Source organism: Psychrosphaera algicola, from assembly GCF_028401425.1.
GTDB lineage: Bacteria > Pseudomonadota > Gammaproteobacteria > Enterobacterales > Alteromonadaceae > Psychrosphaera > Psychrosphaera algicola.
On sequence record NZ_JAQOMS010000002.1, the window covers coordinates 865,072 to 1,095,757 of the forward strand.

General features: G+C 39.9%; 175 protein-coding genes, 4 tRNA genes and 75 pseudogenes (2 of these 254 running past the window's edge). 95 read left to right on the forward strand and 159 right to left on the reverse strand.

Features of this window, described 5'->3' with window-relative positions; translation table 11 throughout:
• From PN838_RS04665 to hisA, 9 genes and pseudogenes are all read left to right on the forward strand, one after another.
• A protein-coding gene (locus PN838_RS04665) for an acyl-CoA dehydrogenase family protein (RefSeq protein WP_272179890.1) crosses the window boundary here: on the forward strand, positions 1-409 show its final stretch. It extends 749 nt beyond the left edge of the window; the window shows 409 of its 1,158 coding nt (coding positions 750-1,158); the start codon falls outside the window, past its left edge; the stop codon is at positions 407-409.
• Positions 410-418: 9 nt separating this feature from the next.
• The gene (locus PN838_RS04670; protein WP_441295797.1) at positions 419-1,030 is read left to right on the forward strand and encodes an SDR family NAD(P)-dependent oxidoreductase; all 612 of its coding nucleotides are present in this window, start codon (positions 419-421) and stop codon (positions 1,028-1,030) included.
• The gene (locus tag PN838_RS27820; RefSeq protein WP_441295798.1) at positions 1,021-1,197 is read left to right on the forward strand and encodes a Rossmann-fold NAD(P)-binding domain-containing protein; all 177 of its coding nucleotides are present in this window, start codon (positions 1,021-1,023) and stop codon (positions 1,195-1,197) included. Before PN838_RS04670 ends, PN838_RS27820 begins: the two co-directional genes overlap by 10 nt.
• A gap of 721 nt (positions 1,198-1,918) precedes the next feature.
• A pseudogene (gene hisG / locus PN838_RS04675) lies at positions 1,919-2,818 on the forward strand (ATP phosphoribosyltransferase).
• Between the two features lie 3 nt (positions 2,819-2,821).
• Positions 2,822-4,148 (forward strand): annotated as a pseudogene (gene hisD / locus PN838_RS04680) (histidinol dehydrogenase).
• An 82-nt stretch (positions 4,149-4,230) separates the two neighbouring features.
• A pseudogene (gene hisC, locus PN838_RS04685) lies at positions 4,231-5,252 on the forward strand (histidinol-phosphate transaminase).
• Entirely contained in the window at positions 5,249-6,322 is a 1,074-nt protein-coding gene (gene hisB, locus PN838_RS04690; protein WP_272179891.1) for a bifunctional histidinol-phosphatase/imidazoleglycerol-phosphate dehydratase HisB, read from the forward strand. The pseudogene hisC and the gene hisB overlap by 4 nt, the downstream one beginning before the upstream one ends.
• Positions 6,291-6,949: pseudogene (gene hisH / locus PN838_RS04695) on the forward strand (imidazole glycerol phosphate synthase subunit HisH). Before hisB ends, hisH begins: the two are co-directional and overlap by 32 nt.
• 2 nt (positions 6,950-6,951) lie before the next feature.
• The gene (gene hisA, locus PN838_RS04700) at positions 6,952-7,713 is read left to right on the forward strand and encodes a 1-(5-phosphoribosyl)-5-[(5-phosphoribosylamino)methylideneamino]imidazole-4-carboxamide isomerase (protein WP_215962071.1); all 762 of its coding nucleotides are present in this window, start codon (positions 6,952-6,954) and stop codon (positions 7,711-7,713) included.
• A 398-nt stretch (positions 7,714-8,111) separates the two neighbouring features.
• Here hisA and PN838_RS04705 read toward each other — a convergent pair whose 3' ends face one another.
• The 12 genes and pseudogenes from PN838_RS04705 to dnaQ all read right to left on the reverse strand — a co-directional run bounded on the left by PN838_RS04705 (position 8,112) and on the right by dnaQ (position 16,406).
• Positions 8,112-8,324, reverse strand: a complete 213-nt coding sequence (locus PN838_RS04705; protein WP_272179892.1) for a YgaP family membrane protein — start codon at positions 8,322-8,324, stop codon at positions 8,112-8,114.
• A 138-nt stretch (positions 8,325-8,462) separates the two neighbouring features.
• Positions 8,463-8,789 (reverse strand): annotated as a pseudogene (locus PN838_RS04710) (amidohydrolase family protein); the annotation flags it as partial.
• Between the two features lie 129 nt (positions 8,790-8,918).
• Entirely contained in the window at positions 8,919-9,698 is a 780-nt protein-coding gene (locus PN838_RS04715; protein WP_272179893.1) for an amidohydrolase family protein, read from the reverse strand.
• 10 nt (positions 9,699-9,708) lie between these two features.
• Positions 9,709-11,088 (reverse strand): annotated as a pseudogene (locus tag PN838_RS04720) (amidohydrolase).
• An 85-nt stretch (positions 11,089-11,173) separates the two neighbouring features.
• Positions 11,174-11,689 carry a hypothetical protein gene (locus PN838_RS04725; protein ID WP_272179894.1) on the reverse strand — a complete coding sequence of 172 codons (516 nt, stop codon included), beginning with the start codon at positions 11,687-11,689 and terminating at the stop codon, positions 11,174-11,176.
• Positions 11,690-11,731: 42 nt separating this feature from the next.
• On the reverse strand, positions 11,732-12,217 hold the full coding sequence (locus PN838_RS04730) for a hypothetical protein (RefSeq protein WP_272179895.1): 486 nt from the start codon (positions 12,215-12,217) through the stop codon (positions 11,732-11,734).
• A 1,086-nt stretch (positions 12,218-13,303) separates the two neighbouring features.
• A tRNA-Asp gene (locus PN838_RS04735) sits at positions 13,304-13,380 on the reverse strand.
• Between the two features lie 444 nt (positions 13,381-13,824).
• Positions 13,825-13,901, reverse strand: a tRNA-Asp gene (locus PN838_RS04740).
• 116 nt (positions 13,902-14,017) lie between these two features.
• Positions 14,018-14,094: transfer RNA gene (locus PN838_RS04745), tRNA-Asp, on the reverse strand.
• A gap of 30 nt (positions 14,095-14,124) precedes the next feature.
• Positions 14,125-14,201 (reverse strand) — tRNA-Asp (locus PN838_RS04750).
• A 150-nt stretch (positions 14,202-14,351) separates the two neighbouring features.
• The gene (locus PN838_RS04755; RefSeq protein WP_272179896.1) at positions 14,352-15,722 is read right to left on the reverse strand and encodes a TIGR03503 family protein; all 1,371 of its coding nucleotides are present in this window, start codon (positions 15,720-15,722) and stop codon (positions 14,352-14,354) included.
• Positions 15,698-16,406: pseudogene (gene dnaQ / locus PN838_RS04760) on the reverse strand (DNA polymerase III subunit epsilon). The gene PN838_RS04755 and the pseudogene dnaQ overlap by 25 nt, the downstream one beginning before the upstream one ends.
• A gap of 83 nt (positions 16,407-16,489) precedes the next feature.
• Between dnaQ and rnhA the strand changes: the two are divergent.
• Positions 16,490-16,950, forward strand: a pseudogene (rnhA, locus tag PN838_RS04765) (ribonuclease HI).
• A gap of 73 nt (positions 16,951-17,023) precedes the next feature.
• Here the strand turns inward: rnhA and PN838_RS04770 are convergent.
• Positions 17,024-18,546, reverse strand: a pseudogene (locus PN838_RS04770) (fumarate hydratase).
• Positions 18,547-18,829: 283 nt separating this feature from the next.
• Here PN838_RS04770 and pabB point away from each other — a divergent pair.
• The 3 genes and pseudogenes from pabB to PN838_RS04785 all read left to right on the forward strand — a co-directional run bounded on the left by pabB (position 18,830) and on the right by PN838_RS04785 (position 22,272).
• Positions 18,830-20,184 (forward strand): annotated as a pseudogene (gene pabB, locus PN838_RS04775) (aminodeoxychorismate synthase component I).
• Between the two features lie 46 nt (positions 20,185-20,230).
• Positions 20,231-20,812 carry a CoA pyrophosphatase gene (locus PN838_RS04780; RefSeq protein ID WP_272179897.1) on the forward strand — a complete coding sequence of 194 codons (582 nt, stop codon included), beginning with the start codon at positions 20,231-20,233 and terminating at the stop codon, positions 20,810-20,812.
• Between the two features lie 82 nt (positions 20,813-20,894).
• Positions 20,895-22,272: pseudogene (locus PN838_RS04785) on the forward strand (L-serine ammonia-lyase).
• Between the two features lie 194 nt (positions 22,273-22,466).
• On the opposite strand, the gene PN838_RS04790 reads toward PN838_RS04785, so the two are convergent.
• Both PN838_RS04790 and PN838_RS04795 read right to left on the reverse strand, forming a co-directional pair.
• Positions 22,467-22,625 (reverse strand): hypothetical protein, encoded by a 159-nt coding sequence (locus PN838_RS04790; protein WP_272179898.1) that lies wholly within the window; start codon positions 22,623-22,625, stop codon positions 22,467-22,469.
• On the reverse strand, positions 22,622-23,239 hold the full coding sequence (locus PN838_RS04795) for a polysaccharide deacetylase family protein (RefSeq protein WP_272179899.1): 618 nt from the start codon (positions 23,237-23,239) through the stop codon (positions 22,622-22,624). Before PN838_RS04795 ends, PN838_RS04790 begins: the two co-directional genes overlap by 4 nt.
• A 130-nt stretch (positions 23,240-23,369) precedes the next feature.
• Here PN838_RS04795 and PN838_RS04800 point away from each other — a divergent pair, with 130 nt between their 5' ends.
• Positions 23,370-24,566 (forward strand): cysteine desulfurase, encoded by a 1,197-nt coding sequence (locus PN838_RS04800; RefSeq protein ID WP_272179900.1) that lies wholly within the window; start codon positions 23,370-23,372, stop codon positions 24,564-24,566.
• Between the two features lie 11 nt (positions 24,567-24,577).
• A complete protein-coding gene (locus PN838_RS04805) occupies positions 24,578-25,006 on the forward strand; it encodes a SufE family protein (protein WP_215962084.1) in 429 nt (142 codons plus the stop codon).
• Positions 25,007-25,091: 85 nt separating this feature from the next.
• Here PN838_RS04805 and PN838_RS04810 read toward each other — a convergent pair whose 3' ends face one another.
• The 3 genes from PN838_RS04810 to PN838_RS04820 all read right to left on the reverse strand — a co-directional run bounded on the left by PN838_RS04810 (position 25,092) and on the right by PN838_RS04820 (position 27,102).
• A complete protein-coding gene (locus PN838_RS04810; RefSeq protein ID WP_272179901.1) occupies positions 25,092-25,385 on the reverse strand; it encodes a PEP-CTERM sorting domain-containing protein in 294 nt (97 codons plus the stop codon).
• Between the two features lie 102 nt (positions 25,386-25,487).
• A complete protein-coding gene (locus PN838_RS04815) occupies positions 25,488-25,913 on the reverse strand; it encodes an L-type lectin family protein (RefSeq protein ID WP_272179902.1) in 426 nt (141 codons plus the stop codon).
• A 124-nt stretch (positions 25,914-26,037) separates the two neighbouring features.
• Entirely contained in the window at positions 26,038-27,102 is a 1,065-nt protein-coding gene (locus tag PN838_RS04820) for a DUF3549 family protein (RefSeq protein WP_215962086.1), read from the reverse strand.
• A 99-nt stretch (positions 27,103-27,201) separates the two neighbouring features.
• On the opposite strand from PN838_RS04820, the gene PN838_RS04825 reads away from it, so the two are divergent.
• From PN838_RS04825 to PN838_RS04840, 4 genes are all read left to right on the forward strand, one after another.
• Complete coding sequence (locus PN838_RS04825; RefSeq protein WP_272179903.1) at positions 27,202-27,531, forward strand: YqcC family protein; 330 nt, start codon at positions 27,202-27,204, stop codon at positions 27,529-27,531.
• Positions 27,524-28,279: a tRNA pseudouridine(65) synthase TruC gene (gene truC / locus PN838_RS04830; protein ID WP_215962088.1), complete on the forward strand. Its 756-nt coding sequence runs from the start codon at positions 27,524-27,526 to the stop codon at positions 28,277-28,279. Before PN838_RS04825 ends, truC begins: the two co-directional genes overlap by 8 nt.
• A 66-nt stretch (positions 28,280-28,345) precedes the next feature.
• Positions 28,346-28,498 carry an NADPH-dependent FMN reductase family protein gene (locus tag PN838_RS04835; RefSeq protein WP_272179904.1) on the forward strand — a complete coding sequence of 51 codons (153 nt, stop codon included), beginning with the start codon at positions 28,346-28,348 and terminating at the stop codon, positions 28,496-28,498.
• Positions 28,495-28,785, forward strand: coding sequence for a flavodoxin domain-containing protein (locus PN838_RS04840; RefSeq protein ID WP_272179905.1), 291 nt, complete (start codon positions 28,495-28,497; stop codon positions 28,783-28,785). Before PN838_RS04835 ends, PN838_RS04840 begins: the two co-directional genes overlap by 4 nt.
• Before the next feature lie 135 nt (positions 28,786-28,920).
• Here PN838_RS04840 and topA read toward each other — a convergent pair.
• Positions 28,921-31,554, reverse strand: a pseudogene (topA, locus tag PN838_RS04845) (type I DNA topoisomerase).
• Positions 31,555-31,907: 353 nt separating this feature from the next.
• Between topA and astB the strand changes: the two are divergent.
• Positions 31,908-33,257 carry an N-succinylarginine dihydrolase gene (gene astB, locus PN838_RS04850; protein ID WP_215962091.1) on the forward strand — a complete coding sequence of 450 codons (1,350 nt, stop codon included), beginning with the start codon at positions 31,908-31,910 and terminating at the stop codon, positions 33,255-33,257.
• Positions 33,258-33,617: 360 nt separating this feature from the next.
• Here the strand turns inward: astB and PN838_RS04855 are convergent, their stop codons facing one another.
• Positions 33,618-35,867, reverse strand: a complete 2,250-nt coding sequence (locus tag PN838_RS04855; protein ID WP_272179906.1) for a hypothetical protein — start codon at positions 35,865-35,867, stop codon at positions 33,618-33,620.
• Positions 35,868-35,883: 16 nt separating this feature from the next.
• The gene (locus tag PN838_RS04860; RefSeq protein WP_272179907.1) at positions 35,884-37,590 is read right to left on the reverse strand and encodes an Ig-like domain-containing protein; all 1,707 of its coding nucleotides are present in this window, start codon (positions 37,588-37,590) and stop codon (positions 35,884-35,886) included.
• A gap of 206 nt (positions 37,591-37,796) precedes the next feature.
• Between PN838_RS04860 and PN838_RS04865 the strand changes: the two genes are divergently transcribed.
• Both PN838_RS04865 and PN838_RS04870 read left to right on the forward strand, forming a co-directional pair.
• The gene (locus tag PN838_RS04865; RefSeq protein WP_272179908.1) at positions 37,797-38,204 is read left to right on the forward strand and encodes a cation:dicarboxylate symporter family transporter; all 408 of its coding nucleotides are present in this window, start codon (positions 37,797-37,799) and stop codon (positions 38,202-38,204) included.
• A 52-nt stretch (positions 38,205-38,256) separates the two neighbouring features.
• Positions 38,257-39,143: pseudogene (locus PN838_RS04870) on the forward strand (dicarboxylate/amino acid:cation symporter).
• A gap of 129 nt (positions 39,144-39,272) precedes the next feature.
• Here PN838_RS04870 and PN838_RS04875 read toward each other — a convergent pair.
• On the reverse strand, positions 39,273-39,533 hold the full coding sequence (locus PN838_RS04875) for a DUF3192 domain-containing protein (RefSeq protein WP_272179909.1): 261 nt from the start codon (positions 39,531-39,533) through the stop codon (positions 39,273-39,275).
• 301 nt (positions 39,534-39,834) lie between these two features.
• Here PN838_RS04875 and PN838_RS04880 point away from each other — a divergent pair, with 301 nt between their 5' ends.
• Complete coding sequence (locus PN838_RS04880) at positions 39,835-40,116, forward strand: hypothetical protein (protein ID WP_272179910.1); 282 nt, start codon at positions 39,835-39,837, stop codon at positions 40,114-40,116.
• Here the strand turns inward: PN838_RS04880 and PN838_RS04885 are convergent.
• On the reverse strand, positions 40,091-40,675 hold the full coding sequence (locus tag PN838_RS04885; RefSeq protein ID WP_272179911.1) for a DUF4124 domain-containing protein: 585 nt from the start codon (positions 40,673-40,675) through the stop codon (positions 40,091-40,093). The two genes, PN838_RS04880 and PN838_RS04885, sit on opposite strands and share 26 nt — an antisense overlap.
• Positions 40,676-40,757: 82 nt before the next feature.
• Here PN838_RS04885 and pssA point away from each other — a divergent pair.
• Positions 40,758-41,535 (forward strand): annotated as a pseudogene (pssA, locus tag PN838_RS04890) (CDP-diacylglycerol--serine O-phosphatidyltransferase).
• A 137-nt stretch (positions 41,536-41,672) separates the two neighbouring features.
• Positions 41,673-42,462 (forward strand): annotated as a pseudogene (locus PN838_RS04895) (TIGR00266 family protein).
• 87 nt (positions 42,463-42,549) lie between these two features.
• On the opposite strand, the gene PN838_RS04900 reads toward PN838_RS04895, so the two are convergent.
• The 9 genes and pseudogenes from PN838_RS04900 to glyA all read right to left on the reverse strand — a co-directional run bounded on the left by PN838_RS04900 (position 42,550) and on the right by glyA (position 49,822).
• The gene (locus tag PN838_RS04900) at positions 42,550-43,038 is read right to left on the reverse strand and encodes a phosphatidylglycerophosphatase A family protein (RefSeq protein ID WP_215962099.1); all 489 of its coding nucleotides are present in this window, start codon (positions 43,036-43,038) and stop codon (positions 42,550-42,552) included.
• A 6-nt stretch (positions 43,039-43,044) separates the two neighbouring features.
• Positions 43,045-44,015, reverse strand: a pseudogene (gene thiL, locus PN838_RS04905) (thiamine-phosphate kinase).
• Positions 44,016-44,041: 26 nt separating this feature from the next.
• Positions 44,042-44,461, reverse strand: a pseudogene (gene nusB, locus PN838_RS04910) (transcription antitermination factor NusB).
• 9 nt (positions 44,462-44,470) lie between these two features.
• Complete coding sequence (gene ribH / locus PN838_RS04915) at positions 44,471-44,935, reverse strand: 6,7-dimethyl-8-ribityllumazine synthase (RefSeq protein ID WP_215962102.1); 465 nt, start codon at positions 44,933-44,935, stop codon at positions 44,471-44,473.
• A gap of 96 nt (positions 44,936-45,031) precedes the next feature.
• Positions 45,032-46,140, reverse strand: a pseudogene (gene ribBA, locus PN838_RS04920) (bifunctional 3,4-dihydroxy-2-butanone-4-phosphate synthase/GTP cyclohydrolase II).
• 19 nt (positions 46,141-46,159) lie between these two features.
• On the reverse strand, positions 46,160-46,804 hold the full coding sequence (locus tag PN838_RS04925) for a riboflavin synthase (protein WP_272179912.1): 645 nt from the start codon (positions 46,802-46,804) through the stop codon (positions 46,160-46,162).
• Positions 46,805-46,814: 10 nt separating this feature from the next.
• A pseudogene (ribD, locus tag PN838_RS04930) lies at positions 46,815-47,953 on the reverse strand (bifunctional diaminohydroxyphosphoribosylaminopyrimidine deaminase/5-amino-6-(5-phosphoribosylamino)uracil reductase RibD).
• An 11-nt stretch (positions 47,954-47,964) separates the two neighbouring features.
• Positions 47,965-48,464: pseudogene (gene nrdR, locus PN838_RS04940) on the reverse strand (transcriptional regulator NrdR).
• Between the two features lie 101 nt (positions 48,465-48,565).
• Entirely contained in the window at positions 48,566-49,822 is a 1,257-nt protein-coding gene (gene glyA / locus PN838_RS04945; RefSeq protein WP_215962107.1) for a serine hydroxymethyltransferase, read from the reverse strand.
• A 567-nt stretch (positions 49,823-50,389) separates the two neighbouring features.
• Between glyA and ettA the strand changes: the two genes are divergently transcribed.
• Entirely contained in the window at positions 50,390-52,063 is a 1,674-nt protein-coding gene (gene ettA / locus PN838_RS04950; RefSeq protein WP_272179914.1) for an energy-dependent translational throttle protein EttA, read from the forward strand.
• Between the two features lie 119 nt (positions 52,064-52,182).
• Positions 52,183-52,551: a PilZ domain-containing protein gene (locus PN838_RS04955; RefSeq protein ID WP_215962109.1), complete on the forward strand. Its 369-nt coding sequence runs from the start codon at positions 52,183-52,185 to the stop codon at positions 52,549-52,551.
• A gap of 76 nt (positions 52,552-52,627) precedes the next feature.
• Here PN838_RS04955 and radA read toward each other — a convergent pair.
• Positions 52,628-53,994: pseudogene (gene radA, locus PN838_RS04960) on the reverse strand (DNA repair protein RadA).
• Positions 53,995-54,268: 274 nt separating this feature from the next.
• On the opposite strand from radA, the gene PN838_RS04965 reads away from it, so the two are divergent.
• From PN838_RS04965 to PN838_RS04980, 4 genes are all read left to right on the forward strand, one after another.
• Entirely contained in the window at positions 54,269-54,643 is a 375-nt protein-coding gene (locus PN838_RS04965) for a hypothetical protein (protein ID WP_272179915.1), read from the forward strand.
• Between the two features lie 106 nt (positions 54,644-54,749).
• A complete protein-coding gene (locus PN838_RS04970; protein WP_272179916.1) occupies positions 54,750-55,526 on the forward strand; it encodes a PilZ domain-containing protein in 777 nt (258 codons plus the stop codon).
• 32 nt (positions 55,527-55,558) lie between these two features.
• Positions 55,559-55,993: a hypothetical protein gene (locus PN838_RS04975; protein WP_272179917.1), complete on the forward strand. Its 435-nt coding sequence runs from the start codon at positions 55,559-55,561 to the stop codon at positions 55,991-55,993.
• Complete coding sequence (locus PN838_RS04980) at positions 55,981-56,808, forward strand: hypothetical protein (protein WP_272179918.1); 828 nt, start codon at positions 55,981-55,983, stop codon at positions 56,806-56,808. Before PN838_RS04975 ends, PN838_RS04980 begins: the two co-directional genes overlap by 13 nt.
• A 204-nt stretch (positions 56,809-57,012) precedes the next feature.
• Here PN838_RS04980 and PN838_RS04985 read toward each other — a convergent pair whose 3' ends face one another.
• The 5 genes and pseudogenes from PN838_RS04985 to rluD all read right to left on the reverse strand — a co-directional run bounded on the left by PN838_RS04985 (position 57,013) and on the right by rluD (position 61,804).
• Positions 57,013-57,153 carry a hypothetical protein gene (locus tag PN838_RS04985; protein WP_272179919.1) on the reverse strand — a complete coding sequence of 47 codons (141 nt, stop codon included), beginning with the start codon at positions 57,151-57,153 and terminating at the stop codon, positions 57,013-57,015.
• Between the two features lie 229 nt (positions 57,154-57,382).
• Positions 57,383-59,979 (reverse strand): annotated as a pseudogene (gene clpB / locus PN838_RS04990) (ATP-dependent chaperone ClpB).
• 113 nt (positions 59,980-60,092) lie between these two features.
• Positions 60,093-60,149: pseudogene (locus PN838_RS04995) on the reverse strand (hypothetical protein); the annotation flags it as partial.
• A 67-nt stretch (positions 60,150-60,216) separates the two neighbouring features.
• On the reverse strand, positions 60,217-60,840 hold the full coding sequence (pgeF, locus tag PN838_RS05000; RefSeq protein WP_272179920.1) for a peptidoglycan editing factor PgeF: 624 nt from the start codon (positions 60,838-60,840) through the stop codon (positions 60,217-60,219).
• The gene (rluD, locus tag PN838_RS05005; protein WP_215962115.1) at positions 60,821-61,804 is read right to left on the reverse strand and encodes a 23S rRNA pseudouridine(1911/1915/1917) synthase RluD; all 984 of its coding nucleotides are present in this window, start codon (positions 61,802-61,804) and stop codon (positions 60,821-60,823) included. Before rluD ends, pgeF begins: the two co-directional genes overlap by 20 nt.
• A gap of 121 nt (positions 61,805-61,925) precedes the next feature.
• Between rluD and PN838_RS05010 the strand changes: the two genes are divergently transcribed.
• Positions 61,926-62,681 (forward strand): outer membrane protein assembly factor BamD, encoded by a 756-nt coding sequence (locus tag PN838_RS05010; protein WP_272179921.1) that lies wholly within the window; start codon positions 61,926-61,928, stop codon positions 62,679-62,681.
• Between the two features lie 83 nt (positions 62,682-62,764).
• Here PN838_RS05010 and PN838_RS05015 read toward each other — a convergent pair whose 3' ends face one another.
• From PN838_RS05015 to PN838_RS05030, 4 genes are all read right to left on the reverse strand, one after another.
• Complete coding sequence (locus PN838_RS05015; protein WP_215962117.1) at positions 62,765-63,067, reverse strand: ArsR/SmtB family transcription factor; 303 nt, start codon at positions 63,065-63,067, stop codon at positions 62,765-62,767.
• On the reverse strand, positions 63,064-63,315 hold the full coding sequence (locus PN838_RS05020; protein WP_272179922.1) for a response regulator: 252 nt from the start codon (positions 63,313-63,315) through the stop codon (positions 63,064-63,066). Before PN838_RS05020 ends, PN838_RS05015 begins: the two co-directional genes overlap by 4 nt.
• A gap of 932 nt (positions 63,316-64,247) precedes the next feature.
• Complete coding sequence (locus tag PN838_RS05025) at positions 64,248-64,988, reverse strand: enoyl-CoA hydratase-related protein (protein WP_272179923.1); 741 nt, start codon at positions 64,986-64,988, stop codon at positions 64,248-64,250.
• A 270-nt stretch (positions 64,989-65,258) separates the two neighbouring features.
• Positions 65,259-66,038 (reverse strand): HupE/UreJ family protein, encoded by a 780-nt coding sequence (locus PN838_RS05030; protein ID WP_272179924.1) that lies wholly within the window; start codon positions 66,036-66,038, stop codon positions 65,259-65,261.
• Between the two features lie 163 nt (positions 66,039-66,201).
• On the opposite strand from PN838_RS05030, the gene PN838_RS27825 reads away from it, so the two are divergent.
• The 4 genes from PN838_RS27825 (at position 66,202) to PN838_RS27840 (ending at position 69,518) form a co-directional block, all read left to right on the forward strand.
• On the forward strand, positions 66,202-66,534 hold the full coding sequence (locus tag PN838_RS27825; protein WP_272179925.1) for a hypothetical protein: 333 nt from the start codon (positions 66,202-66,204) through the stop codon (positions 66,532-66,534).
• 14 nt (positions 66,535-66,548) lie between these two features.
• Positions 66,549-66,884: a TolB family protein gene (locus PN838_RS27830; protein ID WP_272179926.1), complete on the forward strand. Its 336-nt coding sequence runs from the start codon at positions 66,549-66,551 to the stop codon at positions 66,882-66,884.
• A 107-nt stretch (positions 66,885-66,991) separates the two neighbouring features.
• On the forward strand, positions 66,992-68,626 hold the full coding sequence (locus PN838_RS27835) for a hypothetical protein (protein WP_272179927.1): 1,635 nt from the start codon (positions 66,992-66,994) through the stop codon (positions 68,624-68,626).
• Entirely contained in the window at positions 68,586-69,518 is a 933-nt protein-coding gene (locus tag PN838_RS27840; RefSeq protein WP_272179928.1) for an amidohydrolase family protein, read from the forward strand. Before PN838_RS27835 ends, PN838_RS27840 begins: the two co-directional genes overlap by 41 nt.
• A 124-nt stretch (positions 69,519-69,642) precedes the next feature.
• Here the strand turns inward: PN838_RS27840 and PN838_RS05055 are convergent, their stop codons facing one another.
• The 6 genes and pseudogenes from PN838_RS05055 to PN838_RS05080 form a co-directional block, all read right to left on the reverse strand.
• Positions 69,643-70,332, reverse strand: a complete 690-nt coding sequence (locus PN838_RS05055) for an outer membrane beta-barrel protein (RefSeq protein ID WP_272179929.1) — start codon at positions 70,330-70,332, stop codon at positions 69,643-69,645.
• Positions 70,333-70,522: 190 nt separating this feature from the next.
• Positions 70,523-71,556: pseudogene (fba, locus tag PN838_RS05060) on the reverse strand (class II fructose-bisphosphate aldolase).
• Between the two features lie 429 nt (positions 71,557-71,985).
• The gene (locus PN838_RS05065; protein ID WP_272179930.1) at positions 71,986-73,149 is read right to left on the reverse strand and encodes a phosphoglycerate kinase; all 1,164 of its coding nucleotides are present in this window, start codon (positions 73,147-73,149) and stop codon (positions 71,986-71,988) included.
• A gap of 48 nt (positions 73,150-73,197) precedes the next feature.
• Positions 73,198-74,204, reverse strand: a pseudogene (gene epd, locus PN838_RS05070) (erythrose-4-phosphate dehydrogenase).
• A 208-nt stretch (positions 74,205-74,412) separates the two neighbouring features.
• Positions 74,413-76,406: pseudogene (tkt, locus tag PN838_RS05075) on the reverse strand (transketolase).
• Between the two features lie 191 nt (positions 76,407-76,597).
• Positions 76,598-76,947, reverse strand: a pseudogene (locus PN838_RS05080) (VOC family protein).
• Between the two features lie 67 nt (positions 76,948-77,014).
• On the opposite strand from PN838_RS05080, the pseudogene add reads away from it, so the two are divergent.
• Positions 77,015-78,018 (forward strand): annotated as a pseudogene (add, locus tag PN838_RS05085) (adenosine deaminase).
• A 21-nt stretch (positions 78,019-78,039) separates the two neighbouring features.
• On the opposite strand, the gene PN838_RS05090 reads toward add, so the two are convergent.
• Genes PN838_RS05090 through PN838_RS05100 form a run of 3 tightly spaced genes read right to left on the reverse strand, consistent with a single transcriptional unit; the run spans position 78,040 to position 79,807 of the window.
• A complete protein-coding gene (locus tag PN838_RS05090; protein WP_272179931.1) occupies positions 78,040-78,987 on the reverse strand; it encodes an MFS transporter in 948 nt (315 codons plus the stop codon).
• Positions 78,987-79,289 (reverse strand): MFS transporter, encoded by a 303-nt coding sequence (locus PN838_RS05095; protein WP_272179932.1) that lies wholly within the window; start codon positions 79,287-79,289, stop codon positions 78,987-78,989. Before PN838_RS05095 ends, PN838_RS05090 begins: the two co-directional genes overlap by 1 nt.
• Entirely contained in the window at positions 79,286-79,807 is a 522-nt protein-coding gene (locus PN838_RS05100; RefSeq protein WP_215962130.1) for a GNAT family N-acetyltransferase, read from the reverse strand. The genes PN838_RS05095 and PN838_RS05100 overlap by 4 nt, the downstream gene beginning before the upstream one ends.
• 121 nt (positions 79,808-79,928) lie before the next feature.
• Here PN838_RS05100 and PN838_RS05105 point away from each other — a divergent pair, with 121 nt between their 5' ends.
• Positions 79,929-80,456, forward strand: a complete 528-nt coding sequence (locus tag PN838_RS05105) for a response regulator (protein WP_272179933.1) — start codon at positions 79,929-79,931, stop codon at positions 80,454-80,456.
• 66 nt (positions 80,457-80,522) lie between these two features.
• The gene (locus PN838_RS05110) at positions 80,523-81,551 is read left to right on the forward strand and encodes a hypothetical protein (protein ID WP_272179934.1); all 1,029 of its coding nucleotides are present in this window, start codon (positions 80,523-80,525) and stop codon (positions 81,549-81,551) included.
• Positions 81,552-81,588: 37 nt separating this feature from the next.
• Here the strand turns inward: PN838_RS05110 and PN838_RS05115 are convergent, their stop codons facing one another.
• The 3 genes from PN838_RS05115 to PN838_RS05125 are packed head-to-tail and all read right to left on the reverse strand — an operon-like array spanning position 81,589 to position 82,883.
• Positions 81,589-81,822, reverse strand: coding sequence for a DUF2919 family protein (locus PN838_RS05115; RefSeq protein ID WP_272179935.1), 234 nt, complete (start codon positions 81,820-81,822; stop codon positions 81,589-81,591).
• Positions 81,819-82,043 (reverse strand): DUF2919 family protein, encoded by a 225-nt coding sequence (locus PN838_RS05120; protein ID WP_272179936.1) that lies wholly within the window; start codon positions 82,041-82,043, stop codon positions 81,819-81,821. Before PN838_RS05120 ends, PN838_RS05115 begins: the two co-directional genes overlap by 4 nt.
• Positions 82,044-82,097: 54 nt before the next feature.
• Positions 82,098-82,883 (reverse strand): flagellin N-terminal helical domain-containing protein, encoded by a 786-nt coding sequence (locus PN838_RS05125; protein ID WP_215962133.1) that lies wholly within the window; start codon positions 82,881-82,883, stop codon positions 82,098-82,100.
• A 287-nt stretch (positions 82,884-83,170) separates the two neighbouring features.
• Between PN838_RS05125 and fliS the strand changes: the two genes are divergently transcribed.
• From fliS to PN838_RS05185, 12 genes and pseudogenes are all read left to right on the forward strand, one after another.
• Entirely contained in the window at positions 83,171-83,587 is a 417-nt protein-coding gene (gene fliS / locus PN838_RS05130; protein ID WP_215962134.1) for a flagellar export chaperone FliS, read from the forward strand.
• Between the two features lie 165 nt (positions 83,588-83,752).
• The gene (locus tag PN838_RS05135; RefSeq protein ID WP_272179937.1) at positions 83,753-84,088 is read left to right on the forward strand and encodes a hypothetical protein; all 336 of its coding nucleotides are present in this window, start codon (positions 83,753-83,755) and stop codon (positions 84,086-84,088) included.
• Between the two features lie 63 nt (positions 84,089-84,151).
• Positions 84,152-85,152 (forward strand): annotated as a pseudogene (pseB, locus tag PN838_RS05140) (UDP-N-acetylglucosamine 4,6-dehydratase (inverting)).
• Positions 85,149-86,300: pseudogene (pseC, locus tag PN838_RS05145) on the forward strand (UDP-4-amino-4,6-dideoxy-N-acetyl-beta-L-altrosamine transaminase). Before pseB ends, pseC begins: the two co-directional pseudogenes overlap by 4 nt.
• 70 nt (positions 86,301-86,370) lie before the next feature.
• The gene (gene pseF, locus PN838_RS05150) at positions 86,371-86,997 is read left to right on the forward strand and encodes a pseudaminic acid cytidylyltransferase (RefSeq protein WP_334313282.1); all 627 of its coding nucleotides are present in this window, start codon (positions 86,371-86,373) and stop codon (positions 86,995-86,997) included.
• 1 nt (position 86,998) lies between these two features.
• Complete coding sequence (locus PN838_RS05155) at positions 86,999-87,640, forward strand: hypothetical protein (protein ID WP_272179938.1); 642 nt, start codon at positions 86,999-87,001, stop codon at positions 87,638-87,640.
• Between the two features lie 4 nt (positions 87,641-87,644).
• Positions 87,645-87,944, forward strand: coding sequence for a hypothetical protein (locus tag PN838_RS05160; protein ID WP_272179939.1), 300 nt, complete (start codon positions 87,645-87,647; stop codon positions 87,942-87,944).
• A 167-nt stretch (positions 87,945-88,111) separates the two neighbouring features.
• Entirely contained in the window at positions 88,112-88,549 is a 438-nt protein-coding gene (locus tag PN838_RS05165; protein ID WP_272179940.1) for a DapH/DapD/GlmU-related protein, read from the forward strand.
• Positions 88,550-88,611: 62 nt separating this feature from the next.
• Complete coding sequence (locus tag PN838_RS05170; RefSeq protein WP_272179941.1) at positions 88,612-88,920, forward strand: LbetaH domain-containing protein; 309 nt, start codon at positions 88,612-88,614, stop codon at positions 88,918-88,920.
• On the forward strand, positions 88,910-89,947 hold the full coding sequence (gene pseI / locus PN838_RS05175) for a pseudaminic acid synthase (RefSeq protein ID WP_215962141.1): 1,038 nt from the start codon (positions 88,910-88,912) through the stop codon (positions 89,945-89,947). The genes PN838_RS05170 and pseI overlap by 11 nt, the downstream gene beginning before the upstream one ends.
• Positions 89,948-90,151: 204 nt before the next feature.
• Positions 90,152-90,808, forward strand: coding sequence for a sulfotransferase family 2 domain-containing protein (locus PN838_RS05180; protein WP_272179942.1), 657 nt, complete (start codon positions 90,152-90,154; stop codon positions 90,806-90,808).
• A 62-nt stretch (positions 90,809-90,870) separates the two neighbouring features.
• Positions 90,871-91,131, forward strand: coding sequence for a hypothetical protein (locus PN838_RS05185; RefSeq protein WP_272179943.1), 261 nt, complete (start codon positions 90,871-90,873; stop codon positions 91,129-91,131).
• A gap of 55 nt (positions 91,132-91,186) precedes the next feature.
• Here the strand turns inward: PN838_RS05185 and PN838_RS05190 are convergent, their stop codons facing one another.
• A complete protein-coding gene (locus PN838_RS05190) occupies positions 91,187-92,485 on the reverse strand; it encodes a DUF4910 domain-containing protein (protein ID WP_272179944.1) in 1,299 nt (432 codons plus the stop codon).
• 2 nt (positions 92,486-92,487) lie between these two features.
• Positions 92,488-93,243 (reverse strand): phosphosulfolactate synthase, encoded by a 756-nt coding sequence (locus PN838_RS05195; protein WP_272179945.1) that lies wholly within the window; start codon positions 93,241-93,243, stop codon positions 92,488-92,490.
• Positions 93,244-93,848: 605 nt separating this feature from the next.
• Here PN838_RS05195 and PN838_RS05200 point away from each other — a divergent pair.
• Genes PN838_RS05200 through PN838_RS05240 form a run of 9 tightly spaced genes read left to right on the forward strand, consistent with a single transcriptional unit; the run spans position 93,849 to position 99,036 of the window.
• On the forward strand, positions 93,849-94,343 hold the full coding sequence (locus PN838_RS05200) for an FAD-dependent oxidoreductase (protein ID WP_272179946.1): 495 nt from the start codon (positions 93,849-93,851) through the stop codon (positions 94,341-94,343).
• Positions 94,268-95,107, forward strand: coding sequence for an FAD-binding protein (locus tag PN838_RS05205; protein ID WP_272179947.1), 840 nt, complete (start codon positions 94,268-94,270; stop codon positions 95,105-95,107). The genes PN838_RS05200 and PN838_RS05205 overlap by 76 nt, the downstream gene beginning before the upstream one ends.
• Before the next feature lie 14 nt (positions 95,108-95,121).
• Complete coding sequence (locus PN838_RS05210; protein WP_272179948.1) at positions 95,122-95,538, forward strand: hypothetical protein; 417 nt, start codon at positions 95,122-95,124, stop codon at positions 95,536-95,538.
• The gene (locus tag PN838_RS05215; protein ID WP_215962146.1) at positions 95,531-95,890 is read left to right on the forward strand and encodes a 2Fe-2S iron-sulfur cluster-binding protein; all 360 of its coding nucleotides are present in this window, start codon (positions 95,531-95,533) and stop codon (positions 95,888-95,890) included. Before PN838_RS05210 ends, PN838_RS05215 begins: the two co-directional genes overlap by 8 nt.
• Before the next feature lies 1 nt (position 95,891).
• A complete protein-coding gene (locus PN838_RS05220; RefSeq protein ID WP_272179949.1) occupies positions 95,892-96,056 on the forward strand; it encodes a hypothetical protein in 165 nt (54 codons plus the stop codon).
• A 23-nt stretch (positions 96,057-96,079) separates the two neighbouring features.
• Positions 96,080-97,366, forward strand: coding sequence for an argininosuccinate lyase (locus PN838_RS05225; protein ID WP_272179950.1), 1,287 nt, complete (start codon positions 96,080-96,082; stop codon positions 97,364-97,366).
• 4 nt (positions 97,367-97,370) lie between these two features.
• The gene (locus PN838_RS05230) at positions 97,371-97,544 is read left to right on the forward strand and encodes a hypothetical protein (RefSeq protein WP_272179951.1); all 174 of its coding nucleotides are present in this window, start codon (positions 97,371-97,373) and stop codon (positions 97,542-97,544) included.
• 31 nt (positions 97,545-97,575) lie between these two features.
• Positions 97,576-98,772, forward strand: coding sequence for a class I adenylate-forming enzyme family protein (locus PN838_RS05235; RefSeq protein ID WP_272179952.1), 1,197 nt, complete (start codon positions 97,576-97,578; stop codon positions 98,770-98,772).
• Positions 98,773-98,796: 24 nt separating this feature from the next.
• Complete coding sequence (locus PN838_RS05240; protein ID WP_215962149.1) at positions 98,797-99,036, forward strand: acyl carrier protein; 240 nt, start codon at positions 98,797-98,799, stop codon at positions 99,034-99,036.
• 326 nt (positions 99,037-99,362) lie between these two features.
• Here the strand turns inward: PN838_RS05240 and PN838_RS05245 are convergent, their stop codons facing one another.
• From PN838_RS05245 to fliE, 53 genes and pseudogenes are all read right to left on the reverse strand, one after another.
• The gene (locus PN838_RS05245) at positions 99,363-99,914 is read right to left on the reverse strand and encodes an AAC(3) family N-acetyltransferase (RefSeq protein ID WP_272179953.1); all 552 of its coding nucleotides are present in this window, start codon (positions 99,912-99,914) and stop codon (positions 99,363-99,365) included.
• 1 nt (position 99,915) lies between these two features.
• Positions 99,916-100,152: a hypothetical protein gene (locus PN838_RS05250; RefSeq protein ID WP_272179954.1), complete on the reverse strand. Its 237-nt coding sequence runs from the start codon at positions 100,150-100,152 to the stop codon at positions 99,916-99,918.
• Positions 100,153-100,187: 35 nt separating this feature from the next.
• Positions 100,188-101,138 (reverse strand): motility associated factor glycosyltransferase family protein, encoded by a 951-nt coding sequence (locus tag PN838_RS05255; protein ID WP_272179955.1) that lies wholly within the window; start codon positions 101,136-101,138, stop codon positions 100,188-100,190.
• Positions 101,117-101,848 (reverse strand): annotated as a pseudogene (locus PN838_RS05260) (hypothetical protein); the annotation flags it as partial. The gene PN838_RS05255 and the pseudogene PN838_RS05260, both read right to left, overlap by 22 nt.
• A gap of 316 nt (positions 101,849-102,164) precedes the next feature.
• A complete protein-coding gene (locus PN838_RS05265) occupies positions 102,165-102,668 on the reverse strand; it encodes a phosphoadenylyl-sulfate reductase (RefSeq protein WP_272179956.1) in 504 nt (167 codons plus the stop codon).
• A 216-nt stretch (positions 102,669-102,884) separates the two neighbouring features.
• Positions 102,885-104,318 carry a flagellar filament capping protein FliD gene (gene fliD, locus PN838_RS05270; RefSeq protein WP_272179957.1) on the reverse strand — a complete coding sequence of 478 codons (1,434 nt, stop codon included), beginning with the start codon at positions 104,316-104,318 and terminating at the stop codon, positions 102,885-102,887.
• A gap of 7 nt (positions 104,319-104,325) precedes the next feature.
• Complete coding sequence (locus tag PN838_RS05275) at positions 104,326-104,616, reverse strand: flagellar cap protein FliD N-terminal domain-containing protein (protein WP_272179958.1); 291 nt, start codon at positions 104,614-104,616, stop codon at positions 104,326-104,328.
• 102 nt (positions 104,617-104,718) lie between these two features.
• A complete protein-coding gene (locus PN838_RS05280) occupies positions 104,719-105,168 on the reverse strand; it encodes a flagellar protein FlaG (protein ID WP_272179959.1) in 450 nt (149 codons plus the stop codon).
• Between the two features lie 82 nt (positions 105,169-105,250).
• A complete protein-coding gene (locus PN838_RS05285; protein WP_215962155.1) occupies positions 105,251-106,996 on the reverse strand; it encodes a flagellin in 1,746 nt (581 codons plus the stop codon).
• A gap of 236 nt (positions 106,997-107,232) precedes the next feature.
• The gene (locus PN838_RS05290; protein WP_370661002.1) at positions 107,233-108,486 is read right to left on the reverse strand and encodes a flagellin; all 1,254 of its coding nucleotides are present in this window, start codon (positions 108,484-108,486) and stop codon (positions 107,233-107,235) included.
• A gap of 23 nt (positions 108,487-108,509) precedes the next feature.
• Positions 108,510-108,989: pseudogene (locus tag PN838_RS27005) on the reverse strand (flagellin N-terminal helical domain-containing protein); the annotation flags it as partial.
• 323 nt (positions 108,990-109,312) lie between these two features.
• Positions 109,313-109,612 (reverse strand): 3'-5' exonuclease family protein, encoded by a 300-nt coding sequence (locus PN838_RS05295; RefSeq protein WP_272179960.1) that lies wholly within the window; start codon positions 109,610-109,612, stop codon positions 109,313-109,315.
• The gene (locus tag PN838_RS05300; RefSeq protein ID WP_272179961.1) at positions 109,590-109,892 is read right to left on the reverse strand and encodes an exonuclease domain-containing protein; all 303 of its coding nucleotides are present in this window, start codon (positions 109,890-109,892) and stop codon (positions 109,590-109,592) included. The genes PN838_RS05295 and PN838_RS05300 overlap by 23 nt, the downstream gene beginning before the upstream one ends.
• 336 nt (positions 109,893-110,228) lie before the next feature.
• Positions 110,229-111,800 carry a flagellar hook-associated protein FlgL gene (locus PN838_RS26055; RefSeq protein WP_502592180.1) on the reverse strand — a complete coding sequence of 524 codons (1,572 nt, stop codon included), beginning with the start codon at positions 111,798-111,800 and terminating at the stop codon, positions 110,229-110,231.
• Between the two features lie 56 nt (positions 111,801-111,856).
• A complete protein-coding gene (locus PN838_RS05315; RefSeq protein ID WP_272179962.1) occupies positions 111,857-112,054 on the reverse strand; it encodes a hypothetical protein in 198 nt (65 codons plus the stop codon).
• A gap of 10 nt (positions 112,055-112,064) precedes the next feature.
• Complete coding sequence (locus tag PN838_RS27845) at positions 112,065-112,892, reverse strand: flagellar basal body rod C-terminal domain-containing protein (protein WP_441295810.1); 828 nt, start codon at positions 112,890-112,892, stop codon at positions 112,065-112,067.
• Between the two features lie 219 nt (positions 112,893-113,111).
• A pseudogene (flgK, locus tag PN838_RS05325) lies at positions 113,112-114,095 on the reverse strand (flagellar hook-associated protein FlgK); the annotation flags it as partial.
• An 11-nt stretch (positions 114,096-114,106) separates the two neighbouring features.
• Entirely contained in the window at positions 114,107-115,204 is a 1,098-nt protein-coding gene (flgJ, locus tag PN838_RS05330; RefSeq protein ID WP_272179965.1) for a flagellar assembly peptidoglycan hydrolase FlgJ, read from the reverse strand.
• Positions 115,205-115,418: 214 nt separating this feature from the next.
• Positions 115,419-115,829 (reverse strand): hypothetical protein, encoded by a 411-nt coding sequence (locus PN838_RS05335; RefSeq protein ID WP_215962161.1) that lies wholly within the window; start codon positions 115,827-115,829, stop codon positions 115,419-115,421.
• Between the two features lie 33 nt (positions 115,830-115,862).
• Positions 115,863-116,961: pseudogene (locus PN838_RS05340) on the reverse strand (flagellar basal body P-ring protein FlgI).
• Positions 116,962-116,969: 8 nt separating this feature from the next.
• Entirely contained in the window at positions 116,970-117,647 is a 678-nt protein-coding gene (gene flgH, locus PN838_RS05345; RefSeq protein ID WP_215962291.1) for a flagellar basal body L-ring protein FlgH, read from the reverse strand.
• A 65-nt stretch (positions 117,648-117,712) separates the two neighbouring features.
• Positions 117,713-118,500, reverse strand: a pseudogene (gene flgG, locus PN838_RS05350) (flagellar basal-body rod protein FlgG).
• Between the two features lie 13 nt (positions 118,501-118,513).
• Positions 118,514-119,281: a flagellar basal-body rod protein FlgF gene (gene flgF, locus PN838_RS05355; protein WP_215962164.1), complete on the reverse strand. Its 768-nt coding sequence runs from the start codon at positions 119,279-119,281 to the stop codon at positions 118,514-118,516.
• 199 nt (positions 119,282-119,480) lie between these two features.
• A complete protein-coding gene (locus PN838_RS05360) occupies positions 119,481-119,930 on the reverse strand; it encodes a DUF2802 domain-containing protein (RefSeq protein ID WP_215962165.1) in 450 nt (149 codons plus the stop codon).
• A gap of 99 nt (positions 119,931-120,029) precedes the next feature.
• Positions 120,030-120,526: pseudogene (locus PN838_RS05365) on the reverse strand (chemotaxis protein CheW).
• Between the two features lie 118 nt (positions 120,527-120,644).
• Positions 120,645-121,442 (reverse strand): chemotaxis protein CheW, encoded by a 798-nt coding sequence (locus tag PN838_RS05370; protein ID WP_334313283.1) that lies wholly within the window; start codon positions 121,440-121,442, stop codon positions 120,645-120,647.
• A gap of 4 nt (positions 121,443-121,446) precedes the next feature.
• Positions 121,447-122,212, reverse strand: a pseudogene (locus tag PN838_RS05375) (ParA family protein).
• A 209-nt stretch (positions 122,213-122,421) separates the two neighbouring features.
• Positions 122,422-123,597 (reverse strand): annotated as a pseudogene (locus PN838_RS05380) (protein-glutamate methylesterase/protein-glutamine glutaminase).
• Positions 123,598-123,606: 9 nt separating this feature from the next.
• Positions 123,607-125,742, reverse strand: coding sequence for a chemotaxis protein CheA (locus tag PN838_RS05385; RefSeq protein ID WP_272179966.1), 2,136 nt, complete (start codon positions 125,740-125,742; stop codon positions 123,607-123,609).
• 16 nt (positions 125,743-125,758) lie between these two features.
• Positions 125,759-126,502 carry a protein phosphatase CheZ gene (locus PN838_RS05390; RefSeq protein WP_215962170.1) on the reverse strand — a complete coding sequence of 248 codons (744 nt, stop codon included), beginning with the start codon at positions 126,500-126,502 and terminating at the stop codon, positions 125,759-125,761.
• 18 nt (positions 126,503-126,520) lie between these two features.
• Positions 126,521-126,828 (reverse strand): annotated as a pseudogene (locus tag PN838_RS05395) (response regulator).
• A gap of 205 nt (positions 126,829-127,033) precedes the next feature.
• Entirely contained in the window at positions 127,034-127,756 is a 723-nt protein-coding gene (locus PN838_RS05400; RefSeq protein ID WP_272179967.1) for an RNA polymerase sigma factor FliA, read from the reverse strand.
• Between the two features lie 11 nt (positions 127,757-127,767).
• A pseudogene (locus tag PN838_RS05405) lies at positions 127,768-128,576 on the reverse strand (MinD/ParA family protein).
• Between the two features lie 38 nt (positions 128,577-128,614).
• Positions 128,615-130,205: pseudogene (gene flhF / locus PN838_RS27010) on the reverse strand (flagellar biosynthesis GTPase FlhF).
• Positions 130,206-130,232: 27 nt separating this feature from the next.
• A pseudogene (gene flhA / locus PN838_RS05420) lies at positions 130,233-132,279 on the reverse strand (flagellar biosynthesis protein FlhA).
• Positions 132,280-132,459: 180 nt separating this feature from the next.
• On the reverse strand, positions 132,460-133,314 hold the full coding sequence (gene flhB, locus PN838_RS05425; protein ID WP_370661090.1) for a flagellar type III secretion system protein FlhB: 855 nt from the start codon (positions 133,312-133,314) through the stop codon (positions 132,460-132,462).
• A complete protein-coding gene (locus PN838_RS27015) occupies positions 133,310-133,510 on the reverse strand; it encodes a hypothetical protein (protein WP_370661091.1) in 201 nt (66 codons plus the stop codon). The genes flhB and PN838_RS27015 overlap by 5 nt, the downstream gene beginning before the upstream one ends.
• 91 nt (positions 133,511-133,601) lie before the next feature.
• Positions 133,602-134,374, reverse strand: a pseudogene (gene fliR, locus PN838_RS05430) (flagellar biosynthetic protein FliR).
• A gap of 6 nt (positions 134,375-134,380) precedes the next feature.
• Positions 134,381-134,650, reverse strand: a complete 270-nt coding sequence (fliQ, locus tag PN838_RS05435) for a flagellar biosynthesis protein FliQ (RefSeq protein ID WP_215962178.1) — start codon at positions 134,648-134,650, stop codon at positions 134,381-134,383.
• Positions 134,651-134,658: 8 nt separating this feature from the next.
• The gene (gene fliP / locus PN838_RS05440; RefSeq protein WP_215962179.1) at positions 134,659-135,411 is read right to left on the reverse strand and encodes a flagellar type III secretion system pore protein FliP; all 753 of its coding nucleotides are present in this window, start codon (positions 135,409-135,411) and stop codon (positions 134,659-134,661) included.
• Between the two features lie 4 nt (positions 135,412-135,415).
• Positions 135,416-135,901: a flagellar biosynthetic protein FliO gene (gene fliO, locus PN838_RS05445; RefSeq protein ID WP_272179969.1), complete on the reverse strand. Its 486-nt coding sequence runs from the start codon at positions 135,899-135,901 to the stop codon at positions 135,416-135,418.
• Positions 135,876-136,274: a flagellar motor switch protein FliN gene (gene fliN, locus PN838_RS05450; protein WP_215962181.1), complete on the reverse strand. Its 399-nt coding sequence runs from the start codon at positions 136,272-136,274 to the stop codon at positions 135,876-135,878. The genes fliO and fliN overlap by 26 nt, the downstream gene beginning before the upstream one ends.
• Positions 136,275-136,304: 30 nt before the next feature.
• Complete coding sequence (gene fliM, locus PN838_RS05455) at positions 136,305-137,375, reverse strand: flagellar motor switch protein FliM (RefSeq protein WP_215962182.1); 1,071 nt, start codon at positions 137,373-137,375, stop codon at positions 136,305-136,307.
• Positions 137,376-137,402: 27 nt separating this feature from the next.
• A pseudogene (fliL, locus tag PN838_RS05460) lies at positions 137,403-137,940 on the reverse strand (flagellar basal body-associated protein FliL).
• A 191-nt stretch (positions 137,941-138,131) separates the two neighbouring features.
• Positions 138,132-139,697, reverse strand: a complete 1,566-nt coding sequence (locus PN838_RS05465) for a flagellar hook-length control protein FliK (RefSeq protein WP_272179970.1) — start codon at positions 139,695-139,697, stop codon at positions 138,132-138,134.
• Positions 139,698-139,816: 119 nt separating this feature from the next.
• Positions 139,817-140,224: a hypothetical protein gene (locus tag PN838_RS05470; protein WP_272179971.1), complete on the reverse strand. Its 408-nt coding sequence runs from the start codon at positions 140,222-140,224 to the stop codon at positions 139,817-139,819.
• 362 nt (positions 140,225-140,586) lie between these two features.
• Positions 140,587-140,916, reverse strand: coding sequence for a flagellar export protein FliJ (fliJ, locus tag PN838_RS05475; protein ID WP_272179972.1), 330 nt, complete (start codon positions 140,914-140,916; stop codon positions 140,587-140,589).
• A 14-nt stretch (positions 140,917-140,930) separates the two neighbouring features.
• A pseudogene (gene fliI / locus PN838_RS05480) lies at positions 140,931-142,258 on the reverse strand (flagellar protein export ATPase FliI).
• A 40-nt stretch (positions 142,259-142,298) separates the two neighbouring features.
• Complete coding sequence (locus PN838_RS05485; protein WP_272179973.1) at positions 142,299-143,060, reverse strand: FliH/SctL family protein; 762 nt, start codon at positions 143,058-143,060, stop codon at positions 142,299-142,301.
• Positions 143,021-143,383, reverse strand: coding sequence for a FliH/SctL family protein (locus tag PN838_RS05490; RefSeq protein WP_272179974.1), 363 nt, complete (start codon positions 143,381-143,383; stop codon positions 143,021-143,023). The genes PN838_RS05485 and PN838_RS05490 overlap by 40 nt, the downstream gene beginning before the upstream one ends.
• Before the next feature lie 41 nt (positions 143,384-143,424).
• Positions 143,425-144,466 (reverse strand): annotated as a pseudogene (gene fliG / locus PN838_RS05495) (flagellar motor switch protein FliG).
• On the reverse strand, positions 144,459-146,156 hold the full coding sequence (gene fliF / locus PN838_RS05500; protein ID WP_272182521.1) for a flagellar basal-body MS-ring/collar protein FliF: 1,698 nt from the start codon (positions 146,154-146,156) through the stop codon (positions 144,459-144,461). Before fliF ends, fliG begins: the two are co-directional and overlap by 8 nt.
• A 62-nt stretch (positions 146,157-146,218) precedes the next feature.
• Positions 146,219-146,572: a flagellar hook-basal body complex protein FliE gene (gene fliE, locus PN838_RS05505; protein ID WP_272182522.1), complete on the reverse strand. Its 354-nt coding sequence runs from the start codon at positions 146,570-146,572 to the stop codon at positions 146,219-146,221.
• A 244-nt stretch (positions 146,573-146,816) separates the two neighbouring features.
• On the opposite strand from fliE, the pseudogene PN838_RS05510 reads away from it, so the two are divergent.
• The 4 genes and pseudogenes from PN838_RS05510 (at position 146,817) to PN838_RS05520 (ending at position 149,804) form a co-directional block, all read left to right on the forward strand.
• Positions 146,817-147,312, forward strand: a pseudogene (locus PN838_RS05510) (peptidylprolyl isomerase).
• 44 nt (positions 147,313-147,356) lie between these two features.
• Positions 147,357-147,683, forward strand: coding sequence for a metallophosphoesterase family protein (locus PN838_RS26060; protein ID WP_334313285.1), 327 nt, complete (start codon positions 147,357-147,359; stop codon positions 147,681-147,683).
• Positions 147,637-148,089: a UDP-2,3-diacylglucosamine diphosphatase gene (locus PN838_RS26065; RefSeq protein ID WP_334313286.1), complete on the forward strand. Its 453-nt coding sequence runs from the start codon at positions 147,637-147,639 to the stop codon at positions 148,087-148,089. Before PN838_RS26060 ends, PN838_RS26065 begins: the two co-directional genes overlap by 47 nt.
• 37 nt (positions 148,090-148,126) lie before the next feature.
• Positions 148,127-149,804 (forward strand): annotated as a pseudogene (locus tag PN838_RS05520) (dipeptidyl-peptidase 3 family protein).
• Between the two features lie 802 nt (positions 149,805-150,606).
• Here PN838_RS05520 and PN838_RS05525 read toward each other — a convergent pair.
• Positions 150,607-150,783: a hypothetical protein gene (locus tag PN838_RS05525; protein ID WP_272179975.1), complete on the reverse strand. Its 177-nt coding sequence runs from the start codon at positions 150,781-150,783 to the stop codon at positions 150,607-150,609.
• 670 nt (positions 150,784-151,453) lie between these two features.
• Here PN838_RS05525 and PN838_RS05530 point away from each other — a divergent pair.
• Positions 151,454-151,627: a hypothetical protein gene (locus PN838_RS05530; protein WP_272179976.1), complete on the forward strand. Its 174-nt coding sequence runs from the start codon at positions 151,454-151,456 to the stop codon at positions 151,625-151,627.
• 280 nt (positions 151,628-151,907) lie between these two features.
• Here PN838_RS05530 and PN838_RS05535 read toward each other — a convergent pair whose 3' ends face one another.
• The 8 genes and pseudogenes from PN838_RS05535 to PN838_RS27025 all read right to left on the reverse strand — a co-directional run bounded on the left by PN838_RS05535 (position 151,908) and on the right by PN838_RS27025 (position 160,090).
• Complete coding sequence (locus tag PN838_RS05535; RefSeq protein WP_256448276.1) at positions 151,908-152,033, reverse strand: hypothetical protein; 126 nt, start codon at positions 152,031-152,033, stop codon at positions 151,908-151,910.
• A gap of 465 nt (positions 152,034-152,498) precedes the next feature.
• Positions 152,499-155,104, reverse strand: a pseudogene (locus tag PN838_RS05540) (TonB-dependent receptor plug domain-containing protein).
• 286 nt (positions 155,105-155,390) lie between these two features.
• Positions 155,391-156,098 carry a DUF4340 domain-containing protein gene (locus PN838_RS05545; RefSeq protein WP_272179977.1) on the reverse strand — a complete coding sequence of 236 codons (708 nt, stop codon included), beginning with the start codon at positions 156,096-156,098 and terminating at the stop codon, positions 155,391-155,393.
• Positions 156,089-156,382 (reverse strand): hypothetical protein, encoded by a 294-nt coding sequence (locus PN838_RS05550; RefSeq protein WP_272179978.1) that lies wholly within the window; start codon positions 156,380-156,382, stop codon positions 156,089-156,091. The genes PN838_RS05545 and PN838_RS05550 overlap by 10 nt, the downstream gene beginning before the upstream one ends.
• Positions 156,383-156,505: 123 nt before the next feature.
• A pseudogene (locus PN838_RS27850) lies at positions 156,506-158,326 on the reverse strand (GldG family protein).
• Between the two features lie 83 nt (positions 158,327-158,409).
• On the reverse strand, positions 158,410-159,144 hold the full coding sequence (locus PN838_RS05565) for an ABC transporter permease subunit (protein WP_215962294.1): 735 nt from the start codon (positions 159,142-159,144) through the stop codon (positions 158,410-158,412).
• 18 nt (positions 159,145-159,162) lie between these two features.
• Positions 159,163-159,558, reverse strand: coding sequence for a hypothetical protein (locus PN838_RS27020; protein WP_370661004.1), 396 nt, complete (start codon positions 159,556-159,558; stop codon positions 159,163-159,165).
• Positions 159,545-160,090 (reverse strand): ABC transporter ATP-binding protein, encoded by a 546-nt coding sequence (locus tag PN838_RS27025; protein ID WP_370661005.1) that lies wholly within the window; start codon positions 160,088-160,090, stop codon positions 159,545-159,547. The genes PN838_RS27020 and PN838_RS27025 overlap by 14 nt, the downstream gene beginning before the upstream one ends.
• 248 nt (positions 160,091-160,338) lie before the next feature.
• On the opposite strand from PN838_RS27025, the gene tsaA reads away from it, so the two are divergent.
• Together tsaA and PN838_RS05580 are read left to right on the forward strand one after the other, a co-directional pair.
• Positions 160,339-161,055, forward strand: coding sequence for a tRNA (N6-threonylcarbamoyladenosine(37)-N6)-methyltransferase TrmO (gene tsaA, locus PN838_RS05575; RefSeq protein WP_272179981.1), 717 nt, complete (start codon positions 160,339-160,341; stop codon positions 161,053-161,055).
• The gene (locus PN838_RS05580) at positions 161,052-162,119 is read left to right on the forward strand and encodes a Kelch repeat-containing protein (RefSeq protein ID WP_272179982.1); all 1,068 of its coding nucleotides are present in this window, start codon (positions 161,052-161,054) and stop codon (positions 162,117-162,119) included. Before tsaA ends, PN838_RS05580 begins: the two co-directional genes overlap by 4 nt.
• A gap of 45 nt (positions 162,120-162,164) precedes the next feature.
• Here PN838_RS05580 and PN838_RS27920 read toward each other — a convergent pair.
• The 3 genes and pseudogenes from PN838_RS27920 to PN838_RS27930 form a co-directional block, all read right to left on the reverse strand.
• Positions 162,165-162,239, reverse strand: a pseudogene (locus PN838_RS27920) (DUF8594 domain-containing protein); the annotation flags it as partial.
• A gap of 12 nt (positions 162,240-162,251) precedes the next feature.
• Positions 162,252-162,575 carry a DUF2310 family Zn-ribbon-containing protein gene (locus tag PN838_RS27925; protein WP_502592181.1) on the reverse strand — a complete coding sequence of 108 codons (324 nt, stop codon included), beginning with the start codon at positions 162,573-162,575 and terminating at the stop codon, positions 162,252-162,254.
• Positions 162,497-162,928 carry a DUF8589 domain-containing protein gene (locus PN838_RS27930; protein ID WP_272179983.1) on the reverse strand — a complete coding sequence of 144 codons (432 nt, stop codon included), beginning with the start codon at positions 162,926-162,928 and terminating at the stop codon, positions 162,497-162,499. The genes PN838_RS27925 and PN838_RS27930 overlap by 79 nt, the downstream gene beginning before the upstream one ends.
• 155 nt (positions 162,929-163,083) lie before the next feature.
• On the opposite strand from PN838_RS27930, the gene PN838_RS05595 reads away from it, so the two are divergent.
• From PN838_RS05595 to PN838_RS05605, 3 genes are all read left to right on the forward strand, one after another.
• On the forward strand, positions 163,084-164,805 hold the full coding sequence (locus tag PN838_RS05595; protein ID WP_272179984.1) for a proline--tRNA ligase: 1,722 nt from the start codon (positions 163,084-163,086) through the stop codon (positions 164,803-164,805).
• A complete protein-coding gene (gene hisIE, locus PN838_RS05600) occupies positions 164,805-165,428 on the forward strand; it encodes a bifunctional phosphoribosyl-AMP cyclohydrolase/phosphoribosyl-ATP diphosphatase HisIE (protein WP_215962204.1) in 624 nt (207 codons plus the stop codon). Before PN838_RS05595 ends, hisIE begins: the two co-directional genes overlap by 1 nt.
• Before the next feature lie 149 nt (positions 165,429-165,577).
• Entirely contained in the window at positions 165,578-166,546 is a 969-nt protein-coding gene (locus PN838_RS05605; RefSeq protein WP_272179985.1) for a WD40 repeat domain-containing protein, read from the forward strand.
• A gap of 21 nt (positions 166,547-166,567) precedes the next feature.
• On the opposite strand, the pseudogene PN838_RS05615 reads toward PN838_RS05605, so the two are convergent.
• From PN838_RS05615 to PN838_RS05670, 11 genes and pseudogenes are all read right to left on the reverse strand, one after another.
• Positions 166,568-169,092: pseudogene (locus tag PN838_RS05615) on the reverse strand (beta-glucosidase).
• A gap of 110 nt (positions 169,093-169,202) precedes the next feature.
• Positions 169,203-169,772, reverse strand: coding sequence for a hypothetical protein (locus tag PN838_RS05620; protein WP_272179987.1), 570 nt, complete (start codon positions 169,770-169,772; stop codon positions 169,203-169,205).
• Between the two features lie 17 nt (positions 169,773-169,789).
• Positions 169,790-170,113, reverse strand: coding sequence for a hypothetical protein (locus tag PN838_RS05625; RefSeq protein ID WP_272179988.1), 324 nt, complete (start codon positions 170,111-170,113; stop codon positions 169,790-169,792).
• Between the two features lie 11 nt (positions 170,114-170,124).
• Positions 170,125-170,268 carry a hypothetical protein gene (locus PN838_RS26075; protein ID WP_334313287.1) on the reverse strand — a complete coding sequence of 48 codons (144 nt, stop codon included), beginning with the start codon at positions 170,266-170,268 and terminating at the stop codon, positions 170,125-170,127.
• An 18-nt stretch (positions 170,269-170,286) separates the two neighbouring features.
• On the reverse strand, positions 170,287-170,907 hold the full coding sequence (locus PN838_RS05630; protein ID WP_334313288.1) for a sugar-binding protein: 621 nt from the start codon (positions 170,905-170,907) through the stop codon (positions 170,287-170,289).
• A gap of 1 nt (position 170,908) precedes the next feature.
• Positions 170,909-172,426 carry a GH36-type glycosyl hydrolase domain-containing protein gene (locus PN838_RS05635; protein WP_272179989.1) on the reverse strand — a complete coding sequence of 506 codons (1,518 nt, stop codon included), beginning with the start codon at positions 172,424-172,426 and terminating at the stop codon, positions 170,909-170,911.
• Positions 172,414-172,806, reverse strand: a complete 393-nt coding sequence (locus PN838_RS05640; protein ID WP_272179990.1) for a GH36-type glycosyl hydrolase domain-containing protein — start codon at positions 172,804-172,806, stop codon at positions 172,414-172,416. The genes PN838_RS05635 and PN838_RS05640 overlap by 13 nt, the downstream gene beginning before the upstream one ends.
• Entirely contained in the window at positions 172,754-173,680 is a 927-nt protein-coding gene (locus PN838_RS05645) for a hypothetical protein (protein WP_272179991.1), read from the reverse strand. The genes PN838_RS05640 and PN838_RS05645 overlap by 53 nt, the downstream gene beginning before the upstream one ends.
• Positions 173,681-173,792: 112 nt before the next feature.
• Positions 173,793-174,154, reverse strand: a pseudogene (locus tag PN838_RS27035) (MFS transporter).
• Positions 174,155-174,177: 23 nt separating this feature from the next.
• Positions 174,178-174,779: pseudogene (locus PN838_RS27040) on the reverse strand (MFS transporter).
• A gap of 92 nt (positions 174,780-174,871) precedes the next feature.
• Positions 174,872-175,159: an MFS transporter gene (locus tag PN838_RS05670; RefSeq protein WP_272179995.1), complete on the reverse strand. Its 288-nt coding sequence runs from the start codon at positions 175,157-175,159 to the stop codon at positions 174,872-174,874.
• 251 nt (positions 175,160-175,410) lie between these two features.
• Between PN838_RS05670 and PN838_RS05675 the strand changes: the two are divergent.
• The 9 genes and pseudogenes from PN838_RS05675 (at position 175,411) to PN838_RS05700 (ending at position 184,153) form a co-directional block, all read left to right on the forward strand.
• A pseudogene (locus tag PN838_RS05675) lies at positions 175,411-178,394 on the forward strand (TonB-dependent receptor).
• 184 nt (positions 178,395-178,578) lie between these two features.
• Positions 178,579-179,036, forward strand: a pseudogene (locus tag PN838_RS27045) (tryptophan 7-halogenase).
• A 23-nt stretch (positions 179,037-179,059) separates the two neighbouring features.
• Complete coding sequence (locus tag PN838_RS27050) at positions 179,060-179,605, forward strand: tryptophan 7-halogenase (RefSeq protein WP_370661092.1); 546 nt, start codon at positions 179,060-179,062, stop codon at positions 179,603-179,605.
• A 19-nt stretch (positions 179,606-179,624) separates the two neighbouring features.
• The gene (locus PN838_RS27055; protein ID WP_370661006.1) at positions 179,625-180,155 is read left to right on the forward strand and encodes a tryptophan 7-halogenase; all 531 of its coding nucleotides are present in this window, start codon (positions 179,625-179,627) and stop codon (positions 180,153-180,155) included.
• Between the two features lie 21 nt (positions 180,156-180,176).
• Positions 180,177-180,905: a SapC family protein gene (locus PN838_RS05685; protein WP_215962212.1), complete on the forward strand. Its 729-nt coding sequence runs from the start codon at positions 180,177-180,179 to the stop codon at positions 180,903-180,905.
• A gap of 47 nt (positions 180,906-180,952) precedes the next feature.
• Positions 180,953-181,537: a cupin-like domain-containing protein gene (locus tag PN838_RS26080; protein ID WP_334313290.1), complete on the forward strand. Its 585-nt coding sequence runs from the start codon at positions 180,953-180,955 to the stop codon at positions 181,535-181,537.
• 10 nt (positions 181,538-181,547) lie between these two features.
• Complete coding sequence (locus tag PN838_RS26085) at positions 181,548-181,970, forward strand: cupin-like domain-containing protein (RefSeq protein WP_334313481.1); 423 nt, start codon at positions 181,548-181,550, stop codon at positions 181,968-181,970.
• A 33-nt stretch (positions 181,971-182,003) separates the two neighbouring features.
• A pseudogene (locus PN838_RS05695) lies at positions 182,004-183,483 on the forward strand (tryptophan halogenase family protein).
• Positions 183,484-183,493: 10 nt separating this feature from the next.
• Positions 183,494-184,153: a DUF6445 family protein gene (locus tag PN838_RS05700; protein WP_272179996.1), complete on the forward strand. Its 660-nt coding sequence runs from the start codon at positions 183,494-183,496 to the stop codon at positions 184,151-184,153.
• A gap of 559 nt (positions 184,154-184,712) precedes the next feature.
• Here PN838_RS05700 and PN838_RS05705 read toward each other — a convergent pair.
• Positions 184,713-187,275, reverse strand: a pseudogene (locus PN838_RS05705) (glycoside hydrolase family 3 protein).
• A gap of 17 nt (positions 187,276-187,292) precedes the next feature.
• Entirely contained in the window at positions 187,293-188,576 is a 1,284-nt protein-coding gene (locus PN838_RS05710) for a sugar MFS transporter (RefSeq protein WP_215962216.1), read from the reverse strand.
• A 236-nt stretch (positions 188,577-188,812) separates the two neighbouring features.
• Here PN838_RS05710 and PN838_RS05715 point away from each other — a divergent pair.
• From PN838_RS05715 to PN838_RS05725, 3 pseudogenes are all read left to right on the forward strand, one after another.
• Positions 188,813-190,155 (forward strand): annotated as a pseudogene (locus PN838_RS05715) (GH1 family beta-glucosidase).
• Positions 190,156-190,211: 56 nt separating this feature from the next.
• Positions 190,212-191,745, forward strand: a pseudogene (locus PN838_RS05720) (MFS transporter).
• Between the two features lie 54 nt (positions 191,746-191,799).
• Positions 191,800-192,803 (forward strand): annotated as a pseudogene (locus tag PN838_RS05725) (LacI family DNA-binding transcriptional regulator).
• 92 nt (positions 192,804-192,895) lie between these two features.
• Here PN838_RS05725 and PN838_RS05730 read toward each other — a convergent pair.
• On the reverse strand, positions 192,896-193,774 hold the full coding sequence (locus tag PN838_RS05730; RefSeq protein ID WP_272179997.1) for a sugar phosphate isomerase/epimerase family protein: 879 nt from the start codon (positions 193,772-193,774) through the stop codon (positions 192,896-192,898).
• A 913-nt stretch (positions 193,775-194,687) separates the two neighbouring features.
• Here PN838_RS05730 and PN838_RS27060 point away from each other — a divergent pair.
• Both PN838_RS27060 and PN838_RS05735 read left to right on the forward strand, forming a co-directional pair.
• On the forward strand, positions 194,688-194,870 hold the full coding sequence (locus PN838_RS27060; protein ID WP_370661007.1) for an endo-1,4-beta-xylanase: 183 nt from the start codon (positions 194,688-194,690) through the stop codon (positions 194,868-194,870).
• A complete protein-coding gene (locus PN838_RS05735; protein ID WP_272179998.1) occupies positions 194,822-195,535 on the forward strand; it encodes an endo-1,4-beta-xylanase in 714 nt (237 codons plus the stop codon). The genes PN838_RS27060 and PN838_RS05735 overlap by 49 nt, the downstream gene beginning before the upstream one ends.
• Before the next feature lie 168 nt (positions 195,536-195,703).
• On the opposite strand, the gene PN838_RS05740 is transcribed toward PN838_RS05735, so the two are convergent.
• On the reverse strand, positions 195,704-196,450 hold the full coding sequence (locus PN838_RS05740) for an NUDIX hydrolase (RefSeq protein ID WP_272179999.1): 747 nt from the start codon (positions 196,448-196,450) through the stop codon (positions 195,704-195,706).
• Between the two features lie 382 nt (positions 196,451-196,832).
• Between PN838_RS05740 and PN838_RS05745 the strand changes: the two are divergent.
• The 3 pseudogenes from PN838_RS05745 (at position 196,833) to PN838_RS05755 (ending at position 201,583) form a co-directional block, all read left to right on the forward strand.
• A pseudogene (locus tag PN838_RS05745) lies at positions 196,833-198,754 on the forward strand (PrkA family serine protein kinase).
• Positions 198,755-198,773: 19 nt separating this feature from the next.
• A pseudogene (locus PN838_RS05750) lies at positions 198,774-200,039 on the forward strand (YeaH/YhbH family protein).
• A gap of 100 nt (positions 200,040-200,139) precedes the next feature.
• Positions 200,140-201,583, forward strand: a pseudogene (locus PN838_RS05755) (SpoVR family protein).
• 105 nt (positions 201,584-201,688) lie between these two features.
• Here PN838_RS05755 and PN838_RS05760 read toward each other — a convergent pair.
• Positions 201,689-202,672 carry a sensor domain-containing diguanylate cyclase gene (locus PN838_RS05760; protein WP_215962225.1) on the reverse strand — a complete coding sequence of 328 codons (984 nt, stop codon included), beginning with the start codon at positions 202,670-202,672 and terminating at the stop codon, positions 201,689-201,691.
• 2 nt (positions 202,673-202,674) lie between these two features.
• A pseudogene (locus tag PN838_RS05765) lies at positions 202,675-203,678 on the reverse strand (response regulator).
• Between the two features lie 143 nt (positions 203,679-203,821).
• Here PN838_RS05765 and tpx point away from each other — a divergent pair.
• The gene (gene tpx / locus PN838_RS05770) at positions 203,822-204,400 is read left to right on the forward strand and encodes a thiol peroxidase (RefSeq protein WP_272180000.1); all 579 of its coding nucleotides are present in this window, start codon (positions 203,822-203,824) and stop codon (positions 204,398-204,400) included.
• Between the two features lie 227 nt (positions 204,401-204,627).
• Positions 204,628-205,065: an Hsp20 family protein gene (locus PN838_RS05775; protein WP_215962228.1), complete on the forward strand. Its 438-nt coding sequence runs from the start codon at positions 204,628-204,630 to the stop codon at positions 205,063-205,065.
• Between the two features lie 119 nt (positions 205,066-205,184).
• On the opposite strand, the gene PN838_RS05780 is transcribed toward PN838_RS05775, so the two are convergent.
• Positions 205,185-205,523, reverse strand: a complete 339-nt coding sequence (locus PN838_RS05780; protein WP_215962229.1) for a P-II family nitrogen regulator — start codon at positions 205,521-205,523, stop codon at positions 205,185-205,187.
• Between the two features lie 92 nt (positions 205,524-205,615).
• Here PN838_RS05780 and nadE point away from each other — a divergent pair.
• Positions 205,616-206,447 (forward strand): annotated as a pseudogene (gene nadE / locus PN838_RS05785) (NAD(+) synthase).
• A gap of 3 nt (positions 206,448-206,450) precedes the next feature.
• On the opposite strand, the gene PN838_RS05790 reads toward nadE, so the two are convergent.
• From PN838_RS05790 to murJ, 14 genes and pseudogenes are all read right to left on the reverse strand, one after another.
• A complete protein-coding gene (locus PN838_RS05790; protein WP_215962231.1) occupies positions 206,451-206,975 on the reverse strand; it encodes a GspH/FimT family pseudopilin in 525 nt (174 codons plus the stop codon).
• A gap of 1 nt (position 206,976) precedes the next feature.
• The gene (locus tag PN838_RS05795) at positions 206,977-207,468 is read right to left on the reverse strand and encodes a type IV pilin protein (RefSeq protein ID WP_215962232.1); all 492 of its coding nucleotides are present in this window, start codon (positions 207,466-207,468) and stop codon (positions 206,977-206,979) included.
• Positions 207,465-209,324 carry a pilus assembly protein gene (locus tag PN838_RS05800; RefSeq protein WP_272180001.1) on the reverse strand — a complete coding sequence of 620 codons (1,860 nt, stop codon included), beginning with the start codon at positions 209,322-209,324 and terminating at the stop codon, positions 207,465-207,467. Before PN838_RS05800 ends, PN838_RS05795 begins: the two co-directional genes overlap by 4 nt.
• Before the next feature lie 90 nt (positions 209,325-209,414).
• Positions 209,415-211,013 carry a vWA domain-containing protein gene (locus tag PN838_RS05805; RefSeq protein WP_272180002.1) on the reverse strand — a complete coding sequence of 533 codons (1,599 nt, stop codon included), beginning with the start codon at positions 211,011-211,013 and terminating at the stop codon, positions 209,415-209,417.
• Between the two features lie 2 nt (positions 211,014-211,015).
• Positions 211,016-211,660 carry a pilus assembly PilX family protein gene (locus tag PN838_RS05810; protein WP_215962234.1) on the reverse strand — a complete coding sequence of 215 codons (645 nt, stop codon included), beginning with the start codon at positions 211,658-211,660 and terminating at the stop codon, positions 211,016-211,018.
• Positions 211,661-211,662: 2 nt separating this feature from the next.
• A complete protein-coding gene (locus tag PN838_RS05815; protein ID WP_272180003.1) occupies positions 211,663-212,166 on the reverse strand; it encodes a PilW family protein in 504 nt (167 codons plus the stop codon).
• Positions 212,157-212,528: a PilW family protein gene (locus tag PN838_RS05820; protein WP_272180004.1), complete on the reverse strand. Its 372-nt coding sequence runs from the start codon at positions 212,526-212,528 to the stop codon at positions 212,157-212,159. The genes PN838_RS05815 and PN838_RS05820 overlap by 10 nt, the downstream gene beginning before the upstream one ends.
• Complete coding sequence (pilV, locus tag PN838_RS05825) at positions 212,525-213,220, reverse strand: type IV pilus modification protein PilV (RefSeq protein WP_215962235.1); 696 nt, start codon at positions 213,218-213,220, stop codon at positions 212,525-212,527. The genes PN838_RS05820 and pilV overlap by 4 nt, the downstream gene beginning before the upstream one ends.
• A 90-nt stretch (positions 213,221-213,310) precedes the next feature.
• Positions 213,311-214,239 (reverse strand): annotated as a pseudogene (gene ispH / locus PN838_RS05830) (4-hydroxy-3-methylbut-2-enyl diphosphate reductase).
• A 9-nt stretch (positions 214,240-214,248) separates the two neighbouring features.
• Positions 214,249-214,693, reverse strand: a pseudogene (gene fkpB / locus PN838_RS05835) (FKBP-type peptidyl-prolyl cis-trans isomerase).
• A gap of 51 nt (positions 214,694-214,744) precedes the next feature.
• A pseudogene (gene lspA, locus PN838_RS05840) lies at positions 214,745-215,224 on the reverse strand (signal peptidase II); the annotation flags it as partial.
• Positions 215,224-218,055: pseudogene (gene ileS, locus PN838_RS05845) on the reverse strand (isoleucine--tRNA ligase). The pseudogenes lspA and ileS, both read right to left, overlap by 1 nt.
• A gap of 43 nt (positions 218,056-218,098) precedes the next feature.
• Positions 218,099-219,024 (reverse strand): annotated as a pseudogene (gene ribF / locus PN838_RS05850) (bifunctional riboflavin kinase/FAD synthetase).
• 141 nt (positions 219,025-219,165) lie between these two features.
• Positions 219,166-220,683: pseudogene (gene murJ / locus PN838_RS05855) on the reverse strand (murein biosynthesis integral membrane protein MurJ).
• A 223-nt stretch (positions 220,684-220,906) separates the two neighbouring features.
• Between murJ and rpsT the strand changes: the two are divergent.
• Entirely contained in the window at positions 220,907-221,167 is a 261-nt protein-coding gene (gene rpsT / locus PN838_RS05860) for a 30S ribosomal protein S20 (RefSeq protein WP_215962241.1), read from the forward strand.
• Between the two features lie 203 nt (positions 221,168-221,370).
• Here the strand turns inward: rpsT and PN838_RS05865 are convergent, their stop codons facing one another.
• From PN838_RS05865 to recR, 5 genes and pseudogenes are all read right to left on the reverse strand, one after another.
• A complete protein-coding gene (locus PN838_RS05865) occupies positions 221,371-221,766 on the reverse strand; it encodes an MAPEG family protein (RefSeq protein ID WP_215962242.1) in 396 nt (131 codons plus the stop codon).
• A 192-nt stretch (positions 221,767-221,958) separates the two neighbouring features.
• Positions 221,959-222,369 (reverse strand): DUF1993 family protein, encoded by a 411-nt coding sequence (locus tag PN838_RS05870; RefSeq protein WP_272180005.1) that lies wholly within the window; start codon positions 222,367-222,369, stop codon positions 221,959-221,961.
• Positions 222,370-222,529: 160 nt separating this feature from the next.
• Positions 222,530-223,174: an adenylate kinase gene (gene adk, locus PN838_RS05875; protein ID WP_272180006.1), complete on the reverse strand. Its 645-nt coding sequence runs from the start codon at positions 223,172-223,174 to the stop codon at positions 222,530-222,532.
• Between the two features lie 531 nt (positions 223,175-223,705).
• Positions 223,706-225,633, reverse strand: a pseudogene (gene htpG / locus PN838_RS05880) (molecular chaperone HtpG).
• Positions 225,634-225,777: 144 nt separating this feature from the next.
• Positions 225,778-226,296, reverse strand: coding sequence for a recombination mediator RecR (recR, locus tag PN838_RS05885; protein ID WP_334313291.1), 519 nt, complete (start codon positions 226,294-226,296; stop codon positions 225,778-225,780).
• Between the two features lie 363 nt (positions 226,297-226,659).
• On the opposite strand from recR, the gene PN838_RS05890 reads away from it, so the two are divergent.
• The gene (locus PN838_RS05890) at positions 226,660-227,052 is read left to right on the forward strand and encodes a hypothetical protein (protein WP_272180007.1); all 393 of its coding nucleotides are present in this window, start codon (positions 226,660-226,662) and stop codon (positions 227,050-227,052) included.
• A 67-nt stretch (positions 227,053-227,119) separates the two neighbouring features.
• Complete coding sequence (locus PN838_RS05895; RefSeq protein WP_272180008.1) at positions 227,120-227,482, forward strand: transporter substrate-binding domain-containing protein; 363 nt, start codon at positions 227,120-227,122, stop codon at positions 227,480-227,482.
• A 108-nt stretch (positions 227,483-227,590) separates the two neighbouring features.
• Here the strand turns inward: PN838_RS05895 and PN838_RS05900 are convergent.
• A pseudogene (locus PN838_RS05900) lies at positions 227,591-229,636 on the reverse strand (RecQ family ATP-dependent DNA helicase).
• Positions 229,637-229,904: 268 nt separating this feature from the next.
• Between PN838_RS05900 and purE the strand changes: the two are divergent.
• Positions 229,905-230,391: pseudogene (purE, locus tag PN838_RS05905) on the forward strand (5-(carboxyamino)imidazole ribonucleotide mutase).
• Between the two features lie 75 nt (positions 230,392-230,466).
• Positions 230,467-230,686, forward strand: partial view of an ATP-grasp domain-containing protein gene (locus PN838_RS05910; protein WP_272180009.1) — the beginning only. The gene runs 656 nt beyond the window's last position; the window shows 220 of its 876 coding nt (coding positions 1-220); the start codon lies at positions 230,467-230,469; the stop codon falls past the right edge of the window.

A 230,686-nucleotide genomic window follows, 5' to 3' on the forward strand; every position in this document is an offset into this window, starting at 1 on the left:
TTCGTTAGCGCTTGGTATTGGTTTGGCGGCGATGGATGTAGCGCGAAGTTACATAGCAGAACGCAAACAATTCGGTCAAACCTTAGATAAATTTCAAGGATTGCAATGGATGTTAGCTGACCGTTATACCGACTTGGAAGCCGCCCGTATGTTGTTAATGAACGCAGCAAGTTTAAAAGAACGTGGTAAACCATTTGCAAAAGAGGCTTCTATGGCAAAACTATTTGCCTCTGAAAAAGCAAATTCAGCCTGTTATGACGCTCTGCAAATGTTAGGTGGTTACGGCTACATTAAAGAGTATCCATTAGAACGATTTGCCCGAGATGTTCGAATTACCTCAATATATGAAGGTACGTCAGAAATACAACGTATTGTCATTGCCCGCGAACTATTAAAAGAACTAAATTAGAGGCCTGTTATGGATCATAAAAATAAAGTAGCCGTTATTACTGGCGGCGCATCAGGGTTAGGAAAAGCAACATGTGAGCAACTTGTTAAATTGGGTTTAAAAGTTGCTATTTTTGATTTAAATGAAGAACAAGCAAAACTGACCGTAGAATCTTTAGGTGAAGAGAACGCGATTTATTGCCTTGTTGATGTAACTGATGAATTATCAACCCAAAGTGCGTTCAAAAAAGTCCTAAATCATTATGGCGCTATCCATGTTTGTGTTAACTGCGCCGGTATTGCTCCAGCTGCAAAAGTACTTGACCGAGATGGTACTGCTATGGCCTTGAGTAAATTTACGACGGCCATAAATATTAATTTAATTGGCACATTTAACGTTGCTAAGTTAGCGGCAGAATACATGGCTAAAAATGAGCCACTGAATGACTCTCTCGAACGCGGTGTAATAATTAATACGGCGTCAGTGGCCGGCTATGAAGGGCAAATGGGACAAAGTGCTTATGCTGCAAGTAAAGGCGCAATCATCGCGCTTAGTTTACCGATGGCGCGTGATTTAGCTCGTTCAGGTATTAGAGTGAATGCAATCGCCCTACAGGTATCATGGGAACACCGATGTTGTTAGGTATGCCAGACAATGTGCAGGAAAGTTTAGTCAATAATATCCAATTTCCGAAACGCATGGGTTACCCAGCAGAATTTGGTGACTTAGTAGGACATATTATTGCGAATGCTTATATTAACGGTGAAACCATTAGACTAGATGGCGCGATAAGAATGCAACCTCGCTAAAGAGGTTGCACTTTTACCAAATCAGAGTCGTTTAATAAAGCTTAACAGGGGCTTTTTAGCTGTTAGGCATAAAAATCTAAGTGGCGACGACCTTCGTTGTCACGATAGACGCCCTTGCCCTTGGAATTTGTCTCAGTTTCATCTTTTTCTTCCGGCTCGACTTCTAACGTATCATCATCTTTAGACGCCGCATGTTGATGTTGATTTTGATTTTTAGGATCGTCTTCACTAATTTCACGTGACTTACTATCTTTATATGTTGGGTTTATTGCATAATGATTTTTTTATCCGGCTCATTTGGAATAGGACGCGTCAACACGCTATATAAAAAATCTACCATATCTCAGCTCCTTTAATTTTATATTGTCACAATTTTGACATTTAAATCGGAATATAGTTCACTTATTAACCATTTATCGACAGTTATTCAATTTAGTTGAGTTTTTGATATTTTTTTATAAAAAGTCGGTTGCATTTTCCTCAAAATGAGCATAATTTGAATAATAACTCTAAATCAGAGCAAAAAATTAAAAGAAGCGAACCTGAAAATGACTACAACAATTTGGCATCATCATCATTTACCAACGAAATAGTTTTCAGCTGATTTCGCTGGAGATTATTGTAATAGTCTCCTAAGCACAGCATTGCAAACCCCGGAGGCTACACCTTCGGGGTTTTTTACATTTTAACGATTTAAATAAAAATATTTTGGGACACCAACATGACTGACAAATCTAGACTCCGTATAGCAGTACAAAAAAAGGCCGATTGAGTGACGAATCACTGAAATTACTTAAAGCAATTGGCGTAAAATTGTCGATCCGAGATAGATTGCTCATCGCTCATTCAACCAACCTACCTATCGACTTATTACTTGTCCGTGATGATGATATTCCAGGTTTGGTGATGGATGGTATTGCTGACCTCGGATTCATTGGTGAAAACGAGCTTGAAGAAAAAATGTTAGAACGTGAAGCTGCAAATGAACCGGCTGATTACAAACTACTTAAACGTCTCGAATACGGCGGATGTCGTTTATCAATTGCTGTTCCAAACGAATTTGAATACGAAGGCCTTTCATCATTTGAAGGAACAAGTATCGCAACAACTTACCCACAGCTTCTAAAACGATTTTTACAAAAAAATAACATCGCAGCACAGCCAGTAATGTTAACGGGTTCAGTAGAAGTAGCCCCTCGTGCTGGTATCGCCGACGCAATATGTGACCTCGTTTCTACCGGTGCAACTCTAGATGCTAATGGATTATACGAAGCGATTGAAATATTTAAATCAAAAGCAGTTTTGATCCAAAAACAAGAAACCTTGTCTGCTGATAAACAACAATTGATCGATACTTTACTGCCGCGCATCAACGGCGTTATGCAAGCGAAAGAATCAAAATACATCATGTTACACGCGCCAAAAAACAAGTTAGAGCAAGTTAAGGCTTTATTACTAAGGTGTTGAAAACCCAACTGTTTTACCTTTATCTGGGAATGACGACCAAGTGGCTATTCACGTTGTTAGTAAAGAAAATCTATTCTGGGAAACGATGGAAAACCTAAAAGATTTAGGCTGTACGTCGATTTTAGTTATGCCAATTGAAAAAATGATGGGCTAATTTATGATTACATGGCAGTCACTGTCGTCGTCGCAGCAATTACAGGTGTTAGAACGCCCTGTAATTGCAGGTCGCCAAGGGTTAACTTCGACAGTACAGGACATTATAAAACAAGTACGAACTCAAGGCGACGCAGCGTTATTGGCGTTGGCAGAAAAGTTTGATGGCATTACCTTGCCACAGCTTAAATTGACTGACCAACAAAAACAAAAAACGCTGACCTTATTATCACCAGAAGCAAAAGCAGCAATTGATTTAGCTTACAACAACATTAAGCAATTTCACCAAGCACAAGTGGCACAAGATATTAGTATCACGACTAGTGAAGGTGTGAATTGTCAGCTAATCAATCGCCCTATTGCTGCGGTCGGACTATATGTTCCAGGTGGCAGCGCGCCACTTCCATCAACGGTTTTAATGTTAGGTGTCCCGTCGCAAATATCAGGTTGTAAACGGGTGGTTTTGTTTACTCCAGCGGACACAAGACCAGAAAATTACGGCAGTATTACACCAGAAATATTGTACGCGGCGGAAATTTGTGGTGTCGATGAAATCTATTTATCAGGCGGCGCACAGGCGATTGCTGCAATGGCTTATGGAACGGAGTCAGTCAAAAAAGTAGATAAGATTTTTGGTCCAGGTAATAGTTTTGTTACAGAAGCAAAACAGCAAGTGAGTTTAGACCCTGCTGGTGCGGCAATCGATATGCCAGCTGGCCCGTCAGAGGTCCTTGTGATTGCCGATAAAAATGCTAACCCAGAATTTATCGCAGCAGACTTGTTGTCTCAGGCTGAACACGGTCCTGACTCGCAAGTTATTTTAGTCGCAGATGACGTGAACGTAATTAACGAAACTGCAGCGGCAATCGAACGACAACTTGCCGTTTTGACAAGAGCCGACATTGCCCGAAAAGCACTAGCTAATAGTCAGCTTATTTTAACTGAATCACTTGATCAAAGCATTGAGATCAGCAATAGATATGCACCTGAACACTTAATAGTTCAAACAGATAATGCGACGGAATTATTACCACTGCTCGACAATGCCGCTTCTATCTTTTTAGGGGCCTACACACCTGAAAGTGCTGGTGATTATGCGAGTGGCACTAATCATGTATTGCCAACATATGGCTATTCTAAAGTACTTAGCTCGTTAAACCTTAGCAGATTTTAATCGTAAATTCACCGTGCAAACAGTCACTGAGACAGGTATTAAAAATATCGGTCCAGCTATTATGACATTAGCGAATGCTGAAGGTCTTGATGCCCATAGAAATGCCGTAAAAGTGCGACTAGATGCATTAACTGCAGGAGCGGACAATGACAACTAATATTGATAACTTAGTTAGTGAACTGATTCGCCCAGAGTTGAAGACTCTAAAACCTTATGAGTCAGCTAGACGTTTGTTCTCAATGGCAAATGCCGGTGAAGTCGATACCGTTTGGCTAAATGCTAACGAAAATCCTTCAGTCCCAGAGATCTCAATAAACCCAGCCCTCTATAACCGTTATCCAGATTTTCAGCCTGAGCCGCTAATTGCCGCTTATGCTGAATACGCTGGGGTTGAAACCAATCAGGTATTATCAACACGTGGCGCGGACGAAAGCATCGAATTATTGATACGTACATTTTGTCGTGCCGATGGCACTGATTCGATTGTCATTTGCCCACCGACGTACGGTATGTATGCCATAAGTGCCGAAACGCACGGAGCATTAATCAAAAAAGTACCGCTAACTCCTGAGATGCAATTGGATTTACCGGCGGTTTATCAGAACTTAGAAAATACCAATATTGTTTTTGTTTGTAGTCCAAACAATCCGACCGGCAATATTATCAATCGTAATGACTTTATTGCGTTGCTTGATGAGTGCAAAAATAAATGCCTTGTAGTAGCAGATGAAGCCTACATTGAGTTTTGTCCTGAAGCGACGATGGTCGATTTACTGGTGACTTATCCAAATCTTGTTATCACACGTACGTTATCAAAAGCCTTTGGCCTTGCAGGATTACGTTGTGGTTTCACTTTGGCGGATCCAAGCGTAATTGATGCATTAAAAAAGTTATTGCACCATATCCAGTCCCTGCTCCGGTTGCCCAAATCGCAACAGATGCTTTGTCAACAAAAGGGTTAAGCTGGATGACTGAGCAAGTCACACACTTAAATAAATTACGTGACGGTTTTATTGCCCACGCCCAGCAATGGCAACTGGTCAGTCACGTGTACCCCTCTCAAACTAATTTTGTGCTATTAAAACTCAATGCCAAACTCGATGCTGCTGAGGTTTTAAATACCTTCGTAGAAAAAGGCATATTGCTGCGTAATCAATCGAAGCAATTGATGTTAGAGAACACATTACGCGTCACAATCGGCAACGAAAGCCAAATGACCGCCGTATTAAACCAATTTTTACAGGTAGAAAAAACACTATGAGCAATCAACAACGCATTTTATTTATCGACCGTGACGGTACATTAGTTGAAGAACCTTTAGTTGATAAACAACTCGATACGTTAGAAAAACTTGTTTTTGAGCCTATGGTGTTGCCTGTTTTAACGCGCTTACAAAATAAAGGTTACAAGCTTGTAATGGTTTCAAACCAAGACGGTTTGGGCACAGATGCCTTTCCACAAGAAGACTTTGACTTACCGCACGATAAAATGATGCACATTTTTGAGTCTCAAGGTGTGGTATTTCAAGATGTCTTGATCTGTCCTCATTTTGACCACCAAGATTGCAGCTGTCGTAAGCCCAAACTGGGTTTAGTAAAAGATTATTTGCAGCAAGGCAAAGTCGATTTTACTGACAGCTTTGTCATTGGAGATCGTGAAACTGATATCCAACTTGCAGAAAACATGGGTATCAAAGGCATTAAATACGACCGTGAAACTAACAACTGGTTAGCTATAGAAGCGGCGTTAACAACCCAACAACGTATCGCTGAAGTCGTAAGAACAACCTCTGAAACTGACATTCGTGTTGCGGTTAACTTAGATTCGACAGCCAAGTCTGTGATCGAAACTGGCATGGGATTTTTTGACCATATGCTAGATCAAATCGCGACTCACGGTGGTTTCCACTTAAATCTGACTACAGATGGCGATCTTCATATCGATGACCACCACAGCGTTGAGGATACGGCGCTAGCCCTTGGTCAAGCGCTGAAAGAAGCCTTAGGTGATAAACGTGGAATCGGTCGTTTTGGATTTGCATTGCCAATGGATGAATGTAAAGCAGAAGCAATTTTAGATATTTCAGGTCGTCCGCATCTAGTGTTTAAAGCTGAGTTTACCCAAGAGCGAGTTGGTGAAATGTCGACCCAAATGGTTGAACACTTCTTTTATTCTTTAGCGCAATCTATGGGGTTAACATTACACCTGTCGACAACAAAAGGAAATGCCCATCATCAAGTAGAAAGCCTATTTAAAGTATTTGGGCGTGCGCTAAGAGCAGCCCTTAAAGTAGAAGGTGATGTACTGCCCAGCTCAAAAGGAGCACTTTAATGGCCGAGCAAAAATTGTCATTATTGACACTGGCTGTGCCAATATTTCATCGGTGAAATTTGCTTTAGGGCGACTTTCAAACAATGTAGTTGTGAGTGATGATAAAGCCGTTATCAAACAAGCTGACAAGGTATTATTACCGGGTGTCGGTTCGGCATCTGCGGCGATGGCTTCAATTGCACAAAAGGAACTTATTGAATTTATTCAAGAGTTACAACAGCCTGTCTTAGGTATTTGTTTAGGTATGCAATTGATGACGACGCAATCGGAAGAAATTCCTGAAGCCATATTGTTGAAAATAAAATCGACAATATCGCCTGTTTAGATTTAATTCCAACCACTGTTTCTCGAATGAAAACGGGAAATCTGGTCCTGCCTCACATGGGCTGGAACCAAATTAATGTGGAAGGTGATAACCCTCTTTTCGCTAATATTGCCGATGGCAGCTATTTCTATTTTGTGCATAGTTTTTGTGCGCCTATTAGCGACTATACATTAGCAAGTTGTAATTACGGACAAGCGTTTTCCGCCGCGATTGGCAAAGATAATTTTTATGGTGTGCAATTCCACCCTGAACGAAGCGGCACTGCAGGTGCACAACTACTTAAAAACTTTATTGAGATGTAAACATGATCATTCCAGCAATTGACTTAATTGAAGGTTCCGTTGTCCGCCTATATCAAGGTGACTACGACCAGAAAACCGAATACAAAATTGACCCAATCGAACTTGTTGAAGATTATGCCCGTCAAGGCTCAACTTGGTTACACATCGTCGACCTTACTGGCGCAAAAGACACAGCTAAACGTCAATTGTCACTCATCAAAAAAATGGTCGACACTGGTAAAATGAAGTTTCAGACCGGCGGTGGTATTCGTACCGAAGACGACGTAAAACATTTGTTAGACGTAGGTATTAGTCGAGTTGTTATTGGTTCTTTGGCTGCAAAAGAGCCTGAGTTAGTTAAATCATGGATGCAAAAGTACGGTCCAGAACAAATCGTATTGGCGCTTGATATTAATATCAATGCAAAAGGCGAAAAAATGATAGCCACGCACGGCTGGCAAGAAGACTCAGGTGTTGAGCTAGAAGCTCTTGTGGACGATTTTTTGACTGTCGGCCTAAAGCATGTGCTTTGTACTGACATAAGCAAAGACGGGACGTTACAAGGCCCAAATCAGGCACTTTATACAGAATTAGCAGCTCAATATCCGCAAATTAGTTGGCAAGCTTCGGGTGGCATCAGCTGTATCGGTGACATTACCGCTTTAAAACCGGTACTGCGAGACTCTGGAATATCGAATGCAACGCCTTCAGGGGTTATTTTAGGACGTTCTTTATTGGAAGGTAAATTTACTGTTGAAGAAGCTATTTCAGCTTGGCAACAGTAACCCCATAACAACATGGTTTCTCTCTTATCATATTAAGTACAGTTAGTTGATTCGAGCTAAGTGTGCGCTAAGGGAGTGACCATGTTATTAAAAACAACATTTTTTCCCCTGTTTTTATTCCCCTATTAACGTCACTTTAGGTCGTCGCCGATTAATTGCTATATTTTCACATGTTGTGTTTATGCTAACGGTTTCGAACAAAAAACATTAAGATTAGTTTTAGCTATTTTGGACGTTAAAGTCCGGGCACACTAACAGGGCGTAGTCGATATTTAGCTGTAAGGAAAAAGCACAAATTGAGAAAAGATAAATTTGCGGCATTAGATGTTTGGTAAGGCGACTAAGTTTATTGTTGCCGCCCTATTTCCAAACATCACGATAAATTGGTATTCCTCTTGTTAAAGACTCACCGACTCGCGTTCTGTTTTTAATCCAAATAATTTCTTCAAAACAATTGCTGCGGGGCAAATTCCAGTAAAACTAGATTGAATTAAATTGACGCCAACAAAAACCGTAAGCCAAACAAATAAAGGCGAAACCAAATTTGTTAGAACTACGGATAATAGGATCATAAAACCTGCAAATATGTTAATTGCCTTTTCAACAGTCATTTTCAAAACCTTATATTAGTAAAATCTAATAAACAACTTTACATTAGTATTTGCTAATATACAAGAAACACTGGGCATAAAAAAACCAGCCCTCGGCTGGTTTTCATAATAAAATTTAGTTAAACGCTTAATAATGAGCTATTTGATATAAGCTTCACGTTTACCTGAAGTAGAAATATAACGCTCTCTAAGTTTGTCCTGTCTTGAATCAGTGGATGTTTCGTTACCTTCAATCCATAACATTTCGACTTTAGATGAAATTTCAAATGGGTCGCCGCTCCATAAAACCAAATTTGCAGGTTGCCCTACTTCTACAGTGCCTCCTTTAAAACCAAATATTGACGCTGGATTTTTGGTTAAGGCCGCAAGTGCGCCTTGAACCGACATACCGTATGATATTGCATTACCGGCTTCAAAACGTAGATTTTTTAGCAAGTGTGAATCGCTATTTGCAAATATAACCTTAACACCCGCTAAGTCTAATTCCCCGGCATTCTTTAGGGAACTATCTAATGAATCAAAATCACCTTAGCAGATTATCAACGCCGCCAATAATTACGGTTACATTTGCTTTTGCGAGTTGTTGTTTAACTTTTACAGCCCGCTCGCGCCAGCAATAGCGAGTTTAATACCATACTTTTCTTTCAATTTAATCAACTGCAAAATATCGCTAGGTCGTGACGCATAAGCAATCAATGGTATTTCTTTCGCTAATACCCGGTTAATGGCCGTTTCATCAACTGTCGGCTCTTTACCGTCATCCTTGCTATCATCCTTAGCCATTTTTTTAACTTGAGCGTCAAACGTGGCCGCTAATTCATTAAAATTAGACGCTCGTGAATCACTAGATGAACCGCCAAAATAAGCTACTACAGACGAGCCAACAGTTTCAACCGAATCGAACTTCGATGATAATTCAACGTTAAAGGTTAGTCCTGAAAACAGCTCACTGTTATAACCAAGGTGTAACAACGGAATGAGTAATCCCCCTTTACGTGCAAATGGAATTAGCGACGTTTCAGGGTTAAATGCAGTTGACGCATCAAATCCAGCGCCGCCCTTCTTAGGCTTCTCATCTCGTGATGTTTTCACTGCACCCACTTCAATTAGTCCCAATTGATTGAGCGACGCGATAAAGCCTAGTGTTAATATACGACCTTGGCCATCAACTGTGCGGTCGACCTCCAAACTTGGTGGATTAAAAGCGACAATTTTGCCATCTTCTAAAACGACATTAACTCCAACTAAGATACCTTTATCTGTACCGGTATAAACAGTTGTATTGGTGATTGCGACCATTTCGCTGAAAGCAGAAAAGCTCATCAACATTGCCGTGATCACTGAAATTTTGTTCATTAATTTACGTTTGTTCATGACGCTTCTCCTATTGTTGACCTAACATGAAATCGCTAACTGCTTGATATTTTTCATCATGGAGATCAAACACTTTGTCACCATCAACAAATACTTTTTCTGCTTTCGCGTAGACGCTAAATGGGTTTTTATTCCAAATAACAACATCGGCCTGTTTACCACTTTCCAATGTTCCTGTTTGGTCATCAATTCCTAACGACTTAGCTGCATTCGCTGTTATCCAAGTAATCGCTTTAGCTTCGTCAATGTCAAAACCTTGCTCTTTTGCACGGTACATAACTTTTGCAGCTTCTTGGTTCAGACGTTGAATCGTCGTATCAGAATCTGAATGAATAATCGCACAAGAGTTTTTAAATGAATCTACTACCGCTGCATTTTCTGGGATCATGTCGTAGGCTTCCATTTTGAATCCCCACCAGTCTGGCCACATCGCCGCACAAAGGTTGTTTTCTGCAAGCAAGCCTCCTATTTTGTAGGCTTCAATTGCGTGGTGGAATGTACCCGCGCTATAACCAAACTCTTTTGACATATCGACCATCATAGCCATTTCTTCTGCTTTATAGCAGTGGTTATGGATCTTAATGTCGCCTTCGAGTACCCCTTGAAGTGTGTCCATTTGAATGTTGCGAGCTGGCGCTTCAGGATTTAGTCCCGCTTCATAATCGCGTTCATATTTATCCCACGAACGTTTATATTCAACTGCCTCTGCAAATGCCATTCGATAACCCGCCATGTTCCCCATACGAGTCATAGGAGCGTCTTTGCGGCTACCATAGACACGTTTAGGGTTTTCACCACAAGCCATTTTAAGGCCATAAGGTGCATCAGGGAATTTCATCTCTTGCATCGTTGGTGCTGGCACATTTTTTAATGTAACGCCTCGACCACCAATTAAGTTTCCTGAACCTAGTAAGATTTGAAGGGATGTAATGCCACCAGCACGCGCTGCGTTAAAGCTAGGTCCTGAGGCCAAATTGAATGTTCAACCCAAACTTCGGCGGTAACAGGGTTAGTCATTTCATTGCCATCTTGATGAGACTCGACGCTAGGGCTCGGATAGGCCCCTAAATGTGAATGTACATCAATAATGCCTTGGGGTTACCCATTTGCCACGACCATTAACAATTGTTGCACTTCCGTGCTCAATATTTTCACCAACTGCTGAGATTTTACCATCTTCGATTAAAACGTCTGCGTTATCAAATCGTTCGCCAGTGCCCGTTAAAACAGTTGCACCTTTGATCAGAATCGTTAATTTGGATTTAACTTGATAAGTACTTGGATATGGATTTGGATTTATTTCAACTTTTGGGTCCTGTGGTGCATTACCGGTACACCCTGCAACAACCGCAAGTGCGGCGGCAGTAAAGCCAAATGCGATTCTACGCATAACTTCATTCCTCTAAATGGTTGTCTCACTGACATGTGTATTAACAATAATCAAAAATTTTGACATAAGCTACAAGCGCTTTACGTTAATTTGCAGGTTTTAAAGGAAATGTTGTTAAATTCACGGCGTAATTTGGGATTGACAGGTATTTTTTAGAGCCTTTGGCAATAAAAGTCGTTTTAATTGCGTAAAAGCACCATTTAGGATTGTCATCGTTCACAAGATAAACATAACCATTGTCCATTACTATCCCTTCTGCATTAAATAATGCTGGGTAACTATTTTTGGAAATATTGGTCTGCAGATGTTGTTCAGATATATTAACCGTTTTATTAAATACGATTTGCTCAGAGTCCAATTGAATCGACGCCAATACTAATTTAGACCTCTTATTTTGTTTCTCACAAATCGGATCGTTTTTATAACAAAATGACGTAATAATCGCACATTGATCATAAATATGTGTCGCATCACTTATCCTAAACCCATGCTGACTCATTTCGATATCTTGTTGTTCCCCAAATTTATTTAAAGAAATCGCAGGGCGACTCGAAAGTTCAGGTAACAATAGCAATTTTTGGCCGTCCCCTTGCCATAACATAGCTTCATATCCAAAATTGGTAGACTCTTTAATGGTTTTTCCCTAGGGTTGAAGAAACGGTAATGGTTTACTAAATGGTTTAACAACGCCTAGTTGTAACGTTTGCTTTGCCTCATCAAAATCGAGAACCGCACGATATATTTGATGAAATTGAGCATCACCGTCGTTGCCATTGTGTTCATGACTTAAAAATAGGTAGTTTTTATTGTCGCTAAATCCGATAACAATACCTTCCCAGCTAGGCTTTTTAGGAAGATCACCTGTCAACATGATTGACTTCAGCTGTAAAATCTCCGCATTTTCCTCAAATACTGAATCGACATGCTTTTTGGAAACATAAAACAACTTGTGATTTTCCTGTGACACAAATAAAAACATTGAACTCAATTTTGTCATCCCAGATATTTGATGAATTGCGGCACCTGACTCATCGCGTATTAATACACTTTTGTCTGCAGCATTTACCGATGTGATTGACAAAATCGTAACCAAAACTACAAATACTCGTCTATTTATAAGTTTTGACAAATTGTTAAACCTGTTAAAAAACATACTTTTCACATTTAGTCTTTATTCTATGGATAAGTTATATCGCATTTTAGTTAAACTTCAATGACATAAATAAAAAGCTCACCTTAAATTCTAAAATAATGGATTATTTTTGAGACAAGTTTGTATCTAATCGAAAGGATATATAGTGCAATTTCACTGACCTTTTAAAGAGTTAACTGAGGCGTGACAGGCCGATGCTTTTATTAAGAGTCTAACCAACTGAACTACCGCTCCGCAGCACATCGATTTTCATTATCAAACTGGGTAGTTATCAAATGGCGCAAAAGTTACTTAACATAAATTTAGAAATAATGGGTGAGACAGGTCGTGAGTTCCAACTGGTTAACTCGGGAGAGACAGGTAAATTATGGAATTGAATATACATCTGCTCTGATAAAACCTAGGGTGGAACGGACGAGACTCATGCTTTATAAACAAAGAGTGCGACCCCCGGCGTGACAGGCCGATGCTTTTATTAAGAGTCTAACCAACTGAACTACCGCTCCGCAGCACATCGATTTTCATTATCAAACTGGGTAGTTATCAAATGGCGCAAAAGTTACTTAAAATAAATTTAGAAATAATGGGGGAGACAGGTCGTGAGTTCCAAATGGTTAACTCGGGAGAGACAGGTAAATTATGGAATTGAATATACGTCTGCTCTGATAAAATCTGGGGCGGAACGGACGAGACTCATGCTTTATAAACAAAGAGTGCGACTATGTCGCGAGTTCCAACTGGTTAACTCGGGAGAGACAGGTAAATTATAGAATTGAATATACGTCTGCTCTTATAAAACCTGGGGCGGAACGGACGAGACTCATGCTTTATAAACAAAGAGTGCGACCCCCGGCGTGACAGGCCGATGCTTTTATTAAGAGTCTAACCAACTGAACTACCGCTCCGCAGCACATCGATTTTCATTATCAAACTGGGTAGTTATCAAATGGCGCAAAAGTTACTTAACATAAATTTAGAAATATTGGGTGAGACATGTCGTGAGTTCAATATGGTTAACTCGGGAGATACAGGTAAATTATGGAATTGAATATACATCTTGAATGGCGGAACGGACGAGACTCGAACTCGCGACCCCCGGCGTGACAGGCCGGTATTCTAACCAACTGAACTACCGCTCCGCAGCAAGTAGATTTTCATTATCAAACTGAGTAGTTATCAAATGGCGGAAAGGACAACACTCAAACTCGTTGACCCCAGTCGTGACTGGCCGTGCTTTTCACAAGAGCCGAACCAACTGAACTACCGCTCCGCAGCAAGTAGATTTTCATTATCAAACTGGGTAGTTATCAAATGGCGGAAAGGACAACACTCAAACTCGTTGACCCCAGTCGTGACTGGCCGTGCTTTTCACAAGAGCCGAACCAACTGAACTACCGCTCCGCAGCAAGTAGATTTTCATTATCAAACTGGGTAGTTATCAAATGGCGGAAAGGACAACACTCAAACTCGTTGACCCCAGTCGTGACTGGCCGTGCTTTTCACAAGAGCCGAACCAACTGAACTACCACTCCGCAGCAAGTAGATTTAAGTTTCTAAGCAAAATATAATCCCACAAAGTGAGATGGCGGAACGGACGAGACTCGAACTCGCGACCCCCGGCGTGACAGGCCGGTATTCTAACCAACTGAACTACCGCTCCGCAGCTGTAGATTTAACTCACAAACAAGAAATAATTGCAGTTGAAATCAACTATCTCCTTTATTCATCAAAGGACAAATGCCCTCATTTGAATAGTTATATAGCTATAATGTTAAGTGGCGGAACGGACGAGACTCGAACTCGCGACCCCCGGCGTGACAGGCCGGTATTCTAACCAACTGAACTACCGCTCCAGTCTTAACACTAAATCATATCAAAGTAATTGGCGGAACGGACGAGACTCGAACTCGCGACCCCCGGCGTGACAGGCCGGTATTCTAACCAACTGAACTACCGCTCCAGTTACTTCGATACATGTTGCTAAACAACGGCGCGAATATTAAAGTTTGAATCAGACCCCGTCAACAACTTTTTTCATAAATACGTTTTTTGGTCACTTTCTAGTCTTCTGGCAAGCTAAGGTCTAAAATATCATCAGAACTGTCCAAGTCTAGGCTGTTTTTATCGACCTTTTCTTTATTTTCTTTTTCCCTGCAGACTTATCACCGCCGGATTTTTTAAGTTTTATTAATTTAATTAAGTTCATAGGGTTTGGAAATGCCTTATTTAAGACAACAACCCAAATAATTATGAATCCAATAACCAATATAATCAGATTAATCAATATCACAAGGCCGATTGAAAGTTCTGGTTCTACTTCAACGGGAACAACCTCAACCGCTTTTTCAGACAACAGTTGTTCTTGCGACATCTCAGGTAAAATTTCAGCCTCGATTTCGGGGCCAGTTGTGACTATCTCATAAACAGGTAACTTAAGTTTAAAGTCGCGCCCAGACAAATCATTTCCAAAAACCTCAGTCGTTATTTTAAACGTACCAAATTCACTTTGAAAAATTTCTAACTCTCTTATGTGTTGCTCTGACAAACTAAAAGTTTGAGTTTCACCATTTGGAAATTCGATCAGGCCTTGAAACATCAATTTATCAGCTTCAATATACATAGGGTCAGCTTCAATCGTTACATAGTGGTATCGTTCGTTAGGGCCGGCTAATTTAACTTTATAGGATATTGGACTAGGTAGGACCGTAATAGGCTCATGTTCAATTTCACGTCCAAATAGTTCGGCTTCTAGTGTGTATTTAGGCATCCAAGTGCCAGTGACAACATCTATATAGTATGAAAGCGTAAAGACGCCGTCATTTGGCTTTTCGTCTAGCCCTTTGCCATCATCAAAAAATTCACCTAATCGATATAAATCGGCACCAAAGTTTTCTTGGTCTAAGTCATTAGTCGAATAAAGCGCAGAACGCACACGGACGACACTTCGAAATCCACTTTCGCTTATTATTTCTTGCGCATTAACTATCTTTGCTTCCGCTTTTAACACTTCATATTGGAAAATAAGGTCTGGTAATTTATCAACAATTAATTCAACTTCAGATAAGACTAAAACTTTACTGTCTTTTTCGATCATTCCAAGCGCTTGCCAAGGCCCAGCAATTGGATTTTTAATTCTTATTAAGTCAAAGTTAACGTCGGCATGCCACTCAAGGTTAATGCCATCGGCATCGCGAGTATAAAGTTTTGAACCATCAGGGCGGACAAGAACAATTGGTTTTGAACCGTGTTTTCGGAAAAACAACATTAGCAATTCATCAACTTCATAATCAACGCGAAATCGATTATTGAGTAATTTTACTTGGTTGCTGCCTTCAAAATTCTTAAGAAAAGCCAATTTTGGTACTGGATTGACTTGTTTTCCGTCAACTGGAATAGAAACCGGATTAACATTTACCGCATTGGCAAATGAGGATACAAATAAAAAAAGTGAAAAAATTATTGTTGTTGTGAATTTCGCCACAAACATGCTCCGTTTTTCTCTACAAGGTCGAGGCGGCTTTCATGTGCCTCTATTTCATTTTGTTCGGCAAATACAACTTTTAAATTACGTTGTTTGACCGTCGAATTTTCGATATTACTTAATCCCGCTGATTTTAGCTGTTGCGCCAAATCTAAATCGCCCTGCCCACCCGTCATTCTAAGGAAAACATCTGCTAAGATCTCAGAATCCAGCAAGGCGCCGTGCATCGTACGGTGTGTATTATCTATTTCATAACGACGACACAAGGCATCAAGATTATTCTTTTGGCTAGGTGCTTATCGCGGGCCATAACTAGTGTATCGACAATTCCACAGAAATCTGCAGTTTGAGTCCAATCTTGCCACAACTTACCAAATTCGTTATCCATATGACCTATGTCAAATGGCGCATTATGGATGACTAACTCGCCACCGCGAATATAATCAAAAACTCATCTGCGATATCTTTAAATAGTGGCTTGCCTTGAAGGAATTCATTTGTAATACCATGTACACCAATGGCTTCGTCTTCAATTGCACGACATGGGTCAATATAAACATGGAAGTTATTCCCTGTTAATCGTCTATTGATCATTTCCACACAACCAATTTCAATGATCCTATGACCCGCTTTCGGGTCGATACCTGTGGTTTCTGTATCGAGAATTATTTGTCGTTTTGCCATGAATCGTTTTTATTATTAATGTGATGTGGGTAGAGTATACTCCCTCTTCAGATTGAAAATCATCTTATTGGAGCTTTCATTTAATGAAATCTGTGAAAATTTATACCGACGGTTCTTGTTTAGGTAACCCCGGACCGGGTGGGTATGGGGCGTTAATGCTTTATAACGACCACAAAAAAGAATTAAGCCAAGGATACAAACTGACCACAAACAACCGCATGGAGTTGTTAGCTGTCATTAAAGCATTAGAAGCGTTAACGCAAAAATGCCAAGTATCTATTACCACCGACAGTAACTATGTTAAAGACGGTATTACTAAGTGGATAATTAATTGGAAAAAAACGGTTGGAAAACCGCGGCGAAACAACCTGTCAAAAATGTCGACCTTTGGAAGTTGCTTGACGAGCAAGTCGCACGTCATGACATAAAGTGGTTTTGGGTAAAAGGCCATTCAGGTCACCCAGAAAACGAACGTGTTGATGACTTAGCAAGAGACGCAGCAGAGTCTGGTGACTTTTTAGTTGATGCTGGTTTTAAAAAGTAACATCGTAGTATTAAACGAAAAAGAGGAACCTAGGTTCCTCTTTTTAATTCTAAAGTAAATGTTTTACTAAAATCTATTTCGCTTTTTTAGCGTCTGCAATCTTGCCACGCCAAATCGCTGGGCCAGTTTCATGTACGTTGTTGCCGGTAGAATCTACTGCAACAGATACTGGCATATCTTCTACTTCAAACTCATAAATAGCTTCCATACCTAAATCTTCAAATGCCACAACGCGTGATTTTTTGATTGCTTTAGATACTAAATAAGCCGCGCCGCCGACAGCCATTAAGTAAACCGCTTTTTGTTTAGCGATAGAGTCAACTGTTGCTGGACCTCGTTCCGATTTACCAATCATGCCAATAAGGCCAGTTTGCTCTAACATCATGTCAGTAAACTTGTCCATGCGTGTTGCTGTCGTTGGGCCAGCTGGGCCAACGACTTCGTCGCCAACCGCATCAACAGGACCTACGTAATAAATAAAACGATTGGTGAAATCAACACCTTCCGGCAAACCTTCACCTCGGTCTAACATGTCTTTAATGCGCTTATGAGCAGCATCACGACCCGTTAGTATTTTACCGCTTAATAGTACTGTTTCACCTGCTTTCCAGTCAGCGATATCAGCTTTTGTGCAATTATCGATGTTAACTCGACGCACATTTTCACCAAGCTCCCATGTAACTTTTGGCCAATCTTCTAATTTTGGTGGCTGTAAATTTGCAGGACCAGAACCATCTAAGAAAAAGTGAGCATGACGAGTCGCAGCGCAGTTTGGAATAAGCACTACTGGTTTAGATGCCGCATGAGTCGGGCAAGACTTAATTTTAATATCAACAACGGTAGTTAAACCACCAAGCCCCTGAGCGCCTATACCTAAATCATTAACAGCATTGTAGATGTCGATGCGAAGTTGTTCGTCCGTTGTTTCAGCGCCTTTTTCCATAAGTGCAGGCATATCAACAGGGTCCATTAAAGACTCTTTCGCCATTACGGCCGCTTTCTCTGCCGTACCGCCAATACCTATCCCTAACATCCCTGGAGGACACCAACCTGCCCCCATAGTTGGTACAGTTTTTTGATCCATTCAACAATATCGTCTGACGGATTTAACATCGCCATTTTAGATTTGTTTTCACTACCGCCGCCCTTCGCTGCAATCATCACTTCAATCTTATCGCCCGCAACTAAATCGATATGGACAACAGAAGGGGTATTGTCTTTGGTATTTTTACGTGCCCCAGCTGGGTCGGCAACAATTGACGCTCTTAGTGGATTATCTGAATTTAAATATGCCTGACGTGTACCTTCATCAACCATTTCTTGAACGGTTAACGCCGTATTATCCCACTTAACGTCCATACCCACTTTAACAAAACAAGTTACGATACCCGTATCTTGGCATATCGGACGACGTCCCTCTGCAGACATTCTTGAGTTTATTAAAATTTGTGCCATAGCGTCTTTAGCGGCCGGGTTTTGTTCCCGGTTATAGGCGTCTTCAACTGCTTTAACGTAGTCAAGTGGATGATAGTAGGAAATGTATTGCAGAGCATCGGCGATACTTTCAATAAAATCGGCTTGGCGGATTACCGTCATAATGACCTCTATTTTGTTTTGTATATTGGAAACAACTTATAAATTATAGTTGTTAATTTATGCTGTGTGTCATTTGTTTGTTCATCTTCGTTGACAAAAATCTCAAATGAGGAGATTAAAACCTAATTTACTTCCTAGTGTCGATGTAAATTAACTGAAATTTAGACACGAGGATGATACTCTTCCGAAAAACGTAAGCCAACAATTTAACAACGCAAATTTGTTGAAATTAGTAACTTTTTCGCTTAGTTAATAACCAGATAGTTTAATTGGACGTAAAAATATGTTTGTCAAACAGCTCCCAGTTTCCCCTTCGGAGTTAACCAATTTGCTGCAATCTCTACAACATAATAGTGGAACTGCATTTTTAGACTCGGCCTCGAGTGACCACAACAATAGCAACTTTTCTGTTTTTGCATGGGCGCCTCGATTTACACTTTTGGCCGACTTAAAAACAACGAGTATCTTTGAAAACAACCAGTTAATCGGGACAAGTTCTGCTGACCCACTAAGTTTAGTTAACCAATATTTGCAAACTATTCCACATGTAGACTCTAAATTGCCCTTCACAGGCGGCGCGATTGGTTATTGGGATTACGAACTTGGCGGTCGATATGAATCCTTACCTGCACCTAAAAACATGGATATATCGATGCCAAACATGCACGTTGGCATTTACGATCAAATCTTATTGTTTAAACCTAATTACACTGAAGTCTATTTTATTAGTCATCGCGAAAACGCTTCTGAAACATTCACTCAGCTTAATGACGTAAGCAAACAACCTAATTTGTTTGATAAGCCATTTAAATTGACCAGTCAGTGGCGGTCAAACATGACAAGAGCTGAATACGAAACCAAATTTGATAAGGTACAAGAATATTTATTATCGGGTGATTGTTACCAAATTAACTTGGCACAACGTTTTAAAGCTTCCTATCTTGGTGACGAATGGAACGCCTATTTAAGTTTACGAGAGAAAAACGCTGCGCCATTTTCGAGTTTTATTCGAATCGACCAAGGCGCAATTTTAAGCGTTTCACCAGAGCGTTTTTACAGGTTTGTAACAATAAAATTGAAACGAAACCCATTAAAGGCACTCGCCCTCGTTCTAAGGACAAACAACGAGACATTGCAAATGCAAACGAACTCGCAGTCGCCGAAAAAGACCGAGCAGAAAATTTAATGATTGTTGATTTATTGCGAAATGACTTGAGTAAAGTCGCGGTTCCCGGCAGTGTTTTAGTACCGCAATTATTTGCGATAGAAAGTTTTCCTGCGGTTCATCACTTAGTCAGCACAGTAACTGCGTCGATCCGCCCACCGTTCACTGCAATTGATTTATTGCGCGGTGCGTTTCCCGGAGGTTCCATTACAGGTGCACCTAAAATAAGAGCGATGGAGATCATTCATGAATTGGAACCTGATCCTCGAAGTGTGTATTGTGGCGCAATTGGGTATATCAAACCAAACGGCGACATGGACACAAATATCACCATCCGAACTTTAGTATGTAATCAACAACATATTTACTGTTGGGCCGGAGGTGGCCTTGTTGCTGACTCCATTTGTGACTCCGAATATCAAGAAACACTTGATAAGGTAAATCGCATTTTGCCAATTTTGGCCGCTATGTAACGGTTAATGAACAAGGTTATCAATCGAGGAAATTAGTAGGATAATTATGTCACCAGAGCATTTTTCAAGCCGATTTAGTTTGTTTCAAATAGATAGTCGTGACGCCCGTTACGAGGGGTTTTATACACCCAACCAAAGTTCAAAAGAGGCCGCTGTGTTAGTCCCTGTTGTAATAAGACCAACTGGGTTACACCTGTTGTTTACGCAACGTGCAGAACATATGAGACAACACCCTAGCCAAATTAGTTTCCATGGAGGTCGTATAGAGCATGACGACCCTAGCTTTTTGGCGGCTGCACTACGAGAAACAGAAGAAGAAATTGGGATCCCAGCGGCTCAAGTAAAACCGATTGGCTGGTTACCAAGTTTGCATTCCATCTCTAACTACACAATCCATCCATTAGTTGGATTTATCGATACTTCGACAAATTTAAATCTAAACCCCGACGAAGTCGCCCATAGCTTTGAAGTTCCATTAGAGCATTTTAGAAGTCGCAAAAACCATTCAACCATAAGCCCTACAAGAAAAAATAAAACTCAGGTTGTGCATTTCATGCCGTACAAGAACAAATTAATTTGGGGCGTTACTGCGACCATTATAGATAAACTGGTCCTACATCTCGGATAAATTAATCTCATGTGTATCATGATGTGAAAGCTTACAATCTAGGATACAATTACAACGTCTTTTTTAACGAGTTGTTAATTTTATGCTTAGTGTTTTTGATATGTTTAGTATTGGTATCGGTCCGTCAAGTTCACATACTGTAGGCCCAATGCGCGCAGCAAGAGAATTTGTGCTTTCGTTATCAATTAATAACCAAATGGCAAACGTCACCCATATTAAAACAGAATTATTTGGTTCTTTAGGCCAAACAGGTATTGGTCACGGTTCGGGTAAAGCGGTTATTTTGGGGTTGTTAGGTGAAGAGCCTGAATCAATTGACCCAAATACGGTTGCAGAAAAACTATCGGAAATTGAAACAACGCAAACAATTAATTTAAATGGTCAACACTTAGCGAACTTCCCACGCAAAGACGCAATTGTATTTCATCGCAGAAAAACCCTGCCTTTACATTCTAATGGCATGACCTTAAAAGCATTTAACAAAAATGAGTTGGTCGCAGAGCAAACCTTCTATTCTATTGGCGGTGGCTTCATCGTAAAACATGAAGATTTTGCCCAACAAAAAGCGGCGGCCACAACCCAATTAGATACACTTGTCGTGCCTTATGAGTTTTCGACAGGTAAGCAATTATTAGAATTGTGTTTAGAACACGGCCTTTCAATTCCTGCGCTAATGATGGCTAACGAGGTTGTGAGTCAGCCAAAATCCGACGTTAAAGCTAAATTAGTTGAGCTTTGGAATGTGATGTCCGCGTGTATCGACAGAGGCATTGAAACTGAAGGTATTTTACCTTAGCGGCCTAAAAGTAAAACGCCGTGCCCCTTCCCTTTACCGAAAGTTAAGCTCAGAGCAAAGTAATGATCCTCTTACCGTTATGGACTGGGTTAACCTGTTTGCTATGGCGGTTAATGAAGAAAACGCCGACGGTGGCCGAGTTGTAACAGCCCCAACTAACGGTGCAGCAGGTATAATTCCTGCTGTTGCTATGTATTATCACAAATTTGTAAAACCACTAAATGAAGAACTAATCGTCCGATATTTATTAACCGCCGGTGCCATTGGGATCTTATATAAAAAGAACGCGTCAATATCGGGTGCAGAAGTTGGATGCCAAGGGGAAGTTGGTGTTGCTTGTTCAATGGCAGCTGGCGCACTGGCTGAAATTCAAGGTGCGAGTGTTGAACAAGTTGAAAACGCGGCAGAGATTGGTATGGAGCATAACCTAGGTTTAACCTGCGACCCCGTTGGCGGCTTAGTTCAGGTTCCATGTATCGAACGTAATGCGATGGGAGCAATTAAAGCAATTAATGCTGCTCGCTTGGCACTGCGCGGAACTGGCGGTCAAAAAGTTTCTTTAGATAAAGTGATAAAAACCATGTGGGATACGGGCAACGACATGAAATCTAAATACAAAGAAACCGCTCGCGGTGGTTTGGCTGTAAACATAACAGAATGTTAATTAGCAGTTCATTTCAGTTAACGCATTTAATTAACTAAAATTTATGCTGATAATTATCGAGCTGTTCGATCAGTCTCCACCGTATATGTTGTTCGCTATAAACTCTCCATCAGAGCTATAGCGAACATTAAAAACCAACCGCGTAGAATTAGCGGAATAACTCAGCGTCGACAACGTTATTAAATTCTAATCGTCTACTTCTTATTAAATTCCGCTACATAACTCATGATATTAATATAACTGTCAGTCCAATATTGTTCTTTGTGGCTTGCTAAATAAGCTACTAACTGACGGTGTGCTTCAGTCGATACGGATAAATGATCGCCGCCAATTCCGTGAAAAATAAAGGTCACCGCTCCCCTTTGGCCTGCTGGCCTTTAACGTATTCAATTAGCTGCTGACCGCTAACCCCGTGAGGCATATAAACTTTATCGTATATTTTTCCATACTTGTTCTGCCACTTTATTGCGACAAAGTCGTCTTGAAGTGCTTCAACATAATTGCCATTGTCTGTCACAATGTCGCCACAGGGTGGCGTGTAAGTTCGTTTGGTTTTACCATCAATGCTAAAAAGTATTGCATTGGCCATTCTTACTTCTTCCCAAATTGCTTGGTTAGATGTGGTATCCAAATTTCTATGTTCTGGCACCCACGATCGACCTTCTTCATTCTTTCGACATGGATGAAATATAGTATGGTTACCGAGTTCATGGCCGTCCTTAGCAATTTGTCGCCACTCTTCTAAACGTGTTTGAACTGTAGAGTTCGATAACGTCAGAAAAAAGGAACCGTGAATATTGTATTTATTTAATACCGGAATGGCGTTATCTAATTGTGAATTGAGCGCGTCATCGTAAGACAGGTTCACCGCAAGCTTTGCGTTATTTGGCCAAATGATTTCTGAAGCATTTGTCGTTAAGGAGATAGAAAACAGGCTAAACAATACAAAGGCCAATTTAGATTTCAAAATTAATGTCATAAGCGTCAAATAGTTAAAAGTTGAAGAGCCTATACTAGGCGGCTCATTTTAAATTTCCAATTTTTTCTCGTTATGTTAACTGGTATAATCTTTCTTTTTCATAGTTTGTAATTTCATCATGTCGCTTCGAAGTCAGTTTCCATTTTTCCAACAGGGCCCCATTGTTTATTTAGACAGTGCAGCCACGACTCAGAAACCACAAAGCGTTATAGACTCAATAACCCGTTATTACCAACATGAAAACACCACAGTACATCGCAGTGCCTTTTCTCAAGCAAGTGCTTTAACCGACAAATACGAATCAATCCGAGCCAATGTCGCCAGTTTTATAGGCTCCACACACGCCCAAAATATAATTTGGACTAAAGGGACAACGGACAGTATTAATTTAGCCGCCATGGCTTGGGGCAATCAGAATATATCATCAGACGACCTAATCGTTGTTTTAGGCAGTGAACATCACGCTAATTTCGTTCCATGGCAACAACTCGCTAAACTCAAAAATGCCCATTTTAAAGTGGTTAATGTATTACCAAACGGCGATATTGACCTTTCCCATTTTGAGTCTCTCATGCTGCTACAGCCTAAACTGGTTGCGATTCAACATTGTTCAAATGCGCTAGGGAATATTTACCCGGTTAAGCAACTTGTAAAGCGGGCTAAAAAGTCAGGGGCAACAACACTGGTCGACGGAGCTCAAGCTATAGCCCATGTGCCGGTCAATGTCGAAGATATTGGTTGTGACTTTTATGCATTTTCTGGTCACAAAATGTATGGGCCAACGGGCATCGGTGTTTTATATGTCAACAACAGGATAAAACACCAATTAACGCCTGTTCAATTTGGTGGTGAAATGATCAGCCATGTATCAATTGAAAAAACAGAGTTTCGGCCATTCCCCCATTTCCTAGAAACAGGAACGCCAAATATAGCGGGCATAATCGGTTTAGGTGCAGCCCTTGAATTTATCCAGTCAAAGATGTTTTTTGAAGCATCAAAATCGTCTGCGTCGCTATACCAATACTTAATAAATCAACTACATGATATTGGAACAGTTCGAGTCTTGGGCAATACCAACAAAAACATCGGTGTTGTTTCTTTTGTTGTAGAAGACGAATCGGCTAGTGATATAGGCGCTCTGCTTAATGAACAACATATCGCGGTGCGCTGCGGGCATCATTGTGCTATGCCATTAATGACAGCATTAGGCATATCAGGTACTGTCCGTGTATCGCTTGGTTGTTACAATAATAAAGGTGACATTGATTTATTTATAACCGCCTTAAATAAATCACTTTCCCTACTTACACTTTAAAGCTGGAACAAATGACTTTTCTGCACCTCGCCAAACAATTTTCTATTTCACCTCAAAAAATAGAACAAACACTTAATTCCACCACAAGCTGGGAAACTCGCTATCGGGCGCTCATGTTATTGGGAAAAGCACTACCCGCTTTTCCTGAACACGCCAAACGGGATGAAAATAGAGTATTAGGATGCGAAAGCAATGTTTGGTTATATGCATACTTAGAAGACGACAAGTACTATTTTGCGATTGGCTCCGATGCCAAAATAGTTAAAGGCCTTATAGCTATTTTATTAAGTAAGATTAACGGGCAAAGCCAAAAAGACATTATTGAATTTGACTTACAACAGTATTTGACTGATTTAAAAATATTTGGCCAACTAAGCAGTTCTAGAACAAATGGGCTTAATGCGATCCGCAATAGAGTTGTAGACTACTTGTCTAACTAAATAAAGACCGATTTAGTAAATTCTTATCACTAAAAAGCCGCGTTAATAAGCGGCTTTTTAGTGACATAGTTTTAACGTTATTGGGTTATTTCTTCTTAGATAACCGAACTAAACCTAACAAAGCGGCTGAGAGTATAAATAACGAACTAGGTTCAGGTACTTCTTCAAATGCAGATGTGCCATTTTTTTCATTTGAAAACTCCCAACTTAACAATTTGTGATTTGTATAAGCGCCGCCAGTAGCCGAGGTGAAACCAGCATAAACATGATCAGTACCTAAAATAGCAGCTAAGTCAGCGGTATGTGTTAAAGCGGCAGTACTAAGGTAAGATATCTTGATCGTTAAAAAAGACATCAATAACTTTACTGGTATTGTCATAATTCAACCACGCATACCAAGTAATATTAGGGCTATCTAAGTTACTCAAACCAAGTGCATCTGTTGTTACTAATGCAGCCGAGTTAATATTGCCATTAAAGTTTATGCCAATATGGGAATCACTGCTTCCGTCACCAGCGCCATTGTTATAATTATCAAATTCAGACCAAAGCTATTGCTAATACCTTGATACCCTATCCCTCCGCCACTTGTGCCAGCTTGATTACTTGAACTTTGCAAAGTGAAGACCATGCCGTCTGCACCGCCGTTAATTTGGCCATCAAAATTGAACGAAAACTGCGTTGAAAATGAACCTTCGGTTAAATCAATTAAGTCAGTTGAAAAGACACTGCCATTTTTAGTTCCTTGAGCAGGTGTTAACTGTAATATATTACCCGCGACAACCTGCGCATCACCGTTTAAAGTTAACCCTACTGTCGAACTAAAGTCATTATATGTAATGACTGTCGCATTGGCTGTACCGACGACGCAGAAAAGTCCGATTTTGAATAATTTAGTTAAGTTCATAAAGTCCCAGTAATTTTATTTTATAATTAAATAAGTATTATTCAAAATCCATACCAAAAATTAATTTAATAATATTCAAATAGTTAACTTAACAAATTCTATTTATGTAAAAAATACTGACACTTTATGCCCGACCAAATACTCGTCCAATAGCCACAGAAATTGCATCTGGACGATTTGGATTACGCACTAAAGAAAGCAATGCCTGTCGCACTTCAGGGACGGCCACTAAATCGGAAAATAGACCGGCAAACAGGTTTTTATTGCCATGGGTGGCAACCTTTTCAAAGTAGGCCATCAAAACTTTTTCATCGTTAAGTAAATGCCACAAACGCCCTGCGATGACAATATATAGGGCTTCTTCCTCAGCTTCTTCGCTACTTAACAATTTAATCACTTGTTCTGTCAGTAAGGTTTTACTTTGGCTCCCTGCCATGCACCTTAAAGAATTGATCACTTGTTCGCGATCCCCTTGTTGTAAAAACTGGTTTTGCATTTCAATTAACTTTTCAGTCAAAGAAACGCCAATTTCAACATGCTCTAATGACGCTGCTAATGACCCCATAATTTGCACAGGGAGTTCATTTAAACAGTCACCTAATTTCTGGCCATTTTGCTCATCATTTATTCTAGCGCAATAATCGGCAATACCTTGAACCGTTAAGTCCTGCCATTTGTCACTATCTAACGCCCCGTAAAAGTAAGATTGTACGTGCTCATAATACATTGACGCAGGTTGCTTTAACTCAACTTTAACTTTGGCATTAAACATGGCCAATCGGTGTTGATCTGGCGTAAAAGAATAAGGGTGGTTGTCTAATTTGTCTGAATTATGGGTCCCTTGTGCAATAAGTTTATTACCAAGCTCTTTGATCACTAATGAAATGTAATGATCTCTTTGTTGTTGTTTTAGCAACCCCATTTCGTCGAGTTCAAACTGGAGAAACCAAATAAACGGGTTTTTGCGGTGTGTTGGTGAGTCTGACTTATCCCAAAATACAAAGGCAAAACGGGCTTTTTGCTGAATCGGGTATGGATAAGGTTTTTGATTGAGTTCAATTTTGTCAAATTCAGATTTAGAAATCGTTTGGATCCGACGCCCTAAATCAAAAATTCTATACTGGGCGTTTGCCTGCTCCATTAACACACCTAACGTAGGTACCGGATTATTCTCAGAGGACTGACTCATAAAACTCATTATTTTTTATAATTACAGATGGTGCGAATTATAGGGACATTTGATGCTTAGTGGTATCATAGTCGCACTTTTTTACAAATTTATTTGCCAATGACAGCTAAAATCTCGACGTATTTAATCGAACTTCAAAACGCCTTAATTGAAGAACAACTATGGTCTTGTGAAACACCAACTGTAACAGCACTATCAAGTTTGGAACCCTTTGCAATCGACACATTGGAAATAGAACAATGGTTACAATTTATATTTATTCCTAAGATGAATGCACTGATCCAAGCAGGCAAGCCATTACCCACACAACTCCATTTGTCCCCTATTGTACAAATGAGCTTTGCTAACCGAAACCTTGTCGCACCAAATACACTGGCCGCAGTAGCAGTTATTGATCGTAAATTTGTTGAGAAACCTTTTAATGCGTAAAATCGTTTTCACAGAAGCACCTGTAATTAGTGTCTTATATAAAGATGAATATATTGTCGTTATTGACAAGCCATCGGGTCTATTGGTCCACAGAAGTGAGATTGATAGGCATGAAACCTTGTTCGCTATCCAATTAACACGAGACACAATTGGGCAACATGTGTACCCAATACATCGACTTGATAGGCCCACCTCTGGGGTTTTGGTTTTTGCGTTAAGTTCTGATATTGCAAGGTTATTGTCAGAACAAATGCAAAACCATGTTATATCTAAAAAGTATCAGGCAATTGTCCGGGGACATTGTCCCGAACACGCCACGATAGACTATCCCTTGAAAGAAATTTTAGACAAAAAGTCTGACAAGTTAAAAGATAAATTAGCCGAGCCACAGTCAGCCATCACCACATTAACTAGGCTCGACATAGCGGAAATGCCTTTTGCTTCTGGGCGCTATGACACTTCGCGTTACTCACTTGTTGAACTAAGCCCTATCACTGGCAGAAAACATCAGTTAAGACGTCACATGGCCCACCTGAGACACCCGATGATAGGTGATACAACTCACGGTGATGGTAAACAAAACAAATCTGCTAGTATCAATTTAAACCTTCACAGATTGGCGCTGGTTGCTAAATCTATTAGTTTTGACCATCCAGTAAGTCATCAGCCACTAACCATAACCGCAAATCTTGATACATCATTAAAAAATGTATACCAAAAACTAGGCTGGCAAAAATGGTATTTTTGAGTTGCAGGTGATTACATCTTGCATGTTAGAATCGTTTATAATCAACTGAATACAAGGTCATTTTCCATGGCAAATATTGCAATCATAATGGGGTCGGTATACGGCGCTGCTGAATACTTAGCGGATACCATCGACAAAGAACTTAAAAAAGCAGGCCATACAACGACCTATAACGCCTCCCCCTTGTTACGGACATCCATGATGTTGACGCATCGTTGATCATTACATCAACCACAGGGCAAGGCGATTTACCGTCCAACATAGAAGATTTTTATTTTGCTGCGCAGGATAAAAGGCCGTCACATGCAGGAAAGCCCTTTGGTGTTATTTGTTTAGGTGATTCTAGTTATGAGTCGTTTTGTGGTGCCGGTGAAAAGCTAGAAGAGTTATTTTATGAGTTACAAGGTCGAGCACCCATTCCGATGTTGAAAATTGACGCCTGTGAAACGTTAGACCCAGATAGTATTGCACTCCCGTGGTTACAAAATTGGCTTACCCAAATTTAAACGCCACTTCAACATAAACGACAAGAAGTCGTTGGATTCAAAAAATAACCTTAAGCGCCTTATTTTCTATTTCCCAAAAACAAAAAGGCTTTCATCTGAAAGCCTTTTGCAGTTGTATCATCGTGTTCTAAACGTTTATTTTTTCTTACGTTTGTCTTCGACTTGCCACTTATCATCGGTGTACCAAGCACTCCACCCTGTCGCTTTACCTTCAGCATTTTCCGTCATGACATATTGCTGTTTGGTTTTTCGGCTAAAACGTACAACGGTTTTATTACCATCAGGGTCTTTAACCGGCGCGTCTGCTAAATAGTAAAACTTAGGACTGATCCTATCACGATACTTTTTCAATTCCGCCACAAGTGGTGCTCGAGTTTCACGTGATTTAGGGAAAGTCGATGCCGCCATAAATATACCTGAAGCGCCATCACGTAATACAAAATAACCATCTGACTTCGTGCATGGTAATTCTTTTAAGTGAACTGGATCTTCTTTTGGCGGCGCAGCTTCACCACTTTTAAGCAACTTGCGGGTGTTTTTACATTCTTCACCGGTACAACCAAAATATTTACCAAAGCGACCAGATTTAAGCTGCATATCACTGCCACACTTATCACACTCAATAAGTGGACCGTCATAGCCCTTAATTTTAAACTCGCCTTGTTCAACTACATGACCATCACAAATTGGGTTATTGCCGCAGATATGAATTTTACGTTTTTCGTCGATTAAATAACTGTCCATCGCAGTCGAACATTTAGGGCAACGCTTCATCTGACGAAGAACTTCAGTTTCAAGTTCTTCTTCATCTGACACATTTACGGCTTCTGCCTCATCACCATGAGTTAAATTCATGGTGTTGGTGCAACGCTCTTTAGGTGGCAAGGCATAACCTGAACACCCTAAAAACACCCCCGTTGAGGCCGTTCGAATATTCATGTCACGGCCACATTTGCTGCATTCAATATCGGTAGGGACTGGCGTATTTTCTCGCATCCCGCCGTCATCACTTTCACCAGCAGCTGTTGCTAGCTTTTTGGTAAAGTCTTCATAAAATATATCTAACAAACGTTTCCATTCTAAATCACCTTCTGCCACTTCATCTAAACGACCTTCCATTTTGGCAGTAAAGTCATAGTTGAGTAATTCAGTGAAATTTTCTACCAATCTATCGGTGACAATTTCACCCATTTTTTCAGCATAAAATCGTTTGTTTTCAAGACGAACATAACCACGGTCTTGAATTGTTGAAATAATCGAAGCATATGTCGACGGACGACCAATTCCACGTTTTTCCAATTCTTTAACTAAGCTCGCTTCTGAGAAACGCGCTATTGGTTTAGTAAAGTGTTGTTTTGGTAGCAATTCATTTAATGTAAGTGTTTCACCTACGGCAACATTTGGTAATTCAATATTGTCGTCATTGGCTTTTTTCATTGCACTTTGAACACGTGTCCAACCATCAAATTTTAATACGCGACCTTTAGCGCGCAATTCAAATTCACCAGCATTTACTGTTAAGTTTGTTACGTCATATTCAGCCGCTGTCATTTGACAGGCCAAAAATTGATTTCTAATTAAATCATACAAGCGAACCGCATCACGTTCCATACTCGCCAATTGCTCAGCATCTACGCCAACACTTGACGGACGAATTGCTTCATGCGCCTCTTGAGCCCCTTCTTTACTTCCGTAAAGATTAGGCTTTTCAGGCAAATACTTGTCGCCAAATTCACTTTGAATATACATACGACATGCGCCAACCGCTTCCGAACTCAAATTCGTCGAATCGGTACGCATATACGTAATATGACCGGCTTCATATAAACGTTGAGCCATCATCATGGTTTTCTTAACACCAAAACCAAGTCGTGTACTCGCCGCTTGTTGAAGTGTTGAGGTAATAAACGGCGCAGAAGGACGACTTTTTGAAGGCTTATCTTCTCGATTTACAACGGTATATGTTTGCGCTTTAATGGCCGCAAGTATCGTGTCCATCTGTGCTTTGTTCGTTGGCTTAAACGCCTTTCCAGACTGTTTAGCCACCTCAAGCATAATTGGTTGTTTTTCAGCCGTTGCGGTATCTGCATGTAAACGCCAAAACTCTTCAGGCACAAACGCCTTAATTTCACGTTCGCGGTCAACAACTAAGCGCACAGCTACAGACTGAACTCTACCTGCTGATAACCCACGAGCGATCTTTTTCCACAATAATGGTGAAACCATAAAGCCAACAACGCGGTCAAGAAAACGCCTAGCTTGTTGTGCGTTAACACAATCAATATTTAACTCGCCGGGTTTAGAGAACGCTTGTTGAATTGCACTTTTGGTTATTTCGTTAAAAACAACTCGTTTAAATTTACTGTCGTCGCCGCCAATGATTTCACGAAGGTGCCAAGCGATAGCTTCCCTTCTCTATCCAAATCCGTCGCGAGATAGATTTGGTCAGCGTTTGCTGCTAGTTTTTTAATTCAGCGACAACTTTTTCTTTGCTAAGGCAAGACTTGATAATTGGCCGCCCAGCCTTTTTCCGGATTGATCCCCATCCGGCCTACTAATGCTTCTTTGTCTTTTTTGCTTTTAGTTTCGCTTTTTCTTCTACGGACAACCCTTTAGTGGATGCTCGCTCTGCCGGTTTTTTGCACCACCAGACGTAGGAAGATCACGAATATGACCAACACTGGATTTCACGACAAAATCTTTGCCTAAGTACTTATTTATCGTCTTCGCTTTAGCCGGTGACTCAACGATGACCAGAGATTTTCCCATAATTCCTCAATCACTTAACAGGACGTTGCGCATTCTTTGCGTAGTTATACTAACTTATAAGATATATATGCGATTCTATTCGAACTCAAGGCAAATTCACCAACAATTTCTATGCAACATTTAGATTTTGTTGGTTAACTGCGTATAATATAACCTGTTTCATTACCTCGAAACGCACTAAATTCAATCCTTTCGGCGGAGAGGGTAAAATAAACAACATACAAATTACAAATAAAAATTAGAATAAAATCTGATTAGTTGATTGTTTTACAGAGGAAATGGAAAAAAGTCGAAAATTTTTTTCTGAATAATTATGTTATTCAGTCCGATAGCAGCTAGGAGTTATCTAAATAATGAAGTTTTTTGAAACAAATTTTGACGGTCTAGTCGGCCCTACACATAACTATGCGGGACTTTCAGTCGGAAATGTAGCATCACTAAATAACGCAAATGACATTTCTAATCCAAAAGCAGCTGCCAAACAAGGTTTGGCAAAAATGAAAGCGCTTCATGATATGGGCCTAAAACAAGGTGTTCTAGCTCCACAGGAACGTCCTGATTTAAATGCTCTGCGTCGTCTCGGATTCAGTGGGTCGGATGCAAGTGTGTTAGAACAGGCCGCTAAACAGAGCCCAGCGGTACTACGAGCAGTTTATTCTGCATCTAGCATGTGGACTGCCAATGCAGCGACGGTTTCGCCTAGTGGCGATACAGCGGACAATAAGGTTCATTTTACTCCAGCCAATTTAACCAACAAATTTCATCGTTCGTTAGAGCCGGAAACCAGTGGCCGAATTTTGAAAGCAATGTTTAATAACGAGCAACATTTTGCGCATCATACTCATCTTCCTGACAACGATCATTTTGGTGATGAAGGTGCAGCAAACCACACTCGCTTTTGTAGCGATTATGGCAGTAACGGTGTTGAAATGTTTGTATATGGTCGACATGCTTTCGATTCTTCAAAACCTGCACCGGTCAAATTCCCAGCGCGTCATACCTATGAAGCCTGCGAAGCTGTAGCACGATTACACAAATTGAATGACAGCAATACGGTTTATGTTCAACAAAACCCAGATGTTATTGATCAAGGTGTGTTTCATAATGACGTTATTTCTGTAGGTAATCAAAACGTGCTGTTTTATCACGAACAAGCATTTTTAAATACCGAACAAAAACTAGCGGAACTTGGCAATAAATACGAAGCCGCAACGGGCAAGTCTATGCACTTTGTTAAAGTCCCAACGGCTCAAGTGTCGGTTGACGACGCAATTCGTACGTACTTATTTAATACACAGTTAGTGGATATCGGCAATGGGCAAATGGCTATCATTGCGCCAATGGAATGCAGTGAAAACCCGAATGTTTCCGCCTATCTTGATAAGCTAGTGACCTTAGGAACACCAATTCAAAAAGTGCATTACTTTGACGTAAAACAGAGTATGCGAAACGGCGGTGGTCCTGCATGTTTGCGCCTACGAGTGGCATTAAGTGAGCAAGAGCTTGCCGCAACCAATCAAAACGTATTAATGTCTGATAAGTTGTTTGGGGAGTTAAATCACTGGGTTGACCGCAATTACCGTGACGAAATAAATGAAAGCGATTTACGTGATCCACAATTGGTCATCGAATCAAGACAAGCATTAGATGAGTTAACGCAAATATTACAACTTGGATCAGTTTACCCATTCCAAATTTGTTAATTTGTTAATTTGTTAATTTGTTAATTTGTTAATTTGTTAATTTGTTAATTTGTTAAAACAATAAAGTCACAAACAAAAAAATCCCTGCAACTGCAGGGATTTTTATTTGTAAAAACGTTGTCCAACTTTTAATTGACCGTGGAGCAAACTCCATCACTACCAAACAAATTAGGTGTCGGAGGTGAATCCTCGTTTGTCACATCGCCAGATGAATAAGGTAATACAAGCGGAACGGCTTGCATATATTCGGTCCCACCCACTTTCGCTTTGACGACCAAATTAATCTTAACCCAAGCACCATAGCTTTCTGCGTAGCGGATGTTGACGGTCGTTGCACCGTTTTCATCAGTAATTAGATCCCTAAAACGGTAACAACATTACTATAGGCTCAAGAGTACCATTTTGATTTCTATCTTCTGTAATACCATTGGTGTCAGAAATACCGTCGTGATTAAAATCATGTTCAACAACATCTAAATTTCCATCGCCGTCGATATCTTCAAAAAGTCCAACTTCAATTCCTTCAATTTTTTCATTTCCATCGAGATCTCGTCCAGCAATACCATCATAATAGTCTGGGTAGGTGTCTAGATAACCATCGCCATCTTTGTCTTCCGCTCCATCCGGCACACCATCGCCATCTAAATCAAGAATACCGTCCAATTTGCCATCACCATCGACATCTTCATTAACTCGATCAAAACGACCATCACCGTGATTACCGCCATTATTTACGTGAGCAATAGCATCTGCCAATGTTGCAGTAGTCGCTTCGTTAATATCGATATCATAATCCTGATGGCCTGCATCGCCTGTCACTCGTTTAGTATCTAGATCTTCAGTTAAATCCAACAATCCGTCGTTGTCTCGATCTTCACCGTCATCAAGTTTACCGTTACAGTTTACATCTTCGCCTGTATCTAAATTACCATCGTTGTTCAAATCGATATTACGGGCATCATCTAATGAACATACCCCTGCAACATATTCGTAAAATAAATCATGGTTATTATCGCCATCAATATCTTCATCGACGTCAATGTTAAGGTCTCCATCAAGATCTTCGGCAATATCCAACACTCGGTCACCATCAACATCTTCGTTAAATGTATCTAAACGACCATCACCGTCTATATCTTCTTTATACAGATCAAATTTGCCATCACCATCAATGTCTTCAATCTGATCTAAATAGCCATCTCGGTCAATATCTTCATTTGGACACTCTCCAGCAGCAAACGGAACGTACTTATCAAACTCCCCTTCATCATTATATGCAATTGCCCAAAAACCTTCGATATATGACTCCGGTACAGCCGATACCGATAGTTCGACCCCTTCTACAGGATTAGACTCAACATCAGTTACAATAACCGAGAATGACTTTTGATATTCTATATCACTAGCTGAATCCAAAGTATTGCCAGCACCGACCGCAATAAACAACTCTCTATCAGCGACAGTGAGTTTAACCTCATCGTGAACACAACTATCACTTTCTTCGCAGTGAAAAATATCATTTCTACGATTTTGGTCAGTAATATCATTCGGCTCAGTTAATACATTTAAGCAATCCCCAGAATCTTTGGCAACATCCGTACATGCCGCGACCACCACGCCGTCCAGCGCAGAGATACCATTTGAGGTATATACCGTTGTTGCAAGTCCATTGCTGTCTGTAATATCAGACTGTCTTGATATCGAACCATTACTCACATCATAAAGCGTGAAGTTAACGATTTTATTTTTAACAAAGTTACCTAAGTCATCTACAACAACAGCACTAACCGTCGATTTTTGACCATTTGGACCTAATGAGAATGGCGAAGCCTGAACTTGCAATAAGTGCGCGATTTCAGCCACAAACTCCACATTAAAACTCGCTGATAATCCGTCAGCTTTTGCCGTTATAATAGCAGGGCCGGCGTCAGTAGAAGTCATATTAACGCAAATTTGACCAGACGCATTTGTCGTATTAGATGCAGTTGTATCGTCTGCACAATCAACTGCGACTATATTACCGCGTGTTGAAGAAAACAAAACGTTGCCTACATTTGGCACATCATCTTTCTGCCAAGTTAGGGTTAATTGCCCACCACTAAGAGGAACTTCATTCGTACTGTTATTTGCAACATACGCGGCGCCATCAAATACTTTCAAATCTGAAATGACAAAACTATCTGGCGATACCGACAATGCAAGCTGTCCTGACTCGCCAAGTGCCTCTGCCGTTAACGTATCCAAACCACTATTATCTGCCGTCAATCTAAATGTCGCACTACCTGTAGAGTCAGTCGTGACATATTGGCTAACGGTTCCGTCCGCATTGTCTATTTGATTTAAAACGTTGCCGTCACTTTTAGTAAACGTATTACCAGCTTGTGAACTAATTATAATGTTTCGTTGTGCTATGCCATTTCCGTCTGAGTCAAGCATAACTACCGTCATATCTACTGTGTCACCCGTAACGATAGAGTTATTGCCAACAATTTTAATTGTCGTGCCTGATACTTCAATTGTGACGGAGGCACTTTTATCGCCAACAAAAGCTGAAGCACTGATGGTTCGAGATTCTGGGTTATTTAATGTTTTTAATAATGCGGTTGCCACACCGTTCGCTGCCGTACTAGGCTCGGTTACCTTGGATAACCCCAGTATCCGAACTAAAGGAAACTTGAATATCTTCCATCAAGTTGTTTTGACGATCTTTAACTAACGCTAATAATTCAATTACATCTGAACCAGAAGAAGCTAATTGCACACTACTAGCCAACAACTCAATACTACCAATTTCTTTTACCGGCTCTTGATTACCGTCACCTAATGACTCAAAAGCAATAAGTGATGTCTTACCGTCATCAAAAGTCACTTGAATATAACCGGCTCCACTTACGTCTGTGGCGATTAAGTTGATAGACGCAAAACCATTGCTGTCTGTTAAATCTGAACCTAAATCATTACTTAACGTTGCCAATCGATTTGCATCACCAACAAGGCTAATTGTTACTAAGCTACGTGAAATAGGAGTGCCATCCGCTTGCGCCAGCTTTATTAAAATAGTCCCCGGCTGAGCAGATGAAATCGTTGTTATACTCGACACAGATACACCCGCATATAACTCATACGTTGTACTAGAAGGAATTAAAAAGACACCATAACTGATTTCATCACTACCTGAATTAATTACACCTAGTGACGTAAAACCTAAATTAACTTTATTTACGGAGATATTGGATGCCGGTACATCTACGGTTATTGTTCCCGTCCCTGCTACATTGGCACCAGTGAGTGTAATAGAGGCGACACCTTGATCGTTCGTCGTAATACTCGTACCTGACAATGAGGCAAAGTTATTATTAGTCGAAGTAAATGTGACGACCTCACCCGCAAGAGCAACACCATTATTAGTTAACGTTGCATTTACGATCAGGTTTTCGCCAGAGGACAAAGTGGAATCAACTTCGTTATTAGTATTGACCATAGATACGATTAGACTGTAATTTGCCGCTTCACCTGAGTTACCTTGACCAATTGATTTAAAAGTAATTAGGGTTTCGACGCCATCATCGAAGACAACTTTTAGATAACCAGCCCCGCTTAATTCTGTTGCATTAATTTTAAAGAATGCAAAACCGTTATCATCTGTTAAATCTTTTCCAAGATCGTTACTTAAAGTCGCAATTTTTTCTGCATCGTCCACTAATTGCAATTCAACTAAACTATTTGAAATTGCATTCCCATCTGCATCTGAGTATTTAATTAGTAACGTTGCAGCTTGAGTCGTAGATATTGTGTTTAAAGAAGAGCTTGTGATATTTGCATAATCGGCATAAACCGTCGTGGCAGGAACCAAATAAACGTCGTGGTTAAACTCACCATTACGAACCGTTTCACGTCCTTCACTAGAAAAGTTAAGCGCAACATCTGCAACGTTTAGGGTTGAGTCATTTGCTGATACGGTAAGAACCCCTTCACCGGCTGTTACTAAACCAACAATTTCAATTTCGGCAATACCGTCACCGTCAGTAACTGCAGAGCTGCTCGACAAAGAAGCTAATAAACTGTTAGAGCTGCTGAAGTTAATTGTTTTTCCAGAAACAACTTCACCACTATTCGTTAGTGTCGCTCGAACAATGAGTGTCGAACCTTCAGTCAAATTTGAATTTGCAGTTTCAGATGAAGTGATTAATGTCGCCACTAACGTATAATCATCAGTCGTTGTTTCATCAGTGTCGTCTATAACATCGCCACCGCCTGAACAAGCAGCCCCAACCAACGAAAATAATCCAATCAAAAATAATTTTGAAAGGCGCTTGAATAAGGTGGGTACCATGCAACTTCTCCCTAAAGTCAAAAACTATACAGTTATGTGGTTTTCACACACGTTAGGTGTACGTTAATAAATATCAAATTATTTAACAAACCTTTTCTTCAAAAATTAGGTGTTATTTCCAGTAATGACAAGGTTTTATGATGAATTCAACAGAAAAATAGGTATATACTTATGTTTATATAAAATAACGATAAGAACTAATAGTAATGTCAACGAACTCTTCAAATCGAAAACTCGGGCTCACAGCTCGCATATTAATAGGTTTATTTGCCGGTATCGGTACTGGTCTTTTGTTAAAACTCATTTTTGGTGAACAGGGTGATTTAATTATCCCATTGGGCTTTACCTCTCTATCGATCAAATCGTTTTTTGTCGATGGATTATTCCATGTCGGTGGAAGTGTTTTTGTCTCAAGTTTAAAAATGATTGTCGTGCCTTTGGTTTTTGTTTCCTTGGTAGTGGGCACCTGTTCATTAAATGACGCCAGCAAATTGGCTAGATTAGGCGGCAAGTCTATTTCTATGTATCTACTAACAACGGCAATTGCCATTACGCTAGCAATATTGTTTGCGTTATTTGTCGGGCTAAAGCACTGGCGTAGATATTCCAACTAACCAAGTATTTGAAGCCAAACAAGCCCTAGGGTTTGCTCAAGTCCTGATCGACATGTTCCCAACCAACCCATTTAAATCAATGGCCGAAGGCAAGATGTTGCAGGTTATTGTTTTTGCGCTTTTATTTGGTGTCGCTATGGCACTATCTGGAAAACCGGGTGAGCGACTCGCAAGTGTTTTTTCAGACTTAAACACCGTAATTATGCGACTCGTTGTTATCTTAATGAACTTAGCACCGTACGGAGTGTTCTGTCTTTTAGCTAAGCTATTCACAACACTTGATGGTGGCACCATATTTAGCCTTATTAAATATTTTGCACTCGTTATATTTGTTTTATTACTGCACGGGTTTGTGGTTTACGGTTCACTATTAAAACTGTTCACAGGCTTGAGCCCGGTTATCTTTTTCAAAAAATGCGCGATGCGGCGTTATTTGCATTTAGTACATCGAGTTCAGGTGCAACGTTGCCGGTAACAATGGAAACAGCCACCAAAAAGTTGGGTGTTAAAAATTCAATCGCTTCTTTCACCTTGCCAATGGGCGCCACATTAAACATGGATGGCACAGCAATTATGCAAGGTGTAGCAACCGTCTTTATTGCTCAAGTATTTGGAGTCGACTTGTCTATCTCTGATTACCTAATGGTCATTCTCACCGCAACACTAGCTTCAATCGGTACAGCTGCAGTGCCAGGTGTTGGCCTCATTATGCTAGCTATGGTTCTGCAACAAGTTAACTTGCCAGTTGAAGGCATAGCATTGATTATCGGTGTTGACCGTTTATTGGATATGACACGCACCGCTGTTAACGTTACGGGCGACTGTATGGTGAGTTGTGTTGTCGCAAAATCAGAGAAAGAACTTGATGTTGATATGTTTAATGACGTTAACGCAGGCATTGATATGGAAAATGTCGACATCCATAATTTGAAAAGTTAATAATTGAGATAAGTTTTACTTTATCTGTTCCTCCTGAAATTTGTTTACACTTTTGGATTGGGAAAATTTAACATTAAAAAAGGGCCATTTGAATTGGCCCTTTTTATATTTTAGATCGTAACTTTACTACTACAGCTTGTGGTAGGCTTTTTGACCCCAAGAAGTCAACAATCCATCGACAAAAATAAGTGGTGTGCATTCATCCTTTGTTGTCTCACCATCAGAGTGTTGGTGATTTGTCCGGTAGAATATAACCTGTACTTCTTTGCCTTCACTTTTAAACGCTTCGTTAAACTCAGGTGTTCCCATCAACTCACGTACATTGGAATAAGTCGCACCAACTTTTAGATCAGCAATTTTTTGTTTATTAATACGTTGCTCTTTTTCCAAGAGCTTGTTCGGTCTGAACTTCCTATCCAATCAGCTTCACGACCTTCATCGGTAGAAACGATAATGCAGCCAGTAAGAGAAAATGTTAGGGAATTGCGATAAGAGCCATTTTAAAAGTACGGTTCATGATAACCTCGTCGTTGTTGTAAATTATGTTATATAATATTTTGCAAAGAATAAGGCAAGTTGAGTTCCAATGTTACTAACTTATTGTTTTAATTAGCAATAAATAACAAAGGCTTGATTTTCGCCCATTTTAAAGTCGTCAAATAAAACAAATTATAGTGAGAATAACTAAATAATGAGTAGCTCCGAGATCGCCCGTATTTGTGCCAAGCTTGTAGCCGATGGTAAAGAGCCAACGGTCGCTTTAATAAAAGGGAAGCTGTCGACCAAAACAGCATTACCACTAATTATTGATGGCCTAAAGCGTTGGAAAAATAATCCAAACGCCTCACTAGAGCCAGAAACAACTGAACAGACACAGCAACAACCAGTAAGTTTGGACCAAAGAGTTAGCGACTTAGAAACATTGGTTGGGCAATTAACAAATGAAATTAGTGAACTGAAGAAACGGCTTTAATTGTAGAAGAAGTTTTAAATTTAAGCTTATAAAGTTTTGTGCGATTGTCTAGATCGAGGATACTGGGAAGGTCTATACTGCCAAGTGTATTTCGAATAACACTTGGCATTAAATGAGGTTTGACTTTAACGCTATTCGTTACAAAAAGTTCGACTTGGCGCATTGCCAATCGTCTTTGTTCCATTACATCTTTTTTGTCTAAAACTGTAGGTTGGCCTGCTTCATTAAGTACCCGAACATTTTTAAATGTTTCTAACACATTGAGGTTATGTTTGGCCTTTTGACAATATTCATTTGCTTTTTCATTTAATTCTTGCACAACATTGTCGTCAACTTGTTTTCGACCTAAAGTCGATAAGTTGTAATCGACTTTGCCACTTTTACCACCAACGACTCTATCGCCTTCAATTTCTAGCTCGACATAGTCATCTTGAGACGGGCGATATTCACTAAATGTAACGACACCATTCTTATCAACCCACTTGTAAACCTTTATTTTACTGGCGTTGGCTTGATTAGCAACGACCATCAAAATGGCGATTGCAATTAAATTCTTCATCAAGTCTCCCTTTTTTGTTTCTTTGCTCTATGGTATTTAACTGTTATATCCTGATTTTAATAGAAAATAAAAAGAAAACTACATGAGCCTTCAAAAAAATCAAAATCAAAACACGAATCGTGGCATTTATTTACTGCCAAACTTATTAACAACCGCCGGACTTTTTCTGGTTTTTACGCCATTATTGCGTCGATAAACGGCGCATTTGAACCGGCAACCATCGCAATTTTTGTCGCCATGATATTCGATGGGCTTGACGGCCGAGTCGCTCGAATTACCAATACACAAAGTGCTTTTGGTGCTGAATATGATTCTATGGCCGACATTGTATCATTTGGTGTGGCACCTGCACTACTTGCTTTTAGTTGGGCATTGTCTAGCTTAGGTAAATTGGGTTGGTTAGCAGCCTTTATCTATGTTGCCTGCGCAGCTCTTCGACTAGCACGTTTTAATGTACAAACTTCCACCGCAGATAAGCGCTATTTCAGGGACTTGCATCTCCGGCCGCCGCCGCTCTAGTTGCTGCAACCGTTTGGGCCGGGGTTGATTTTAATATTGATGGGCATGATTACAATATTGTAATGGCTATACTAATGGCGTTATCCGGTTTATTAATGGTAAGTAATTTTAGATACAGTTCGTTTAAAAGTATCGAATGGAAAGGTAAAGTTTCTTTTATCATGATCCTCGCTGTCGTTTTAATATTTGTTTTTGTTGCGGCTCAACCAGCTCAAGTATTACTCGCTGTATTTTTGGGATATGCATTGTCGGGGCCAATAACGACGTTTAAAGTCGAAAAAGAAATTAAATTGGAACACGTCATTGGTGACGATTCAGATGCAGATTTTGATGATAAATGAACGGTATAAATACTTTGGTTCAAAAGTTTAAACACGAAAGTTTATTTTACTAATAATCAAAGAACGATTTTTAGAGCAACTCAAATAAGAGCGACTCGTTTGTGGCAAAGCAAATAAAATAGATAAGGACTAAATAAATGAAATGCGACGAAATTGATTACGAAATCATTGGTGAAAGCATGCAGATGGTTGAAGTAGAACTTGACCCGTCAGAGGCTGTTATCGCCGAAGCTGGCGCAATGAACTACATGGAAGATGACATTGAATTTGAAGCCCGTATGGGGGATGGTTCAAACGTTGATCAGGGCTTTATGGGGAAATTATTTAGCGCCGGCAAACGAATGATCACTGGTGAGTCCCTCTTTATGACTCATTTCACTAACCGAGGAAATAGTAAACGTCGATTAACCTTTGCAGCACCTTACCCGGGGTCAATTATCGCTTTAGATTTAGCAACGCTCGGAAATGAAGTCATTTGTCAGAAGGATTCATTTTTGTGCGCCGCAATGGGAACAAAAGTTGATATTGCATTTAATAAAAAGCTTGGCAGTGGATTTTTGGTGGTGAAGGATTTATTCTTGAGAGGCTCGTAGGCGACGGAATGGCATTTGTTCATGCTGGCGGAACAGTTGTAGAGAAAAATTGAATGGCGAGACGTTAAGGCTCGATACGGGCTGTTTAGTGGCAATGGCTGGAGATATAGATTACGACATTCAAATGGTTAAAGGTTTTAGAAGTATGTTTTTTGGTGGCGAAGGATTATTTCTTACAACGATAAGCGGCCACGGTAGCGTATGGATCCAAAGCTTACCATTCTCGAGATTGGCTGACCGCATAATCCAACATGCGCCATCGGTAGGTGGCAAACGTCAAGGTGAAGGTTCTGTTTTAGGTTCGATTGGTGGGTTAATAGACGGCGACAGATAAAACGTTTTATTGAATCTTTGTCGCGTCTTAATATATGTTGACGGTTTTAATGAAAGGCTAGGAGCTTCTGCTTCTGGCCTTTTTAATTTACAAAGGTAATGTCGCCAGAGTTGGCAACAATAAATATAAACATAATCCAGCAAATAGACCTGCAACAACATCATCAATCATGATCCCTAGTCCACCATGCACGTATTTGTCTAAATAAGATATTGGCCAAGGTTTAACAATATCAAAAAACCGAAACAAGACAAAACCCGCAAGCACATTTACGAAACTAAATGGCACAAAACACATCGTGATGAAGAAACCAGCAAACTCGTCCCAAACAATCGCTTTATGATCGTGGACACCAATATCTTCAGCGGCCTGTCCACATATTTTTGGACCAACCAAACAAACGAGTGCGGTAAAAATAAAAAACCAAATAGACGGGCTATAAACAAACATCAAATAAAACGGGATCGCTGCAATTGTGCCAAATGTTCCCGGCGCAAATGGCGCTAGACCACTACCAAAACCGGTAGCCAGTAAGTGCCATTTATTACATAGATTAAATTGCGCAGGTTTTGTCATTGTGTGTTACTCATTGCCAAAATGTTGATAACCCGATGTTATAACGTCAGTATAACACTCGCCATTTTTCAGCATTTTTATGCCTTGCCCTGACTTTCTAATTTGACCAACTTTAGTAAATTTAATTCCCATTGCCGTCGCATTTTGTTCGATATAACCTTTCTTTTCTTCAGGCACGGTGAATATCAACTCGTAATCTTCTCCACCCGTCAACGCTAATCTTTCAGCTTCTAAACGGTCAACTGACGCTAAAACGTTTTCATCAATCGGCAATTTATCGATATACAATTCAGCACTCATATTCGACGCCGTTAAAATATGTTGAAGGTCCTGTAAAAAACCATCCGATACATCAATTGCTGAAGTTGCTGCGTGTCGTAAAACTTGACCTGCCGCTAAACGAGCAGATGGAAAATTAAATCGCTGTTCAATGTTTCTTAAATAAGGGTTATCGAGTTTAAAACCGTCAATTTTTGATTTAACAGCAAGTGCCGAAGCTCCCAATTGCCCAGTAACACAAATCCAATCACCTGCTTTCGCGCCACTGCGCTTCAACGCTTTTTCTTCCGTCACGAATCCTTTCAAACTAATGGTAACAGAGAGTGGTCCGCGGGTCGTATCGCCGCCAATGATCTGCACATTATAGTAATCCGCAATTTCAAATAGGCCGTCGGAAAAACCTTGCAGCCATTCTTCATTAATTTCAGGGATTGTTAAAGCAACTGATGCCCAAGCGGGTTCTGCGCCCATAGCAGCAAAATCGCTTAGATTTACTGCTAATGCGCGATGGCCAATTGAACGAGGAGATGAGTCTGGAAAAAATGTACATTTTCAACCATAGTATCTGTCGCCACAACCAATAATTGGTCCTGTGGTACTTTTGTCAAAGCCGCGTCGTCGCCAACACCTAAAATCACGTCCTTGCGCTTAGGCCCACGCCCAGCGAAATAGGTTTGAATTAATTCAAACTCTTTCATATTTTGCCTATAGAGGTAAAGTATTTTTACTGCAGTGGGATCCGCAAGTCTTTAACAGCTTTGTCTAACACACCATTCACAAATTTATGACTGTCATCTGCGCCGAACTTTTTCGCCAGCTCAATGCCTTCATTAATTGCAACTTTATACGGTACGTCGATGCGAAATTTTAATTCAAATGCAGTTAAACGCAAAATTGCACGTTCAATATGATCTACATCGTCATAAGGTCGTTCAGTATACGGCGTTAACGCTGTATCGAGTTCTTTATAATGTCCTGCAACACCGCGTAGTAATTCTCTAAAAAATTCCACGTCAATTTTACTTACATCATTATCTAACAACATTTGTTGTTCAATGTCGCTGATATGATTTTGGCTCATCTGCTAGGAATAAATTGCCTGTACTGCCAATGCTCTTGCTTTTCTACGCGCTGCTGGTTTCATCGTCAATACCTAAAGCTGTGCCATTACATTAACCATTTCCAATGCACCTAAAGCCGCTTCAGCGCCTTTATTTCCTGCTTTGGTTCCTGAACGCTCAATTGCTTGCTCTATTGTATCCGTTGTAATAACACCAAATGCAACTGGGATATCAAACTCTAATGATACATTAGCTAATCCTTTGTTACATTCGCCTGCAACAAAATCAAAATGAGGTGTGCCGCCACGAATTACCGCGCCAATTGCGATTATCGCTTCATACTGACCTGATTTTGCAATCTTTTTAGCAGCCAAAGGCAACTCATATGCACCTGGTACATAGACAATGGTGATATCGTCTTGATTGACTTCACCATGACGCTCTAATGCGTCAACCGCGCCTTCCAATAAGCTGTCTACAACAAAATGGTTGAAACGAGAAACAACAATTGCGAATTTTTTGCCAGTGGCTCGGAAGTTACCTTCAACGACGTTCATTCAAAAACCTTTCTTTAAATAAAATGGATGATAAAAATTTTGCGCGATAATACCACAAGATTTTAATAGTTGTTAGGCCAAGTTGTTTGCTCAGCCCTACTCACTTACATATTCTGTTACTTCTAAACCGAAGCCAGACAGTGCATGATAATTTTTAGGTGAGCTTAATAAACGCATTTTAGTTACACCTAATTGAGCCAATATTTGACTACCAATACCGACATTACGAGACGTACCCTGCCATTTTGCCGGCGCTTGATGTTGACCCGAGTCTTCAGCTTCAAATCGTTTCACTAAATTAATCAGATCTGACGTTTGTTCCTGTTTCCCTAAAAGCACAAAAACGCCACCGACTTCAGCAATTCGGCTTAACCCGTCATCGATAGAAAAGCTGCGGTTCACAGAGCGGTCAGAACCAAGTAAATCAGAAAAGGTGTTCTGTAAATGCACGCGAACAAGTGGTTGTTCAAGTTTAGCTAAATCACCTTTTACTAACGCAAAATGAACTTGTCCATCTATCGTATCTTTAAATGTATGTAAATCAAAATCACCATGTTGAGTTGGTAACTTACATTGTGCAACAAGCTCGACCGTTGTTTCGTTATGATTTCTGTATTCTATTAAATCGGCGATAGTGCCAATTTTTAAATCGTGCTTCTTAGCAAAGATTTCTAAATCTGGGCGACGCGCCATTGAGCCATCATCATTAAGTATTTCAACAATAACACCGGCGTCAGTTCTACCTGCTAAACGGGCTAAATCGACTGCTGCTTCAGTATGACCTGCACGTGTTAAAACACCGCCTTTTTTGCCACTAACGGAAAAATATGCCCCGGTTGAACGATATCGGCCGCGACCGCATCTTTTGCAACGGCAGCTTGAATGGTTCTGGCTCGGTCTGCCGCACTTATCCCTGTTGTCACTCCCTCAGCCGCTTCAATAGAAACCGTAAAGTTAGTGGCAAATTGGGCATTATTATTATCGACCATTAACGTAAGATTTAGTGCTTCTGCACGTTCAATTGTCATCGGTAAGCAAACTAATCCACGAGCATGCGTTACCATGAAATTAATATGCTCAGGTGTTAGCATATCCGCGGCCATAATAAGGTCACCTTCATTTTCGCGGTCTTCATCGTCCATCAAAATCACCATTTTCCCATGGCGGATGTCTTCGATTATCTCTTCTGGCGTATTCAATTTCATTTTACAGACCCACTAATTCTTATTTCAAAAAGCCACTGCGCGCGAGCAGTGACATAGATACGCCTTCATTAGAAGACGGATTTGCCAATTTTTCTAGATATCTGGCTATGATATCAATTTCAATGTTAACAGACGAGCCTGTAACCGCATTTGAAAGTGTCGTTTGTGACGCAGTATGTGGCACAACTGTCAATTTAAATTGACCCGCTTCTACGTTGTTTATGGTCAAGCTGATGCCATCGACTGTAATCGAACCTTTTGTAATGACATATTTTAATAAAGCTGCTGGGGCATTTATCCAAATGTCTTTGGCTCGTCCATTGTCAATTATCGCAGCGATCGTAGCAATACCATCGACATGCCCACTAACTATATGACCGCCAAAACGAGATGTTGCCAGCATGGCTTTTTCTAAATTAACTGCTTGCCCTATTTGGTAATGTCTAAAACCGCTGTTGGTGATCGTTTCATTTGAAACGTCGGCAACAAAACCATTTGATAATTTCTCAACAACCGTTAAACAAACGCCATTGGTAGCAATACTGTCACCTAATTTTACGTCAGACATATCCAAATCAGAACTTTCGATGGTGACTTTTAGATCTCCTCCCAGTTTAGACAAAGACTTTATTTTTCCTGTAGCTTCAATAATTCCGGTAAACACGTGCCCTACCTTAAATTGTATTAGACAATATGACTTTTAGATCCGAGCCAACGGTCATTGTTGACTGCACCTGTAGTTCTTTAACATCCACCATCGACTCAAATGGACCAATGGGTAATAATTCTTGTGCGCCCGCGCCCATTATTTTTGGGGCAATATAAACAACTAATTGATCAAATAAATCTTGTTCGATGAAACTTGCTGACAATCTGCCGCCTGCTTCTATCCACAAATTATTTATTTCGTTCGCGCCACACCAAGAGACAAGCTCAGATAAATGAAACCCGTCAACATCGTCGTAACTTATGACTAACTCAGTAACATAATCGACGTTGGCAAAGTCATTGGATTTCGATGGTCTAACAATAATCACGTCTGTTTTTCCGTCAAATAACGCTAATTGAGCAATTGATTTTGCAGTAATGCGATTTTTGCCATCTAATATGATCTTAATCGGCTGTCTAATTTCACCGTCGTATTGATCTAGTGGGTAATCAAAGTTCAATTGTTCACTACGTACGTTCAACTTGGCGTTATCACGGATAACGGAAACGGCAGAACTGAGTATGGCGCAACTCTGCGCTCGAAACGTTTGAACGTCACTGCGGGCTTTAGGCCCCGTAATCCACTTACTTTCGCCATTTTTCAATGCCGTTTTACCGTCTAATGACGAGGCTAATTTAACGCTGATAAACGGCCTGTTTTTTTCCATTCGGGATAAAAAACCTAAATTAAGCAGACGAGCTTGAGACTCTAATAAGCCGCTTTTGACTTTAATCCCTGCTTGTTCAAGCAGTGCAACCCCTTTTCCTGCCACTAATGGGTTGGGATCTAACATAGCTATTACTACGGTTTTAATACCAGCTTCGATTAATTTTCTGGCACATGGTGGTGTTCGCCCAAAATGACTACAAGGCTCCAATGTTACATAGGCCGTTGCGCCTGAACTTTGTTCAATATCAAGATCAACTAAAGCATTTACTTCTGCATGGCCGGTGCCGGCTTTTTATGCCACCCCTAGCCTAAAATTGTGTTGTTTTTGACAATAACACAACCAACATTAGGATTAGGTGTCGTTGTAAATCGACCTCTAGCCGCTAATTCAATGGCGAGTGTCATATATTGATGATCAGATTCTGTAAACAACATAGATAAAATTCTTATTCAAACAACTTGGATTGTCTGGTGGTGATTTCTTTTTTCTTATCAGCTTGTTGACCAATTTTGGCAATTTCTTCACCAAATTCTTTAATGTCTTCAAACGAGCGATATACAGAGGCAAAACGAACATAGGCCACTTTATCGTATTGTACTAGTCCATCCATTATAAGATTACCAATAAACTCTGAACTAACTTCACGTTCACCCGTCATTCTAATTTCTTTTTGATTGCCAATATAAGTTGGTCAATTTGTTCAGTACTCACAGGTCGCTTTTCTAGCGCCCGCAAAATACCGGCAGACATTTTGTCTTCATTAAATGGTTCACGTTTACCGTCTCGTTTTACCACTTTTGGCATAACAAGTTCGGCACCTTCAAAGGATGTAAAACGTTCGTTACATTGATTACACTCACGCCGACGCCTAACTTGAGAGCCGCCACCGACAAGTCGTGAATCTATTACCTTCGTTTCAGTTGCTGAGCAGAATGGGCAGTGCATAAAAAATGTCCGTAAACTAGTTAACTAAAAAAGCCGCGATAAACGCGGCTTTCGATCTTATCATAATTCTGCTAATGCTAGCGAGAACAAGATTTTACAGTTTAAGCATAAACAGGGAAACGTGCACAAAGTGCTTTGATTTGTTGCTTAACGTTTTCAATATTAGCATCATCTTCAATGTTGTCTAATACGTCACAAATTAAGTTAGTTAATTCAACCATTTCAGCTTCTTGCATACCACGACGTGTTACCGCAGGTGTACCTAAACGCAAACCAGAAGTCACAAACGGTGAACGTGGGTCATTTGGCACAGAGTTTTTGTTTACTGTGATAAATGCTTTTCCTAACGCAGCGTCTGCATCTTTACCAGTAATGTCTTTGTCGATTAGATCAACTAAGAATAAGTGATTTTGAGTGCCATTTGATACAATTTTGTATCCGCGCTCTTGCATGACTTCACACATTTTCTGAGCGTTTTTAACAACTTGTTGTTGGTAAACTTTAAACTCAGGTTGTAATGCTTCTTTAAATGCGACCGCTTTAGCAGCGATTACGTGACATAAAGGACCACCTTGACCACCTGGGAATACCGCACTGTTTAGTTTTTTATAAACGTCTGCGTCACCGCAGCCAGAAATAATTAAACCGCCACGAGGACCCGCTAGTGTTTTGTGTGTCGTAGTAGTAACAACATGAGCATGTGGAACAGGGTTTGGATATACGCCAGCTGCTATTAGACCAGCAACGTGTGCCATGTCAACAAACAAGTAAGCACCAATTTCATCCGCAATTTTGCGGAAACGAGCCCAATCAACAATACCTGAGTATGCAGAGAAGCCAGCAATGATCATCGCAGGTTTATGTTCACGTGCCAAAGATTCCATTTGCTCATAATCAAGCAAACCAGTTTCTTCATTTAGTCCGTACTGGATAGCATTGTAGATTTTACCAGAAAAACTAACGCTAGAACCGTGAGTTAAGTGACCGCCGTGCGCTAAGCTCATACCAAGTACAGTATCACCTGGTTTAACTAAAGCTTGGAATACCGCAGAGTTTGCTTGTGATCCAGAGTGTGGCTGAACGTTTGCATAATCTGAACCGAATAGTTCGTTTGCACGGTCAATTGCTAATTGCTCAGAGATATCAACATACTCACAACCACCGTAGTAGCGTTTTTGCGGATAACCTTCAGCATATTTATTGGTTAACTGAGTGCCTTGAGCTTCCATAACTCGTGGACTTGCGTAGTTTTCAGACGCAATTAACTCAATGTGTTCTTCTTGACGAATTGTTTCTTGTTGAATTGACGCCCATAGTTCTGGATCGAAATCAGCGATGTTCATATCACGCGTTAACATATTTGCACCTCGGCACTCTGACTAAATTATTAAAAAAGAAGGCCGTATAATACGCGTTTATTACGTAAAATCCTATATCAAATCTGCGTTAGTTAGTGAAATTTAGCATTAGAAATATTTATAAGTTAGTTAATTAAATCAACCCAATGTCGACTTAGTTATATTCACACCAAATTGGTTTTTGGCGTTTCGTTAAGTGTAGTCAATGTTTAGTAGCATTTGTAATTCGTACCTATGGTGCCATTGTCACAACATTAACAGTTTCAACACCTGTTACTGAGGGCGTTAACTAATAGGTAAAAAACGACTTTGGTATTTCACTTAAATCTAATTAATGGAAAATCAAAGCGATTTGTAGCACAGTCTATTTGCTACTTTTCCTAAAAGTATTTTTAATCAAATTGTTAGAGCAACAAAAATTCAATTGAACATTTGTATGAGCAAGCGAGAATATTGCGATTAAAACAATAAAACAGAAGTTAGATATAAATTGAATTGCTGTTTGCCTATCGTGGTGTATGTCACTTAAAATAGCGGCATCAGTTCTAAACATTAAAAAGGTTTCCTATGGCATTGCCAGATAAATTTATTTTTTCAATGAATCGTGTGAGTAAAGTTGTTCCACCAAAACGCACGATCCTCAAGGATATATCACTTAGCTTTTTTCATAGTGCAAAAATTGGCGTGCTTGGACTAAATGGTTCAGGTAAGTCTACGTTACTTCGAATTATGGCTGGTTTAGACACCGAGATCGAAGGTGAAGCAAGACCAATGGCCGGGATTAAAATTGGCTATTTACCGCAAGAACCACAAATGGATTTGTCTAAAACAGTTCGAGAAATTGTTGAGGAAGCCGTTAGTGATGTTAAAAATGCACTTTCAAGACTTGATGAAGTCTACGCTGAATATGCTCTAGAAGACGCCGACTTTGACGCTTTAGCTAAAGAGCAAGGCGAGCTAGAAAGTATTATCCAAGCAAAAGATGGCCACAATTTAGATAACCAACTAGAAGTCGCCGCTGACGCGCTTCGTTTACCAGAATGGGATGCAAAAATAGAACACCTATCTGGTGGCGAGCGTCGCCGGGTGGCAATTTGTCGATTGCTATTAGACAAACCTGACATGTTATTACTCGACGAACCGACCAACCATTTAGATGCAGAGTCGGTTGCTTGGTTAGAACGATTTTTACATGAATACGAAGGAACTGTCGTTGCTATAACCCACGATAGGTATTTCTTAGACAACGTCGCAGGTTGGATCTTAGAGCTAGACCGTGGCGCGGGTATTCCATGGGAAGGCAATTACTCTAGCTGGTTGGAACAAAAAGAAGTACGTTTAGCACAAGAAGAACGTAGTGAAAACTCACGTCAGAAGTCGATTCAATCTGAATTAGAATGGGTACGAACCAATCCAAAAGGTCGTCATGCAAAATCTAAAGCCCGTATGGCTCGATTTGAAGAGCTTCAAAGTAACGATTACCAAAAACGAAATGAAACCAATGAGTTATATATTCCACTAGGGCCAAGACTCGGTGATAAAGTAATTGAAGTCAGCAACGTCAACAAAGGTTTTGGCGACAGAGTCTTAATTGACAACCTGTCGTTTTCTGTTCCTAAAGGCGGCATAGTGGGAATTATAGGCCCAAATGGCGCAGGTAAATCAACACTATTTAAATTAATTAGTGGCGCAGATACGCCGGATTCTGGCGAAATAGTTGTCGGTGACTCAGTATCACTTTCATCCGTTGATCAGTTTAGAGATTCAATGAACGACGGCAATTCTGTTTATGAAGAAATATCTGAAGGCAGTGATATTATTCAGGTTGGCAACTTTGAAGTGCCATCGCGCGCTTATGTGAGTCGATTTAATTTCAAAGGCTCAGATCAACAAAAGCGCATTGGTGATTTATCAGGTGGTGAACGAAATCGAGTGCATTTGGCTAAGCTGTTAAAAGCAGGCGGCAACGTTTTACTGCTCGACGAACCAACCAATGACCTAGACGTTGAAACGTTACGTGCACTTGAGAATGCCCTACTGGAGTTCCCTAGTAGCGCAATGGTCATCTCGCATGACCGCTGGTTCCTAGACCGGATTGCGACTCATATTTTGGATTACCGTGATGAAGGTAAGATTGAATTTTTCGAAGGTAACTATTCAGATTATGAAGTTTGGTTGAAAAAAACCTACGGTGCTGCGGCCGCAGAACCACATCGTATCAAATACAAACGTTTGAAATAATAAGCCTATATGGTGTGACTTTAATTAGCGGTGAAAACACTCACCGCTAATTAAGCTTGATTTTTCTTCAATAAGTTCCATGATAAGTAAATAATCTTTCTATATGAGTGGTAAGTAAAATGGAAGACAAACGGCGATTTACTCGTATTGTATTTTCGGCCCCAGCAACCCTGACAGTTAATAATATCGATTACCCAACGACACTCGTTGATATATCATTAAAAGGTGCATTAATTGCACAAATAAAAGGGATTGAAAATCTTGTTAAAGAAACGTGTCTATTAAAGTTTTGCCTTAACGAATCCGATGTTGAAGTCGAATTGACGGGTCATATTACCCATGTTGAAAAAGAACATTTAGGCATTCACTGCGAAAAAATCGATTTACAGAGCGTGAGCCACTTGCGTCGATTAGTAGAATTAAACGTCGGCAGTTCAGAACTGCTTGATAGAAATTTGAATTCGTTAACATTTCCAAACCCAGAATAATCCTTGCCAGTGGATAAAGTCATGGTTGTCACCAAATTTTAAACTGGCGACAAACCCGTGACTTAGTATAGTCACTTTAAAGGTGTTCTAACGCCTCAACTAAGCGCGATATACCAATCACCTTCATATTGGCAATTGTATCTTTAGGCATATTGTTTTTGGGTACGATTGCACGTTTAAAGCCATGTTTCGCGGCCTCCCGCAAACGTTCTTGGCCATTTGCAACCGGCCTTATTTCACCGGCGAGACCAACCTCTCCAAAAACAACAAGCTCACGATCCAACGGGGAATCTCGAAAACTTGATACCATGGCCAACAACAGCGCTAAATCTGCACTCGTTTCACTAACTTTTACGCCCCCAACAACATTAACAAAAACATCCTGATCGCCAAGCATCAAGCCGCCATGTCTGTGTAGTACAGCAAGTAACATTGCTAGCCGGTTTGAGTCTAAACCGACAGCAACGCGCCTATAGGTGCCCCATTTGCGAGTGATCAACCAAGGCTTGAATTTCGACCAACAACGGGCGAGTTCCTTCCCATAAAACCATAACAGAGCTGCCAGACGAGTCCCCTTCTGCACGATTTAAAAATATTGCGCTTGGATTACTGACTTCTTTTAACCCCTTGTCCGTCATTGCAAACACACCAAGTTCATTAACCGCGCCAAATCTGTTTTTAGTGCCTCTTAACGTTCGATATCGTCCATCTGTGTCTCCATCTAACATGATGCTAGCATCGATACAGTGTTCCAATACTTTAGGTCCTGCCAAATTACCGTCTTTGGTGACATGGCCAACCATAATCACCGCAACATTATTTTGTTTCGCAAAACGTGTTAAATACGCTGCGCCTTCACGTACCTGAGATACACTCCCCGGCGCAGATGCAATTTCAGCCATATGCATCACTTGAATTGAATCAACAACCATAATCGAAGGTTTGATATTTTGAGCATGAATACAAATCGCTTCTACACTTGTTTCTGCCAATGCGTTTAATTTATTGGTTGCTAAACCTAGTCGATTAGCTCGCATCGCAACTTGTTGCAAACTCTCTTCCCCGTCACATATAGGGTAGACATATGCTCGGCCAAAAAGCACATTGTTTGCAGCAATAAGGTGCTTTTCCCTGCACCTTGGACTTCCGCCAATTAGTATTGCTGAACTAAGGCACTACGCCGCCGCCTAATACTCGGTCAAATTCTCCATAACCAGTCGTAAACCTAGGCAGTGCTTCAAGGTTAACCTTATCCAAAGTTTGAACCTTGTTCTCAGCTGCTCCCGCATAACCTTCATAACGGCTAACAGATGCCTTAGTCTTAGCTGCAACACGGAATTCAGAAATCGTATTCCAAGCATGGCAATCTGTACATTGTCCCTGCCACCGCGGATACTCTGAACCACAATCGCTACATACATACGCTATTTTTGATTTCGCCATAATTTCTCTGCTTGTTATACTAATGTCACAAGTCCGTGGCATAATTATTGCTTCATCTAAAGTAATAAAATATACACTTGTTTAAATTTGTATTTGACCCGAACTATTGATGTTAGAGCTAAATGCTCTATATTTATGAATAAATAACAAAAAATTAAATAAACTAAATTGTTACTCAATTGAAAATTATAAATGATTTATAAATAATTGTATTCATTTGTGAGGTGGGTTTTAATTGTTTTGTATTAAAAATTGCAGGTAATCAAATCTTTATATGGCAACCGAATTACACGATTACAACAACATAATTGAAGATTTAAAATCTGCGGTCAATCACGCGGACTTTGATAAGCAATTTAAATCTAAAGTATCGAGTGTACCTAAGGCCAAACAGTTTCTTATAAAAATGGAGTTGAAGAGACTTGGGCAACCTTGTAACCGACTCTTAGATTTACGTGGCCATGTTGCTGGCGAACCTACTGCATTTGAATATAAGGGACAGATCCATTTTCTAGATGAAGTCGCTAAACAAATTTTTAAAGATCAAATAGAAAAATTTGGTCAATACACCATTGGTTGTTACGAAGCCGTGCTTAATGCGGAAAACAACCATAGGGTAATGCATAAAAAGAGCAAGAAGCGCGTCTAGTTGAAAAAGCTCGACAGGAAAAAACCCACGAGCCTCTACTAGTGCAGATGCTGAACAAGTAAATAAAGCCCCAGAAAAACCCAAAATCATTTACGGTGCAAATCTTGTGCACTTTACCCAATACGGAATTCGAGCAGAAGAGCGAATGAATTTCAGTATCGCTATTGAAATGCAATTTGCAATTGGTGATACATTAAAAGCGGTCAGTAGTGACCTCTCGGTTAGTGGGATAAAAGTAAAAGTGCCTTCTGCGAGAAAGTTTGTTAAAGGTCAAAAAATTGCAATTTACCTAACAGGATTAGAGCAAGAGTTTGAATTAGGTCTCAAAGACGGTATTCAATATGAAGTCGTTGGCATCGATAAAATCAATATCGCCAATAATTACATTAGAATGAAAAGAACATTCACTGAGGACATTGCAGCCTTTGATGATTTCCTTGGCAATTTTATAAACGGCAATAAACGTCGCTATAAAGTGAATTTGGACAATACGCTTGAAGCTGTAGCGGTTAAGGGGTATGAGCAGTATTACCTACCACGGGTTACCACCTTACCCGTTTATATCCGTCAAATTAATGACCGTTTGTTGCCTACATTGGCGCTCGCGACCGAAAACAATCGTTCCACACTTGGCTATTTTAGTGACGAAAGTAAAAATTTGGTATTTCAACAAATATTGGATATGCCAAGACTTGAAAATATGCTGCTCAGTGATCGCGGCATTAAGGAGTCTTTACTTTATTGCTTTACCCATGCTCGTAAAGGAAAAGTATATTTTTACTCTGCAACCACTGAAGAACTCGATGCATCGCCAGAATTGCGGTCAACGTTTTTGCATTTTGCGAGTAAAAAGACAGTTGGAAAGTTTTCAAATTACAGTTAGTACCGGTATCAGAACATGATGCCCATATTCCTTTGTCTGTTCCAGATTCCGCAGGTAAAGAGATTCAACGCTACAATCAAATACCGTCACCAAAAGTCCAAGGGTTATTGCAGAATTTAAAATTCATTGTTTATATGACTCCGATTTCAAATCCAGATCAAAAAGAAGCCTATCAAAAATATCATGAGATGACTGCGCCGGCCGCACAATTGAACAAGTTTGGCCACCCTAAATTAAAACGTTACATAAATATGGAAGTCGAAACCATTGAATACGTTAATTTAAGGTCAGAGGAGCGCTATTTATATAAGACAGAGGTCTCTGTTGCCCTCCCAGGCCAAGAAGAACGAGCAAAGGTACGACACGTGACTTTTCAAGTCACGGCTTACAGCTTGTCATTGAACAAGGTTGCCCGTTTACAAAAGGCGATATTATTGTCATTGGTCTGCCTGAAATGCAGCGTGTAACTAACAAGTTTAATTTAACTAAATTAGCATACGAAATCGTGGCTATTTCGCGCGACAAAACAGTTATGAATTTACGAACCTTTGAACCTAAAGGCGTGCATCATGGTCGACAATTTTTCAAAAAACTAATTGTGCAGAACAAAGCCAAACTTACCCCTGCAAAAATGGAAAGTCGCTATCCGGGTTTATCTAAAGCGCTAAGGAACTTGTGCGCTAAACACGTTTGTAACACGCCTATTTATATCGACAAAGAAGGAACAAAAGTTGACATAAATTTGGTGGGGAAGAGCTGCGAAGCTAACTTGATTTTGCACTTATTGAGTAAACATAAACCTGAACAACATGATATTAGTCTATACCCTTTGCTAAAAGACAACGCGGCAAACAATGTGTTTGCTCCTCTCGTTGCCGATATGGAACGGGCAGATACACCTAAAACAGTGGAACTGTTTATTCGTTATCGTACCGATCAAAATACAGAAGCTCGCTCGTTTATATGCCATTACGCAGATCAGTTTTTATCAACCGAAATGTTAACGAGCTTTATCAAAGCCAGTACCAAAGCCGATGTATTTTTTGCTTTTAGAATTTATATTTCGAAAACTGGGCGTCCTGACATGGATTATATTTCCAGAGAGTTAAGTTACATTGGAAATTATTCCCAACATAGAGCAAAAGAACTTGAAGGCCGGTTGTGGAATGTTACTGGTGTTGGCGATATGGTTGATATATCTGAAGAAGTATTAACCAGATTTGGTTACTCTGTTGAAGAAATCCAAAAGCAATTGGAACGCCGTTACAAATTATTAAACTAGTTATCAAGTTGCGGCCTGCTGAAGTGCTTCCACTGGAAATTCTCTAGTCCAAAGTCCCCCAGAATCAAAACAAGAAACAAGAAACGAGAAACGGATTACATTATATATGTGTAACCCTCCCATATATTTAAATGTCGACTCGCGATAGTTGCTATTACACAAGTCGAACAATAATGCACTGATAAAACCAATAGATATAACGAGTTATTTATCGTCTGGAAGCTGTTCAAACTCACTGCGTTTTTGATCAAAAAATTCTTGCAATTTTTCTGGTTGTTGCATTAACGCCATCACTTTTTGCATCGCTTCTAAATGTTCAGGATCTTGTTTTTGAAACATTTCCATGCCGTGCATCTTACTTTTTCAGCCATTTCCTCGAATGTTTCAGCTTGAAATTTAAGGTCGCACGCACCGCCTAATTGCTTACATGTCATCGTTTTCATTTATCATTCCTTTCTAAATTATCAATTTTTGGTAAAACGTCGGCAATGATTAACTAGCTACAAACGAACCCAATAACATTGCCGAACTTTATTACTGTCAAAATACAACAGATGGACACTGAACTCTATTTTTAAACATCAACGGACTGAATATTTAACGTAAATTCACCATCAATCACATCTAATTCAATCTTGTCTTTCGGTTTAATTTCGCCTGACAACAAAGCTTGTGCAAGTTTGTTTTCAACATACAATTGAATTGCACGTTTTAATGGCCTTGCACCAAACACTGGATCAAAACCCGCTTCCGCTATTTGATCTAATGCCGCTTCCGTTAAGGTCATTTCTACTTCTTGTTCAGCTAATCGTTTTTTCAGCCCCGTTAATTGAATTCCGGCAATCTGTTTAATTTCAGCAGAATTCAACGGATGAAATACCACAGTGTCGTCAATTCGATTAATGAACTCTGGACGGAAATGTTTACCGACAACTTCCATGACCATAGCCTTCATCGATTCATAATCGGCAGGTTCTTTACCTACATATCCTGATTGAATTAAATCAGAGCCTAGATTTGAGGTCATAATAATAACGGTATTTCTAAAGTCGACGGTTCGACCTTGTCCATCTGTTAACCGACCTTCATCTAACACTTGTAACAATATATTAAACACATCAGGGTGGGCTTTTTCAACCTCATCTAGCAAAACAACAGAGTAAGGTTTTCGGCGAACAAGTTCAGTTAAGTACCCACCTTCTTCATAACCCACATAACCAGGAGGCGCACCAATTAGCCGAGCGACCGAGTGCTTCTCCATAAACTCAGACATATCTATACGAACCATAGCGTCGGTTGAATCGAATAGAAAGTGAGCTAAAGATTTAGTAAGCTCGGTTTTCCCTACTCCCGTTGGGCCAAGGAACAAAAACGAGCCATTTGGTCGGTTTGGGTCTGACAGCCCAGCTCGCGAACGACGAATTGCATTTGCTACAGATCTGACCGCCTCTTCTTGTCCTATGACTTTAGCGTGCAGCTGTTCTTCCATTTTCAACAATTTATCACGTTCACTTTCAAGCATCTTAGTGACCGGGATCCCCGTCCAACGTGATAAAACCTCAGCAATTTCTTTTTCTGTCACTTTATTACGAAGCAATGTCATGCCTTGCATTTCTGCCTGCGACGCTAAATCCAACTGTTTTTCAAGCTCTGGTATTCGACCATATTGCAGTTCAGACATACGTTGCAAATCGCTTGCTCGTCGCGCTGTATCAAGGTCCATTCGGGACTGTTCAAGTTGCTCTTTAATATTTTGAGTGCCTGACAATGCAGCTTTTTCAGCTTTCCATACTTCTTCGAGCTCTTGGTATTTTTTATCTAATATATTGATCTGATCTCTGATCAACATTAATCGATTTTTACTGGCTTCATCTGTTTCTTTTAACAGCGCATTATCTTCAAGTTTTAATTGAATGATTTTCCGTTCCAATTTTTCCAATTCTTCTGGCTTGGAATCGATTTGCATTCGAATACTGGAACCCGCTTCATCAATAAGATCAATCGCTTTGTCAGGTAATTGTCTGTCACTGATGTAACGATGAGATAAGCTGGCCGCTGCTACGATTGCAGGGTCGGTAATATCAACAGAATGATGCAATTCGTAACGCTCTTTTAATCCACGTAAAATTGCCACTGTATCTTCAACGTTTGGCTCATCAACCTGAACCTTCTGGAAACGACGTTCCAATGCAGCATCTTTTTCAATGTATTTACGATATTCGTCTAACGTTGTGGCACCAACACAATGTAATTCGCCTCGGGCTAATGCCGGTTTAAGCATGTTACCGGCATCCATTGCGCCATCAGATTTACCGGCACCAACCATAGTATGAATTTCATCGATAAATAGGATGACCTGCCCTTCTTCTTTCGCAAGTTCATTTAATACCGATTTAAGTCGTTCTTCAAATTCACCACGAAATTTCGCGCCCGCAACTAAGGCACCCAGATCGAGCGACAACACACGTTTGCTTTTAAGTCCCTCAGGCACTTCACCATTGATGATCCGTTGCGCTAAACCTTCTACAATGGCTGTTTTACCAACACCAGGTTCACCAATTAACACAGGGTTGTTTTTGTACGGCGTTGCAATACCTGCACAGTGCGGCGGATCTCTTCGTCTCGCCCAATAACAGGGTCTAGCTTACCTTGTTCAGCGCGTTGAGTTAAATCAACTGTATATTTTTCAAGAGCTTGACGTACATCTTCCGCGTTGGCATCTTCAACTTTCTGCCCACCACGCATCGTATTTATCGCTTCTTCAACTTTTTGCTTTGTCAAACCGAGTAATTTTAGTATTTTACCGGCAGTACCATTATCGTCGACCAAAGCGAGTAGGAATACTTCACTGGTTATAAATTTGTCTTTCCGCTGTTGCGCCAGTTTGTCACACATATTTAAAATTTGAGCCGTGCTTCGAGACAATTGAATGTCGCCACCAATTCCGGTCACGGTAGGGATAGCTTCCAACTCTCTTGATATTTTTGAGCGTAACTCTGCGGCGTTCACTCGACAATGATGAAGCAAGGTAATAACCGAGCTATTTTCTTGATTAATAAGAGAGTTGAGAATGTGAACAGGTTCTATATATTGATGATCACGACCAACAGCTAATGACTGTGCATCGGCAATTGCCTGTTGAAATTTATTTGTTAATCGATCTAATCGCATTACATACCTCGAAAATAGAAACGGACTTAGTTACTTATAAAAGTTTGGTCTATTTCGAATTTTTCAATGACAAACAGTAAAATTAATTGTTCATACCGATTTAAAAAGTCAACCTAGTCAATCCAAATAATGGAAACCATGCGTCCGGTTTGGCCATCTCGACGGTAAGAGTAAAATTGGTCATTCTGTTCAAAAGTGCAATGTTCGCCCCCGAAATAAACTTAACGCCCAATAACTCTAGTTGAATTTTTGCAATTTCGTATATATTTGCAGAATATTTGTTTGGGATTTTTTTGACTCAAAACACCTGCTAAAAATAGGATTAAGTTGTTGGAAATAATCAAAAACGTCTTGGCCAACTTCAAATGCGCTTTGGCCTATTGCTGGCCCCATATAAACGTGTAAATCCTGTGCCTGAGCGGTAAATTTTGCAAGAGTTTTAGCGATAATACCATTGGCTAATCCACGCCACCCAGCATGAATTGCGGCTACTTGAGTGCCGGTATTGTCAACTAACAATAATGGTAAACAATCTGCGGTCATTACCGCGCACAGTGTTTTCGTCAAGAAAGTGTAACTTGCATCTGCCTCTAAATAAGGCCGGTACTCATAAGGTAATTCCACAACAGTATTTGTGTGGGTTTGATTTAGCCAATATGGCTCAGAGGGAAAATTAAGCTCTTCGCGTAACAAAGCGCGATTGGCCATCACAGAAGATAAATCGTCGCCGACATGGGTGGCGACGTTAAGTCCATTAAACGGAGCTTTTGACACTCCGTCCAATCGCGTACTCGTGCCAGCACAAATACGTTTTTTAATTTTACTGCTTAAATTTGGAAAATCAGCAGAAATCCATTTCATCTTGATGTTCCGTTGCGTCGTTGTTTAATTCACTTAATAACTGAATAAAATCGTCTGGCAGTGGTGCTTCAAATGTCATTTCTTCGCCACTTATTGGGTGGTGAAAACTCAACATTGCCGCATGTAATGCTTGGCGTTTAAAACTTCTTAAGTATTGAATAAACTGCTCGGACGCACCTTTTGGCGTATGCACTCTGCCGCCATATTGAATGTCACCCACTAATGGATGTCTAATATGAGACATATGCACACGAATTTGGTGTGTCCGTCCGGTTTCGAGCCTTAAACGAATATGCGTGTGAACTCGAAACTTTTTGATCAAACGATAATGAGTCACTGATTCACGACCCATATTGGTTACCGCCATACTCGTGCGTTTGGTTGAATGACGACCAATTGGTTTATCTACCGTTCCGCCGGCAGTTAAACGCCCTAAACAGACAGCTTCATATTCTCTGGTCACTTCTCTGTTTTGCATATCTGATACTAACTGAGTTTGGGCGGGTACCGTTTTAGCAACAACCATTAACCCTGTCGTATCTTTATCTAGACGATGTACGATACCAGCTCGCGGAACTAGATCAATTTCTGGAAAATGATGCAGTAAGGCATTCAAAATGGTTCCAGACTGATTACCAGCCCCTGGATGTACCACCAAATTCGCCGGTTTGTTGATAACTAAAATGTCATCATCTTCATAAACGATATCTAATTTGATATCTTCTGGTTGGTGATGGACCTCTACCTCAAGCTCAGCTGAGATATGAATTTCTTCATCGCCCATCATCTTTTCTCGAGCTTTTGAAATTATTTCGCCATTAACTTGAACTTTTTCATCTAAAATCCACTCTTTAAGACGACTTCTTGAATATTCAGGAAACAAATCAGCAATTACTTGGTCTAAGCGTTTGCCAAAATGTTCTTCTTTAACGTGTGCATGTAGTTCTATTGTTTCTTTGTTCATGATAAATAGTTTGAATTTGCCAGTGCATGTCACTAAGGACTGAGTTAGAATGCGGTCGATATTGCCTATTCTACTCGAAAAATGGTTTAACGAGAAAAGAAAACTCTTCAGGTTGTAATTAATGTTTAATTTTAAGTCTAGATTTCGATTTACCTTACTGATTGCTATCAGTATTTTTGTTTCTGCTTGTACTTCAGCACCGGACCAAGATGTAGAGCGTTTACCCGATCGTTCACCTCAGGCTCGCTACCAAGAAGCCAAACAGCACCTTAACAACAATATGTATACCCGTGCGATTGGTATATTAACAGATTTAGAAAGCCGTTACCCATTTGGGCCGCTTTCTCGTCAAGTACAGCTTGATTTAATGTTTGCCTATTATAAATCAGGCAAATATGAAGAAGCGTTACCAGCTATAGACCGCTTTATTCGACTAAACCCAGATCATAGTAATCTTGATTACGTGATTTATATGCGTGGGTTGGTAAATATGGATACCGGCGAAAACGCATTCCAAAACTTCTTTGGTATTGAAAATGCGGATAAAGATATGGAAGGTTCTCGTGAAGCCTTTAAAGACTTCAAGAAACTAGTAATCAAGTACCCAAATAGTAAATACAGTGAAGAAGCTAAATCACGAATGAAGGTTTTACTTGATAAACTGGCCAGTCATGAAATCGTTATTGCCGAATATTATATGAGACGTTCATCTTATGTGGCGGCCGTTAATCGTTGTAAATATGTCTTAGAATATTATGGTCAGAGCGGCAGTGTGAAACGTGCACTAGAAATTATGATTGAAGCATATGACAAACTTGAATTACTAGAGATGAAAGCGGATACGGAAAAAGTATTAGCTGAAAACTTTTCAGATTAGCCCCCGCTAATCAAAAAGCGCTTAATGAAATGATCCCAATAATTGGCATGTCCAACTATTGGGTTATTTCATTAAGCGCTTTTTTATGGCGTTTTAGTTGAATACAGTTGATGGAGCAAACTCATTATTTGTTTAACTTCATCACCACTTAACGAATAATAAACGGTCTGTGAGGCTTTACGAGTCGCAACGTACTCTTCATTCCGCAGAATTGCTAAGTGTTGTGACAATGCTGACTGGCTAAGTCCAACACGTTCAGCTAACTCATTTACTGATAATTCTCCATCAAGCAAATTACACAGAATAAAAAGGCGTTTTTCGTTTGCCATTGTTTTAAGTAAAGCCAAAGCTTGTGGCGCGCACACACGCATTTCTTCTAAATTCATTTGTTCTGCATATACCTTTTTAAAACCGAGCGGATTTTTTGGGATGTAAACGGTTTAACAACAAAACCTGAAGCGCCTAATTCTATTGATGTTTTTACATTATCTGCACTCGAATGCGCAGAGACCATTACAACAAATGCATTTGGCTTAATTAATCTCATTTCTTTCAATATTTGTTGGCCGTTTGATTTAGGTAATTCTATATCTAAAAAAATAATATCTGGTAAGTTTTTGTTAAAGGACTGCATCCCCCCTCACCTGTCGAAGCTTCAAAAATATTGTTGGCCCCCATGTTAACCAATGTTTGACGTAAAAAATCACGAACCATTGCCACATCGTCAACAATCAAAAAAGACAAATTGGTTATTGCAACCATCTAAATTTTTACTCCGATTAAGCTTTATTAGCTAGTTTATATTACCTTATAATTTATATACTTATAACCCAAACTAGTTTAGTAGTTAACGACGATTATTGATTAAATTGTTAAATTTTGTGTATTTCAAACTCAGCTCTAGTGTGGCACCTATCCAAATTTTAACTGTCGGCTTCTTTTTATCGCTCTCAAAAAAACAATATATATACCAACCAAAACAGCTAACGTTGCAAAAGAACTCGTCAAATTTGAACCAAACTAAGGTATAAAACATTACCCCGAGTAAAATAAGCAAAAATGGCTTCAACTCATATAAACCAAGCTTTGACTTTGAATCAAATAAACGAAAGTCATCAAATCGGCGATAGTTCGATCGTAAAATCCAAATCAACGCCCCTGCAAAAAGAACAACAGACCTGAACTTGTAGTTAAATATGATTTGAAGTAACCAATTTCAGCTACCCCAATAGACATGTAAGTATATGGCAATATTTCATATAGCGTTTTAGGTAAGATCATACTTCCCCTAACCAATGAAAAACAGAACCAGATTTGAGTATAGTAATTGCTGGCGTTTCTACCAACTATTTAACATTTGGTGATCAACAACACATTTGAGTGGAAGAAACAAAACCGATGTTTATCAATCTAGAACAAGGTTAAAAAATAGAACATGAGTTATGACGTGGGGGTTAAATTTAGGGAAACTAAGGCGACTTGTTTAACTGACAAAAATCATGACATCCATGGTTGTAAGTGCAGTTAATGCCAATTCACAAACATGATGAATTGGCAAAAGGTGTTTTATTTATTAAAAAATGACGACACTCGCTTTTGACACTCATCCGACTTAAGTAAACTTGAGAAAGCCCCCAATTCTTGGGCTATAGACGCATTTTGCACTTGTCGTAAAGGTAACTTCATTAACCTTTTACTTTCAATCACGGCTTCAACTGGCAACAGACTTAACGTTTCAGCGATTTGACTTGCGACATTTATCACATCACCGGGTTCAACCACTTGATTAATCATTGCCATATCTAACGCCGTATCCGCGTTAAAAGGTTTACCTAAAACTAAATACTCAAAAGCTTTTGGATGACCGGCCATATATGGCAACAACAAGCTTGAGCCAGCTTCTGGGCACAAACCAAGTTGCACAAATGGCAGTTGAAATTTACTATTATTTGCCGCAATAACCATATCACAATGTAATAACATCGTCGTACCAATACCAACTGCAGGCCCAGCAACTGCTGCGACAATTGGTTTTGAAAAGTTGGCCAGTAACTTAATAAACTTTACGGTTGGATGACTATCATCTAAAACACTTGAATTCATAAAGTCTTTTAAATCGTTGCCAGCACTAAAACAACTCGTAGAACCGTATATTAAACCAACATGTAAATTGTCAGACGAATCCAAATACTCAAATGCCTCAACTAACTCTCGATACATTTCAATAGACAGCGCATTTTTAGCTTGTGGCCGATTTAATTCTATATGAAGAACATGACCAATGTCGCGGGTAACAATTTCATTCATCTTATCTCAACCTTTTTAAACGTCAGATACAAAAACGCCCAGCAATGCTGGGCGAAAATTTAAAACGGTAAACGTATTATAACTGAGTTGCTAGTGTTACGACGGCTAGTAAAACAACCAAAACACAGACATGGCCAAGGCCAATACCTTTACTATAAGAATTAGAATACATGCGTATTTCCTTTATTATTGTTTTTATTGAAATAATCAATCGCACAAACAGTGGATTTACTCAGTCTATTTAAAGCGGAAAAGGAATTCAACTAATATTTAGATTATTCGCTCTAATAACCAAAATAGACCTAAAAATCCAACAATAACTGACAATGGGAGCTGAACAAATGCCCTATAACTCGGCGCACGACTCCATTTATAAAATAAGGTCATTAAAATAGCGATTACAAATAACTGTCCAAGCTCGACGCCAACATTAAACGACACTAATGAAACGGCTAAATTATTATTGCTAAGTCCAAATTCGGATAATACAAAAGCAAAACCAAAACCGTGTAATAGGCCAAAAATAAAGGTCACTAGATATCGACGTTTTAAGGTTTGTTCAGTCCGTATATTTTCTATGGCTACATAGATAATACTAAGCGCAATAAGCGGCTCCACTATACTCGCCACTAATGATATCCCCCAGATAGTAGCCAATGCTAACGTAATGGTATGTGCAAGCGTAAAAACCGTGACTTGCCAAAATAGAGTAGAAAACACTGTGGTTGATAAAAATAAGGCAATAATGAATACAATGTGATCTAAGCCCATTGGGACAATATGTAAAAAACCAGAAACGAGATATTTCTCTACTCTTTGTTTTGTTGTCAGGTTGGTAACTTGGCTTTGCTCTACATTTTTAAAGGCGTCGAGCATTTCTTTAGACGGGTTCCGTTGCGCCATGCCCGGAGATTTCTCCGCATCCAAACTTGCATTAACACTTGAAATGTTATCCGTTATGGCGTTTCCAATTTGACTATCATCACCAGCATAAACTGTACTTAACGGACTCATTAATAAAACAAAATATAAAGTTAAAGTTTTAAACATTATTTACCCCAGTTCTAAATTATTTACATTATATCCTTAATTAAACGTAACTTTGTTGCGAATTAACTGGGCTTTTTGCGCTTTCATCGCAATAGTGTTTATCCTGAACTAAAGGTAAGTACACTAGACTGAAAATCGTCAACCCTACGCGCTGGAGAAAATAATGATATTAATAAGTAAGCGCTCAGTTAACCGTGCAGTTTTAGCACTCTCGTTGATTGGCTCAACACACGCTTTTGCCAACGACACAACTGAGCAAGAAAAATGGGATGTCAGTCAACCGACTGGTGAAGTCCATACGGTAAAAATTGATACAACAGAATCAACATGGTCTAACCTAGACGTCCACCCAAATGGTGACACCATTATTTTTGATATGTTAGGTGATCTTTATACGATGCCAATTTCGGGCGGCGAAGCAACCCCATTATTGGTTGGTTATGATTGGAATATGCAGGCCACTTACAGCCCAGACGGTAAAAAATTGCATTTTTAAGTGACCGTGATGGCATGATGAACATATGGGTCATGAATGCAGATGGCACAGAGCCGATGCAGATATCTAAAGAAACTGCCAATACCATTCATACCCCTACATGGAGTCATGATGGGCAATATATCGCAGCAACTCGTGGGGTAATGAGTTCTCGTTCTATAGCAGCGGGTGAAATTTGGATCTACCATCATACTGGCGGCAGTGGCAGTAAAATAAAAGCAGGGAGTCACGGTGCATTTAATCAAAAAATATTACCGACCCCAAATTTTCTCCAGATGGTAAATATCTTTATTATACGCAAGATGTTACTGGCGGCCGAGTTTGGCAGTACAACAAAAATTCGACATTAGAACTCTTCAATATTATTCGCCATGATCTAGTTACGGGCGAAGAAGAACGTTATATCGGCGGTGCCGGCGGTGCGGTAATTCCAACCCCATCTCCAGATGGCAACGCGATGGCCTATTTAAAACGTGAAGACAATAAAACGGTTTTATATGTCAAAGATCTCAAATCAGGAATTGATACACGCTTATATACTGAAATGGAAAGGGATAACCAAGAAACGTTTGGAACCGAAGGTAACTACGCCTACTTTGATTGGACACCGGACGGTAAACAAATTGTATTTTGGACCAACGGCCATTTTCAAAAAATTTCAGTCAAAGACAAGTCTGTTAAACAAATTCCATTCCACGTAAGTGTTGAAAAGAAAGTACAACAAGCAGTTCGTGTTGCTGTTGATGTCGCACCAGATGAATTTAAAGTCCAACAAATACGCTGGGCAACTATGTCACCAAAAGGTGATAAAATTGTTTATCAAGCACTCGGAAAATTGTACATCCGCGATGTAAAATCGGGTAAAACTAAACGCTTAACGAAACAAAATAAACACGACGAATACTACCCAAGCTTTTCTCGCAACGGAAAATATATAGCTTATACGACTTGGGATGACAAAAAGCTCGGCACCGTAAGCATTGTTAGAAGTTCAGGTGGTAGAGGTAAAGTCATTACGACCGAACCTTACCATTATATCGAACCTCGATTTTCTCCCGATGGCGACCATGTTATTTTTGATCGTTTTACTGGCGGTTATTTATTATCTCCTGAATGGTCAATGGAACCTGGTTTATATATTGCCGATGTTAAAGGCAAATCAATGAAACGGATTTTAAAATCTGGTCACAATGCCCATTTTGGTGCTGACAACAACCAAATTTTCTATGCTGATTACCAAGATAAAAGCTTTGGTACGAAGAAAAAATTGATGACCGCCAATATTGATGGATTAGAGCAACGTGAAGTCTTATTGGGTGATGACATTACTGAATTCCGAGTTTCGCCAGACGGTAAATGGCTTGGGTTTGTTTATCAATACAATGCCTATATCGCGCCATTCGCCAAACTAGGTAAAGTGATGAGTATTGGCCCTAAGTCCACTTGGGTGCCGGTTAAGCAAGCTTCTAAGGCCTCAGCATCAGAACTCCATTGGTCTGCTAAATCAGACACTTTACATTGGTCAAATGCGTTCACCTTATATTCACGAAAACTGACGGATACGTTTGACTTTATCAAAGGTGCGGCAACTGAATTACCTGAGCCAACGGATAACGGTATTGATTTAAGCTTCACAAAAAAGGCCGATATTCCTGAATCAACCATTGCGCTTATTGGTGCTGACGTCGTCACAATGAAAGATGCCGATAATCAACAAGAAGTCATCAAAAACGGTGTGGTAATCGTATCTGGTAATCGAATTGTTGCCGTTGGCAAACAAGGTGACATTGAAATTCCTAGAGGGGCTAAAACCAAAGACCTCACTGGTTATACTATTGTCCCTAGTTTAATTGATGCCCACGCGCATGGTTCTCAAGGCAGTAATCAAATCATTCCACAACAAAATTGGAAGAACTTCTCGTCAATTGCATTTGGCGTAACAACAATCCACGACCCGTCTAATGATAGCCGAGAAATATTTTCAGCCGCAGAACTGCAAAAGTCAGGAAAAATACTAGCGCCTCGAATTTTTTCTACAGGTAAAATTCTATATGCCGCTTATGCACCAAGTGTATACAGCAAAAATAGATAGTCTAGATGATGCTCGTTTCCATATTAAACGAACAAAAGAAAATGGTGCAGTCTCGATAAAAAGTTACAACCATCCAAGACGTGATACACGCCAACAAGTTTTAGCAGCGGCAAAAGAGCTTGGCGTAAATGTCGTACCAGAGGGTGGCGGTAAGCTATACCAAAATATAACAATGGTTATTGACGGTCATACCACACTTGAGCATTCGTTAAATGTGCCAAAAGGTTATAGTGATTTGACACAACTGTGGAGCCAAACCGAAACCGCCTACAACCCTACATTAGTAGTTGCTTATGGTGGTTTAACAGGTGAATACTTTTGGTACGATCGAACAAACGTTTGGGAAAACGAGCGACTAATGCGTTACGCACCTCGCTATATTATCGAGCCGACTTCAATTCGTCGTTATAAAGCGCCCGATGATCATTACAATCACTTTGCCGTAGCAAGCTACGCTAAAACTTTACGTGATAATGGTGTTCGGGTATTAATCGGTGCCCATGGACAACGTGAAGGTTTAGCTGCACATTGGGAAATGTGGATGTTGCAACAAGGTGGATTTACGCCGTGGGAAGCGTTACGAGGCGCAACGTTTGATGGCGCTAAAGCATTAGGAATGGACAAGGATTTAGGGTCTATCGAAAACGGTAAATTAGCTGACTTTGCCATCATAAAAGGTGATGTCTTAAACGATATCCGTCAATCGGAAATGGTCGACTATACAATGATCAATGGTCGACTATTTGACACTAAGACAATGAAAGAAGTCTTAACTGGTGACTTTGAACCAGAACAGCTATTTTTCGACAGATTAGAAATTAATGCTATGCCAGCAGCGACTGCACAAGAGCAAGAACAAAAATCTGAGAAATACCATTGGAGTCATCATTAAAAATAGCAGTAATTAACTCGCTTTAATGATCTATAAAAAACCATCACTTATCGTGATGGTTTTTTTACGTTGCCAATCAGACTCTAATAGTCTTGCTGTAAATAATCTTTTGATAACGTCTGCATTAAAAATTGTATAGAAGCCCTAGATTAAATGAAGTCGCCGTTTCTTCATCAATCTGATATTTTTGAAGTTCAGCAAATACATCAATTCCAGATAAATGATAACTTAAGCCGAGGGTGTAAGTAGAATCGCTACCATCTAAATTTTCTGAACTCGACTCGCTGCTGCTTTCACTAATATCCATCGCTTTAATCTCAGCCACAACAACTGACTTGCTTATAACTTCACCAGACCAATTGAATAACCCGGCTTTACCATAAATATCGAGTGCGGCAGAAAGCGGAAATTGAGCTTTTAAAGCAATATCAAATGCCGTTATTTCAGCTAGCGATGTGAGTTCACCACTTACATCGAGTATCTCACTAGAAATGGGTTCCTGATAACCAAATTGGCCTTCTAGTCCAAATTTGCCAAGTTGGTAATAACCCACTTCCACCGAAACATTCTCAGTAATTGAATAACCCGCAAACAATTTAAAACCAGTATCACTGTCTTTAACATTAAAATTACCAAATCCACCTTCATTAAAAGAGTCATTGATATCATCTAAATCATCGTCTATTGCGTATGAGACTGAATTGATGGCCGCGCCTAAATAAACATCTTGAAATAGATCTGAGGCCAATGCTGTGCATGGAGTGATAAGGGAAATTGTCGTAATAAGTAATGTTTTATTGATAGTGTTTTTCACTATTGAGCCTTGAATTTTAACGTTTTAATTTACGTTAGCTATCTTAATTGCTTAAACAAACAAAGTCTTATATTTATTAACCTAGCATTATACTTATACATATTTTTGTAGATATTTAACTACAAAAAAAGCGTACAAATTGCTCTGTACGCTTTTAGTCACATTGGTTTATAACGTTAAAAAACTGTATTTAGTAACGTGCAACCATATTTTCTAATGAAATTACTTTAATCTTATCCGCCTGCCCTGCTGTGCCAAAAGCATTGTATCTATCAACACAAATGGCCGACATTGCATCAATGGTTTTAGCCAAATATTTACGTGGATCAAACTCAGCAGGATTTTCTGCCATAAACTGCCTAATGGCCCCTGTTGAAGCTAATCTAAGATCGGTATCGATATTCACTTTACGAACACCGTTTTTGATACCTTCAACAATTTGTTCAACCGGAACACCATAAGTTTCGCCAATCTCACCGCCAAATTTGTTAATCGTCGCAAGCCACTCCTGAGGGACGGAACTTGACCCATGCATAACTAAATGGGTGTTAGGAATACGTTGATGTATTGCCTTAATTTGGTCAATTGCCAAAATATCACCAGTAGGTGGACGGGTAAACTTGTATGCTCCGTGAGATGTACCACAAGCAATGGCTAGTGCATCTACCCCTGTTTTTTCAACAAAATCAGCGGCTTCATCTGGATTAGTTAACATTTGTTCTTTGGATAAAACACCCTCTGCGCCTACCCCATCTTCTTCACCAGCCATACCAGTCTCTAACGAACCTAACACGCCTAATTCCCCTTCTACAGATACACCACACGCATGAGCTAACTCAACTGTTCTGCGAGTCACGTCAACATTGTATTCATAAGTAGAAGGCGTTTTGCCATCTTCTAATAGCGAGCCATCCATCATCACTGACGAAAACCCTAATTGGATTGAGCGTTGGCAAATTGCCGGTGACGTTCCGTGATCTTGGTGCATACAAACAGGGATATGAGGAAATTCTTCAATCGCTGCTAATATCATGTGACGTAAAAAGGCGCGCCGGCATATTTTCTGGCACCCGCTGAGGCTTGCACAATAACTGGACTATTAGTCTTATCTGCAGCCGCCATAATTGCTCGCATCTGCTCGAGATTATTTACGTTAAACGCAGGAACACCATAATTATGTTCTGCTGCATGATCTAATAATTGACGCATCGAAATTAAAGCCACAAGTCACTCCAAAGGAAAAGTTAACAAAATTAATTGATTATGTAACACAGATTGTAATGTTACATAACAACAAACAAAAAGTCTTGTAAGTATTTCTATTAAGTTTTAACAATAAAAATAATCCGACTGTAAAACCCTTAATTAATGCCTTTGAAACCACTGGATAAAAACAAACTCATCTAAACTTTGAAAAACTTACAGTTTAAGAAAGAACTATTACAATACAACTTTAACAATTGGAGTGGTTTACTGTAGTCATGTTCAGTATTATCAAATACAAAACATTGGCTTTAGCAGTGTTTTGGGAACAAGGTTTCTAAAGGTTTGGCCATCGTTTTTCGATCTAGAGCAGAGGCTTGAGTAGAATAATTTGGTACAAAAAAACCACGCAAAGCGTGGTTTTTTTGACGTTTTAAAACGGTTTTAATATTACTTGCTAGCGCGCTCTTCTAAAATTGCCACGGCAGGTAAAACTTTACCTTCAACAAATTCTAAAAATGCACCGCCACCGGTTGAGATATAAGAGATCTTATCGGCAAGTCCATATTTATCAATCGCAGCCAAGGTATCACCGCCGCCAGCGACCGAAAATGCATCGCTTTGCGCGATAGCTTGAGCTACGACTTCTGTACCTTTAGAGAAGTTGTCAAATTCAAATACGCCACAAGGACCATTCCATAAAATGGTTTTAGCGTTTTTCAAAATATCTGCCATTGCCTGCGCAGAATCAGGACCCAAATCCATAATCTCTTCGTTGTCTAAAACCGCATCAACAGGTTTTATTGTTGCTAGAGCCGTTTCTGAGAACTCGGTACCAATACGCACGTCTGTAACCGCAGGAATATCAAGATCATTCATTAGTTTCTGTGCTTGAGGAATTAGATCGGGTTCGTACAGAGACTTACCAACATTATAGCCACGAGCAGCAACAAATGTATTTGAAATACCGCCACCAACAATTAACTGGTCGCAAATTTTAGATAATGACTCTAATACCGTTAGTTTAGTTGATACTTTAGAACCGCCAACAACCGCAACAAGAGGTCTAGCTGGGTTATCAAGCGCTTTACCTAATGCTTCTAACTCACCTGCTAAAAGTGGGCCTGCACAAGCTGTAGGAGCAAATTTTGCTACACCATGGGTTGAACCTTGGGCACGGTGAGCCGTACCAAATGCATCCATAACAAAGACGTCACATAAAGCGGCATACTGCTGAGCAAGTTCATCTGAATTTTTCTTTTCGCCGACATTAAAACGAACGTTTTCAAGGACGACAACTTCGCCTTCATTAACAGTAACACCACTTAAATATTCTTTTTCCAAACGAACTGGCACTGATAAGTTTTGGTTTAAATACGTTACAACCGGTGCCATTGAATATTCATCTGCATATTCGCCCTCTGTTGGACGACCTAAATGAGACATTACAAGCACTTTTGCGCCCTTTTCCAATGCCAATTTAATCGTTGGGATAGAGGCGTCAATACGAACGGCTGAAGTCACTACGCCATCTTTAACAGGTACGTTTAGGTCTTGTCTGATAAGAACGGTTTTACCTTGCAGATCTAACTCTGCCATTTTCAAAACTGTCATGTTCGTTTCCTTAATAATGTAAAAACTAATAATTTAATAACTAATGATTTATATATTTTTTAATTCTGCAGTGGTGTCCAACATACGGTTAGCAAAGCCCCATTCGTTGTCACACCACACTAATAATTTAACCAATCGTTTGTGGCTTACCCGTGTTTGATTGCCATCAACAATGGCTGAATGCGGATCATGGTTAAAATCAATTGAAACAAGTGGTTCTTCGGTATAACCCAAAATACCAGAAAGACCATTTTGTTGTGCTGCCTGAATCGCTCCGTTTACCTGCATAATGTTAACGTCCGAATTTAACGTTAAACTAACATCCATTGCGGTCACATTAATCGTTGGAACGCGCACGGCAATTGCCTCAAAACGACCTGCAAATTTGGGCATTATGCGTTCAATACCCACTGCAAGCTTTGTATCAACTGGAATTATGCTTTGACTCGCAGCTCGTGTGCGGCGTAAGTCATCGTGATAGGCGTCGATAACTTGCTGGTCATGCATTGACGAATGTATGGTCGTAATCGTGCCACTGTCGACACCAAATGCGTCGTCTATCGCTTGAATAACGGGGACAACGCAGTTTGTTGTACATGAACCATTGGAGATCACATTGTGTTCCGCCGTTAACGTATGATGGTTAACACCATAAATTATTGTGTTGTCTACATCTGGATCCGCAGGGTGCGAATAGATGACTTTTTAGCACCAGCTTTAATGTGGGCTTGACCATGTGCTTGGCTGTGATAAACGCCAGTGCAGTCGAGAACCACGTCAACTTGTAATTCACGCCACGGTAAGTCGGCAAGTTCTTCTTCATGCAATAGTTTTATATTATTGCCAGCCACCGCCATCGTTGAATTTTCGGTTAACGCTACGTCAAAACCAAAACGACCATGGGAGGTATCGTATTTTAATAAATGGGCAATACCTTCTGGTTTTGCCAATTCGTTAATCGCAACAATTTCAATTTCATCGTCGCGTCCGGTTTCAAACAATGCTCGCAATACGTTACGACCAATCCGACCAAAACCATTTAATGCCACCCTTATTTTATTAGGTTGCCCATCGATAGGATCGGTATTCAAAGTCCTAGCGTTTGTTGGGCTAGTCTTTAATGGTTGGTTAGACATAATACTCAGGTTTGTTCGATACCACTTGCATGACACAAATATTATTTACTAACTTTAAAAGTAAATAATAAAAATAAAAAAGCGGGCATATCATACCCGCTTTATTTTATTTGTTAAGTGTTCTGTATTAGAGCGCTTTAACCTTACTAACAACATTTTCGACTGTAAAACCGAAGTGTTTAAGTAATGCGCCACCATGAGCAGATTCACCAAATGTGCTCATGCCAACAACATCACCGCCAAAACCAACATATTTAGTCCAGAAGTCAACGTGAGCCGCTTCAATCGCAACACGTTTAGTCACGGCTGCAGGTAATACTGACTCTTTATATTCAGCATCTTGGGCGTCATATAAATTAGTACAAGGCATAGAAACAACGCGTGCTGCGATGCCATCGGATTTTAATGCCGCCGCCGATTGCACAGCCAAATCAACTTCAGAGCCTGTCGCAATTAAAATAACATCTGGCGTACCATCTGTATCAACTAGGATGTAACCACCTTTAGCAATATCAGCAACTTGCTGTTCAGTTCGCGATTGTGCCGCTAAACCTTGACGTGAGAAAACTAATGCAGAAGGACCTTCTTGGTATTCTACAGCTTCTTTCCAAGCTATTACTGACTCAGTACCATCTGCTGGTCTCCAAGTACGTAAATTTGGCGTTAGACGTAAATTTGCAACCTGTTCAATTGGCTGATGCGTAGGTCCATCTTCGCCTTGACCGATTGAGTCGTGGGTATATACAAAAATGTTTTGAATGCCCATAAGTGCTGACATGCGAACCGCATTTCGGGCGTATTCCATGAACATTAAGAATGTCGCGCCGTAATTAATGAAACCGCCATGCAATGAAATACCATTCATGATCCCGCTCATTCCAAATTCACGCACACCGTAATAAATGTAGTTACCAGCGGCATCATCTTGGATCCCTTTCGAACCAGACCATAACGTTAAGTTTGAACCCGCTAAGTCGGCGGAGCCGCCTAACATTTCAGGTAAAAGCGGACCAAATGTTTCAATTGTGTTTTGCGATGCTTTACGTGAAGCGACATTTTCAGATTTGTTCTGAGTCTCCAGCGCATAGGCATATGCTTTTTCAGAAAAATCTTCTGGCAGTTCACCAAGAATGACACGACGCTCAAATTCAGCGGCTAATTCTGGATGAGCGTTTTTATACGCAACAAATTTTTCATTCCATTCGTTTTCAGATTGTGTTCCAGCTTCTTTTGCATCCCAAGCAGCATAAACATCAGCAGGCACTTCAAATGGTGCATGTGGCCAGTTCAACATTTCACGAGTAGCAGCAATTTCTTCGGCACCTAGAGGCGCACCGTGACAGTTATGTGTACCTTGTTTATTTGGAGAACCAAAACCAATCGTTGTTTTACAGCAGATCATAGACGGCTTGTCAGTAACCGATTTTGCTTCTGCAATTGCATTTGCGATAGCAACAGGGTCGTGTCCATCGACATCGGCAATTACATGCCAGCCGTACGCTTTAAAACGTGCTGGTGTATCATCACTAAACCAACCTTCAACGTGTCCGTCAATTGAAATACCATTGTCATCCCAAAATGCAACAAGTTTTCCTAGACCTAAAGTACCAGCAAGAGAACACGCTTCATGAGAAATGCCTTCCATTAAACAGCCGTCGCCTAAGAAACAGTAAGTAAAGTGATCTACGATGTCATGACCTTCACGGTTAAACTGCGCCGCTAGCGTTTTTTCAGCAATTGCCATTCCGACAGCATTTGATACGCCAGCGCCTAGCGGGCCAGTCGTCGTTTCAACACCTTGGTGTATAACCATATTCAGGGTGGCCCGGAGTTTTAGAATGTAACTGACGGAAGTTTTTCAACTCACCAATTGGCAAGTCATAACCAGAAAGATGTAATAAAGAATAAATCAACATCGAACCGTGGCCATTAGACAACACAAAGCGATCTCGGTCAGCCCAATTTGGATTGGTCGGATTGTGTTTTAAAAAGTCACGCCATAATACTTCAGCGATGTCGGCCATCCCCATAGGTGCGCTCTGGGTGTCCAGAGTTGGCCTGTTGAACCGCGTCCATACTTAATGCTCGAATAGCATTCGCTAAATTTCTTTTCGACGTCATGTTATTACCTGTTATTTTATAATTTTTGATAAAAGTGGTGAAGTTGCCCTATTTGACCTAAAAATGAAAAGTAAAGCAATCACTCTACGGGATTAATTTAAAATCATAAAACGACAATTAATAACGATAATTTCTAACGAAACTGAAAAAACAGTACTAATTACTATTTTAGTCCCATTTTGTTCGTTTTATTATTCGGACCAAACCGCAAATTCGTTGCCATTTGGGTCTAGGAAATGAAACCGTTTACCGCCTGAGAATTCAAAAACGTCTTTGCAAATAGTGCCACCAGCGGCTACAACCTTTTGTTCAGTCTTTGGTAGTGACTCGCTGTAAAAAACGATAAGTGCCGCGCCATTCTGTGTTTTTGAATTAAGATCTGACTGATAAAAGCCGCCATCAAGTCCTGCTTCAGGACCAAACGCTATGTACTCTTGACCATAGTCAGTAAACGTCCAATTAAACACTTGGGTAAAAATTGTTTGGTTGCGGACAGATCTGTTGCCGGAAATTCCACATAATTTATTGTCTCTTGTTTCATCTATCTGCCCTTTTTGATTTATACTAGCGCCATTATTTACAGTAACTAAAAGCACCATAGAATATTTATGATCAATCCTACATTACCGCTTGTTGATTTGCATCGCCACCTCGATGGCAATATTGCGCCAAAAACAGTTTGGGAACTTGCCCAACTTCATAACATTACTTTACCAGCTGAGTCTTTAGAGCAATTTGCACCTATGGCTCAAATTCAAGGGCAAACCTCAGATTTAATGGCGTTTTTGACAAAATTGGATTATGGCGTGTCCGTATTGGCCGATTACGACAGTGTATATCGAGTTGCTCGCGAAAATGTATTTGATGCATTAGATCAGGGATTAGATTACGTAGAGTTGCGTTTTTCACCTTATTATATGGCAAAAACTCACAACCTAGACCCGCAAAAAGTCGTTGAAGTAGTAATAGATGCAACACAAACGGCGAGTCAAGAAACCGGTGTGGAAACGAACCTCATTGGCATATTAAGTCGCACATTTGGAGTTGAGGCATGTACGATTGAGCTCAATGCATTATTAGCACATAAAGAACATATTGTTGCGTTGGATTTAGCCGGAGATGAAATTTCTTTTCCAGCGCAATTGTTTGTAAACCACTTTAAACAAGCCCGCGATGCTGGATTACAAATAACGGTACACGCTGGTGAAGCTGACGGTCCAATAAGTATTTGGAATGCAATTAACTTATTAGGCGCAACGAGAATTGGGCACGGCGTCGCAGCAACTCAAGATCCTAAGTTAATGGCTTATCTTGCGACCAACAATATTGCGATTGAGTCATGCCCAACGTCTAATTATCAAACGGCAACAATTAACGATATTCGTAAGCACCCTTTAAAACAATTTTTAGATGCTGGCATTACCGTGTGTTTGAACACTGACGATCCAGCTATTTCTAATATCACGTTAGCCCACGAATACGATTTGGTTAAAAACATACTTGGCTTGACCAATCAAGAAATCGAACAGGTTCAAAAAATGGAGTTGAAGCGGCGTTTATGGATGCCCAACAACGCCAACGATTGTATGCCAAAGTAGCAGCACGAGATTAGGCCAGCTCGGTCAAGTACAAGCTACTCTTTTATTTTGACACTAAATTGGCTGTTTTGAATTTTAAACAGCCAATATTGAAACAAACCAAGCGCCAATAAAAAGAAGCCAGCCGACATATAAATCGGTAACGTAGAATCAAACATCAATAAAATACCACCAACGATTGAAGCAAAAACATTTGCCAAACAAAATGTCATCGTTAACAACCCCATCGTTGCACCATGCCCTGAACTAGGTTCATTTTCACTGACATAAACGGGCAACATACCATTAAATATGGCGATTAATATGCCGCACATTGCAAATAACAAATGGGTTTGGAGCCCTTCTGAACTTGGCACTATTAATAAGGCACAAGCCAATAACGCCATGGCAAAACGCATTGGAGCGGTTAAGCCGAACTGTTTTTGAAAATACGTTACTAACAACACAGATGATAACGTCATAAATAGTGTCATATTGGTGGTGGCTAAGCCGATATCGAGAGACCCATAATCTTGCTTATCGACGAGCCAAATTGGGTAAAATTCATAAAAAAGATTAATCGCTAAGGTATAGATAAAATAAGCGTAAAATAACTTTCTTATCCATTGGCTTCTTAACAAATAAAACGAATTTTCTTGTCGTACCGCCTGCCAAACAGATAATTTACTGGCATAACTCACAATTCGGGTTTCTTGTAAAAAGGCGGTGACTAAGACATAACAAACAAACGCACCAAAAGCCGCGGCCAGCATCGCATAATACGATTCAACCTCGGCTAAAAGTCCACCAATCAGCGGGCCAAGCAACCATCCGAGAAAAACGGCACTATTGATTAATGATATTGCAGCCGTTTTTGATTGCGCAGACTTTTCGTCTCCTGTCTCACCAATGTCCAACGCAATAGCACGTGCAATTGCGACATTGCCTTCCGTGATCCCTGTTAAAAATCGACTGACCAGCAATAATAGATAATTTTGTTCCATCAGTGCATAAGCAGATACCCAATAGCCGATAAAACATATAATGAGTGTTTGGCCCAGAACTTTTTACGCCCAAATCGATCAGATAAGGCTCCAATAAAACTGCTTCCGATAAAAATACCGAGTGGATAAACCGCGATAATGATGGTCAACAAGATATTACCAGAAAGCCCGGCATATTGGTTTAACGCCGTAGGCTCAGCCCCAATAAATAAAGGCGTTAAAACAGGGTACGGTAGCGATATCCCCATGCTAGCAAGTAAAGTAACGCAAAGTGCAACTAGCAACTTCTTATTTAGGATCATGCTGAATGTAACCGCTTAGTAATTTCAAAATTAACAACCTGGTGCCCTTGGTACAAATCAGTTCCAAGGTTGGTAAACCCTAGATTAGCCAAAATACTGAGCGAACCAGAATTGTCGGGCATTGCCATTGCAATAACTTTGGGTAACTTTAATGTTTCAAAACCATATTCTAAACATGCCTTGGCCGCTTCCATGCCCAAACCTTGCCCCCAATATTGAGGCAACAACCGATAGCCAAGGTCGGGTAGTTGCTTCTCCTCCAAAAACTTAAGGCCACAGAAACCAATTACTTTATTATCTTTCTTATGAACAATGGCATATCGACCATAACCGTATTTTTCATAATCTGAGAACCAAACTTGAGTGATAACATTTTTAGCGTCGTCTAACGTTTGCACATTACCCGCATCGCCAGTGTATTTAGTGACTAACGGATCAGAACTAAATTCCAATACCGCGGGTGCGTCAGATAAGGTAAAATGGCGGAAACCTAGCCTAGGTGTTTCAATCAATAACATTAAATATTGCCTTGCATATTTTTGATTTTATTCTAATAATCATAATACCAAGCATCTAAACTCAATCCATTTATTTCTTTAAATTGGTGGTGATTTCTATTTCGACTGGGTCAAAATAAAAATGGATTTAACACATTCTTTGCAAGCTGCATTAGTGATAGAACACCAAGCATTAGCGCAAAGTCACATCAAATACTCTTTATTAAATCTTGGATTTAAATCCATCGAGTTTGCAGATCGCGCCACCATGGCGATAAAAGCATTGCATAAGTCACATTTTGATCTAATCCTCTGTGCCTACGATTTAAATCGAGGCGCCGATGGATATCAGTTATTTGAGCGAATAATAGAAGAAGGCCTGTTAAAATCCACTACTGCATTTGTTTTTATGAGTTCAGAAAATGATCTTCCTTTAAGCCAAAGTATTATTGAATTAAAACCTGACGATTTCATACTGAAGCCTTTCACTGCCAAAGAACTTGAATTGCGTTTAAAACGTATCTTAAGCAAAAAACTGACATTACGACCTGTATTTGAAGCTATCGATGACGATGAGTTTGACGGTGCCCTGAATTTACTTAACGAACAACTAGCCAAAAATGCAAAACCCAAATGGGTCCCTTATTTGTTGAAACTAAAAGGGAATTGATCACTGCCAAACAAGACTGGCATGACGCAGAAGTGTTCTACCAAAAAGTGCTATCAATCAAAGAATATGCTCTGGGCCAATATTGGATTAGTGAATAGTTTACTCAATCAAAACAAAGTTAAGCTCGCCGAAGACAAGCTAAAGTATCTTGTCACCAATCCAGCGACGCGTCTTGCGGCTCTGGATATTCTAACTAAGATCTGCAAAAACAAATTCGATTTTGAAGAAGCCATTAACCATTTGAAAAACGCTGCGACAATCGCTCCGCGCAATGTTAATAGGCAACAAGATGTAATTTCTCTGGCCCGCATAACTCATGACTTTGAAACCCAATTTAATGCCTCAAATAAAATAGTCGAGTACATTAAAAACTCAGTCCATGACACCCCAGATGCCTATTTAGGCGCAGTGCGTTCAACTATTGACTACGGTTTGACGTCACTTAATGATGATGAAATTAAGAGCTTGGCTCAGACCGGCGAATCTATTCTTCGTCAATTGAAAAAACAATTTCCCGACACGCCTTTAAACGACCAGATCCGAGTCGCAAAAGCACGAATTTATAATATGAGTAATGACAAAGAGAATGCCAAAAAGCTCATACAAGAAAATATGGAGGACGAAAATTACTTAGTTGATGATTTAGAAGATGCTCTAGATAAAGCTAAAGCATTCCATGAACTTGGTTTTCATGCAAATTCTGAAAAGCTATTTGAATTGATCGCCACCGAATGTAAAACCCAAAGTAAAGATGAAGTATTTAATCAATATATTGATAAAGAAAAACAGTTAAGAATTGAAATAAAAGAGTCGCCAAAAGTACTTAATAACAAAGCGGTTCAGCTATATACCCGCGGGAATTATCAAGCCGCATTAAACGCGTTTTTGTCGGCTTTTAAGGTGATGCCCAAAAACCCTTCTATTTCGTTAAATTTATTACAAACCGTTGTAGATTGTAATTATCAAGAATCACATCCTGAAGAAGCTGATGAGATTGTTACTAAGTGTTTAAAAAACTTGAATGCAACTGACCTAAACAAAGAGCAAATTTCTCGACTAGAGGTTTATTTAGAAAAACTCAAAAAACCTGACTAGCAAATAGAGCTTAGTTTCATAAATTTTTGAAATCGGTCTATTGCTCAAGCCAATGGGTGAAAAAACGTTTTATCCGTTTTGATTTCCACCAATACCAACATAAATAAACACCACTAATAAATTGTACGACCTGCATTGGATGAATATAAATCGCACGATTGATGATACTCATTAACTGTAATAACAAGTCGAGTAAAAATGCAATGAGCAGAAACACTCTCAGTTGTTTCCAAACAGCTTGATACCAACCTTTAGAGACTTGCTTTTTCATACTAAAAAGAAAAAGGTCACCATAGCCGGTAATCCAATTAACAAAGTAATAACAAATAAAGAATGATCTGGATAAAACAGAGAGAGAATAAAGCTTCGGTCTTCGCTGTAAGTCAGGCTTATCGCCCAGAATACATACGCTCTGAGCAAATACAAAATTGTTAAATTAAAACCGAGGGGGACTTGGATTTTTCCATCTAAGTCAAAATCTTGCGACAACATTTCTGGATGTCCTAGGGCAAATTACCCGAAATTGATATACCCCATTAATGGGTATTATTTCAAAAGGTTCAATGCCTGAAAGTCAGAAAAGTTAGCTTGAGCTTGTAACGCAATGGCAACTTGGCTTTGAATACCATTAGCGGTTTGGTCACTAACAGCCTTTGCATAGTCGGTGTCAACAATTTGACTACGGCTCGATTGGCTGTTGATATTTTGGTTTGTTAGATTACTAATACTGGATTCAACACGATTTTGAAAAGCCCCAATGGAACCACGGCTTGAATCTACTTGTTCACGAAACGATTGTGCGGCACCTATTGCCGCCTGCGCGCCAGCTTGTGTTGTGACATCGATATCACCAAGAGATTGATTGCTAACACCAAGTTCTATTGTTTGGTTAGAATTTGCCCCAACTTGAAATTCAACTGAGGAGCCAAATACCTGCTTGTCACCAAACCGAGTGTTTGAATAAACATCTTCTACGTGGCCCTGTAATTGGGTAATTTCCTGTTGAATTGCTTTTCTATCACTCGGCGACAGCGTGCCATTTGCAGCTTGGATTGAAAGTTCTTCAATACGAAATGCAGCGTCAGAAACACTGCTTAAAGCGCCCTCAGCTACCTGTGCATAAGAAACACTATCGTTCGCATTCCTAATCGCTTGGTTTTGACCATTAATTTGAGATGTTAATCGGTTAGCTAACTGTAATCCAGCCGCATCGTCCTGAGCTTTTTGGACTTTCAGTCCAGAGGACAGTTGCTCGAAGATCTTCTTTTGCTGCTGCTCAATAACAGACAACGAATTTGAGTTGTTAAAACTACTACCAGCCCCAATTCTCATAATCACTTCCCACCAAGCTAACAAACTTAACAGTCAGTATACGACAACAATTTTAATTTGCCATTAATCTGTACACAATTAAGGAATTTCCCTACCTTTAATAAAGATGTCTGCTATATAAAATTAAAAATTTAAGAAAATAGGTTAGTAACCGATATAAATATCACTAAGCTTTAACTAATACCGCTAAAATTAAACCTTCTTAACGATTTAATTTGAAGTTGGTATCCTAATTGCTAGAACTATTTGCTTAGATTAAGCTGTATCAAGATTATTTGGAGTTTCTAATGGCAAGACTATCAATAAAAAAATATCAAGACATGAAGATAAACAGCGCTAAAAACGCTGACCCATATGAACTTGTTCAAATGGTGTTCAAGGCAATTCTTGGTAAACTTACGGCAGCGACAGTTTGCATTGAGCAAAACAAAATAGCCGACAAAGGGCAATTAATTTCCGAAAGCATAACACTAATCACCTCACTCGCTGAAAGTCTGGATATGGAAAAAGGCGGTGATATTTCGCAAAACTTAAGCGCACTATATGAATTCTGCACATCTTACTTAGTGCAGGCGAATAGTGAAAACGATATTGCCAAAGTCAACGAAGTGCATACCATCATCACAAATATAAAAGAAGCTTGGGACAGTATCCCTAAGCAAGCTCGCGACGAGCATTTAGAGCAACGCGCCGCAGTAGGCTAACAATCCTCTCCTAATATCTTGTTTTATAACTATGTTTGGTTGAAGTTTAGACATTTGAGCTAGATCCAACCAAGCATATTTGCAACCAAGTCACATTTACGTTACAACAAACATAACCATGTTGACGCTTAGTCAATTACGGGTTTGTCTATTCTGGAGAGACCAATGACAAATCATGAAGTTGAAGCACAATGCAATCAATTAATTCTGCAAATCGAACAGATTAATATAAAACTGAACGAGGCTAAATTTAGCCTTGAAACCGATGATGAAATTGACAATACAGAATTGATCAAACAGCGTCAGCACCTTCTTGAAAACCTGTTTTCAACAGACCACTCTTCGTGGTTACAAAACAATGAGTCGAAGCTGTTAGCAATTAAAAAAGAAGTTGATCAGACAACGGCTAAATACCAAGATTGGCTTGAGACAGTAAAAAGCCAATTGTTAAAAAACCAAAAATCAAAAAAAGGCCTTAAAGTTTATAAGAATATTCTTTAGTGGCCTAAAAATTGGATAACAATTTGTATCCTGAGTTCGACTCTTAAATAGAAGATGAATGTTATGTTTGATAATAAAACCATTTTAATTACCGGTGGCACAGGCTCTTTTGGTAAAAAGTATACTGAAACGCTATTAAGACTTTACCGTCCAAAAAAATAATCATCTTCTCTAGGGACGAGTTAAAGCAATTTGAAATGCAGCAAACCTACAATGACTCCTGCATGCGTTATTTTATTGGCGACGTACGAGATAAAGAAAGATTAAATATGGCTATGCGTGGGGTCGATTATGTCATTCATGCAGCGGCTTTGAAGCAAGTTCCAGCGGCCGAATATAACCCGATGGAATGCATTAAAACCAATATCAACGGCGCTGAAAACGTCATTCATGCGGCCTTACATAATCAGGTTAAAAAGTCATTGCGTTGTCAACCGACAAAGCCGCAAGTCCGATAAATCTATATGGCGCCACAAAGCTCGCTTCAGATAAATTATTTGTCGCGGCAAACAACATTTCGGGTTCTCAAGACACTCAATTTTCAGTCGTCCGTTACGGCAACGTGGTGGGTTCTCGCGGTTCTGTTGTGCCATTTTTCAAAAAGTTAATCGCCGAACAAACCGACCATTTACCTATTACCCATTTAGAAATGACTCGTTTTTGGATAACTCTCCAACAAGGTGTTGATTTTGTATTAAAAAACTTTGCAAGAATGTCAGGTGGAGAAATTTTTATTCCTAAAATTCCGTCAATTAAGTTGACCGAATTGGCAAAGGCCATTGCTCCTGATATCCCGATCAAAGAGATAGGTATTCGACTAAGGTGAAAAATTACACGAAGTTATGTGTCCACAAGACGACAGTTACCATACCTTTGAATTTGAAGACCACTTTGTCATAGGGCCAACAATTCGTTTTTACAGTCGTTCAAATGACTTCTCCACCAATCAATTAGGTGAGACAGGCAAACCTGTTGAACATGGATTTGAGTACAACTCATTAACCAATGAAGACTTTTTGAATGTAGAACAGATTGCACAATTAAATGAAAGTTTAGGTATATGATCTCCTACGGTAAACAACACATTGAACAGGCTGATATAGATGCCGTTATCGACGTACTAAAGTCAGATTTTTTAACGCAAGGACCTGCGGTAGCTGCTTTTGAAAGTGCATTTGCAAGCTATACAGGTAGCACGTATTGCGTAGCTGTTAATAGCGGCACATCGGCACTTCATATGGCATGTAACGCACTTGGTGTTGAACAAGGTAGCCTTGTTTGGACTACACCAATTTCTTTTGCCGCGTCTGCCAATTGCGCCTTATATTGCGGTGCTACCGTAGACTTTGTGGACATTGAGCTTAATACCGGTCTTATGTGTTTAGACACACTCGAACGTAAATTGTTAAAGGCAAAGCAAAATTGTGATTTGCCGAATGTGGTCATTCCGGTCCACTACGCAGGCCAAAGCGTTGATATGGCAAAACTTAGAGCACTGGCTGACGAGTTTGGATTTAGCATTATTGAAGATGCTTGTCATGCTACTGGGGCTAAGTATAACAATGAACCCGTAGGCAACTGCCAATATTCAGACATAAGCGTATTTAGTTTTCACCCCGTTAAAAATATGACGACTGCAGAAGGTGGCGCCGCAACGACAAACAACGCCACAATAGCGCAAAGTATGCAGCAGTTTCGTACGCACGGTATCACCAAGTCACCGGATGTAATGTTAGATAAAGATCCTGCGCCTTGGTATTACGAACAACATGATTTAGGTTTTAACTACCGTCTTTCAGATATCCATGCCGCCCTTGGAATTAGTCAATTGGCGCACTTAGATGACTTTATAGAAAAACGTAATCAAATAGCGGCTCATTACGACTCCCTTTTGAATCATCAACAAACGTTACGACGATTAAAACACATTCGTTTAATCGTTCAGGTTTTCACTTGTATCCTATTTTATTGAAAGACGAAGCAACCCGCAGAGAGGTTTACGATTCACTGCGTGCCAATGACGTAATTTGCTAAGGTTCATTATTTGCCCATTTACCAACTGCCCTATTACCAAAATCTAGGTTTTAAATCTGGTTACTGCCCAAATGCAGAATCATTTTACAAACGAGAGCTATCCATTCCAATTTTTGTCGATTTAACCTATGAACAACAAGAACTTGTTGTGTCTCTAATAAAGCAGGCGATATCGTGAAAATTGCAGTGATCCCAGCCCGCGGAGGCAGTAAACGGATTCCGAAAAAAACATCAAGTTATTTGACGGATTGCCTATTATTGCATATTCGATAAAAGCGGCGATAGAATCCAAACTCTTCGACCGTGTTGTCGTTTCGACAGACAATCAAGAAATAGCGGATGTTGCTTTGAAGTACGGCGCTTCTGTTCCATTTCTGCGCCCTGATGATTTATCTGACGACTTTACGGGTACTAGACAAATTGCGAATCATTGTCGCCTTTGGTATGAAAAACAAGGTATTGACGTAACTTACACCTGTTGCCTTTACGCCACAGCCCCTTTTGTTACATCAGCTGATCTCACTTCATCGTTTCATCAATTATCGACAACTGCAGATAAACATTATTGTGTTGCCGTCACTGAATTTGAATACCCGCCACAGCGAGGATTTACCATTGATTCAGGCGCTCCAGAAATGATAATGCCACAGCACCTTGACACTCGTTCGCAAGACTTGCCCTCTGTTTTCCACGACGCTGGGCAGTTTTATTGGACCAAAGTCACACCTGAATGGAAAGACGAATCGATGCTGGCCTCTGCACTTACACTGCCATTTTGTTTACCTCGGTATCAAGTTCAAGACATTGATACTCAAGATGATTGGGTAAGAGCTGAAGCAATGTTCCAAGCTCTGAAAACCATTAAACGAGTTTAAATTGGCTAACAAACATGTCTTATTTAGGTTTGACGTTGGCGGTAACGTTGGTGCCGGTCACTTTGTCCGTTGTCAACTTATCGCTAGGCAACTAGTCAACTCAGGTATTACTTGCTTAGCGGTGATCAGTGCTGATTCAGAAATTCCAAACATTAATGAAAACTCAGCATTTACTAAAACGTTAACATTAACAAACCCTGACGATGGCAAAGAGCTAACTGAGATTTGTCATGCATTACAGATTACGACTCTCTTTATTGATCACTATCATTGTGACTATGATTACCAAAAGAAGTTATTAGAAGCCGACGTAAAATGGGGCCAATTTGACTATTTTTGCTCCGGCCATTATCTAGGACAGTTTGTCGTAAATATTAATCCTAGCCGCACTGCTGAAGATTATAGGCATTGTATTTTAGGGCAAAAGACCGAGATTTTATGCGGACTTTATTATGTGGTTATCCGCGAACAGTTTTGTCAGTTACCCCTCAGCGACTTACCTTCTCGAGACAACTCTCACGGCGCGACGGTTTTTGTTAGCTTTGGTGCCGGCACAACGGCCCCATTTGTCCTAGATTTATTGCAAACGATGCAAAAATCAAAAGCGGTAAAAAATTCATTTTTTGACGACCTCACTCAATAGCCAGTTGCCAAAATTAAAACAGATCATTGACGATAAAAAGTGTCAAATTTGGGTTGACCATAGTGATGTCGCAACACTTTTAGGTGAGTGTCATTATGGCGTCATCAGTTGCGGAACAATGAGTTACGAATTGGCAAAATTAGGTGTGCCTTTTACCGCTGGCTATTTAGCCGATAATCAAAAAGTTTTACTTGCTGGATGGCAACAAAGCGGATTAATTGATAGCGTAGGATTTTGGCCAGATGTTGATTTAAAACAACTGCTTTTTGATTTACAAAAAATCTGGCGAATATCGAATTATTAACAAAACGAAGTCAAAAGCTACGTTTGGCTGTTGACGGCTTAGGTGCTCAACGAATTGCGGAAAAACTAATTTCAATATGACTTTTAATATTGCAGCTGTCTTGCCTGAGTTTGAAACTCAATTAATTGGCGACATCGGCCAACTCAAAAATGTAAAACAAACGGCATTTGCTCTGGAGCAATACCCCGTTTTCTATCGCTTTGGCAACCGGTCCAAAATACTTTAAACAAGCTCTAGCAAACCCAAATATAATTGCCATCATAACAACCCAGATATTTTCTGAAGAAACGCATAATAAAACGGTGATTAAAACGGCCAATGCCGATGAGTTATTCCATGTGATCCATAATCGTTTTCCACCTGTGATAAACAATACAAAAGCTTATATCGGCGAAAACTGCAAGATATCACCCCAAGCGACCATTGAAGACAATGTCCGGATTGGTAACAATTGCCATATCGAAGCCGGCGCCTATATTGGCAGTAATACAGTGATAGAAGATGATTGTTACATCGGGCCAAATGCCACGATTGGCACGCAAGCACTGTTAAGTAAAAAATTAATGGACAGAACCGCCATATTGAACATTTTGGTGGTGTACTGATAAAAACAGGCTGTGCCGTTCATGCCAGTAGTAACATATCAAAAGCGGTTTACAGCAATCATATGACACATATCGGCGCTCACTGCCAATTGGGTATCCAAGTGAATGTATCCCATGACGCCTATCTTGCAGATAACTGTATATTAAGTGGCAACGTTTCAATTACTGGCCGCGCAAAACTAGCGGAAAATGTGTGGGTTGGGACGGGGTCAACAATATCAAACTGGGTCGTGGTAGGCGCAAATGCACTTATTCGCGCTGGCAGTGTCGTGATACAGGATGTTGGTGAAAACCAAGATGTTTCCGGTAACTTTGCAAGTCCACATGTTAAACGACTAAAACAACACATCGAGCAAACTCATGCTAAATAAATCGATTAATGTCAACGGTAGGGAAATTAATGAGCAGGCTTCGCCGTATATCATTGCGGAAATATCCGGCAATCATAAAGGCGATAAAGAGCGAATGTTCCACTTGATGCGCGAAGCTGCTAAAGCCGGTTTTGACGCAGTCAAAATCCAAGTATTTAACGCCGATGATATGACGTTAGATAAACACGACGATGAATTTGTTATCTCATCTGGCCTTTGGCAAGGACGTTCTCTATATGATGTCTATCAAGAAGCAGCGACTCCAGAAAGCTGGTTTGACGAATTATTTGCCGTTGCCCGTGAAGAAAACATAACCCTCTTCCCATCTATTTTTTCAGAACGTGGCCTTGCCTTGATGGAGCAGTATCATTGCCCGATCTACAAAATTGCGTCATTTGAAGCAATGGATATCCCGCTGATTGAAAAAGTTGTTGCCACTGGAAAACCCGTCATTATTTCAACCGGGATCATTGACGACAATCAAATAGACGATCTTTTTACACACATTCCTAATGCCAAAGAACTTATTTTATTGCATTGCATTAGTAACTACCCAGCTCCGGTAGAGAGCTTTAATTTGTCTACAATGACCGACATTAAACATCGATTTAACTGCTTAACGGGATTGTCTGACCACAGTGTCGGCAATACGGCGGCTGTTGTCGCGACTGCTCTCGGTGCAGTCGCTATCGAAAAACACATCACGGTTGATCAAAATGATGGGGCCATCGATTCTGAATTCTCGCTACCGATTGCCGAATTTAAACGCTTTATACAAGATATTCGAAATAGTCATGACAGTTTAGGACAAGTTGATTATTCTAGTACTTCACCTAGGAAGAACTATCGTTCCCTTTATGTAGTAACTAATATGAAAAAGGGCGATACGATTACCTACGACAATGTAAAAAGCATTCGCCCCGGTCATGGTCTAGCGCCCAAACATTTAGATGAAGTTATAGGCCAACCTGTTAATCAAGCGATTCAGCGCGGTACACCTTTAGATTGGTCGCATATCAAAAGCTAACATAAAGCCCGGTATGATTTGTGCTTAACTTAATCTACTGCAAATGCTTTATTTGCATGATGAATCAGAGCGACTCTAATAACAATTACGTTCCCGCTATCAAATAAGCTCTAGCGGCGTTTATCAATAATTGCAAACGATAATCAAATAAATAAAACCGAGTTTAAGTCCAAACTTGGTTCGACAGAAAATTAAGGATGTTCCATGCCATTTCAAACCGAATTGCAGGATTTAGTAAAACAAGTCAACCCAGAGCTCAATTTCTATAGCAGTTTGATGAACGTCAATCGTGATTCAATCAAACCGATATTTCTTTATCATGTACCTAAAACTGGTGGCTTAAGTTTTCAAACGGCAATTGAGTGGGCGCGCTTAAACCTTATAACCGCACTTAAACTTAAAGGCATAGACAACCCATTACCTCTTGTTGCTCGTACTGCAAATCCAAATGAACTTAAAAATTTAAATCATAATTTTTTCTATTTACTCAGTACCCATTTACCTTATGGCTCACATTTTTTGCCCAAAACGAGCGACTTTGAATTAATGTGCATTTTCAGAGATCCAATAGATAGAATCAGCTCGGCATTCAGCTACCAATGTATGCGCCAAAATATTATTCCTACGCAGGAAAATTTCATCAAGTTTTTCCGTAATCCAGAAAACATAAACCGGTTCTGCAAACAATTACACCCGAATGCGATTAACGAAGAAGTTGAAGATAGTAAGGCGGTGATAAAAAATCTAGATGAAAACTTCTCTACGGTAGTGACCTTAGATACATTACATGATGCCATAGAATACTATTTATCTTTGTTTAACTTACCGAATGTTTTGCAAAAAGAACGAACCGAACATTAAAGCAATTCAAAATCGATACGACGCAATTTACAGACGAAATTAATGAACTGAACGAAGAAGATTTGCTCCTTTATCAAGATGTTAAAAGTAATAGCAAAATTCCGGAATTAAAAGACCAAGAAAGCAACGCCATCAACAATATAACTTCAATTATATTTGAGCAACAATCTACAAAAAAGGTGGCAACTCGAGGCATACCGATTGAAACAAAAGGATTTCAAAAGAAGATGCAAAAGATAGTTAATAATTCATTAACGCCATTCGATTTGATGTTAATGAATTTTCCACAAATTATTGGTGAACAGGAAGGCATTAATAAATAGAAAATACATAACTTGATATGTAGCGTGACAGCAGGTTGAATCCTGCTGCTGCGCTTTATTCATACGAAAGTAAATCTACGGCTTTTAGTTTTTCAACATAACCATATAATTCTGCAAATGGTACATTTATGATTTCTGCTATGTCCAACAAGCTGAGTTTGCCGTCACAATAAGAGATCATGTTCATCATATTTCGAACCGTCGCAGCTGAGCCTTTAACACTCATGTTTGGATAAAGCCCGCGTTTTCCTAATTGCGGCTCGCCTAACACTAACATTTTTGGCGTACCGTTTAGCTCTAGTATTTGCAACGACTTGATAACTGCATCAGCGCCACCCGCTAACCCTTGCGGAGAAATAAAATCTAAGTTATCCAAAGACGTATGATATTGAGGATAAGCGCCATATTTACTGCGCATTATTGTTGCTATCGGTAAATCGACACCAGGCGCACAATATTGTCGTTCGTCACTGCCCCGTTGAAGCCATGTATATTGTTTGTAGTCCGGTGCAATGTGATGCATGACATGTTTCACGATACGGTCAGACAAGGTGTCTCCGGCGCGGGATGGCAAATAGGAATAAGCATTGTCATCACCAATGCAAGTTAGATTGAACCCAGCAAAAACGTGTTGCTGCAAATGTGCAAGGTGTTGACTTAAATACGTAATCGAGCCGATTGTTTCTGGTATAAAAACAATTCGATAGGTGTATTTTAAGCTTTTTTGTTGCATTAGCCATTGGCACACTGCGGCTGTAACTGTCGGCCCTGATAGCTCATTATTTCCCATCGAAGGATGGCAAACATAGGTAGATATAAAAACCTCTTGTTCCGATTTACCTGGTAAAATAAGCTCTGCGTAATTAAGAACACCTGGTTTTATTTCAGAGTCAATTACCACCTGATATTCACTAGGGGTTAAAGCATCCCGTTGCTCTTGAGCTAAACAAAATCCCCAACGTTTAGAATAATAACTGGTCACATATGGAATCGCATCGGGTTGCTCCGGTAGAGAATACAAATGTGGTTGTAATTGTTCTAACGTTAACGTTTCGTTTGTCGGAATTGAATAACCAACGATATGAAGGTTGTTATCTTTAAAATCAACAACCTTTTGGCCATCAGGACCCAAAATATAGGCATCTTTAATTTGCCACTCATCTGGTACCGTCCAGTCAAATACCTGCGTGCCAGATGGCACAGCATGTATTGTCAAACCTAGCAGCAAATCTTGCAAATAAGTTAGTGTTTGTCGGGTACCCGGGCCGGTAATACTTCGACAAATCGGAAATAAGTCTTGGCACCATTTATAAATTTTTTGCCCTAGCGCATCAATGTCGGCACCTGACAACATAATTACTTCCCGCCGTGAAAGACTTCTAACGTGTCGGCTCTGAGACCTAATCGCAATGTTTCCAGCGAAATAACGTCTTCAAGCGCAATATTTCCCATATTCACATTTGCGCCATATTGCTTTAATAACCAGACTTGTTGTGATTTTTGCGGTGCTTCAAAAATAAGATCGGCAAGCGTAAGCCCAGACTCAAAAATATCATCAACCAAGCCCATTCTAATTTCGCCATCACCTCGGTAAAGTCCGCTAGTGCCACTTTCTCGGCCTTCCAAAATAACTAAGGATGCGCCGGCTGCACGTTCACTTTTAATCTGCCTTACCCATTTACTTGGTGACATTATGACGGTTTCGTCTTTACTTCCCACTTCAGAATAAACGGTAAAGTCTTTAGCTAACTTTTCGATTATTGCGCCCTTTTCCTTTTCAGGAATTTCAATTGCACCGTCTGAAATTTCAATAATTTTCAAGCCTTGGTCTTTAACGTAGGCAATAAATTCGTCTATCTTATTTGTCATATAAGCATATTCAAATAAAGTTCCACCTAAGCAAATTTCAACGTCGTAGCTTCGATATAACGCCAACTTTTCAGCTAAATTTTGAGTCACTAGGCTAGTTCCCCAGCCGAGCTTAACGACATCAACAAACTGACTTCCTGTATCTAAAATACCTTTGATATGTTCTAAACCATATCCTTTATCGAGTAAATTGGTACGGCCAATCGGTCTTGGTTTTGCTTGTCTAAATTCTATAAGACTCATAATGCCTCTCTCATTCGTTTGCCCTAACTAGGGTGTTTCCTTGAAACAATGGTTTAAACTATCTTATTTGCCAAAATAACAAGATTTATTCATTTTTAACTTGTTACGCTACAGGACAACTTAGTTATCAGTGAAGAAAGCAATTATCGCACCTACTTTTCTTAATCTTCTCTAAATGTAATTTTTGGTACGGTAAGTGCTACACCTATTTCAATTAATATACTAAATCGATATGTGGTCTTCGTTATAAATCAACGAGTATGCCATTAGGTTTCTACACCAGTTGTTTATAACAATGAACCATATTTAGTTTACCGAGTTCACCTTGGTATTATAAACTTAGTTTTACGCCAATTATGAAGTTTAATCATTTAGTATCAGATAGTTAAATTAAAAAATAGTACTATACGTTAGATTAAAACATTCAACTGCGTAATTTGACTATAAAATGTGTCAACTAAAACTCAGTAATTTAATTAATTAGTAAAGCCCCAGTAAACATATAAACTATTGTATAAAAAGATGATAAACCAACTAATGGCAATTAACTCGTTAAATCTTTAGCTTTATCGATAAGTTAATAAAGATAAGTCAACAGGCGTTAAATGGATAAGAAACAGCAAGTCATGCAGCAACGAGCTAAAGCATACGATGTTATAATCGTTGGGGCTGGATTGTCTGGACTCGCAGCCGCTGTGACCTCTAGCGAACAGGGGCTTAGTACGTTAGTTATTTCTAAAATCCCCTCTCTACATAGTCACTCGGTCAGTGCGCGTGGCGGTATGAATGCCGCTATTGAAGAACCTAATTCTGAGCAACATAAGTTAGATACAATAAAAAGTGGTAAACACTTAAGCAGCCCAAAACAAGTGGACTTTTTATGCACCGAAGCCCCCAAAGTAATTAAATGGATGGAGCAGCTTGGGGTTAAGTTTGACCAGCAGGACAACCATTACCGTTTAAAAACATTTTCCGGCAATAGCTTGCCTAGGGCTTGTTATTCAAAAGGCCGCACCGGTTTAAATTGTGTCAAGGCATTGCTTGCCCAGGCGAAAAAAATGGTGTCGAATTTAACGAACACTTTTATGTTGCTGATTTAGTTGTTGATAATAATAAAATCATTGGTGTGGAAGGTATAGATAGGCGAACAACTGAAAGCCAAATTGTAGTTTCGCCGCAAGTTGTTTTAGCTACCGGTGGTGGTTTAAATTTTTACCAGTTATCGAGTAACGCGACATCAAGCACTGCCGACGGTCTTGCCATGGCTTTAAGAGTTGGTGCGCAATTGCATAATATGGAGTTTGTACAATACCACCCACTCGGCCTAGCCCACAATGGTATTCAATTCCCGGAACCCGTAATCAACGCGGGTGCTCAACTTTTTAATTCAAACAACGAGCGGTTTATGCTCACTATTGATAAACAAAACGCTGAGCAAGTTAGTCGAGATGTACTTTCAATTGAAATTGAGAAGCAACGACAAAACGGACAGAAAGTTTATATCGACTTCAGTCATGTGCCAGAGGAACAAAAGTCAACTTGTGCAGAAGCTGAACTCATAGCTAAAACCTATACGAGTCTTGCATTATATAAAGATAGATTTGAAATCGCGCCATCTGCGCATTATCTCATTGGTGGTATTTTGGTTAATGAAAACTGCCAAGTAATGACGTCAAACGCTGTAATTGAGGGGCTCTATGCGGTAGGTGAATGTGCTTCAGCTGGTGTTCATGGCGCAAATAGGTTAGGTGGAAACTCATTAGTTGAAACTCTTGTTTTTGGTCGTCATGCGGCAACGCAACTGAAAAAATTGATTTGGAAAACAATGTCACTGCGCCTAATAACAGCTCAATTTCAGAAGTAATTAGTCAGTTATTAATGAACAATTATCAGACCGCTTGTTCAGTTTCTAGTATGTCACTTAAGCTTAAAGTGGGTATGTCCAATAATGTGGGCGTCATTCGGGATCAGACCTCATTGCGAACGCAACTGGCTCAACTTAACGAATGGTTTGAACAACTTAGTTTAATTGGCGTAAAATCACAGTCAAAACTTTACAATGACGAAGTTGTTGAATATTTTGAATTGAAAAACATGCTACTTGTCGCTAAATCAATATGTATCAGTGCGCTACATAGAGAAGAGTCACGTGGTGCGCATTATCGTCTAGACTTCCCGACAACCTTAGCTGAAAACAAGGCAGTTCATAGTTTACTGCGCTTAAAACACAACCAGCTTTATTTAACACATAAATCAGTCGCGACAGAGAAAAATATTGAGGTTGTTAATGGCTAAAGTGAAGCTAAATTTATTTAGGCTTGATCTATTTAAAGCGGCTGATGGATATTTTGAGACAGTCACGGTCTCCTATTCTCCAAATGAAACCTTGTTAGAAGTTTTACAGCGATTTAGAGATCAACAGGATCCGAGTTTTGGTTACGACAAAAATTGTCGCTTAGGCCTGTGTTTAAGTTGCCGTATGAAAATAAATGGCCGCCCCGGTTTGGCTTGCCAAACTAATGTCCATGCACTTGTAGAAAAGTCAGGTCAATTGATCCAACTTGAGCCCATAAAATTAGAACATGCGGTTAAAGATTTGATAGTAGACGCCGATTTAGCCAGCTCGTTAAAAGAGAATAAACGTTAATATGAAAAAAGAATTTTTAGGTGCGAACTCACGCTTTAAAACACCGCCTAGTGAAAGTTTAATAAATGGTGCATTTGCATACGAATTAGAAGCAAGTAAGTATCTATATCAAGGCTTAAGTTTTGCTGACCTAGCCCACGTCGCCGCCCTAAAAAAGGAGGCATAATCACAGATGCAGTATATTCAGAATTGGTCACGAAACTCGTCGAATTTCACCATGTAAAATTAGAGCAATTAGATTTTGACCCCTACATAGGGGATGTTTATAACAATCGAGACGAAATTTTAAAACAACACATTGGCGATTTAGCAGGTTATATACACATTGGTCGAGCTCGTAGAGAAGCAAGCACCATAAGCTGGCAGTTGTGTTGTCGTGAAAAAATAACCGGCCTGATTAAGCAAGTTGTAAACCTAATTTCGAGTTTCGAAACTGTTTGCAAGTCCCATAAATCCACCTATATGTCAGACTTCACTTATTTGCAACATGCACAACCAACGACACTAGAGCATTACTTATTAACCTTTGTCATGCCGTTAACCCGTGACCTAGAACGTTTAAAAACGGCACTTCAATTTGTCAATAAAAGTCCAGCCGGTTCAGGCAGTGTTAATGGTTCCCAACTTAATATTGACCGTGAGTATTTAGCAGATCTACTCGGCTTCGATGGGTTAGTTGAACACACTCGTGACGCGATGTGGGCACCGGATATGGTGCTTGATATTATGACCCCTGTCATCAGTATCATGACCACGCTCGATAGGCTTTCAGAAGAGTTTATTATTTGGGGAAGTAAGGAATTTGATTACATTGATTTTTCAGATCAAACGTCCCGCACTAGTGTGATCATGCCACAAAAGAAAAATCCATACGGCCTAGCCTACATAAGAGGGCAAGCTCGATCATTAACTGGCGTATTTATGTCATTGATCAGCACTAATCAAACAATAAGTGGCCAACCAGACAACCGTATTTTTGCCTATTACGAAGTGCCACGAGCGCTTGATTATGTGATTACTTGTGTTGACCTGTTTAACGACGTATTAACACAATCGACGTTTAATAAAAAACAGCTTAACGCGGCTGCTGGCGAAGGTTTTACCTACAGCACAGATATTTGTGACATGTTGATCATGGAAACCAACCTAGACAATAGAAGTGTACACAAAATTGTTGGATTGGCAGTTAGGCAATGTATTGATAACCACACTTCTGAGTTAACTTTAGATGATATATATCAAGCGGCACAAAAATTAGATATTAGTTTGCCCAAAATTAATCCTGACAAATTTGCCCAAAATATAGACCCGAAAAGTATTGTAAATAATCGCCAAGGAATAGGCAGTGCAAACCCAGAGGCGATACAAACAATGTATATCAACATTAACTCTGCGATACAAAATACGGTAGGTTATGTCGATTCGTTACAATTGGAATCATTCGAGCAATCATTTTTTACTAAGTTGGCTAAATAATAGAATGTTAAATCTGTACTCTGAAATCAGTAACTCTTCCCCGGAACATTTAGCAATCATCGGGGAAGATAAGCAACTCACTTACGAACAGTTGCATAATCAAATTGCTTCGTTAGCATGTAAACTGGTATCCGATGGCGTTACTGGGGAACCGAGTTGGCATCCATTCCGTTTCTAATGTCAATTTATTGATATCCTATTATGCTTGCATGGCGGTAGGTGCGGTACCCGTCCCTATTCCATTTAAAGATGAAGAACGTATCGCTGGGGCGCTGGAAACGGCAAACATTCAATATCAAATTGATCCAACAATAGATATCGAAACACTGCCAAAACAAGAAAACTTAGATCTAGCCTATTACTCCGAAGCCATCGTCATCTTCACTTCGGGAACCACGTCATCAAAACTCAAAGGTGTGCGCTTAAGTCATGAAGGCATTTCTTCGATTTGCCAATTTATGAATGATGAAATGGAAGTTGATGCCAATATTGTTGAGTGTGTCTATGCTGCAATTGATCATGCCTATGGCTTTGGCCGATGTCATAGTGTGTTTAAAGTAGGCGGCACCGTTGTTTTACCCAAAGCAATTAAAGGGTTTGTGAACTTATTTAGTTTATTACACAAACATCAATGTAATGCGTTAGCAATCGCCCCTTCTATGCTGTCGTCAATACTGCAAGTGGCCCACGAGCACTTGAATGAACTGAGTCATCAGATTAAATGGATCCAAACCGGTGCGATGAAATTTGATCCTTTCTTTCGGGAAAATTTAATTAAAAGCCTGCCAACAACAAGAATATTTTTACACTATGGGCTATCTGAAGCGATGCGAGTAACATTTTTTGAACTCAATCGTCACTTAGATAAATCCCATACAGAGGGCAAGCCATCTAGGGGTTGTGAATTACAAATATTAGATGAGAACAATCAACCATTAGGCAATAATTGCCAAGGAACGATTGCTATCAGGGGAACAAATTTGTGTTTAGGCTATTTAGATGACGCGTTATGGCAAAGTAATTTGGTAGGTGGTTGGTATAAAACGTCCGATCAGGGCTTCATAGATGACGCGGGTTATCTCGTATTTGGTGGCCGCGCTGACGATGTCATTAACTGCAACGGTGCCTTAGTACACCCTGATGAAATTGAGTCAAAGCTGGTTAATTTAATCAAAACCAATGCGTTCTCTGTAGTCGGGATACCAGACCCTAAAAAGCTAAAAGACTCAATAGCGGTAGTTTGTATAGAAGGAAAATCCACCTTGTCCATGAGGGATATTGTTGATCATCTGAAATCGACAGATGCGGCTTTGATACCCAACCAATTGGTTCATATTGAGTCGTTACCTAGGACTAGGTCTGGTAAAATAAATCGGAATGAACTGACAAAAATTATAAGTCTATAAATCGAAAGCCCTTCGGAATAAAATATGAATATAAAACAAAAAGTTACAGATATAATTTTACAACAAAATAGCGACGCCCATATCGAGTCGGAAGCAGATTATCAGTTAACCTTTGCGCAAATAGGACTAGATTCGTTAGATTCTATGACCGTTATTTTAAAGGTAAATAAAGAATTTAAAATCGAAATTTCTGACGATAAAATGGAAGAGTTAAATACGATTAATTCACTAATTGTAGAAATAGAAAAACAAACCGCAGTCTAAAACTTATCAGAATATTGAGTGAACTAGGACTAAACACTCTGGTTCACTGAATTCTATACTGGATGCAATTTAGCCCATAAAAATCAGTTTTGATATGGTCGCTTTGTCGGTGGGGTTTGTAGCCAACTGTATATATCCTGTGACATCAGTTCCGTAGTCGATTGATAAAAAGACTTCATGTTAAACGCCCAACACGTACCCTTACCCATCGAGACTTGATGCAATTTGTGCTGCTGCTTAAAATGTTCAAATATCTTAATATTTTTATCACGAACAATGTCGCAATCTAAATAAGTGACTAAATGATAAAAGGGTTCAACACTTACTTAGCCATCTCGAATAACCTGATGCATAAACTCTTTGTTATATCGGTAAGGCACCCCCATCTCCAACTCGCACTGATGCACTAAACTGACGATTTGTCGCGGTTCGATTCCAACACTTATAAATAAGGCATCAAGCTCAAGCATTCTCGAAAATGGTGTATGCCCGCCATAGCTGTGTCGTGAATTATGTCCACAAATATATTCGGCCTTGGCACCTATTGCCGTGCGAGAAAAAAACGGATGAAAAGAACGCACGGAACCCTCTAATAAACGAACGTATTCACTAAAAGGCCCCATTTCACTTTTGGTTAACGCTAAGTCAAAAATTTGATCAGTATTACAAATAGAAGCGCTGTGGGTAGGCACAACAATAGTTCCCTGTTCGCCTAATATTTGCCAAAGCGCCTGTAAGTGACGCTCAAACAATTCCACCTTAGACACATCAAGCGACACACCTAAGCGACCAAAGTTGCCAGTTAAATAAACAACTTGACCAGCCTTTACGCCACAAGCTTGATAACTCGTAACCAAATCATTAACACTGTATGGCAAACTATTTTCTCTCTTCCATAAATTCACTTTCAAAAATGTATTTCATTTCTTGCAGATATTCATGAAGTAAAGCAAGTCCTTCTTTACCAAATTCTGTTCTCAGTTCAGGGCTTTTAAGCGTAAATAAAAATCCTAATATGGCAATTTGTATATAGGTCAATGACCCTGTCGCCATGCGCATACCAAAGATCTCTTCACTGCCATCGTGCGACATCAAATGCATGTAATTTCGATTCATTATTTCAATAATGTTTTTAGGCGTTAGCTCCATTTCTAAAAACCGTTCATCGGTAAAAAGTCTATCATGTCACATAAAACTGTACCGCGCTTTTGTAATGACCGACTAAGCGTGTCGTACTTTACGGTACTTTTAAATTTCATGTTTTTAACCAAGGAAACAAACTTATTTTTATCAAATTCATAACCAAAATTAATGTCGTCAATTTGTAACGGCTCAGCACCAATGATCTTCGCCCCGTCTGAACAGTTAAAACAATCGCCGCGACTTGTTTTACGCCGTAAAGCGTATTCCATACTGGTTCTGGCCCAATCAAATACGTGATTTACAAACACCGTACCGCCAAAATTAGCCTCTGCAGTTTTTTTCGAATTAAAACGCTTGTGGTTTACTTTATCTTTTAGCTCATTGTAATACGCACTGTCTTTTGAGTGATGCTGATTCGGATCTTTGTATCCCAAATCAACCCCAAACAAATAAACTTCTTTTGCGTCTAAATAGTTACAAACCGCTACCGCACTATTGGTAACTGTTGGGTTAGAGCCAAATAGATGGGCAATATTATTTTTGGGATGTGTTACTCGAATAAGGTCAGTGCCGCCATCGTTTGGTTTCAAATACAATAAAGTTTGACCAAATTTTTCAACCACTGTCGACATTACATTTTGCATTGCAATCAGTGTAATTTTAGAAAAATATTCAGGATCATCGATCGTGTCTAAAAATTCTTTAACACCTTTTGTTCGCTCTACTTCAATATGAAAATCTGGCACGATGCCAGCTTTATGAAATACTTTTAATGCTGTACCACAGGAAACAACTACTGCTTTTTCTTGGCTGTTTTTAATAAAATCAATTGCATCATCAATGGATGGCCCTGAACCACAAACAAATACTCTAGGTCTTAGCTCTTCATTAACTTTAAGGTTTTCTGGTAAAAAATCAGGCTTTAATTTAACGTTTGCTAATGTATTGCGAACTGACAATATTTCATCTTCAAAAAGCCAAAACCACCATAAATAGCGACAACATTTTTAAAGAAGTTTTTCATCACTTCATCAGACTCTTCACTTGCGTAATGCTGATAAACCGGAAGGCAGCCTGCTTTAAACAAACCGAACTTGTGGAAAAGCTTCTGAAATCCTTCAAGATATTTTTCGAAAGGAACCCCAACTAAAATAGTAATACTTTTGTTTGCCTCAGTGAACTTACCTACAAGCCACTCCCAATCTGTCGTAAACATAGAGGCATAAAACATATCTTCATTAGGCTCATAAATGTATAAATGACCAATATCTTGTTCAGCCAAATATTCCAAGTGATACCCTAGCCCAACGCCAACTACAGAGAAAAATGGATAATAGTTTAATGGGTCGTAACGAAGTTTATATTCGTTTCCCATTTTAACGTACTTCTGGGCAATTTCCGCGAGTTTATTCAAATACAAAGGGTGTAAAAACCCCATCGGATGGCGTCGCATTCTGTCATTTGCATCTAACGGTGAAATTCGATAAACACTGCGAGTCGGTTTAGACAAAAACAATTTCGCCTGATCTATACTGGTCTTTTTAGGATCATCTTGATAAATAAAATTACCGTTACCAGCTATATTTAAATTGCCTTTAGGATCTAATTCCAATCCATAATTTTGCGCTTGATAGTCTTTGAAACGCTTAAACAAGTGGGGAACTGTGTACGAAAAAACGCTAAATTTTTATTGAATGTGAGTTGTAATACACTTCTTAGCATTTCTACATTTTGATTGTCTGACATTGTAAACTCGATAATGTTGTTCTAAACATATGCATTGACCAAACTCCGCAGAATAAGATTCAATAAACATATTCGCTAAATATGGACTTGCCCTACATAAACATATTTTTGTAACACATTCAAAGTATTGACGGCAAAAATCCTAATACATTGAATGTAGCAAGGAATATTCCATAGGCAACGGAAAAATTAAATAAAATGAAAAATAAGAAAAGTAGGACGCTTAAATGGGACAAAAACTAAGCGTGTAGGCCGCATTCACGTTTAAAACCCATAAAGCGAGTATCACTTGGATCATCAACCTCATGCAACGATTGAGTCGTAACAGTATCACCAACCGAAAGATAGCCTTCAGCTTCTAGCGGATGTCGGGGCAAATGATTTTTAACCATATACTCATGCACCATTTTGTCAGTCCAATCGAGCATTGGATGGATTTTTGCTGTATTGAAACGCTCTACAGCAAATAACATGTTTTGCCTTTCTTGCGATTGCTGTCGTCTTACACCACTTAACCAAATAGTGGGCTTAGTTTTCGCTAATGCTTGCTGCAACGGTTGCAGTTTCGTTAACGAGTTAAATTGTTCAATACCTGCAGCGCCATTTAACCAAAGCTGGCCGTATTTATTTTCTATGGTTTTAGGACTGAGTTTGGGTTTGATTTCAACGACATTTAAATCTAATTCAGATTTGAGGTATTTGGCGTAGGCGAGTGTTTCTTTAAAAAGGTAACCTGTATTCACAAAAAAACAGGGGTTGATGGCCTGACGACTGACATCAGATGAAGTAAAACGGCTGATTGTAACCCAAAACTGGAAGACTGGATAATAGTATCAGCTGGCCCAAGAGCATCTAAACAAAACTCAATCCGTTGGTGAATATCAAGCTTAGGGAAATGTTCGTTGACTGTTTTAAGCAATATCGACATAGGGCCTCCAACTTATGGCAATCGCTAAATGTTAGTTATTGGACTTATTTAACGAGGACAATTGCTCAGTTAAATAATCACCTGTAGATTGCAGTTGCGCAACTTGTAAGTCCATTGCTAAAAATTGCGAATACAATCTGGCTTCATAAGCCGTCATTTTAATTTCGTGTTTTTCTTTGTCTTCATCCAGTCGCGTTATATTGTCATTAAACGTATCGATTTTCTGATCAACTACTCCGCCGGTATTCTCATATTCACCAACTCGGTTGTAAAGGGTCGTCGCGACCCCATCATCTCCAGTAAACAAGGCGCTAAAATAGTCAAAGTTTGTCTCAATTTGATTATCCAACTCTTCCGCGTCTATTTCTAAAGTGCCATCTTTGGTCGTTGTAATCCCAAGAACAGACAAACTTAATGAAACTCCAGGCGCTACTTCGACCGCATCACCGATAGAACGTCTAAATTGACTTAACATAGTTCTAAGCGAAGACTCCGACACTAAGATACCAACTTGTAAGGCGTCTTCTTCATCGGATTCTTCATCCTGTTCAATACTAGTTAAAGCATTTACTGTTTGAATCATCACATTATAATCAGCAACAAACTTCTCAACTTTCTCTTTTGTGCCGTCAGTATCAAGGGTTACAACAACAGTGTCTGACTCATCAGGTTCGTGAACTTCGGTTGCAACAATACTTGTTCCTAATACGGCATTTTCAATGGTATTAGACGAACTTGTTACCGTAATACTGCCATCAATAGTAATCTTTGCATCTACTGCTTCATTCACGACAGAATAATTTCCTGTGAAATAATCATGAGCTAACTTACTTAGTCCAAGTGCGTCAGTATCGTCACCATCATCGTCGCTTACTATCGCTATACTCGCCTTATTGTCCGGGTAATCATTTTGCGACTCTAAAACAAGCTTAAATCCACCACTTCCGTTATCCTCAAGGGTCGCCGATAAATTTAAGCCAGCAGAGTTGATATTCGCGACAATGGTTTCTATCGTGTCGGTATCGGTAATGGCGATATCTAAATCGGTTAAACCGTCAGAAACCGTAATAGATCCATTAGAACCAAGTACTTCTGCTGCGCTAAAATCTTCCGCCAAAACGGTTTTTGAAGTATCAAATGCTAACCTTGATAGACCGGAATCATCATGTAAATTACCATCGTCATCAGTGACTTCTATCTTTAATACTTGATCTTCACCTGTTTCAGACGCCGCTAATACAAGATATTGACCATCATCACCATTAACAATGTTTGCCACAACGTGGCCATCGTTAACCGTATTTTCGTTAATTGCGTTTTTGATGTCATCTAAGGTATCTTCAGCGCCGACGGTTAGGCTAAATGAACCGCTTCCTACTGAAATATTAAGATTACCAGCACCGATAAATTGACCGTCAGTAAATGCTTGAGTGGCGACTTTATGTGCTTCGGCCAACTGATCCACGGATACATCAAACGAACCTTGATGAGGCAGCACTACCTGCTGAAACTGAAAATACAGTAGCTTCACTGGTCGCATTTCTTTGGGAAAAGGTAGTTGGCAGTTTAAGATCGAATAACGAATCTTCAAGTGTCGCTAACGCACTTTTAAGCTGCCCCATTGCAGTAATTTTATTTGAATTAGTTTGTAACGTGTAATCATAGTTTTCGTCAAAAGGTGTTCTTTCGGCGGCAACAAGCTCTGTCACGATACTGTTTACATCTAGACCTGAGCCTATACCTGTAGATGTGATTGTTGCCATGATTTACCTCAATACTTGACTGTTATAAAAACTAAGTACGCTACTCTATACAAGTGTAGTGCAAAAAACTAACGACCTAAACATCGTTATCAATCGTTCTGCCTAAACATCTTCGTTAAACAAAATGCCAGTGGTTTTGCCTAAACTTTTAATTAGGTCTAACACTTCTTGGGATGGAATTTGTCTAATGACATCACCTGATAGTGAATCTTTGACCGTAATCACATTCCTATTGGCTTCATCGTCTACAGAAAATTCGATTGAACGATTTAGTGACTCAACAAAACTTTGCAAAGACTGAGCCATATTGGTCATTTGTTCCTTTGACAAATCTGATTCAACCGTTTCGGCTGTTTCCTGTTGAGTATTTTGATCATTTTGATCATGTCCAATTTGCTGCTTAGTATAGACGTCAGTTTGAGGAGCCGCACCTGAATTCTTATCAACAGCCACAATGAGTTCATTCTCATCCGTGTTATTCAATACATCTGGCACATTACTTTTTGTAACTGCCGATGTCTCAGTGTGGCCGATAGGATTTAGAGTATTCATGTCAAATCTCCGATTTTAAAAACGAAAAAAGCAAAAGGGTTTTGACACGCCTTTTGCTTTCCATTGTGTCTAGCTTGAAATATTACCCAAGTAAACTTAGCGCCGACTGCGGCAGCTGGTTTGCCTGTGCAAGTATTGAAGTACTTGCCTGTTGCAATATTTGGTTCTTCGTCAACTGCGCTGTCTCAGTAGCAAAGTCCGTATCACGAATTCGTGAACGTGCTGCCGATGAGTTTTCTACAACGTTAGTTAAGTTACTAATTGTTGATGTTAGACGATTTTGAATCGCACCTAAACCTGCACGTTGACTGTCGATGTAGCTTAATGCACCGTCAATGATATCAACCGCTTTTTGAGCACCAATCGCTGTACCGATATTAATATCGTCAACAGTATTTTTCTCAGACAAAGTTGCTGTATTCGCAGTACCTTGCAAGATATGCGCATTCTCATTCATTGCAGTTGTAGTATCAACAAATTTCATTTTGAAATCGTCATTTGATTTCATATTTACCACACCAACAAACTCTGCATATACAGCGTTTGTCTGAGTGAAACCAGTTTCAGTTGTACCACGTGATATCAACCAACCCTGTGCGATAACGTCTTTATCGTTTTCAACATCACCTTCATATGTGTAGGTATTTGCACGGATAGCCGCCAAACTTGCTAGGTCGCCAGAAACTTGCATGTTCTCAATACGGATATTGTCGCCACGTTCACTCGTTAGAACAACACGTCCATCACCAGTAAGTGAGGCTGAAATACCAGTCTCAGAAGCTGCTTCGTTAATTGCGTTAACAACTGAACTAAGTTCTTCTGTTTTTTCCAAAGTGAATTTAACACCTACGCCTTCGTCTTGATTTTGCCCTTTAAGGTCAAATGTGAAGGTTACGCCGTCTAACTCATTTGTACTTGTATTTAAGAAGATACCTGTATCTGTAGAACCGTGCCAGAAGTCTAACGTAACTGTGTTACGTGCGTCGGCATCAACACCAGTTTTAGTTGCAACTGATTGGATTGCACGCTGAGTTTCATATGCGCTACCAAACTCGTCTAAAAGTACAGCGTTTGCACTTCCTAAGTACCCTTTGATACCTAGCTCAACAGTTTCACCTGAGTTAGCTAAAGATTTGTACGGGTCGGTAACAGCTTGAGAAGTAGTGCCATAAAAACCAACTGAGAAATTACCTAAACCAGCACCTGCACTTAATGTTGTAGCTGTATTAGCAAAGGCCGATAAACTACCAGAACTCACTGCTGATTTTGTTGCAATAGTATGATTCGAGTTGTACGCACCTAATTCATAAGATTCATTACCCATGTCTTCTGAGTAAAATGAACCTACGCTAACCGCAATGGTTTCAAATGAACGAGCGCCAACTTGGAATTGCTCTGTACCGAATGTACCGTCAAGTAATTTACGGTCACCGAATGTAGTTGAACTAGCGATACGGTCTAATTCTCGTTGTAACTGAACCACTTCTTCTTGAAGAGCAGAACGGTCACCGTCAGAATATGTACCATTGGCTGCCTGAACGGACAGGTCACGCATACGATGTAAGATGTTTGTGCTTTCTTGTAACGCACCTTCAGCGGTTTGCGCCATTGAAATACCATCGTTTGCATTACGAGTTGCCACATTCAAACCATTTATTTGCGATGTTAAACGGTTTGAAATCTGCATGCCCGCAGCATCATCTTTCGCGCTATTAATACGCAAACCTGATGACAAACGTTGCATAGATGTTTGTAAACTTTCACCTGATTTACTCAAGTTTCTTTGAGCATTCAACGAAGTTGGGTTTGTTTGAACGGTTAAAGCCATGATAATTCCCCTTCCGGTTTATCTTTTTTAAGCTAATTTTTAAGCCTGTTACCTTCTATTTCGGAAGGTTCTACGAATTCTTTAGTAAAAATTTAAAGTTTTTTTATTTCTTTAAATTTCTCTATCAAGGTATTTATCGACGGCTAATTGGAAAACTTAATAAAAAACTCAAAAAAAACTCTCCAAGGGCCTTGGAGAGTTTAAAATGAGGGATAAACAAGGGGTTAGGGCAAAAATTAACCACCCAGTAGTGATAGAGCAGACTGCGGTAACTGGTTAGCCTGGGCTAAAATAGACGTACCGGCTTGTTGCAATATCTGATTTTTTGTCAGTTGCGCAGTTTCTATAGCGAAGTCCGCATCTCGAATTCGACTTCTAGAGCCACTGGCATTTTCAATAACATTTGTTAAATTCGAAATAGTACTGGTTAATCGGTTTTGTACCGCACCTAAACCTGCACGCTGACTATCTATGTGTGACAAAGCACCGTCAATTATATCGATTGCTAATTGCGCACCGATGGCAGTACTGATATTAATGTCGTCAACCGTTTCTTTATTAGAAATTGACGTCGTACCTGCAGTACCTTGCAATATCATTGCATTGTCATTCATGACAGTTGTTGTATCGACAAGACTCATTTTGAAATCATCATTGGAGCTCATTCGAACGACACCAACAAATTCCGCATAAACCGAGTTTGTATCAGTAAATACAGACTGTCCATTACCAGCACTGACTAACCAACCCTGAGAAATTGCGTCTTTATCATCCGAAACTTCACCTTCGTATGTATAGGTCGTCGCTCTGATAGCAGCTTGACTTGCCAAGTTACCTGAAACTTGTAGGTTTTCCATGCGAATATTGTCGCCACGCTCACTCGTTAGAACAAGTCGCCCGTCACCTGTTAATGAAGCGGAAATACCCGTTTCACCAGCGGCTTCATTTATAGCGTTAACTGCTGTAGATAAATCTTCAGTATTTTCAATCGAAAATTTAATACGTGCCGGATCATCATCCATCCCAGAGTTTAAACCTTTTAGGTCAAACTGGAAGGTGACAGCGTCTAGCTCATTAGTATTGGTATTCATAAAAATACCAGTGTCTGACGAGCCTTGCCAGAAATCCAACGCTACAGTGGTTCTTGCATCTGCATCAACCCCTGTCTCAGTTGTAATCGCCTGAACAGAACGTTGTACATTGTAGGCACTACCAAACTCATCTAGTAATACCGCGGTCGCGCTACCTAATGAACCTTTAACACCTAGTTCAACTGTAAGACCAGAATTTGCTAGTGCATTAAACGGATTAGAAACAGCACCCGATGTATTCGAATAAAAACCTACCGAGAAGTTACCTAAACCGGCACCTAAACTCAACGCAGACGCCGAATTGGTAAAGTTTGATAAGTTGCCAGAACTAGTCGCCGCTTTACTGCCTACCGAATGATTTGAATTATATGCACCGAGTTCATAAGACTCACTACCCAAATCTTCCGCATAGAACGAACCAACGCTTACCGCGATGGTTTGGAAAGCTTTGCGCCTACCTGGAACTGTTCTGTACCAAATGTACCGTCAAGCAACTTACGATCACCAAACGTTGTGGTTTCCGCAATTCGGTCTAGTTCTCGTTGCAACTGTGTCACTTCTTCTTGAAGTGCCGCCCGGTCGCCGTCAGAATAGGTACCATTGGCTGCCTGTATCGACAGATCTCGCATACGATGCAAGATGTTTGTACTTTCTTGTAATGCACCTTCCGCTGTTTGCGCCATAGAAATACCATCATTAGCATTTCGTGTCGCAACGTTAAGGCCATTAATTTGCGAAGTTAATCGGTTTGATATTTGCATACCAGCCGCATCGTCCTTCGCACTATTGATTCGTAATCCCGACGAGAGTCGTTGCATAGATGTTTGCAACATTTCTGTCGAGTTATTTAAATTCCGTTGCCCATTAATCGAGGCAACGTTTGTGTTAATAAACATACCCATTATGTTATCTCCTCAATGACAAAATTTTGCCGTTACACATAGTGAGCAACATGCGTGCCAAAGTTAAAAAACAAAAATGAAGTCGATTTATTTATACTCAAGTCTAATATATTTCGATTTGAATAATGATTTTTATTCTTTATATAACAACAACTTAATTTTAATTTAAGAAAATAAATAACAGAGAACTTTATAGGTTTAGTGTGAGCTGGCTTTAACAAGCAGATTATTGACGTCTGAGAAAGTAATGGCAATCAGTTGCCGTTTAAATTGTGTTAGAGGAAAACTATTAACAATTTTCGACGGGATCTAACAAGTTGATGCTAATCAGATTTTCTTTGACTAAGGCGATCTACAGTGGCCACAATACTATTTACGTCGTGTAATGCGTCATGAACATGACCTTTGAGTTGTATGCCTATTTGTTTATGTAACAAACCACTGCATACTTGAAAGTTATATTTCTCTATTTTACGCAGCGGCACACTTAAATCGATGTGTTCAAGTAACTTCGGCGCTAATCGAATTCCATTTAGCTCAGCATTTTCTGCTAGGACCTTTTGATCATTACCCCAACTTGCCAGTTTAACGTCATCGCCCTTAGCAAAATTTGTTAAAATCATAAATCGCCGCCGGAAAACTGACGCCTTTTTGATCGATCAATGTTTGAGTTATTCCAGTTAGGTCAATCACGTATTGACTTAAGGTTGGATTTATAATTGGCTTTATATGTCTAGAAAAGGACTCTAAAATTTGACATCCCGTGTCGCAAACTTCAATTTTGAGTGCCGCCAGCTGGATAAGTTCTCTATGCTCCCAAGGTTCTGACCAACGTCTTGCCATTGAGCCTTCCCATGCGGTGAACTCAGTGTCGTAGATTACAAATAACAAATGAATATCCATTACCAATTCTGATGAAATTACAGATTAATAATGCCAATAATTTATAATTTGGCAAGGATTGAATTGGGACTAAAACGATTAGGTAATGAAAGTAGTCGATACTAAAAAATATTAGTAAAACTATGAGAGATATAAATGATTAAAAGGACAGAAACAAACAAACTGAGACTTGATGGCTTTGCCGACATGATTCTAATTCGTTTAGCGTTTCGTAGCGCATTCGTTAAGCTTATTAGAAGTAGATTTAGATTTAGATTTAGATTTGAAGGTAACGTAATGAGGGATGAAACGTCATGTTAACGAGAATTATATGATTCGTTAACATGACATTATACGTTAAAGGTAATTAAATAAACTTAGGTTTTGAATTTTAACAAAGGACTGTTGAGCTGCTTGTAGTGCAACTTTCGACGTTTCTAAATTGTTTACCGCTTCGTAAATATCCACTTCTTCTAGCGTCGCCAACGTTGAAATCGTAATCGATTGGAAATTTAATTGGGCTTGTTCCATATTATCGACAATATTCAGACGAGAACCAATTTCAGAACGAGTATTACCGGTAGTTACAAGTCCTTGATCCAACTCATGTAATAACATACCTAACACCTCTACTCGGCGCGAGTTTTCTGGCCGAGCGACTTCAAACGTATCTCCTACTGCTGGAGTACCTGTGACTTCATATTCGATACCCGCAACAACAATTGCTTCACCTATGGGTGAATTCCGTATCAAAACTTTGACCTTCAGGTTGCGGTTTAATTCGTTTTGTGACTGGATCAATTTCATCCATTCTAACACTATCTGCAACCCCATCGCCGATAGTATCGATAAAAGATATCCTAAAATCACCAATGACATTATCTTCAGGATACAAAACAATGCCCCCGACAGTATTCCGGTACCAGTGTTTGCCGGTATTACCATCGAACCTGAAGTTCCCGGAGTGTATAAAGGATGATCCGGTGGTAACAGATCACCAGGAGGGGTGTTTAAATCTACAGAATTGAGAGCTTCATCATTAGCTGTTGCTACAAATCGCGAGCCATTAATTGTCATGCTATTGGATGCTTGAGACATAACCCACTGCGTGTTTTTTGTTGGTTCACCAAAAGTAAAACTTGTGCCAACAGCTGGTAATGCGGCGGCTGGATCAGATGGGAACTTACGCCCTCCCCACTCGATGGTATCTCCCATTACAAATGGTACTGGACCAGCCACAACCTTGTTTCTATCTAAGTCAACAATTTCATACTCGCCTGCCGCAGTAAAATTAACTTCAAAGTTTGATAACTCAGAATCTCGCTGTGGTGACAGGTCTATAGTTTCGCCCGCGACTGGAGGGTTTGAGCCATTAGTTTGAAACGTGATCCCTTGAACGGTTATTTCGTCTCCAGGCAAATAACCCGTCACCGAATCTAAGACTTGATTCGCAGGGTCTAGGCCTAGGTCTATTATATCGTAGCCATCGCCCGTTGCATTAAATTGAATTTGATAGGTTGTTTCTGGAAATGCTGGCGACCTAAAAGCCGAAGGGTTGGTAACTGTCCCCGTGGATAATTTGTCTGAACTTGGCGTAAAATAACCATAATCTGACGTTAAATTATCCACAAATGCGTTGCCTGTTGCATTTGCATCTACGTAAGTATTCGGTGCGATAAGCAAATCTCTTATCCCTTCATCCCCTTGGTATTGAGCAAAACCAAATTGATCGATTTCATAGGCAGGTGAAGTTGTCTGGTACCCAGAAAATATGTAATCCCCTGCTGAATTTGTTGCATTTACTTGCCCCATAAATTCACTAACCCTAGCGCCAATTTCATTGCCTAAAGCCTGCAAGGCAGCAGAATCATAAGCTCCGTTTATGGCTTGGGTTAACAATTCTTGAGAACGGTACAAAGTATTAGTCATGGAATCTAACTGAGTCTCAGAAACACTATTGTAGCGACGAGCACTATCTTGCGATGCTAAATATCTATCGCTGACCTATGGATCTCTTTTTTCAGTCTTATTACCGTATTTGCCCCTGTGGGATCATCCGACGGATTAATGATCTTCTTACCCGTGGATAATTCTAACTGAGCTCTATCAAGGTTTGCTTGACGCGTTTGCAACTGAGCAACGTTTCGTTGGAAATAATTTGCTGTTGCTATTCTAGTGGCCATAAATTACCTCCTAACCTGCCGCTGATAAGAGCGTTTGGAACGTCTCACGAGCAACGGTAATGATCCGCGCTGATGCTGAATATGCTTGTTGGTACTGAATTAAATTTGCCGCTTCTTCATCTAAATTAACCCCTTGAACTGCGGCTAATCTTGCGGATGAACCACTTAATAAGGTTTGATAGGAATCCCGGGCTATTTCTGTACTTTTAGTGTCTACACCTACCGCTGTTACTAGATCTGCATAACCCTCAGAGAAACTATTTAGTCCATTATCCATGGTCTTTTTACTCTGAAAGTTCAACATGCTTAACATATTAGTGTTATCACCCGGCCCAAACTTTTTGTTGTCATTTGGTATCAGATCATTATCTGCATGGGTTAAATTAAACACTTCATTGCCTGCCAACTCACCTTCAAATTGCATGGTAAATCCAGGGCCGTTTATAATTTTATCTGCGGCAATATCTTGAAACCCACCATTAACGGAGTTGCCCGCACTATCTTGAATATCGTACTGCGTGCCGGTTGCGTCTACTACTATTTGCAGCATAGGATCCGGTAAAGGAGGAACATTGTTCGGTGAAGGATAACTGGCATTACTCACATTATTAATTTCATAAAGTGACAAGCTCACGTTATTTGTATTGGTTACAGAATCGATTTCAAAATAATTATCTGCCGCAGCAATGAGCTTTGGATCTTCAATCACAATATCAATTTTACTTGCGCCATTCTTCAAAGCATTGATTTGCCACCTATCGCCCGCTGTCATATTGTCTGTATCAATGGCCATAGACAAACCGGTATTGCCGATTGTTAACTCAGTGCCTGCATTCATTTGTGCGATCTGGGCAGGATCAAAACTCTCGATAACATTGCCTTTTGCATCAGACACGATAAGATCTGTACCGTCATAGTCTAGATCATAAATATCGGTTGTAAGTTGGCTGGAATTTCGAATATTGATTTCAAATTTAGATTCAACTGGGTTAGTGACCGCACCAAAAGTTCGACTTAGGACTAACTGTGGATCATTAATATCGCTAAATAAATTAGACCCCACTTCGCCATTTAAATCACGCCCTAGTGACTGTTGCCTGTTGAACGAATCTGCAATAACGATAGCAAGTTTCCCTAACTCCCTTATCGCTGGCATTATCATTTCATCGCGGACATCGAGTAAACTAGACACAGAACCGCCGCTTAATTGGTCGGTAACAATTGATTTTGATTCGGAATCTTCTTTGGTCGAAACGCCAATCTCTAAAATACCAGAATCAAATTCATTGCGAATAACAGACATTGGCAATGCAAAGGCACCAGTAACCAAAGTTACGCCCTAGCCAACGGTGACATTCACAGTGCCATCATCTAGCTGTATTGTGTCGACCTGCGTCATCTGACTTAGTCTTTTTATTAGTTGCTCGCGGCTATCTAGCAGATCATTCGGGGCAAAGCCCTCAGATCCAACAGCATTCTCAACCTGAATTTTACTGTTTAATAGTGCAATTTCAGAAGTAATAGAATTGATTTCTGAAACGGATGTATAAATCTCTTCATTAATTGACCCCATATGCTGAACAGCTACTTCTTCATAAAGAGTATTAAAACGTTTTACTGTATTTTCAGCCGTCGACAAAACGACATTTCTAGCTGAGATTAACGTTGGCTCTTCAACAACACCGTTAATGCCATTAAACATTTCTTCAAATGTGGCGGTTATGCCAGTGTCAGGATCGGCCAGTAGGTTATCTAATCGACTGGCGTTTGTTAGTCTTGTTTCATTATAATTGTATTGGCTTTCGTTAAAGATAACTTCATTGTAATTAAATTCATTAAACGTTCGGGTAATGGCAGCTAATTGAGTACCGTTGCCAAGAAAAGTAGAACGAAAGGCGTTACCTACCGTAGACTCAGTTTCAACACGTTGTCGGCTGTAACCTTCGGTATTAACGTTAGCAATGTTATGACCTGTTGTGTCTAACCCAAATTGAGCTGCTGCTAACCCCGATACACCAGTACCTAAAATGCCACTAGCCATTTTCTAACCCCTTATTCGACTTGCGGTTTAACGTCTAAATCGCCAATCATTGTTTTAAAACTGTTGCTTTGCAAAATGCCAAGGATCTTGTCTGCATAATTCGGATCCGTTGCATAGCCTGCTTTCTGTAAACTATGCAAAAAGTGTTCCGCATTGTCAGTACGTTCTAATGCCTCATCGTATCGGCCGTTGCTTTTTAGAAAATTGACAAAGTCGTCAAACGACTCTGAAAAATTGTCATAGACACGAAACGGTTCAATTTTTCTTACCGGTAAGCCATTTTCAAACTCCAAAGTAGATTGTGCAGCTTTAGCGCCTTCCCAATCTCGATGCGCTTTAACGTTAAATAAGTTAAAACTCGACTCACCATTTTTATCTTCGATAATATGTTTACCCCAACCTGTCTCAAGCGCCGTTTGAGCAACCATAACTGCGGGGTTAAGACCAATTTCAGATGCCGCTTTTTTGGCATAACTCCAAATTTGACTAACAAAATCTTTCGGTGTATCAAATTCCACCGGCTCTTTTTTCTGCTGTTGGGCAATATCTGTTGCCACTGGGTTGACCGTAAGACCGACATGTTTAAACGCATCATCGACCATTTGGTTGAAGTGATTTTTAACGCCGTTCGGAGATAGCAACGCAGGGTCTAACAATGATGCGCTTAGAGGCAACTTATCCGTAGGATATTGATTTAATGGATCTGTAGTTTGAGCGTTTGTAGAGGTATTCCCAAATTCATGGCGCTCGAATGTTGCGTCGTTTCTCAGTGTCGTGCCATTACGATATCGTTCGGGATCATTGGACAGCTGTTGCACGATAAGTTCTGAAAGGCCTAAACTGCCTTTACTGGCCATGTCAGTAGCGAGTTGTTGGTCATACATATCACGGAAAAACTTAGTCGTGTTTGAATGCATGGGGTTACCCTCTTCAAACGCGGCGTTCGCTTTTCGCATCGACTGCAACATCATATTGATGAAAATAGACTCGAAGTGTTCAGCAGCTTGCTTCAACGCTTCTTTGTCATCAGGGTTCGCTCCCGCATGCGCTTTGAGCTGCTGGATCCCCGCTATGTCTAGATAATTACCTGCATCGCCTAACTGATTCATATGACGTTATTTTGACATTAGTTAATAATAACGTGATTACTTCAAGAAACGCGCCAACTCGTTAGAAGCCTTATTTAAGTCGCTTTTGTTAAGCTTTGGATAATCTAATTTGTCATAACTAAAATTTTCTAGTTACTAATGCTGGGATTGAGATTGGAACTCAAACGTCAAAAGCCGCTTTTGCGGCTTTATAACAGGATATATAACGAGGTGATTAGTGAGCTAAAGTAAAATATTTACCTAATTCATTTTGCATTTCATCATTCAAATTACCAATGAAACATACACGAGATTTATCTGGTACACGCGAAAAAACCTCTTCGATTTGCGCTGCAATGCCACCTTCGGCTAGCTCGATTTGCTCAGCAAAATACTCAGAATCTTCTTCATCTTCAATATTGGTAAGTGCTTCAAATGCGCCAAGCCCAACCGGTGTAAATTGAATTTCATTATCTTCAATTACGCCACCTGAGAGACAGCAAAATATCTGTTTTTCAAAGTAAGCAACTTCATAAACATGGTATTGAACCTGTTGGTCTTTGTCCAATTCTAACATCTCTAGAATTGCATGATTTGTATCTTGATTCGCAGTTACATTTGTTAATAATACTTGGGCGAAACTCATATCGATCCCCTTCCTGTTTTTTATTTAGTTAAATTAAATTACAACCAATTGCCCGTCAATTGCGCCAGCTTGCTTTAATGCCTCTAATATTGCCATTAAGTCACTATGGAGCAGCTCCCACTTGGTTTATCGCTCGAACTAGGTCGTCAAGGTTAACGCCTGGGTCAAATACAAACGCGCGGGTATCATCACGAGCTACATCTATAATGGTTTGGTTTGTTACCTGAGTTTCACCATTTGAAAGCGGCTCAGGTTGATTTACGTCTTGATTCTCTGCAATAGTCACCGTCAAGCTACCATGCGTAATAGCAGCAGGCTTAAGCTTAACGTCTTTACCTATAACGATAGTGCCTGTTCTTGAATTTACAATAATTTTGGCGGACGTATCGGCTGGCGTAAATTCTAAGTTTTCTAACGTTGATAGATACGCAACACGCTGTCCAATATCTCTTGGCGCTATGACTCTGACAGAAACTGAGTCCAATGGTTTTGCCGTATTAGGACCGACTAGGTTGTTAATTGTATCAGCTAACCTTTTAGCTGAAGTAAAATCAGCTTCGTTTAAATTGAAAGTGATATAATCCCCGTTTCCAAATGGCGTTGGAACGGTTCTCTCAACGGTAGCGCCATTAGGAATACGCCCCACTGTCGGAATATTGACTGTGACCGAAGAACCATCTTGGCCTTGAATGCCTAGACCGCCAACAACCAATGACCCCTGCGCAACGGCGTAAATATTGCCGTCAGCACCTTTTAACATTGTCTGTATTAATGTGCCGCCTCGCAAACTTCCGGCACTGCCAATTGACGATACGGTAATATCTATACTTTGTCCATAGTTTCGCAAATGCTGGTAGATCAGCGTGGACGGCAACCGCAGCAACATTTTTAATTTTAGGTTTTAAATTTGGATCCAATTGAATACCAAAGTTACCTAACATCGCTTTAAAGCTTTGTTCCGTAAATCGTGTTTGTTCACCGGTGCTTATGGTAAACCAATGACTAACCCGTAACCTACGAGTTGATTAGACCGAATACCTTCGACCATCGATACGTCTTTAATTCGTGTTGCTTCTGCTTGCATCGAAACGACACCAATTAAGCAGCTAAATAGCAGTATTAAACCTTTCATATTTGCTCCTAAAATGGCCACATCGAGCTCATAAAAAATTGTGATATCCAGCCAGCTTCATTGCTTTCTGCCAAGCTGCCTTTACCACTGTACGAAATTCTTGCATTCGCAACGCGGGTTGAATCAACAGTATTCTCAGAACTGATGTCTTCTGACCGTACAATGCCTGTCAATCGAATAAATTCTTGTCCGGTATTTAACGTAAGCCATTTTTCGCCACGTATTATTAAATTTCCGTTTGGTAATACTCTTAAAACATGGACAGTAATTTGGCCACTTAAGCTATTACTTTGATCTGATTTGGCATCACCTTTAAAAGTGCCATCGGAGCCTATCCCCATCTGCAGCGTATTACCGCCAATGGTTGGTGCAAGACCGTTTAATCCAACTAACGGTGATAAACTCGCGTCTGTTTCTTTTTTAGTTTCTGTTTTAGCTGACTTAGATGCCTGAGTATTTTCCATTAATAAAACTGTGATGATGTCACCAACACGGCGTGCCTTAGTATCTGAATATAGGCCATTTGACCAACCACTCTGATACAAACTCCCCGTTGCAACAACTTCATCTGATTTGATTTCAGGCATTATAGGTGCGAAAAACGTATCTTCTTCTTCAATATCATGATTCACCGCACAGGCTGATAAATAAACAACACATAATGACGCGGCTAATGCTTTTGACATGCGTTTGGTAAACTGAACCTTGGGTTGTTTTGCCGTGAATAACATCATAATAAATCTCCAGAACTCTATAGCTGCTGAGTAATAAAGCTAAGCATTTGGTCAACTGTCGAAATTACTTTTGAGTTCATTTCATACACACGTTGACTCTCAATCATGCTAACTAGCTCTTCAGTTACGTTTACATTTGACGTTTCTAGAGCCCCCTGTACGATGATACCCAAACCGTTAACCCCTAGGTTACCTTGAACCGGGGCACCACTTACTCCAGTTTCAATATATAAATTTTGACCCGTTGGCTCTAAGCCGGCAGGGTTAATAAACTCTGAAATGGTCAACTGTCCAATAACAACACCAGCACCTTGACCCGGTACTTGAACTGAAATTTCACCTTGCTGGGAAATTGTTATCGACTGCGCTTCAGCCGGAATTGTTACTTCAGGCTGCAATGGGAAACCAGCCCCAGAGGTTACCAATCGTCCATTTTCATCAATTGAAAACTGGCCATTTCGAGAATAAGCTAACGTTCCATCTGGGCGTTGGATTTCAAAAAACCTTTACCTTGGATCATAAAATCCAGGCTGTTTTCAGTCGTTGTCATATTCCCTTGCGAGAAGTTCTTTTGAGTCGCGACAACTTTAGTACCAGCACCGAGCATCAAACCATTTGGCATTTCAGTGTCCTGGGACGACCGACCATCAGGTTGGTTAATGTTTTGATAAAGTAAGTCTTCAAATACGGCTCGACTCTTTTTAAATCCGATAGTACTGGCGTTGGCCAAGTTATTGGATATTACCGCAATTTCAGTTTGTTGAGCGTCAAGCCCAGTTTTACTAATCCACAATGCCGGATGCATACGCGCCTCCTAATTAAAATATTCTGAGAAGTTGATCTTGTGCACGGTCTATTTCTTCCGCTTTTTTCATCAACTTAATTTGTAATTCATATTGTCTTTGATGTGCGATCATCGCTGTCATTTCGCTTACTGGACTCACATTACTAAGTTCTAATGCGCCACTTTCGATACCGATATTAGGCGAAGCGTCACAAAATCCACATAAGTCATTGGTAAGTACCGATTCTTTTGAACGAAATAAGCCATCATTACCTTTAGTCATCGAATTAAGACTTGGCGGTTCGATCAACTTAATTCGATCGACCGTTTCAAGAAAATTTGCCGGAGCGCCGGAAGGCCGTATCGTGACAGAGCCATCTGGGCCTATTTCTATTTTTTCTATTGGCAAAGGGATAACAATTGGGCCACCCTCTCCCATCACAGGAGCGCCACGTGCTGTCGTTAACAACCCTTCTTTGGTAATTTGTAAATTACCTTCCCGGGTATAAGCCTCAGAGCCTGTTCTGTCCTGTACCGCCAACATACCATCGCCTTTGATAGCGATGTCCAAATCACGACCCGTTGTCGCTATTGAACCATGGTTCATTTTAGAACCTGGACGTTCGGTTACCGCAAATACTCGCGTTGGATGCCCTTCACCAAATGCTTGCATGGAGCGCTGCTGTTCAAAGTCAGCACGAAACCCTGCGGTCTTCGCATTTGCCAAGTTATTGGCATTCATCGATACACCGATCAAATTTTGTTTCGCGCCAGACATGGCGACATATAACATCTTATCCATCTATAGCCTCTGTCAATAATTCGACGATGGTTATTTTGGTTTTAATACTGCATGAATTGTGCCAGAGAATATTGGCGCTTGTTAAAGGGAGGTATTTATTAGGACAGTAATGACTAAAACAGTAGCTTTGGTAACGATTTTATCGATTACATTTATTAAGGGGCTTAGTTTTGAATAGATTAGAAAAACGTTATTATATTTACTGCTTCGCAGATAGTGAAATAAGTAATTCAGCCTCGGTTCGGCTAATACCACATTCATTAATGATTTCTTCAATGTCAGCGCCTAATTGAATTAACTTTTTAGCTCTAACGTAGAGTTTATCTTCTTGCCCTTCACTTTGAAGTAATTGAATATCATTTCGCAACTTTTCAGTGGTCTCCTGCAATTCGAGCAATCCTTGTTTATTCGACTGCATTTCGTTATTTTGCTGAGATTGTATTTCAATTATTTTTGGAATTTGCTGTATCGACGTTTGAATGTCGTCAATGAGGTGGTTAACATGAGATTTATCATTAAGAGCTTGCGACTCCATCAACTCTATTTTTGCAGTCTGATTTACAATCTTTTTAGATAGTATTAGCAAGGCTACAATCAGCGATGCTACAGCAACAAACAAGATGATTATTGCAATAATAGGTAATGACATGTGACCTTTCTTAAAAAATAGAACAATTAAGCAGACTGAACTTCAACTAATTTAGTCTCCATTCAGCCAGCTAAGATGATTGACGCTATGCAGATTGACTTAGATGTCTGCAATATCATCCCACTCTTCATCTGTCATCAGTTTATTTAAGTCTACTAATATTAATAATTCGCCATCACGGTTACTAACACCTTGAATAAATTTAGCGCTTTCATCAGTACCTACATTAGGTGCACTGTCGATTTCAGACGTTTTTAAATAAACAACTTGGGTTGCACTATCTACCATAATACCAATAACCTGTTTTTCAGATTCGATTATGATTATTCGCGAATTATCACTTACATCGCTAAGGCATTAACCCAAAGCGGGCTCTTGTATCAATAACGGTTACGACGTTACCACGCAAGTTAATGATTCCTAGCACATAGTCAGGGGCACCAAGGTACGGGAGCAATTTCAGTATGACGTAGTACTTCTTGAACCTGCATAACGTTTATACCGTAGGTTTCTTCCTCTAGTTTAAACGTGACCCATTGCAATACTTCGTCATTGCCATCCGTAACGTGATTGACTGGGGTTCTTTCTTCACTCATATGAGCAACTCCTAAATTGAATACTGACTAAACTTGTCTTGCGTCTATACCTTGTTCAAGCATGGCAATTAAATCACTTACATGCAACAAAGCACACATTTTTCTTTAATCGTGCCCATCAATCAGGGACGTTTATGTGCATTTTTCGCCACTTAACTGCATCTGGTGTAATTGACTCTGTTTCAACCAAACTTTCGGCTGCTAATCCCCAATTACTCTCACCTAACATGATGAGATAGCGATAGTTAAGCGACTCTTCCATGGCTTGGTTATACTTTTCAGGCATAACCCAACGCGCAGAATCGACAACATTTAACTTCTTATCTCGATTTAGCATCACACCTTTAAACCATGCAGGCTTGCCAAACAAAGTACTTAATTCTGTTAAATTATGGATCCCACCAAGTTCCTTCAACGGCACGGCTAGTGATAAACCCGCTACGCTAAAAAATAACGCTTGAAATGGTTCATCTGGGAAACTTTCAATAACCTCTTTTTCAACCTTAATTGGCGGTTGTAGAGCTATTTCTTGTTTTGTTTCAACAGAAGGTGGCGCGATGTCTTGAGATACACTTCTTACTAGATCGACAGTTTTCTGACGTTCTTTAGCTATTTTTGCATCTTGTTTTAAATTTACTTGTTCCAGTAATTTAGCGACCGTACTTGTTTGCGGTGCGGGTAACTCAACTTCTGGTTCTTTAAATGGTTTTGCTGCTGGAGTTTTATGGGAAACTTGAGGTTTTTCACGCGCAAGTGGGGTCGCCATAATATCGTCAGATAGTATCGCAGGGCGTGATTGTTTTTCTGCCGTCAAAGATCCTCGATGCGTATTTGCAACCGTGTTAATGTCATTTTCTTCTTCGTCACTTAGTAGCTGGTCGAAATACTCCAGCATGACTTTTTCACTTGCAAACATCGACTTAATTATTCTCTAATGATTTTAATAATTCGTTATAGGCGTATACGCCTCTTGCACCTTTAGCATAAATAGGCAATGGCAGTTTTTCCATCGACGCATTTCTAAATTTTGTATCAATTGGGATAACCCCTTCCCAAACCTGATCACCATAAGTACTTTGCAACTCTCGATACGCTACGATCGACGCTCTTGTCCGTTTATCGTACATAGTCGGAATGATGCAAACATCGTATTTTTTCGCCTGAGAGGTCTTTATCAATTGCATTGTACGATGCATGCGTTCCAAGCCCTTTAAAGCCATACATTCGGTCTGTACTGGGATCAATACTTTGTCACTTGCGGCAAGCGCATTGACCATCAAAACACCTAATACCGGCGGACAATCTATTAAAACGTAATCGTAATCAGATGCAAATTTGTTTAAGGTTTTTTAATAATTAAGCCCATACCAGACTTTTTACTCAAAATACCATCTAATGTGGCCATTGCCATCGTGGCGGGAAGAATACTTAAATTTGGTACTGGAGATTGCCAAACACACTTTTGCCAATGTTCCTGATCCATAGAGTCTGAGTGCAAAAATACATCATAAACGCTATGCGTTAATTCTTCTGAATCAATGCCAAAATAATAAGAAAGTGACGCATGGGGATCGGTGTCTAACATGAGGACTTTTTACCTTTCAGCGCCAATATTGCGCCTAAGGTTATAACAGAAGTCGTTTTACCTACTCCACCTTTCTGATTTGCAACAGTCCAAACCTTCACATATTCACCTAGTTATTATTATTTAGTGGTTACTGTTTAGTTTATCTAAAACGTTTAACACGCCATCAAATTCGATTAAAAATCGTTCGCGCAATTAGAAGTTATTAATAGTATCAGCTATCTAATGAGATTAGTGCTTTTATTTTAACGAGCTGCGGTTTAAGTGCTTTACCTCTGGATCTAAGTTCAGGGAACACATAAACTGCAATTTAACGTAAATTAAATTCTTTAAGAATGGAAGGGCCAATTTGCTCTAGTGAAATCGACTGTTCTGAAACACCAGCACTTGTTACCGCTTGTGGCATACCATAAACCACACAAGATAATTCGTCCTGCGCCCAAATCTTAGCGCCACGTTGTTTCAACATTCGACTGCCTTCGCGGCCATCCGCTCCCATGCCAGTCAATATAATTGCCAATACATCACCACCATAAACTTTCGCAGCACTGCCAAATGACAAATCAACACTTGGTTTATAAGTTACACGAGCTGCCTCATCATCCATAATTTTAATCGTCCCGTAATCAGGTCGACCTTCAATCAACATTTGCTTACCGCCTGATGCTAAATATGCCACACCTTGGTCTTAATGGCTCGCCATTAACTGCTTCTTTTACCGAAATATTGCATAACGTATTTAAACGAGAGGCAAACGCTGGGGTAAAAGCTGCTGGCATGTGTTGAACAAGAATAATCGGGACGTTAAAGTTTGCAGGTAATGTTGTAAGTACTTTTTGCAACGCAACGGGTCCGCCTGTTGACGTACCAATCGCTAATAATTTATATGACTTTCCAGACGAGTTTCGAATCGCCGACGTTGCCTGCCGTTGAGGTGCCGCTTGACTCGTTTCAGTTGTTCTTCGAGTTGATGAACTTTGCAGGCTGCTACCCAGTCGCGAAGATATTGTTGAAGTAGAGGTCGCTGGTTTAACTATTGCTCGTTCTGACACTTCAGAACGAATTGGACGACGTCGAGCTAATATACTGGATTTCGCGCCTAATGCTTTAACTCGCTCCTGCAGTAAAGCGGTTCCTTCTTTTTATCTTTTGCTATGTCTTCAAATTTTTTCGGAAGAAAATCAAGGGCACCAGCTTCAAGTGCATCTAACGTTGCAGTGGCCCCATCGTGTGTTAAAGATGAAAACATAATAATAGGCGTAGGTGTCACTGCCATTATTTTTTTGACGGCTGTAATGCCATCCATGACAGGCATTTCGATATCCATCGTGATCACATCTGGACGTAACTTTGCGGTTTGTTCAATTGCCGCTTGCCCATCAGCTGCATCCCCAATAACTTGTAAGTCAGGGTGCGAGTTCAAGATTTCTGTTACTCTACGTCGAAAAAACGCAGAGTCATCTACAACCAATACCTTTATTGTCATTTTTAAATACTACTTAAACCTTAAGTTAGACCGTTTAGCATAATGTTTTAACAAGTTCGGTACATCAAATATAAGCGCGATACCACCATCCGATGTAATCGTCGCCCCTGCCATTCCCGGAGTTCCTTGCAACATAGCGTCCAATGGTTTAATGACAACTTCTTCTTGTCCGATTAATGAGTCCACAACAAAACCAACTTGTTGTACACCAACTTGAATAACAACTACATGGCCTTTACCAACAACTCGGTCAGCTGGGTTATTGCCTTTGATCAACCAGTCTTCTAAATAAAATAGTGGGATCGCTTTTTCTCTAACGATAACAGTCTGCTGGCCGTCAACTATATTTGTCTTTGTTAAATCCAGATGAATAATTTCATTTACCGTTGATAGCGGCAATGCAAATATCAACTCACCAACAACAACCATTAAGGTTGGAAGAATTGCTAGTGTCAGTGGTACTTTAATTTCTAGTGTAGTGCCAACGCCTAATTCAGACTGGATATCGACAGAGCCGTTAAGCTGAGTGATTTTGGTTTTAACCACATCCATACCAACGCCACGACCAGAGATGTCTGATATTTCTTCTTTCGTTGAGAAGCCCGGAGCAAATATTAAATTATATGCTTCAGTGTCTGACAATCGAGCTGCAGCATCCGCATCGAGAACGCCTTTATTTACGGCTATATCTTTAAGCTTTTCAGGGTCCATTCCTTTACCGTCATCTTCGATGACTAACAAGATATGATCGCCTTCCTGTGACGCCGATAAACGAACTGTACCGACTCGGCTCTTACCAGCGTTTTCACGTTCGTCCGGCATTTCAATGCCGTGGTCTACAGAATTTCTAACTAAATGCACTAGCGGATCCGCTAGAGCTTCTACTAAATTTTTATCTAAATCGGTTTCTTCACCGAGTAATTCCAATACAATTTCTTTATTTAAACTTCGAGCCAAATCTCGAACAACCCGAGGGAATCGACCAAATACCTTTTTAATCGGTTGCATACGCGTTTTCATTACCGCGCCTTGCAGGTCTCCAGTTACAACATCTAAATTAGATATTGCTTTGGTCATCGCTTCATCAGATCCTAAATTAACCCCTAAGCTCACCAACCGGTTACGGACTAAGACAAGTTCACCAACCATATTCATAATTTCGTCAAGGCGTTTAGTGTCAACACGAACAGTTGTTTCAGCTGCCGGTGGTGGTGGTGCCTTTTTCTCACCAGGTTTAGGTGACTTAGCCGGCGCAACTTTAGCAGGAGCGGGTTTAGCCGCTACAGGCGGTTTTGGTGCCGGTGCTGGCGTCGCTTTTGGCGCTGGCGGTTCAGGTGGTTTTGGTGCCTGAGCTTTTGGTTTACTTACTGTTGGTGACGCGCCTTTGCCATGTAATTCGTCTAACAAAGATTCAAATTCGTCATCACTTATCTCATCACTTTCATTTGAAAACGAGACAGGTTGTGCTGGAGCCGTTGGTGCAGCATTACCAGCCGAAGGTTTTGATGTTTCAAACGACCCTTTCCCATGTAATTCATCTAATAATGCTTCAAATTCATCGTCTGAAAAGTCATCACCACTACTAGCAATTGCTGACGACGTGGGAGAAGTAGGTGCTGGCGTCGCTGTCGCGGCCGGCTTACCATGGAGTTCGTCTAATAATGCTTCAAATTCGTCTTCTGATATTTCATCTATATCGCCGCCAGTCAAATTAACTTCTGGTTCGACATCTGCAACCGTTTCAACTACTTCGGCCTCCGGATGACTATAACGATGTAGACGTTCTAACAGTTGTGGATCAGCAGGAGCTGGGTCTTCACCAGCTTGAACTTGAGCAAACATTTCGTTGACGGTGTCGAGCGCTTGGAGAATAACATCCATCAATTCAGGTGTTACGCTCCGTTTGCCAGTCCTCAGAATGTCGAAAACATTTTCTGCACCATGGCACGCATCCACCAAATGCGTTAACGCTAAAAAGCCAGCGCCACCTTTGACGGTATGAAATCCACGGAAAATGGAATTCAAGAGACCAGCGTTTTCTGGGTCATTTTCCAGTTCAACTAGCTCTTCTGATAGTAATTCTAAGATCTCTGCAGCTTCTATTAAGAAATCTTGTAATATCTCTTGATCCACTTCCAACGCCATTCGGCAGCTCCCTAACTTAAAAGCCTAAACTAGATAATAGGTCGTCAACTTCATCTTGATTCGAAACAGCGTCTTCACGTGTTTCAGCATCGATGATTGGACCTTCTACACCATTGTTATCGACAGCAGCCTTAACTTCATTAATAGATTCTCTACTAGGTTCACCAAATACTGTCAGTAAGTGAATTAAACTATCTTCAACTTCTTTGACTAACTCGATAACACGTTTGATTACCTGACCAGTTAAATCCTGAAAGTCTTGAGCCATCATGATTTCAGTCATATAAAGATGAATTTGGGCTGCGTCTTTTTCTGCAGTCTCCATAAACTCATTCACTGAAAAACATAAGGTTTTAAATTCGCCCAACTCAAGTTGGCGCTGCATTAATTTATCCCACTCAGGTTTTAAACTGGAAATATCGCTATTAATTTTGTCAGCTAACGGCAAGCTAGCGTCAACGGCGTCCATTGTTTTATTGGCAGCCTGTTCCGTCAAACTCATGACGTAACTTAATCGTTCTTTTGCATCAGGGATATCATCTGTCGCCAAATTTGCAATTTTCGGATCTAATTGAAAACTAGAAAGCGAATCATGTAATTGACGTGTGAGTTTTCCAACTTCTGCAAATAATTCTTTTTGCTCAGGTGCAGCAATGCCCATTAAAATGGTGTTTGCTGTTGTATTGTCACCCGACTCTAGCGCAGCTACTAAGGCTTTAGCCTCTTCAAGGCTAATCTGCGGAGCAGTCTCTAAAGACATAGTGTACTCCTAGTTAGATTATTCTAAGCGCTCGAATATTTTTTCTAATTTGCCCTTCAACGTCGCTGCAGTAAATGGCTTAACAATGTAGCCATTAACACCCGCTTGAGCGGCGGCAACAATTTGTTCTTTTTTAGCTTCTGCAGTTACCATCATGACAGGCATATGTTTTAGGCTTTCGTCTTTACGAATCTCACGTAATAAATCAATCCCTTGCATACCTTGAGCATGTTCCAGTCCGTAACAACAAAATCAAAGTCACCATTTTGCAACATTGGTAATGCAGTACTTCCGTCATCTGCCTCTGAAACATTGGTAAAGCCCAAATCTCTCAATAGGTTCTTGATGATTCTTCTCATTGTTGAGAAGTCGTCAACAACCAGAATTTTCATATTCTTATCCAAAGCGTCCTCCAGTGAGGTTTTGTTAGTTCCCAATCCAGTTTCACTTATAGTAGTTCGTACCGGCTTGAAAATACATGATTAACGTAAATAAATATTATTAATAAAAATTAGGAAGTTACAAGTTTTATTATAACCATTCCTTTAATCGAGCTCGAAGCCGCACCATAGCTTGGCTATGGATCTGGCTAACTCTCGATTCACTCACGTTCAAAACGTTACCAATTTCACGTAAGTTTAGCTCATCATCATAATATAGCGAAAGAATTAGTCCCTCTCGCTCGGGCAATGACTTAATTGCCTTTATCATTGATGATTTAAAATTGTTTACTTCGACACCGTCATAGACATCGTCCGAACCGTCAGTATGTTTTGTCACCACATCTTCCGCTACACCTAAGCTGTCCAAATCGAGGACACGGCCTGCGCTCGTCTCTTTTAACATTTGGTGGTATTGGGCAAGTGATATATCCAATGCAGCAGCGACTTCTACATCTTTAACGTCGCGTCCAAGTTCAGCTTCTAACGCTGATATTTTATTGGCAACTAATCGGGTATTACGGTGTACAGAGCGGGGAGTCCAGTCGCCACGTCGAATTTCATCCAACATGGAGCCTCGAATTCTTATGCCAGCATAGGTTTCAAAACTCGCCCCTTTTGACCCATCAAAATTCTTTGATGCTTCAATAAGACCAATCATACCTGCTTGGATGAGATCATCAACTTGGACACTGTCGGGCAATCGCGCAGCCAAATGGTGGGCAATTCGTTTCACTAACACCCCATGTTTGTTTACAAGGCTAGTGAGCGATTGTTCTTTAGCCTCGTAGGCTGCGGCAACTTTGTTGTTCAAACGAGCGCCTCTTAATTTACTAACTGCTCTAGAAAAAATTCTAAATTACCAGTCGCGTTTGTCGGCGTCGGCCAGTTATTTATTTTGGCAGCTAAAGTTTTAAATGCGACAGACGATGGCGATCTTGGGAAAGCGTCCACAATTGCCCGCTGGCGTCGAACCGCTTTTCTTAAATTGTCGTCAAATGGAATTATCGCAGTTAACTCGAGTGTGACGTCTAAAAATCGGTCCGTCACTAAAGATAATTTTTTATATAGGTCCTAGCTTTCTTTCATCGAACGAACCATGTTCGCCACGACTTTAAATCGATTGACACCATGGTCACGATTAAGAATTTTGATCAGTGCATAGGCGTCAGTAATTGACGTTGGCTCATCACAGACAACAACTAATAATTCTTGGGATGCGCGTGAAAAGGACAATACCATGTCTGAAATGCCTGCCGCAGTATCGACAATAAAAATATCCACTGGTGTTCGCATTTCACTGAAAGCTCGGATAAGTCCGGCATGCTGGGTAGGAGAAAGGTCGACCATATCTACAGTACCTGAAGTTGCCGGTACTATTTTAATGCCGTACGGCCCTTCAACTAAAATATCGTCAAGTTCAGCTTCACCGGAGATGACATGTGATAAGTTTTTTCGACACGTAAACCTAGCATAACATCACAGTTAGCTAAGCCTAGGTCAGCGTCTAGCACTAACACTTTTTGCCCGATTTGAGCTAGGGCTATAGCGGTATTTAGCGAAACACTTGTTTTGCCAACGCCACCCTTTCCGCCTGTAACAGCGATTACTTTGGTTTTATTTGCTAAAGACATATTTCTTAAGCCACTAGCCTTAGTCAGATGAACTTGCTTTAATCATACATGCCTACTGCTTTTGGCACTACCTTATTATTTTCGTTAGTTACTTTTTGCTTTAATTCAAACAATTGATTAGCTTTTTGCACAATTTTTCCTGAATTTGCAACTCTAATGTCCTCTGGGACGCGTTGACCGTTGGTTAAATAACCAATTGGCAACCTATTATGAATTGCAACACTCATTAACTCTCCCAAACTTAAAGATTCGTCTATTTTTGTAAATATACAACCCGAAAGTGGAATTGTTTTAAAATGTTGTACGCTTTCTTGCAGTACACTCATTTGTGAAGTGGCTGATAAAACTAAATAATTTTTAATGTTAACACGTGATCGCGTTAACAAATAATTTAATCTTTCTGTCAATTTAATGTCACGTTGACTCATGCCAGCTGTATCAATCAAAACTAACTTTTTGTTTCTTAGCTGATAAATGGCTTCAGACAACTCTTCAACATCTTTTGCTTGTTTAAGCGGGCACCCTAATATTTTGGCATAAGTTGCCAATTGTTCAAGTGCGCCGATACGAAAGCTATCAGTCGTAATTAGGCCAACTTTGTCGGCACCATACATTTGTGCATAACGAGCCGCTAACTTAGCTATGGTCGTAGTTTTACCAACGCCAGTAGGACCGACCAATGCATAGACTCCGCCACGTTTGATAATTTCGTTATCTGTTGTATCAAGTTGTTCAGTTAACAACGCTAACATTTTAGGCCAAACATCAGAGTGTTTAGTGTCTTCGCCAATAAAATGCGTTAAATGCTCAGCGACTTTAACTGATAAACCCATTTCTTTTAATTTGCTAGTTAACATCGCTTTTACAGGTTGACGACGATTGACGTCTTGCCACATTAAATTTGAGACTTGATGTTCTAATAATTGCTTAATTGAGTTCATCTCGGCCTTTAATGTCGCCAACTCACTAATAGAAGCAGAAACTGGAGCCGAGTGTGGATCAGACAAATCATCACCATCTAACTGTGCTTGGTGCGCTTCATTTGTATTTGAGTCATAACCAATATCATTATTTAGCGAGTTAAAATCAACCTGAGAAGGTGCTGACTCTTCAGCAACTTTATCTCGGGCTTTAGATAACCATTGTTCAAATTCTGATTCTGCTTGTTGTGATAGTGCCTTAGGTCATAGTCCCGACTGGATTTTCATTTTCTTGTAAAGCTTGAACAGGCTGTGCCTGACGAGGAGCAACAGCCGCTTGAGCTGGCTTACTAAAGTTGCTTTGACGCTTTAATAATTCGTCTAACGAACTGGCCACATTAGTTGCAGGCTGACTTTGCGTTTGTGCACCTTCTGGCTTATTCATCAGTGCTTGAATTGATCCACTAGCACCGGCCATTTGTTGGTTGTTCACTCGTTGATTTGATATCGATTGCTGCGTTTCGGCTTCACTCACCGGTTGTGTAGAAGGTTTAGTTGTTAATTCTGCATCAGAATCTACCGCTGCAACAAGCTCTATACCTGTTGCCGTCTTTTTGTTTGACATGATGACTGCGTCTACACCTAACTCTTCTTTTACTTGAGCTAGTGCTGTTCTCATATCTTTTGCATAATAACGTTTTATTTTCATTCTAAATCTCCGTCAAAGTTCTGACAACTAACCAACCGAACTGACAATTTTAATTTGTTTCTCTTCTGGTATTTCTTGATACGACAGAATTACCAAACCAGGGACACTGTGTTTTAGGAAACGAGACAACACACTGCGTAACATGCCTGACGTAAGAAGAATCGAAGGTTCACCCTGTAATTCTTGATTCTTATGTGCTTCTGCAAGTGACGTTTGCATACGTTCAGCAAGTCCTGGTTCAATACCAGCGCCTTCGTTTCCAGTCGACTGCATAGACTGTTGCAACATCTGTTCCAGCTCTGGCGCTAAAGTTATGACGGGTATTTCTGCCACCGAACCAGCGGTGTCTTGGACGATGAATCTACGAAGTGCGATACGACACGCAGCCGTTAACACATCGGGGTCTTGGCTTTTTGGAGCATACTCAACAAGGGTTTGTAAAATAGAACGAATATCTCGAATTGGCACACTTTCATTTAATAAATTTTGCAGAACTTTCGTAAGTACCGACAAACTCATCATTTCTGGCACTACACCATCGACAAGTTTTGGATAATTTTTACCAATCATTTCAAGAAGATTTTGCGTTTCTTCATGACCAAGTAGCTGTGCTGCGTTATTAGTTAACAATTGGCTTATATGCGTTGCAACCACAGTAGCTGGGTCAACAACCGTATAACCTAATGACTGTGCTTTATCTCGATTTTTAGCTTCTATCCAAACGGCCTCTAAACCGAAAGCAGGGTCTATTGTTTCGATACCATCAACCTTGCCAAACACTTGACCTAGGTTAATTGCTAACTCGCGATCATGTCGAATTTCAGCTTCACCTATTGTTACCCCCATCAGGGTAATACGATATACATTTGGATCTAAATCTAAATTGTCACGGATGTGAACCGCTGGCACTAAGAAGCCAAGCTCTTGGCTAAGTTTACGGCGCACACCTTTTATACGTGACAGCAATTCACCGCCTTGGGTTTTATCAACAAGAGGATCAAACGGTAACCAACTTCTAAACCTATGGTATCGACATGGGCAACATCGTCCCAACTTACGTCTTTGTTCTCAGCCGCTTCAACAGGATCACGAGCCGGCGCTTTAACAGCTTCTTTTTCGCTTCTAATACCGCTTCCGCCGCCCGTTTATTAGTGATATAAGCTGCGCCAAGTAAAATCGCACCAAATCCTAAAAACGTTAAGTGTGGCATACCTTAGCACTAACCCCATCGCTACCAATAAACCACCAGCAACGTATAAAACTTTTTCGCCGCCAAGCTGCGATGTAACCTGAGAGCCCATCGCTTCTTCAGTGTTTTGTCGAGTAACAACAATCGCCGTGCCAATTGATAATAACAGTCCTGGAATCTGTGCAACCAGACCATCACCGATGGTTAGAATAGTATAAATCTCTACTGCTTCACCAAACAACAAGTCGTGTTGGATCATGCCGATAAACAAACCACCAATGATGTTTATAAATAAGATAATAATCCCAGCGATAGCATCACCTTTAACAAACTTAGACGCACCATCCATTGACCCGTAGAAGTCAGCTTCTTTGCCAATTTCTTCACGGCGTGCTTTTGCTTGTTCTGGTGAAATAAAACCGGCATTTAAGTCGGCGTCGATAGCCATTTGTTTACCAAGGCATTGCATCAAGTGTGAATCGAGCGGTTACTTCAGAGATACGACCTGCACCTTTTGTAACAACCGCAAAGTTAATGATAACGAGAATTGCGAAGACCACTAAACCGACGGCATAGTTACCACCAATAACAACGGAACCAAACGCCTCGATGACTTGTCCAGCGGCGTCTCCCTTTGTGTCCTTCAAGTAAAACGATACGGGTACTTGCAACATTCAGTGCAAGTCGCAGTACGGTAGCGATCAAAATAACGGTAGGGAAAACGCCAAAATCCAACGGTTTTAGGGTGTAAACCGTTACGAGTAAGATGACTAATGCAAGGGCTATGTTGAAAGAAAACAAGATATCCAGCATAAGCGATGGCAGCGGTAAAATAACCATTGCAAGCGCGGCAAGAATAAACAAGGGAGCACCTAAGCCACTAATATACTTGTTGTTTTCTTTAGAAAAACCTGATTAAATTTTGCTACCAGTTCCATAAGATGACCGAATAAACCTTCTGATACTCTGTAAAGAGCAAGGATTAGGCCAAAGTAACTGACAATATTCTGACAAAGGATTTACCTCTGAACATTAAATTTGAAAAACGTGATCCCAAAAATAGAATTAGTGCCGCATTTCAGGCGGGATCTGCAGGTTTTTAGCCAACGGCTTGGGTTTTTGCCCCTTACCTTTCTGATGTTGATCTAATTGATAAACGTAGGCAAGAACTTGTGCGACAGCGACAAATAGCTGCTCAGGAACTTGTTGATTGATGTCTGTTGTATAGTAAATTGATCGAGTCAGCAATGGTGTTTCGACAATAGGTACGTTACGTTCTTTAGCTATGGTTCGTATGTGCATGGCTATAATGTCCGCACCTTTGGCAACCACGTAAGGGGCACTGGATTTTTCAACGTCGTATTTAATAGCAACTGAATAGTGCGTAGGATTTGTAACAACCACATCCGCATTAGGGACTTCAGCCATCATCTTACGTTGGGATATTTCACGCTGAGCTTGCCTAATACGGCCCTTAATTTCAGGGTTACCTTCAGTATTTTTATACTCGTCTTTTACTTCCTGTTTACTCATTTTTAACTGCTTAGTGTGATTGTAGATTTGATACGGTACATCAACTAAAGCAATAATAATGGTGGAGCAACATAGGCCTAAGAATATCCACGCCAACATTTCTGTCGCGTCAAAGGTATTATTTGGTAGGTCTTGAATGCTCAGGTATAAAATATCAAAAAGATAGACTTTGATAAGTAAAACGGCGACCGTAGCAACAACAAGTACCTTTAACACCGACTTAACCAACTCGACGACTGCCTGCAAGCCAAACATCCGCTTCAATCCTTTTAAAGGGGACATCTTATTTAATTTAGGGGCCATCGCCTCCCAACTAAAATTAATTCCCCTAGCAAACTGTTGGCAATAAAAGCGGCCAACAAAATAATTGCAAAGATGCCGGCTAATGGCGCGCTAATGTTTTCGATAACGGCGCCAAATACAGAAAATACTTTTTCGAGTCAAATGCGTCGTCTCGTTCTAACTGAAATTGAGATTGCATCACTTCCATCAAGGAAATACCCAACTTATCACCCAACATGATTAGCGCTACGGCACTGGCAATTAGAACACCTGTTGTGCCTAATTCCTTCGAACGGGCAATTTGACCTTTTTTCGAGCGTCTTCTAAACGCTTGGCTGTGGGGTCTTCTGTTTTTTCATTGTCGCTATCGTCTGCCATTGAAGTACCCTAAGTTAACAACCGATCAGTGTGCACATCATTTCTAATGAGCGTTGCCAGTTTTTTCAAAGTGAAAGACAAAGTTCTCCATCGTGATCCACATGACGATCAATCCAGACATCATAGTAAATGGAAAACCAATAGCAAAAATATTCAACTGAGGTGCTGCTCGGGTCATAATACCAAAGCTTAAGTTGATAATTAGCATACCGACAATCGGAGCTAAAGCTAATACTAACGAGGCAGCAAACATCCAACCACCAAAATCGACTAACTCTCTGAAACCACCAGTGGCGTACCAAACTTCAGTGATCGGCATCAAATGAAAACTTTGCACGACCATTTGCAACATCACAATGTGACCATCGATAGCCCAAAACATTAACGTCGCTAGGATCAGATAAAATTGACCTACCGCCGGTACGTTCATACCATTTGTCGGGTCAACCATCGAGGCAAAACCTAAACCAGCCTGCATTGCAATAGCTTGGCCTGCAATAACAAATACTTGCAAAAATACCGTGGATACAAAACCAATTGCGGTACCAATTAAAATTTGTTGCCCGACTCTGATCACCATCTCAAATGAAAATAAATTATTAAATGGTGTTGGTGGCAAGACAGGCATAACCATAATAGTAAATGCCACAGCGTAGGCGGTCTTAATGGGTGTGGGGATACCTTTGCCGCCCATACCAGCCATTACCATTAACATCGCTGATATGCGGGTTAAAGGAAGCAGAAGGTCTGCTTGGTATTGCAACAGGGTGTTGAGTAGGATTTCCATAACGGATCAGCCTATTACTGATGGTATTCGATTTATTAGCTCAAACGTAAAGTCCATTATCTTACCAATGATCCAGTGGCCTGAATACATAAGTGCCAATAAAGTCACTATTAATCGAGGCAAGAAACTTAGGGTTTGTTCATTGATAGACGTGGCCGCTTGGAAAATAGCAACCATTAAACCAACTAATAAACTTGGTACAACAATGGACGCGACCAGTAAAATGATCAACCAAAGTGCTTCACGCAGAATATCAACAAAAACCTCAGGAGACATACGTTATCCTATGTTCCTAGACCAAAACTTTTAGCCAATGTTCCCATTACTAACGTCCAACCATCTACAAGCACAAACATCATTAGCTTAAATGGCAGTGATACAATCATCGGTGATAACATCATCATACCCATTGCCATCAAGACCGAAGCAACCACTAAGTCTATGATCAAAAATGGTATGAAAAACATAAAACCGATTTGAAAAGCTGTTTTTAATTCAGAGGTGACAAACGCAGGAATAATAACCGTCATAGGTAACTCTTCTGGCGCATTGAGTTGAGTATAGCCGGCGATTTCAGCAAAAGACTGCAGATCAGAAATTCGGGTTTGGCCTAACATAAACTCTCTCATGGGCAGTTTCGCTTTTTCGAAAGCCTGCAATGACGTAAGTTCTTCGCTTAAATAAGGCTCCACCGCTGTTTGATTAATTTCGTCAAATACAGGGGCCATAATAAATAAACTTAAAAATAGCGCCATACCAATAAGCAATTGACTGTTTGGTGTTTGTTGTAACCCCATGGCCTGTCGCAATATAGCTAATACTACGATGATTCGAGTGAAAGAGGTCATTAACATGACAATTGCTGGAATAAAACTCAGCGCTGTCATCATCGCCAATACTTGCAATGTTACGCTGTATTCTTTTGAACCATCGGGGTTATCAACAACAGTGACAGCTGATATACCGCCGTTTTCGGCTAACGCCTCTGGTGCCAAAAATAGCAATATGGCAATGGTAATTGAAACTAAAATGCGCATTAACTCATCCGTTCTTCTGCGTAGAATTTGCGTCTGTTTGCGGTGGTGTATACCCAAACAATTTATTGATTTTATTAACCAACGTCGAGTTGGCCATAGGCAATGTTTTTGATTCTATGGGATTTTCAAGAGAAAACAAATGATTTACATTTTGCGGTGTCACGCCAATGGCATGTTGTTGCCCTTGAACTTCAATAATAATGATCCGTTCTCGGCCACCTAGTGACATACTTGAAACAAGCTTAAAGTGCCCTGTATTGTTTGGGGTCAAGTTAAGTTTTTTCGCGACAAACGCAACAACAATTATAATAAAAACCACTAATAACAAAGCCAGCAACATAGGCATAAGCGCGTCGCTGGCTGGTGTATTTGCCGGTGTTTTCGATGCAAAGTTTTGTTGTTTTACAACCTCTTCAGCAAACGCCGTTTGGCTGATGACAGCAACAAAACTAATGCATAACCGTTTAACGTAACTTTTTAATACGTTCAATTTGACTGATAACATCTGTAAGTCGAATACCAAATTTGTCGTTAACAACGACCACTTCGCCGTGAGCAATCAACGTGCCATTAACTAATACGTCAAGTGGTTCACCCGCAACACGGTCAAGTTCAACAACGGAGCCTTGATTTAGTTGCAATAAGTTACGAATACTAATTTTACTGCGGCCAACTTCCATTGAAATATTAACCGGAATATCTAAAATTGTTTCTAGCTTACGCGTCTCATCTTCATTTAAGTTGCTTCGTGCTTCTGTTAGTTCGTCGAGTTCAGCGGTTTGAATACCGTCATCGCCACCACCATCTTCAGCTTCGGCTAGGGCTGCTGCCCACTCGTCCATAGTATCTTGATCATCACTCATAATCATTTACCTTAAAAAATTTATAACGACTTATAATTCCAAATCGTCTTCTAATGCTAATAATTCGGAATCGTCGTCTAGTCGACGACCACCTTTGGTCAATACGTTCATTTCTGACTTAGCAGATTCTGGACGTTTTATCTTCTCTGAAATCTGGATCGCGACATTGTCACGACATTGTCCTAATTTAGCTCGGTACGTTGGCAGACCTTCGACAAATACCGTAATGTATTCTGGCATTTCAATTGGAATAATATCGCCGTCTTTTAGATTCATAACTTGATGTAATGGTAAGTCCATTTCTAACATCTGAGTATGTAAATCAACATACACATCCATTATTTCGTCTCGAAGTGCCTTACTCCAACGATAGTCCGTATCTTCTCTATCACTTTGAACACCAGCATCTAACAGCTCACGAATGGGTTCTAACATTGAGTATGGTAGCGCTACGTGGAAGTCTCCACCGCCGCCGTCAAGCTCAATATGGAATGAACTAATTACGATAACTTCAGTTGGTGAAACAATATTTGCCATCGCTGGATTCACTTCAGAATCAAGATATTCGAAACTTACGTCCATGACCGGCGACCAAGCTTCTTTGTAATCTTCGAAAATGAGTTTCAGCAACATCTGAATAATTCGACGTTCTGTTGGAGTAAATTCGCGGCCTTCTATTTTTGCATGGTAACGACCGTCACCTCCAAAAAAGTTATCCACTAAGATAAATACCAGACGTGCTTCCATGGTGATTAAGCCAGTACCTTTTAACGGTCTGAATCGAACCATGTTTAAACTGGTTGGTACAAACAAGGTGTGAATATATTCACCAAACTTAATCATTTGTACGCCGTTTATTGACACTTCAGCAGTACGTCTCATCATGTTAAACAGACTGATCCGCATATGACGCGCAAAACGCTCATTCACCAACTCAAGAGTTGGCATACGGCCACGCACGATCCGATCCTGCGAGGAGAAGTCATAGTCTAGGGTACCGGCTTCACCGCCGCCACCGCCTTCCTCTATTTCTTCTTCTTCGACATCATCGACTCCGTGGAGCAACGCATCAATTTCATCTTGTGACAGAAGATCAGTCATATTAGTTCTCTTATTATTACCTGCCGGTTATTGCATTACAAAACCAGTAAACAATACTTCCTCTACAATTTTCGAGCCAGTTATATCAATTACCGCTTTTTGCACGTCTTTGGCTGCTTTTAGCTTCAATGCATCTTTACCTGCAGTGGTGGCCAAGTCATCGGCTGTAGCAGTGCTGAAAGCCTTTAACAACGTGCCTTCAATCAAAGGTATATGTTTCTGCGCTAACTCTTGATTGTTGTCGCCGCGCACCATTAATTGTACACGAATTTGAACGAGTCTATCGCGAGTTGTACCAAGGTACGTTAAACGTAAATGGTCGCGGCATCGTCACATATTTGGCGTTGCCCATTTCAGCTGGTTGAGAAGGTTCGGCGTCAGCAACACTTTCTTCCGTTGTCTGTTCGCCTTCGGCAACAGGTGCTTCGTCATCACCAGATAACAAAAAGAATGCTGCGCCAGCGCCAATTAAAACAACAGCTACAACAATAATGATTAACATCATTTTATTGCCACCTTTGCCCTGTTCTTCCTCTAACGTTAAATCACTTTCTTCTTCAGCCATTATTATGTATCCCAAATTACACGGTATGGTAGCCATGTTATTGCGCACAGTCAGTTAACGCAACGATTTAAGTCTTTAATCTGCAATTCGCTTATCTGTTGAACAAAAAGCACAATAATTAATGTGTTTACGCCAATATTTTTAAACTGCTTTACTTTTTAACAGTCCAAAATTTTAACAGTCCAAAATTGCTATGCATAATAATCAACTTTATAAGGTGACGGAATATCAACGACCACTTCAGTCGCATCACCTAAATGTTCGTCGGTGCTGTCCTCGCCTTTTATACCAGCATGATGCGTTTCAGCTCCAGCCTCTGTTCCACCTTGACCACTTTGCTCATGTTGAACGTCGGAATCAGCCAATTCCATGCCCTGTTGCTCTAACATCTCTTTTAACTTAGGCATCGCGTTTTCTAATGCATCTTTGGCCTGTTGACTCGACACCATAAAACTGACAGCGGCTTGATCACCATTTAACTGCATTTTAATTCGAATTGACCCTAACTCAGGCGGGTCTAGACGAATATCAATAGACTTCATGTTTCGCGCCATCATCATGCCGACTTGTTGCTGCACATTGGCTGCTAATTCTTGTTTATTAAAGAGAACATTTTCTTTAATGATAACGTCATGCTTAATTTGAGTTTGTATATCGAGCTTAGCCGCCATCATTGTTTTTTCTAGCTGAACGGCCCCTAACTCAACGCGGGCTGTACTGTCTGCCAATAGGCTACCGGCTTCGGTGCTACCTAATGCTGTACCAGCATTCAAGACCGTTGCCACTGGGCTAGAGATGTCTCGAGAAGCGAGTTTTTCTTCCCCTGCTAGTTTAGCTAACAGTTCATCGTGGATTTGTGATTCAGATGTTAATTTTGATCCATCAACGCTTTGGCTAACATTGTTGTTCTTACCAGCTGCATTTTCATCCATATTGTTTTTATTAATAACATTTGCCAAGGCCGCCGCTGTTGTGTTGCTATTCGTTACACTAACAGGCTTTGTTGTTTCACCTGCTGCAACATTATTTTTGTTAAGCTCAGCCTCAATTGCCGAGGTAACTGCATTTAACGCCTGCCCTTGAACCTTAACCTGTTGCTCGTTTTCACTTGCTGTGGCAGAAGCGTCTGCTCCTACAGATTGTCCGGCTGTTAGCTGCAATTCATTTGAAGTCGACTTAATGTCATTGGTATCAATTTCTGCTTCACTCAGTTGTAGCGTTTTCAGTTGTTCATTTAGACCTGCGGCATCTTGAACTGCAGCATCGATTTTCGTTTGATCAGCTTCGATAGTTGCATCCGACTCAGCCGTAACTAGAGCATTTTTGCTTGTCTCAGCACTTTCGAATGATGCGATGAGCTTAGCAAATTCGTCGAGTTCATTTTGTCCCGCTGTGGTTAATTCATTATCGGCATCAGCGGCATCTACTTTTGAAATTGCTTTTTCATCACTGGATTTATTGGCATTTTGATTTGCTAGTTGCATTATACCGTCGAGCCAGCTCGCTTTGTCATTTGTGGATATCTCTTTAAGTGACTGCTCTAGCTTCTGCGCATCAGCTTTTAAATCCTTTACTACGCTTATTTGCGGTTCGAGTTTAGTATTTAAACCGGCCGAATTCTCACCTGCCGCACTAACTGTTGCGACGCTCTTAGCAAGTTCATTTGCGCTTTTGGTCAGCTCAGCAGTGGTTTTTGCTTCGCTCAATTCTTGTTGTACGGCTATCTCACTACTTCCATTCGTCACTTGCTGGAACAAAACTTTTGCTTGCTCTGCGGTAAGATGAGTCGTACTTATTTTTACTGACTGTTGCTCGTCTGTGCTAGTTGAAAAAGCCTCTATTTCTGAAGCAACCGATTGATAATTTTTTTCTGTTTCTAATTTTTGACTTTGTAAATACGCCTCTTGTTCTGAGTCGGATAACGGTTGCTCAATACTTTTTCAGCTTTATCGCCTTTGTTTGTGTCAAAAGGTTGGGCTGTTGTCGATTTATCACTACGGCTGATCTGTGCATGTTCTGCACTTTGAGATGTTTCAACGCGTTTATTTTCATTTTTACTTTGCAAATTTTGGTCTTGTTGACGTTGTAGCCTGATGTCATTTTCTTTTGCTAATGCTTTTGAACGCAAATCGTCAGTTTGAGACTGACGTTGCTTGTTTTCATCTAACATACGTTCAAATTTAGAATCCGCAGCCTGCACTTGTTTTTCGGTGCGATCCGCAATTGCCCACAGCGCTTTGTCGTCTATAGTTTTCGATTGCGTGAGTTGTAGGTTATTTTGCAAAATTTATACTCCACTACGACAACGAATATATGTTGTCTTGATTACTTGCTGCATTAAATTACGGTTCCGTTGTTTTTGCTTTTGGCTGAAACGAGTGAGAACCGAAATTGTGCCAACTCTCAAATGATTACGATAAGGCGACTTTTAAGGCGCGAAACATTGAGATATAAACCTTTCTATAACCTGTTTATTCAATATCCGTTCCAATTCGATTTTTAATCGTCGTTTTGAACTAAATAGGGTTAAACATGTTGTTGTCGAACAAACTTTTGAAGTGCAAACTCGTCATTATCTGCCTGTTCTAATTTGTCCATAACCAGTTGCTTTTTCGCTCTTTTATTGGCTAAAACCGTTTCAACGGCTTAGGTTTTTGACCTTTGTTCTAACCAAATAGCGCGACGTTGTTGAACAACTTGTTTGGCAACATCCACAGCATGGCACTGGGCAACAATGCCTTCGTCTAGTTGAACAATAAAACGCTGAAAGTGCATATAGTTGCCACCCTGTAATCCGGCATTGCCTCTTTGTTGCAACTGACGTAAATAGTCCAATTTGTAACCCTCAACTTCTTTCAGTTTTTGAATGTTTAATTGGTAAAACGACTGGGCAGAATTGAGATCTGTGGCATAGCCTTGTTCTTTATCTTTTTCAATTTTGAAGAGGGTTTCTAGTTGTCTAAAATCATCGGCCATAACAAGTCCCCGCGTTATTTAATCTGCTGAACAAGCGCTTGTAACTGCATTAAGGCTTGGTCGTAAGGGACAACGTCATCCATTCGCTGTTGCAAATAGGCGTCAATTACAGGTTTTAATTGGATCGCTTTATCAACAATAGGGTTACTTCCGCCGCATACGCGCCGATTGAAATAAGATCTTTATTTTGTTCATAAGCTGAAAGTAATTTTTTAAACATAAGCGCCATGTGTAAATGTTCAGGACTGGTCACCTGAGGCATAACACGACTAATTGAACGGCCAACATCAATGGCCGGATAATGCCCTGAGTCAGCTAAATCTCGTGATAATACGATATGACCATCTAATATAGCGCGACTTGCGTCGGCTATTGGATCTTGTAAATCATCCCCTTCTGACAAAACGGTATAAAATGCAGTAATCGACCCTTGGCCTTCGCCACCATTACCAGCTCGTTCAACTAATGCTGGCAGTTTGGCGAAAACCGAAGCGGGGTAACCTTTGGTTGCCGGAGGTTCGCCTATCGCTAAAGCAATTTCGCGTTGCGCTTGAGCATAACGGGTTATGGAATCGATGAGCAATAATACGTTTAGTCCTTTGTCACGAAAATATTCAGCAATTTGAGTGGCCGTTTCACACCCTTTAAGACGACGAATAGGTGACATGTCTGCTGGTGCTGCGACAACCACAGCGCGTTTGCGCCCTTCATCTCCCAATATTTCGTCGATGAACTCTTTTACTTCTCGTCCACGCTCACCAATTAAGCCAACAACGATGACATCGGCTGTTGTGCCTTTGGTCATCATACCAAGTAAAACGGACTTACCGACACCAGAACCGGCAAACAACCCCATTCTTTGTCCCTAGCCAACAGTAATGACCCCATTTATGGCTTTAACTCCCACATCAATCACTGTTTTAACAGGGCGTCTTGATAATGGGTTGATTGGTTTTGTGCTTTGATTGGCATCTGAGTCGGTATCAATTGCGCCAAGATCATCCAGCGGTTGACCGCTTGGGTCAATTACTCGACCTAATAAACTTAGGGATAACGGCAGCTTGTTAGAGGCGTGAGAAACTGTAACTCGACCACCGGGCAGTACGCCTTGAACTTTATCGAGCGGCATTAAATAAATTTTATCATTCTCAAATCCAACAACTTCCGCGTCGACATCACCATTTTCGGTTTGCACACGGCACTGCCCACCTAAAGGCGCAGAACACCCGACGGCTTCAAGCGTTAACCCTGCCACTTTGGTCAAACGACCAGAAACTTCAGGTTTGGCATCAACCACTTGATTTTTATACTTGGCGATTCGCTCTAATAATTCGGTTGTCACTAGTTTGACTCCGTATCGTTATCAACGTCATCCACCGCATTTACGTCGGTATTTTCGGAATTTGAAGGCTCAATTGCGCCTGTTTGATTGTTTGTTTGTTGTTTATTCTGTTTCTGCTTTTTATTATTTTTATTCTTGTTTTTTTCTGCTTCGATGATCCAAGCTGCTCATCAACTGCATTAGAGTCTGACGTTTCTTCAACTTGGTTTTGGTCACTTGCAGCTTCAGAACCAGCGTCTGCATTTTGGTCTGTCGACTCTGACATATTTATCCCATGGGCTAAATCACCCGCTAATGGGATTGGTGAATTTGCATGCTCTTTTTCAAGAGCAGCAGCTTTAACAAAGTCACCAATGGTTTGTTTCATTCTTTGTTTTACGGTGCGGTCGATAAGCGAATTTGGGGTGCCTACGACTAAGTCACCTTGGGTATAAGATGGTTCTTCTTTTAAGATCCACTTACGTTCAATTAACGTATCTTCGTCATAGATGCTTTTTATAGTTTCGATGTCACTTGGATGAAGGTGCAGTTCAGCAAATTCGGTGTTAAATGGTAAAGACGCGACGGACTCATGCAGAATGTTGAGCAAAACATCTTGATTCATCTTAGTTTCAGTGCGAATAACCCCTTCTGCGAGTGCTACCGCGAGTTCTAAAAGTTGTAACTCAACGGCTTTATCTACCCGTTTAATGGGCTCATACAATTGGTCAATTAGTTGCTGCCATTGCGTCGCTAATTCTTCTATTTTTTGCTGACCTTCAGCTAGACCTTGCACATTGCCTTCTTCGATACCAATAACCATACCTTCTTCATGGCCTTTGGTTTTACCTTCTTCAAATCCAGCTTCAAAACCGTCTTTTTACCCTGCTCTATTCCTTCATCATATGCATCTTGGCGAATTTTTTCGATTTCTTCGGCCGTAAGCTGTGGCAATTCCTCAACGATTTCTTCTTCTTGTTTTTTAAGGCGAGAATACATTTCGTTGATAGGAACGCCCATAAAATTAGTCTTGCCTTTCAATTCCTCACGTTTAATCGCGGTAACGTCAGGTGCAACCCAATCTTTAAGAAGTTCCAACATGTCATCACTAGGCGTGACGGGATTGTTAGATAATTTATCAGACATTTAATACCTCAATAATGCTGTACGTGCGTTGTATGAGATGACTATAGGAAGTCATCTCCACCGCCACCGCCTAACATAATTTCACCGGCGTCAGCCAATCGTCGGGCAATTGCCAAAATTTCTTTTTGCGCCGTTTCAACTTCTGATACTCGAATAGGTGGCATCGCCTCTAAATCGTCAGCCATCATATCGGCAGCACGTTTAGACATGTTTTTCAGGATCTTATCTTTTAATCCATCATCGGCGCCTTTAATTGCTTTCATCAAGGAGTCTTGTTGTACTTCACGTAAAATGGCACTGGATACCGCGGTCGTCAACATCTATGAGGTTGTCGAATACAAACATTAAGTCTTGAATTTGTTGCGCCATCTCTTCGTCGTGTTCACGCATAGCATCCATCAATTGCCCTTCAATGTTGGTATCTAAGAAGTTCATGATTTCTGCAGCCGCCTTCATGCCGCCCATTTTCGCTGCTTGAGCACCAGCTTGACCAGCAAACTGTTTCTCCATAATTTCATTTAGTTCTTGAAGTGCCGCAGGTTGTACTTCTTCAAGGTTTGCGATACGCATTGTTAAATCAATGCGGACTTTATCTGGGAACTGACCCAAAATTTCAGCCGATTGATCTGGCGCTAAATAGGCCAAAACAATGGTTTGGATTTGTGGATGCTCGTTGCGGATGATATTGGCAACTTGTTTTGAATCCATCCATTTAAGTGAATCTAAACCTTTTGCCCCGCCACCCAAAATAATTTGGTCTAATAGCGTAGCCGCTTTTTCTTCACCTAATGCGGCAGTTAATGCCTTTTTGATAAAGTCTTCGGATTGGAAACCAATCGTACTGTAATCTTGTATTTGGTCGATAAACAGTCGATGCACTGCTGATATCTTGTCTTGACTTAAATCATCAAGTTGCGCCATCGCAATACCGACTTTTTGAACTTGTTTTGGCTCAAGGTGTTTCAAAATTTGAGCGGCGTCTTCCTCAGACAAGCTGAGCAACAAAATCGCTGCTTTCTCTACACCTTCCAACTTATCAACATCAAAGCCGGCCTTCGCTGGTTGTGCTACGACATCATTCATCTTCTAATAACCACCCTTTAACAACTTGTGACGACAACTCTGGTTCATTGGCAACTAATGCTCGGATTGCTTTGAGCAAGTCCTCATCACCATGTAAGTCTGGTAATTGTAGTGAACCATCCGCTGCAAAACCAATGTCTTTTTCGTCAAATTCAGTATTGAGCATATCTAATGTTTCGTCGCCCAAATCTACACCGCCTAATGCATCTTCTTCATATTGATCCGACGTTTCTTCCGGATTCATTAATTTTTTCAACATTGGTCTAACTAAGAATAGGATAAGAACAACAATAACCACCATTGACGATACAGTTTTAACAAAGGGTTGGAACCAATCTTGTTGATAGTATGGCTGTTCTACAGCCGTCATATCATCAATTTTATTAAATGGAATGGTAACCACTTCTAATGTATCACCTCGGTTTAAATCAAAGCCCAAACCACCTTGCAATAGACGGCGAATGTTAACTAGGGCTTGAGAAGAACGCGGAGTTGTTTGAATCGTGCCATCTTCTGCTGTTGTTCTGACATAATCAACGGCAACCGACACACTTAATCTGCGCATCATGCCAGTTTGATTTTGTTTGTGGCTGATAGTTTGGTCTAGTTCGTAATTTCGAGTTTGCTCTTTATGACTACGACCACTTGCACCGCGTGATTGTCCGTCTGTGGCCTGCTCTGGGATATTTGAATCTAGTGGTGGTTGGTTAGATAATGCACCTGGAATTCCTAATGCACCATTGCCCGTAGAATTATCTTCTATTAACAACTCACTGCGAATAGCAGGTAAGTCTGGGTTAAATGTTTTTTGTGTTTCCTGAACGCTGGTAAAATCCATTGTAACGTCAACTTGTGCGGTAAAGTTTTCAAGACCTACCACTGGTGACAAGATAGAATTAATTTTGGCTAAGTATTCATCTTCACGTTTACGTTCAATTTCAAATTGCTTGCGTGATAATGCTGATAGAGAATTTTGAGACCCTGAATTTAACAAACGGCCATTTTGGTCAGTCACCGTAACTTTAGCCGGTTCCATACCTTGAACGGCTGAAGCAACGATATCGACAATTGAATCAATTTCTTCTTCGGCCATCATACGACCACGCTTTAAAGTAACAACCACTGTAGCTGAAGGTTTTTTACTATGACGTGCAAAAATGTTTTCTTTTGGGATAGCAAGTAGTACTCGGGCACGCCCTACTGAGTTTAGCTCTTCGATGGTTCTTGCAAGTTGTTGTTCACGGCCATGTTTTAAACGTTCCGTTTCCATTCTTTGGCTAACGCCAAATCCAGAATCTTGCATTAAGATCTCAGACCCTTCATTCGGTCCCTGAGTTAATCCACCACGGGCAATAGATAATTTAACGTTTTGGTATTGATCCGCAGCAACCAAAATTGTGTTTTGATTCAGTTCATATTCAATTTGTTGGCTGTCTAAATAATCCAATGTCTCAATCAACTCGGCAGTTTCAAATTTACCGATTGGACGTAATTCAGGTTCTTGTGACCAAATAATAATGAAAATTGCGATTGCTAAACAGATGGTTAGCGCAACGATCATCGCCCCTTGTCGCATAACCTCAGCGCTAGAGATTGAGCTCATAAAGCCAGATTTTTGTTCCTCGACACCTTCACTCGCGTCCGTATTTAACGTAACAAGGTCGCTGGAAACATCTTGATTTGGTGCCACTTGGGTGGTTAATTCATCTGCCACAATATTGTCCTATTAATACTTGTTAATGCTAATTGAGGTTAAACAGGCATACTCATGATGCTTTTGTACGCTTCAACAAGTTTATTTCTAACTTGAACCGTTGCTTCAAACGCGATGCCTGCTTTTTGCGACGCTATCATCGTTTCAGCCAACGTTACTGAGCGGTCACCGGTTTCTAACGCATTTTTAAGCGATCCAGCGTTTTGCTGTATATCATTAACATTGTTAAGCGCTTGACTAAGCAAGTCACCAAAATTTGCAGATGACGGGTTTGCTACTCTATCACTTGCTTGAAATGGACTAATTTCAGCATTCGGCCGTATCGTTGTCCCAGAAACCTGAGAAGCCATGGATTGAAGTTCGGCATATAAGTTGTTGGCTTGAATATTCATTGCATCACCTATTCGACATTCTTTTTCAATTGTCATTTATGTGTGTAATAAAGCATTATCAATGCCAAAGTGTAAGATGTTGTATTTGCTAAATATTATTGTCAAATATGGCCATTTCCCAAAATGTCATTAATTTGACTCGACTAAAAAACAATCGGTCTCATTAATTAATTTAAAGTGAACTGTGTCAAACAGATAGAAATTCGCTACAATCGCTGCAAATAGCATATTTGAGGAATATATCATGGTTGTATTAACAACAAATTTTGGTCAAATTAAAATAGAACTTTTCACTGAAGAAGCGCCGATCACAACCGCTAACTTTATTGAATACGTGAAATCTGGATTTTACAATGGAACGATTTTTCACCGCGTAATCCCTGGTTTCATGGTTCAAGGTGGCGGCATGTTACCTTAGCATGGAAGAAAAAGATGGCAACGCGACAATTAAAAATGAAGCCAACAACGGTTTGAAAAACGACCGCGGGACTTTAGCAATGGCTCGCACAATGGAACCACATTCGGCATCGTCTCAGTTTTTTATTAATAGTGTAGATAACGGTTTCTTAAACTTCCGTGCTGAATCTTCAGAAGGTTGGGGATACTGTGTATTCGCAAAAGTTGTTGAAGGCATGGACATTGTTGATAAAATTTCAGCAGTTAAAACGGGCCGTTCTGGTTATCACCAAGACGTCCCAACTGAAGATGTCATTATTGAAAAAGCTGAAATCGAAGAATAATAAGAATTGGCGCTTTGGTTTTCAAAGCGCTAAGACTAAATCCGATGACAAACAGCTCATTAATTATTGCCGATCTGCACTTAAGTCCAGAACGCCCAGACATAACATCGTGTTTTTGCCAGTTTCTAGTCGATTCTAAAAACAAACATGATTCATTATATATTTTGGGTGATCTTTTCGAAGCGTGGATTGGCGATGATGACATCTCCCTTTTACAAATACCATTGCCAACGTCATTGCAGAATTTGCAGAATCAACCCCAGTCTACTTTATCCATGGTAATCGAGACTTTCTACTTGGAAAACGATTTGCAAAAAAGCAAAAATGACATTATTGCCGCAACAACATCGTATCACCGGCTACGGCTATAACATTTTATTTATGCATGGTGACCAACTTTGTACTGACGATATCCCTTATCAAAAGTTTCGCCGCAAAAGTCGCACTTGGTGGTGGAAGTTCTTAATCCAATGCTTACCTCTGAAACAACGTCGCCTTAAAGCAGAAAACTATCGTAAGATTAGTGTTGCGCAACAAAAGCATAAATCATCTGACATTATGGACGTCAATCCGACCACCGTTGATGCTGTCATGGCAAGTGAGAATGTAGATTTACTTATCCATGGTCACACCCACCGACCTGAAATACATTCATTGCCAAATAATAAAATTAGAGCGGTAGTTGGCGATTGGTATACCCAAGGTTCGGTACTTACTTTATCTCACCAACAACTTGCGCTATCTTGTATATCGTTCAATGCCAAAAATGGCATATAAAAATTATAACGACAAAACTCTACACTAAGGACAAAACGTGAAATTATCTTCAATCACATTGGCGATTTCACTCGCGGCGCTTAGCCTCACGGGCTGTAACAAACAACCAGAAAAACAAACTCAAATGACTCCAGAAAAGAGCGCGAGTACGTTACAAGCCGTTGACGAGTACAAAAACAAATTTGATATCTACACACCTGTCGCATTAACAGCCGATTTATCCACATTAAGTGACGACCAAAAACGAATGGTCGGCCTGTTAATAGATGCATCAAAAATAATGGATGACTTGTTTTGGAAGCAATCATTTGGAGAAGATAAAGCCGAATTTTTGGCTCGGATAAGTGACCCAGAGGCACGTCGATTTGCTGAAGTAAATTATGGACCTTGGGATAGGCTAAATGGCGATAAACCATTTTTAACCGGTTTTGGTGAAAAACCCCTTGGGGCGCAATTTTACCCAGCAGATATGACCAAGAAACAATTGACTGATGCCGTATTACAAGACGGTGAAGGATTGTATTCGGTTATTACTAGAAACGAAGATGGCAAACTGCAAGCCGTTAAATATTCAGTCATTTATCAAAAAGAACTCAAGCAGGCTGCTGATATTTTAGTTCAAGCCTCAAAATTAGCTGAAGACAGCGAATTTGCAAACTACTTAAAAATGCGTGCAGAAGCCTTATTAAATGATGATTACCAAGCATCTGATTTTGCCTTGGATGAACATGAAAAACAATGCAATTGAACTTGTTTACGGTCCAATTGAAACTTATGAAGATCAACTTTTTGGATATCGTGCAGGCTTTGAATCTTACGTCCTCATCAAAGATCTGGCGTGGAGTGAAAAATTAGAGAAATACGCCAAAACACTTCCAGAATTGCAAAAAGGCTTGCCTGTTCCAGACAAGTACAAAAAAGAAGTCCCTAGCGCCAACTCACAATTAAATGCCTATGACGTTGTTTATTATGCGGGGCACTCAAATGCCGGCGGTAAAACAATCGCAATCAACTTGCCAAACGACGAACAAGTTCAACTGCAAAAAGGCACTCGTCGACTGCAGCTTAAAAATGCGATGAAAGCTAAATTCGATAAAATTTTGTTGCCAATATCGGATGTATTAATTGCTCCGGAACAAAGAAAACACATTACGTTTAATGCGTTTTTCAACAATACAATGTTCCATGAAGTTGCACATGGCTTAGGCATTAAAAATACCATTACAGGTACTGGTACAGTTCGCCAATCTTTGCAAGAACATGCATCTGCATTGGAAGAAGGCAAAGCGGATATTCTTGGCCTTTATATGATCACGCAATTGTTTAACCAAGGTGTAATAACCGAAGGTAAACTTGAAGATTATTACACGACGTTCTTAGCCGGTATTTTCCGTTCAGTGCGGTTTGGCGCAAGTTCGGCACACGGTAAAGCAAACATGATCCGCTTTAATTATTTTGCAGATAAAGATGCGTTCCAACGTGATGAAAACGGCCTATACCGTGTCGACATGGTGAAAATGCAACAAGCTATGACAGGTTTATCAACGTTAATCTTAACCCTACAGGGCGACGGTGACTACGATGGTGTCGACAAGCTAGTCGCAACAAGCGGCATTATTAAGCCACAATTAGCGGCGGACTTAGCGCGTTTAACAACTGCAAACATTCCAGTAGATATTGTATTTGAACAAGGTAAAGAAGTCTTGGGACTTTAACCCTAGTAAAACGCTCTAATTACCTATCAAATGCGGCTTAAATTCCAAGTGAGTTTAAGTCGTATTTTTGTATTAAAAGAGGTTTTGTAGAACTGAATAGTTGAATAAGCCTTGCTGATAAATAACGGAATTATTAAGGTCTATTCATAAGTTTAATTATTTTATTTTTTAGCCCAAATATTAAATAAAAACACGCCATTGAAAATAAAATGAACGCTGACTTTACGACTATGTCTTTAAAAATAGCGACTCCAAAATCAAAATCAAAGCCAATGACAAAACAAATGTTTGTCTTGATTTGGCTTAATTCCAAAATACGCTAGATTAGCAATTCCAATAGTCACCAATCAAAAATACCAATTTTCTAATTTAAGTGCAGACAAGACCCTAGTTGTCCCAGCCACTATCATTGCAAATCCAGTAATATAATTAGCCAAGTTAATCTCCATATTCAGTATTTAAAATATAAATCAGGGTTTTATGAAATATATACCCACTAATGATTACCAATACTAAAAATGATATGTGTGCAACTTCCAGTACTTTGATAAAAAAGTACCTAGCCCCATGTAAATAAAGGCTTGTCCCCAGTTAAACAATTTAACATTTGAATCGCTTATTGAATTGAAAATCAAAAAGCCACCAATAATAGACATTATGCCAGTGATAAATAATACGGGAGACTTAAACCATAAACCCCTAATACAAAAGAAGTAATTGCAATACTAAATGAAAATGGTTTCATCATTATAGATTCCATAAGAATTCCTCAGTAGGGCTACCTAAGTAACCCTAAAAATTGTTATTCACTAAATACATCATAACCAATCATCAATACTCCAAGTACAATGCCAGCACCCGTTCCTATTGAAACACCAGTTAATAAAGCTCGACCTAACAAACGAGCGCCTGCATAAATAGTATTCTTAGTGATTCCGCCGCTAACAGACTCAGCCTCTTGAATTGTTAAAGTTTTCATATTCTAATCCTTTAGTGACATGTATGCAGAAAACGTTGCTATTGACGAAGCAATCATACCGATACTAATTCCAACCACTTTGACTGCAAATGTTACAGACGGTGGTATCAAAAAACAACACCACCACTTACACCATTTACTTCATTTACGCTTAATTCACGCATAATTTACTCTCCTTGTTTCTGACATTTTTGTCAGTTAGTTATTCGCTATATCAGTTATTGATATAGCGCCATTTATGGTCTGTCGTTTTATACAACAGTTCCAAATCTGTTAAACGAGACAAAACTGCTTAGCTTAAATAACAACATGTCGTTTGGTGATGATGGCATTAACATAACCGGTTTAATCGGTCATCTCTGCCCATTAAACATTTGGCTAACAACCACCTCTACAAACCACTATCAATCCTTTGAATGTTTTAACGTTATTAAATTTAAGGCAGCAAATTAAAACCGTCAAGACGAGCTTTTGAGTTGAAAAATATTTTTCTATATTTAACAAACACATAAAACTTAAAAACTGTACTTTTTAATTTGAAGAAACTGACCTTTCTAGGTGAATTAACCTCCCCTTGAAATACCTTCAACCTCAGTAAATTTTGGCTAAAAAATATTATTTAACGCATTAGTTAGACGTATTTTATCGCTCTGTTTTAGATAAACCGTTAATGGCAAACTTGTGGGAAGCTCTAGATATCCAGCGCAGGCTCAATTTTAGTATTTTGGTATTTTGGGATTTTGGGATTTTGGGATTTTGGGATTTTGGGATTTTGGGATTTTGGGATTTTGGGATTTTGGGATTTTGGGATTTTAGTTCAAGCAATGGCAATCAATGCAAGTAATGAAAATTAACGAGGAGCACGAGAATACATTCACAGTCGCACCTCCCATTGAAAACCCCTTCGTTACTTATTTACTTTCCACTTATTAATTATTTCTATTTTGATAAAGAAAGCTATAAAAACAATTACCAGCCCGATTAAAACAAAGTCGGCATTTGAAAGTGGGTTTACTCTTACAAAATAGAAGATCTGAAACAGGACAAAAAGAGCGATAAAAATCAATTTCCAAATCATTGTCACATCCTCTATGACCTAAAATAAAACCCACATAAACTAACGTTTAAAAGCGTATTAGTAGTTGCTTAAGATGCTTCGGTATTTCGATAACCGCCGGCATCAAAGGAATTTCGTTGGTGATTGCACCACCACAAATCCCACTTAACTCATATTCGATTAATTCGCGCATATAACTCTCCTTGTTTTTAATTTACTAGTCTTGTGCTATCCAATTCACCTAATCCTTATCAAAGACAAACTGGAAAAAGCAATATGATAAAACCGATACTAAGCATTAAAACTTTGCAATTCAGACGGTATCATTTAACTAAATAAGCCCAAATAGCGTCTTGCTCTAGCAATATAAAAGTTATATCAGTGCTGGCACATCGTCAAGGTCGGCTTTCACCCATTTACAATAAAACCCATAATTTCAAAACGTTAAGCGACAAAAACTGTACCTTGTCATTGCGCTAGTTCTTATTAGTGGGTTTTAAGTTCTATTTGAAACTTAAGTTTAAAACACATTACCTTTACCCAATCCCCTATCTTATTTTTTGGTTTGCGGTATTGATTAACTGCATCCTCACCTCAAATCCAAAGCAAAAAAATCCTCTGCAAGCAGAGGATTTTTCAAATCTAAAGCAGTTTCAAATTAGAAGCTGTAACGGCCTTGGATGTAATAACTACCGCCATTGAAGTCAAATGGGCTTGTCTCGTAATAAATGCCGCCAGCGTAATCCTGGCTGCCTGCATACGGCATACGATGAGCTTCTTGGTCAAATATATTATTCGCACCAACTGAAACAGTAAACTCTTCAGTTACTGAATAGCTCAATTCCGCATCAATTGTAATAGCAGAATCACCAGTTTCACTTACACCTGGATCATCGGCATGTACTGCTAAGTATTCACCATAGTAGTTAGCGCGGATAAACGTACTTACGTCTTCCCATTTCTGACTAATTGTAAATGTAGCGCGATGCTTAGGAATACCATCTTCTAAACGGCTGATTTTGAAATCTGATGTTGCAACTAGTGCAGCGCCTGTATTTGGATCAAGGCGAGTAGCAACAGAGTCTACAGTCGTTTCGTTCCAGTTATAAGCCAATGCAAAATCAGTGTCTCCACCAAATAATTCAGCTGAATAGTTGGCAACGATATCTAAACCTGTTGTCGTTGTATCAAAATCATTTGCGAAGAAAGTGATAGTACCTAACAATTCAGGGTTTTTAACACCAGCTGCAGCAAGTGGAGCCAAATCAGACGCGACAATGTCCAATTTGTCCGTTTGTGCTATCCGGTCTGTAACTTCAATAGTATAGAAATCCGCTGTTACGAAGAACGTTCCGTCATTATAAACCGCACCAAATGCAAAACTTGTTGATTGCTCTGGATCAAGTATTGTAGCGCCTTTTTGAATTGACACAGGGTGAGCTGGTGGGTAAGTCGCCGATTGAATCAACTCTCCATTAACCATTGACGTTTGTGTATTAACAACATTGTCTTGGCCAACTGTTGGTGCACGGAAACCAGTTGAATGTGACGCACGAAGTGAAATATCGTCTGATAACTCATATTGTGCAGTTAATTTATAGTTAGTTGTATCACCAAACGAAGAGAAATCTTCATAACGTAACGCGCCGCCTAATAATAATTGGTCAGTCACTTGAGATTCTAAATCTAAGTAAGCTCCAAAGCTATCTCGGGTACTCGTCCCTGCAGCATCTTCGTGGAAGCCAGCAAAACCATGAGAACCGATACTAAACCCTTGGCTCGCTAACGGGCCCGCTTGCCAAGACGCATCTTCACCAGCAATGATTTCGAAGCTCTCTTGACGAATTTCAATACCCGATGCAACATTTACCAGTTGACCACCATCTAATTGGACTTCTTTAACTAAATCGACATTAAACGATTTTTCCAATTGAACGTAGCTACCTGTATCAAAGCTTAAACCTGAAGGTTGTACAGGACCAAATGATGGGTTGACCGTATTTACTAGAGTGTACGACGACTTATTGCGACCTACTGAGCCACTAACATCATACATAACTTCATCTAAGAAACCGTGTTTAAATTCACCTTTAACACCAGCCACAAACGATGAATCTTCAATATCACCGGTAAATTGCGGAGTGTAACCACCTATAGTAAAATTTCGTTAAACGCGAAACAGTTTTGACCTACTGCCGTATTTGGATCTGCAATTAATTGATAATCAGAATTATCAAGAATATTTTCGGTCGTAGGCGTTAACGGTAAAACAGGACATTCAACGCCAACTCCAACGCCGTCTAAATCACCAACTAAATGGTTAGCGTCACCGGTAAATACGCCACCACGGTTTTGTGGGTTACGATAGTAATAGCCCCCAGTTGCAGTACGTGAAGAAACATTACCAAACGCATATAAACTAGCTTGGTCATTTAGCTCCAAACCTAAGTTAATAAATACCGATAGATCGTCCTTAATTTCAGGATTACCCCAAACCATAGCTGGATCATTAACTGATGTATTACCAGCATCGATTAAGTTTTGTGCATCATTACGTTGAACTGTTCTGCTCGTCGCATCGGCGTTTTTATATTGGAAACTTAAATTGGCAAAGCCATTTTCTGTTAGTTCCAAGCCAATATTACCGTCAACAACAGTAGCTGCACCGTCACCTTCGAAATATTCACCTTGACGAACTGAAATAGAACCACCTTCAGACGCATCATTTAGAACAAAGTTTAAAACCCCAGCAATGGCGTCAGAACCATATTGTGCCGCCGCACCATCACGCAAGATTTCAACTTGCTTTAATGCAGAACTTGGGATTACTGAAATGTCTGGGCCTTGAGCACCATCATTAATACCACCACCTTGGAATGCTAATACAGATGCACGGTGACGACGCTTGCCGTTAACCAAAATCAACGTACTGTCCGAAGACAAACCACGTAAGTTCACCGGGCGAATAAACGATGCAGCGTCACTAATTGGCTGTTGTTTTACGGTAAAAGACGGAACTGCAGCTTGCAACATGTCTAGCATGTCAGTTGATGCATTTTTACCTAATTCATCTCCACCAATAATATCAATAGGAACTGGTGAGTCATCAACTGAACGAGGTGCGGCACGTGAGCCTACTACGGCAATTCGTTCAACTTCTTCTGCTGACTCCGCAGCGATTGTTTGGGTAGAGACGGTAGACAGGGCTAAACTTGAAAATAATGCTAGTTTAACCACTTTTGAAAGTGGTGATAATTTATACACTGTTTATTTCCTTCATATGCTATTCATGTTTTGTTGTTGTTGTGCGGTACTCAATTCTGTGTGAGCACTTGTGATAACCTACTACCTATAATAGCCTTGAGTCAACAAAGGAATGTTACAATTTATTTACTAAAGGCAACAATTTAATACCATCTATAAGATTGATATATAAAGAAATAAATATAAATGCAGTAGAAGTGAAAAATTATTAGAAAGTAAATTGGACAAATATGAAATTATGACCCATCCTAAATTACGATGGGTCATTTTTATTAAAAATCCCTAATTATTCAGACTCAGTATTTGACACTAAATCATTTTTATCGATTGCGAGTTTGTTGTAGTCATTTTTAGCTATTTCAATCAACCACTTCGAATTATCAATTGCTATAAAGTACAAATTTTCATCGTCACTTGAATAAAAATCAACTCTCAATCTACCGGTATTTCCAAGTTTAGATTGATATTCAACAAAAACGCTCTGAGTTAATTTTAACAAATCAAGTTTTGTGCGTTGTTCAACACCTCGTAATTCTAAAGAAACTAAATTTCGAACAAATCCATCAATAATCGATGGTGACTTTAATTCGATATCGACTATTTCGTCGCCAACTAATTCAAAATGATCTGCCAGTACCGACTTTTCGCTGTCCGATTTTTCGTCTAGTTTTGATAAGTTCAACGTTTGTTCTACTGCCTTTTTAGCCAAATTAGTGATATTTTCTTCATTCGAGGCTTTGTCTTCAACCGCTAAGTTCTTTAAAGGTCGCACTGCGCTAAATTCAACTTGTCCAGCTTTATCCAAGGTCACTTTACGAATGTCTGAATAGTCCACAGCAAATACCTTGGGCTCTAGCCAGTCATTAACAGAGTCAGATAATTGCAAGTAACTATCAACTAGATAAGTTTGAGGCGAATCTTCAAATCGCACATACCGACCTTTGCCATGGCCCATTTCTTTACCAATTAACAAAGCCATCTCATTTAAGGCCAATGAAGAACCAATCTTGATGCGTTAGAATGTGGAGAATCTAATGCAGCTAAATTTAGTTTGGAATGGTGTTCAACTTTAGCCGTTTTTAATTCGACGACGCGAGTCGACTGTAACTCTCGTAAAAACTCGGTTAGTGCATTGACGTTAGCGGGGTAATCAAAACCTTCTTTAACCCGCCATTCATTGCCAACGAGATCAATTGTGACACTTTGGTCGTCAGTCGCCGTTTCTATGACAACTTTATTGATTTTATTTAGGTCAACTTTAGCCGATGCATATGACAACAGGTCTTTTTATTGAGATGAGATGAGCCTGCGTCACTTGACGATATTTTTAAACCAACCGTAATGGCTACGAGTGATATTATTAATAATACAAATAAAGAATTTTGTTTCATTTCTACCTCACTAACCGAGTTGTTGCATTTGTTTCATCATTTGGCGGCGCACATACTGGGCAATAGCACCTAATAAAAGTGTTAACAATAAAGGGAATACGGCAATATTTAAAAATTTCAGCCAGCTGCCCAGTGACTCTATGTCTTTATCTAACTGATGCCTGACAACACGGAGTTCTTTCCTTATCGCTAACTTTTTAGCAACAAACTGCTCCACTGCGGCAGTTTGTTCTGCCGTTAAAACGAGCGCCCCCGACTCAGATTGTTGGCTTTGTAAATCGGCTAACTGACTTTCCGTTTGCTGTAATTCGTTTTGCAAACGTTGCTCTTGCTCTCTAAATTTAGCTTCTGCAGCAACGGTTAACGCTTCAACAACATCAAACGGACGTTGATATTTACCTTTTCCTCTGATTGACAATAAATTCGAACTACCCGATAAGTTATCGACTGCATTGATAAGGAAATCACCGTTATTCGCAAAAGGTTGCAAAATGGTTTGACCAAAGAAGTTAGAGGTTTGCACCCAGAATCGATCCGTTAACATGTCGGTGTCCGCAACTACAACAACTTGAATATTGTCTGCAGATTTTAACCAATCTTCATCTACTCGGCCTTCTGGTAAAGTTTCAAACGCTGTGTTTGCAGCCCCACTAACGCGAGCGGCTAAAACTCGCGAAACCTGCCCCGGTGTAAAGTTATTTGTTAGCCTTTCTGGATTTTGGCCGGCCATTGAATACACCATGGAATTGGTGATAGCACTAAACTCTGAACTTGAGAACAAAGGCGTAAACGTTGTGCTCGCGTTTTCAATCTTTGATAAGCTACCAAAACTGGCGCCATTAATTGACGCTAGAGACGTTGTGACGACGTCCTGCCCATCGATGTTTTCTCTATCTAGCCCCAAATAGCCAATATGACGCCCAGGCTTGCCATCTGGCATTCTAATTTCAAGCCCTTTGGCTGCATCCAATACAATTTCACTGCTGTTGTAATCCACTCCTCAGGCAGTAAATAAACGAGCTAAATCTGAGCTAGAAGCCGCTGACATTCCCATCATATTTGCCTCCGCGTCACTTTCAGCATTTGGGTCAACAAACACCAGCAGTTTTCCGCCCCCTAATACATATTGGTCAATGGCAAACAGTTGGTTTTCCGACAGGTTTTTAGGATGAACAAGTATTAGCAAGTTAATGTCGTTAGGCAATGTTTCAGAATCTTGCTCTAGAACATTAATGTCATATAACTGCGCTAATTGGCTGTAGGTACTCCAAGCAGGTGTTGTAGCAGGTTGCCCCATTTGCATCGCCATAGGATTGGGATTTAAACCTCCTTGCATAGGCAAACTCGATAACAACGCAATTTTCACTTGAGTCGGATGAGTTAATCGGTAGATTAACTTACTAATTTCATATTCAAGTAAGGTTTCCTGACTAGGGTCAAAAAACGCAATAATCTCTTTATTATCTATCGAATCAGTTGCTGCAAGGCCTAAATATACAGACTCGCCGGTCGTACTTATTGGTGCTGCCGTAAGCCCCATTTCTGCCGCTTTATCTTCCGCTTCAGAAAACGGCTCAGGGTCGATGATATGAAGTTTAATTTTGCCATCTGCATATAGTTCATATTCTTCCAACAAGCTTTGGACTCGCACGGCATAGTTGCGCAACGATGTCAGGCCCTCTGTCGCTTTATTGGAATAGAAAAAATACAAATTTATCGGCTCATCTATTTCTGTAAGAATTTTGTGTGTTCCCTCTGAAATCGAATAAACACCGCCTTCGGTTAAATCCAGTCTCGCTTTATTAAACAAAACATTATTAAGTAAAACCAAAGCAAAAAATGCAATTGCAATCGCGCCTAACGAAACGACAAGGCCACTTTTGTTTTTTAAAAATTCATTTTAAATTAGCTCCCTTAATCGGCTTTTTTATTTTCAATAATGACTAGGCCGGCCGCTAGCCAGCAAACAATCACAACAACAAAATACCCAACATCTTTAAGTGAAATGACACCTTTAGCTATTGCGTCAAAATGTTGAAGAAAAGACAACGAGGCGATAACGTCAATGACGACTGAAGGCAACCAGCCTTGAAACGCCCCTAAAACCGCATCACTGCCGCTAAGAACAAATAAAAAGCTAACAGTAACTGCCAAAATAAATGCAACAACTTGAGATTTAGACAACGCAGACATACAAATGCCTACGGCCAAAAATGCGCCGGCCATTAGCCAGCTTCCAAAGTACGCAGCAACAATGACACCATTATCGGGAGCGCCTAAGTAATTGACCGTAAGCCATAGTGGGAAAGTAAGAACTAAGGCTAACCCTAGCACTAACCAAGCCGATAGAAATTTAGCTGCCATTGCTTGGACCGTTGTAATAGGCAGTGTCATTAATAATTCTATCGAACCACTACGTCGTTCTTCACTCCAGGTCCGCATCGCAAATGCTGGGACTAAAAATAGGTATAGCCACGGATGGAAATTAAAAAATGGCATTAAGTCTGCTTGACCTCGTTCATATAACCCACCCAAGTTAAAGGTCATAATTCCGCTCATAACTAAAAATATGGCGATAAAAACATAGGCAACTGGTGTAGCGAAAAACGACAAAAATTCTCGTTTGGTTAAAATAGAAATCATTGAAATGTTGTTCATCATTGTCTCCTATTTCACAATTTCTGAGTTTGAGGTGAGTTCACGGAAAATGTCATCGATTCGCCCTTTTTCACTATAAATGGCATCGATTTCAATATTTTCATTTTGAATAAATTTGTACACTTGGTTAAATATGTTTTGACCATTTTGAGGCTTTATTGTCACCATATTGCCCGACACTTCGACCGCCGCAATATCGTTTAACGATTTAAATTGGTCTTTATCTATGTTGCTTGAAGATGTTTCAATCGTAACTGCATTGTGGAATGACGATTTGTTTTGCAGTTCATTTGGTGTTCCATCAAATATTTTTTGACCATTTGCAATGATCACAGCTCGATTACACACCGCTGTTACTTCTTCAAGAATATGAGTAGAGACAATTACGATTTTATCTTTGGCCATCTTCTGGATCAGTTCCCTGACCTATGTGTTTTTGATTTGGATCCAGACCGTCAGTCGGCTCGTCTAAAATAAGTACTTTTGGATCATGTAAAATCGCTTGAGCTAATCCTACTCGTCGCTTAAAGCCTTTAGATAAATTATCTATTGGTTTATCTAATACCGACTGCAGTTCGACGCTTTTAATGACCCGGGCAAGTCGCGCTTGTTTTTTACGCCCTGTTAAGCCACGAATATCCGCAATAAAATTTAGGAATTGTGCTGGTGTCATATCACCATAAGCGGGCGCACCTTCCGGCAAATAGCCAATGAGCTTTTTCACATCTATCGGTGACTGTTTTATATCAAATCCATTAACCCATATGGCGCCAGAGGTGGCATCTAAAAATCCGGTTAACATTTTCATAGTCGTCGATTTCCCGGCCCCATTTGGCCCCAAAAACCGACAACTTCGTCTTAGCTTAATCGTAAATGAAAGGTCATTTACTGCAGTAAAGTCGCCAAACTGCTTTGTAATATTTTTAATTTCAATCATCGTTTAATGATCCCTCTGAATAACGTGTATCGTCACTTTTTGTTAGAAACAACATAATCAAAATTATTTGGGCGAGGCCAAATCAGCATTGATATAGGGACGGCTAAATTGATTTCAAGCATGCGAATTAAAATACTAATATTGCAGAATATTCAGACCAGTTTCAGCAGAAATACCCTATCAACTTTGATATTATCTGATTTCTTAAATACACCGAATTTTTCGACCCAATAGTTAAGAAGAGCCTTTTGAATACACTAACGCCTTTTACAGTCAATCCCATCGGATTTGTTGCATCACCTTTTAAAGAAAAGTTCGGCATTCCTAGGCAACCGAAACTATGTCCGGTGTCGAGTTTATTGTGGCTTCACGGTGATGCCAACAATATCGATTGCATTAGAGATATCGAACTTAACTCGCATATTTGGGTTCTGTTTCAGTTTCATCAAAACAGTCAACAAGGCTGGCACCCATTAGTCAGACCGCCGCGTTTAGATGGCAATAAAAAAACCGGCGTATTTGCAACTCGGTCAACCTTCAGACCGAATCAAATTGGTATGTCAGCGGTAAAATTACTCGATGTTGGTGTGACAGATAAAAAGGTATGGCTTGAAGTTGAAGGATTAGATTTGCTCGACGGTACGCCAATCGTCGATATTAAACCCTATATTCCTTATGCTGATGCAATACCGGAAGCAACGTCGGAATTTGCGCCATCGGCACAAGAAACACAACTCAACATTCGTTTTTCAAATGCCGCGCATATAGTCATAGAGGAACTTAAGACCTTAATACCTAATTTAAAGATCGTAATAGAGCAAGTTTTGAAGCAAGATCCCCGTCCAGCCTACAAAAAAGGCAAACCTGATGATAAAATTTATGGTATTCGTCTTTATGATCTAAATATTCGCTGGTCTATCGACGCGGATGAATGCCATGTTTTAACTATAGAGCACGTTTTATGAAGTTAATTAACGCTATTTTTTCTGTTTTATTTTTATTTCCTTTGTTCCAAGTTTTGGCTAACGAGTTCCCACTTTTACCGGAGCCTGTCACCAACAACGCTGTCGCAACCGTAACGATTGACGATGTGCAATATATTGTGAGTTTTATGGGGCTCGCTGCGGGCAAATCATACAAAGATGTTCACAACAAAACATGGAAAATGACAGTTGATAAAGCGGGTCAATATTCGCCATGGCAACAAGTGCGTTCGGTCCCTAGCAGCCTAAAATTAAAAGGTCGACTTGCCAGTATCGCCATTGGTGTTGACGACAAAATATATCTATTTGGTGGCTATACTGTCGCGTCCAATCATACTGAACAGTCAGCGCCGGACGTTTATTCATATGACGTATTAACCGACCATTACAATTTGTTGCCTCCTATGCCCGTTCCTGTAGACGACGCCATCGCCCTGAGTTACCGCAATCGATACATATACTTAGTATCTGGCTGGCACAACGATGGCAACGTAAACCTGGTTCAAATGTATGACATTGTTAAAAATGAATGGCGTCAAGCTAGCCCGTTTTTAGGCGCGCCAGTTTTTGGTCACGCCGGCGGAATTGTCGATAACCAATTAATGGTATGTGACGGTGTAAAAACTGTTGCCCACATGACTCGCCGTCGCAGTTTTGCCCAGCAAACAGCTTGTTACTTAGGTGAAATTGATGTCATGAATCCTGCCCAAATTAATTGGTATGAATGGGTCCATCCAACTGACGAGGGGCGATATAGAATGGCCGCTGCAGGCGACATCGAAAACGATAGAATTATTTTTGTTGGCGGCGCGACAAATCCATATAACTTTGACGGCATCGGCTATGACAAAATCCCGTCGGAACCAACCTCCGAAATTTGGAGTTATTACTTGTCGACACGCACTTGGAAAGTGACGGAGTCCAAAGAAACAACAATGGATCACCGCGGACTAATAAATGTAGGGGATAAATGGATTACGGTCGGAGGCATGGGCAACAAACAAATCGTGTTAGACCATAGGTCAAAACTCACATTCAGTAGCTAAGGTAAAATTTAGTCGCATCTAAAACAAACTCAAACTACGTTGGGACTATTGCCAGTCCCAACTAATATTGGATAACAGCAAACAAGAGTCGCATTTAAAATCAAATAACTGATGTAACGATTCCGCTAAAGCCTAGGGTTCTGAACAACTAGGGCACAAACGTTGTTGCTCTAACGCAAGACTCTCACCACCAACTCGATACAGATATCGATACACAGGAACCTTTAGCTCATCACTTATTTGCTGACAGATATCTAAGCCGTTTTGCATTAACTCGCTATCGGGTTGTGATAGTTGCTCTACGACAAATGGCTCAATTTCGGTTAATTCGTTCATTTGTAATTGATCACAGGCCGCTTGAGATTCTTGCCATTTGATCAGGTCGTAACGAATTGACTCCGGTAGCTTATATAATGGGATAGGTAAAAGTGGTCCATACACCTTACAGGTGAACATGACTGAACAAAGGTTGAATACAACACCAATGCGCTAGGCACTTTACACAAATCGGCAAAATCAGATTGGCTTTCCAGTCCCAGTACCTTAAATTGTGGTAACGCTAATCCACACTTGGCAATCGCTTCAAATGCGTCGGTAACATTATCAGTATTGTATTTAACAGCTACCGAATCTTGTTCGGGACAGACAAATATTACGTCAAAATGATCGTCAACCAAAATGACCGGAAACTCACGACCGATGATCTGACCGTTATAACGATATTCATCTAATAACGCAGAAATAACCGTTTGGGCCTCGGAAATTTCAATATCGACGGCGCAATTGAAGCTTAATTGACATACATACATAAATTAGTTCTTAAAAAGTGACAGTTATTTCAGTTTGGATATTTATCCAAAGCCATTTGATTGCTAGAATCCTCCGCCATTCTAACCTGTTTTTGTCCGAATATTGGAATTAGAATCAGGTCCGGTCAATTAGTGAACAACGAGACAATAATCGCATGCGTACTAGTCAATATATTATTGCTACATTAAAAGAAACGCCATCTGACGCTGAAGTGATCAGCCATCAGCTTATGTTAAGAGCGGGAATGATCCGCAGACTTGCTTCTGGTTTATACACTTGGTTGCCCACTGGCCTAAAAGTTGTTCGTAAAGTAGAACAAATTGTTCGTGAAGAAATGGATAAAGCAGGTGCGCTCGAAATGTTAATGCCTGTTGTTCAACCTGCCGATTTGTGGGAAGAGTCAGGCCGTTGGCAAGAATACGGCCCAGAGTTATTGCGTATCAAAGACCGCCACAATCGCGACTTTGCCTTAGGTCCAACTCACGAAGAAGTTGTGACTGAGTTTGTTCGTAAAGAAATCAACAGCTACAAACAGTTGCCATTAAGTCTTTATCAAATCCAAACAAAGTTCCGCGATGAAGTTCGTCCACGTTTTGGTGTCATGCGTAGCCGCGAATTTGTCATGAAAGATGCGTATTCTTTCCATTTAAGCCAAGAGTCTTTGCAACAGACGTATGACAAAATGTATCAAGCATATTGCAATATCTTTGAACGTTTAGGTTTAGATTTCCGTCCGGTTATCGCTGACACAGGTTCAATTGGTGGTGACGCGTCCCATGAATTTCATGTTTTAGCTGAATCGGGCGAAGACGACATCGCATTTTCGACTGAAAGTTCATTTGCGGCTAATATTGAAAAAGCAGAGGCGCTTGCGCCAAAAGACACTGCTGATGCAGCAACTCAAGAGTTAACGCTCACCGATACGCCTAATGCAAAAACAATAAATGATTTGGTAGAACAGTTTAGCGTAAACATTGAAAAAACAGTGAAAACATTGATTGTTAAAGCCTCTGATGATGTTGACGCTGAATATATAGCGTTAGTCGTACGTGGTGATCATGAACTCAATGAAATTAAAGCTGAAAAACTTGATGAAGTTGCATCGCCATTAGAAATGGCAAGTGAAGAAGCAATTAGAGATGTAATGGGCGCATCAGCAGGCTCACTAGGCCCAATCAATTGCCCTATTCCTGTCATTGTTGACCGAGCTGCCGCCGTTGCATCTGATTTTTCTGCCGGAGCAAACGTCGACGGTAAACACTACTTTGGTATTAACTGGTCACGTGATCTTGAATTGCCAACCGTTGCTGACATCAGAAATGTCGTTGAAGGTGACCCAAGCCCATGTGGTGAAGGAACAATTACCATTAAACGTGGTATTGAAGTTGGTCATATTTTCCAACTTGGTACTAAATACTCAAAAGCAATGAACGCTGGCGTATTAACGGAAACAGGTAAGCACCAAGTATTAGAAATGGGCTGTTATGGTATTGGTATTACGCGAATTGTAGCCGCTGCTATTGAACAGAATCATGACAAATTTGGCATTAAATGGCCAAACGCATTAGCACCGTTCCAAGTTGCTATCGTGCCTATGAACATGCACAAGTCACACCGTATTCCTGATATCGCTAATGCGATATACGACAAGTTAGTGGCAAAAGGCATAGAGGTTTTATTTGACGACCGTAAAGAACGCCCTAGTGTCATGTTTAACGATATGGAACTTATGGGCATTCCGCATCAAATCGTTATCGGTGAACGTAACTTAGACAACAACCAAGTTGAATATAAGAGTCGTACCACCGGTGATAAAGAATTATTAGACGTTGACGATGCTGTTGACTTCGTTTTAAACCAAATTAAGAATGCATAATGAAAGTAACTACAGAAAACCTAAGTAACTTAGCTTGGGATAAAATGGAAGGTTTATTGCCTTGTATTGTTCAAGACGCTGCAAGTGGCAAGATCTTGATGCAAGGTTTTATGAATAAAGACGCGGTTAATGCTTCTTTAGACAGCGGTAAAGTGACGTTTTTTAGTCGCAGTAAAAACCGCCTTTGGACTAAGGGGGAAAGTTCAAGCAACTTTTTAAACCTAGTTGAATTGTCTGTTGATTGCGATCAAGACTCGCTAATCGCGCTTGCGCATCCAGACGGACCAACCTGCCACACTGGTACAGAAACGTGCTGGCACGACGGTACAGCTCAACCTGAAATTAGCTTTATTTCAGATTTAGAGCGCGTTATTGCGTCGCGAAAAGGCGCTGATGCGGACTCGTCATACACAGCATCTTTATATGCCAGTGGCATTAAACGTATCGCTCAAAAAGTGGGGGAAGAAGGCGTTGAAACTGCTCTTGCGGCGACGGTTCAAGATCTTGAAGAACTTAAAAATGAAAGTGCTGATTTAATTTATCACTTATTGGTTCTTCTTCAAGCGTCTGACTTAAGCCTTAGCGATGTTATTGGTGTATTAAAGAAACGTCACGCTAAGTAGCGCTTGCGAATAAACTTATCGTTAGTTTATAAAACAGCTCATTTTTGAGCTGTTTTTTATGGCTATAGTTTGGTTTCGCTAAGGCATAACTTGTGTTATTCGTCAAAACTCGCTATAAAAAACCATAAAAAATAAGGACAGTATAGTTAATGCGTATATTACTTTTAACTCTCGTCTGTTATGTGTTGGTTGCATGTGGCGGAACCGAACCACTTAAAGAAATTGGTGAACCCTATCAACTAACAGAACTGCCGTTATTACGCGCTCAATTTACGGCACATGGTGAAACAGCGGTAACGCTATCGCAAATTGATGTAACACTGTGGAATATCAAAAATGAACAACCCATATTTAGCCATTTGTTTTCCCCAGAAAATGAAGAACAATTTTTTGTCGCCCTTGCTAAAAATCAGCAGGTCCTTGCTACAGCAGGCAAACAAACCGTTACCCTTTTTGATGTTAAAAAGAACCAATTAAGTTTAGCTTGGAAAGTATATGGAACCGTTGAACACGCTGCTATTTCTACGCTAGCGGTCAATTCTCATGGAGATAAAGTTGTTGTTGGACTCACCGATGGCAGTATTTCAGTCACCGATGTTAAGAGTAAAACAAGGTTACTTTATCAACCTCACTTAAGTGAAATTCAATTTCTATTTTTTAATCAATTGGAGAACAAACTGATTACCGCAGGTGTTGATGGTCGACTCGTTGTTCTATCCCTTGATACCGGTGTAATAGAACAAGAATATGAGTTCCTATCAAGGATCACTGCTTTACATGTCGAACCTCGAACCGGCAATGTTTTTGCGTCCGATGCACTAGGCAATGAAATCATTACCCATATCGATAACATTCATAAATCAAAAAGTTTATCTTATATTGAACGGAACCAATATTTTCGACAGGCACGATTTATTAACCAATCACTCCTAGTAACAAGCAATTCGAAAAATAAGCTGACGGTTTGGAATTTAGAAAACGGCAAAGAAGTTGCGTCTGGAAATATTAAGGCATTAACCGCAAGCTCCTCGACGAGTGACTTAGTTATTTCAGGAAGTTCTATTTTGAGTTTGTCGACTGATGGGATTGTACAAAATTGGCCAATCCCATCAATTTAGTTTGATGTTAGGAAACGCAGGTTATTGATAAACAAAACGCTGATTTAGTCTTAAGTCAGCTAATGAACTGCCAATAAAAGCCTCAAATTCACCTGCTTCATATCGCCAAGCATTTGTTGATTCATCCCAAAACGACAAGTCCCTTGGCTTAAGTGTTAATGTCACTTGCTGCGTTTCCCTAGGTTTAATTCAACCTTAGTAAAGCCTTTGAGCTCTTTTAGCGGTCGTTCTACTGAGGATTCAACATCATGGACGTATAACTGTACAACTTCTTTGCCTTTTACCAAGCCAGTGTTTTTGACATCCAAAGTCAGTTTAACGTTGCCGTCTGACAATGGCGTGATCATAAGGTTTTGATAGTCAAATGTTGTATAAGAAAGACCATGACCAAATGGGAATAACGTATCGATTTGTTGCTGTTCAAACCAACGGTATCCAATAAATACCCCTTCTTTATACAAAGATTCAGTAGCATTGTAATCATCGAGTTTAATTGCAGCTACGTCACTAAGTTGTTTTGGCAAAGTGATCGGCATTTTGCCACTTGGGTTTACTTTACCCAATAAAACATTCGCAAGTGCGTTGCCAGCTTCTTGGCCGCCGTACCAGCCCCAAACAACACTTTTTGCTTGTTCTACCTAGGGCATTTCAACAGCAGAACCCGCGACCATAACAACCGTTGTATTGGCATTTACAGACAATAAATTACTGATAATTTGATCCTGACCATTTGGCAGTTTCATATCCGTACGGTCAATTGCTTCACGGTCGTCAGCGTGGCTCAAGCCACCAAAATAAATAATGGCATCTGCTTTTTTAGCCGCTGCTAAATATTGTTCTTTCTCCAAAAATAGACCTCCAGGTGACTGCCAACCTAGAACAAAGTTATTTTTTCCTTGGTATTCAATTTCAAAATCATAAGCTTTACCAGCCATCAAATTCATACTGACTGGACGACGGGAGTCAGATATCATTCGTCGACCATCAACATATAGAGCAAATTCACCGCCAAACTCAGCCTGTAATATATGCTCGCCGCTTCGTAACGGCTTAATCGTCGCCGACATCTTAATGTACTTTTTAGCACCGTCTAAGTTTTTATATTCAGAGTTTACAATCCAAGATTCGCTTGTTTTGGTTTTATAGCGTCTGCCTTGGTAAAAACTGATATTCCAAGCTGGTGTTCCCGTCCAGTGACGTGTCGCAATAAAATCTGCAGGTATAGGGGATATGTCGTCAGGCTGGGCTCGTAAAAAGGTAATTTCAACGTCATTGCCTAATGCATTTTTTAACCCCTGTAACGGTGTAATTTCATACAAAGATTTAATTTCAGATGAACCGCCACCAGCGCCATGTGCTTTGTCTGCATTAGGTCCCATGACTAAAATCGACTTTATTTGGGTTGGTTCAAGAGGCAAAACATTGTCATCATTTTTGAGAAGCACCACGCCATTTTCAGCTATGGTTCTCGCCGCAACTTTATGTTCTTGGGTATTTCGTTGACCTGATTTTCGCGACTTATCCATCATGCCGATGTTAAATTGCACGCGTAAAATACGTCTGACTTTGTCGTCCAAAACCGATGGTTCGATATCGCCGTTGACTATCATTTTTTTAAAATTATCTGCGAGAACATAATCGTTATAGTTTTTAACGTCGGTGCCCATTTCAATGTCTAAACCGTTAACCGCGGCATCAAAGGTATTGATATTGACGTTCCAATCGGTCATCAACACGCCTTCAAAACCCCACTCGCCTTTTAAAATATCCATGACAAGATGTTTACTTTGGTTAGCATTTGTACCGTAATAATTGTTATATGCCCCCATTAATGCCCATGCTCCACCCTCTTTAACAGCGGCTTCAAATGCAGGCAAGTACACTTCTCTTAATGTACGCTCAGATGGTCTAGCATCAACGCCTGTTCGATTGAGTTCTTGCGTATTTAAGGCGTAATGCTTAACCGTCGCAGCCACGTCGTTTTGTTGAATTGCTTTTACTTCAGGTACAACAAGCTTGGCCGCTAAATAAGGATCTTCACCCATGTATTCAAAATTTCGGCCATATAAAGGCAACCGAGCCATATTAACACCTGGGCCTAAAATAAAGTCTTTTCCACGGTGACGGGCTTCACTGCCTAAAACATTGCCGTGCAATGTGGCCATTTCTACATCCCAACTTGCGGCAACCGTTGTTAATGGTGGTAAGTACGTTGAATGATCACTTTCTAAATTTGCCGGTGCCCAATCATGTCGATTAATTTCATAACGAACCCCATGTGGACCGTCAGATAAAACCATTTCATGGATACCTAAACGCTCAACTGCACCAATACTAAATTTTGAATCAGCGTGAACCAAACCGAGCTTTTCGTCTAATGTCATTTGCGCCAAAAGAGACTCTATTTGCGATTCAAAATCGGGGGTTTTGTCTAGCTGAACTTGTGATTTCTGTTCAGGTTTTTCTAACGACTGTTCCGTTGTCGCATTACAACCATAAACTAACGAAATCGCCAGTAATAGCTGGGTGGATTGACTAAGAGACATCACGACTCGAACTCCATTGTTATCTATTTAGTGAGTAGTTTTGGTAAATTTCACTTGTGAAAGTAAAGAGTCTACCAAGTTCTGTTAAGCGAAATTACATTTAACGAATTTTACTTAGGTGTGTTGATCGCCAATTGGTTCAATTGCAAATAGCTTTCAATATACAATTCATTATTTTTAAATCGGTTATTAAAATCCGCCGACTGATTCATCAAGTTCTCTAATGTCGTCAGCCCTGCCGTATCAGCGGTAATAATCAGGCCATACACTTTTGCTGACCGGTCAATCGCGCTGAGCGGACTTTTCCGATAATTTTTACTGTTGTAAAACGACATATCTTTTGCAGCAATGAGTACATTAGACGGATTTTCAGTGGGCTCCAATGAAAGGAACGCTTTTGCGTAAGTTGTTTGGACATCGATTTTGTGATGAAACTGGCCATAAAAAGTCACTGCAAAGTGATGCCGTGGAGAAAATAATTTGCCGATAAATTGGTGTTCTATATTGTGCGGTGATTTTGGCGCTATAGGCAAGTAACTTAGTGCTTCGGAAACCCGCAAATTCAGTTTTAATGAATCAATATCGTCAAATGTAAAGTTGTATTCTGACAAATCAAACTCAATGCCATTTACATGTTGGTTTGTATTATTGAATAATTTTCTAACTAGCATAACTTCCAAACGAGACTGGGCAAGATTTATTTTGGGATCGTATATACTGGAGCCTCGTTTTTTGAAGTCGATTGATTTGTACTTATATTGCCTGAGTTGAGCGCTGAGTTAGCATGAGAAGCCATGTCTGCGTATTGCAGTTCCGCGGCAATTTTAGCTTGGTTACTGGCGTGGTTCCAACTTGTCACCTTAGTTAAATCGACCATAAGCTCGCCAGCGTGCACAACGTTAGGCATCGCTAGCACGCCAACGAGCACAAAACCTAAACGTTTCCTAAGGCAATTCGTCGTAAGCCGAAATACGGCGCAAATACCTAAGAAATAAAATACGTTTACCTTACTGCTTTGCATAGATAATTCGCTTAGTCACCAATTAACGTCAGTTTGGAAAATACATCAGCCAACCGATAACCTAAATTTGTATCGCCATTAATCGGTTCAACCTTAGTTGATCCAATAAAATGTTCTCGGGTTTTACTGCCGTCGTTGTCACAATAAGCCAACATAAATCCAAGCACTTTTCCTTAGTGCAATGTGACAGGTTGTTTACCTATATTAGGTTTAAACGAATCGTCATAGACAGAGATTGCCATTTCCCAAATCACTTTACCGTTTTGATGACGCATCCAGCGACTTTTAATATGGTCGTTAAGCGTTAAAAATGGCGTTTTACCTGAACTGTCTTTTTCACCAATATCAACCGCTTGATTATCTAATGCAACATGATAAGCAAAGGCATTGTAATTAAACTGATGTTCACCACCTGAGGCATCTTCATCCAAAAAGACTTCCAATGTATCGTCGTCCCAATAAAACTCTAGAGGGTCTGCGATTTTATCTATAAGTACATCGTCTTCAAATTCGGCGACAAGATACAAAGCGTCTTTATCCCACAATAATTTAAAGCGCCCATTAAAATCTGACTTATCTGGCATGCCGCCTAAAATAGGTTGATCCAAATTGTGCCAAGTCGCTTTATCCCACTGTTTGTCTAATTCACCATCAATGACAATCGCCGTGTCAATGTGATGTGCCACAAAACTCGGTGTTACCGCGTCGTTAGCTGCTGTTAAGTAAGTTGCTGCGAATAGCGAACAAGTCGCAATTACCTTAGCGCTTACTTTTAACTTTGATAAAAATGTCATATTAGATCCTTAATGCTATTGATAACCTTTTCGAGCGGCTGCTTGCCATCAATATGAACCACATCTTGCTCATCGGTTGTAATTTGCTCCATTGACGACAATTGGCTGGCCAATAAATTGGGGTCAAAAAGTGAGTTTCTCTATTTTGCAATCGTTGTTTGAGTATGGGTTCTGACACTTTAAGATTAAAATAGCGGACGTCTAATCCCAATGTTCTAAATCGCTCACGATGCTTTTGTTTTAAACCGGAGTAAGCTAACACAGTGTTTTGTTTTTGACAGCGCAAAGTTGTCAAATAGGTAGACAATTTAGTTATCCATTGGTCGCGATAGTTATCGTCGAGCGGAATTCCCTGCGCCATTTGTTTTTTTGCCCATTCTGAATGAAAGTCATCCGCATCGACAAAGACACTATTGCATTGGCTTGCCAACGATTTTGCGACCGCCGTTTTACCGCTGCCACTGACCCCCATAATAATACAGAGTTTGGCCTGAGATCTTGCCACATAAGGCAATTTGATCTCTATTTTATAGGAGGTATCGGGTTTGATATTCAGTAATCTATTTTGAGCTAAAGCGCGGCCGTTACAACTAGTCTGTTGTTGTTCAATATTAGCATCTCGAATTATTTCAACGGTGAATAACGCACCGCGATATTGCCGACTAAACCCAAAGCCTTGCCAATCCGAAGGCAGTTGTGGCGATATTTCTACGCCATTTGTTAACCCTTTAAAACCACAAAGGTGCTCATTAACACAACGCATTAACCAACTAATAGTGCCTGTATTAAATAAGTTGGATGAACGCCCGGCATAGTCGGGGAATTGAAAATACGCACCACGGTAATAATTAGGCACAAAGTTCGGCAACTGATCTCGGTTTATACCACTCTCGGGTAACGCTATCATTCGAGTAAGGACATCAAATGCTTGATCGGTAAGGCCTTGCTCAAATAGGGCGTAGGCGTAAAATATGGCTGCGTGGTTATACACAGATCCGTTTTCAGACACGCCTGGGGATTTTTGTGTTATACGGCCGACATCTTCAACCATTTTGGTATAGCTTGGTGCTAACATTGTATAACCATATGGGGTTAATAAATGTTGGTTAATCTGGGTTAATGCTTCTGGCTGTTCAGCTATAGTAGTTACACCACTTAACATGGCCCACGACTGTGCATTAAGAAACATTTTTCCTTCTGCATCTTTTTCTGTACCAAACAAACGACCATCATCGGTAATACCTCGTCCAAACCACTTCCCAGATTGAAAAGCGTTCAGTGCGGCGTTGTTCAAATACTGCATAGACATTTGGTAATGGCTGTGTTTTTTCGCGTTATAGGTTGGTAAAAACTGATCACAAATTTTAACCCAGCATTTAATTGCATAAGCCGTTGCAAACGTAAGCCATGAGGATACACCTTTGCCTTTATAACCAACCATATTCATAGGGTCACACCAATCTCCCTGAGCGATTAAACTCAAGCCATTACGATCGGTATTATTTATTAGCCAATCCAATGCCTTTTCGACGTGTTCTGTGACAGTGCCAGAGGATTTTTGTCTGCATAAGCAACAACTTCATCCAATACTGAGGTATCACCGGTTTGCTCTAAATAGGCAAGTAAAACGAGAGATAACCAAACATTATGATCCGCATGTGGCACTTGATTAATGTACTTTAATTCAGCTTCGTCTGTGAGGAGGATCCCGTCGGGTAGTTCGCCGTTGGCTTGCTGCTGTGTTAGCGCGAATATCAACCGCTCTCTAGTCACTGATGGCGATAAATAGATCATCCCCATCGCGTCTTGCAAATAGTTACGAGTCTGCGGATCGGTGCTTAATCTATTAACATCGCCGTGGTAAAACGCCTTGACGTGGGAGCCAATAATTAACAACATGATTGAGCCCAACATTTGGGGAATCAAAATGTAGGTTTCCAACACACTGCTGAACATAGTTGAGGTACTCAGCTCTCACGTTGTTGAAGTATGCCAAATGGCATTTGCTTTTTATTTCTGAAATTTCTTCAATATTATTTGCAGGCCCAAATAAAAAGCATAAAGATTCGTTAGCATGTTTTTCCAAGGTCACATCGTGCTGTAATACCGCAATTGGGGTTTCGTAATTGACGGTTTTAGAGGGCAAGACACCATGTTGAATTGCATCGGGTTGGGTTAGACCACCTTCCCCGACAAAATCAGCAAAGCTGCAGCACCAGCTTGTTGCTTTTTTATCTGACATCAAAAATGTTTTATCGTTTAAATTTTTAACTGTTGGGTAGTCTTCAACCTTTTGATATGCCGTAACGCTACTCGCAACAATTGTATTTAGCTCTGGTTCAAACGTTGCCCCTTGATTCATCCACGACATATAGCCAATAGAAAAACAGGTGTATATTGATAATTTTCGCTCTGAATCATCACTGTTTTTAACGTCCAGCGACCAATACTCAAGATTGGTTTCCAAGTCTAGATTAAAGATAATGTCAAACTGCCAAGACAAGTGTTTAATTTGCCACCGCACTTCTGACATTTCCGCATTAAACACAAACGAATCTAGCGTTTTACGCATAGGTTCGTAAGGTAACGAAAATACATCGCCCGTCGCATGGTCTTTAATGTAGAAAAATCGGCCTGAGTGCTCTGTATAAAATGGCTGCTCAGGTTGAATAAAGGTTTTCGCTTCTAAATTAGGTCCATGAGAATACTTCGCAGGCTCTGGTTGCATAAATTGCGAGATCACATAACCTCGGCAATTAACCTGCGCAACCATATTTTTATTCCACAGAAAATGACTTGCTTTTGGCAGTTCTGTTGGGGAGTTTAGAGATATCGTCTTACCCTTGTTACCCCAACTTATAGGGCTCGATTGAATATACATTGATTTAGTTCGCTTTTTTAATTATCAACTGTTGTTGAATGTGATCAACTTTTTCTTTATTTAGCGGATAACGCCAAATGAAAAACACCGATAAAAATGAAAATACTGCCGGCACCAAACTCATCAATAGTACAATTCCTAACTGAGAGTCAGCCGATTGCTGCTGATTTGCAATGTACCCAAGTGAACCCAGCAGCCACCCCATCATCGCTCCTGCCAATGCGCCGCCTAATTTTTGCGAGAATGCCGCTGCGGAAAAATCATCGCGGTCGCTCGTCGACCATTTTTTAGTTCTGAGTAATCGGCAGTGTCAGCATACATAGAAAAAACCAAAGGCGATTTTGGCCCAAGGCACAAACCAATCAATATTTGAATGATAAAAATAAGCGCTAAATTATCTGCGGGAATAAAAAGAAACCAACGGACAGCACGGTGACGGCAAGCATTAAAATCAATAACAATTGTTTCTTATCTATGTACTTAACCATTATGGGCGTTAACGCTGCACCGACCATCAGTGACAACATGTAGGCTGTAGAAAAGGCCCCAATTAAGTCTTCACGACCAACAAAATACTTAAAGTAAAATGTACCACTGCTGCCACGTAATGTAATGGTCAACATTATGATAAGAGCCAGAGCGAATAAAATGATCCAAGGCTTGTTTGTTAGGAGGTCAGCAAGATCTTGCTTAACTGGCGTCGGGGTCGTTTGAATTGGTTGCACTCGTTCTTTAGTAGTAAAAATGTCGTTGCAAATAACATCGCCGCGACTGCGCCGTAGCAGGCCATTGTCAGCTGCCATCCTAGTACTTCATTGCCTTGGCCAAAATAAGCGACACACTCAGGCGTTAGATAAGCGACTAATGTACCGCCCGAAAATGCGCCTATAAATCGAAAGCTAGTTAAAGTTGTACGTTGATTTGAGTCAGATGTAATAACGCCCATAAGTGCGCCGTATGGCACATTAATAAAGGTATACGCCAACATCATAAATATATAGGTACCGTAAGCCTAAGCAAGTTTCCCGCTATCACTGGTGTCAGGAACGGTAAAGGTTAAAACTCCTGCTGCGACAATTGGGATTATGCCCCACAAAAGATAAGGACGGAATTTCCCCATTTGGTTTTAGTGCGATCAGCGAGCGCGCCCATTAATGGATCAGAGAACGCATCGACCATACGGGTTACTAACATCATGGTGCCTACTGCTGCAGCCGATAAACCAAAAACATCGGTATAAAATATAAACAAGAATACGTCAAACACCCGCCAATAAAAATTAGATGCAACATCTCCGCACGCATACCCTATTTTTTCCTTTAAACTCAATTGTTGATTGTTATCTTTTTTATCAATTGAACTTTCAATCATTTCCTCGTCCCCGCTCCATGATTTTAGTGCAAATTATTCAAACACTTTATGTAAGCGCTTACAAGATGTAATGATAAAAAGTAACAAAAAATTACTGACGATGAAATTTATTAATAAATTATGCTTGATCATTATGAAATTTTGTTTTAACTTTTTGTAAGCGCTTTCAGGAAATTTTTAAAAAACACCCAATGTAAGCGCTTCCAACCTTGGATTACATAACAACATCAACAGGAAGCAGCGAGGACAATATGAATAATAATCGCTTTGTGAAAACAAAATTAGCAACAAGTGTGTCACTTATTTTAGGTGCACTTTCAACGCCACTATACGCAGCAGACGAAACAGATGCGGACGCAGATGTCGAAGTCATACAGGTAACTGGTATTCGTGGAAGTTTAATTAAATCACAGGATTTGAAACGTTCTAGTAGTGGCGTAGTTGACGCCATTTCTGCAGAAGATATCGGTAAATTCCCAGATACTAACCTTGCAGAATCGATGCAACGTATCGCAGGTGTTTCAATTGACCGTCAAAACGGTGAAGGTAGTAAAGTAACCGTTCGTGGTATTCCACCTGAGATGAACTTAGTTACGTTAAATGGTCGTCAAATGCCAGTAACAACGGGTAACCGTTCATTTGATTTCGCTAATATTGCTTCTGAAAGCATTAGTGGCGTAATCGTAACAAAAACTGGTGATGCAGCGGTACCTACTGGTGGCATCGGTTCAGTTATTGACATTCAAACTCACAAACCTTTAGCACATGGTGGCACTAAAGCTTCATTTGGTGTTAAAGCTGTAGCTGATACTTCTACAGAAGATGGTTCAGTTACTCCTGAGCTTTCTGGTTTATATTCAACTGTCTCTGAAGACGGTAATTTTGGTGTTGCGATTTCAGCAAGTTACCAAGAACGTGAAAGTGGTAACGCTCAAGCGTTAGTTGGTACCGGTTGGCGTTCATTCCCTGGTACTGCTGATACCGATTGGTCTGGCTCAAATGCCGCATGGGGTGGTGTTGCTAAAGATGCAACTCAAACAAACCGTCCTGCAGATTCAGATGTATATTCAGTGCCTCAAACTGGTATTTATAAGTTTGAAGAACAACAACGTACCCGTACAAACGCCCAGTTGGTATTGCAATACCGTCCAATTGAGTCAGTAACGGCGACACTTGACTACACATACATGCAAAACGACATTGATGTTCAACACAATGATATTTCTGCTTGGTATAACTTTGGTACGTCAGAAAATATTTGGACAGATGGTCCAGTAGCTTCGCCATTAATCTATTCAGAAGATTACGGTGATGGTGCCGGTAATGGTCTTGCCGATTTATCAATGGCGCGTGGTTTCTCCTCGAACCGCAACGAAAGTAAGTCTCTTGGTTTGAATGTTGAGTGGCAAGTAAATTCAGATTTAAAACTAACATTTGACGCACATAGTTCTGAGGCTTCTAGAACACCAAATGGTAAGTACGGTTCTGCTGCTAATATGTCTATGGCAGCTTTTGTTCGTAGTCGAGCGGCAACTGACTTTTCAGGCGACCGTCCTATTTTAGCTGTTGATGGCAGTGAAGACGTTCAATGGTCTGATATGCGAGTAACGGGTAGTACGTTTGGTAACTCACAAGACGCGTCAGATTTATCACAACAACAAGTAAATGGTAGCTACATTCTAAACGAAAATAGCAGCATTGACTTTGGTGTATCACTAACAACAGTAAGCAACCATTCGCAAGCAGTTAACGTTCAGCGTAATGACTGGGGCGGCATGGGTGTTGATGAGCCAAGTATCTTTACTGAAGATATGTTCCCTGTAGATAGTATCCAAGATCGCTTTAATACAAGCGGCGGCAACTTCGATGGACTATCTGGTAATATGCAAGCAATCGATAGAATGTTTGTTTGGGATTTTGAAGCAATTCGCGATATCGCAGCTGTAGCATACCCAACATCTGCTGGTACAATCGAAGGTGATTGTGGCAACTTATTCTGTCCATCTACAAACTACGGCGCTGATACAGACCGTGAGACGGAAGAAGATTCTACTGCAATTTACGCCAAGTTTAACTACGAAGGCGAAATGGGCGATATGTATTATAGCTTGCATGTTGGTGCTCGTTATGAAGATACAGAAGTTGTATCAACTTCAATCGTTACAGCGCGTTCTGGCGCAACTTGGATTTCAGCTAACGAAGTAATCTTAGGTGACGGCGGACGTGTTTACCAAACACAAACTGGCGGTTATGATTATTTCTTACCAAGCATTAATTTAAACGTAGACGTAACTGACGATATTATCGTTCGTGCAGCTTATAGCCAAACAATTGGTCGTCCAAATTATAGTGATATCCAAGGTGGAACAGTTGTTGGTTCTTTAGCGAGAACGAGTGGCGGTAATGGTAGTGCCGGTAACCCTAGTCTATTGCCATTAGAGTCAACTAACTTAGATTTGTCTGTTGAATGGTATTACAGTGAATCAAGTTATTTGTCTTTTGGTTTATTCAAAAAGACACGCAAAACTATATTGCTAACGTAGTCGACAATTCTGATATCTACAACATCGCTAACCCTGATGATGGTGCAAAATATGACGCTGCTCGTGCTGCGACAGGATCTGTAGATGCAAATGTAATCCGTGACTATATCTTCGCTAACTATGCAGATGACCCGTTTGTAGATGTTGCAACTGGTGTTATCACTGGTGACCCAGCAACTGATAACGTTATGAACATGGCGATTACTGTCCCTACTAATGACGATCGTAAAACACCTATTGATGGTATGGAATTATCACTCCAGCATATGTTTGACGAATCAGGTTTTGGCGTTATTGCGAACTACACTGCTGTGAATACGGATTTATCGTACGACGTAATGGATTTGAACGACCAACCGGTATTAACAAATATCAGTGACTCGGCAAACTTCATCGCATTCTATGACGCTAACGGTTTCCAAGCACGTATCGCGTATAATTGGCGTGATGAGTTCTTATCATCACGTTACCAAGGTGATGTAGGTCCTTCTCCAGTATTTGTAGAAGCATACTCTCAAATTGACTTTAACATGAGTTATGACGTTGCCCAGGTTGAAGGCTTAACTGTCTTCTTCGAAGGGATTAACATCACTGACAACTTCACTCGTTCTCACGGACGTTCTGAAAAACAAGTGTTAAACTTAACTGAGACGGGTCCACGTTATAACTTTGGCGCTCGTTATTCATTTTAATTAAAATGGGTTAGCTTATACCTAGCCCCTTGCTAATTAAATTGTAAAGAAGTCGTTATGATACTCTTGAGTAACGACTTCTCTTTTTATCCTTTCTAAATATTTTAAAATCAAAACATTTACTTAAACGTATTAATTTTAACGTATTTTCTATACCTTATAGGTAGTTGAATTGCAGTAGGTAATGAGAGTGAAGACAGAAATAAAACGAATAGTAATAGTAGGTGGTGGCACTGCAGGTTGGTTAACTGCATGTGTTTTAGCCGCTGAACTGGATTTAATTAATTCAGACTTCTCTATTACTTTAGTTGAATCTTCAGACATTAATCCAATTGGGGTTGGGGAAGGCACTTGGCCTACAATGCGCGGTACGTTAAAAAAATCGGCATCAGTGAAAATGAATTTATTTCAACTTGTGATGCAAGCTTTAAACAAGGCTCTCAATTTATTAATTGGCAAGGCCAAACCGCAACTAATCCTGTTTATGCGCAAGATAGTTATATCCACCCTTTTACGCTGCCGCAAGATTTTCAAAACATCAATTTAGCACCGCATTGGCAAGAGTATTCTGAACAAGTTAACTTTGCTGATGCAGTTTCAAGTCAGAGTGTGCTATCAAAACTAGGAAAGCGCCTAAGTTAATTACCACTCCAGAATATTCATTTATCAGTAACTATGGGTATCACTTAGACGCTGGAAAATTTAGTGGGTTACTGAAAAAACAAGCAAAAGACAAATTAAACGTTAACCACATAATCGACAATGTTATCGCCGTCAATAATGACAAAAACGCTGATATCAGTGATATAGAAACAGAAAAAAACGGCAAAATTGCCGGTGACTTATTTGTTGATTGCACCGGGTTTGCTTCATTATTAATTGGTAAACATTACAATATCGACTTCATTTCCAAACAACACCAATTATTTAATAACACAGCCATTGCAATCCAAGCACCTTATAACGATCCTAATGACGACATAGCTTCTTGTACCTTATCCACGGCTCAATCAAATGGTTGGATTTGGGATATTGGTTTACAAAGCCGACGTGGTGTAGGCCATGTATTTTCAAGTGAACATACAAGTACAGAAAAAGCAGAACAACAATTAAGACAATATTTAACCGCTACTTTAGGTTTAAAAAAGCAGAAGAGCTTACTTCTAGGACGATTAAATTCAACCCGGGTCACAGAAAAAGTTTTGGCATAACAACTGTTTGGCCATTGGTATGTCAGCTGGGTTTATTGAGCCCTTAGAAGCTTCGGCGTTAGCGCTTATTGAACAGTCTGCTATGTTTTTAGCAGAACAATTCCCTAAGAATCGGTCTACGATGAAGATAATTGCCAAACGATACAACCAAACAACGTCACAACATTGGACACAAATAATAGAGTTTTTAAAGCTCCATTATGTTTTATCGAAACGCACAGACAGCCAATATTGGTTTGATAATGTCGCTACTGAATCTATTCCAGAGTCACTCATAGAAAACTTAGAGTTATGGCAACATCAGTATCCATATCATGCAGACCAAGTCGCTCGTAATCCTTTGTTCCCAGCAGCAAGTTACCAGTATGTAATGTTTGGAATGGGATTTAAGTCCTCGTCGATTTCGAAACGAAACAATAAAATAATTCAACAAAAAGCACAGCAATTGTTTAAAGAAAATATACAACGGACGCAGCAACAAGCAGCAGTATTAACCTCAAATCGTGAATTACTAAATAAAGTAAAAAAATTCGGGTTTGCAAAAATATAACAAAAATTAAATAGGTGCTTCATGGCAACTCAAAAATTAGTCAACAACATCGATCACAAAGACACAAAAATTATTACAGAACGTTCAGCTACTTATGGTGATGATATTTGGTTTACCCAAACCTTTCCCGCTGAATTTCGAAGTGTACAGGCCTACTACCCTATTTTTTTCACGAAAGATGAAAACACAGGTAAATTCCTTCCTGTTGCTCTGTTTGGATTTGAACAAAACGAAAATTTGTTCATTAACGACGGGCTTTGGCATGTTCCTTATATTCCTTTAATGCATGCAAGAGCACCTTTCCTAATTGGTAAACAAACACTATTAGAAGATGGCGTTGAAAAACTTCAACGAGTTTTATTTATCGATGAAAATCATCCACGAGTAAATACAGAGCAAGGTGCGCCTTTATTTTTAGAGTTTGGTGCCAATGCGCCTTATTTAGAAAACATGGCTAACATGATGGAAACATTGCATCATGGAATGCAAGATAATGACGTATTTATCGGGCGCCTTGTAGAATTAGAGTTGCTTGAATCGTTCACATTGGATGTTGAATTAAATGATAAATCTAAACACCAAATGTTAGGTTTTTATACGATTAATGAAGACAAACTTGCCGAACTAAGTGACGACGATGTGGCACAGTTACATAAAGATGGTCATTTGCAAGCTATTTATATGGCAATTGCTTCACAATCAAACGTCACGAGATTGTTACTACTTAAAAACGCGGCACTTGGTCTGTAGGTTTATGCCAAAGAAAATGCAAATTGTGTTAATAAATAAGGTCGATAATGTTAGAAATTAAGAACAAAGTCGAGGAGATCTGTTTAGCCCTTAGCGACGATTTACCTGAATCCATTATTAACACAGCAAAGCCAGTTTTAATTAGAGGTTTTATTAATCATTGGCCTTTAGTTAAAGCTGGAAAAACGTCCAACGACGATGCATTTGAATATTTGAGCAAAGCCTATAACGGTCAGCCTATTACTGCTTATTATGCACAACCTGAAGCTAAAGGAAGAATTTTTTACAATTCTGATTTTAACGGATTTAATTTTCAAAGTGCTTCGTTAGATTTACATACCGTTTTAAGTAAATTGAACGAGTTGAAAAGTGATCCTGAACCCCCTGCTGTTTACGTTGGTTCGACGAATATCAATCGACACTTTCCTGAATTAAATCTTGAGAACAAGGTAAATATCGCAGGCGTGCAACCTATTACTAACTTATGGTTGGGCAACCGAACTAAAATTTCTGCTCACTTTGATTTCCCAAACAATTTGGCGTGTTGTGCGGTAGGACAAAGACGTTTTATCTTGTTTCCCCAGAACAAGTTAAAAACCTATATGTTGGTCCCAAAGAGGCTTCACCTATGATGGACAAGACATCAGTTTAGTTGATTTTGATCAACCAGACTTAGTCAAGTATCCAAAATTTCAACACGCTATAGACAATGCTTTAGTTGCAAGCTTAGAAGCCGGAGATGCGTTATTTATTCCAAGTATGTGGTGGCACCATGTCGAAGGCTTAACGGACTTCAACGTACTAATCACACATTGGTGGCGCAATAGTTCTGCGTTTATGGGGAAACCTGACAATGCACTCGACTTAGCTATATTAAGCCTTAGAAATTTGCCGTACGAACAACGCCAAGCTTGGAAAGCCATATTTGAACATTATGTATTTGACCATAATGAAGAAGATATCCAACACATTCCTAATCATGCTCAAGGTTGTTTAACATTGCCAATGCCAGAGCTTGAAGCGCGAAAACTTAGAGCTAAATTGTTAGAACAACTAAAACGATAATGAGTCACTAATATGAACGATACTAAATCATCTATGAAACCAGTTAAAAAAGTTGTTATTGCCGGTGGTGGAACCGCAGGTTGGATGGCCGCTGCTGCCCTTACCAAATTACTCGGTAAAAACATTGATGTGACTCTAGTTGAATCTGATGCAATACCGACAGTCGGAGTAGGTGAAGCAACGATCCCAACCTTACACATTTTTCATCAATTGTTGGGAATTAAAGAACAAGACTTTATGGCTGCCACGAATGCCACTTTTAAAATGGGTATTTCATTTGAAAACTGGCGTGATGTAAAACAAGACTACATTCACTCTTTTGGCTTTTTGGGTCAAGATTGTTGGGCGGCAGGTTTTCAACACTTTTGGCTAAAAGGTCATCAACGTGGAATAGTTTCTGAAATTGGTGATTATGTTCCAGAGCATCTTGCGGCTCGAGAAGGCAGATTTGCTGTTTTAGCGAATCAACAATTAAACCATGCTTATCATTTGGACGCTGGTTTATATGCAAAATACTTACGTAACATAGCAGAACAACATGGTATTAATCGTATTGAAGGCAAAATTGATAATGTAAATTTATCTAAGCAAAACGGGTTTATTGAATCGCTGACATTAGATTCTGGAAAAATAGTTGAAGGTGATTTGTTTTTAGACTGCACAGGTTTCAGAGGATTACTCATTGAAGATGCACTGCATACGGGGTTTGACGATTGGAGTCACATGTTACCGTGCGATAGCGCAATTGCAGTGCAAACTGAAACTGTAGGCAAACCTGTGCCATATACTCGTTCAATTGCACATGATGCCGGTTGGCAATGGCGTATCCCCTGCAGAACCGCACAGGTAACGGATTAGTTTTTTGTAGTAAATATATGACCGACGACGAAGCCATCGCGAAGTTACGCGAGAACCTTGTTGGTAAGTTATTAAATGAACCTCGTGTTATCAAATTTAAAACTGGTACTCGCCGGAAACACTGGAACAAAAACTGTATCGCTGTTGGATTGTCCTCAGGTTTTATTGAACCTTTAGAATCAACAAGTATTCACTTATTCCAACGCGCAATTGTGCGTCTTATGCAAATGTTCCCAAGTAAGGGGATTAATCAAGCCGATATCGAAGAGTTTAATGCCCAAACTAAGTTCGAACATGACAATATAAAAGACTTTATTATTTTGCACTATCATTTGACAGAACGTGAAGACACTCCTTTTTGGCGTTATTGTAAAACCATGGAAATTCCAGATTCACTGCAACATAGAATGGATTTGTTTAAACAATCGGGACGAGTATTTAAACGCGCAGAAGAATTATTTGGTGAAACATCTTGGGTTCAAGTTATGTTAGGTCAAGGTCTAATGCCTGAACAATATCACCCAATTGTTGACCAAATGGATGATGCGGAATTAGATAACTTTTTAACGCATATAAAAAGCAGTGTAAAAAGAAAGTCGCCGCGTGGCCAGATCATTATGATTTCTTAAAACATTATTGTAAAACGTCTGTTTAGGCAATTAGTCATGACGTCTGTGCTTTTTACTCAAAATCCTCTAATGGAAGTAAATGTGATGAAGGTTGGCGTTGAACAAACGCCAATTATCGTCATTGATAACTTCGCAACAAACCTCGATGACATCAAAAAATTCGCTAAGTCACAAGCCGTATACACCCCAGATACAGACACTTTGTATCCAGGTATTCGTAGCCCTCTTCCTGAGCCATATATCATTAAATTGCTACAAGCGATTTATCAACCTTTGTATGGCATTTATGGAATCGACCTTAGTAAACGTTTGAAACCACTGAATTCATTTTTTTCATTGTTGACTCTGCCACCTGAAGATTTACATTTGTTACAACGAATGCCTCACTTTGATACAAACAATCAATATTGTTTCGCAGTGTTACATTATTTATCAAATGGCCAACATGGCGGAACAGGGCTATACCGACATAAACCAACACAATTTGAACGTATTACCGATAAAAGATACGAACATTATATCAATAGCGCTAAACAGTTTATTCAAACGAACGGTGAACCTGCTCAAGGTTATATAACTACATCTACTGATCATTTTGAGAAGTATTATGAAGTGAAATACAAACCTAACCGTCTGGTGATATACCCGAGTAATTTGTTACATTCGGTTAATGTAGATAAAGAAAGAGATCTCTAGCGACCCTGAAGAAGGCCGACTTACTGCCAATATTTTTATCGAGTTTAAAGAACTTACGTAACCAAGATTTGCATATTCTTCATCAATTCCCCATCATTTAACAGCGAGTATTCAACGATACTAGTCAACTACACAGAATGATTAATATCATTTATGACACGATTGAATGGGCAAAATTTTCTTATCAATGCTAACGATTCTTCAAGTTACATCACGGTGGCAAACTAAAATAGATGTCAATGGGAGGACATCTCACGGCAAACTTATTTATAAGTGTTCAGTAGTACTTTGCCGTTGCCGTTACCTTTACCTTTACCTTTACCTTTACCTTTGCCGTTACCTTCATATAGATGATGGCCGATAGTGAGCTGCCAGTTAATTTTTTTAGTTAAAATTTGGACAGTTTAAATCCATCATTTACAACTTCACTACATTTGCTTTTAGTTATTAATTCGAGCAAAAAAACACCTAATCTAAAGCTTTAGACTAGGTGTTTCACACACAACTTTTGTTAAACCTATGCTGCTATCAAATCAGTACAGATTTATTACTATAATGACTACTGACAAGATAATGTTGCTGCTTTTGCCGTATTCGGTTTAAACATAATATCTGCAAGTCCAATGCGTGTATCGCCCGTCAAATTCATTTCAAATGGTTTAACAACCTGACTGAAATTAACACCCGCGTTTGCGAAACACTGCAGATCAATTGACAGAGGTTGCCAGCTGTCTTTAGGCAGTTCTGAAATTAACTCTGTAATGTCTATTCCGGTATGGCAACTACCGGCTACGTCACCAGTACCTTCACAATTCATAAAGATATTTGCCGTTGCGTCGGTAAATTGTTGAACATTAACCAGCAAATGCAACGCAGAGTTCGCAGAAAGATCATTCGATAAATCTTCTCTAAAGTAACTTTTTGCAACTACGTGTAGCCCTGAAGTTTGCTTACCTTGAGTTGTCAGTAAAACAGAATCTTCTTGAACATTACGGTCAATCGTTCGGTAAGTCAGGCTTCCAACTTTATGGCTACTTGCATTTACATCCATTTCTTTATGATTTGACAATAACTTCAAATACCATGGTTTGTGCATCGTACCGTCGAAGAAAACTCGAGTTTCAACCTTTGACAGATCCATATTCAAGACTTCATTTAAATTGTCAGATAACACATTTTCATCGCCATAAGTCAAACCAAACCCGTATGGTAACAGTGGTGCATAGTCTTTATCGTTACGGTTTACGGTAGTTTGATCAGGAGTCTTAGGCCACGAATAAGATAATTTGCCTTTGAAGTCATGGTTTACAGAACCGTCTTTTTTAGTAAATAAAACATCTGCTACCGCTTTACCTTCAGAACTAAAGTAACCAAGCCGCTACAAACGCATTAGATGCATTAAGTTCGGCATTGACCCACATAGGTCGACCCGAAATAAACACGGATACTACTGGAATACCTTGTGCTTTTAAGCTTTTTAATAACTTAAGATCAGATTTTGACCCACGTTGATAATCCAAATTTTCTCTATCCCCGTGCCCTTCCGCATATGGGTCTTCACCAAATACTACAATCGCAACGTCAGGTTTAGTGGTAAATTTACCTTCAACACTTAAGGTTGTTTTACCACCAGCGGCATTAACCTGTTGTTTGATCCCAGAATAAATTGAGCTGCCCCTAGGAAAGTCATTATTGGTGTTATTAGTTCCTTGCCAAGTAATTGTCCAACCGCCTGATTGTTTACCGATATTATCGGCAGCATCACCGGCAACTAATACATTTAGTTTTGGCGATAATGGCAACAGGTTGTTTTTATTTTTTAGCAAGACTAAAGATTCTCTGACAGCTTGTTGTGCGATTCTACGATGTGACTCTTGACCAATAAGTTCTGTTTTGCCCGAAAATTTACGATTTGCAGGACTTGGTTTTTCAAATAAACCAGCACGCATTTTTACTCTTAAAATACGTGTAACGGCATCGTCGATACGACTCATCGCAATAACGCCATCTTTAACTTGTTGAATCGTATTGTTATACAAAGGTTTCATAAGCATCGGTCGGAACCATAAAGATATCCAAACCGGCATTGACCGACTGTGGACAACTTTCATTTGTACAACCTTTAACTTGCCCATGACCATTCCAGTCACCTACTACAAAACCATCAAATCCCATTTGATCTTTTAACACGTCAGTTAACAAATATTTACTACCGTGTAATTTATCACCGTGCCAGCTGTTAAACGACGCCATAACAGACTGAGCTCCTGCCGTTAAACCACCGACATAACCCTGCGCGTGGATATCAAACAATTCTTGCTCAGACGCAATATTGTCACCTTGGTCATCACCCTTCTCGGTTCCACCGTCACCTAAAAAGTGTTTAACGGTACTAATAACACGGTTATCACTTAAAAATCTTTATTTGCATGGCCCTGAAGTCCTTTAACTATTGACGCAGCGTATGAGCGAACTATTTCTGGATCTTCAGAATAACCTTCATATGTGCGTCCCCAACGGTCGTCTCTTACTACTGCAACGGTAGGTGCGAACACCCAGTCGATACCAGTAACCATGACTTCAGTCGCTGTGGCTTTGGCAATTTGTTCAATTAAGTCTGGGTTATTTGTCGCGCCTAACCCGATATTGTGTGGAAACAAGGTCGCACCGATGACATTGTTATGGCCATGTACCGCGTCCGTTCCCCACATTGTTGGGATTTTTGAACCGTCAAGTGAGTCGTCGATTGACGCTTGGTATAGTTCTTCAGCAAACGCAATCCAGTCAGCAGGTGTGGAGTGTTTATTGTTGTTCGGAAAACCACCGCCACCATTGAGGTATGAACCAAAACCGTATTTCCGCATATCCTCAACGGTAATATCGCGAATTTCAGGCTGGATCATCTGTGCGACTTTTTGCTCCAATGTCATTTTACTTAACATTGATTTCACACGATTTTCAATTTCAGCGGTTTGTTTAACTTCAATGTTTAACTTTGGCCAAATTTTAGCGGCATCCGCACTATTCGTTTGTGAAGGCTCGGCTTTCTCATTACTTCCTGAACAAGCAGCCAAAATTGCGCATAAGGCTGCGGTAGTCGTGTATTTAAATTTATTCATCATTATGAAGTTACTCGTACTTATTTATTCAAATTTGGTTCAATTGATTCATCAGATCCAATTGTTTCGCTTGGACGACTGCCTATTAATCCGTAATAGGCAATGTAGCCGTAACAAACAATAGGTAAAATAAAGGACATGTGGACGCCAATAATATCGGCTAAAAACCCTTGCACTACTGGAACAATTGCACCACCTACAATTGCTAAACATAAGATCCCAGAGCCTTGGCTAGTGTGTTTACCCAAGCCATTCAGCGCAAGACTGAAAATAGTTGGAAACATAATTGAATTACATAAGCCGACTAACAATATTGACCACATGGCTAACGCGCCAGTACTCACTAATGTGATAAAGATTAATAGACAGGCAAGCGTAGCATTAAATGCCAATGCTTTGCCCGCAGGAATTTTCTGCATGACGGCTGCGCCAATAAATCGCCCAACCATTGCACCGCCCCAATAATAGGTCAAGTATTTGGCTGCCTCAAGTTCTTCTAAACCCGCAATATCGGCTTCACCAAAAAAGTTAACTAAAAAGCTACCTATAGACACTTCAGCACCAACATAAACAAAAATACCAAGGGCACCTAAAACTAAGTGTTTATATTGCCATGCAGAACCTTCGATAACTTCGTCACTTTCAGTTTCAGCAGACGCTATGTGAGGTAATTTTAAGTAAGCAAATATCGCTGCAAGGATTAGTAATGCGGCTGTTAAACCTAAATAAGGAATTTGAACTGACTCAGCTGATGTTGCAATTTCATTAGTCGCCTGCCCAAGGATAAGCAGTGCGCCAAAATACGGAGCGATTGTAGTGCCAAACGAATTGAACGCCTGAGTAAGTGTGAGTCTCGACGAAGCGGTCTCCGACGGTCCTAACAATGTTACATACGGATTCGCGGAAACTTGCAAGATAGTAATACCACTGGCAAGCACAAATAGTGCACCTAAAAATACTGGATAACTATGGCTAGATGCCGCTGGGTAAAAAAGTAAACAACCGCAAGCTGCCACAACAAGACCTGCAACAATGCCTTTTTGATAGCCCAGTTTTTTGACTAAGTTACCTGCTGGCAACGAAACAATAAAATAAGCGCCGAAAAAACAAAATTGCACCAACATTGATTGCATGTAATTTAAATCGAATACCGCTTTTAGATGAGGAATTAGTATATCGTTTAAACAAGTTATAAAGCCCCACATAAAAAATAGTGATGTGAGAGCTGACAACGCAAAACGGTGATTACTCCCGTTATTGTCTACTGAACTTAATGAACCGTTCGCAGGCGCTGAAATTGCCATACGTATTCCCCTTTATTATTTTTTTAGTTAAAAAATTGTAAGCCGATAACAAAATTCGGTATTGACGAATCAAAAATATCAATTTAATCTAACCCAACTTTGTAAGCGCTTTCATTAATAATAAACTTGTCTGCAACATAAGTTCAAGTCTTTTTGTAAGCGCTTACTAAATAACTTGATTTTACCTTGAAAAACGCGATGAAGCGGACTTTACACCAGACCAATGGGTACCTTTGATGAACAAAATAACTTTGCCAATAACGTCACCAATGATGAAACGCCAATTTACATTTGGTGTGGCAACCGCATCTTTTCAGATTGAAGGTGGTATCGAACATCGTCTTCCATGTATTTGGGATACTTTTTGTGATACAGATGGAAAAATTGCAGATAGTTCAAATGGTAAAATTGCCTGTGATCATTTTAATAAATGGCAGGACGATGTTGAGCTAATTAGTTCGCTTGGTGTTGATGCCTACCGCCTTTCCATCAGTTGGCCTCGTGTTATAAAACAAGATGGTACATTGAACGAAGAAGGTGTTAGTTTTTATCAAAACTTAATTGATGGCCTTAACGCGAAAAACATTAAAGTATTTGCCACACTTTATCATTGGGATCTGCCACAACATTTGGAAGACCAAGGTGGTTGGTTGAATAGAGAAACAGCCTATAAATTTGCTCAATATGTAGATCTAATTTCAAAAGAGCTAGGCGAAAAAGTTCATTCTTACGCAACATTTAACGAACCATTCTGTTCGGCATTTTTGGGGTATGAGATAGGTGTTCATGCACCTATAGTAAAACCGGTAAAGCAAATGGTCGTCAAGCGGCGCACCACATATTGTTAGCCCATGGGCTAGCAATGCCAATTTTACAAAAAAACTGTCCAAATAGCCTTAATGGCATCGTTCTTAACTTTACACCATGTTACGCCGCAAGCGATTCCGACGCGGACAAGCAAGCTGCAGAATATGCCGACCAATATATCAATCAATGGTACATAAAACCTATCATGGATGGCGCCTATCCGAGCATCATAGATAAACTTGGCAACGATTGGGCTCCTGATATGCAAGAAGGTGATTTGGCAATTATTAATTGCCCAGTGGACTTCCTTGGCATCAATTATTATACCCGCCTGTTGTATTCTGCACCGACCCAAGACGGTGAGTTTTACACTGAACACGACCATTTGTTTCCACGTACAGATATTGGCTGGGAAATTTATCCAAAAGCACTAACGGAACTGCTCGTTTCACTAAACTCAAAATACACACTACCACCGGTTTACATTACAGAAAATGGTGCTGCGATTGCAGACCAAATGGTTGACGGTATTGTCCAGGATACTGACCGTATTAATTATTATAATGGCCACCTTAACGCAGTAAACGATGCGATAGCCGATGGTGTAAATGTCGTGGGGTATTTTGCGTGGAGCCTAATGGACAACTTCGAATGGGCAGAAGGTTACCTTAAACGATTTGGCATTGTTTATGTCGATTACGACACTCAAGTAAGAACCATTAAACAAAGTGGTCTTGCATATAAAGACTTGATAACCTCTCGGGGTGAATAGTTAAAAGTAAAACTAAATAAGCTCAGTACAAGCCAACTACAATAAAAATAAATGGAATGACAATGCAACTAGCCCTTAAAGAAAAAATTGGATACGCGCTCGGCGACGCCGCAGCAAACTTAGTTTGGCGAGGCGCGCTTGCATATTTAGCCGTATTCTATACCGATACATTTGGGTTAACGGCAGCGGCGGCAGCCATGCTGTTTTTAGTTGTTCGGCTTACAGACGGAATTACCGATATAATCATGGGTATGATCGCCGATAGAACCGACACAAAATGGGGTAAATTTAGACCTTGGATTTTGTGGTCAACGCCATTTTTAGCGCTATTTATGGTGCTGTGTTTTACCACGCCAGACTTTAGTTACGACGGTAAATTAGCGTTTGCGTACGTGACTTATATTGGCTTAACGTTAGCTTATACTGTAAATAATGTCCCTTATTCTGCATTGATGGGCGTCATGACAAATGATGACAAAGAACGAACAAGTCTATCTGGATTTAGATTTGCAGGTGCATTTTTAGGTGGTTTGTTTGTAATGGGCTTCTTACCTCAACTCGTTGAATACTTTGGTCAAGGTAACCAGCAACAAGGTTACCAATACACTATGTATTTATTTGCCGCTTTTCTTCTTGTGTTAATGGTCATAACGTTTTCCACTACTCAAGAGCGAGTTAAACCTGTAGCCGATAATAATAGCGGTTCATTAAAATCAGAATTAAAAGATTTAAGTAAAAACCTACCATTTATCATTTTACCGCTACTCGCGACCACCTTGTTCTTCTACTACCGTAACTTGCCAACAGGCCTGTTTTTTGTAGCGGTTGTGGTATTTTGTCATTTCGCAATAAAACGCTTGCTGAGTTCTGATCACTCCAATCTAACCCGCAGTCAGCAAGACATGATTGACTTATTAAATAACAAACCATGGTTAATATTACTCGGTATGGGCTTTTTAACCATGATGTTTAATGGTATTAAATATGGCGTAATTGCCTATTATTTTAAATATTTTGTCGGTGACGAAATACTCGCTGGCCAATATTTTGTTGGACTGTTAGTTGTCAGTATTTTGGGTGCTTTGAGCACAAGTACTCTAGCGAAATGGTTTGGTCGTAAGCAGTTGTTTATTGGCGCGCTGATCATCAGCAGCCTATTAACTGGCGCCATGTTCTGGATCCCAGAAAAGTCCATCGTACCGGTATTTTTGTTGGGTTGTTCTGCTGAGTTTTTTGCTGCAATTATGCCAACCTTGTTTTTCTCAATGCTAGGCGACTCTGCCGACTATTCTGAATGGAAAAATGGGCGCAGAGCAACAGGACTGATTTATTCCGCTGGTACATTTGTTCAAAAAACAGGCGGTGGTTTTGCCGGTGCACTTGTGCTCCTAGTATTGTCAGGTTATGGCTATGACGGTATGGATGCTGCAACAATTGAAGACTCACTGCTAAGGCATGCAATGGCTGATGAGTTGGATCCCTGCGGCATTCGGGTTTATCGCAGCGGCACTAATGATGTTTTATCCTCTTGACGATAAGATGCAGGAAAAAATGACAAATGATTTATCAGAAGCACGTTTGGCTAGTTAACCGTTAAAAGAAAGGGTAAACTCACGCTGAATTTTTTAAGGATTTGATAGTGTAATGGCGACAATTTACGAAGTTTCAGAACTGGCTGGGGTATCATTGGCTACCGTATCTAGGGTTATGAATGGCTCTAGTAATGTAAGTGATAAAACACGAAAAAAGTCGAAGCCGCAATGAGTAAATTGGGTTATCGTCCGAATTCTATTGCCCAGTCCTTAGCTTCAAATCGCTCTAACAGTATCGGTGTAATGATACCTGAGTTAAAAGGCCCATTTTTTGGGTTCTTAATGAGTGGGGTTGAAACCCAACTTAGAAAAGCCAACAAACACGTTATTTTTACCGCGGGTCACAGCGAAGAAGCAACTGAAAAAGACGGCATAGAGTTTCTATTAAGCCGAAATTGCGATGCGTTAATTCTGCACGTTGAAGCGGTAACTGATGAATACTTAGTCGAATTATCTAAAAGCAAGATCCCAGTTGTTATTATTAACCGCGTTGTGGAAGAAATTAAAGACTTGTGCATTTACTTAGATAATCGCGTTGGTGGCTATTTGGCTGCCAAAGCAATTATCGAAAAAGGCCACAGGAACATTGCTTATATTTCTGGACCAACCTGGAAAATAGATTCCAATGACCGATTATTTGGTCATAAAGCCGCACTAGAAGAGTCTGGCATCGAATTTGATGAAGACCTGCTCTATCGCGGCGACTTTATTCAAGAAAGCGGCAGTATTGGTTTAAGTGAGCTTATTCATAAAAACAAACCGTTTACTGCACTGATTTGTGCTAATGACGAAACGGCCTGTGGTGCTATGGCTATGGCACGGAAGTTAGGTATGGATTTACCAGAAAACCTCTCAATTGTTGGGTTCGATAATATTTTATACGCAAGCTACTTATACCCGACACTAACGACACTCAATTATCCTGTATTTAATATGGCAAAAATGGCTGTAGATTTAGTGCTCAAAGAAGTTTATCAATTTGAAAATATTGAGATTACCAATCAATTTTCGCCAAAACTTGTGGAACGTAATTCTGTCATTCCATTTACCGAATAATATTGATTATGTAAGGGTATTGTCGGCTTAACGTTTCGATACAACAAAAGGCACTACCCGAAATTACAGATAATGCCCTGTTGCGTCTTGCTTTAGTCTAAACGCGCCATTATCTTATCCAAACCTTGCTTAGACAACTTCACAGAATCTAATTCAGTTAATCCAGCAGGGTATTCTTCTTGCTCAACAACTATCCATTTTGTGCCGCCTACCGCCATATTAGTTTTGATCAGTGTTGCCCAATCATAGCCATCATCACCTAAAATAACAGACTCCGGTTGACCGTCTTTTGTTCTAACTTTGTAATGAGTCGTTAATGTACGATTTGGGTATTTAGTCACAAAATTAACCGCATCTTTTTTAGAATAATTAACCCAGCCAACATCGAGTTGCAGCAAAAATGAGTTGTTGGTGTTTTGGGCAATGTAATCCCAATAGGTTTCGCCTTGAAACTCGTTAAACTCTTGGTCATGATTATGGTATCCAAACACCATATTTCGTTCGGTCACTTTAACTTGGATTGCATTAAGCTGCGCCACCATCTCTTTAACATCGGTTGGGTGCCAAGCGCGTTCATCCCAAGGAACTATAAGCAATTTTGCGCCTAACGTTTGATAGAAATCCAAAGTACTATCAATATTCGCATTAGACAACGCGTCGTAGTTAACATGCGCACCACTCGCTGTTAAATTTAATGAATTCAAAAACTGTTTTAATCCTTTTGCATCACCTGCGTAGGGCCCAAAATTGCCAGCAAACTCTACTCCTTCAAATCCCATATCTGATAACTTTTGAAGTGTCCCCTTAAAGTCATTAGTGAGTGCGTTTTTGACTGACCACAGTTGTACACTTATTTTCGGCAAGTCTTGCTTGGTAACATTTGGCTCAGTTGACTTACTACACCCTAAGACAGTTAGTACCGTTACCAGCGATAAAATCACTTTCAGATTAAAAAATTTTTTAGTATTCATTTCTACCCTTTTGAATAAACCATTTTTACGAAACGATAACCTTATTAGTCCCAGAAACTGTAACAATACAGTGCTAACGGAAATAGACGAGTTAGCATTTTTATAAAAACCACTTTTGATACAAATTAGCTTATCGTGCATCCTGTATTTTCGTTACGATAAATTAGGCTATCGATGAAATAAAATCAGCGTATTAACATTATTGCAGGTCGGCCATTTTCTAAATTAAAGACATGTTTTTAACTCAATTAGCTTGAGTTAACTGCGTTCATTTTTACTATTTCATCGTTTTACGTTATGTTATTTTTTCGCCATATTTACTTATAGTGATTATAACCATAAGTTACTCATACCTGATTAATTTAAGCTGAACAAATTAGTCAGGCAGAGCTGCCCTTTTCTTCCCGTTGGGGGTAGCTCGACTAAATTTTACTTACACATATGTATCACCTAAATTGCCATTTACGAAGTGAAGTGTAGTCTGCTCTATTTGAAGGCAAACAACAGCGATACGTGCTAAAAACTCGATGGCATTTGCAAAATTGCATGAGTAGCATTTGAACATTTAGACGTAAACTCAGTGGGAAGAACATCTAAACAAAGTAAACTCCGGTGACATAATTATCTCTATTTGCCGGTATTGTATTAAATTAAGGAAACAACATGCACCAAATCCTAAACTCTCGCGTAGTGGTAGTCCTGAGTATACTCTTACTGTCTTCTTGCGCCGATAACGGCAAAGAAATGTCTACAGTGAAATCTGTTGATGCTTCAAAAATCTTTCTCTACGTAATCTATTTGGTGATAAATTTATGATAGGTGCTGCTCTCAACAAGGAGCAAATACTAAATACTGAAGCTGATACACTGCCATTGGTAAAAAGCAATTTGACGCGTTAACCGCAGAAAATGAAATGAAGTGGGAAAGTATCCACCCTACGAGAAACAACTATAAATTTGACTCAGCAGATGCATTGGCAGCCATAGCAAAAGATCATAATTCATTTTTTGTTGGCCACACGCTTGTTTGGCATGCCCAAACACCTGATTGGGTTTTACTGATAATAATGGCCAAAACCGTACCAAACAGGACCTAACTGCCATTGTTGAAGAACACATCAATACAGTCGCAGGCCGCTATCAAAACAAGGTGAATGGTTGGGATGTGCTCAACGAAGCCTTTAACGAAGACGGTACATTACGTCAATCCAAATGGTTAGAGATTTTAGGTGATGATTATATCGCTGAAGTCTTTAAAATGGCTGCTAAAGCTGCACCTGATGCAGAGTTGTACTATAACGATTACAACTTATTTAAACCTGAAAAACGTCGTGGCGTTGTTGCTATGGCAAAAAACCTAATCGCGCGTGGAATTAAAATTGATGGGATCGGAATACAAGGTCATTATGCGCTTGATTATCCAGACCTTGCAGAACTCGAAGACTCTATTATTGCGTTTGGTGAGCTTGGACTAAAAGTAATGATCACAGAATTAGATGTGTCTGTGTTGCCATTTCCTGAAGACGCACATCAAGGCGCTGACGTTTCACAAAATTTCCAATTGCAAGACAAATACGACCCTTACCGAAACGGGATCCCAGATGATGTAAACGCTCAACTTGGCGATCGTTACAAACAGTTATTTGCGCTATTTTTAAAACACAGCGACAAAATAAGTCGTGTAACATTTTGGGGGTGCACGATACTCAAACATGGCGTAACTATTGGCCAATGCAGGGTCGCACCGACTACCCATTATTGATAAACCGTGACAAGCAACTCAAACCTTGGGTAAAAGACTTAATGCCAACGCAACCTTAGTTGAACAATATTTTGTCCTAATAAAATCGCTATACGCATTTAATTAGTTATTTGCGTATAGCAGTCCGAAACCCTTTCCCTAAACTCTCACAAAGCTAAATTTATCGTTTTAAAGTTCAAACGAAAAGCCAAATTCCGTTAACCTGCGATATGCCGTTTCATCAAATTGATACAAGCCCGCCGCACGATGAGCCACATTCGTTTGTTTTTCTTTGCAATCAATCAACAAATTCATTTTCAATATTTTTCGACGAAAATTCGGCTTGTCCAACTTTTGGCCTAAAATCGCTTCATAGATTTCTTGCAATTGAAGCAATGAAAATTTTTCTGGCAACAAACTGAATCCCACAGGCTCATGTCTGACTTTGTACCTAAGTTGTTTAATCGCGGCTTCAACAATGTTTTGATGATCAAAAATCAAATCTGGAAGCTCGTTAACGTCAAACCACGCTACTTCAATATCTTTGTTTCCCGTCGTAATTTTTACGTCTTCGAATCGAACGAGCGCATAATAAGCAACGGTGATAATCCGACTAAGTGGATATCTGTCCACCGCACCAAACGTACTGAGTTGTTCCAAATACAGTTTTTTAACTAAGGTGACTTTCTTAATAACTCGTAGCGCTGCTTCGTCAAGACTTTCATCCAGCTTAACCCAATGGCCGATGACACCCCACTTGTTACTGGCAATACCTCGTGTGTATTTAACCAAGAGTAATTTTAATTTGCTGTCTTGCAATGAGAATATCAGATTGTCGACGGAAACATTTGGCAGCGTGTCTTCAGCACCAAATTCTAATTTTTCAGTCGATTCTACAAAGATAGGTGTGTCTTCTTTCACGTATTTACCATCCATTTATTCGACAAAACCGTCGATTCCGCTAAGTATTTAGTCACCAATTAGATCTAAAAAGTTCAAAGAGTTACTCCTAAAAAAACGATAGAAATAAAGAAGAATCAAAATGTAAGCGCTTTCCCTGCGTAGAGTAACGATCCGAAAAATTATAGTCAAGATCACTATATTATACATCTCGCATTTATAAGACGACCTAATGTCATTTTCCGTAGCTCAATTCCAGAGGTTTAAATTATAACTTTCAATTGTTTACTCGATAGAACAATTAATATCTCTCAAATTTTTCCTTGTATCTCTAAATCTAGACTAATCTTAAAGTAACAAAACTAGCTAAATCAATAGAATACAAACTCTAATTTTCCTTGAGAGTTTTGGAGGCACTATGAGTATATTTGACCATTACAAACAACGTTTTGAGGCTGAGCAAGAACAAGAATTTACCATTGATGAATTTCTCCAGCTGTGTAAAAGGACAAGTCTGCGTACGCATCTTCTGCCGAACGATTATTATTGGCCATTGGAAAACCGGAAATGGTCGATACGTCACAAAATCCTGTATTAAGCCGAATATTCTCAAATCGAATTATCTCTCAATACCCCGCATTTAAAGACTTTTTGGGATGGAAGAAGCGATTGAGCAAATTGTTTCTTATTTAAAACATTCGGCCCAAGGGCTAGAAGAGAAAAAACAAATTTTATATCTATTAGGACCTGTCGGTGGCGGCAAATCATCACTTGCGGAAAAACTCAAATACCTAATGCAAAAACAACCCATATATTGCATTAAAGGATCTCCGGTAAACGACCACCCGTTTTGCCTATTTGATCCAGATGAAGATGGCCACATTTTGGAGTCGGAATACAACATTCCACTTCGTTATTTAAAAACAATAATGTCGCCGTGGGCTGCCAAACGACTAAAAGAGTTTGGTGGAGATATTAGTCAATTTAAAGTAGTTAAACGTAACCCGTCTGTTTTACATCAAATTGGCATCGCTAAAACCGAACCTTAGTGATGACAACAACCAAGACATTAGCTCTCTTGTTGGCAAAGTTGACATCCGAAAACTAGAAGATTTTTCCCAAGACGATCCCGACGCCTATAGCTATTCGGGTGCTTTATGCCGAGCAAACCAAGGCTTAATGGAATTTGTCGAAATGTTCAAAGCACCTATCAAAGTGCTTCATCCGTTGCTAACTGCAACACAGGAAGGCAACTATAACGGCACCGAAGGCTTATCAGCATTACCCTATGACGGCATAATTTTAGCCCACAGCAATGAATCCGAATGGGAATCATTTAGGAATAATCGCAATAATGAGGCATTTTTAGACCGAGTCTATATTGTAAAAGTGCCCTATTGCATGCGGGTAACTGAAGAAGTAAAAATTTATGAGAAACTGCTAATAAGTAGTGAACTCGCAAAAGCCCCTTGTGCGCCGAGCACACTAAACATTCTCGCCCAATTTACAATTTTGTCGCGAATTAAAGACGTTGAAAACAGCTCTGTTTATTCCAAAATGCGTGTTTATGACGGTGAGAGCCTTAAAGATACCGATCCTAAAGCAAAGTCCTATCAAGAGTATAAAGATAACGCCGGCGTTGATGAAGGCATGGCCGGTCTCTCTACCCGTTTTGCATTTAAGATCTTGTCCCGCGTTTTCAACTTCGACCATCAAGAAGTTGCTGCAAATCCAGTGCACTTGTTTTATGTGCTAGAACAACAAATTGAACGAGAACAATTTCCTCAAGAACAACAAGAAGCCTACTTGGAATTTTTAAAAGGTTATTTAATCCCACAATACGTTGAGTTTATTGGCAAAGAAATTCAAACCGCATATTTGGAATCTTATTCTGAGTACGGTCAAAATATATTTGACCGTTATGTGACTTACGCCGACTTTTGGATCCAAGACCAAGAATATCGCGATCCAGAAACGGGCCAATTATTTGACCGTTCAGCGCTCAACGACGAACTGGAAAAAATTGAAAAACCGGCAGGTATAAGTAATCCAAAAGACTTCAGAAATGAAATCGTTAATTTTGTGTTGCGCGCTCGTGCTAAGAAAGAAGGCAAAAACCCAGCGTGGAACAGTTACGAAAAACTGCGCACGGTTATAGAGAAAAAGATGTTTTCAAATACAGAAGAGCTGTTACCTGTCATTTCGTTTAATGCTAAAGCAAACGTAAATGATCAGAAAAAACACGACGATTTTGTAAATCGTATGGTGGAAAAGGGATATACCCCAAAACAAGTACGCCTATTATCGGAATGGTATTTACGCGTCCGAAAATCTCAGTAATTTAACTGAGGAGGTATGTATGGCGCATTTTATAGATCGTCGATTAAACGGCAAGAACAAAAGCGCGGTTAACCGCCAGCGCTTTTTGCGCCGCTATAAATCACAGATTAAAAAAGCAGTTGCCGAGTCCATTAGTAAAAGAAGCGTTACTGACACTGAATCTTCTGAAAACATTTCAATCCCAAGTCGGGATATAAAAGAACCTATTTTTCATCAAGGAAAAGGCGGAAATCGTGACCGAATTTTACCCGGTAATGATCAATTTATTCCTTATGACAAAATCAAACGCCCAGAAGGCGGAGGTCAAGGTTCAGGCGATGGCGACGCCTCCGATTCTGGAGAAGGTCAGGACGAATTTAGTTTCTCTATTTCGATGGAGGAGTATCTAAACTTACTCTTTGATGACTTGGAATTACCCAATCTACAAAAAACAGAACAGAAACAAGAAGTTGAATTTGAAACCGTACGCAGTGGTTATAAATCTGAGGGATCCCTTCGAGTATCGATATTGTTCGCTCATTAAGAGGTGCCCAAGCAAGGCGAATTGCATTAACAGCCAGTAAAAAAGAAGTTAAAAGAATTGCAAAAACAACTTGCTGAACTGGTGCTATCGCCAACGCCCGATCCTCGGATTAAAGCTCAGTTAGAAGAACAAATAGAAGATCTAGAACGACGCATTAAAAAAGTGCCTTTTATTGACACCTTCGACCTACGTTACCGTAATTTTGAAAAGCGCCCTAAGCCAAGTAGCAAAGCGGTGATGTTTTGTCTAATGGATGTATCGGGGTCAATGGATCAAAGCACAAAAGACATCGCTAAACGTTTTTATATTTTGCTCTATCAGTTTTTGAGCCGAAGTTATAAAAACACAGAAGTTGTGTTTATTCGTCATCATACACAGGCGAAAGAAGTCGATGAACAGGAGTTCTTCTATTCGCAGGAAACAGGAGGAACAATAGTCTCTAGTGCCTTGTATTTAATGGATGAGATTGTGCAACAGCGTTATCCTGCCAATCAATGGAACATTTATGCAGCACAAGCATCAGACGGTGACAATTGGGCTGACGACTCGCCAAAATGCAGCAAATTATTAAACGACAAAATACTGAACTATTCACGTTATTTTAGTTATATCGAAATAACCAATCGCAGTCATCAAACCCTATGGCAAGAGTACCAAGGGTTAACAGAACGCCATGATAATTTTGCTATGCAAAATATCAAACAAGCCTCTGATATCTATCCAATCTTCAGAGAATTCTTTAAGAAACAAACGAGCAGTTAGCGTTAGGGAAGGATATGACAGCAAAAAGAAACAAAAAGCGCAACCGCTATCAGATGGCCCAGAGTGGACATTTGAGTTATTAGAAGCCTATCAAAATGAAATAAAACGAGTCGCAGAATATTATCGACTTGATACTTACCCAAACCAAATTGAAATAATTACCTCTGAGCAAATGTTAGATGCTTATTCAAGTGTGGGCATGCCACTTAATTACAACCACTGGTCTTTTGGTAAAAAGTTTATAGAGTCTGAACAAAACTATAAACGAGGATTTATGGGGTTGGCCTACGAAATCGTGATTAATTCTGACCCCTGTATTTCTTATCTCATGGAAGAAAACACCATCACGATGCAAGCGCTCGTGATTGCACATGCCTGTTATGGTCACAATTCTTTTTTAAAAACAATTACCTTTTTAAAACATGGACAGATGCAGGTTCAATTATTGATTACTTATTATTTGCTCGTAACTACATTGAGCAATGTGAACAAAAGTATGGTGTAGAGGAAGTTGAAGAGATCCTTGATTCGTGCCATGCCTTAATGAATTTGGGTGTCGACAGATATAAGCGCCCACAAAAAATCTCTATGTTTGAAGAGCAAAAACGTCAAACAGAACGCGCCGAATATCTACAAAGCCAAGTCAATCAATTGTGGCGAACCATTCCACAGAAAGCCACTGAAACCAAAATCAAAAGCAGTAAATTTCCTACGGAACCTCATGAAAATTTACTTTATTTTTTCGAAAAAATGCGCCCTTATTGGCCCCTTGGCAACGTGAAATAGTGAGAATAGTCCGTAAAGTTTCACAGTATTTTTACCCTCAAAAACAAACACAAGTCATGAATGAAGGCTGGGCAAGCTATTGGCACTACACTATTTTGAATCACCTATTCGACGAAGGTTTGGTCACTGAGCGATTTATTTTAGAGTTTTTACATAGCCACACTGCCGTCGTATATCAGCCTGAATACAACCACTCTAGCTTTAGTGGCATAAACCCCTATGCTATTGGGTTTGCAATGTTTAAAGACATTAGGCGCATTTGTGAGGCCCCTGATGAAGAAGATAAACTGTGGTTCCCAGATATCGCGGGGTCAAATTGGCTTGATACTATGCATTACGCTATGGAAAATTTTAAGGATGAAAGTTTTATTGCCCAGTTTTTATCACCGCGGTTAATGCGTGAGTTTAAACTGTTTAATTTACAGGACTATGAAGACAATAAAATGTTGGAGGTCACCGCGATACATAATGAGCAAGGCTATCGTGATATCCGCCAGAAACTAGCTTCGCAATATAACTTAAGCTTTTTAGAGCCAAATATTCAAGTGATTAATGTCGATGTAAATGGCGATAGATCGTTAACGTTAGAATACACACCACACAACCATATTCCGCTTAGTGGCAATCTAGACGAAATGATGAGACATGTTTACAGACTATGGGGCTTTGATGTGAAATTGGTTCAACAACAAATTGGAGGGAAATATATTGAGCTAGCACACTGCCCTGTCGTTGAAAATACGATTAAAGATAACTAGATTTTTGCGAATACCCCTTTGGTTTATTCGCAAAACATCGTATTTCAGCGTATTTTGTATAAAAACAATTACAATTAACCTATTAATTTTTCAACTTTATTAAGCTTATTTAACAACACGTTCAATATCAGGGGTAAAAGTCCTAACTAAATTACGACCATCAGTCTTGGCTACATAAAGCGCACTGTCGGCAGCCTCGATCCAATTTTGGTGATTTTCAAATTGGTCTGAGTATTCTGCTAAGCCCATGCTTATTGTAAATTTGATTTCAATATCGTTATATAAAACATGGGATTCTTCAACGATTTTTCGAATGCGCTCAGCAAAGATAAGTCCATGCTGAACATCCGTTTCAGTTAATATCACGGCGTACTCTTCACCACCGTAGCGCCCGCCAATATCCGTTTCACGTAAGTTCTTACGCAGTATCTTAGCTAAATGTAAAATCGCTTCATCACCCGCAGCGTGGCCGTACCCATCATTTACTTTTTTAAAGTGATCAATGTCGAATATCAACAACGTACTTATATTGTGACTACGTTTTTGCCGTTGAAATTCTCTTTGTAAACACTCTTCCCAGTAACCTCGGTTATTAAGATTGGTTAATCGGTCAGTCTGGCTTAGGCGCTTCAGCTCTTTGTTAACTTCTTCTAATTCAATTTTTGAAATAGCAACATCGGTCACGTCGTAGATAATAATGCAAAGGTGAGTTACTTCACCCATAGTGTCGGTCAGTGGAATAAAAGTGGCGTTTTGGTACATGAACGGCGCCACACTTGTAATCGGCCGATAGTTCTTAAATTTAAAAATGTGTGGGGTTTGTTCCCATATGGTAAACGCTCGGTTTTTAAGAACAAAAACTGGATCTGTTTTTTGCTTCAACCAATATTCATCAAGTGCAGGAAATGCTTCAAAAAGTGATTTATTTCTTACGTCATAAGGCGTTACACCAGAATGATTTTCCATAAAACCATTCCAAACTTGAATTTTATAATCACGGTCTAGAACAACCAGTCCGACATCTACAGACTGAAACATATCCATTAACCAATGGACTTCGGATACTTCAATAGTCGCTTTTTCTGTCATGGTCATATGTCAAATAAGAAGTTGAGTTTATTTTGAAGGGTTGGAATTGAGTCTTCAGTAATAAGCAGTAATAAATCGCAAGTTACATCGTGCCCTTCCAGCCCATAGCTGATTTCAATGGTAAGTGTCTTTTTCCAATGGGTCGAATTGGTATAAATTAAATCCGATACATTACAATGTTGCCCAAGCACGGTTGGGTGACCTTGGCTAAAGTTTAAATCAAGCTGTTCAGACAAGCCTTTAAGAACCGAACCGATTAATATATTGCCAATATCCATCAATAATTCGAGTTCGACTCGACTATCAACTTTACCTTTATAATTCAGAAGCTTGGCGATATCTTTAAAACCTGAATCGTGTAAGATCAGTAAAGCTTCTCCGGCAACACCACCGCTTATAAATCCCTGACAGACACCTGACGTCGTATCGTTTGTTTCAACCGACTGCAGCGCCATAGCTAACTCAGAGACTTCCAATAAATTTACATTTGGGATAGGAAGTTTTACAAAAACATCCAGCACAGTTGCAAGTAAACTACCCGCCTGCCCCATGGCAACATTTGTAACTTCTTGCAGAACATCACGAGTTTCAGCATCTAGCAACTTTTCAGCTTTAGGCTTGATTTTACCTAATTCGGCTTCGCTGGTAATACCGTATTTATGTAGGAGTGCCTGCAGTTTTTCTTTATCAATTGGCTTTTTATAAAATCCAATGCACCTAAGGCTTTAACTCGTTCATGAGCCGCAGTTTGGATATCTCCTGACACGACAATTGTAATAATTGAGATACTTTCGGCTTGTAATGCCTCTAACACGCCATAACCATCTAACACCGGCATATTTAAATCAAGAAAAAGCAAATCTCCCTGCCCTTTTCTTATAATATCTAAAGCATCTTCGCCGTTAACTGCAAATACCACTTCTACATCCCATTCGTCGGGTAAAGAACGTGCCATTTGTTTACGTGCTAGATTAGAATCATCACAAATAATTACTGTCGTTTGCATATTATTATATTGACCAAATTACCGGTATTTTGAAATAAAATTTTGAATTTAAACCTATTAATAATAGATTATGTAAAAACTATAGCAGTTAAATCATAATGCAAGCTAGCATTTATATGCGAAATAACTAAATTGGAGTAAATATGAAATTTTTATCGGTTTTCGGCATTCTTATATCAGTGTTCAGTGTTTCTGCCGCTGATATACAGAAAGACTTACCGATCCACTACGATATCGTCAGCGCTGGAGACAAACCCGTTGCGTTATTGGGGCCACAAATTAATGTCGGGCAACTCGCCCCTAATTTCAAAGTGGTAGATAGTAAATTTAAAACAAAATCTCTAAGCGACTTTAAAGGTAAGCCGGTTTTAATTAGTGTTGTCCCAAGTTTAGACACTGGTGTTTGCAGTATTCAAACAAAACGATTTAACGACGAAGTAAGTAATTTACCTCAAGATATTGTGATGTTAACTATTAGTGCCGATTTACCATTTGCTCAAAAACGTTTTTGTCAGGCCGAAAATGTTGACAAGTTAATGACACTGTCTGACTCAGTATGGCGTGACTTTGGTATGAGTTACGGCGTATTGATTAAAGATATGGGGCTGTTAGCTCGCTCAGTTTTTGTAATTGGACCCGACGGCGTCATCTTTTACAAAGAGATCGTTGCAAAATTATCTGAACAACCCGATTACGATGCCGCATTTCATGCCATTACCTAGGTTTCTGAGCAAAATTAAATCTGATTAAAATCAATAAAATAGTCAAAAGGCCAAATTAATTTGGCCTTTTTTGTTGAAAAAATAAAATGCACCCATAGATATGTTTCAAGTTAACGAGCAATGCCTAACGGATTGTCGATAACTACCTAACCTGTTCATTTTGAAAGGTTAATTAAATTTAAAATGTATTTAAATAATACTTATTGCTTAAAATAAAGGATAAGAAAATGAGAAATGTAGACCTATCACCACTATACCGTTCATTCATCGGATTTGACCACCTAGCGACTTTGTTAGACTCAGCAAATCGCACCGATAAATCAAACGGATATCCTCCTTATAACATTGAATCTGTAGCCGACGATAAATATCGAATTACAATGGCAATTGCCGGATTTAGTGACAATGAATTAGACATTCAGTCTGAACACAATACGCTTGTCGTAAAAGGGATTAAACCCGAATTAAAGACTGATAAAAAATATCTCTACCAAGGAATTGCTGAGCGAAATTTTGAACGCCGTTTTCAACTAGGTGACTATATTAAGGTCATTGATGCAGAACTTGAAAATGGTTTATTGCACATATTCTTAGAGCGCGAAGTTCCTGAAGCACTTAAACCAAGAAAAATTGAAATTGGCACTGGCAAACTGCTAGAAAGCTAATACACTCAAAAGTGTTCCCCAGTGAATTGTTGTTTTACCGGAAGCTTGCTTCCGGTATTTTTTGTCTGTTCGTCACCAATTTATTTAATTACGATTTTTGAACAAGACTAAACGATACACTAAACCGCTTCTTCGTTTTCTTCGCCAGTACGAATACGAATAACTCTTTCAATGGCTTCGACAAATATTTTACCATCTCCAATTTTCCCGGTCTGAGCAGATTCTAAAATTGCTTCAACGACCTGCTCAACAGTCTCATCATTGACGACAATTTCGAGTTTGACCTTTGGTAGAAAATCAACCATGTATTCTGCGCCACGGTAAAGCTCAGTATGGCCTTTTTGTCGACCAAAACCTTTTACTTCTGTTACTGTCATACCATTAACGCCAATTTCAGATAACGCCTCACGGACATCATCTAGTTTGAAAGGTTTTATTACCGCCGTAACTTTTTTCATATATTTTTACCTGATCGGGTTTCAATTAGTGAGAAATTATTTTAGTTAACATAGAATATTCTAACCAGTTAAACATGAGAAGAAATTCATTTATGGATGCACAACAAATTCGCAAGGAAATGATGGTTCAACCAACTATCAATGTAAACCACGAAATTAACAGACGTGTTGAGTTTATCAAAGCAACACTTTTACGTTCTGGGCAGAAAAACCTAATTTTAGGGATAAGTGGTGGTGTCGACTCTTCTACTTGCGGAAGATTAGCTCAAATTTCAGTGGATCAACTAAATGAAGAACATAACGGCGGATATAGCTTTTTTGCAATTCGTTTACCTTTTGATATTCAGGCTGACGAAGATGAAGCCCAATTGGCGTTAAGTTTCATTAAACCGACCCACGTGTTAACGGTTAACGTTAAAGATGCTGTTAACGGTTTACATCACCAAGTTATGCAGTCATTGCCTACAGACATCTCTACGAAGTTTTCCAGCACTCATGTGGACTTCGTAAAGGGGAATGTGAAAGCGCGCGCTAGAATGGCCGCACAATACGAAATAGCCGGTTTAGTAGGAGGTTTAGTGTTAGGAACCGATCATTCTGCTGAAAATCTCACAGGCTTTTTTACTAAATGGGGTGATGGCGCTTGTGACTTAATCCCTCTATTTGGCCTAAATAAAAGGCAAGTTCGTGCTTTAGCCGCTGAATTAGGCGCTCCTAAAAAACTCGTTGAAAAATCTCCGACTGCCGATCTAGAAGAACTTGCGCTAAGGCAAAGAAGATGAATCAGCACTTGGGATCACTTATGATGAAATTGATGACTTCTTAGAAAATAAAGAGGTGGCGCCACACATTGCTGAGAAATTAACGGAAATATTCAATAAAACTCAACATAAACGGCTACCTATCCCAACGATTTACGATTGATCCTTAATCTGTACAGTCGATTTCGGCTTGATCTTTTTCAAGTCGAACTCGGCCTACATTTGATATAACAATAGCACGTGAAAAAACGGTTGTTTCTTCATCAGGACAAATTGTAATTGTGGCCGTATTGTTCTGGGCAGTGTTAAATGGCGCAAAACGCAAAGAGTCACGTGTGGATGCAACCCTGTAATCGTTAACCATTTCAATGTTTGCGATGATTTCTTCATTGCCATCTAACGACCCATCGCCGTCTTCATCAACAAAAACAATTTTACTTAGTGCCCAGTCGTCTTCGCAGTTTTGCATGTCGGAACTAGGGCAAACAACCACAAACACGTTTTCAGATACAGCGGTATGCCTCGCCAGTTGAATGGCTGAAATATGATTATTTACAATCGATGCAACTCTATTACGTTTATAAAAGTTACCCAATGACGGCGTTACCGTTGTGGCGATAATACTAAATAACGCCAGTGTAACTAGCAATTCTATAATCGTAAATCCAGACCGCCTCACGTTATTTTGCATATTAACACTTCCAACAAAATTCATCCGCGCTATAAGCACCATCGTGATCAGCATCAATAGCTTTTCGGCCATCAGAGAAATAACTCATTATGCCTTCTTTCATACTGCCTTGACCAACAGGACCAGATGCAACAGGCGTTGCACGGATCTCATACGTCCGTCCATTGCCACCAACCGCTTGAATGGTCAAATTGTAAATAGCTTCTGAGCCTGTATTCGATGGCGACTGATCATCATAAATCCAAGGAGCGCCAGTATCAGTCGGTGCGTCAGATGTGCCGGCAGCCCCAGCGTAGCTAAACGTTGTCGCGCGATGTTTTTCCATTGCAGTTGCGAGTGCCAGTAAATCAGCTTGAGCCTGAGCACGATAAGAGCTCTGTGCATGCCTAGTGTAACTCGGATAAATAACACCAGCCAAAATCCCAATTATTGACACGACAATAAGTAACTCGATTAGGGAAAATCCATTTTGGCATTTTAGTTTGTATGTCATCTATCATCCTTTGTTGTCGGTTCTATTTCTGTTGACCAAGAATTGGTATAGACCCGTTTCAATTTACTCTTAGCACCCGAAACCTTACTTGTAAGTTTCTTAAATATGTCACCCTCATCGTCAGCCGATTCAACAGTGTCAGCGCATTCTGTGCCGATACAAATTGTTGGCGCGTCAGGATCGGTAATAATTAATCGAGGCTCCGCTGGGATCCCAGACTTATCCAATACTGCAAATGAGTCATTATAATCAATCTTATTGTCATTATTTATATCTATCAACGCATTACCGTCGAGCAAATTAATAATATAGACTCTGCCTCCGCCCTGAGCAGCCGAACAAGAGTTTTCCTCTAAACCAGCTGAACTTGGGTCGTACGTTGAGAATATGAGTCGGCTATTGATAATCGACACCCCAGTGAGTACTTTTTCACCTTTAGTTAAATTGAATTCGTAACCATCAAATTCAGCTGAATCAGATAGATTTTGAGATTCCGGTGTAATTTGAACAATTGTAGAGATTTCAGGGAAGGTATAGCGTCCATCTTCTTTTATAAATACCCCTTTATCTTTAATCATCACAACGGAATCTTGCACTGTTTCATCTAACGGATGAGCTCGATAACCTGAACCTATTGATACCGCGTAATAATGGTCATGATCTTGCACTATTTCAGCAATGTCAGGTGAATTATAGAAACGACGTGTTTTTTCTATATTGGCATCTTCACTCGATGAATAAAGTAATTTACCCACGGCCAATTTTGACGTTGTCTGTCCGTTGTATAAGTCTACCCGGAATAGTTGTCCACCCATGTCACCGAAATAAAGATGATCAGCAAGACCATCAAAATCACGATCGATCACAGAAATCCGAGCAGGGACACCATATTTCATCTCTGAAATGACATAGTTAGCGTTTGTATTTGACGAAATCTCAAATAATTTTTGACCCGTTGACGCTTCAACGATAAACACAGAATTTCCTAAGGTATCTGGCGTTCGAATATTGACCGAGTCCTGTAACGGATCGTAACCACCACCAAAAATAAGAACTTTCTTGGTATCTTCACCAATTTTAATCGAAGATACTGTCGGTTTCGACCACGTCTGCCCTAAACGAGCATAGTCACCAGTGCCGCCTTCAATCGAATACTTATAGCGAGGAGATGTACGACTCGTAATATCTAAAACATGATAGCGATTACCACCGCGTCGCTGACCAACAATAATGTAAGTATTACCGTCTTCTGTCCATGAATTAATCGAACCATCCATACCATAGGTGCGAGTATTAAATACATTACCGTCTTGGAAATAGACAGGAATATTATCGATTAATTCTTCAGGTATAAATGCCCAATTCTCACGGCCTGAATCACCGTCAATTGACATTAGGTAACCTTCATTTGTACCAATAAATATAGCGGACTTGTCATCCGAGTAGCGATGAAACAAGGGTTCTGAATGCAGAGGATCAGACATTTCATAGCGAGGTTCATCCGTTTCACCATCGCCATCCTTGTCTTTCATATCATAGCCTAACATCCATTTAATTAAGGTTTTACGATAATCTTCATCGACTGTCAGCAAACCTAAATTACTCGCTGTGATACGTTCATCCTCTTCAGATAAAGGAGTTGAACTATTCGCCATATTAGAATAAATATTTCTTGCAACTCTTTGATTTGCAGAGACACCACCTCGACTAACAAATGTGCCACTTAACGAGCCGCTAGTTGCCCAAAAATCATGGGCATTGTCTTTAAAAAAGCCATCACTGGAAATCGCATTTTCTTCATTCTTATCTTGAACAACACTATCTATTAATTTGTATTTTTTAAGTTGCCCGGCCAATATTCAGAGCTTGTTGGATCAAATAAAGCGTAATAAATATCATTCGAATGAGTCAACCGATTAAACTGATTTACCGATATACCTGTAGTGCTACAAACGTGCTTGAACCTTTTTCGCTTCGACAAAAATAGACGTAAAAGCTGATGCTAATTCATTAGCAGTTTTACCAGAATAAAATGAACCAGAACCAGCGGCAGCTAAATCTTTTAGATATTGATCGTCAAAACCACTCGATTCAAAGCCAACGGTATAGGTAAAAACCTGCGCGTCATTATTAGAAACGCTACGCTCACTTGGCGGTGTTGCCATATATTCTGCAAGAGCTGTTGCACAATTTTCATTTTGACAAGTACTGCCGATAATACTACTTATATCGCCATCTCGGTCTGTTGCGTTAGGTTCACCATCACTAAACAATACCAAATAATTAGCTTGGCATTGCCCCAACTCGCCGCTGATTGGCGATATGTATTTTGCTTTATCAAGGTCTGCAATTTCTTGATTTCGACATTCAAATGATGTGAGTTGCTCAGTATTACAATTTGATGGTGTTGAAATTGATGAACCGGTAAACGTATCTGGATGGCTTAAACGCGCTAAACTTCTTACTTTGTCATAACGTCCGCGACTCCCACCATTAAATACATTTTTACCATTTAGATATAAATAAGCTTCATACATGGTATCTACAACTGGCGTTGTGCCCTCAGCAACAAACTCTTCTGTTAAACTTATTAACTTATCTCTTGCTGTATATTTATGTTCAGAACCATTAGGTGGGGTATAAACAATTCGCAGTTGTGGAGATTTTTGTTTTCGTGAAATACGAGCCGCCGCGTGGCTAAATACTTGAAATTGATCTGAACTTGCTTTGCTATCCGCTAAACCAAAAATTAGTATAGGATCACCACTTTCCCAATCAGCATCATCTACAATAGCTTGCACAATGACGGATAAATCAGGTGTATTCATTGGGTAATCTTCATTCAGCCAACCATCCGGCTTCCAACAAACAACTCCTGTTTTGTTACATTTTCTTTCGGTCGTATCAACACTCCCTGAGCTATTTAGATATAAGTCATCAAAGTCACTGCCATCGACAAACTCACTAGGGTCATCTGCTAACGAACCAAAATACGCAATTGTTATGGAGTCTTCAGATGAACTATATTCTGAGAAATATGTGATATGGGCACTATTTATTGTTGAACCGTGGGGAATATTAAAGTCAGTAAATCGCAGTGCATGGGCACGTTTATGATCATTATCGATTAAATATTCTCTTGAAAATTTGGTATCCAATGAGCCATTTTTTTGTGATATTGCAAAATCATAATCACCATTAAGTGACCGCACAACCTCATTACTAGGCCAAATAGCATCTATGTCTGTCGCCGGCATCAACACTGGGCCGCCATCATCATTAAAACGCATTAGCGAAACATTCACGCCAGAGATATTGTTTAACGCTAACTTTAGTGCTTCTTTAGACTTAAACATACGGCTGCTACTCGTGCCATCTGTAGCAGACATAGAGCCCGACGTATCAAAAATGAAAACGACATTAGGGTTTACTTCGACTGCTTCGTCTGAAATGCCGTAATAAATTTCTATGTCATCACCAAACGCGCTAAATGAAACGATTGATGAAACAAAACCTGTAATAATTAGGTCGCGTAATTTGCGCATTATCAATCTCCTGATTCTGTCGTTTGCCTAGATAAGACAAGTGTATTGGCAGCATTTACAACAGATCCAGATACATGGCCACACCCTTTAACAACAAAAACTTCCAAGATAGTTCGATTTCTAGCACCGTCGGTGTCGACAATACTAGAAACCAATCCTGAATTAGCGTCGGTTAAGTTCTTTAATCCAATATAAGCAGATTTAGACCACGCCCAAACTTCTGGACTTGCTCTCATTGCAGTCGTCCCTTCCATCACCGTATCGTCCTGTAATCCATTTGCGGTAACACTTCGCTCCGCCCAATTCGCATCAGCAATGTCATCACATGTTGGTAAATTGTTAAAATCCACCTGATTGTCGTCAGTGATCTGTCCTGAATTTCGCGCTTGTGTTAAAACGTCAAACAACTGGTTACCATTAACATCTTCTATCGTACCTGCCCTCAAGTTTGTTGAGGAACTTTCATGAACAATGCCCTCAATTGCCGCATCAGCGCCATCAAACGCTAATGATAAGGTATTTTGATTTGTCGCCATCTTAGTTTGCAAAACCCCTGAAGACACCGAACTCACACCAACAACAGTCATCGACGTTAATAGCACTAAGCTAATAACTAAAACGATGCCTTTTTGTAAACGATATTTCATAATTAACCTCCAGCGATCACATTATTCCATGCATTACGCATTAATATGACCGTCTCAAAAACTCGATACAAACCATCATCATCTGGTATAAATGCATCGTGTCCGAGTAATTTTAAGTTTCGAGTTTGACCAAGTGCGATCTCATCGTCATTTTTTATCAAAACAGCAATTTTTAAAGCAACGACCGGTATACTCCCATCTGCTTCTACAAATTCAGCGAGTCGGGCCGCGGTAACCCAAGACGTTACCATACCGGTTTCTGTATTTCCTATAGGCAAGCTGATGCCATACATAACTTGAAAATCATAAACATTTTCCATCAGTGTTACAGATTGACCATTGGCGCCATTTGCTTTTAATCCACGCAAGTAACGACCGTCATGTCCACGGCAACGAAGAGTATTATCTTCAGTGTAATATTCGTTTACGACGTGAAATTCAGCATCAACTGCAAAATCAAAATTAGAGCCTGTGCATGCTCTATTTGCCATGATATTTATGAACAATGTGTCAGGCGCTTCATCTGCCCCTCTTTTGAGCCAAGTGTCGGATCCACATCATAATCAGCTTCTAACACAATGGAATGAGCCCGAATATAGGTCGCTTCCATATCTACATCTATATTGCGGTCCAAGTTGGCAGAAAATTCATTATAACGACCAACAGGTAATAATGATTGCCTTAACGCCGAAATGATATACCGCCCATCCTGCTGAATATTAGACAAGGCATAATTATAGGTCAGTAGCTGATTATTACTTTGGTAAACCTTAACGAGTCCAGCTGTTATAATAAGTCCTAATGTCATTGAGATAAGCATCTCAACTAAGGTAAAACCGCTAACCTTAATATTGGACTTTAGCCTCATAATCCTTCCCCTAACAACAGATCCAAATGCACACACTCATATTCACCCGCAATTCCCTGTGAATCAAGTACAGTATTGCAAAGCTGGCTTTGTGCTCGGTCTAGATTTTTCCATATAGTGGCAGGCCAAGCGACATAGATTGTTAACATTGAATGGGGTGGGACCGGGTCGCCACTAGCGTCGGCAACCGCGCCGATGGCAGTAACTCCAACTTCCATATTATCCATAATGGCAGCAGCTTGGCAGCTTGTTTCATAGGCATCAAAAATAGCTGATTGATCGGCGGTGCAAAGCTCAGCATTTTCCGCGCCTTCATCTCGGCAACTAACAACGGCGGCCGGAATCGCTCGACAAAAACATTCAAACTCATTGCTGTCGCAGCTAGAAAGATTTCTAAAATTAAAGTTATTTAAATTGGTATAGGCATTATCAGTGGCGTCACGAACTGGTACTGTTTCATCGTCTCGGTTTTGGAACTGGCGGTTAATACGGATCCTATCCGCCAAACTTTCCGCAATAATGGTGGCTTGCGTTTTAACGTAGGCATCTTGATTAGAGGTAGACACAGTAAATTGCAGGCCAACTAGCCCTAAAATACCAATAGATATGACAAACAGTGAGATTAAAATTTCAATTAATCCCACACCATTTTGACCAGAAAACGTCGCTTTATTCAGTACTTTATTTTTCATATCCGTACTACCACTTAACTTTGGCGTAAGCCAATAAGTAAGTTTAGTTCCTTTCTAACTGTTTGCGTAGTTTTTAGCCTATCACTCTTTTTATTGCAATTCAGCAGGGACGGCAAAAACGATATTTTCTTTTTACTAGGATTTTCTAAGACGTGATTTGCACCTAACGCCTTCAACCTGTCTATAACACCTTTTACTAACACTTCCGGGGCCGATGCCCCAGCTGTAACACCAATACTTAAACATTCATCAATCCACGTCTCATTAATATTAGACGCATCATCGATTAGATAAGCTCGCGTACCAACTTTCTCAGCTAATTCTCTTAACCGATTTGAATTAGAGCTATTTTTCGCACCAACCACTAAAAGTAAATCTACCTTTTGTGCCAATTCACGAACCGCATCTTGCCTGTTCTGTGTGGCGTAACAAATGTCGTCTTTACGAGGGCCTTTTATCTTCGGAAATTTTTCTCTCAAAGCATCTATAACATCAGCCGTATCATCAACCGACAACGTTGTTTGAGAACAATAATACAACTCATCTGGATTTTTAACATTTAAATTAGCAACGTCAGAAGGTGATTCTACTAAATAAATCCCGCCTTCATCGCTGCTATATTGCCCCATTGTCCCTTCAACTTCAGGATGTCCTTCATGACCAATTAAAATACACTCAGTACCTTTTCTTGACGCTCGTGTGACTTCCATATGAACTTTAGTTACCAATGGGCAAGTTGCATCAAATACTTTAAGTCCACGTTGTTTTGCTTCATTTCTAACGGCTTGAGAAACACCATGCGCAGAGAAAATAACAATCGACTCGTCGGGTACTTCGTGTAGTTCATCAACAAATAACGCGCCTCGCTCTCGCAGGCCATTAACAACAAATTTATTGTGTACAACTTCATGACGAACATAAATTGGTGGCTGAAATATTTCAAGAGCACGCTCTACAATGGATATTGCACGGTCAACACCGGCACAAAAGCCTCTAGGATTTGCTAATAATATTTCCATTTCTCGCCTCTATTTTGTTGTAGTTGGTAATACGTCTAATATTTCGACATCAAACGTTAATACCTGACCTGCTAATGGGTGATTAAAATCAACTGTAACTGACTGACCTACGACTTCTCGTATCATGCCTTAGCAACTCGGCCCCATCTGGTTGCGTAAAAGCAACAATAGTTCCGACTTCAGCAGGAATATCTGAACCAAATTTATCTCGATCCAAATAGTAAATATTGTCTGGATTAGGCTCACCAAATGCTTCTTCAGGTTGTAAAGTAAAAGACTTTTCGTCACCTTTTTCCAAACCAATTAAACAAGCTTCAAAACCTGGTGTTAAGTTACCATCACCAATTGTTAACTTAGCGGGTTTGTTATTTACTTTAGTACTATCGGCAACCGAGTCATCTGACAGTTTGATTGAAAAATGGAAAACCACTTCATGACCAGTTTCAATTTTCATTTTTACACTTCCTAATTTGGTATTTTTTGCTGTTGTCGTCTTTTTTGACTGATTAAAGTCAATAAAGGCTTCAAGAATTAACAACGCTGCACCGCAACTAATCGCAACATCTGCAATATTAAATGCAGGAAAGTGCCAACTGTCATAATAAAAATGGAGAAAATCGACGACATAACCATACATCATTCGATCTGCCACATTGCCTATAGCCCCACCTAAAATAAGGGCATAAGCTGTCAATAACAATTTTTGTTTTATAGGTGTTTTTGCCATCCAAAATGTCAATAAAACACTAATAACAATCGCTATAATAGTGAAAAACCAACGCTGCCAACCACCCGCGTCGCTTAAAAAGCTAAACGCTGCTCCGTGATTTCTGACATACGTGATGTCAAAAACCGGCAGAACATTAATATCTTGATAAAGTGCTAAGTTATTAATAATCCAAATTTTGGTGCCTTGATCAAAAAGCACCACAACAAGGCTTAACAACAAAAACAGTAATCCGGGAAACTTGTTTAATAACTTCATTAAGCAAATTTCCTAAACTCACCCGCACCGGTCACGTTCTCAACGCAACGGCCACATAAATCGGCGTGTTCCGGATGAATACCAACGGTAACTGAATGATGCCAACAACGCTCACACTTTTGTTCCGTGCTCGCTTTAATGCCAATAAATAAGCCGCTGATTTCTGACTCAAATGCCGTATCTGGTTTGTCAGTTAATGGTGCTAAGTTCACTACAGAGGTGATTAAGACAAATCGCAATTCATCTTCAAGTGTTTGTAATGTATTTAATAATTCATCTGATACATACAAAGTTAACTCAGCCTCTAGCGATGCGCCCAACAATTTATCTTTTTTGGCAATCTCAAGCGCACGGTTTACTTGTTCTTTAACCGATAATACGGTTGACCAATATTTATCACCTAACTCACCTTGGGCTGAGTATTGTTCTATGCCATCGTACCATACGTCAGTAAAGACAAACTCGTCGCGCTCTCCTAGTAAAGTATCCCAGATTTCCTGAGCGGTAAACGACAATACAGGAGCCATCCAGCGAGTCATCGCTTCGGCAATAAGATACAGCGCGGTTTGACATGAACGACGAGCTGTTGAATCCGCTTTAGCGGTGTATTGACGGTCTTTAATAACATCAAGATAAAAACTGCCTAAATCTACTGAGCAGAAGTTCATCAGCTTTTGCATAACAACATGGAACTGATATTTATCGTAAGCCTGTATAATCTCTTGCTGCAAACGTGCCGCTTTACTTACGATCCAACGATCCAACGCAACCATTTCATTCACGTCAACAATATCTTGTTTCGGGTCAAAACCATTTAAGTTTGCAAGTAAAAATCGAGAGGTATTTCTTACACGGCGATACGTATCTGCGGCGCGCTTAAATATTTCGTCTGATACCGTCATTTCACCTGTATAGTCCGCCGAGGCTACCCACAAACGTAGAATGTCCGCACCGTATTTACCCGTTACATCTTTTGGTGAAACCACATTGCCTAATGATTTAGACATCTTGTGACCATTTTTATCGACAGTAAATCCATGGGTCAATACTTGTTTATAAGGTGCAACATCATTCATCGCAACAGACGTCATTAATGACGACATAAACCAACCACGATGTTGGTCAGAACCTTCTAAATATAAGTCAGCAGCTTGTTCAAATTCCTCACGGGCATCAACCACAAAGTGATGGGTAACACCTGAGTCAAACCAGACATCCAAAGTATCTTGTACTTTACGGTATTGATCTGATTCTGCACCTAACAATTCAGCTTGGTCGAGATCCCACCATGCTTGAATACCGTCTTTTTCGACTGCCAGTGCGACTTTTTCCATCAACGCTGGGCTATCTGGATGAAGTGCATCGGTTTCATTATGGATAAATAATGGAATTGGCACACCCTAGGTTCTTTGGCGTGAGATACACCAGTCTGGACGGCCTTCAACCATCCCTTCAATGCGGCCTTGACCCCATTCTGGTAACCACTGAACTTGTTTAATTTGTTCGATTGACTTACCGCGCAGTCCAGCTTGATCCATGCTGATAAACCATTGCGGCGTAGCGCGGAAAATAATTGGCGTTTTGTGACGCCAACAATGTGGGTAACTGTGTTCAAATGACACATGTTTTAATAACGTATTGGTTTCTTCTAATTTTGCGACAACGGAGGCATTCGCCTTAAACACATGCTGTCCTGCAAAAAATTCAGTACCTTCAACATAAACACCATTCGGTCCTACTGGATTTGCAACTTCAAGTCCATATTGTAAACCCACGGTGAAATCTTCTTGACCATGGTAAGGCGCGGTATGCACACATCCCGTACCAGCGTCAGTTGTAACGTGATCACCTAATACTACTGGAACATGAAAATCATAGAACGGATGTTGCACCTGAACATTCTCTAAAGAGTCACCTTTAGCAAAACCAAGAGCATGATATTTAGTGAAGCCCCAACGGTCCATGACATCTGTAAGCAGTGAAGCGGCAACAACCAATCTAAATTTGTTTTGTTCATCGTCTTCAACTTGTACAAGAACATATTCAACGTCAGCAGCAAGTGCAATAGCTCTGTTTGCTGGTAATGTCCAAGGTGTTGTGGTCCAGATTACAAATGACACGTCACCTTCACCCTGAAGATGATCTGGGTGTTCAAACATTGCAACAACAGCGTCGGTGTCGACTGCATTAAATTTAACATCGATCGCCGGTGACGCTTTATCTTTGTACTCAACTTCAGCTTCTGCTAATGCAGAACCACAATCGGTACACCAATGCACAGGTTTTGAACCTTTTTGCAAATGACCATTATCGATGATTTTACTTAATGCTCGGATAATATTAGCTTCCGAACTGAAATCCATCGTTTTATAAGGATTATTCCAATCACCTAAAACACCTAAGCGTTTAAACCCTTCCATTTGCCCATCGATTTGACGTTGCGCATAAGCACGGCATTTTTCACGGAATTCTGCAGCTGTGACTTTTTTACCTGACTTACCAACTTTCTTTTCAACCATTAATTCAATTGGTAATCCGTGGCAATCCCAACTAAGGAACATAAGGCGAATTTAAATCAGACATTGTTTTAGACTTAACAATAATGTCTTTTAAGATTTTATTTACTGAGTGACCTAAGTGAATATCGCCGTTTGCGTACGGGGGCCGTCATGCAAAATAAAACTCTTTTTGCCTTTTTTCGCTTCGCGGATCTTTTTATATAGCTCTTTTTCTTGCCACAGCTTCAACATTTGAGGTTCACGTTGGGCTAAATTTCCACGCATTGGAAATGCAGTTTCAGGCAGATTAAGCGTATGCTTATAGTCACTCATGATCGGTTCCGTATTATTTACTGCTTATTAGACCTTTAAGGGTCTAATCTATTAAAAATTTGCGCTTGGCTGTTGAAACGTCCAACGATATTTGCGCGATTAATTCATCTAACGAGTCGAACTTTTTTCGTCTCGAATTTTAAAAACAGGGGTAATTTGTAACCTCTGTCCGTATATTTGTTCATCGAAGTCAAATAAGTGAACTTCTAATAATGGTTTAATTCCATTTAACGTTGGTTTATTGCCAATATTGGCAACACCTAAAATCTCTTTGTTTCCGAGCAACGCTTTAACACCAAACACGCCACGGATAGGAAGTACAGCTCGTTTAACTGCAATATTTGCAGTGGGAAAACCAAACTTACGACCATTCTTCTGGCCGTGAATCACTCGTCCTTGAAACCCAAACGCCGCCCCTAACAATTCAGACGCGCCGGAAAAGTCACTTGCTAACAACCTATTACGCACTTCCGTACTGCTGGCACGTTTATTACTAAATTTAAAGGTTTGGCTATCATCAACCGAAAAACCGAGTTCTGAAGCCATAGACTTCAATAACGTAAAGTCGCCTGTTCTTTTTTGACCAAACCTGAAGTCATCCCCAACAATAACGTGTTTAACACCCAGTTTATCAACTAACAAGTTAGCGACAAATTGCTCAGCAGTCATATCTGCAAAAGTCGAGCAAAAGCGGATGCAAATCAACCTATCGATTCCTAGAGACTTTAGCTTTTTATATTTTTCTCTAAACGTCAGTACACGAGCCGCGGCTTTATCCTGCAAAAACACTTCTTGTGGCTGAGGTTCAAAAATCATGACAGCCGAAGGCACATTGTGTTGCTTAGCTACTTTTTTCAGTTTGTCGATGACGTATTGATGGCCGATATGGACACCGTCAAAATTGCCAATCGTTAAGACGCAATTTTTATGATGTTCTGACAAATTAATTAAGCCCCGAACTAACTCCATCACCCACACTTCATAAGTTAAAAAACCGACGAATTATAACGGTATTCAACGGGTAATTACTAGCGTAGACAACGTAAATGAAGCAATTGTTTTTTAATATATCTAATTTTATTTTGATAATTCAAAAATGTGCCATTGATGTTAAGAAATTAGACTGTCACTTTTTAGATGTCTGATCCGTAAGCCCAGAAAAAACAAGACTAAAAAGTAACCAAACATAGCACATAAAACGAGTAACATCATGACACCAATGCTCGTCATAAAATGCATATCAGGGTGCCACCACATTTGGTAGAGGAGATATAAAACAACCGACATGACAATGGTCGCAACAATCAATTTAACCACCCAAACCAAAGTATATCGGCTAATGGTATACACGCCCTGTGCAGCTAATCCACGATATAACAATACAGCATTTAACGTTGCTGACATTGCGGTTGCAATCGCTAGGCCCACATAGCCATAAAATGGTGCCAACATAAAGTTAAAAACTATGTTGGCAATCATTGAAATGATACCAATTCTAACCGGCGTTTTAGTGTCTTGTCTGGCAAAGTACCCAGGGGCTAATACTTTTACTGACATATAACTCAGTAACCCCGAACCATAAGCTAATACGGCCCAATAGACTTGTTGGGCGTCAAACACTTTAAACTCACCATGGACATATAAAACATCAATAATTAGTGGGCCTAAAACCATTAACCCCGCCATGGCAGGAAACGCCATAAGCAAAACAAAGCGCAATGCCCAATCCATCGTCGCCTGAAATTGTTGAGGATCACCTGTTGTGTGCAGCCTAGATAGACTTGGCAAAATGACAGTTGCGATCCCAATTCCAAATAACCCAAGAGGGAACTCAATTAACCGGTCGGCATAATACAGCCAACTTATTGAACCGGTGATTAAAAAGGACGCAATGACTGTATCAACCAAAGCATTTAACTGATGAACTGAGACGCCTAATATCGCCGGCAACATTAACAATCTGATGCGTTTAACGTAGGGATCATTCCACCCCCACTGCGGCTTCACTAACAACCCAGAACGGTACATAAATGGCAACTGAAATAGAAACTGTGTCAATCCGCCAAAAAGACACCTATTGCCAATGCAAACGCGGGATCAGACACGTGATCCTTTAGTAATATGGCGCAAACAATAATTGCAATGTTCAAAAAGACCGGCGTAAATGCCGCTACGGCAAACCGATTATAGGTGTTAAGTACCGCGCCAGAAAGTGCAACAAAGGTAATAAAAAACAGGTAAGGAAAGGTGATTTTTAATAATAGCGACGCCATTTCAAACTTTTCACCGTCACCATTTAACGAGTCAATAAACCAACCCGTACCGAATACCATTACGATTATCGGTGAGGCGATAACCGCGAATAGGGTAATAAAAGTAACAATGACACCTAAGGTACCTGCGACTTTAGCAACTAATACGCGAACTTCGTCATCGCCATGTTGTTCTTTTACTTCTGTTAAAACGGGGACAAATGCTTGCGGCAAAGGCCCCTTCGGCAAATAAACGGCGTAAGAAATTCGGGATCCGGTTGGCAAACAAGTAAACGTCAGCATTAACACCTGCACCTACTAATGTTGCAATCACAACATCACGAACTAAACCTAATACCCTAGAAATGAGCGTCATTAATGAAACAATGAGGCCAGATTTTAATAATGCCAAACGCTTAATCCTTGTTGTTCTTATTTAAATCATTACAATCGCACAGCGCCGTGAATTATACATAGTTTTCCTGTAGGACAGAATTGTTTAAATAAACTCAAAAGGGTTTGACAACAGGGATAGAAACAGGCAAAATTCGCGGCCTTAAAAACCGGTTAAATCGAATTTATATTTTTAGGAGTCAGTCTTGGCTAACATTAAGTCTGCTAAAAAACGTGTTATAACTTCTGAGAAGTCTCGCCAACACAATGCGAGTCGTCGTTCTATGATGCGTACGTACATGAAAAGAGTTGTTGCAGCTATTGAAGCTGGTCAGAAAGAAACTGCAGTTGAAGCATTCACAGCTTTAGTTCCAGTTTTAGATCGTTATGCAACTAAAGGTCTTATTCACAAAAACAAAGCTGCTCGTCATAAGAGCCGCTTTAATGCTCAAATTAAAGCTCTTTAAATAAAGACTTTTAATTTTCGCAATTTTGTGAATTTTAAAAATCCGGAATGGTTCGCCACTCCGGATTTTTTGTGTCTGTAATTCAGCCAATCAATGTTTAAAAGCGCCGTTAATCCGTCACGATAGGTGATAAACCCTTTTCAGAAAAATGATTTATCACTGTAACCTGTCCGCGTTTTTACAACAATGCAATCAATTACAATTCAATAAACCATCGCTATGTTTAAGCCAGCCGCTACTAACATCATAGTATATGTCAGGATCCCGCCGACAAAACGTGGAACCGAAGTCCCTGCACTTTTACCTAACCCCAGCGCATGAAACAAGCGACCAATTAGCAAACTTAATCCCAATAAGTGCATTAGCCAACTTTCAGTTTGATTTAATTCAAGTAGCAACATTAATAACAGTGCTAATGGCACATATTCCGCAAAGTTGCCGTGTACTCGAATAGCACGATGAAGTTCATTTTGCTTGCCATGACCAATACCCACTTGGTATTTACGTCGCATTAAAATGATCCGAAATGACAGCACTACGTACACAAATGCCAGTAATCCCGCGTAAAACGATGTAAATTGAATAAGCTCCAACTGCATAAAATGTCCAAATTAGTTATTTAAAAATTGATGATCTAAGATAAACGAATAACGTTATTGTTGGAATCTATAAACAAATACATTCCAACTTTCTTATCATATCTGATTAATCTCTATATCGCCTCTCTACTACGACAAGAAACAATTTAGCTAACCACTAAATTTGTCACTGAATCGCTCCAGTTGAAATAGTTAATAAAAACTAAAGCCAACTGGGTAGCTATGTAGTCCGTCAAAATCACCTTTACTCAAAGCAACACCATGACTGCGGGCAATTGCATAAGCCATACTCGAATGGAAGTAACAATTTGGTAGGATATATTTGAGAACAAAATCTAATGGCGGTAATGAAATTTCGGAAAAACCTGCTTTTTCTGAAATATCACTCTGTAACTCCCAACCTAGCGGTAACTCCTCAACGGACAAGGCCAACATGCAATGGTCAATTTTTTCAAAGCACATTTGTTTTCCTATTCCGTTTAGAGCTAAATCGGCAACCGGTTTACCGACTAAAGGCAACATACCACGTAAAGTAAAATTAGCTGCAATTTGAACTTGTGCACCTAAAGGCGCCATGTCAGGGGCAAGTGATTGTTCAAACAAGGGGCAGGTATCTTAGAAACAACAGATTTTAGATTCACCAATACATTAATTAATATCGATTTAACGTCCATATACAATTCCTGCAAAGCTACATTATTAAATATTTACCATCAAAAAGCCCGCATAAAATGCAGGCTTTTCATATTAAACAACAGTGTTATTAACCAAGGATGTTAGCTAACTCAGCGCTTACCGCATCAACGTCTTGTGTCCCGTCGATTGTCGCAAACTTAGTGTTTCCAGCGTCTGCTTCTGCTTTGTAATACGCTACTAACGGTTGAGTTTGCTCATGATAAACACCTAAGCGCTTACGTACGGTTTCAACTTCATCGTCAGGGCGGATGACTAAATCATCACCAGTTTCGTTATCTTTACCTTCGACTTTTGGCGGGTTATATACCAAGTGGTATACACGGCCAGAACTAGGATGAACTCGACGACCACTCATACGGTTAACGATAACCTCATCTGGTACATCAAACTCAAGACAATAATCAACAGCTACGCCGTTTTCTTTCATTGCATCGGCTTGCGGAATAGTACGAGGGAAACCATCTAACAAAAAACCATTTTCACAATCGGCTTTTGAAATGCGCTCTTTAACTAATCCAATAATAAGATCGTCAGACACTAGCTGTCCCGCATCCATTACTTTTTTAGCTTCAAGCCCCAACTCAGTGCCTTCTTTTATTGCAGCACGCAACATGTCACCCGTAGAAATTTGCGGGATACCATATTTATTCATTAAGAATTGTGCTTGTGTCCCCTTACCAGCGCCCGGTGCGCCTAACAGAATAATCCGCATGGAATTTAACCTCAGATAAAATTAAGAAACTTTTATATTGCGCGCATATTGTCATATTCCAAAACCGATAACAACCCACCCCCCTATGGGTTTAGACCAAAGTCGAATGAATATTAAGCCATTGATTATATTTTTTCGAACGGTCTTTAAACCTTGAGCTATAAAGCATGAGTAAATAAATTTGACGCTAGGCGTTAGTAATATTCACGGTTCCCTGTCTCTGTATGGCAATTTAAATTGACGCTATCCGTCTAACTTTTTCACACAAAAGCACAGTGACTCAATTTATAATGAAATAGTTTTAGGATTTAACAGTTTGGTAATAATCGTGAAAAACATAGATCTTGTTTACGTTTAAATATGAAAAATAAATAGGTTTCTTACCAAAATTTCAACCAGTCAAAAATCTAATAGAAATCCGTCATTCGAAATAGGTTTTGCTCTAAAATGCCTTTACGTGTTGTTGCTTTAAATACCAAAGTTGCAATAAAAAAGGGAGCCTAAGCTCCCTTCCCTAATTTAATATTGGCATTATTTAGTTAATGACAACATTAGGCTATTCATTCGTTTTACAAAAGTACTTGGGTCACTAATAGTGCCACGCTCTGCAAGTGTTGCTTGGTCTAATAACACTTCAACCCACTGCTTAAACTGCGCTTCATCCTGCACTTGGTCAATATGTTTCACTAATTCGTGTTCCATATTCACTTCAAATACTGGTTTAACGTCTGGCACAGGCTGTCCCATTTGTTTCATCAAATCAATCATTTGAGGGCTCATATCTGAGTTCCCTGTAACGATACACGCCGGTGAATCTGTTAAGCGATGTGAAACCTTAACTTCTTTAACTCGGTCGCTGATAACGCCTTGGAAACGCTCAATTGAAGTCGCAAATTCTTTATCTGCATCTTCCTGCGCTTTTTCGCTTCTTCGTCTTCTAAGTCACCTAAATCAAGATCACCGCGAGTGACTGAAACAAGCTGTTTACCATCAAATTCAGTTAAGTGAGACATCAACCACTCGTCAATGCGGTCATACATAAGTACAACTTCAATGCCTTTCTTACGGAATATTTCAAGTGCTGGGTTATTCGCAGCTGCTTCGTATGTGTCCGCAACTAAGTAATAAATCTTGTCTTGGCCTTCTTTTGCACGCTCAAGGTATTCTGGGAAAGAAACACTTTGAGTCCCATCTTCATTATGAGTAGATGCAAAACGCAATAATTTGGCGATTGCTTCTTTGTTCCCCATATCCTCAGCCGGACCTTCTTTCAGAACCTGACCAAATTCATCCCAAAACATTTGATAATTTTCTTTATCATTTTTACCCATGCGATCTAACATTTTCAAAACGCGAGTAGTACAACCCTTACGTAACGTCTGGGTAACTTTGTTGTCTTGTAAAATTTCGCGCGATACGTTTAATGGCAAATCATTTGAGTCAACTAGACCCTTTACAAAACGTAAGTACGTTGGCATAAACTGCTCAGCGTCATCCATGATAAATACACGTTGAACGTATAATTTAAGACCACGTTGTTTATCACGATTCCACAAATCGAATGGGGCTTTTTTAGGAATATAAAGTAATGAAGTATATTCGCTCTTACCTTCAACTTTATTATGAGCCCACGTTAGCGGGTCTTCAAAGTCATGACTGATATGTTTGTAAAACTCTTGATACTCAGCGTCTTCAAGCTCTGATTTATCGCGAGTCCAAAGCGCATCCGCTTTGTTGATAACTTCCCATTCACCCTCAACCGCTTCAATTTTTTCGCCATCTTCACCTTCAGATTCAGGCGTACCTTCTTTCCACATCTCAACCGGTGTTGCGATATGATCAGAGTATTTTTTAATGATAGAACGAAGTTTAAAGTCGCTAGCAAATTCTTTTTCTTCGTCGCTTAGGAAAAGCGTAATTTCAGTACCGCGAGTCGATTTTTCAATTTGTTCAATTGTATAATCGCCTTCGCCTTCACTTGTCCATTCAACCCCTTGAGATACATCGTCACCAGCTTTACGAGAACGTACAACAACTTTTTTAGCTACGATAAATGCAGAGTAGAAACCAACACCAAATTGACCAATCAATTGTGAATCTTTCGCTTGGTCACCAGTCAGGTTTTTGAAGAAGTCTGCGGTGCCAGATTTAGCAATCGTACCTAAATGCTCTGTCGCATCGTCAGCATTCATACCAATGCCGTTATCTTCTATCGTTACCGTGTTCTTTTCTTCATCAAAAGATACGCGAATTTTCAATTCACCGTCATTTTCATACAACGCGTTATTTGAAAGTGCTGCAAAACGAAGTTTGTCAGATGCATCCGCCGCGTTTGAAATAAGTTCACGTAAGAAGATCTCTTTATTTGAATATAAAGAGTGGATCATCAGTTGTAATAGTTGTTTTACTTCGGTTTGAAAACCGTGGGTTTGTTTACCTTGAGTGGCCGCTTCCGACATGGTCAAGTCTCCTGTTTGCTTGTACAAATAAAATTAACTGGAGTGTAAATAGGTACAAAAGGAGATAATTCAAGGGTATTGGAAAACTTTAACCAACCTAAATTTAAATCAAAGGCTGGTTAATGTTGATATTCTATACAGTAATTAAAGTAATTGACGTCCCATCAAAGCATGACTAATGGTTGTGTTGTCGACCATTTCAAGTTCACCGCCAACCGGTATCCCATGAGCGATACGGCTTATCGGCAAATTAAGACCACGACAAATATCCACAATAAAATGTGCGGTTGCTTCTCCCTCAACACTCGGATTCAATGCCAAAATCACTTCTTTGTATCCATGTGTCTCAAGTTGTTTTTGTAATTCAAATAGCCCCAACTCTGACGGCCCAACCCCATCAATTGGCGATAAACAGCCATGTAAAACAAAATAACGTCCAGAATATTGACCACTTTGCTCTACGGCTAACAAGTTCGCTGCTGTTTCAACAACACAAATTGATTCTGCTTCTAGTCGTTTGGGATTATTACAGAGCTCGCATATATCATGCTCCGTATAATCGCGACATGACTGACATTGACCAATATCAACCATTGCTTTCGCTAACGTTTGGGCTAAATCGGCACCGGCCTGTCTTTTACGTTGTAAAAGATGATAAGCCATTCTTTGGGCCGTTTTATTACCAACGCCAAGGTAAACACTGCAGCTGGTCGATCAATAAATCCAATAAGGAATTCCGCATTTCACTTCTCTCAAAAAATCAAACGTATACAGCTTGATGAATAATAACGTGACGATTAGTCGCAATGATACAACGTGTTTTCCTTAACCCCAACTCAACTTTTAGCTAAGTACGTATTTCTATATTAAGAACAAATATTTCAAATTATTTAGTTTTGGATACAAACAGTTGGTTCATCCAGGTTTAAAAGGATGACAACACGAAATTTTGTTTGTTATTTTAACAATAGGCTTTTTTGAAATCTGCATTAAAATTAAATTTACCTACCGCAAATTGTTAAGATTATGGTGAACAAAAAAATTGCAGTATTTTTTACTATCATCAATCTACTTTGGCTACCGACAAGTTCGCTAGCTGAAATTAAGACGGTTGGTCCACAATCGAGTCATGACGCAAGTCATGATTATTTTATCAGCCTATTGAAATTGGCACTTGCCGAATCAGGACACAGTGACACATTAAAAATCATCGACCACCAAGGTGAAGCAAGGGCGTTGCAGCTGCTGCGAGATACCGACTTGTACGACATTTTGTGGACAGGTCAAAGCATTGAACGTGATAAAATGTTGCTTAAAATTCCAGTTCCGTTGTTTTTAGGTGGATTAGGGATCCGAGGCTCTATTATAAAAAAGACTTCCTTAATGCCTTCAACCAAACAAAACATATCGTCCAATTAAAAAATACATTGCATGCCAAGGTCACCACTGGCCGGATGCCAACAAACTAGAAGCCGTTGGGATAAACGTGATCCACGTTATTAACTTTGATTCTATGATGAAGATGGTCAGTTTAGGGCGTTGCGACTTTTTACCGCTCAGCATCTTCGAAGGTGAAGGCGAGTTGTTAAAAGTAAAAGAAATGTACCCAAACCTTACATTTAGTACCAAAGTTTTATTTCATTATGATCAAAAAATGTATTTCTACGTAAAAAGTTCAAATCCAGAATTAGCGCAACAAGTTCAATCGGGATTAAAAGCCATGATCGATAGTGGAAGATTTTTGCAATTTATGCAGAATCATCCCCTCACTAAATCGGCATTTCCTTTGTCTAAATATACAGAGTCTACAAAATTCCCATTAGATGATTCAGAACTGACCCTTTTCTAATCAACAACGCTAAACCAACTGTTAAATCTCACACCTAAAACACACATCTAATCTTATCAAACAACACGTCGGTAATTACCATAACGCTATTTGGTTACTAACACCGCTTTAGTCAGACAAAATGAGTCTTGAAATCGACAATATTTCCGAAAACGAATTATTTTCCAACCGTGCAAAGTTGTCTATTTTTCTAGCTTTAAGCCGAGTGAATAAAGGCACGCTAATGCCACACAAAAATTTAGTCAGAAGTTCCGCCGACGGTAACTTAAATTGATCTGCTTATAGTAGCTTGTTAAAAATGGTTTACTCAATTCTTTTAATGTTTCACTAGAAGGTAAATCCGGGGTTGAACATTGAGGATAATGCACAGTGTTTCCATGACATACACTGCAATGACCACAATGACTTGGCGCTGCTTTATCACCAAAATATAACGACAATTGATTACTCAAACATTGTGGACGTTCAAATAACTTCAACATGTTGTGGATCCGAGCCACTTCGACATCCTGCTTTTGTACAAAGGTATCGGTGAGTTCTTTTGCGACTTTGGCGACAAAAACGTGTTATCAGAAACATCGAACACTTCTGTCATTTGTTTTGCTTCGAGCTCAACCCAACCTTTATCTGAAAAATACTCCAATGCCGTTATCACTCGGCCTCGTTGAGCTCCGTTACCATTGTGATTGTATTGTTCAAAAATATTATCAAAGTTAAGTTGCCACCAGATTTTTTCTTGTCTGACGCGTCAAAAATAGCGCGTACAAATTCAAGACGTTCGCCATTAAACGCAGCTTCAATGACATCCATTGTCACCAGCAATTTAAAACGATACTCCGCAAAATAACTGTACTTCGGCTTAATAATGCCGCGCATTTCAAGGTAAACCATAAGCGTCTTTAAACTCAATTGACGAATATTACACTCCTAGGACAATCGATAAAGCTGCACATGCCACTCGTTTAACGGTTCCGTGTTAGATTGGCTTTGTATGTCTTGCAGCACAAAGTGAATATCCTGCAGTTCAGGTGTATCGCCATATACAAAATTTTCTAATACATTCAAACGTTCTTTGTTTACTATAGTTAAACAATCAGAGACGTTACCGTCGCGCCCGGCACGACCAATTTCCTGAGAATAGTTTTCAATTGATTTAGGTAAATCAAAATGGATAACATTTCGAATATTCGATTTATCCACCCCCATTCCAAATGCAATGGTCGCGACGATAATATCGACTTTATCGTCCATAAATGCATTTTGAATAGTGCTTCGTAAGTCACTGGCTAAACCGGCATGATATGCAATAGCGTTAAAACCATCGTGTTTTAATTTGAATGCTAAATCTTCCGCGTTTTTCTGCAAAGTAACATAAATAATTGTCGGACACGCATGAGAGCCCTGTGCACCCATTACGTTATTGGCGGCTGAATTATTGGCGTCAGCCTCACGATATTGATTCGCTATTGGCTTAAATCGTGCGGATTTAGATAAATAATCAACAATAAAATCGTACTTTTGCGCTTCGGGCATGGCTTTAATATTAAGATGCAAATTTGGCCGATAAAAACCCGTTGTTTGTATGTCCTGTGGTGCGATATTAAATTTATTTGCCATGTCTTCTATTACAACGGGAGTGGCCGTTGCGGTGAGCAGTAACGTTTGAGTAATGCCAAACTCAGCTTGGTAAGATGGTAACTTCAAATAGTCAGGTCTAAAATTATGACCCCATTCCGAAATACAATGAGCTTCGTCTATTACAAGTAACGAAATAGGAATGTTTTTAATGGATTGCCTAAAACGTTCATTTTTAAAACGCTCTACCGCCACCATTAATACTTTTGTTTTTCCAGCACGCAGGTCGGCCCAAATAGCCTTAGTTTCATTAAAAGTTAAACTTGAGTCTAATGCGGCGGCGGGGATATGTTTAGATTGTAAGAATGACAATTGATCCTTCATTAATGCCACCAGCGGTGAAACCACTAAGGTTAAATTAGGTAACATTAGTGCCGGTAATTGATAACAAAGTGACTTACCGGATCCAGTAGGAAATATAGCAGCTGCAGAGCGGCCACTAAGTACCGATTTAACGGTTTCTTCCTGCCCTTTTCGAAAAGATTCAAATCCAAAATATTGTTTTAATTGCGCCTGCATACTAACCACTTTATCACTGTATTTTTAGACAGTATAACCTGTTGACAATAAATTTCACGATTGATTAGGTACAGTTTTATTAGAATAGAACAAACAATCGACTATTTACGAAAATCAAAGATGATCCTATTCTTTGATTTTGGTAGAATGCGCGGCTTTAGTTATTAGCGGTATTACTAACCTACCTCTAATGAAAATAATCGAAGCAAATAATGTTAATAAATGCTGACTAAGCATTTATTCCATTTACGTAAATACGGCGGATGAAATGAAACGAGTAGCAATTGTTATGGGTTCACAATCAGATGGACCAACGATGAAACATGCAGCAGAAATGCTTGACCAATTTGGCATTGAATACCATGCCCAAGTAGTGTCTGCACACCGTACTCCGCACTTATTACAAGAATTTGCAGAAACTGCCGAAGAAAAAGGTTACCAAGTCATTATAGCTGGTGCGGGTGGTGCTGCTCATTTACCTTAGCATGATTGCCGCGTTCACACACATCCCAGTGTTAGGTGTCCCGGTTAAGTCGAGTAAATTAAGTGGTGTCGACTCACTCTATTCAATCGTGCAAATGCCAAAAGGTGTTGCAGTAGGCACGTTAGCTATTGGTGAAGCCGGTGCCGGGAACGCGGGTTTATTAGCAGCGCAAATCATTGGTTTAAATGACCCTGCAGTTACGGAAAAAGTAAAAGCGTTCCGCATTGCGCAAACTAAAGATGTATTAGAAAACCACAAACTCGACTTTTAATTCGAGTTTACCTATCAGGTGGTGGCTCGCGTCTCCACCTATAATTAGATCCTTTTAAATTAAAGCGACACAACAATGACCCATAAATTTTCAGGCAATGCAGATTATTTAAATAATGGTAACGACCTCGTTGTCGTATTAGGTCACGGGCAACTTGCTCGCATGATGTATTTAGCCGCAAGTCAGCTAGGCATTAATATTATTGCTGTAGACGCAGACAGGTTATGTTGTGTTAATCCTGTCGACAAAACGGTATTAGCAGTTGATGTTGAAACGGCTTTTGCTCACTGCATTG

Excerpts from the sequence above, each read along its gene's own strand:
- PN838_RS04670 (WP_441295797.1), top strand. The coding sequence starts at position 419 with ATGGATCATAAAAATAAAGTAGCCGTTATTACTGGCGGCGCATCAGGG.
- PN838_RS27820 (WP_441295798.1), top strand. The coding sequence starts at position 1,021 with ATGTTGTTAGGTATGCCAGACAATGTGCAGGAAAGTTTAGTCAATAAT.
- hisB (WP_272179891.1), top strand. The coding sequence starts at position 5,249 with ATGAGCAATCAACAACGCATTTTATTTATCGACCGTGACGGTACATTA.
- hisA (WP_215962071.1), top strand. The coding sequence starts at position 6,952 with ATGATCATTCCAGCAATTGACTTAATTGAAGGTTCCGTTGTCCGCCTA.
- PN838_RS04705 (WP_272179892.1), bottom strand. The coding sequence starts at position 8,324 with ATGACTGTTGAAAAGGCAATTAACATATTTGCAGGTTTTATGATCCTA.
- PN838_RS04715 (WP_272179893.1), bottom strand. The coding sequence starts at position 9,698 with ATGAACAAACGTAAATTAATGAACAAAATTTCAGTGATCACGGCAATG.
- PN838_RS04725 (WP_272179894.1), bottom strand. The coding sequence starts at position 11,689 with ATGTTATGGCAAGGGGACGGCCAAAAATTGCTATTGTTACCTGAACTT.
- PN838_RS04780 (WP_272179897.1), top strand. The coding sequence starts at position 20,231 with ATGTCACCAGAGCATTTTTCAAGCCGATTTAGTTTGTTTCAAATAGAT.
- PN838_RS04800 (WP_272179900.1), top strand. The coding sequence starts at position 23,370 with ATGTCGCTTCGAAGTCAGTTTCCATTTTTCCAACAGGGCCCCATTGTT.
- PN838_RS04805 (WP_215962084.1), top strand. The coding sequence starts at position 24,578 with ATGACTTTTCTGCACCTCGCCAAACAATTTTCTATTTCACCTCAAAAA.
- PN838_RS04810 (WP_272179901.1), bottom strand. The coding sequence starts at position 25,385 with ATGACAATACCAGTAAAGTTATTGATGTCTTTTTTAACGATCAAGATA.
- PN838_RS04815 (WP_272179902.1), bottom strand. The coding sequence starts at position 25,913 with ATGAACTTAACTAAATTATTCAAAATCGGACTTTTCTGCGTCGTCGGT.
- PN838_RS04820 (WP_215962086.1), bottom strand. The coding sequence starts at position 27,102 with ATGAGTCAGTCCTCTGAGAATAATCCGGTACCTACGTTAGGTGTGTTA.
- PN838_RS04825 (WP_272179903.1), top strand. The coding sequence starts at position 27,202 with ATGACAGCTAAAATCTCGACGTATTTAATCGAACTTCAAAACGCCTTA.
- truC (WP_215962088.1), top strand. The coding sequence starts at position 27,524 with ATGCGTAAAATCGTTTTCACAGAAGCACCTGTAATTAGTGTCTTATAT.
- PN838_RS04835 (WP_272179904.1), top strand. The coding sequence starts at position 28,346 with ATGGCAAATATTGCAATCATAATGGGGTCGGTATACGGCGCTGCTGAA.
- astB (WP_215962091.1), top strand. The coding sequence starts at position 31,908 with ATGAAGTTTTTTGAAACAAATTTTGACGGTCTAGTCGGCCCTACACAT.
- PN838_RS04860 (WP_272179907.1), bottom strand. The coding sequence starts at position 37,590 with ATGGTACCCACCTTATTCAAGCGCCTTTCAAAATTATTTTTGATTGGA.
- PN838_RS04865 (WP_272179908.1), top strand. The coding sequence starts at position 37,797 with ATGTCAACGAACTCTTCAAATCGAAAACTCGGGCTCACAGCTCGCATA.
- PN838_RS04880 (WP_272179910.1), top strand. The coding sequence starts at position 39,835 with ATGAGTAGCTCCGAGATCGCCCGTATTTGTGCCAAGCTTGTAGCCGAT.
- PN838_RS04885 (WP_272179911.1), bottom strand. The coding sequence starts at position 40,675 with ATGAAGAATTTAATTGCAATCGCCATTTTGATGGTCGTTGCTAATCAA.
- PN838_RS04900 (WP_215962099.1), bottom strand. The coding sequence starts at position 43,038 with ATGACAAAACCTGCGCAATTTAATCTATGTAATAAATGGCACTTACTG.
- ribH (WP_215962102.1), bottom strand. The coding sequence starts at position 44,935 with ATGAACGTCGTTGAAGGTAACTTCCGAGCCACTGGCAAAAAATTCGCA.
- glyA (WP_215962107.1), bottom strand. The coding sequence starts at position 49,822 with ATGTTAACGCGTGATATGAACATCGCTGATTTCGATCCAGAACTATGG.
- ettA (WP_272179914.1), top strand. The coding sequence starts at position 50,390 with ATGGCATTGCCAGATAAATTTATTTTTTCAATGAATCGTGTGAGTAAA.
- PN838_RS04955 (WP_215962109.1), top strand. The coding sequence starts at position 52,183 with ATGGAAGACAAACGGCGATTTACTCGTATTGTATTTTCGGCCCCAGCA.
- PN838_RS04965 (WP_272179915.1), top strand. The coding sequence starts at position 54,269 with ATGGCAACCGAATTACACGATTACAACAACATAATTGAAGATTTAAAA.
- PN838_RS04980 (WP_272179918.1), top strand. The coding sequence starts at position 55,981 with ATGCAGCGTGTAACTAACAAGTTTAATTTAACTAAATTAGCATACGAA.
- PN838_RS04985 (WP_272179919.1), bottom strand. The coding sequence starts at position 57,153 with ATGGAAATGTTTCAAAAACAAGATCCTGAACATTTAGAAGCGATGCAA.
- pgeF (WP_272179920.1), bottom strand. The coding sequence starts at position 60,840 with ATGAAATGGATTTCTGCTGATTTTCCAAATTTAAGCAGTAAAATTAAA.
- rluD (WP_215962115.1), bottom strand. The coding sequence starts at position 61,804 with ATGAACAAAGAAACAATAGAACTACATGCACACGTTAAAGAAGAACAT.
- PN838_RS05010 (WP_272179921.1), top strand. The coding sequence starts at position 61,926 with ATGTTTAATTTTAAGTCTAGATTTCGATTTACCTTACTGATTGCTATC.
- PN838_RS05015 (WP_215962117.1), bottom strand. The coding sequence starts at position 63,067 with ATGAATTTAGAAGAAATGCGTGTGTGCGCGCCACAAGCTTTGGCTTTA.
- PN838_RS05020 (WP_272179922.1), bottom strand. The coding sequence starts at position 63,315 with ATGCAGTCCTTTAACAAAAACTTACCAGATATTATTTTTTTAGATATA.
- PN838_RS05025 (WP_272179923.1), bottom strand. The coding sequence starts at position 64,988 with ATGAATGAAATTGTTACCCGCGACATTGGTCATGTTCTTCATATAGAA.
- PN838_RS05030 (WP_272179924.1), bottom strand. The coding sequence starts at position 66,038 with ATGTTTAAAACTTTAACTTTATATTTTGTTTTATTAATGAGTCCGTTA.
- PN838_RS27825 (WP_272179925.1), top strand. The coding sequence starts at position 66,202 with ATGATATTAATAAGTAAGCGCTCAGTTAACCGTGCAGTTTTAGCACTC.
- PN838_RS27830 (WP_272179926.1), top strand. The coding sequence starts at position 66,549 with ATGATGAACATATGGGTCATGAATGCAGATGGCACAGAGCCGATGCAG.
- PN838_RS27835 (WP_272179927.1), top strand. The coding sequence starts at position 66,992 with ATGGCCTATTTAAAACGTGAAGACAATAAAACGGTTTTATATGTCAAA.
- PN838_RS27840 (WP_272179928.1), top strand. The coding sequence starts at position 68,586 with ATGCCGCTTATGCACCAAGTGTATACAGCAAAAATAGATAGTCTAGAT.
- PN838_RS05065 (WP_272179930.1), bottom strand. The coding sequence starts at position 73,149 with ATGACAGTTTTGAAAATGGCAGAGTTAGATCTGCAAGGTAAAACCGTT.
- PN838_RS05090 (WP_272179931.1), bottom strand. The coding sequence starts at position 78,987 with ATGGAACAAAATTATCTATTATTGCTGGTCAGTCGATTTTTAACAGGG.
- PN838_RS05095 (WP_272179932.1), bottom strand. The coding sequence starts at position 79,289 with ATGATCCTAAATAAGAAGTTGCTAGTTGCACTTTGCGTTACTTTACTT.
- PN838_RS05100 (WP_215962130.1), bottom strand. The coding sequence starts at position 79,807 with ATGTTATTGATTGAAACACCTAGGCTAGGTTTCCGCCATTTTACCTTA.
- PN838_RS05105 (WP_272179933.1), top strand. The coding sequence starts at position 79,929 with ATGGATTTAACACATTCTTTGCAAGCTGCATTAGTGATAGAACACCAA.
- PN838_RS05110 (WP_272179934.1), top strand. The coding sequence starts at position 80,523 with ATGCTCTGGGCCAATATTGGATTAGTGAATAGTTTACTCAATCAAAAC.
- PN838_RS05115 (WP_272179935.1), bottom strand. The coding sequence starts at position 81,822 with ATGAAAAAGCAAGTCTCTAAAGGTTGGTATCAAGCTGTTTGGAAACAA.
- PN838_RS05120 (WP_272179936.1), bottom strand. The coding sequence starts at position 82,043 with ATGTTGTCGCAAGATTTTGACTTAGATGGAAAAATCCAAGTCCCCCTC.
- PN838_RS05125 (WP_215962133.1), bottom strand. The coding sequence starts at position 82,883 with ATGAGAATTGGGGCTGGTAGTAGTTTTAACAACTCAAATTCGTTGTCT.
- fliS (WP_215962134.1), top strand. The coding sequence starts at position 83,171 with ATGGCAAGACTATCAATAAAAAAATATCAAGACATGAAGATAAACAGC.
- PN838_RS05135 (WP_272179937.1), top strand. The coding sequence starts at position 83,753 with ATGACAAATCATGAAGTTGAAGCACAATGCAATCAATTAATTCTGCAA.
- PN838_RS05170 (WP_272179941.1), top strand. The coding sequence starts at position 88,612 with ATGACACATATCGGCGCTCACTGCCAATTGGGTATCCAAGTGAATGTA.
- pseI (WP_215962141.1), top strand. The coding sequence starts at position 88,910 with ATGCTAAATAAATCGATTAATGTCAACGGTAGGGAAATTAATGAGCAG.
- PN838_RS05180 (WP_272179942.1), top strand. The coding sequence starts at position 90,152 with ATGCCATTTCAAACCGAATTGCAGGATTTAGTAAAACAAGTCAACCCA.
- PN838_RS05190 (WP_272179944.1), bottom strand. The coding sequence starts at position 92,485 with ATGTTGTCAGGTGCCGACATTGATGCGCTAGGGCAAAAAATTTATAAA.
- PN838_RS05195 (WP_272179945.1), bottom strand. The coding sequence starts at position 93,243 with ATGAGTCTTATAGAATTTAGACAAGCAAAACCAAGACCGATTGGCCGT.
- PN838_RS05200 (WP_272179946.1), top strand. The coding sequence starts at position 93,849 with ATGGATAAGAAACAGCAAGTCATGCAGCAACGAGCTAAAGCATACGAT.
- PN838_RS05210 (WP_272179948.1), top strand. The coding sequence starts at position 95,122 with ATGAACAATTATCAGACCGCTTGTTCAGTTTCTAGTATGTCACTTAAG.
- PN838_RS05215 (WP_215962146.1), top strand. The coding sequence starts at position 95,531 with ATGGCTAAAGTGAAGCTAAATTTATTTAGGCTTGATCTATTTAAAGCG.
- PN838_RS05220 (WP_272179949.1), top strand. The coding sequence starts at position 95,892 with ATGAAAAAAGAATTTTTAGGTGCGAACTCACGCTTTAAAACACCGCCT.
- PN838_RS05230 (WP_272179951.1), top strand. The coding sequence starts at position 97,371 with ATGTTAAATCTGTACTCTGAAATCAGTAACTCTTCCCCGGAACATTTA.
- PN838_RS05235 (WP_272179952.1), top strand. The coding sequence starts at position 97,576 with ATGGCGGTAGGTGCGGTACCCGTCCCTATTCCATTTAAAGATGAAGAA.
- PN838_RS05240 (WP_215962149.1), top strand. The coding sequence starts at position 98,797 with ATGAATATAAAACAAAAAGTTACAGATATAATTTTACAACAAAATAGC.
- PN838_RS05250 (WP_272179954.1), bottom strand. The coding sequence starts at position 100,152 with ATGAATCGAAATTACATGCATTTGATGTCGCACGATGGCAGTGAAGAG.
- PN838_RS05275 (WP_272179958.1), bottom strand. The coding sequence starts at position 104,616 with ATGGCAACAATCACATCTACAGGTATAGGCTCAGGTCTAGATGTAAAC.
- PN838_RS05280 (WP_272179959.1), bottom strand. The coding sequence starts at position 105,168 with ATGAATACTCTAAATCCTATCGGCCACACTGAGACATCGGCAGTTACA.
- PN838_RS05285 (WP_215962155.1), bottom strand. The coding sequence starts at position 106,996 with ATGGCTTTAACCGTTCAAACAAACCCAACTTCGTTGAATGCTCAAAGA.
- PN838_RS05295 (WP_272179960.1), bottom strand. The coding sequence starts at position 109,612 with ATGATTTTAACAAATTTTGCTAAGGGCGATGACGTTAAACTGGCAAGT.
- PN838_RS05300 (WP_272179961.1), bottom strand. The coding sequence starts at position 109,892 with ATGGATATTCATTTGTTATTTGTAATCTACGACACTGAGTTCACCGCA.
- PN838_RS26055 (WP_502592180.1), bottom strand. The coding sequence starts at position 111,800 with ATGACTAATACTTTGTACCGTTCTCAAGAATTGTTAACCCAAGCCATA.
- PN838_RS05315 (WP_272179962.1), bottom strand. The coding sequence starts at position 112,054 with ATGGCCACTAGAATAGCAACAGCAAATTATTTCCAACGAAACGTTGCT.
- PN838_RS27845 (WP_441295810.1), bottom strand. The coding sequence starts at position 112,892 with ATGAATGCAGGCACTGAGTTAACAATCGGCAATACCGGTTTGTCTATG.
- flgJ (WP_272179965.1), bottom strand. The coding sequence starts at position 115,204 with ATGAATCAGTTAGGCGATGCAGGTAATTATCTAGACATAGCGGGGATC.
- PN838_RS05335 (WP_215962161.1), bottom strand. The coding sequence starts at position 115,829 with ATGAGTTTCGCCCAAGTATTATTAACAAATGTAACTGCGAATCAAGAT.
- flgH (WP_215962291.1), bottom strand. The coding sequence starts at position 117,647 with ATGTCAAAAGCATTAGCCGCGTCATTATGTGTTGTTTATTTATCAGCC.
- flgF (WP_215962164.1), bottom strand. The coding sequence starts at position 119,281 with ATGGATAAGATGTTATATGTCGCCATGTCTGGCGCGAAACAAAATTTG.
- PN838_RS05360 (WP_215962165.1), bottom strand. The coding sequence starts at position 119,930 with ATGTCATTACCTATTATTGCAATAATCATCTTGTTTGTTGCTGTAGCA.
- PN838_RS05370 (WP_334313283.1), bottom strand. The coding sequence starts at position 121,442 with ATGTTTGCAAGTGAAAAAGTCATGCTGGAGTATTTCGACCAGCTACTA.
- PN838_RS05385 (WP_272179966.1), bottom strand. The coding sequence starts at position 125,742 with ATGGCGTTGGAAGTGGATCAAGAGATATTACAAGATTTCTTAATAGAA.
- PN838_RS05390 (WP_215962170.1), bottom strand. The coding sequence starts at position 126,502 with ATGTCTTTAGAGACTGCTCCGCAGATTAGCCTTGAAGAGGCTAAAGCC.
- fliQ (WP_215962178.1), bottom strand. The coding sequence starts at position 134,650 with ATGTCTCCTGAGGTTTTTGTTGATATTCTGCGTGAAGCACTTTGGTTG.
- fliP (WP_215962179.1), bottom strand. The coding sequence starts at position 135,411 with ATGCGCATTTTAGTTTCAATTACCATTGCCATATTGCTATTTTTGGCA.
- fliN (WP_215962181.1), bottom strand. The coding sequence starts at position 136,274 with ATGAGTGATGATCAAGATACTATGGACGAGTGGGCAGCAGCCCTAGCC.
- fliM (WP_215962182.1), bottom strand. The coding sequence starts at position 137,375 with ATGACTGATCTTCTGTCACAAGATGAAATTGATGCGTTGCTCCACGGA.
- fliJ (WP_272179972.1), bottom strand. The coding sequence starts at position 140,916 with ATGGCCGATGATTTTAGACAACTAGAAACCCTCTTCAAAATTGAAAAA.
- PN838_RS05485 (WP_272179973.1), bottom strand. The coding sequence starts at position 143,060 with ATGGTTATTGGTATCGAAGAAGGCAATGTGCAAGGTCTAGCTGAAGGT.
- PN838_RS05490 (WP_272179974.1), bottom strand. The coding sequence starts at position 143,383 with ATGTCTGATAAATTATCTAACAATCCCGTCACGCCTAGTGATGACATG.
- fliE (WP_272182522.1), bottom strand. The coding sequence starts at position 146,572 with ATGAATATTCAAGCCAACAACTTATATGCCGAACTTCAATCCATGGCT.
- PN838_RS26060 (WP_334313285.1), top strand. The coding sequence starts at position 147,357 with ATGACAAACAGCTCATTAATTATTGCCGATCTGCACTTAAGTCCAGAA.
- PN838_RS26065 (WP_334313286.1), top strand. The coding sequence starts at position 147,637 with ATGACATTATTGCCGCAACAACATCGTATCACCGGCTACGGCTATAAC.
- PN838_RS05525 (WP_272179975.1), bottom strand. The coding sequence starts at position 150,783 with ATGAAAACTTTAACAATTCAAGAGGCTGAGTCTGTTAGCGGCGGAATC.
- PN838_RS05530 (WP_272179976.1), top strand. The coding sequence starts at position 151,454 with ATGGCAAACTTGTGGGAAGCTCTAGATATCCAGCGCAGGCTCAATTTT.
- PN838_RS05535 (WP_256448276.1), bottom strand. The coding sequence starts at position 152,033 with ATGCGCGAATTAATCGAATATGAGTTAAGTGGGATTTGTGGTGGTGCA.
- PN838_RS27020 (WP_370661004.1), bottom strand. The coding sequence starts at position 159,558 with ATGGCCAAAGATAAAATCGTAATTGTCTCTACTCATATTCTTGAAGAA.
- PN838_RS27025 (WP_370661005.1), bottom strand. The coding sequence starts at position 160,090 with ATGATTGAAATTAAAAATATTACAAAGCAGTTTGGCGACTTTACTGCA.
- PN838_RS05580 (WP_272179982.1), top strand. The coding sequence starts at position 161,052 with ATGAAGTTAATTAACGCTATTTTTTCTGTTTTATTTTTATTTCCTTTG.
- PN838_RS27925 (WP_502592181.1), bottom strand. The coding sequence starts at position 162,575 with ATGTTCACCTGTAAGGTGTATGGACCACTTTTACCTATCCCATTATAT.
- PN838_RS27930 (WP_272179983.1), bottom strand. The coding sequence starts at position 162,928 with ATGTATGTATGTCAATTAAGCTTCAATTGCGCCGTCGATATTGAAATT.
- PN838_RS05595 (WP_272179984.1), top strand. The coding sequence starts at position 163,084 with ATGCGTACTAGTCAATATATTATTGCTACATTAAAAGAAACGCCATCT.
- hisIE (WP_215962204.1), top strand. The coding sequence starts at position 164,805 with ATGAAAGTAACTACAGAAAACCTAAGTAACTTAGCTTGGGATAAAATG.
- PN838_RS05605 (WP_272179985.1), top strand. The coding sequence starts at position 165,578 with ATGCGTATATTACTTTTAACTCTCGTCTGTTATGTGTTGGTTGCATGT.
- PN838_RS05625 (WP_272179988.1), bottom strand. The coding sequence starts at position 170,113 with ATGCAAAGCAGTAAGGTAAACGTATTTTATTTCTTAGGTATTTGCGCC.
- PN838_RS26075 (WP_334313287.1), bottom strand. The coding sequence starts at position 170,268 with ATGTTGGCTTATTGTGACAACGACGGCAGTAAAACCCGAGAACATTTT.
- PN838_RS05630 (WP_334313288.1), bottom strand. The coding sequence starts at position 170,907 with ATGACATTTTTATCAAAGTTAAAAGTAAGCGCTAAGGTAATTGCGACT.
- PN838_RS05640 (WP_272179990.1), bottom strand. The coding sequence starts at position 172,806 with ATGTTGTTAATTATTGGCTCCCACGTCAAGGCGTTTTACCACGGCGAT.
- PN838_RS05645 (WP_272179991.1), bottom strand. The coding sequence starts at position 173,680 with ATGGTTGCGCAGGTTAATTGCCGAGGTTATGTGATCTCGCAATTTATG.
- PN838_RS05670 (WP_272179995.1), bottom strand. The coding sequence starts at position 175,159 with ATGATTGAAAGTTCAATTGATAAAAAAGATAACAATCAACAATTGAGT.
- PN838_RS27055 (WP_370661006.1), top strand. The coding sequence starts at position 179,625 with ATGTCAGCTGGGTTTATTGAGCCCTTAGAAGCTTCGGCGTTAGCGCTT.
- PN838_RS05685 (WP_215962212.1), top strand. The coding sequence starts at position 180,177 with ATGGCAACTCAAAAATTAGTCAACAACATCGATCACAAAGACACAAAA.
- PN838_RS26080 (WP_334313290.1), top strand. The coding sequence starts at position 180,953 with ATGTTAGAAATTAAGAACAAAGTCGAGGAGATCTGTTTAGCCCTTAGC.
- PN838_RS05700 (WP_272179996.1), top strand. The coding sequence starts at position 183,494 with ATGACGTCTGTGCTTTTTACTCAAAATCCTCTAATGGAAGTAAATGTG.
- PN838_RS05710 (WP_215962216.1), bottom strand. The coding sequence starts at position 188,576 with ATGGCAATTTCAGCGCCTGCGAACGGTTCATTAAGTTCAGTAGACAAT.
- PN838_RS05730 (WP_272179997.1), bottom strand. The coding sequence starts at position 193,774 with ATGAATACTAAAAAATTTTTTAATCTGAAAGTGATTTTATCGCTGGTA.
- PN838_RS27060 (WP_370661007.1), top strand. The coding sequence starts at position 194,688 with ATGAAGTGGGAAAGTATCCACCCTACGAGAAACAACTATAAATTTGAC.
- PN838_RS05740 (WP_272179999.1), bottom strand. The coding sequence starts at position 196,450 with ATGGATGGTAAATACGTGAAAGAAGACACACCTATCTTTGTAGAATCG.
- PN838_RS05760 (WP_215962225.1), bottom strand. The coding sequence starts at position 202,672 with ATGACAGAAAAAGCGACTATTGAAGTATCCGAAGTCCATTGGTTAATG.
- tpx (WP_272180000.1), top strand. The coding sequence starts at position 203,822 with ATGAAATTTTTATCGGTTTTCGGCATTCTTATATCAGTGTTCAGTGTT.
- PN838_RS05775 (WP_215962228.1), top strand. The coding sequence starts at position 204,628 with ATGAGAAATGTAGACCTATCACCACTATACCGTTCATTCATCGGATTT.
- PN838_RS05780 (WP_215962229.1), bottom strand. The coding sequence starts at position 205,523 with ATGAAAAAAGTTACGGCGGTAATAAAACCTTTCAAACTAGATGATGTC.
- PN838_RS05790 (WP_215962231.1), bottom strand. The coding sequence starts at position 206,975 with ATGCAAAATAACGTGAGGCGGTCTGGATTTACGATTATAGAATTGCTA.
- PN838_RS05795 (WP_215962232.1), bottom strand. The coding sequence starts at position 207,468 with ATGACATACAAACTAAAATGCCAAAATGGATTTTCCCTAATCGAGTTA.
- PN838_RS05805 (WP_272180002.1), bottom strand. The coding sequence starts at position 211,013 with ATGCGCAAATTACGCGACCTAATTATTACAGGTTTTGTTTCATCAATC.
- PN838_RS05810 (WP_215962234.1), bottom strand. The coding sequence starts at position 211,660 with ATGAAATATCGTTTACAAAAAGGCATCGTTTTAGTTATTAGCTTAGTG.
- PN838_RS05820 (WP_272180004.1), bottom strand. The coding sequence starts at position 212,528 with ATGAGGCTAAAGTCCAATATTAAGGTTAGCGGTTTTACCTTAGTTGAG.
- pilV (WP_215962235.1), bottom strand. The coding sequence starts at position 213,220 with ATGAAAAATAAAGTACTGAATAAAGCGACGTTTTCTGGTCAAAATGGT.
- PN838_RS05865 (WP_215962242.1), bottom strand. The coding sequence starts at position 221,766 with ATGCAGTTGGAGCTTATTCAATTTACATCGTTTTACGCGGGATTACTG.
- adk (WP_272180006.1), bottom strand. The coding sequence starts at position 223,174 with ATGCGGATTATTCTGTTAGGCGCACCGGGCGCTGGTAAGGGGACACAA.
- recR (WP_334313291.1), bottom strand. The coding sequence starts at position 226,296 with ATGGCTTATCATCTTTTACAACGTAAAAGACAGGCCGGTGCCGATTTA.
- PN838_RS05890 (WP_272180007.1), top strand. The coding sequence starts at position 226,660 with ATGGTGAACAAAAAAATTGCAGTATTTTTTACTATCATCAATCTACTT.